At 71.6% G+C, this 230,686-nt stretch carries 168 protein-coding genes, 4 pseudogenes and 1 riboswitch (2 of these 173 cut by a window edge); of the genes and pseudogenes, 85 read left to right on the top strand and 87 right to left on the bottom strand.

All coding sequences use genetic code 11. The features are described 5' to 3' along the window. The 9 genes from AB0O07_RS01595 to ngcE all read right to left on the bottom strand — a co-directional run. Nucleotides 1-1,011 carry the 5' portion of an amino acid permease gene (locus AB0O07_RS01595; protein ID WP_365625130.1) on the bottom strand. The gene continues 489 nt to the left of window position 1, outside the view, so the window shows 1,011 of its 1,500 coding nt (coding positions 1-1,011); it begins with the start codon at nt 1,009-1,011; its stop codon lies beyond the left edge, outside the window. A 187-nt stretch (nt 1,012-1,198) separates the two neighbouring features. Continuing rightward, a complete protein-coding gene (gene dxs, locus AB0O07_RS01590; protein WP_365625127.1) occupies nt 1,199-3,112 on the bottom strand; it encodes a 1-deoxy-D-xylulose-5-phosphate synthase in 1,914 nt (637 codons plus the stop codon). 365 nt (nt 3,113-3,477) lie between these two features. Continuing rightward, nucleotides 3,478-4,728: a sugar ABC transporter permease gene (locus AB0O07_RS01585; RefSeq protein WP_365627884.1), complete on the bottom strand. Its 1,251-nt coding sequence runs from the start codon at nt 4,726-4,728 to the stop codon at nt 3,478-3,480. 128 nt (nt 4,729-4,856) lie between these two features. Next, nucleotides 4,857-5,645: an ATP-binding cassette domain-containing protein gene (locus AB0O07_RS01580; RefSeq protein WP_365625124.1), complete on the bottom strand. Its 789-nt coding sequence runs from the start codon at nt 5,643-5,645 to the stop codon at nt 4,857-4,859. A 450-nt stretch (nt 5,646-6,095) separates the two neighbouring features. Then, nucleotides 6,096-7,196 carry a substrate-binding domain-containing protein gene (locus AB0O07_RS01575; RefSeq protein ID WP_365627881.1) on the bottom strand — a complete coding sequence of 367 codons (1,101 nt, stop codon included), beginning with the start codon at nt 7,194-7,196 and terminating at the stop codon, nt 6,096-6,098. Nucleotides 7,197-7,329: 133 nt separating this feature from the next. Beyond that, nucleotides 7,330-8,634, bottom strand: coding sequence for an ROK family transcriptional regulator (locus AB0O07_RS01570; protein ID WP_365625121.1), 1,305 nt, complete (start codon nt 8,632-8,634; stop codon nt 7,330-7,332). Between the two features lie 220 nt (nt 8,635-8,854). Further along, the gene (locus AB0O07_RS01565) at nt 8,855-9,787 is read right to left on the bottom strand and encodes a carbohydrate ABC transporter permease (protein WP_365625118.1); all 933 of its coding nucleotides are present in this window, start codon (nt 9,785-9,787) and stop codon (nt 8,855-8,857) included. Then, nucleotides 9,787-10,710, bottom strand: a complete 924-nt coding sequence (locus AB0O07_RS01560; RefSeq protein WP_365625115.1) for a sugar ABC transporter permease — start codon at nt 10,708-10,710, stop codon at nt 9,787-9,789. Before AB0O07_RS01560 ends, AB0O07_RS01565 begins: the two co-directional genes overlap by 1 nt. 121 nt (nt 10,711-10,831) lie before the next feature. After that, a complete protein-coding gene (gene ngcE / locus AB0O07_RS01555) occupies nt 10,832-12,280 on the bottom strand; it encodes an N-acetylglucosamine/diacetylchitobiose ABC transporter substrate-binding protein (RefSeq protein ID WP_365625112.1) in 1,449 nt (482 codons plus the stop codon). Between the two features lie 494 nt (nt 12,281-12,774). Here ngcE and AB0O07_RS01550 point away from each other — a divergent pair, with 494 nt between their 5' ends. Then, nucleotides 12,775-16,593 (top strand): GH92 family glycosyl hydrolase, encoded by a 3,819-nt coding sequence (locus AB0O07_RS01550; protein ID WP_365625109.1) that lies wholly within the window; start codon nt 12,775-12,777, stop codon nt 16,591-16,593. Nucleotides 16,594-16,669: 76 nt separating this feature from the next. Here AB0O07_RS01550 and AB0O07_RS01545 read toward each other — a convergent pair whose 3' ends face one another. The 4 genes from AB0O07_RS01545 to acnA all read right to left on the bottom strand — a co-directional run bounded on the left by AB0O07_RS01545 (nt 16,670) and on the right by acnA (nt 22,894). Further along, a complete protein-coding gene (locus tag AB0O07_RS01545; RefSeq protein WP_365627879.1) occupies nt 16,670-18,865 on the bottom strand; it encodes a tetratricopeptide repeat protein in 2,196 nt (731 codons plus the stop codon). 228 nt (nt 18,866-19,093) lie between these two features. Next, on the bottom strand, nt 19,094-19,726 hold the full coding sequence (locus AB0O07_RS01540; protein ID WP_365625106.1) for a DUF6879 family protein: 633 nt from the start codon (nt 19,724-19,726) through the stop codon (nt 19,094-19,096). Beyond that, nucleotides 19,719-19,988, bottom strand: coding sequence for a hypothetical protein (locus AB0O07_RS01535; protein WP_365625103.1), 270 nt, complete (start codon nt 19,986-19,988; stop codon nt 19,719-19,721). Before AB0O07_RS01535 ends, AB0O07_RS01540 begins: the two co-directional genes overlap by 8 nt. 191 nt (nt 19,989-20,179) lie before the next feature. Beyond that, complete coding sequence (acnA, locus tag AB0O07_RS01530; RefSeq protein WP_365625100.1) at nt 20,180-22,894, bottom strand: aconitate hydratase AcnA; 2,715 nt, start codon at nt 22,892-22,894, stop codon at nt 20,180-20,182. 396 nt (nt 22,895-23,290) lie between these two features. Between acnA and AB0O07_RS01525 the strand changes: the two genes are divergently transcribed. The 4 genes from AB0O07_RS01525 to AB0O07_RS01510 all read left to right on the top strand — a co-directional run bounded on the left by AB0O07_RS01525 (nt 23,291) and on the right by AB0O07_RS01510 (nt 26,934). Then, entirely contained in the window at nt 23,291-24,193 is a 903-nt protein-coding gene (locus AB0O07_RS01525; protein ID WP_365625097.1) for a TIGR03619 family F420-dependent LLM class oxidoreductase, read from the top strand. A gap of 103 nt (nt 24,194-24,296) precedes the next feature. Further along, the gene (locus AB0O07_RS01520; protein ID WP_365625094.1) at nt 24,297-24,737 is read left to right on the top strand and encodes a helix-turn-helix transcriptional regulator; all 441 of its coding nucleotides are present in this window, start codon (nt 24,297-24,299) and stop codon (nt 24,735-24,737) included. Nucleotides 24,738-24,747: 10 nt separating this feature from the next. Continuing rightward, nucleotides 24,748-25,158, top strand: a complete 411-nt coding sequence (locus AB0O07_RS01515; protein WP_365625091.1) for a VOC family protein — start codon at nt 24,748-24,750, stop codon at nt 25,156-25,158. Between the two features lie 246 nt (nt 25,159-25,404). After that, complete coding sequence (locus tag AB0O07_RS01510; RefSeq protein ID WP_365625088.1) at nt 25,405-26,934, top strand: UDP-N-acetylglucosamine 1-carboxyvinyltransferase; 1,530 nt, start codon at nt 25,405-25,407, stop codon at nt 26,932-26,934. Between the two features lie 625 nt (nt 26,935-27,559). Here AB0O07_RS01510 and AB0O07_RS01505 read toward each other — a convergent pair. Then, nucleotides 27,560-28,357 carry a hypothetical protein gene (locus tag AB0O07_RS01505; protein WP_359055652.1) on the bottom strand — a complete coding sequence of 266 codons (798 nt, stop codon included), beginning with the start codon at nt 28,355-28,357 and terminating at the stop codon, nt 27,560-27,562. 340 nt (nt 28,358-28,697) lie between these two features. Further along, a complete protein-coding gene (locus AB0O07_RS01500; protein ID WP_365625084.1) occupies nt 28,698-30,110 on the bottom strand; it encodes a hypothetical protein in 1,413 nt (470 codons plus the stop codon). A 169-nt stretch (nt 30,111-30,279) separates the two neighbouring features. Here AB0O07_RS01500 and AB0O07_RS01495 point away from each other — a divergent pair, with 169 nt between their 5' ends. After that, the gene (locus AB0O07_RS01495; protein ID WP_365625081.1) at nt 30,280-31,338 is read left to right on the top strand and encodes a hypothetical protein; all 1,059 of its coding nucleotides are present in this window, start codon (nt 30,280-30,282) and stop codon (nt 31,336-31,338) included. 32 nt (nt 31,339-31,370) lie between these two features. Here the strand turns inward: AB0O07_RS01495 and AB0O07_RS01490 are convergent, their stop codons facing one another. From AB0O07_RS01490 to AB0O07_RS01445, 10 genes are all read right to left on the bottom strand, one after another. Continuing rightward, nucleotides 31,371-33,677, bottom strand: a complete 2,307-nt coding sequence (locus AB0O07_RS01490) for a UvrD-helicase domain-containing protein (protein WP_365625078.1) — start codon at nt 33,675-33,677, stop codon at nt 31,371-31,373. After that, nucleotides 33,674-40,414, bottom strand: a complete 6,741-nt coding sequence (locus tag AB0O07_RS01485; RefSeq protein WP_365625075.1) for a DEAD/DEAH box helicase — start codon at nt 40,412-40,414, stop codon at nt 33,674-33,676. Before AB0O07_RS01485 ends, AB0O07_RS01490 begins: the two co-directional genes overlap by 4 nt. After that, the gene (locus tag AB0O07_RS01480; protein ID WP_365625072.1) at nt 40,411-45,906 is read right to left on the bottom strand and encodes a hypothetical protein; all 5,496 of its coding nucleotides are present in this window, start codon (nt 45,904-45,906) and stop codon (nt 40,411-40,413) included. The genes AB0O07_RS01485 and AB0O07_RS01480 overlap by 4 nt, the downstream gene beginning before the upstream one ends. Further along, on the bottom strand, nt 45,903-48,959 hold the full coding sequence (locus AB0O07_RS01475; protein ID WP_365625069.1) for a DEAD/DEAH box helicase: 3,057 nt from the start codon (nt 48,957-48,959) through the stop codon (nt 45,903-45,905). Before AB0O07_RS01475 ends, AB0O07_RS01480 begins: the two co-directional genes overlap by 4 nt. 131 nt (nt 48,960-49,090) lie before the next feature. Beyond that, on the bottom strand, nt 49,091-50,245 hold the full coding sequence (locus AB0O07_RS01470; protein WP_365625066.1) for a serine/threonine-protein kinase: 1,155 nt from the start codon (nt 50,243-50,245) through the stop codon (nt 49,091-49,093). Between the two features lie 182 nt (nt 50,246-50,427). Beyond that, the gene (locus AB0O07_RS01465) at nt 50,428-51,687 is read right to left on the bottom strand and encodes a TIGR02679 family protein (protein ID WP_365625063.1); all 1,260 of its coding nucleotides are present in this window, start codon (nt 51,685-51,687) and stop codon (nt 50,428-50,430) included. Next, nucleotides 51,684-56,021 carry a TIGR02680 family protein gene (locus AB0O07_RS01460; protein WP_365625060.1) on the bottom strand — a complete coding sequence of 1,446 codons (4,338 nt, stop codon included), beginning with the start codon at nt 56,019-56,021 and terminating at the stop codon, nt 51,684-51,686. The genes AB0O07_RS01465 and AB0O07_RS01460 overlap by 4 nt, the downstream gene beginning before the upstream one ends. Then, entirely contained in the window at nt 56,018-57,439 is a 1,422-nt protein-coding gene (locus AB0O07_RS01455) for a DUF2398 family protein (RefSeq protein ID WP_365625057.1), read from the bottom strand. The genes AB0O07_RS01460 and AB0O07_RS01455 overlap by 4 nt, the downstream gene beginning before the upstream one ends. Then, the gene (locus AB0O07_RS01450; RefSeq protein WP_365625054.1) at nt 57,439-59,010 is read right to left on the bottom strand and encodes a TIGR02677 family protein; all 1,572 of its coding nucleotides are present in this window, start codon (nt 59,008-59,010) and stop codon (nt 57,439-57,441) included. The genes AB0O07_RS01455 and AB0O07_RS01450 overlap by 1 nt, the downstream gene beginning before the upstream one ends. Nucleotides 59,011-59,516: 506 nt before the next feature. Next, the gene (locus AB0O07_RS01445; RefSeq protein WP_365625051.1) at nt 59,517-59,750 is read right to left on the bottom strand and encodes a helix-turn-helix domain-containing protein; all 234 of its coding nucleotides are present in this window, start codon (nt 59,748-59,750) and stop codon (nt 59,517-59,519) included. Nucleotides 59,751-60,107: 357 nt separating this feature from the next. Here AB0O07_RS01445 and AB0O07_RS01440 point away from each other — a divergent pair, with 357 nt between their 5' ends. Both AB0O07_RS01440 and AB0O07_RS01435 read left to right on the top strand, forming a co-directional pair. Beyond that, nucleotides 60,108-61,382 (top strand): tyrosine-type recombinase/integrase, encoded by a 1,275-nt coding sequence (locus AB0O07_RS01440; RefSeq protein ID WP_365625048.1) that lies wholly within the window; start codon nt 60,108-60,110, stop codon nt 61,380-61,382. Between the two features lie 450 nt (nt 61,383-61,832). Next, nucleotides 61,833-62,363 carry a TIGR03086 family metal-binding protein gene (locus AB0O07_RS01435; RefSeq protein WP_365625045.1) on the top strand — a complete coding sequence of 177 codons (531 nt, stop codon included), beginning with the start codon at nt 61,833-61,835 and terminating at the stop codon, nt 62,361-62,363. 97 nt (nt 62,364-62,460) lie between these two features. Here the strand turns inward: AB0O07_RS01435 and AB0O07_RS01430 are convergent, their stop codons facing one another. Next, complete coding sequence (locus AB0O07_RS01430) at nt 62,461-63,537, bottom strand: LLM class flavin-dependent oxidoreductase (RefSeq protein WP_365625042.1); 1,077 nt, start codon at nt 63,535-63,537, stop codon at nt 62,461-62,463. A 664-nt stretch (nt 63,538-64,201) separates the two neighbouring features. Between AB0O07_RS01430 and AB0O07_RS01425 the strand changes: the two genes are divergently transcribed. The 8 genes and pseudogenes from AB0O07_RS01425 (at nt 64,202) to AB0O07_RS01390 (ending at nt 74,713) form a co-directional block, all read left to right on the top strand. Then, nucleotides 64,202-65,437, top strand: a complete 1,236-nt coding sequence (locus tag AB0O07_RS01425) for an LLM class flavin-dependent oxidoreductase (protein WP_365625039.1) — start codon at nt 64,202-64,204, stop codon at nt 65,435-65,437. Nucleotides 65,438-65,602: 165 nt separating this feature from the next. Beyond that, nucleotides 65,603-66,616, top strand: a complete 1,014-nt coding sequence (locus tag AB0O07_RS01420; protein WP_365625036.1) for a hypothetical protein — start codon at nt 65,603-65,605, stop codon at nt 66,614-66,616. After that, nucleotides 66,613-67,839, top strand: coding sequence for an acyl-CoA dehydrogenase family protein (locus AB0O07_RS01415; RefSeq protein WP_365625033.1), 1,227 nt, complete (start codon nt 66,613-66,615; stop codon nt 67,837-67,839). Before AB0O07_RS01420 ends, AB0O07_RS01415 begins: the two co-directional genes overlap by 4 nt. 116 nt (nt 67,840-67,955) lie before the next feature. Further along, nucleotides 67,956-69,034, top strand: a pseudogene (locus AB0O07_RS01410) (aldo/keto reductase). 115 nt (nt 69,035-69,149) lie between these two features. Continuing rightward, the gene (locus tag AB0O07_RS01405) at nt 69,150-70,865 is read left to right on the top strand and encodes an ABC transporter substrate-binding protein (RefSeq protein WP_365625030.1); all 1,716 of its coding nucleotides are present in this window, start codon (nt 69,150-69,152) and stop codon (nt 70,863-70,865) included. Further along, nucleotides 70,862-71,836: an ABC transporter permease gene (locus tag AB0O07_RS01400; protein WP_365625027.1), complete on the top strand. Its 975-nt coding sequence runs from the start codon at nt 70,862-70,864 to the stop codon at nt 71,834-71,836. The genes AB0O07_RS01405 and AB0O07_RS01400 overlap by 4 nt, the downstream gene beginning before the upstream one ends. Nucleotides 71,837-71,846: 10 nt before the next feature. Then, on the top strand, nt 71,847-72,776 hold the full coding sequence (locus AB0O07_RS01395; RefSeq protein ID WP_365625024.1) for an ABC transporter permease: 930 nt from the start codon (nt 71,847-71,849) through the stop codon (nt 72,774-72,776). Then, a complete protein-coding gene (locus tag AB0O07_RS01390; protein ID WP_365625021.1) occupies nt 72,773-74,713 on the top strand; it encodes an ABC transporter ATP-binding protein in 1,941 nt (646 codons plus the stop codon). The genes AB0O07_RS01395 and AB0O07_RS01390 overlap by 4 nt, the downstream gene beginning before the upstream one ends. A 147-nt stretch (nt 74,714-74,860) precedes the next feature. Here the strand turns inward: AB0O07_RS01390 and aztD are convergent, their stop codons facing one another. The 4 genes from aztD to aztB all read right to left on the bottom strand — a co-directional run bounded on the left by aztD (nt 74,861) and on the right by aztB (nt 79,740). After that, nucleotides 74,861-76,081, bottom strand: a complete 1,221-nt coding sequence (gene aztD / locus AB0O07_RS01385) for a zinc metallochaperone AztD (protein ID WP_365625018.1) — start codon at nt 76,079-76,081, stop codon at nt 74,861-74,863. A 31-nt stretch (nt 76,082-76,112) separates the two neighbouring features. Then, the gene (aztC, locus tag AB0O07_RS01380; RefSeq protein WP_365627876.1) at nt 76,113-77,069 is read right to left on the bottom strand and encodes a zinc ABC transporter substrate-binding protein AztC; all 957 of its coding nucleotides are present in this window, start codon (nt 77,067-77,069) and stop codon (nt 76,113-76,115) included. 458 nt (nt 77,070-77,527) lie between these two features. After that, the gene (locus AB0O07_RS01375; RefSeq protein WP_365625015.1) at nt 77,528-78,802 is read right to left on the bottom strand and encodes a hypothetical protein; all 1,275 of its coding nucleotides are present in this window, start codon (nt 78,800-78,802) and stop codon (nt 77,528-77,530) included. Next, the gene (gene aztB / locus AB0O07_RS01370) at nt 78,799-79,740 is read right to left on the bottom strand and encodes a zinc ABC transporter permease AztB (protein WP_365625012.1); all 942 of its coding nucleotides are present in this window, start codon (nt 79,738-79,740) and stop codon (nt 78,799-78,801) included. The genes AB0O07_RS01375 and aztB overlap by 4 nt, the downstream gene beginning before the upstream one ends. 90 nt (nt 79,741-79,830) lie before the next feature. Here aztB and aztA point away from each other — a divergent pair, with 90 nt between their 5' ends. Next, a complete protein-coding gene (aztA, locus tag AB0O07_RS01365) occupies nt 79,831-80,628 on the top strand; it encodes a zinc ABC transporter ATP-binding protein AztA (protein ID WP_365627874.1) in 798 nt (265 codons plus the stop codon). A gap of 211 nt (nt 80,629-80,839) precedes the next feature. After that, nucleotides 80,840-82,576 carry a hypothetical protein gene (locus AB0O07_RS01360; RefSeq protein ID WP_365625009.1) on the top strand — a complete coding sequence of 579 codons (1,737 nt, stop codon included), beginning with the start codon at nt 80,840-80,842 and terminating at the stop codon, nt 82,574-82,576. 155 nt (nt 82,577-82,731) lie between these two features. Here AB0O07_RS01360 and AB0O07_RS01355 read toward each other — a convergent pair whose 3' ends face one another. The 3 genes from AB0O07_RS01355 to AB0O07_RS01345 are packed head-to-tail and all read right to left on the bottom strand — an operon-like array spanning nt 82,732 to nt 85,957. Further along, nucleotides 82,732-84,243: a tripartite tricarboxylate transporter permease gene (locus AB0O07_RS01355; protein ID WP_365625006.1), complete on the bottom strand. Its 1,512-nt coding sequence runs from the start codon at nt 84,241-84,243 to the stop codon at nt 82,732-82,734. Continuing rightward, entirely contained in the window at nt 84,243-84,974 is a 732-nt protein-coding gene (locus tag AB0O07_RS01350) for a tripartite tricarboxylate transporter TctB family protein (protein ID WP_365625003.1), read from the bottom strand. Before AB0O07_RS01350 ends, AB0O07_RS01355 begins: the two co-directional genes overlap by 1 nt. Beyond that, nucleotides 84,971-85,957, bottom strand: a complete 987-nt coding sequence (locus AB0O07_RS01345; protein ID WP_365625000.1) for a tripartite tricarboxylate transporter substrate-binding protein — start codon at nt 85,955-85,957, stop codon at nt 84,971-84,973. The genes AB0O07_RS01350 and AB0O07_RS01345 overlap by 4 nt, the downstream gene beginning before the upstream one ends. A gap of 171 nt (nt 85,958-86,128) precedes the next feature. Here AB0O07_RS01345 and AB0O07_RS01340 point away from each other — a divergent pair, with 171 nt between their 5' ends. The 6 genes from AB0O07_RS01340 to AB0O07_RS01315 all read left to right on the top strand — a co-directional run bounded on the left by AB0O07_RS01340 (nt 86,129) and on the right by AB0O07_RS01315 (nt 91,613). Next, nucleotides 86,129-86,923, top strand: coding sequence for an IclR family transcriptional regulator (locus tag AB0O07_RS01340; protein WP_365624997.1), 795 nt, complete (start codon nt 86,129-86,131; stop codon nt 86,921-86,923). Nucleotides 86,924-86,987: 64 nt separating this feature from the next. Further along, entirely contained in the window at nt 86,988-87,575 is a 588-nt protein-coding gene (locus AB0O07_RS01335) for a methyltransferase (protein WP_365624994.1), read from the top strand. Then, nucleotides 87,568-88,485, top strand: a complete 918-nt coding sequence (locus AB0O07_RS01330; protein WP_365624991.1) for an NAD(P)-dependent oxidoreductase — start codon at nt 87,568-87,570, stop codon at nt 88,483-88,485. Before AB0O07_RS01335 ends, AB0O07_RS01330 begins: the two co-directional genes overlap by 8 nt. Nucleotides 88,486-88,741: 256 nt before the next feature. Further along, complete coding sequence (locus AB0O07_RS01325; RefSeq protein WP_365624988.1) at nt 88,742-89,509, top strand: IclR family transcriptional regulator; 768 nt, start codon at nt 88,742-88,744, stop codon at nt 89,507-89,509. Continuing rightward, nucleotides 89,509-90,714: a CoA transferase gene (locus tag AB0O07_RS01320; protein WP_365624986.1), complete on the top strand. Its 1,206-nt coding sequence runs from the start codon at nt 89,509-89,511 to the stop codon at nt 90,712-90,714. Before AB0O07_RS01325 ends, AB0O07_RS01320 begins: the two co-directional genes overlap by 1 nt. Nucleotides 90,715-90,728: 14 nt before the next feature. Continuing rightward, on the top strand, nt 90,729-91,613 hold the full coding sequence (locus AB0O07_RS01315; RefSeq protein WP_365624983.1) for a citryl-CoA lyase: 885 nt from the start codon (nt 90,729-90,731) through the stop codon (nt 91,611-91,613). A 67-nt stretch (nt 91,614-91,680) separates the two neighbouring features. Here AB0O07_RS01315 and AB0O07_RS01310 read toward each other — a convergent pair whose 3' ends face one another. Then, the gene (locus AB0O07_RS01310; RefSeq protein WP_365624980.1) at nt 91,681-92,868 is read right to left on the bottom strand and encodes an enolase C-terminal domain-like protein; all 1,188 of its coding nucleotides are present in this window, start codon (nt 92,866-92,868) and stop codon (nt 91,681-91,683) included. A 197-nt stretch (nt 92,869-93,065) separates the two neighbouring features. Here AB0O07_RS01310 and AB0O07_RS01305 point away from each other — a divergent pair, with 197 nt between their 5' ends. The 7 genes from AB0O07_RS01305 (at nt 93,066) to AB0O07_RS01275 (ending at nt 100,323) form a co-directional block, all read left to right on the top strand. Then, entirely contained in the window at nt 93,066-94,124 is a 1,059-nt protein-coding gene (locus tag AB0O07_RS01305; RefSeq protein ID WP_365624977.1) for an alcohol dehydrogenase catalytic domain-containing protein, read from the top strand. Nucleotides 94,125-94,130: 6 nt separating this feature from the next. Next, nucleotides 94,131-94,970 (top strand): SDR family oxidoreductase, encoded by an 840-nt coding sequence (locus tag AB0O07_RS01300; protein WP_365624974.1) that lies wholly within the window; start codon nt 94,131-94,133, stop codon nt 94,968-94,970. Then, nucleotides 94,967-96,052, top strand: a complete 1,086-nt coding sequence (locus tag AB0O07_RS01295; protein ID WP_365624971.1) for a 2-hydroxyacid dehydrogenase — start codon at nt 94,967-94,969, stop codon at nt 96,050-96,052. Before AB0O07_RS01300 ends, AB0O07_RS01295 begins: the two co-directional genes overlap by 4 nt. After that, a complete protein-coding gene (locus AB0O07_RS01290; RefSeq protein WP_365624968.1) occupies nt 96,049-97,155 on the top strand; it encodes a sugar kinase in 1,107 nt (368 codons plus the stop codon). Before AB0O07_RS01295 ends, AB0O07_RS01290 begins: the two co-directional genes overlap by 4 nt. An 11-nt stretch (nt 97,156-97,166) precedes the next feature. Then, nucleotides 97,167-97,919, top strand: coding sequence for an IclR family transcriptional regulator (locus AB0O07_RS01285; protein WP_365624965.1), 753 nt, complete (start codon nt 97,167-97,169; stop codon nt 97,917-97,919). Next, on the top strand, nt 97,916-98,596 hold the full coding sequence (locus tag AB0O07_RS01280; RefSeq protein ID WP_365624962.1) for a bifunctional 4-hydroxy-2-oxoglutarate aldolase/2-dehydro-3-deoxy-phosphogluconate aldolase: 681 nt from the start codon (nt 97,916-97,918) through the stop codon (nt 98,594-98,596). The genes AB0O07_RS01285 and AB0O07_RS01280 overlap by 4 nt, the downstream gene beginning before the upstream one ends. Nucleotides 98,597-98,949: 353 nt before the next feature. Next, nucleotides 98,950-100,323, top strand: coding sequence for an MFS transporter (locus AB0O07_RS01275; RefSeq protein ID WP_365624959.1), 1,374 nt, complete (start codon nt 98,950-98,952; stop codon nt 100,321-100,323). Between the two features lie 62 nt (nt 100,324-100,385). Here AB0O07_RS01275 and AB0O07_RS01270 read toward each other — a convergent pair whose 3' ends face one another. The 4 genes from AB0O07_RS01270 to AB0O07_RS01255 all read right to left on the bottom strand — a co-directional run bounded on the left by AB0O07_RS01270 (nt 100,386) and on the right by AB0O07_RS01255 (nt 105,581). Then, nucleotides 100,386-101,621, bottom strand: a complete 1,236-nt coding sequence (locus tag AB0O07_RS01270; protein WP_365624956.1) for a glycosyltransferase — start codon at nt 101,619-101,621, stop codon at nt 100,386-100,388. Between the two features lie 202 nt (nt 101,622-101,823). Next, nucleotides 101,824-103,155 (bottom strand): serine hydrolase domain-containing protein, encoded by a 1,332-nt coding sequence (locus AB0O07_RS01265; protein WP_365624953.1) that lies wholly within the window; start codon nt 103,153-103,155, stop codon nt 101,824-101,826. A 361-nt stretch (nt 103,156-103,516) separates the two neighbouring features. Then, nucleotides 103,517-104,182, bottom strand: a complete 666-nt coding sequence (locus tag AB0O07_RS01260; protein ID WP_365627871.1) for a response regulator transcription factor — start codon at nt 104,180-104,182, stop codon at nt 103,517-103,519. A gap of 136 nt (nt 104,183-104,318) precedes the next feature. Continuing rightward, nucleotides 104,319-105,581 (bottom strand): histidine kinase, encoded by a 1,263-nt coding sequence (locus AB0O07_RS01255; protein WP_365624950.1) that lies wholly within the window; start codon nt 105,579-105,581, stop codon nt 104,319-104,321. 238 nt (nt 105,582-105,819) lie between these two features. Between AB0O07_RS01255 and AB0O07_RS01250 the strand changes: the two are divergent. Both AB0O07_RS01250 and AB0O07_RS01245 read left to right on the top strand, forming a co-directional pair. Continuing rightward, a pseudogene (locus AB0O07_RS01250) lies at nt 105,820-106,639 on the top strand (SGNH/GDSL hydrolase family protein); the annotation flags it as partial. Nucleotides 106,640-106,683: 44 nt separating this feature from the next. Then, nucleotides 106,684-107,532, top strand: a complete 849-nt coding sequence (locus AB0O07_RS01245; RefSeq protein ID WP_365627868.1) for a cellulase family glycosylhydrolase — start codon at nt 106,684-106,686, stop codon at nt 107,530-107,532. A gap of 182 nt (nt 107,533-107,714) precedes the next feature. Here AB0O07_RS01245 and AB0O07_RS01240 read toward each other — a convergent pair whose 3' ends face one another. Continuing rightward, the gene (locus tag AB0O07_RS01240) at nt 107,715-111,041 is read right to left on the bottom strand and encodes a S8 family peptidase (protein WP_365624947.1); all 3,327 of its coding nucleotides are present in this window, start codon (nt 111,039-111,041) and stop codon (nt 107,715-107,717) included. Between the two features lie 484 nt (nt 111,042-111,525). Here AB0O07_RS01240 and AB0O07_RS01235 point away from each other — a divergent pair, with 484 nt between their 5' ends. Then, complete coding sequence (locus AB0O07_RS01235; protein ID WP_365624944.1) at nt 111,526-113,058, top strand: hypothetical protein; 1,533 nt, start codon at nt 111,526-111,528, stop codon at nt 113,056-113,058. A 205-nt stretch (nt 113,059-113,263) separates the two neighbouring features. Here AB0O07_RS01235 and AB0O07_RS01230 read toward each other — a convergent pair whose 3' ends face one another. Further along, nucleotides 113,264-113,662 carry a RidA family protein gene (locus AB0O07_RS01230; RefSeq protein ID WP_365624941.1) on the bottom strand — a complete coding sequence of 133 codons (399 nt, stop codon included), beginning with the start codon at nt 113,660-113,662 and terminating at the stop codon, nt 113,264-113,266. Then, nucleotides 113,659-114,843, bottom strand: coding sequence for an acyl-CoA dehydrogenase family protein (locus tag AB0O07_RS01225; RefSeq protein WP_365624938.1), 1,185 nt, complete (start codon nt 114,841-114,843; stop codon nt 113,659-113,661). Before AB0O07_RS01225 ends, AB0O07_RS01230 begins: the two co-directional genes overlap by 4 nt. Before the next feature lie 117 nt (nt 114,844-114,960). On the opposite strand from AB0O07_RS01225, the gene AB0O07_RS01220 reads away from it, so the two are divergent. Both AB0O07_RS01220 and AB0O07_RS01215 read left to right on the top strand, forming a co-directional pair. Continuing rightward, nucleotides 114,961-116,667 (top strand): AMP-binding protein, encoded by a 1,707-nt coding sequence (locus AB0O07_RS01220; protein ID WP_365624935.1) that lies wholly within the window; start codon nt 114,961-114,963, stop codon nt 116,665-116,667. Between the two features lie 10 nt (nt 116,668-116,677). Further along, a complete protein-coding gene (locus AB0O07_RS01215; protein WP_365624932.1) occupies nt 116,678-117,529 on the top strand; it encodes a PaaX family transcriptional regulator C-terminal domain-containing protein in 852 nt (283 codons plus the stop codon). On the opposite strand, the gene AB0O07_RS01210 is transcribed toward AB0O07_RS01215, so the two are convergent. Then, nucleotides 117,516-119,894 carry a bifunctional salicylyl-CoA 5-hydroxylase/oxidoreductase gene (locus AB0O07_RS01210; RefSeq protein WP_365624929.1) on the bottom strand — a complete coding sequence of 793 codons (2,379 nt, stop codon included), beginning with the start codon at nt 119,892-119,894 and terminating at the stop codon, nt 117,516-117,518. The two genes, AB0O07_RS01215 and AB0O07_RS01210, sit on opposite strands and share 14 nt — an antisense overlap. Further along, nucleotides 119,879-120,709 (bottom strand): enoyl-CoA hydratase family protein, encoded by an 831-nt coding sequence (locus AB0O07_RS01205; protein WP_365624926.1) that lies wholly within the window; start codon nt 120,707-120,709, stop codon nt 119,879-119,881. The genes AB0O07_RS01210 and AB0O07_RS01205 overlap by 16 nt, the downstream gene beginning before the upstream one ends. Before the next feature lie 357 nt (nt 120,710-121,066). Here AB0O07_RS01205 and AB0O07_RS01200 point away from each other — a divergent pair, with 357 nt between their 5' ends. Then, on the top strand, nt 121,067-121,480 hold the full coding sequence (locus tag AB0O07_RS01200) for an ATP-binding protein (RefSeq protein ID WP_365624923.1): 414 nt from the start codon (nt 121,067-121,069) through the stop codon (nt 121,478-121,480). A gap of 117 nt (nt 121,481-121,597) precedes the next feature. Here the strand turns inward: AB0O07_RS01200 and argF are convergent, their stop codons facing one another. From argF to AB0O07_RS01105, 19 genes and pseudogenes are all read right to left on the bottom strand, one after another. Then, nucleotides 121,598-122,617 carry an ornithine carbamoyltransferase gene (gene argF / locus AB0O07_RS01195; protein ID WP_365624920.1) on the bottom strand — a complete coding sequence of 340 codons (1,020 nt, stop codon included), beginning with the start codon at nt 122,615-122,617 and terminating at the stop codon, nt 121,598-121,600. Nucleotides 122,618-122,788: 171 nt separating this feature from the next. Continuing rightward, complete coding sequence (locus tag AB0O07_RS01190; protein WP_365624917.1) at nt 122,789-124,024, bottom strand: arginine deiminase; 1,236 nt, start codon at nt 124,022-124,024, stop codon at nt 122,789-122,791. Nucleotides 124,025-124,042: 18 nt separating this feature from the next. Continuing rightward, the gene (locus AB0O07_RS01185) at nt 124,043-126,556 is read right to left on the bottom strand and encodes a hypothetical protein (RefSeq protein ID WP_365624914.1); all 2,514 of its coding nucleotides are present in this window, start codon (nt 126,554-126,556) and stop codon (nt 124,043-124,045) included. After that, the gene (locus AB0O07_RS01180) at nt 126,556-128,799 is read right to left on the bottom strand and encodes a hypothetical protein (protein ID WP_365624911.1); all 2,244 of its coding nucleotides are present in this window, start codon (nt 128,797-128,799) and stop codon (nt 126,556-126,558) included. The genes AB0O07_RS01185 and AB0O07_RS01180 overlap by 1 nt, the downstream gene beginning before the upstream one ends. After that, nucleotides 128,796-131,549 (bottom strand): hypothetical protein, encoded by a 2,754-nt coding sequence (locus tag AB0O07_RS01175; protein ID WP_365624908.1) that lies wholly within the window; start codon nt 131,547-131,549, stop codon nt 128,796-128,798. Before AB0O07_RS01175 ends, AB0O07_RS01180 begins: the two co-directional genes overlap by 4 nt. Beyond that, nucleotides 131,546-135,073, bottom strand: coding sequence for a tubulin-like doman-containing protein (locus AB0O07_RS01170; protein WP_365624905.1), 3,528 nt, complete (start codon nt 135,071-135,073; stop codon nt 131,546-131,548). Before AB0O07_RS01170 ends, AB0O07_RS01175 begins: the two co-directional genes overlap by 4 nt. A gap of 22 nt (nt 135,074-135,095) precedes the next feature. Further along, the gene (locus AB0O07_RS01165) at nt 135,096-137,573 is read right to left on the bottom strand and encodes a vWA domain-containing protein (RefSeq protein WP_365624902.1); all 2,478 of its coding nucleotides are present in this window, start codon (nt 137,571-137,573) and stop codon (nt 135,096-135,098) included. Nucleotides 137,574-137,585: 12 nt separating this feature from the next. After that, nucleotides 137,586-138,089, bottom strand: coding sequence for a Pycsar system effector family protein (locus tag AB0O07_RS01160; protein ID WP_365624899.1), 504 nt, complete (start codon nt 138,087-138,089; stop codon nt 137,586-137,588). Beyond that, nucleotides 138,086-139,624, bottom strand: coding sequence for a hypothetical protein (locus tag AB0O07_RS01155; RefSeq protein ID WP_365624896.1), 1,539 nt, complete (start codon nt 139,622-139,624; stop codon nt 138,086-138,088). Before AB0O07_RS01155 ends, AB0O07_RS01160 begins: the two co-directional genes overlap by 4 nt. After that, nucleotides 139,621-142,041, bottom strand: a complete 2,421-nt coding sequence (locus AB0O07_RS01150; protein WP_365624893.1) for a hypothetical protein — start codon at nt 142,039-142,041, stop codon at nt 139,621-139,623. The genes AB0O07_RS01155 and AB0O07_RS01150 overlap by 4 nt, the downstream gene beginning before the upstream one ends. Further along, complete coding sequence (locus AB0O07_RS01145) at nt 142,038-142,877, bottom strand: hypothetical protein (RefSeq protein ID WP_365624890.1); 840 nt, start codon at nt 142,875-142,877, stop codon at nt 142,038-142,040. Before AB0O07_RS01145 ends, AB0O07_RS01150 begins: the two co-directional genes overlap by 4 nt. Nucleotides 142,878-142,942: 65 nt before the next feature. Further along, nucleotides 142,943-143,674, bottom strand: coding sequence for a Crp/Fnr family transcriptional regulator (locus AB0O07_RS01140; protein WP_365624887.1), 732 nt, complete (start codon nt 143,672-143,674; stop codon nt 142,943-142,945). Nucleotides 143,675-144,006: 332 nt separating this feature from the next. After that, the gene (mmuM, locus tag AB0O07_RS01135) at nt 144,007-144,924 is read right to left on the bottom strand and encodes a homocysteine S-methyltransferase (protein ID WP_365624884.1); all 918 of its coding nucleotides are present in this window, start codon (nt 144,922-144,924) and stop codon (nt 144,007-144,009) included. 113 nt (nt 144,925-145,037) lie between these two features. After that, nucleotides 145,038-145,961 (bottom strand): LLM class F420-dependent oxidoreductase, encoded by a 924-nt coding sequence (locus AB0O07_RS01130; protein ID WP_365624881.1) that lies wholly within the window; start codon nt 145,959-145,961, stop codon nt 145,038-145,040. A 257-nt stretch (nt 145,962-146,218) separates the two neighbouring features. Continuing rightward, nucleotides 146,219-146,704: pseudogene (locus AB0O07_RS01125) on the bottom strand (DUF6099 family protein); the annotation flags it as partial. Between the two features lie 150 nt (nt 146,705-146,854). Further along, nucleotides 146,855-147,199 (bottom strand): nucleotide pyrophosphohydrolase, encoded by a 345-nt coding sequence (locus tag AB0O07_RS01120; protein ID WP_365624878.1) that lies wholly within the window; start codon nt 147,197-147,199, stop codon nt 146,855-146,857. Continuing rightward, nucleotides 147,196-148,425 carry an ATP-binding protein gene (locus tag AB0O07_RS01115; protein WP_365624875.1) on the bottom strand — a complete coding sequence of 410 codons (1,230 nt, stop codon included), beginning with the start codon at nt 148,423-148,425 and terminating at the stop codon, nt 147,196-147,198. Before AB0O07_RS01115 ends, AB0O07_RS01120 begins: the two co-directional genes overlap by 4 nt. Before the next feature lie 135 nt (nt 148,426-148,560). After that, the gene (locus tag AB0O07_RS01110) at nt 148,561-148,965 is read right to left on the bottom strand and encodes a cell division protein SepF (protein WP_365624872.1); all 405 of its coding nucleotides are present in this window, start codon (nt 148,963-148,965) and stop codon (nt 148,561-148,563) included. Between the two features lie 259 nt (nt 148,966-149,224). Further along, nucleotides 149,225-151,444 carry a glycogen debranching N-terminal domain-containing protein gene (locus AB0O07_RS01105; protein ID WP_365624869.1) on the bottom strand — a complete coding sequence of 740 codons (2,220 nt, stop codon included), beginning with the start codon at nt 151,442-151,444 and terminating at the stop codon, nt 149,225-149,227. Between the two features lie 196 nt (nt 151,445-151,640). On the opposite strand from AB0O07_RS01105, the gene AB0O07_RS01100 reads away from it, so the two are divergent. The 7 genes from AB0O07_RS01100 (at nt 151,641) to AB0O07_RS01070 (ending at nt 158,783) form a co-directional block, all read left to right on the top strand. Then, a complete protein-coding gene (locus AB0O07_RS01100) occupies nt 151,641-152,690 on the top strand; it encodes a LacI family DNA-binding transcriptional regulator (RefSeq protein ID WP_365624866.1) in 1,050 nt (349 codons plus the stop codon). A gap of 219 nt (nt 152,691-152,909) precedes the next feature. Further along, on the top strand, nt 152,910-154,154 hold the full coding sequence (locus AB0O07_RS01095) for an extracellular solute-binding protein (protein WP_365624863.1): 1,245 nt from the start codon (nt 152,910-152,912) through the stop codon (nt 154,152-154,154). 5 nt (nt 154,155-154,159) lie between these two features. Beyond that, complete coding sequence (locus tag AB0O07_RS01090) at nt 154,160-155,356, top strand: sugar ABC transporter permease (RefSeq protein WP_365624860.1); 1,197 nt, start codon at nt 154,160-154,162, stop codon at nt 155,354-155,356. Then, complete coding sequence (locus tag AB0O07_RS01085) at nt 155,353-156,252, top strand: carbohydrate ABC transporter permease (RefSeq protein ID WP_365624857.1); 900 nt, start codon at nt 155,353-155,355, stop codon at nt 156,250-156,252. Before AB0O07_RS01090 ends, AB0O07_RS01085 begins: the two co-directional genes overlap by 4 nt. A gap of 207 nt (nt 156,253-156,459) precedes the next feature. Beyond that, entirely contained in the window at nt 156,460-157,110 is a 651-nt protein-coding gene (locus AB0O07_RS01080; RefSeq protein WP_365624854.1) for a ferritin-like domain-containing protein, read from the top strand. Beyond that, on the top strand, nt 157,107-157,736 hold the full coding sequence (locus AB0O07_RS01075; protein WP_365624851.1) for a ferritin-like domain-containing protein: 630 nt from the start codon (nt 157,107-157,109) through the stop codon (nt 157,734-157,736). Before AB0O07_RS01080 ends, AB0O07_RS01075 begins: the two co-directional genes overlap by 4 nt. Before the next feature lie 159 nt (nt 157,737-157,895). Then, nucleotides 157,896-158,783, top strand: coding sequence for an endo alpha-1,4 polygalactosaminidase (locus AB0O07_RS01070; protein ID WP_365624848.1), 888 nt, complete (start codon nt 157,896-157,898; stop codon nt 158,781-158,783). Between the two features lie 127 nt (nt 158,784-158,910). On the opposite strand, the gene AB0O07_RS01065 is transcribed toward AB0O07_RS01070, so the two are convergent. The 3 genes from AB0O07_RS01065 to AB0O07_RS01055 all read right to left on the bottom strand — a co-directional run bounded on the left by AB0O07_RS01065 (nt 158,911) and on the right by AB0O07_RS01055 (nt 161,234). Continuing rightward, on the bottom strand, nt 158,911-159,330 hold the full coding sequence (locus AB0O07_RS01065; RefSeq protein WP_365624845.1) for a hypothetical protein: 420 nt from the start codon (nt 159,328-159,330) through the stop codon (nt 158,911-158,913). Nucleotides 159,331-159,401: 71 nt separating this feature from the next. Further along, a complete protein-coding gene (locus AB0O07_RS01060; RefSeq protein ID WP_365624842.1) occupies nt 159,402-160,130 on the bottom strand; it encodes an HAD family phosphatase in 729 nt (242 codons plus the stop codon). Between the two features lie 126 nt (nt 160,131-160,256). Next, nucleotides 160,257-161,234, bottom strand: coding sequence for a ScbA/BarX family gamma-butyrolactone biosynthesis protein (locus tag AB0O07_RS01055; RefSeq protein WP_365624839.1), 978 nt, complete (start codon nt 161,232-161,234; stop codon nt 160,257-160,259). Nucleotides 161,235-161,369: 135 nt separating this feature from the next. Here AB0O07_RS01055 and AB0O07_RS01050 point away from each other — a divergent pair, with 135 nt between their 5' ends. From AB0O07_RS01050 to AB0O07_RS01020, 7 genes are all read left to right on the top strand, one after another. Then, nucleotides 161,370-162,161 carry a ScbR family autoregulator-binding transcription factor gene (locus AB0O07_RS01050; RefSeq protein ID WP_365624836.1) on the top strand — a complete coding sequence of 264 codons (792 nt, stop codon included), beginning with the start codon at nt 161,370-161,372 and terminating at the stop codon, nt 162,159-162,161. Nucleotides 162,162-162,204: 43 nt separating this feature from the next. Continuing rightward, the gene (gene iolC, locus AB0O07_RS01045) at nt 162,205-163,314 is read left to right on the top strand and encodes a 5-dehydro-2-deoxygluconokinase (RefSeq protein WP_365624833.1); all 1,110 of its coding nucleotides are present in this window, start codon (nt 162,205-162,207) and stop codon (nt 163,312-163,314) included. Further along, nucleotides 163,307-164,176: an aldolase gene (locus AB0O07_RS01040; RefSeq protein ID WP_365627865.1), complete on the top strand. Its 870-nt coding sequence runs from the start codon at nt 163,307-163,309 to the stop codon at nt 164,174-164,176. The genes iolC and AB0O07_RS01040 overlap by 8 nt, the downstream gene beginning before the upstream one ends. Before the next feature lie 182 nt (nt 164,177-164,358). Next, entirely contained in the window at nt 164,359-165,246 is an 888-nt protein-coding gene (iolB, locus tag AB0O07_RS01035) for a 5-deoxy-glucuronate isomerase (RefSeq protein WP_365627862.1), read from the top strand. Beyond that, nucleotides 165,246-167,129: a 3D-(3,5/4)-trihydroxycyclohexane-1,2-dione acylhydrolase (decyclizing) gene (gene iolD / locus AB0O07_RS01030; protein ID WP_365624830.1), complete on the top strand. Its 1,884-nt coding sequence runs from the start codon at nt 165,246-165,248 to the stop codon at nt 167,127-167,129. The genes iolB and iolD overlap by 1 nt, the downstream gene beginning before the upstream one ends. Before the next feature lie 77 nt (nt 167,130-167,206). Further along, nucleotides 167,207-168,229 (top strand): Gfo/Idh/MocA family oxidoreductase, encoded by a 1,023-nt coding sequence (locus AB0O07_RS01025; RefSeq protein WP_365624828.1) that lies wholly within the window; start codon nt 167,207-167,209, stop codon nt 168,227-168,229. After that, entirely contained in the window at nt 168,226-169,092 is an 867-nt protein-coding gene (locus AB0O07_RS01020; RefSeq protein ID WP_365624825.1) for a sugar phosphate isomerase/epimerase, read from the top strand. Before AB0O07_RS01025 ends, AB0O07_RS01020 begins: the two co-directional genes overlap by 4 nt. On the opposite strand, the gene AB0O07_RS01015 is transcribed toward AB0O07_RS01020, so the two are convergent. Next, the gene (locus tag AB0O07_RS01015) at nt 169,070-170,413 is read right to left on the bottom strand and encodes a PP2C family protein-serine/threonine phosphatase (RefSeq protein WP_365624822.1); all 1,344 of its coding nucleotides are present in this window, start codon (nt 170,411-170,413) and stop codon (nt 169,070-169,072) included. The two genes, AB0O07_RS01020 and AB0O07_RS01015, sit on opposite strands and share 23 nt — an antisense overlap. Before the next feature lie 183 nt (nt 170,414-170,596). On the opposite strand from AB0O07_RS01015, the gene AB0O07_RS01010 reads away from it, so the two are divergent. From AB0O07_RS01010 to AB0O07_RS00995, 4 genes are all read left to right on the top strand, one after another. Beyond that, entirely contained in the window at nt 170,597-171,094 is a 498-nt protein-coding gene (locus AB0O07_RS01010) for a nitroreductase family deazaflavin-dependent oxidoreductase (RefSeq protein ID WP_365624819.1), read from the top strand. Between the two features lie 195 nt (nt 171,095-171,289). Beyond that, entirely contained in the window at nt 171,290-172,423 is a 1,134-nt protein-coding gene (locus AB0O07_RS01005; protein ID WP_365624816.1) for a hypothetical protein, read from the top strand. Nucleotides 172,424-172,555: 132 nt separating this feature from the next. After that, the gene (locus AB0O07_RS01000; protein WP_365624813.1) at nt 172,556-173,014 is read left to right on the top strand and encodes a hypothetical protein; all 459 of its coding nucleotides are present in this window, start codon (nt 172,556-172,558) and stop codon (nt 173,012-173,014) included. A gap of 271 nt (nt 173,015-173,285) precedes the next feature. Further along, nucleotides 173,286-174,593, top strand: coding sequence for an amino acid permease (locus tag AB0O07_RS00995; RefSeq protein WP_365627859.1), 1,308 nt, complete (start codon nt 173,286-173,288; stop codon nt 174,591-174,593). Nucleotides 174,594-174,757: 164 nt separating this feature from the next. Here the strand turns inward: AB0O07_RS00995 and AB0O07_RS00990 are convergent, their stop codons facing one another. Beyond that, nucleotides 174,758-175,522, bottom strand: coding sequence for a transglycosylase SLT domain-containing protein (locus AB0O07_RS00990; RefSeq protein ID WP_365624810.1), 765 nt, complete (start codon nt 175,520-175,522; stop codon nt 174,758-174,760). A 3-nt stretch (nt 175,523-175,525) separates the two neighbouring features. After that, nucleotides 175,526-175,688: riboswitch (cyclic di-AMP (ydaO/yuaA leader) on the bottom strand. 630 nt (nt 175,689-176,318) lie between these two features. Here AB0O07_RS00990 and AB0O07_RS00985 point away from each other — a divergent pair. After that, nucleotides 176,319-177,293 carry a helix-turn-helix domain-containing protein gene (locus AB0O07_RS00985; protein ID WP_365624807.1) on the top strand — a complete coding sequence of 325 codons (975 nt, stop codon included), beginning with the start codon at nt 176,319-176,321 and terminating at the stop codon, nt 177,291-177,293. A gap of 34 nt (nt 177,294-177,327) precedes the next feature. On the opposite strand, the gene AB0O07_RS00980 is transcribed toward AB0O07_RS00985, so the two are convergent. Beyond that, the gene (locus AB0O07_RS00980) at nt 177,328-178,536 is read right to left on the bottom strand and encodes an RNA-guided endonuclease TnpB family protein (protein WP_365624804.1); all 1,209 of its coding nucleotides are present in this window, start codon (nt 178,534-178,536) and stop codon (nt 177,328-177,330) included. A 25-nt stretch (nt 178,537-178,561) separates the two neighbouring features. On the opposite strand from AB0O07_RS00980, the gene tnpA reads away from it, so the two are divergent. After that, complete coding sequence (gene tnpA / locus AB0O07_RS00975) at nt 178,562-178,993, top strand: IS200/IS605 family transposase (RefSeq protein ID WP_365624801.1); 432 nt, start codon at nt 178,562-178,564, stop codon at nt 178,991-178,993. 587 nt (nt 178,994-179,580) lie between these two features. On the opposite strand, the gene AB0O07_RS00970 is transcribed toward tnpA, so the two are convergent. The 4 genes from AB0O07_RS00970 to AB0O07_RS00955 are packed head-to-tail and all read right to left on the bottom strand — an operon-like array spanning nt 179,581 to nt 183,737. Next, nucleotides 179,581-180,378 carry an MBL fold metallo-hydrolase gene (locus tag AB0O07_RS00970; RefSeq protein ID WP_365624798.1) on the bottom strand — a complete coding sequence of 266 codons (798 nt, stop codon included), beginning with the start codon at nt 180,376-180,378 and terminating at the stop codon, nt 179,581-179,583. Continuing rightward, the gene (locus AB0O07_RS00965) at nt 180,375-181,964 is read right to left on the bottom strand and encodes a zinc-binding dehydrogenase (protein WP_365624795.1); all 1,590 of its coding nucleotides are present in this window, start codon (nt 181,962-181,964) and stop codon (nt 180,375-180,377) included. The genes AB0O07_RS00970 and AB0O07_RS00965 overlap by 4 nt, the downstream gene beginning before the upstream one ends. 2 nt (nt 181,965-181,966) lie before the next feature. Beyond that, entirely contained in the window at nt 181,967-182,632 is a 666-nt protein-coding gene (locus AB0O07_RS00960; RefSeq protein WP_365624792.1) for an ester cyclase, read from the bottom strand. Nucleotides 182,633-182,657: 25 nt separating this feature from the next. Then, a complete protein-coding gene (locus AB0O07_RS00955; RefSeq protein WP_365624789.1) occupies nt 182,658-183,737 on the bottom strand; it encodes a hypothetical protein in 1,080 nt (359 codons plus the stop codon). A 217-nt stretch (nt 183,738-183,954) separates the two neighbouring features. On the opposite strand from AB0O07_RS00955, the gene AB0O07_RS00950 reads away from it, so the two are divergent. The 7 genes from AB0O07_RS00950 to AB0O07_RS00920 all read left to right on the top strand — a co-directional run bounded on the left by AB0O07_RS00950 (nt 183,955) and on the right by AB0O07_RS00920 (nt 193,840). Continuing rightward, nucleotides 183,955-184,662 (top strand): TetR/AcrR family transcriptional regulator C-terminal domain-containing protein, encoded by a 708-nt coding sequence (locus tag AB0O07_RS00950; protein ID WP_365624786.1) that lies wholly within the window; start codon nt 183,955-183,957, stop codon nt 184,660-184,662. A 132-nt stretch (nt 184,663-184,794) separates the two neighbouring features. Next, complete coding sequence (locus AB0O07_RS00945; RefSeq protein WP_365624783.1) at nt 184,795-186,084, top strand: ABC transporter substrate-binding protein; 1,290 nt, start codon at nt 184,795-184,797, stop codon at nt 186,082-186,084. A gap of 235 nt (nt 186,085-186,319) precedes the next feature. Continuing rightward, nucleotides 186,320-187,267 (top strand): sugar ABC transporter permease, encoded by a 948-nt coding sequence (locus AB0O07_RS00940; RefSeq protein WP_365624780.1) that lies wholly within the window; start codon nt 186,320-186,322, stop codon nt 187,265-187,267. A gap of 103 nt (nt 187,268-187,370) precedes the next feature. Further along, nucleotides 187,371-188,225 carry a carbohydrate ABC transporter permease gene (locus tag AB0O07_RS00935; protein WP_365627856.1) on the top strand — a complete coding sequence of 285 codons (855 nt, stop codon included), beginning with the start codon at nt 187,371-187,373 and terminating at the stop codon, nt 188,223-188,225. Continuing rightward, complete coding sequence (locus tag AB0O07_RS00930; protein ID WP_365624777.1) at nt 188,222-189,304, top strand: LacI family DNA-binding transcriptional regulator; 1,083 nt, start codon at nt 188,222-188,224, stop codon at nt 189,302-189,304. The genes AB0O07_RS00935 and AB0O07_RS00930 overlap by 4 nt, the downstream gene beginning before the upstream one ends. Before the next feature lie 78 nt (nt 189,305-189,382). After that, nucleotides 189,383-191,374, top strand: coding sequence for a cellulase family glycosylhydrolase (locus tag AB0O07_RS00925; protein ID WP_365624774.1), 1,992 nt, complete (start codon nt 189,383-189,385; stop codon nt 191,372-191,374). 105 nt (nt 191,375-191,479) lie between these two features. Next, nucleotides 191,480-193,840, top strand: coding sequence for a glycoside hydrolase family 3 N-terminal domain-containing protein (locus tag AB0O07_RS00920; RefSeq protein WP_365624771.1), 2,361 nt, complete (start codon nt 191,480-191,482; stop codon nt 193,838-193,840). Nucleotides 193,841-193,955: 115 nt separating this feature from the next. Here the strand turns inward: AB0O07_RS00920 and AB0O07_RS00915 are convergent, their stop codons facing one another. After that, a complete protein-coding gene (locus AB0O07_RS00915; protein WP_365624768.1) occupies nt 193,956-194,999 on the bottom strand; it encodes an aldo/keto reductase in 1,044 nt (347 codons plus the stop codon). Between the two features lie 86 nt (nt 195,000-195,085). On the opposite strand from AB0O07_RS00915, the gene AB0O07_RS00910 reads away from it, so the two are divergent. Together AB0O07_RS00910 and AB0O07_RS00905 are read left to right on the top strand one after the other, a co-directional pair. Beyond that, complete coding sequence (locus AB0O07_RS00910; RefSeq protein WP_365624765.1) at nt 195,086-196,045, top strand: AraC family transcriptional regulator; 960 nt, start codon at nt 195,086-195,088, stop codon at nt 196,043-196,045. Between the two features lie 89 nt (nt 196,046-196,134). Beyond that, complete coding sequence (locus tag AB0O07_RS00905; protein WP_365627853.1) at nt 196,135-196,623, top strand: GNAT family N-acetyltransferase; 489 nt, start codon at nt 196,135-196,137, stop codon at nt 196,621-196,623. A 23-nt stretch (nt 196,624-196,646) separates the two neighbouring features. Here the strand turns inward: AB0O07_RS00905 and AB0O07_RS00900 are convergent, their stop codons facing one another. From AB0O07_RS00900 to AB0O07_RS00865, 8 genes are all read right to left on the bottom strand, one after another. Beyond that, nucleotides 196,647-197,414 carry a class I SAM-dependent methyltransferase gene (locus tag AB0O07_RS00900; RefSeq protein WP_365624762.1) on the bottom strand — a complete coding sequence of 256 codons (768 nt, stop codon included), beginning with the start codon at nt 197,412-197,414 and terminating at the stop codon, nt 196,647-196,649. Between the two features lie 94 nt (nt 197,415-197,508). Further along, a complete protein-coding gene (locus AB0O07_RS00895) occupies nt 197,509-198,813 on the bottom strand; it encodes an aminotransferase class V-fold PLP-dependent enzyme (RefSeq protein WP_365624759.1) in 1,305 nt (434 codons plus the stop codon). A gap of 5 nt (nt 198,814-198,818) precedes the next feature. Then, nucleotides 198,819-200,156: a pyridoxal-phosphate dependent enzyme gene (locus AB0O07_RS00890; RefSeq protein WP_365624756.1), complete on the bottom strand. Its 1,338-nt coding sequence runs from the start codon at nt 200,154-200,156 to the stop codon at nt 198,819-198,821. After that, nucleotides 200,153-201,742 carry a Y4yA family PLP-dependent enzyme gene (locus AB0O07_RS00885; RefSeq protein WP_365624753.1) on the bottom strand — a complete coding sequence of 530 codons (1,590 nt, stop codon included), beginning with the start codon at nt 201,740-201,742 and terminating at the stop codon, nt 200,153-200,155. Before AB0O07_RS00885 ends, AB0O07_RS00890 begins: the two co-directional genes overlap by 4 nt. Nucleotides 201,743-201,920: 178 nt before the next feature. Beyond that, nucleotides 201,921-202,970: a zinc-binding dehydrogenase gene (locus tag AB0O07_RS00880; protein WP_365624750.1), complete on the bottom strand. Its 1,050-nt coding sequence runs from the start codon at nt 202,968-202,970 to the stop codon at nt 201,921-201,923. Nucleotides 202,971-203,031: 61 nt separating this feature from the next. After that, the gene (locus AB0O07_RS00875; protein ID WP_365624747.1) at nt 203,032-203,802 is read right to left on the bottom strand and encodes an SDR family oxidoreductase; all 771 of its coding nucleotides are present in this window, start codon (nt 203,800-203,802) and stop codon (nt 203,032-203,034) included. Between the two features lie 196 nt (nt 203,803-203,998). Next, complete coding sequence (locus tag AB0O07_RS00870; protein WP_365624744.1) at nt 203,999-205,075, bottom strand: D-2-hydroxyacid dehydrogenase; 1,077 nt, start codon at nt 205,073-205,075, stop codon at nt 203,999-204,001. After that, nucleotides 205,072-205,740, bottom strand: coding sequence for an RraA family protein (locus tag AB0O07_RS00865; RefSeq protein WP_365624741.1), 669 nt, complete (start codon nt 205,738-205,740; stop codon nt 205,072-205,074). The genes AB0O07_RS00870 and AB0O07_RS00865 overlap by 4 nt, the downstream gene beginning before the upstream one ends. 370 nt (nt 205,741-206,110) lie before the next feature. Here AB0O07_RS00865 and AB0O07_RS00860 point away from each other — a divergent pair, with 370 nt between their 5' ends. The 8 genes from AB0O07_RS00860 (at nt 206,111) to AB0O07_RS00825 (ending at nt 214,041) form a co-directional block, all read left to right on the top strand. Next, a complete protein-coding gene (locus AB0O07_RS00860) occupies nt 206,111-207,535 on the top strand; it encodes an MFS transporter (RefSeq protein WP_365624738.1) in 1,425 nt (474 codons plus the stop codon). A gap of 45 nt (nt 207,536-207,580) precedes the next feature. After that, nucleotides 207,581-208,468 carry a 5-oxoprolinase subunit PxpA gene (locus AB0O07_RS00855; protein WP_365624735.1) on the top strand — a complete coding sequence of 296 codons (888 nt, stop codon included), beginning with the start codon at nt 207,581-207,583 and terminating at the stop codon, nt 208,466-208,468. 19 nt (nt 208,469-208,487) lie between these two features. After that, entirely contained in the window at nt 208,488-209,237 is a 750-nt protein-coding gene (locus AB0O07_RS00850) for a carboxyltransferase domain-containing protein (protein ID WP_365624732.1), read from the top strand. Next, nucleotides 209,234-210,256: a biotin-dependent carboxyltransferase family protein gene (locus AB0O07_RS00845; RefSeq protein ID WP_365624729.1), complete on the top strand. Its 1,023-nt coding sequence runs from the start codon at nt 209,234-209,236 to the stop codon at nt 210,254-210,256. The genes AB0O07_RS00850 and AB0O07_RS00845 overlap by 4 nt, the downstream gene beginning before the upstream one ends. 68 nt (nt 210,257-210,324) lie before the next feature. Then, entirely contained in the window at nt 210,325-211,137 is an 813-nt protein-coding gene (locus AB0O07_RS00840) for an SDR family oxidoreductase (protein WP_365624726.1), read from the top strand. A gap of 20 nt (nt 211,138-211,157) precedes the next feature. Beyond that, nucleotides 211,158-212,327, top strand: a complete 1,170-nt coding sequence (locus tag AB0O07_RS00835) for an aminotransferase class I/II-fold pyridoxal phosphate-dependent enzyme (protein WP_365624723.1) — start codon at nt 211,158-211,160, stop codon at nt 212,325-212,327. 34 nt (nt 212,328-212,361) lie between these two features. Further along, nucleotides 212,362-212,937, top strand: a complete 576-nt coding sequence (locus AB0O07_RS00830) for a helix-turn-helix domain-containing protein (protein ID WP_365624720.1) — start codon at nt 212,362-212,364, stop codon at nt 212,935-212,937. Nucleotides 212,938-213,039: 102 nt separating this feature from the next. Continuing rightward, nucleotides 213,040-214,041, top strand: a complete 1,002-nt coding sequence (locus AB0O07_RS00825; RefSeq protein ID WP_365624717.1) for an NAD-dependent epimerase/dehydratase family protein — start codon at nt 213,040-213,042, stop codon at nt 214,039-214,041. Nucleotides 214,042-214,131: 90 nt separating this feature from the next. On the opposite strand, the pseudogene AB0O07_RS00820 reads toward AB0O07_RS00825, so the two are convergent. Both AB0O07_RS00820 and AB0O07_RS00815 read right to left on the bottom strand, forming a co-directional pair. Further along, nucleotides 214,132-215,240, bottom strand: a pseudogene (locus AB0O07_RS00820) (HAMP domain-containing sensor histidine kinase). A 2-nt stretch (nt 215,241-215,242) separates the two neighbouring features. After that, nucleotides 215,243-215,968, bottom strand: a complete 726-nt coding sequence (locus tag AB0O07_RS00815; protein ID WP_365624714.1) for a response regulator transcription factor — start codon at nt 215,966-215,968, stop codon at nt 215,243-215,245. Between the two features lie 115 nt (nt 215,969-216,083). Between AB0O07_RS00815 and AB0O07_RS00810 the strand changes: the two genes are divergently transcribed. Genes AB0O07_RS00810 through AB0O07_RS00800 form a run of 3 tightly spaced genes read left to right on the top strand, consistent with a single transcriptional unit; the run spans nt 216,084 to nt 218,169 of the window. After that, on the top strand, nt 216,084-216,797 hold the full coding sequence (locus tag AB0O07_RS00810) for a glycosyltransferase family 2 protein (protein ID WP_365624711.1): 714 nt from the start codon (nt 216,084-216,086) through the stop codon (nt 216,795-216,797). Then, nucleotides 216,794-217,432: a DUF2064 domain-containing protein gene (locus AB0O07_RS00805; RefSeq protein WP_365624708.1), complete on the top strand. Its 639-nt coding sequence runs from the start codon at nt 216,794-216,796 to the stop codon at nt 217,430-217,432. The genes AB0O07_RS00810 and AB0O07_RS00805 overlap by 4 nt, the downstream gene beginning before the upstream one ends. Beyond that, entirely contained in the window at nt 217,429-218,169 is a 741-nt protein-coding gene (locus AB0O07_RS00800) for a class I SAM-dependent methyltransferase (protein ID WP_365624705.1), read from the top strand. Before AB0O07_RS00805 ends, AB0O07_RS00800 begins: the two co-directional genes overlap by 4 nt. 316 nt (nt 218,170-218,485) lie before the next feature. Here AB0O07_RS00800 and AB0O07_RS00795 read toward each other — a convergent pair whose 3' ends face one another. Beyond that, entirely contained in the window at nt 218,486-219,730 is a 1,245-nt protein-coding gene (locus AB0O07_RS00795; RefSeq protein WP_365624702.1) for a molybdopterin-dependent oxidoreductase, read from the bottom strand. Between the two features lie 198 nt (nt 219,731-219,928). Between AB0O07_RS00795 and AB0O07_RS00790 the strand changes: the two genes are divergently transcribed. Continuing rightward, nucleotides 219,929-221,257 carry a hypothetical protein gene (locus AB0O07_RS00790; RefSeq protein ID WP_365627850.1) on the top strand — a complete coding sequence of 443 codons (1,329 nt, stop codon included), beginning with the start codon at nt 219,929-219,931 and terminating at the stop codon, nt 221,255-221,257. Between the two features lie 68 nt (nt 221,258-221,325). Here AB0O07_RS00790 and AB0O07_RS00785 read toward each other — a convergent pair whose 3' ends face one another. The 3 genes from AB0O07_RS00785 to AB0O07_RS00775 all read right to left on the bottom strand — a co-directional run bounded on the left by AB0O07_RS00785 (nt 221,326) and on the right by AB0O07_RS00775 (nt 223,228). Next, the gene (locus tag AB0O07_RS00785; RefSeq protein WP_365624699.1) at nt 221,326-221,862 is read right to left on the bottom strand and encodes a hypothetical protein; all 537 of its coding nucleotides are present in this window, start codon (nt 221,860-221,862) and stop codon (nt 221,326-221,328) included. Nucleotides 221,863-222,078: 216 nt separating this feature from the next. Continuing rightward, on the bottom strand, nt 222,079-222,894 hold the full coding sequence (hypB, locus tag AB0O07_RS00780) for a hydrogenase nickel incorporation protein HypB (protein WP_365624696.1): 816 nt from the start codon (nt 222,892-222,894) through the stop codon (nt 222,079-222,081). Nucleotides 222,895-222,898: 4 nt separating this feature from the next. After that, nucleotides 222,899-223,228 (bottom strand): hydrogenase maturation nickel metallochaperone HypA, encoded by a 330-nt coding sequence (locus tag AB0O07_RS00775; RefSeq protein WP_365624693.1) that lies wholly within the window; start codon nt 223,226-223,228, stop codon nt 222,899-222,901. Between the two features lie 186 nt (nt 223,229-223,414). Here AB0O07_RS00775 and AB0O07_RS00770 point away from each other — a divergent pair, with 186 nt between their 5' ends. The 7 genes from AB0O07_RS00770 to AB0O07_RS00740 form a co-directional block, all read left to right on the top strand. Then, entirely contained in the window at nt 223,415-224,470 is a 1,056-nt protein-coding gene (locus tag AB0O07_RS00770) for a hydrogenase expression protein HypE (RefSeq protein WP_365624690.1), read from the top strand. Between the two features lie 38 nt (nt 224,471-224,508). After that, nucleotides 224,509-226,272 (top strand): nickel-dependent hydrogenase large subunit, encoded by a 1,764-nt coding sequence (locus AB0O07_RS00765; RefSeq protein WP_365627847.1) that lies wholly within the window; start codon nt 224,509-224,511, stop codon nt 226,270-226,272. Between the two features lies 1 nt (nt 226,273). After that, nucleotides 226,274-227,302, top strand: coding sequence for a NifU family protein (locus AB0O07_RS00760; RefSeq protein WP_365624687.1), 1,029 nt, complete (start codon nt 226,274-226,276; stop codon nt 227,300-227,302). After that, the gene (locus tag AB0O07_RS00755; RefSeq protein WP_365624684.1) at nt 227,299-228,075 is read left to right on the top strand and encodes a DUF5947 family protein; all 777 of its coding nucleotides are present in this window, start codon (nt 227,299-227,301) and stop codon (nt 228,073-228,075) included. Before AB0O07_RS00760 ends, AB0O07_RS00755 begins: the two co-directional genes overlap by 4 nt. Next, a complete protein-coding gene (locus AB0O07_RS00750) occupies nt 228,072-228,782 on the top strand; it encodes a DUF6084 family protein (protein WP_365624681.1) in 711 nt (236 codons plus the stop codon). The genes AB0O07_RS00755 and AB0O07_RS00750 overlap by 4 nt, the downstream gene beginning before the upstream one ends. Next, on the top strand, nt 228,779-230,224 hold the full coding sequence (locus AB0O07_RS00745) for a hypothetical protein (protein ID WP_365624679.1): 1,446 nt from the start codon (nt 228,779-228,781) through the stop codon (nt 230,222-230,224). Before AB0O07_RS00750 ends, AB0O07_RS00745 begins: the two co-directional genes overlap by 4 nt. Nucleotides 230,225-230,321: 97 nt before the next feature. Continuing rightward, a protein-coding gene (locus tag AB0O07_RS00740; protein WP_365624676.1) for a hydrogenase maturation protease crosses the window boundary here: on the top strand, nt 230,322-230,686 show its 5' portion. Its footprint extends 199 nt past the window's final position; only the first 365 of its 564 coding nucleotides appear in the window; the start codon lies at nt 230,322-230,324; its stop codon lies off the right edge, out of view.

The following is a 230,686-nucleotide window of genomic DNA, read 5'->3' as shown; positions in this document are numbered from 1 at the left end:
CCAGAAGGGGTGTCCGACGGCCTTGAAGGCGTCGGCGAGCGGGGCGTCCACGGTGAGCTGTGTGTAGTGCTGCATGCCGGTGACGACGAGGGAGACCGCGACGTAGAGCACGGTGCAGATGAAGAGCGAGCCGAGGATGCCGCGCGGCACGTCGCGCTGCGGGTTGCGGGTCTCCTCGGCGGCGGTGGCGACGATGTCGAAGCCGATGAAGGCGAAGAAGACGACGGCCGCAGCGGTGAAGATGCCCAGCACCCCGAAGTTGGTGGGGGTGTACCCGGCCATGAGCTGGATGAGCGGCGCGGTGAGCCCGCCGCCGCTGTGGGACTCCTGGGCGGGCGGGATGAACGGGGTGTAGTTGGAGGGGTTGATGAGGAAGGCGCCGACGATGATGACGATCAGGACGACGGTGACCTTGACGCCCACGATGAGGCTGGTGAGCCGGGAGGAGAGCTTGACGCCGGCGACGAGCACGGCGGTCAGGGCGAGGACGAGGAGGAAGGCCAGCAGGTCGAAACCGAACTTTCCGTTCTGGGTGCCCGAGAGGTAGTCCGGCAGGCTCGCCCCGGCGTTGCCGAGGAGCGAGCGTACGTACCCGGACCAGCCGACGGCGACCACCGCGCAGCCGAGGGCGAGCTCCAGGACGAGGTCCCAGCCGATGATCCAGGCGGGGAGTTCGCCGAGGGAGGCGTACGAGAAGGTGTACGCGGATCCGGCGACCGGCACGGTGGAGGCGAACTCGGCGTAACAGAGCGCGGCGAGGGCGCAGACGACGCCCGCGACGACGAAGCCGAGGGCGGTGGCCGGCCCGGCGGTCTGCCGGGCGACGACGCCGGTCAGCACGAAGATGCCGGTGCCGATGATCACGCCGACGCCGAAGACGGTGAGGTCGAGGGCGGAGAGGGCCTTCTTGAGCTGGTACTCGGGCTCCTCGGTGTCCCGGATCGACTGCTCGACGTTCTTTGTCCGGAACAGGCTGCTCCGTACCGGCGCTGGTTCCTGCTCTGTGCTCACCGGCGTACCTCCGTATGCGCGTCCATCCGGCAATGATCGAGAGGTTGCGGAGTGCGCGTACCCGGTATCGGCGTATTTCACACGGATGGGCCGTTCGGAGCACTCCGGAAGAGTGACCCGAACGGCCCGTTCACGCCATGTGCGCGGGGTGTGTCGCGACCGGCCGGCGGGGCGGAGGCCCGGCCGGTCAGTCGCGGACGGCCTCGGCGGGGGCGCCGGTGAGCCGGCCGTCGAGCTTGGCGACGAGCCCGGCGACCTGGCGGGCGATGTTCGGCGCGGTGAGCCCGATCTCGGTCATGACCTCCTTGCGGGAGGCGTGGTCGAGGAAGCGCGGCGGGATGCCGAAGTCGCGCAGCGGTACGTCGATCCCGGCGTCCCGGAGCGCCTGTGCGACGGCCGAGCCGACGCCGCCGACGCGGCCGTTGTCCTCGACGGTGACGACGACGCGGTGCTGCTCGGCGAGGGGGGCGAGGGCCTCGTCCACCGGTTTGACCCAGCGCGGGTCGACCACGGTCGTCGTGATGCCCTGCTTGGCGAGGAGTCCGGCGACCTCCAGGCACATCGGGGCGAGCGCGCCGACCGAGACGAGGAGCACATCGGCCGGGCCCTCCTCGGGCCGGTGGAGCACGTCCATGCCGCCGATCCGGGCGAGCGCGGGGACGGCGGGGCCGACGGCGCCCTTGGAGTAGCGGACCACGGTCGGCGCGTCGTCGACGGCGACGGCCTCGCGGAGCTGGGCGCGCACCTGGTCGGCGTCGCGCGGCGCGGCGATCCGGAGTCCGGGGACGCACTGGAGCATCGACATGTCCCACATGCCGTTGTGCGAGGCGCCGTCGGTGCCGGTGACCCCGGCCCGGTCGAGGACGAAGGTGACGCCGCAGCGGTGCAGGGCGACATCCATCAGGACCTGGTCGAAGGCGCGGTTGAGGAAGGTCGCGTAGAGGGCGAAGACCGGGTGCACCCCGCCGGTGGCGAGCCCGGCGGCGGAGACGGCGCCGTGCTGCTCGGCGATGCCGACGTCGTAGACCCGGTCGGGGAAGGCCTCGGCGAACTTCTCCAGGCCGACCGGCTGGAGCATGGCCGCGGTGATCGCGACGATGTCGTCGCGCTCGTGGCCGAGCTTGACCATCTCCTCGCCGAAGACGGAGGTCCAGTCCATGCCGGCGGCGGCGATGGGGAGGCCGGTGTCGGGGTGGATGGGGCCGATGCCGTGGAAGTGGTCGGCCTCGTCCTGTTCGGCCGGCTCGTAGCCGCGGCCCTTCTCCGTGATGCAGTGCACGATGACCGGGCCGCCGAAGCGCTTGGCGCGCTGGAGCGCGGACTCCAGGGCCTCGATGTCATGGCCGTCGATGGGGCCGACGTACTTGAGGCCGAGGTCCTCGAACATGCCCTGCGGGGCGATGAAGTCCTTGAGGCCCTTCTTGGCGCCGTGCAGGGTGTCGTAGAGGGGGCGGCCGACGACCGGGGTGCGCTCCAGGAGGTCCTTGCCCCGGGCGAGGAAGCGCTCGTAGCCGTCGGTGGTGCGGAGGGTGGCGAGGTGGTTGGCGAGGCCGCCGATGGTCGGCGCGTACGAGCGTTCGTTGTCGTTGACGACGATGACGAGGGGGCGGTCCTTGGCGGCGGCGATGTTGTTCAGCGCCTCCCAGGCCATCCCGCCGGTCAGCGCCCCGTCCCCGATGACCGCGACGACATGGTCGTCCTTCTTCAGCACCTCGTTGGCCTTGGCGAGGCCGTCCGCCCAGCCGAGGACGGTGGAGGCGTGCGAGTTCTCGATGATGTCGTGCGGCGACTCGGCGCGCGAAGGGTAGCCGGAGAGCCCGCCCTTGCCGCGCAGCTTCGAGAAGTCCTGGCGCCCGGTGAGCAGCTTGTGCACGTACGACTGGTGGCCCGTGTCGAAGAGGACCTTGTCGTTCGGGGAGTCGTACACCCGGTGCAGGGCGATGGTCAGTTCGACGACCCCGAGGTTGGGGCCGAGGTGGCCGCCGGTCCTGGCGACCGCGTCGACGAGAAACGACCGGATCTCGCCGGCCAGCTCCTGGAGCTGCTCCGGGCCGAGCCGGTCCAGGTCGCGCGGTCCCCTGATGCGGGTCAGCATCGCCACCCGTGCCTCCTTGCGTGTTTTGAGCCGTCGAACCTGCCGATCGGCCGAGTCTAATGTTCCACTCTCGCGAGTGGACAACGGGCGGTCCCTCACGCGTCACCCGTTCGCGAGTACGTACTGCATACGGGTACGTACTGCATATTTGTACGGTCATCATGGTGCGCCGGTGCGGAGGTAAGACGCGGAGCCGGCCACTCCGGTTGCGTCGGTCACACGGGGCGCTCGGGGCGCTCCGGTCACTCGGAGCGCTCGGGACGCTCAGGTCACTCGGGTCACTCGGTACGCGGCTGTACGACACGACGGTGCCCGGCCCCCCGGTGGTGGACCGGGGGGCCGGGCACGAGTCGTACGGGCGGGCCTGTGGGTCAGGCGCGGCCCGCGGTCTTCTGGGTCTTGCGGGTGACCGCGTCGATGACGACCGTGGCGAGCAGCACGGCTCCGGTGATCATGAACTGGATCGCGGAGGCGATGCCCTGGAGCGCCAGGCCGTACTGGATGGAGACGATCACCAGCACACCGAGGAGCGCGTTCCAGGTGCGGCCCCGGCCGCCGAAGAGGCTGGTGCCGCCGATGACGGCCGCCGCGATGGCGTTCATCAGGAGGTCACCGGCGCCCGCGCCCTGGTTGGCCGAGGCGATCTTGGAGGCGATGAAGAGGCCGCCGACCGCCGCGAACGTACCGGCGATCGAGAAGACCGAGATCCGGATCAGCGTGACGTTGATACCGGCGCGGCGGGAGGCCTCGACGCTGCCGCCGAGGGCGAAGACCTTCCGGCCGTACGCGGTGCGGCGCAGCACGAAGTCGGTGACGACGAGCACCGCCAGGAAGATCACGACGGCCAGGGGCAGGCCCTTGTACTGGTTGTAGAGGACGGCGACGCCGAAGGAGAGGACGGCGAGCAGCCCGGTGCGCAGCAGGATCTCGCTGAGCGGGCGGGAGGGGACGCCGGCCGCCTCGCGGCGGCGGTTGTCGAAGAACGCGGTGGCGAAGTATCCGGCGACCGCGACGACGGCGAGGCCGTAGGCGGCGGCGATGTCGGTGAAGTAGTAGCTGGTGAGCTGGACGACGACGCCGTCGGAGTCGAGGTTGATGGTGCCGTTGTCGCCGAGGATCTGGAGCATGAAGCCGGACCAGAAGAGGAGTCCGGCGAGGGTGACGGCGAAGGCGGGGGCGCCGACGCGGGCGAAGAAGAAGCCGTGGACGGCGCCGATGGCCGCGCCGCTGACGATGGCGACGACGAGGGCCAGCCACTCGTTCATGCCGTGGGTGACGCTCAGCACGGCGACGATGGCGCCGGAGACCCCGGAGACCGAGCCGACGGAGAGGTCGATCTCGCCGAGCAGCAGGACGAAGACGATGCCGACCGCGATCATTCCGGTGCCGACCATGGCGACGGAGATGTCGGAGAGGTTGCCCGCGGTGAGGAAGTTGGAGTTGAGGCTCTGGAAGATGGCCCAGATCACGATGAGGCCGATGACGACGGGTATGGAGCCCAGGTCGCCCGCGCGTATCTTCCGCTTGAGTTCGCCGAGGTAGCCGGCGAAGCCCTGCTCGCGGACGAGGAGCCGGGGGTCGACCGCGGTGACCGCGCCGTCGGCGGCGGGCGGGGCGTCCACCGGCGCGGGCGCCGTGGTGGCGGTCGCGCTTCCGGTGGCGGTCGCGCTTCCGGTGGCGGTCGCGCTTCCGGTGGCGCCGTCCGCCGTGCCGGTGCTCTTGCCGAGCGACGGGGAGGTCTTGTCCGTACTCACTTCTGAACCTCCACGGTGCGCGAGGCGCGGCGGGTCACGGCGTTCTCCGTGGCGCCGGTGATGGCGGCGATGATCTCTTCCTGCGAGGTGTTCGCGACCTCGAAGACGCCGTTGTTCCTGCCGAGCCGCAGCACCGCGACCCGGTCGGCGACGGCCTTGACGTCCGCCATGTTGTGGCTGATGAGGAGGACGGCGAGGCCGCGCTCGCGGAGCCGTTCGACCAGGTCGAGGACTTGGGCGGTCTGCTCGACGCCGAGGGCCGCGGTCGGCTCGTCCAGGATGACGAGCTTGGGCTCGCCGAGCATGGAGCGGGCGATGGCCACGGTCTGGCGCTGGCCGCCGGAGAGCGAGGCGATGGGGATACGGACGCTGGGGATCCGGATCGACAGCGTGGTCAGCAGTTCGCGGGAGCGGCGCTCCATCTCGACCTCGTCGAGCACGCCCCAGCTCCGCAGCTCGCGGCCGAGGTAGAGGTTGCCGACGACATCGATGTTGTCGCAGAGCGCGAGGTCCTGGTAGACGGTCGCGATGCCGAGGTTCTGGGCGTCGTGCGGCCGGCCGATCGAGACGGGGGTGCCCTCCCACTCGATGACGCCGTCGTCAATGGGGTGGACGCCGGCGATGGTCTTCACCAGCGTGGATTTCCCGGCGCCGTTGTCGCCCACGAGGGCGACCACCTCACCGGAGTGGATCTCCAGCTCTACGTCGGTGAGCGCCTGGACGGCACCGAACCGCTTGGAGACCCCTCGCAACGCCAGCACGGGCGTAGCGGTCACATGAACCATCTCCTTCGCCGCCTGACCGGCGGGGATGCCGCGCCGGGGGTGAGGCGCGGAGGTCGAGCAGGGTAGGGGGAGCCGGGCCGCGCGGGGGTTACGGAGCACGGCGTACGGCGGGGGGTGCCGCGAGGGGCACGGGGGGGAAGGGTGACCCGCGGCGGCGTGGCCGGGGACGGCTCGCCGCCGCGGGTCCGTCCGGGGCCCCGCCCTGGCTGCGGGGCGTTGACGAGCGGGGCTCCGGACCGGCTTTCGCGCACCGGCCGTACGGGGCCGGTCCGTACGATCCGCCCTGTACGGGGCCGGCCCGTACGATCCGTCCCGCACAGGGCCGGTACGTACGACCCGTCCCGCACAGGGTCGGTCCGTACGACCCATCCCGTACGGGGCCGGCACGTACGCCCTGTCCCGTAGGTCCGGTCGTACGGGTCGAGCCCGTACGGGTCCGGCCGTACGGTCCTACTTCACGCCGGCGGCGTCGCAGGCGGCCTTGTACTTGTCGGTGCAGATCTCGGCGACGGTGTAGATGCCGTCCTTGATCACGGTCTCGTTGATGTTGTCCTTGGTCAGCGAGACGACCGGGACGAGCACGGTCGGGACGGCCTTGGTGGTGGGGCTGTCCACGGTGGTCTTGGCGATGGAGTCGAGCTTCTCGCCCTTGGCGAGCGCGACGGCCATCTCGGCCGCGATCTCGGCCTCCTGCGGGTAGGACTTGTAGACGCTCATGAACTGCTCGCCGGAGACGATGCGCTGCACCCCGGCGAGTTCCGCGTCCTGTCCGGTGACCGGCGGGAGCTTGGTGAATCCGGCGCCCTTGAGGGCGGTGATGATGCCGCCCGCCATGCCGTCGTTGGCGGAGTAGACGCCGATGATCTTGTCCTTGCCCAGCGCGGAGATGGCGCCTTCCATGTTGGCGTTGGCGTTCTCCGGCTTCCACTCCTTGGTGTCGTACGACTTGCCGATGTTCACCTTGCCGTCGAGGACGGAGAGGGCGCCCTTCTTGAAGAGGCCGGCGTTCGGGTCGGTGCTCGCGCCGTTCATCATGACGATGTCGCCGGACTTCGCCTTGTCCCCCAGCTCGTCCAGGAGCGCCTTGCCCTGGACCCGGCCGACCTCTTCGTTGTCGAACGAGGTGTACGCGTCGATCGGCCCCTCGGCGAGCCGGTCGTAGGCCACGACCGGTATGCCGGCCCCCTTGGCCTTCTTGACCGAGCTGGCGATGGCCTTCGAGTCGACCGCGTCCACGACCAGCACGTCCACCTTGTTGGTGATCATGGTGTCGGCCTGCTGGCTCTGCGTCGTGGCGTCCTGCTTGGCGTTGGCGTAGACGATCTTGCCGGTGCCGCCGGTCAGCTCGCTGACCTTCTTCTCGATCAGCGGCTTGTCGAACTTCTCGTACCGGGCGGTCTGGTTCTCCGGCAGGAGCAGCCCGATGGTGATCGGGCCCTTCTTCTCCGCCTTGGACGCTTCGGCCTTGTCGCCGGACTCCTTGGCGCTGCCGCAGGCGGCGAGGGAGACGGCCATCGCGGTGGCGACGGTGGCCACGGCCGCACGACGCATCGTTGCGTTCACTTCAAAAACCTCCCTGACGAGGCCGCGACGTTGCGGCCGAGGTGGCTGGAAGTCAACTCCCGTCCGAACTCGACGTCAAGGAGTAAATCCTTAACGAGATGACAACGGTGCCATCCGTAATCTAAGTGAAGGCAGGAGCCGAAGCCGGTGAGGTGGCCCTGGCGGGGCCGGAGGGCGTCGCCGACGGGGCCGGGGAGGCCGGGGCCGCCGAGGCCGAGGCTGCCGAGGCCGCCGAGCCGGTCCTGGCGCCCGGCAGGGCGCTCTCCAGCAGCGTCGAATCACCCATCTCGCTCAGGACGAGGGCGAGCGCCCCCAGCACCTCCGCCCGGCCGCCGAGCGCCCCAGGGAGCACCGAGAGCTGCCGGGCGGCGCTGGGGATGGCGTACCGGGAGACGGACTCGCGGATCGGCCCGAGGACCAGCTCCCCGGCCTCGGCCAGGTCGCCGCCGAGCACGACCCGGCTGGGGTTGAGCAGGTTGCAGAGGTTGGCGACACCGCTGCCGACATGGCGGCCCACGTCCGCGATGACCCGGCGGCAGCCGGGGTCGCCGTCCCGGGCGAGCTGGACGACGCGCTCCATGGTGAGGTCGGCGCCGTGGCTGGAGTGGAGCAGGGGCAGGACATGGCGGGTCGCCGCGAAGGTCTCCAGGCAGCCGCGGTTGCCGCAGCGGCAGACCGGGCCCGACTCGTCGAGGGTGATGTGGCCGATCTCGCCCGCCGTGCCGCCGGGGCCCCGGTAGATCTGCCCCTCGATGACCAGCCCGGCGCCGACGCCGCTGCCGACCTTGATGTACGCGAGGTCCGCGACGCCGCGTCCGCTCCCCCAGACCAGTTCGCCGAGGGCGCCCAGGTTGGCGTCGTTGTCGACGTACACCGGCACGCCGAGGCGGGCGGCCAGTTCCTCGCTGGGGTTGATGCCGGTCCACCCCGGGAGGATCGAGGTGGAGCCGAGCGTGCCCGATTCGACGTCGATGGGCCCCGGCACCCCGAGCCCCACGCCGATCACCTTCCGCCGGCCGACGCCGGTGGTCTCGATCAGCCGGTCGACCAGCTCCTCGGCGCGGCCGAAGCCGTGCGCGGAGGAGGCGTCGACGTCGAGCGGCTCCGCCTCCTCGGCGAGCACCTGGTGGGCGAGGTTCCCGACGGCCACCCTCAGATGCGTATGGCCGAAGTCGACCCCGACGACGATGCCCGCGTCGCCGCTGAGCGAGACACTGCGGGCCCGGCGGCCACCGGCCGAGGTGGGGGTGACCTGGACCGTACCGCCGTCCTTCAGCTCACGGACGATATTGGAGACCGTGGCCGCCGACAGCCCCGTGGAGCGCGCGATCTCCGCCTGCGTGAGCGAACCGGCCATGCGCACCGCGCGTACGACCCGTTCGAGGTTGGCCCGGTGCAGAGAAGACTGCGACCCTGGAGTCTCCACGACTCATCCACTCCTGCCCTGGGCGGACGGCACGACCGCCGCCGCCGGCCGGGGCCGCGCCCATGAGACCCCGACGTATCTCCAACTTGTGAACCCTAAGCTCAGCTTTCGGGCCCCTTCCCGTCAAGACCTTGAGCGCGGTGAACGCGCCGAACCGCCCGCCGGGAAGGACCGGCGGGCGGTTGGACCGTACCTTCGACCCTTGTACTCGCGGGTAGGGCTACTTGAGCGCCCCCGCCGTCAGGCCGGCCACCACCTGGCGCTGGAAGATGATGTACGCGGCGAGCACCGGCAGCATCGCCATCACCAGGCCGGCGAAGAGCCCCGACCAGTCGCCCTTGTACCCCTGGCTGACGGCGAGCTGGACGAGGCCCTGGGAGAGGACCTTGTTGTCCTGGTCGGTGTTGAGCACCGTGGGCAGCAGGTACTGGTTCCACTGGCCGAGGAAGTTGAAGATGCCCACGCTGATCAGGCCCGGCTTGGCCATCGGCAGCATCACCTGGAAGAACGTACGGGTGTGCGAGGCGCCGTCGATGAGCGCGGCTTCCGCGACCGAGGTGGGGAGCGTTCTGAAGAACGAGGTCAGGAAGAAGACCGTGAACGGCAGCGAGTAGGCGATGTAGACCAGGATCAGCCCGTGGATCGTGTTGAGCAGGCCGAGGTTGTTCATGACGTAGAAGAGCGGGACCAGCGCCAGGATGATGGGGAAGCTCATCCCGCCGATGAACAGGTAGTAGATGAAGCGGTTGCCCGGGAAGTCGAAGCGGGCCAGCACATACGCGGCCATCGACCCGAAGAGCAGCGTGCCCGTGAGCGAACCGGCCACCACCAGGATGGTGTTGAGGAAGTAGTCGCTCATATGCGCCTGGGTCCAGGCGCGCGACCAGTTCTCGAAGTGCAGCCGGTCCGGCAGCGACCACGGGCTGACGAAGATGGACCGGTCGTCCTTGAAGGACGTCATGACGGCCCAGAGCAGCGGCATGGCGACCAGGAAGGCCCAGATGACGAGGACGCCGTGGGAGAAGACGTTGAGGACGCCGCCGGTCGTGGTCTGCTTGGGCGTGGCGGGGGTCGTCTTCGTGACGGACCGCTGGAGCGGTGGCCGGTCCGCGGGGGGCAGGTCGGCCGGCGGAGGGGTGTCGGTGGTCTTCATCAGTACTCCAGCCGCTCGCGTCGGCCCAGGCGCATCACGAGGGCGGAGAAGGCCAGCGTGACGACGAGCAGGGCGACGCCGATCGTGGTCGCGTAACCGGCCTGACCGTCACGGAACGCCTTCTGGTAGACGAGCAGGGTCAGGACATTGGTGGAATCGGCGGGCCCGCCGGGGCCCACCGTCATGATCTGGACGACCGCGAAGGACTCCGCGCCGAGCGCGAGGATCCCCATATAGACCCAGCCGGACTGCACGGTGTCCCAGAGCAGCGGCAGGGTGATGCGGAAGAAGGTGGTGAACCGGTTCGCGCCGTCCAGCAGCGCCGCCTCGTAGAAGTCCTTGGGGATGGAGGCCATGCCCGCGGAGAAGAGGACCACGAAGAACCCGGTCGTACTCCAGACCAGGACCGCCATCACGCACCAGAGCGCGAGGTTCGGGTCGCCGAGCCAGTCCGGCTTGACGCTGTCCAGGCCGACCGCGCTGAACGCGGCGTTGATGGCACCGCTGTTCGGGTTGTACGCGAACTGGAAGAGCAGCGCCACGATCGCGATCGAGAGCACCTGCGGGAAGAAGTACACGATCTTGTAGAAGGACGAGCCGCGCACCCCCGCGATGGCCGCGCCCTTCACGTTCCGCCCGCCGACGTTGAGCATGAAGGCGAAGAAGAGCGCGAGGCCGAGGACGACCACGGGCAGCAGCAGCGCGAAGAGCAGGCTGTGCCGGAGCGAGGACCAGAAGGTGCTGTCGTCCAGCATCCGGCTGTAGTTGTCGAAACCGACCATCACGAAGTCGGGACTCAGGCCCGTCCAGTCCGTGAACGAGTAGTAGATGGACTGGACGAACGGCCATACGACGAAAAGCGCGTACAGCGCGAGGGGCCCGATCAGGAACCCCACGATGAAACGGTACTTGCCGTGCTGCATGTCTCCCGACCCCGAATCTCCGGCGCCGTGACGCCGTGCCGCTCTGGGACCCCGTACGACGGACCGTGTCCGGGGGACCCCGCCCGTCTCGTACGTACGGGGTCCCCGGACGCTTCCGCCGCTACCGGTGCTTGTAGTGCTTGATGGAGGTGTCCTTGGCCGTGGCGTCCGCGAACTCCTGGCACTTCTTGACCGCCTCGGCGGGCGTCATACGCCCGGCCATCATCTCGCCGAGCACGCCCACCCCGATCTTCTGCTTCTGGAGCTCGACGTACCAGTCCTGCATGCGCGGGTTGAGCACGTTGTCACCCGCCTTGGCGAGCGCGTCGACGCCGGACTGGAGCGCGGTGGAGAGGGAGAGGCCGTCGGTGCCGCCGTTGAACGCCGTAAGGGAACTCACCTTGGAGGTGAAGTTCTTCGAGGACGCCTCGCTCAGCATGATGCGGAGCTGCTCCATGCCGCCGTCCGGGTTCTTGGCCTTGGCGGGCACGATGAAGGGTTCGCCGCCGGAGGCCCAGAGCGTACCGAAGGGGAGCTTGTCGGAGCTGTCCAGGCTGGAGGGGGCTGCCACCTTCATCTGGAAGTCCTTGGGCGTGGTCTTCGCCGCCTCGTTCTCCACCCAGGAACCGTTGGGGAGGAAGAGCGCCTTGCCCTCGGTCCACGCGGTCTGCGACTGCGTGTGGTCGAGTCCGGGGGTGCCCTGGAGGATGTACCCCTTCTTGAAGAGTTCGAAGTACGCCTCGAAGGCGGACTTCACGGCCGGGTGCTTCCAGGCGTTCGGCTCCAGGTTGTCGATGGAGTCGAGGACTTCACGGCCGCCGATCTTCCCGATGAACGGGTAGAGGGAGAACGGGATGTAGTACGGGTACTTGCCGGCGTACGTCCATCCGGCGATGCCCTTCTTCTTGGCCTTCTCGCAGAGGGCCAGCATCGCGTCCCAGTCCTCGGGGTACTCGGCGTCGAGCTTGTCGAGCGCGGTCTGCGAGTACCAGACGCCGTACACCGTGTAGGCGTAGTACATGATCCAGACCGGGTCGCCGTCGAGCTGGCCCATCTCCAGGACGCCGGGGCGCAGCGTGTCGCGGACCTTCTTCGACGGGTCGTCGTACGACGGGGCGTCCATCAGCGGCGTCAGGTCGGCGAGCTGCTTCTTGCCGGCGAGGACGCCCATGTCCATCTGCTCGGCGCCGGAGTTGTCGATCAGGTCGGGCGGGCTGCCGCCGTTGAAGCGTGGTTGCAGCTCGGACTGGATCTTCTGGGTCGAGGAGAACTTCACCTCGGCCTTGGGGTAAGCCGTCTCGTACTGCTTGACGGCGTCCTGCCCGTACTCCGTGCCGAACCCGCCGTTGAAGAGCACGAAGTCGAGCGGCGCGGAGTCGTTGACGCCGAGCGGGTTCTTCTCGGAGGTCTTGCCCTTCTCGACCTTCTTGTCGCTTCCGCTGTCGCTGCTCGCACAGGAGGCGAGGAAGCTCATCGTCGGAACGGTGATCAGGCCGATCGCGGCGGACCGCTTGATCACATCACGGCGGCCGAGGCCCGCGTTGTCGTTTCGGGCGGAGGTGGATCCCATGCTCAAGTCCTCGCCTTCTCCAGGACTCAGGCGGTGTACCGGTCGCCCGTCCTTCTCTGAGGAGAAGGGCTCCGCCACCGCGTTCGAATGAAGCTGGGTGGTACAGGAATATCGTGCTGGATCGTGTTCGGCCTTCAGGCGCGGACGCGACAGGTATAGTCCATTTCCTGTGAAGTGAGCAAGATCAAGAGCGGGTTTGGGCGGCAGTCTTTCCCTAGTTGAGACCTCCCTGACATCCGCGCCGTCCGGCCGCGCGCCGTCGCGCCCCGGCGCCACCCCGACGTCGCCCCGGCGCCGCCCCCCGCGCCCTCTCCGGAGCCCTGCCGTCCGGTGGCTCCGGACACGCCGCTCCTCCAACACCCTTGACACCACTGTGCACTTAGCCCCTACTGGACCCTGCGCCTCTGGTTTGACAACGTTGTCCGACTCGGTCCGCAGGAGGAAGACTCGGTATGCCCGGTACGCAGCCCAGACCTGGACTCCGCCCCCGACGAATGCCCCTGGCCGCCCTGTTGGCGGCTGCCTCACTGCTCGTCGCGACCGCCCCGTCCGCCGCCGCGGTGCCGCACGCCGCGTCCGGGCCGCGGCCCGCCGACACCACGTTCGCCTCCTCGTTCGAGCCGGAGGAACGCCAGCCGGATTGGCGCAACACCGTCGAGGTCGGCCCCGACGGGGCGAAACGGTCCTCCGGGGTCGACGGCGGCTTCGTCGACGGGATCCCCGGCAATGTCACCGACCGGGTGATCGCCCTGCGCGCGAGCGGGGAGAACACCGGCGGCGGGGAGACCAAGGAGAACCTGGTCGATGTGCGCCCCGCCACCAAGTGGCTGGCGTTCACCCCCACCGCCTGGGTCGAGTTCGACCTGGACGCGCCCGTCAAGGTCGTCACCTACGCCCTGACGTCGGCCAACGACCACCCCGAGCGCGACCCGAAGAACTGGACGCTCCAGGGCTCGGCGGACGGCAAGGAGTGGAAGGACCTGGACACCCGTACGGGCCAGAGCTTCCCCGAGCGCTTCCAGACCCGTACGTACGACCTCGACGCGGCGGCGGTGTCCACGTACGCGCACTACCGGCTGGACATCACGGCGAACAACGGGGCCTCCGACGCCACCCAGTTGGCGGATGTGCAGTTCTCGAACGGCGATACGAGCGCTCCCACGCCCGAGGACATGCGCACCCAGGTCGACCGGGGGCCCGTCGGCTCCCCCACCGCGAAGTCCGGGGCCGGGTTCACCGGGGCGCGGGCGCTGAAGTACTCCGGGACGCACCGGGGCGAGGGGCGCGCGTACTCGTACAACAAGGTCTTCGACGTCGACGTGGCGGTACGGCGGGACACGGCGCTCTCGTACCGGATCTACCCCGCGATGGCCGAGACGGACCTGAACTACCCCTCCACGCATGTCTCGGTGGACCTCGCCTTCACGGACGGCACCTATCTGAGCGACCTCAAGGCCGCCGACGCGCACGGCGGGGCGCTCACCCCGCAGGGCCAGGCGGACGCGAAGCGGCTCTACGTCAACCAGTGGAACCAGGTCGACGCCCGGATAGGGCAGGTCGCGCAGGGCAGGACGGTGGCGCGGATCCTGGTCGCGTACGACTCCCGTACCGGACCCGCGCAGTTCGAGGGGTGGATCGACGACATCACCCTGGCGCCCAAGGCGGCCGAGAAGCCGCTCGCGCGCGTCTCCGAGTACGCGTCGACGGTGCGCGGCACCAACTCCAGCGGCTCGTTCTCGCGCGGCAACAACTTCCCCGCGACGGCGGTCCCGAACGGCTTCAACTTCTGGACGCCGGTGACCAACGCGGGGTCCACGAGCTGGCTCTACGAGTACAGCCGGGCCAACAACGCCGACAACCTGCCCACTCTCCAGGCGTTCGCGGCAAGTCATGAGCCGAGCCCGTGGATGGGCGACCGGCAGACCTTCCAGTTCATGCCGTCGGTGGACGCGGGCACGCCGAACGCCTCCCGTACGGCGCGGGCGCTCCCCTTCCGCCACGAGAAGGAGAGCGCGAAGCCGTACCGCTACGGCGTGACCTTCGAGAACGGCCTGAAGACGGAGATCGCCCCGACCGACCACGCGGCGATCGTGCGCACCACCTATCCGGGTGAGAACGCGTCCATGATCCTCGACAACGTCTCCAACGCGGGCGGGCTCACCCTCGACCCGGCGACCCGCTCCTTCACCGCGTACTCCGATGTGCGCAGCGGCCTGTCGACCGGCGCGACCCGGCTCTTCGTGTACGGCGTCTTCGACGCGCCGGTCACCGCGAGCGGTTCGCTGACCGGCGGCGGGGGCGCGAATGTCACCGGTTACCTCCGCTTCGACGCGGGCGCCGACCGCACCGTCACGCTCCGCGTGGCGACCTCGCTGATCAGCGTCGACCAGGCGAAGAAGAACCTGGCCGCCGAGATCCCGGACGGCAGCCGCTTCGAGCGGATCGCGGACCGGGCGCAGGGGGCGTGGGACGACATCCTGGGCCGGGTCCGGGTGGAGGGCGCCGACCACGACCAGCTCGTGACGCTCTACTCCAACCTCTACCGGCTCTACCTGTACCCCAACTCGGGCTTCGAGAACACGGGTTCGACGGCGCGCCCGAAGCAGAGCTACGCGAGCCCCTTCTCCCCGAAGACGGGCACGGACACCCCCACCCAGACCGGCGCGAAGATCGTGGACGGCGAGATCTATGTGAACAACGGCTTCTGGGACACGTACCGGACCACCTGGCCGGCGTACTCCTTCCTCACCCCGAAGAAGGCCGGAAAGCTGGTCGACGGGTTCGTGCAGCAGTACAAGGACGGCGGCTGGATCTCCCGCTGGTCCTCCCCCGGCTACGCGGATCTGATGACCGGCACCAGTTCCGATGTGGCGTTCGCGGACGCGTACCTCAAGGGCGTGGACTTCGACGCGAAGGCGGCGTACGAGGCGGCGCTGAAGAACGCGACGGTGGCGCCGCCGAGTTCGGGCGTGGGCCGCAAGGGGACGGAGACCTCGACGTTCCTCGGGTACACCTCGACGGAGACCCACGAGGGGCTGTCCTGGGCGCTGGAGAGCTATCTCAACGACTACGGCATCGCGAAGATGGGCGAGGCGCTGTACAAGAAGACGGGCGAGAAGCGGTACCAGGAGGAGTCCGCGTACTTCCTCAACCGCGCCCAGAACTATGTCTCGCTCTTCGACGAGCGGATCGGCTTCTTCCAGGGCCGGAACCTGAAGGGCGACTGGCGGCTCTCCCCGGACACGTACGACCCGCGGGTGTGGGGGTACGACTACACGGAGACGAACGGCTGGGGGTACGCCTTCACGGCCCCGCAGGACTCGCGCGGACTTGCCAACCTGTACGGCGGCCGGGCAGGTCTGGCCGAGAAGCTCGACACGTACTTCTCGACGCCGGAGACGGGCGGCCGGGAGATCGCGGGGTCGTACGGCGGCGTCATCCACGAGATGACGGAGGCGCGTGACGTACGGATGGGCCAGTACGGCCACTCCAACCAGCCCTCCCACCATGCCGCGTACATGTACGACGCGGCCGGCCAGCCGTGGAAGACCCAGGAGAAGGTCCGCGAGGTGCTGAGCCGCCTCTACACCGGCAGCGAGATCGGCCAGGGGTATCTGGGCGACGAGGACAACGGCGAGCAGTCGGGGTGGTACGTCTTCTCGGCGCTGGGCTTCTATCCGCTGGTGATGGGGGGCGGGGAGTACGCGATCGGGTCGCCGCTCTTCACCAAGGTGACGGTCCGGATGGACAACGGCCGCACCCTGGTGATCAAGGCGCCGAAGAACAGCGCGAAGAACATCTACGTCCAGTCGCTGAAGGTCAACGGAAAGCCCTGGACCTCGACGGCCCTCCCGCACAAGGCCCTGTCGCAAGGCGGCACCCTCGACTTCACGATGGGCCCGAAGCCTTCCACCTGGGCCACCGGCCGCACCGCGGGCCCGGTCTCCATCACGCGGGACGACACCGTCCCCACCCCCCGCACCGACGCCCTGACCGGCACGGGCCCCCTCTTCGACAACACCTCGCGCACGGAGACCCGGGTCGACACGGTGGACCTCCCGGTGACCTCCCCCACGAAGGCGGTCCAGTACACCCTGACCTCGGCAACGGCGGCACAGGCCCCGAAGGGCTGGACGGTACAAGGCTCCACGGACGGCACCACCTGGCACACCCTGGACTCCCGCAAGGCCGAATCCTTCACCTGGGACCGCCAGACCCGCGCCTTCACACTGCCGCACCCGGGCACCTACGCGAAGTACCGCCTGGTGACGACGGAACCGGGCACCCTGTCGGAGGTGGAGCTGCTGCACTGACGACGACACTCACGTCCGTACGATCCGAGGGCCGTGCTCCGTACACGTAGGTACGGGGCACGGCCCTCGGGCCGGGTCACTCCGGCCGGACGGCGGCGAGATCGCGCCCCACCCGGTCACGCAGGGCCGTGGCCCGGGGGTCGTCGTAGCCGTCGAGGAGGCTCAGCACCCGCGTCCAGTGGCGCGCCGAGCCGGCCGGGTCGTCGGCGCGGAGCGTGGCGGCGAGCCCGTCCAGCGCCTGCGCCTCGTCCCAGGGGTCGCCCAGCTCCTGATGGGCGGTGGCGGCCATCCGGTGGAAGTGCGCGGCCTCCTCGTCCCGGCCGAGTGTGCGGTAGGCGAGGGCCGTGCGCTGCCATGCCTGGGCTTCCCTGCCGCGGTTGCCGAGGCGACGGTGGAGCGTCGCGGAGCGCTGGTACGACTCCAGGGCGTCCGGGAGCGCGCCGCTCGCGCGCTGCGCGTCGCCCAGGGGCAGCAGCCAGTACCCCTCCAGCCGGTGGTCGCGCAGGACGAGGGCGATGTCCACGGCGGCCCGCGCCGCCCCGAGCGCCTTCTCCGTCTCACCCCGCTCGCACTCGATCTGGCTCAGCAGCCGCAGGATGTTGCCCTCGCCGCGCGGGTTCTCCAGCGCCCGGTGGGCCTGGAGCGCCTGCCGGGTGACGGTGGCGGCCTCGGGCAGCCGCCCGGCTCCGTAATGGGTGCTGGCGAGGTTGGAGAGCGCGGTGGCCGCCCAGTGGGCGGCCTCCCGCTCCTGGAAGATCTCGATGGCCTGCTCGAAGTGGTCGGCCGCCTGGGCGAGTTGACGGCTGCGCAGATGGAAGAGGCCGATCAGGTTGAGCGCATGGGCCTCGCCGAGCCGGTCCCCGAGTTCACGCCAGATCAGCAGGGCGCCGTGGTGGCTGTCGTGGCTCTCGGGGAGGCGGTCGACCCGGGTGTAGCTCATACCCAGCTCCGTGAGGAGCCGGGCTTCCGCGGCGCGGTCGCCGAGGCGCTGCGCGGCGGCGAGTCCGATCCGGCCGATGTCGAGCCAGTCCGCCGTCGGGGAGGAGGGGAAGCGCGCGTTCGCCAGTACCGCGGCGAGTTGCCAGGCGAGTTCGCCGTGTCCTGTGGTGGCGGCGGTGCGTACGGCGTGCAGGAGGTTGCTGTCCTCGCGTTCGGCCCAGTCGACCGCCGCGTCGTACCCCGGGAAGGTCTGCGGCCGTACCCCGTCGGCGGAAGGGGTGAGGTCCAGGTGGGGTTCGGCGGGGCTGATCCAGCTCTGGGCGGCGTCCGCGCTGTGCAGATACCAGTCGAGGACGCGACGAAGCGCGGCGTTCCGCTCCTCGGCCGGCTCGTCCCGCGTCGCCCGGTCGGTGGCGTAGGCGCGCAGCAGGTCGTGGAACTGATAGCGGTCGGGGCCGGTCTGCTCCAGGAGATGGGCGCCGACGAGCGAGTCCAGCAGCGCTCTGCCACGGGCGGGGGTCAGCGCGCCGAGCGACACGGCCGCGTGCAGGCCGAATTCGGGGCCCGGGTGGAGTCCGAGCAGCCGGAAGAGCCGGGCGGCCTGGTCGGGCAGGGCCCGGTAGGACCATGCGAAGACCGTACGGACAGCTTCCGCTTCTTCGTCGTCCCCGGTGCTGAGGGCGTCCCACAGGGCGCTCTCGTCCCGTAGATCGGCGATCAGGTCGTCCAGCCGCAGGTGCGGCTGGCTCGCGGCGCGTTCTGCGGCGATACGGAGCGCCAGGGGCAGCCGGGCGCACAGTTCGGCCAGTTCGGTGAGCTTGTCCGCGTCGTCCTCCGGCCGGTATCCGGCGGTGACGGCGCGGAGCAGGGAGACGGCCTCCGGCTGGGGCAGGGTGCCGAGCGTCAGCCGGCGCGCCCCGTCGCGGACGGCCAGTCCGGAGAGCCGGCTGCGACTGGTCACGAGGACCAGGCAGCCCTTGCTGCCCGGCAGCAGCGGGCGGACCTGGGCGACGGTGGCGGCGTTGTCGAGGACGACGAGTACCCGCCGGTCGGCCAGGAGCGAGCGGTAGAGCGCGGCGGCGGTGTCCTGGTCCTGGGGCACCGAGTCGGGGCGTACTCCCAGCGCGGGCAGGAACCGGTGCAGTGCTTCCTGGGCCGTGACCGGCTCCCCCGGGTCGTAACCGCGCAGGTTGACGTAGAGCTGCCCGTCGGGAAAGCGCTCCTGGACCTGGTGGGCCCAGTGCAGCGCGAGCGAGGTCTTTCCGGCCCCCGCGGTGCCCGCGATGACGCAGACGGAGATGACCAGCGGCCGGCCCGCCTCGTCGGCCAGCACGGCGTTCAATTCGCCGAGTTTGCCCACTCGGTTGACGAACTGCCGTACATCGGCCGGTAGCTGTCGCGGAGTGGGTGGTGCGGAAGCGTCGCCGCCCGGAATGCCTCGCTCGTGGAAATGGATTCCGCCGCTGACGTTTCCGGCCTGTACGACATCGCGAGAATTCCCCGACAGGTCGTTCCGTGACGTGTCGGGGTGATTCTCGCTCCCGTGGGACTCGTTGATCGCCTAATCCGCCTTCGGTGTCGGCGGGGGAAGGTGGGCCACCTCTCGGTCGAAGTAGCTCGTCACCTCCTCGCCCGCACGGTAGAGGTACTTGATGTAGCTTTCCCAGCCCTTGATGATGTCGGGGTCGCTGTGACGGACCGCACCGTCGGGCACTCCGGATTCGGTGTAGATCACCTCGTACAGCACGTCGCCGCCGAGTACGACCAATTCCGGCAGGAGGCCGCCGTTCTCCGAGGAGGCCACCGCCCCTGCGCCGATCACCCGCACCCGCATCCCGCATGCGGCCTGTTGCCGCAACGAGTGCAGTTCCCACTGGAGATAGGGCGTCAGCGGCTGTTCGACCACGCGTACCCGGTGGAAGAGGGAACGGCGACGCTCGTCTTCGCGGGCGACGGCCAGCAGTTTCTCCCGGCGCTCCGCCATGAGCCGCAGCGATTCCGCCCACTCCCCTCGGGAGAGCGCGTCGCGACTGGGGCTGCCCTGTTCCTCGAAGTGCTGCCGACGCTCCAGTTTCCACGAGTCGCGGCCAATGATCGCCGCATCCCGCTCCCGGAACTCGCGTTTGTAGGCCTCCCTGGAAAGGCGCACACCCTGTTCGCGACGGAGGGCGGCCGGGGCGCCGAGATCAAGCATCGGCGATATCCGGTTTGGCGGCCCGGAGCATGTTTCCGGGAATGACCACGAGCCGCTCGTCGGCGGCGAGGGCGACCCCCTCCGGAAGTCGCGGCGCGTAGTGGGATGTGAGGTCCCTGCCGATGACGGCGATATCGCCGTTGTCGAGCTGCCAGATGTCCGGGCACTCGTCTTTCCCGTCGGAATTCCCCAGCTCCTTCGCCGACTTTCCCAGCCGGCGGAGAAATAACGCCGAGGGGTCCGCTTCCCAGGTGCGCCGCATCGCTGCCTCCACTCGATGGTGATTGAACACGCAACCGGTATCCATTATATATGCGGTCGATTACGGAGAGCAACGTACGGGGGCTCTTTCACGCCACCCCGTTTCTTGCCCGTACAGCCCGAGGGCCGTGTCCCGTACACATACGTACGGGGCACGGCCCTCGGGGGTGGGGCGGCGGGTGCCGGGAGGGGCTACTTGCGGATCAGGCTGCGCAGGACGTACTGCATGATGCCGCCGTTGCGGTAGTAGTCCGCCTCGCCCGGGGTGTCGATGCGGACGACCGCGTCGAACTCGATGCCGGTGTCCGTGGTCACCTTGACGGTGCGCGGGGTGGTGCCGTTGTTGAGTTCGGTGACGCCGGTGAAGGTGAAGGTCTCCTCGCCGGTGAGGCCGAGGGACTGGGCGGAGGCGCCTTCCGGGTACTGGAGGGGGAGGACGCCCATGCCGATGAGGTTCGAGCGGTGGATGCGCTCGTACGACTCGGCGATGACGGCCTTGACGCCGAGGAGCGCGGTGCCCTTGGCGGCCCAGTCGCGGGAGGAGCCGGAGCCGTACTCCTTGCCGGCCAGGACGACCAGCGGGGTGCCCTGCGCGATGTAGTTGCGCGAGGCGTCGTAGATGAAGGAGACCGGGGCGCCGTCCACCGTGAAGTCGCGGGTGTAGCCGCCCTCGGTGCCCGGTGCGATCTGGTTGCGCAGGCGGATGTTGGCGAACGTACCCCGGATCATGACCTCGTGGTTGCCGCGCCGGGAACCGTACGAGTTGAAGTCGCGGCGCTCGACGCCGTGCTCCGTGAGGTAGGCGCCGGCCGGGGTGTCGGCCTTGATGGCGCCGGCCGGGGAGATGTGGTCGGTGGTGACCGAGTCGCCCAGCTTGGCGAGGACCCGCGCGCCGGTGATGTCGGTGACCGGCGTGGTCTCCATCGTCATGCCCTCGAAGTACGGGGGCTTGCGGACGTAGGTGGACTGCGGGTCCCACTCGAAGGTGTTGCCGGTGGGGATCGGCAGCGCCTGCCACTGGGCGTCGCCCGCGAAGACGTCCTGGTAGGACTTGCTGAACATGTCCTCGCCGATGGCGTTCGCCACGACGTCGTTGACCTCGGCCTCGGTGGGCCAGATGTCCTGGAGGTAGACGGGCTTGCCGTCCTGGTCGGTGCCGAGGGCGTCCTTGGTGATGTCCACCTTCATGGAGCCCGCGATGGCGTACGCGACGACCAGCGGCGGGGAGGCCAGGTAGTTCATCTTGACGTCGGGGTTGATCCGGCCCTCGAAGTTGCGGTTGCCGGAGAGCACCGAGGTGACCGCGAGGTCGTGCTCGTTGACCGCCTTGGAGACCTCGTCGGGGAGCGGGCCCGAGTTGCCGATGCAGGTGGTGCAGCCGTAACCGACCAGGTTGAAGCCGACCTTGTCGAGGTACGGGGTGAGGCCCGCCTTGTCGAAGTAGTCGGTGACGACCTTGGAGCCGGGGGCGAGGGTGGTCTTGACCCAGGGCTTGCGGCTCAGGCCCTTCTCGACGGCCTTCTTGGCGACGAGCGCGGCGGCGACCATCACATACGGGTTCGAGGTGTTGGTGCAGGAGGTGATCGCGGCGACGGTGACGGCGCCGTGGTCGATCTCGTACGTCGTGCCGTCGGGGGCCGTGACCAGGGTCGGGCGGGTCGGCACGCCGTTGGCGGAGGCGGGGGCGTCGGAGGCCGGGAAGGACTCCTTGCCCGCCTCCTCGTCGTCGGAGACGTAGTTCCGTACGTCCTCGGCGAACTTCGCCTTGGCCTCGGCGAGGACGATGCGGTCCTGGGGGCGCTTGGGGCCCGCGATGGAGGGGACGACCGTGGAGAGGTCCAGCTCCAGCTTCTCGGAGAAGTCGGGCTCGGCGGCCGGGTCGAGCCAGAGGCCCTGCTCCTTGGCGTACGCCTCGACGAGGGCGACCTGCTGCTCGTCACGGCCGGTCAGGCGGAGGTACTTCAGCGTCTCGCCGTCGATCGGGAAGGTCGCGGCGGTGGAGCCGAACTCCGGCGACATGTTGCCGATGGTGGCGCGGTTGGCGAGGGAGGTCGCGGCGACGCCCTCACCGTAGAACTCGACGAACTTGCCGACTACGCCGTGCTTGCGGAGCATCTCGGTGATCGTGAGGACCAGGTCGGTGGCGGTGGTGCCGGCGGGCAGCTCCCCGGTCAGCTTGAAGCCGACGACGCGCGGGATGAGCATGGAGACCGGCTGGCCGAGCATCGCGGCCTCGGCCTCGATGCCGCCGACGCCCCAGCCCAGCACGCCCAGGCCGTTGACCATGGTGGTGTGCGAGTCGGTGCCGACGAGGGTGTCGGGGTACGCCTGGCCGTTGCGGACCATGACCGTACGGGCCAGGTGCTCGATGTTGACCTGGTGCACGATGCCGGTGCCCGGCGGGACGACCTTGAACTCGTCGAACGCGGTCTGGCCCCAGCGCAGGAACTGGTAGCGCTCCCGGTTGCGGCCGTACTCCAGCTCGACGTTCTGCGCGAACGCCTCGTGGGTGCCGAACTTGTCGGCGATGACGGAGTGGTCGATGACCATCTCGGCCGGGGCGAGCGGGTTGATCTTCGCCGGGTCGCCGCCGAGCGCCTTCACGGCCTCGCGCATGGTGGCGAGGTCGACCACGCAGGGCACACCGGTGAAGTCCTGCATGATCACGCGGGCCGGCGTGAACTGGATCTCCTGGCTCGGCTGCGCCTGGGAGTCCCAGGAGCCGATGGAGCGGATGTGGTCGGCGGTGATGTTCGCGCCGTCCTCGGTGCGGAGCAGGTTCTCCAGCAGCACCTTCAGGCTGTACGGCAGACGGGCGGAGCCCTCGACCTTGTCCAGCCTGAAGATCTCGTACGACTCGTCGCCCACGCGCAGCGTGCTGCGGGCGTCGAAGCTGTTCGCCGACACGACAGTCTCCTTCATCAATGTGCACGTACTACGTCATGCTGCCGCCACGGCCCCTCATCGATCCGCTAAGGTAAGGCTTAGTTAGGCAAGCCTTACCGGGCGACGGTCGCGGTACGTCCTCGGTAGATATCTCGATGTCGAGATAACTCTAGTACATGACCGCTGCCCGGTCATGCCCGGACCCGCCTCCGAGGGTCCCGGGCGGGTCCGGGGTGGGCCCGGGGTGCATCTGGGGTGCGTCCGGGTGAGGCCCGTAGGGGCAGCCTTCTTCCGATCATTCGCCGAACTGCCCTTGTCAGGAAGGCGCGAGACTAGGGTGAGAGTCGCTCGAAGACGATCACGTCGGAGCGGAGCCGAAGTGTGCCGCCCCGGCGGCACACGCACGTGAAGGGCACCATGAAGATAGGTTTCGCGCTCCCCCAGTTCCACCGCCAGGCGTACGGAATCGACCGGACCGCCGAGTTCGCCACCGCGATCGAGGAGGCCGGGGGCGCCAGCCTCTGGGTGGGGGACCGCAATCTGGCGGCGGTCAGCCCCTCCGTGGGGTACGGCGGGCAGGGGACCACCATTCCGGCGGAACTGAACCCCTCCGCCGACCCGTTCGTCCTGCTCGGGATCGCCGCGTCCGCGACCAGCCGGGTGCTGCTGGGCTCGCATGTCCTCATCGCCCCGCTCTATCCGCCCGTTCAGCTCGCCCGGTCGCTGACGACGATCGACCTGATCAGCGGCGGGCGGCTGCTGCCCGGCTTCGGGATCGGCTGGTCCCCCGAGGAGTACCAGGCGGCGGGGCTCGACTTCACCCGGCGCGGCGCCCGCATGGAGGAGCTGCTCGACGCCCTCGACGCCATCTGGACCACCGACCCGGCGCGGTACGAGGGCGACCAGATCTCCGTGCCCGAGCACCACTCGCCCCTGAAGCCGGCGCGCCGGCCCCGGCCGCCCTTCTATCTGGGCGCGATGTCCGAGCGCGCCCTGCGCCGGGTCGCCCGGCGTGGCGACGGCTGGCTGCCGCTGGTCGTCGTCCCGAGCTATGTCGACGTGGACGGCCTGATCGCGCAGCGCAAGCTGCTGGACGAGCTGGCGGCGGGGCACGGGCGCGCCCCGCGGGCCATCGACACGGTGCTGCGGGTGAACATCGACGCGGGCACGAGCACGGAGAAGGTCGCCGAGGCGGTCAAGGACATTCACGAGCGGACCGGGATCGACCACTTCATGATCGACTCGATGTACGACGTGGACACCGTGGACGGCTCCGTGGAGCACGCCCGGGAGATCCTCGCGCTCGTCGGGAAGGGCTGAGCGGGGGGAGAGAGGGAGCTGGGGCGGGGGCCGGGGCCGGTGCGGGGGCTTCCGCTCCGTTGCCGGCCCCGGCGGCGCGCGGGCCGGGTGTTAGCGTCGCGGCATGGACCCGCACGAGCTCGACACCCTCGTCCGCCTGCGCCAGGCGCGCGACCTGATCGACCGCGCGTACGCACGCCCGCTCGACGTGCCGACGATGGCCCGGCACGCGCTGATGTCGCCCGCCCACTTCTCGCGGCGGTTCCGGGCCGCGTACGGGGAGACGCCGTACAGCTACCTCATGACCCGGCGCATCGAGCGGGCGATGGCGCTGCTGCGCGCGGGGACGAGCGTGACGGACGCGTGCATGGAAGTCGGCTGTACGTCGCTCGGCTCGTTCAGCTCGCGGTTCAGCGAACTCGTCGGGGAGTCGCCGAGCGCGTACCGCGCGCGGCGGCACGAGGCGGTCGCCGCGATGCCGCCCTGTCTGGCGAAGGTGCACACCCGGCCGGCCAGGGACATACCGAGCAGGATTCGAGAAGCGGGGCGCGGGGCCGCCGCCTAGCGTTGCCGGTATGAACATCGCACTCCAGTACTGTCACATCACCGTCAACGACCCCGACGAGGCGCTCGGCTTCTACCGTGACGCGCTCGGCCTGGAGGTACGCAACGACGTCGCCTCCGGCGGGTTCCGCTGGGTCACGCTGGGCAGCCCCACCCAGCCCGGCCTGGAGATCGTCCTCTCCGAACCGCACGCGGGCCGCTCCCAGGCCGACGGCGACGCCTTGCAGGAACTGCTCACCAAGGGCGTGCTGTCGATGGTCGTCTTCCGCACCGACGACCTCGAAGCGGTCTTCGAGAAGGTGCGGCAGTCCGGCGCCGAGGTCCTCCAGGAACCCATCGACCAGCCATGGGGGCCGCGCGACTGCGCCTTCCGGGACCCCTCGGGGAACATGGTGCGCATCTCGCAGGAGCCGAAGGCGTAGCGGAGACGGCGCACCGGGCGGGCACCGCCGCATCCGTACGGCCGTCGCCCGTACCACTGCCACTCGGACGACCGTCACCCGTACGACGCCCACCCGTACGACTGTCACCCGTACGGCCGTATCCAGGTGGCCCCGGCGCCGGGGCGGGCGCAGGGTGACGGGGGTGGGCACGGGGGTGGGCGGCTCGACACCCCGACAGCCCACCCCCGTACGGCACTTATCTCATACATGAGATAACCTGCCGCCATGGCAGACGACTACCTCGTACGCATCGGCAAGCTCATCCGTGACGCCCGGCAGCACCGGGGCTGGACACAGAGTCAACTCGCCGACGCGTTGGCCACCAGCCAGAGCGCCGTGAACCGCATCGAACGCGGCAACCAGAACATCAGCCTTGAGATGATCGCGCGCATCGGTGAGGCGCTCGACAGTGAGATCGTGTCGCTCGGGTACGCGGGCCCGATGCATCTGCGGGTGGTCGGCGGGCGCCGGCTCTCCGGCGCCATCGACGTCAAGACCAGCAAGAACGCGTGTGTCGCGCTGCTCTGCGGTTCGCTGCTCAACAGGGGCCGCACGGTACTGCGCCGGGTGGCGCGGATCGAGGAGGTCTTCCGGCTCCTGGAAGTGCTCAACTCGATCGGCGTCCGCACCCGTTGGATCAACGACGGCGTGGACCTGGAGATCGTGCCGCCCGCCGAGCTGGACATGGCGGCGATCGACGCGGAGGCGGCCCGCCGTACCCGCTCCATCATCATGTTCCTCGGTCCGCTGCTGCACCGGATGGACTCCTTCCGGCTGCCGTACGCGGGCGGCTGCGACCTCGGTACGCGCACCATCGAGCCGCATATGATCGCACTGCGCCGTTTCGGTCTCGACATCGCCGCGACCGAGGGGCTGTACCACGCGCAGGTCGACCACTCCGTCACCCCGGACCGCCCGATCGTCCTGACCGAGCGCGGGGACACCGTCACCGAGAACGCGCTGCTGGCCGCCGCCCGCCACGACGGCGTGACCGTCATCCGCAACGCCTCGTCCAACTACATGGTGCAGGACCTCTGCTTCTTCCTGGAGGCGCTGGGCGTACGGGTGGACGGTGTCGGCACGACCACGCTGACCGTCCACGGGGTGCCCTCCATCGACGTGGACGTGGACTACTCCCCCTCCGAGGACCCGGTCGAGGCGATGAGCCTGATCGCCGCCGCCGTGGTCACCGAGTCCCAGCTCACGATCCGGCGGGTGCCGATCGAGTTCCTGGAGATCGAGCTGGCGGTGCTGGAGGAGATGGGCCTCGACCACGACCGTACGGCCGAGTACCGCGCCGACAACGGCCGTACCCGGCTGGTGGACCTGACCGTACGGCCCTCCAAGCTGGAGGCGCCCATCGACAAGATCCACCCGATGCCGTTCCCCGGCCTGAACATCGACAACGTGCCGTTCTTCGCGGCCATCGCGGCGGTCGCCCAGGGCCAGACCCTGATCCACGACTGGGTCTACGACAACCGCGCCATCTACCTCACGGACCTGGGCCGCCTCGGCGGCCGGCTCCAACTCCTCGACCCGCACCGCGTCCTGGTCGAGGGCCCCACCCGCTGGCGCGCCGCCGAGATGATGTGCCCCCCGGCCCTGCGCCCCGCGGTGGTCGTCCTGCTGGCGATGATGGCGGCGGAGGGCACGTCGGTGCTGCGCAACGTCTATGTCATCAACCGGGGGTACGAGGACCTGGCGGAACGGCTCAACTCGGTGGGCGCGCAGATCGAGATCTTCCGCGACATCTGATCCGGCGCAATGTCGTGCCCCTTGGAGGCAAGGGGCACGACACCTCAACATGCCAGCTGACCTGCTAGTACTCACCTTCACAACTCTCCATTGATCACTGTTGTTTTTCAGCGCCTTGTGCAACGCACGTGCAAGATGATCTTGAATGGTTGACGGTGCGTCAGATTGGTCTGAGTACCCGTCGGCCTTTACGGAGAGTTGTCGTCGAAGTGGCCTAGCAACGTCCGCGGAGCGGCGGTGACGGCGGCGTCCCAGGTCCCCGTCGGTGACCGGCAAGTGCGGTTCGTGTTGATGCAGTCGCCGCCCACGAAGTATCGGCCCATGTTCAATCCGCACCTGTACCCGTTGGTCGCGGCGATCCGTGCGGCTCGGCCGGACGTCGGTGCAGCCGTCCCCGCGCGGCAGCCCGCCAGGCGTCCTGCTGAGGCAGGCCGGACGCCTACCCCGACATAGCCACGGCCCCGATCTGCGGGTTCCGGCGATTGTTCCCCTACACCACCTGGCGGGACCATCTCCAAGGTGGACGGTCATCGTCTGCTGACGTTCGAGGCCTCGGGACTTGGCTGCGGCCATGGGCAAGCACCTGAACCAAGCGGGCCTCAGAAGGTGAACACCGGCGATACGGCTATTCCAGGTCGCAAACGGCGCTGAAGAGGGCCAGCTCGAGCACGTCTGGGGCTGCGGGCCAGTCGATCGACGCGGCCGCGAGTCGCTCGTTGGCGGCGTACATCCACCGGAGGTAGACGTCGTAACGGTGGGAGCTCCAGCCGCTGTCGCGCCAGATCCACTTGGCGATCGCCTCGGACCACTCGTAGCCAACCGCACGTCCAACCTTCGTGGCGTGCCTGCGCAGGATCCCGGCGAGCACGCTGTCGAGGATCAGGGGACGCGGGCCCTTCACGTCTGGCAGCGCCTGGCCCGCGAAGTAAAGGAATTTGGTGAGGAACGCCGGCCCGAGGCCATCGAGAGTGTGTAGCACCTCGTAGGCTGCGACCGCGCCCTCGTCGACGAGCAGGGACACCGCCTCGGTGAGGACGGCCTCAGCGCTGGGCTGGGCGAGCACCTGACGAGTGCGGTACGGGCCGTAGCCCGTAACACCGTAGCCCCACACCTGCGTGGCCACGAACGCCTCTGCCCAACTCTCGGACTGCTCCGCGGCCCGGACCGCGGCCACGACTTCGGCTCGGCTCACCGAGGCCGAATCGGCCGCCGCCCGGTCGGCGAAGGCGGTGGGCCAGGGTGTTACGGCCATCCAGGTGGATGGCGCGTACGGGATGGTGTGAGGGCCACTTCCGTTCGCGTACCGCTGGCCGCGCTCCGGGTCGGCTAGCCACTGCCCCAGTGACTCCACCGCGCTTATCGGCAGCAGCAGTTCGAGCATCGTCTCATCGAGCTTGTCCGCCTGCCTCTGGCCGTACCTCATGACTATCGTCGTCCCCCATCTCCTCATGTGACGCGTCATAGTGGCATGTAGCGGTGAATGAGGCGCCACGCCGACCCTCGACTGCTGGCTTTGCACCGCTTCCCGCTACTGCGGTCACCAGGGTCGGGTCTGCTGCAAGGTTGGGTGACAGGTTTGACCTGCCCCATGTCTCGGGTTCCAGTTCTGGTGGCTACCTGAAAGCCCTTCGCGGAAGGCTGGCAGTCATGCCTCGCCCCTATCCTCAAGAGTTCCGGGCGCGTGCCATCGCACTGGTCCGCGCCGGCAAGCAGGCCAAGCAGACTGCCGCGAGGCCGTAACCGTAGGGGCACACTGACTGCCCCTACGTGGCTCGAAGCCGCTGTGCGTCCGAGGGCAGCAGGGCAGGAGAAGCCGCGTCGAAGAACGCGCGCAACGGCTCCATCACCACGGCAGCGCGGGCGGTGTCTGACAGCAAGGTCTTGTCCAACTCCAGCGGCAGATCCAGCCCAGTCGGCACTGTGGTGACCAGCCAACGCAGCATGACGCCGTACGCGACGCGGCGCAGCATCTCCAGCTCCTTCGCATCGATGTCACGCGTGTCGTCTCCGTGGGCGTACTTCGAGCGGCGCGCGTACGCCCTGCCAACCACCTCGGCGACCTCAAGGCGCAGCGCATCGGTCATCCACAAAGCCGCGGCCCGCTGCTTCACCTTGCGGCTGAGATCGGTTTGCCCTTCGTCCGCCAGAAGCGCCTCCATGGCGATCACGTAGTGCAGCGTGACCTCGTCTGCGTCCTCCTCCCACACGAAATCATTGCCGTAGGTGCGGTGGGCGGCCCGCAGGAGGTGCTCGGCGGCGCGCTGCAGGCGCCGTGCCCGAGTCTTGGCCTTCTTGTTCTCCTCGTTGGCGCCCTCGAGCACCGCGCCGATCAAGCCGTCGACGGCCGCGCAGAAAGCGCCGAGCCGGGAAATGTCCTGACCCGTCAGCCGCCACAGCCCCGTCTCTCGTCGTTCGTACTCGATCTCCTGGCCGTCGCCGGTGGCATAGATGTCCGGGACCACCGGCACAGAGCCGGCGTACAGATCCGCGCACCGTCCCGGCTCGACGATGAACCAGGCATTCATTCTGATGACATCATCGCTCCACAGCAGCATGGGCAGTAGCGGACGCCAGCGGTGGAGTTCGGGACATGACCGCATCTCCAGAAGTGGAAACCGGTGACCGCTGCGCAGGGGCCGATCCGGGACCACCCGCCGAAGGAACGGAGCGCCCTTGAGGACGGACACGTTCTGCCAGCTGGCCGGAGCTGACGGCATCACGGCGTACATGGGCGGCAGCAGCTGCTTCGTCTCCTCATCCGAAAGCGCTTCCAGCACATACTGGCCGATCTCAATCCGCGTGCCAGCTGGGATCTCCCCGTCGAGAAGCAGCCAGTCCTCCGAGGAAGGCAGCGAGGCACGACAGAACCTACCGAACTCCGCCACCGCCCGGTCCAGATCGACGTCCTGGCCGCGCGCGACGGCATCGGCGATGAGCCCCAACCCACTCAGCCCCAGCAGCATCTCGTTACGAAGACGATGATCCTTGGAATAGAGATCGGGACGCCGTTCCTCAGGTGCAAGCGCAACGACACTGGCGATGACCCGTGACCAGCTGGCAAGAGCACTCAGCGGCCGCCAATCCCCCACGTACGATCCAGCCGACCCGGGCGCGCGTACGTCGACGAACCAAGCCATCAACTCAGCCGCAAAGGGCTGCAGTTCATCAGAGTCCACACACCCAAGCGTATCGATTTGCTGGGTAGGGCTGCGACGAGGCGAGAGCGACCGAGTGGATCACAGGGCCCTGAGTTGATCGTTGAGGAGCAGTTGCTTCGCCAGGGCATTGGTCGATGAGATGATCGCCTTCGGCTGTGTGACCAGCGCGTAGATGGGGGCGGCAACAATGCTCAAGGACTCCTCATTGAGGGGCTACTTACTGGAAGAGTCGCTGGCCTGGCTGCTGCGCTTCAGCGGCTACCGGCTTCTCGTCCACGAAGATCAGGATCCGGTCGAGTTGGTGACGGAGGGGCAGACTCTCCGGGTCCGAGGGCGGGGCGCGCTCCACCAAGTCGACGTTCTCGGGGAGTTCGCCTTCACCCCGGCGTTCTCCATGCCGGTGCGGCTGTTCCTGGAAGCCAAGTACTACCAGACACGCTGCGAGCTGGAGGTTGTCCGGAACGCCCACGGTGTTGTGCACGACGTGAACGAGAACTTCATGACAGGGGCCGGGACACGGCCCCGGCAGCGATACAAGTACTCGTATGCCTTGTTTTCCGCGAGCGGGTTCACGGCCGACGCCCAAAAGTACGCGCTCGCCCACCAGATCTCTCTCGTGGATCTGTCGGGTGCCTCCTTCGCCTGGCTGCTTGGCCACATCGGAGCCACGGCAACGAGCCTGTGCACGACGCAGCAGCATCTGTCGAAGTCCGCCCCCTTCCCGCTGAATTGGATGCGATCGGAGCTGCGCAAGGCGCTGGGGACATCCCCGCTGGAGCTGCCACCTGTCCCCATCCCCGAGGGGAAGTTCAAGCAGGCCGCCGGCACCGTGATTGAGGACTTCGCCACAGTGCTGCGGCAGCACAGCGACGCGGAGCTACTCCTCGGTTTCCCGGCTGCGCCATTCATCCTGCCGCTCGCCGCCGATGATCACCGAGGGTTCCTGGAGTACGCCGAGGCGAAGCCCGACCATGCAGTGCGGATCAAACGACGGGGCGTAGGAGCCGCGGCGGAATGGACGCTCTCACCCGCAGACGCGGTCGGCGCCTACGAACTCGCCTTCAAGCTCCCAGAGCACATCGAGGAGTGGATCAGCGGCATCGGAGAGAAGGAGCGCTACCGCACCGCGGAGGTCAAAAAGCAGTTCCTGTCGGCGATCACGCTCTACCGCATGAACGGCACCGGCGTACGCGCCTACCAGCTGCGCTATGAGGCGAGTTCCCTGTCCCGGGCCGGGGCCCCGTAGGCATTTCCGGCCCGGGAGTGCCGTACGGCGCGTCAGATCGGCAGGTACGGACTGGGCTTGCCGTGCCAGCTGATGTTCAGGGCATCGCGGGCCCGGGTCGTGGCGACGAACAGCAAGGAGCGAGCCTTACGCTGCTCGCGTTCGTAGCGGGGCGGGTCTTCGGTGCGGTAGCGCTCGATGACGCTGGTGCGCGGGATGATGCCGTCGCTCGCACCGACGATGGCGAGGCGCTGGTACTCGAGTCCCTTGAAGCGGTGCATGGTGCCAACGTGGACTTCGCCGTCACCCTTGGGGCCGTCCTTGGTGAGTTCGGCGCAGGTGATGCCCGCCTTGGTGGCGAGGTAGTACATGGTCTGGCTGACCATGTCGCGGTCGGCGACGCACACGGCGATGCGCCCGCTGGGGTCGAGGGAGGCGCCCTTGCCGTCGGTGGAAAGTTCCTCGCGCCACGTGCTCAAGGTCGTGGCGAGTCCGGCGAGCTCTTCGTCCCAGGTGTCGTACCGATTGAAGTCGGGCTTGGGGCCGTGAAGGACAGAACGGTATCCGGCGAGGGTGTCGGTGCCGTCGTCGAGGTCGTCGTACGTGACCTTCTCGTTCTTGGTCTTGGGGTCGACGACGCGGAGAGCCTCGGCGAGGATCTCCTTCGTCGTGCGGTAGCTCAGGGTCAGCCGTGAGGCACGGCCTCGGATGTTGACGCCGAGGGCGCCAAGAGCGACCTGGTGGTCGTAGATGCGCTGGTGAGTGTCGCCTGCGACGAACATGTCGTTGGGCTGGTCGGGGTCGGCCATGGCACGCAACATCTTCCAGTGCGCGGGACGCAGGTCCTGGGCCTCGTCGACGACGATGTGCCGGTAGCGGTAGCCGATGTAGCGCATGCCGGAGCTGTCGTCGCGGTGGATGAGGTCCTTGCCGCCGATCTCTTCCTTGTACTCGCGGCGGGCCCTGACCTTCGCGGCGCGCTCGATCTCGAAGCGGGCGGCGCGTTCGGCGGCCTGGCCCCAGGTTTCGACGCCCAGCTTGTCGAGGCGGGCGGTGAACTGCTCGATGAGTTTCCAGATGTGGTTGCGCTCGGGGCGGGTGAGCGCGCGCCCCCGGCCGGCGCGGCGGGCCTTGAAGTAGTCCGAGCGGGTGGGGACCGACTGGCCGAGGATGACCTGCTCCCACTCCTCAAGGAGGAACTCCGGCTCCCAGCGTCGGTCGTCGAGTTCGGCCAGCAGTTGGCGCATCTCGTTCAAGGCCACGTGGTCGTAGACGCGCTGCTTGCCACGTCCGGGGGCGGTGTTCTCGCCCAGGACGCGAGCGGCGAGCTGGTCGATGTGGGCGATGTCGATGCGGGCCAGCAGCTCCGGTTCAACGAGGGAGGCGAGCCGCAGGCGCAGGTCGGTAGTGAGGTTCTTGGTGAAGGTGGTCAGCAGGATCGGCTTGTTGTGCCCGGGGGGCAGCTGCTCAGCGAGGTGCTTGACCCGGTGCAGGGCGACGATCGTCTTGCCGGTGCCGGGACCGCCGGAGACGCGGGCAGGGCCGTTGTAGTGGCGGTGGACGATGCGTTCTTGCGTGGGGTGGAGGAAGACCTTCCACGCGCGGAAGTCGCCTTCCTCGATGACTGCGCGTACTGCGTCGTCGACTGTGGTGACCTTGGTACGGGAGAACGCTGTAGCGAAGTCGTCGGGGTCGGGCTGCTGGTCGAGTTTGACCGGTGCGGTGATCTCATTGCGGACTTCGTCGATGTCCATCCCGGCGGCGAGGCCGTACAGGATGTCCTTCGACAACAGCGGGGCGCTCTCGACGAGTTGGTCGAGCTCAGCGCTGGTGGTCACCGTAAGCGCCAGGTCGATCAGCTGCTCGGCGACGCCGAGACCCTGCAGTTGCCCTGCGTCGTACGCGGAGAGCAGCGCCGGCGCCGCAGGCTCGCGCTCAGGGACAGTCTCGGGCTTGGAGGCCTGCTCCTCCGGCTCGGCCGGAGTGAGGATGATGCCGACCCTGCGGAGAGCGCTGTCGCCGACGACGGCGAGGTCGACGAACTCGATCTCGCCAGTGACGCGGTTGACAGCGACCTGAAGCTCTTCGTAGACGTCCTTGCGGTGCCGGACGGCGATGACCAGCCAGCTCTCGGCGCCGTCTGCGTCGACACCGGTGGGGGTGAGCAGGGCCCGATAGTCCTGGTTGACGCGAGCCGACCAGATACGGGAGTCGCCCTTGAGCTTCTTCTTCCTGAGACCCGGGAGATCGGGGTTGTTCCGGAAGTTGTGGCAGAAGTCGTAGAACTGGGCCTTGACCGAGCGGTCGAGCTTGTACAGCTCCTGTTCGGCTTTGCGGTACAGGCTGAGCCGGGCGGTCATCGGAGCGTGCCTTCTTCCGTGTCGGGGAGCTGGTCGAGCAGTTCGTCGAGATGGGCGAGCCATTCGGCGGCGGTACGCACAGTCCACCCGTCTTCGGCATACGCGGCATCGCGTCGCTGGGTCTCGGGGTCGTCGTCACCCTGGTGGACGGCGACAACGGCAATCTTGAGGGCGGAGGTGTGCCAGGCGAAGTCGACCTGCCAGCGGCTGGTCCCCAGTTCGTAGCCGAAGACGGGTGCCTGCTTGCCGCGGTCGGCAAGTCTCTCGGCGAGGCGGAGCAAGTCCGGTGTCTCGTCCGCGTCTTCGCGCAGGATCTCCAGGATGTCCTCGTCCCAGACGGCGTCGCGGAGGGCCTGGGCCAGGGCCGCTTCGGCTGGCGAGTCGTGCCCGGGATCCGGGTCGACGGGCTTGACCACGGCCGCGGGCACCTCGGACACGACGGGTGCGGGGGCGCCGATGAGCGATTCGAGTTCGCCGAGCCCGCCGCAGACCGCGAGGACCTCGACCTCGAAGTCCGCAGCTTTGCTGGTGGCGAGCTGAACGCCGTCGCCGCCGGCCAGCGAAAGGAACTGGGTGAGGTTGGTCCAGTACAGCCAGGACCGCCAGCGCTCCTTGTGCTCGTCCGTGTCCAGCACTGCTTCGGAGTCGTCGAGCACGGCGAGCGCGGTCCACTTCAGGGCCTCAGGGTCGGCGGCGTCCAGGGCGAACACGAGCGGGAGCCCGGTCTCGTCCTGCGTACGGAAGACGTGGACGGGGCCGATGCCGGTGGCATCCGCCACGACCGGCTTGTCGTGGCGCTCGGTGGCGGAGAAGGTGGCCAGTTGGCCGCGCAGGGCAGCCACCAGTTCGCTGCGGCGTCCGGTCGCGGTGACCGGGGCCGTGCCTGGCTGGGCCGTCAGTCCGGTGACCAGGGCGCGGGCCCGGCGGGCCCAGCGGTCGGCATCCGGATCACGCAGGTAGGCGATCAGGATGTCGATGGGGTTGGCGAAGACGGCGTCGGCGAAGTGTGCGCGCTGGCCGCCATACTGCTCGTAGGCGGTCTTGGCCTGTTCCTGAGCCGTACCCCGGTACGGCGGCCATACGGGCTGCGTACGGGTGGGGCGCTTCTCGAAGAGATCGATGTCTGCCCAGGTGATCTGGAAGACGGTCTCCCCTTCGGCGCGCAGGAGGGTGCGCTTCGCCGCGTCGGTGGCGATCTGGTTGTGCTCGCGGCTGGCGTGGAAGCGGAAGCCTTCGAGGTAGACCTTGACGCTCTGGGTCGGCCCGTCGATGCGCGTGAAGGTGAAGTCGGTGACGGTGCCCCGGAGTTGCTGCTGCGCGGTGAGCCGCCAGTGCATGACGCCGGGGCCGTCGGTGAAGCGCAGATGCCCGCTCGCATGGCCGTCTTCGTCGAGGGAGGCGTCGTCGGTGACCTTCACCCAGTCGCGCAGGGCCGCCAGGAAGCGCGCCTCCAGGTCGGATTCGACCTGGGCGTCCAGCCCTACCAGTCCGGTGTGGTCGACTTCGCTCCACTCCCAGCCGTCCGAGCCGTCCTGCTTGAACAGAAGGGACTCCAACATCGTCAGCGCGGCCTGGCGCGAGACGATGTCCTGGAACGGCTCCGGGGTGTAACGGTGCAGGCAACGGTGGCAGGCCCGGCGCTGCTCCTCGGCGCACGGGCACTCCTTGAGCATCTCGTACGCCTTGGCCAGGGTGTCGCGGAACGCGATCGGGTCGGTCAGCCGGTCCAGGTAGCCGGTGCCACCGGGCAGCGAGTCGAAGAGCACGAGGAACCAGCGGCGCTCGCCGCTCTCGTTGTCCGGCATGGAGGCGACGGTGGTGGCCAGGTGCTGAGGGTCGCCGCCGAAGTGAAGGTCCACGCCGAGGCGAAGTGCGGCCCTGAACGAGTGCACCTTGGAATCGACGTCTGCGGTGGCGGCGGGGATGAGGACCCGCAGGGCTTCGGTCTCCAACTTGTGGGCGAGCAGGACCGGTTCCTGCCGGACGCCGTCCTTCTTTCCGCGCCGCAGCGGGCACCATGGACGGTGGTGCTTGAGTGCTCCACTGCGGGCGGCGAGGGAGTCGAGTGCGTCGGTGTCGTGGTCGAAGACCGGCTGGCCGTCCGCGGTGGCCGCGCCGCAGGCCGTGCACACGTGGAACGGGTTCAGGCGCACGCGGTGGCCGGCGAAGTCGTCACGGTTCGGGGCGTCGTAGCGGACGGGTCCGACGTTGATCCGGCGGATCATCGCCTTGCGGCAGTAGTCGACGCCGAACGTCTGGCTGTCGTGCCGCCAGGAGCCCGGCTCAATGGTCTCCACCGGGATGTCGACCGCGTCCACGACCGTGTAGAAGCGGCGGTCCCGGTCATCCTTGTCGTCGCGGATCTGGGCGTCTTCCCGTTTGTCCCGCGAGGTCACGGTTGCTGGTTCGACGATCTGGAACAGACAAGAGCCGTCGTCCGCGATGTGACTGGTCTTGCAGCGCGGGCACGGTGACCGGTCCTCGGCGGCGTCCTCGGTACGCACATATCCGCAGCCCGGGCATACCCGCCAGGTGCGCCAGTCCTGCCGTCCGCCGGTGGAGATCTCCAGACCGGTGATCTGATGCTTGTGGCCGTTGACGTAGAAGGTGTTGCCCGGGGCCATCTCCTCCAGGGCGATACGCCGTGGCCTCTCGTAGGAGTCGGTGGTGGAGGTGTACTTCACCTGCCCCGTCTTGGCGTCCACCCCGTCCTCGCCGTAAAGCGTCGCCGACAGAACGGTCGTGGAGTCGATCAGCGCGTAGTTGGGCAGCAGCCCCAGATCACACAGCGCGGTCTGGGCCGATGTCTCGCCCAGGTTCATCAGGCGGCGGCCAACTCCACGTCGTTCGGCGTCCAGTTCGGCCTTCTGCCGTGCCTGGTCCGGATCGGAGTCGTGTAGTTCCTCGTGGGCATCGTCGATCTCACGCAGCCGGGCCCGCAGCGCTCGCTGGCCGCGGAACCACTCCCGTTCGGCCTCCTCGACCTTGGAGCGCAGGTCGTGGGTGGCGTACGCGCGCAGATCGGCCTTGGCCTGGTCGTTGACACCGGAGGGGAACAACTCCATGAACCCCTTCGCCAGCTCCTCCCCCCGGGCGATGGCCAGCTCCACCAGGTCAACCAGGTAGCCCGAAGGCCCGAACAGACGAGGCGCCTTGTGCGGCAGCGCGCGCAGCACGATGCCGTCCGCACGCACCAGCCGTCCGGCGGCCGCAAGGTCCAGCAGGTGCGCCAGGTATTGGCGGCGCAGGATCTCGATGGCCGACAAATGGCAGCCCGGTGGCACGATCGTGCCCGCGATCAGATCCTTGGGCCGCTCCAGGAAGTACAGGTCGCGACGCCGCCGGTCGGGGATGGTCAACAAGAACGCATTGCCCGTACGGCGTCCCGCCCGCCCGACCTGTTGGGCGTAGCTGGCAGGGCGACGCGGCAGCGCGGCCAGCACGACCGCCGACAGGTCACCGATGTCGATGCCCATCTCCAACGTCGGGGTGCACGACAGGACGTTGGGGTCCTTGAAGCCCTCGCGGCGCTTGAAGGCCTTCTCCACGTTCTCCCGCTCCGGACGGGAGAGCATCCCGGTGTGCTCAGCGGTGACCACCTGATAGGTGCCCGCCTTGCGGTACAGACGACGGTAGTAGTCGTCGGTGTAGTCGCGGTCGCGGTGGTGCGCGCCCAGGCCCTCGGGCCGGTCGCCGGCCACCAGTCGGCCATTGCGGCAGCGGTAGGAGGGACACGGCTGCTCGTGCCACTGGTCGAGCAGGGACGGGTGGACCGTCTGCTCCCAGAAACAAACCGGGCAGCGCACGTAAGCGTGACGCACCTGCTCGTCGTCCAGCAGCTGGGCCTCGATGTTGCCCGGCTTCAAGCCGTACACCCGTACCGAGGTATCAGTCGGAGTACGGACCGAGAGCAGGCCGAGCAAGGCCAGCTCTGGCAGCAGCCGATTCCAGAACTCCGGCGCCATCTCGCGCGGGAGACCGAGGCAGCGCCCTGCCCACCGCTCGTACCAGGACAACCGCCCGGTCGCGAAGTCGAACTCGCTGCCGTTCTTGGGCTGGCTGAGCAGGAACACCGGGGCCGCGACGCGCTTGGGGAAAGCCCGCATGCCTGGCGCCCGCTTGCCCCAGATGAAGTACCGGCTGGTACCCGCCTCGTCCACGTACTTGCTCAGCCACTTGTGGGCCACCGCACCCCGGGTGCGCAGCCGCTCCAAGAAGATCCGTACGAACGCCAGATAGCGTGCGTCGTCCTGAGCGATCAGCGGGACACCGTCGCGCACGCACTCCTCGTGGATCCGCTTGACGAGGGCTACGACGGCCGCCGCATCGTCGATACGAACTTGCGCAGCAGCGGTCCTGGTCAGCTCCAGGGTGCGGCCATTGCGCGATCGGAAGCCGAACTCCATCAGCGCTTCGAACGCGAGACGCTGCCCGATAAGACGCCACACTGGCAGACTCCCGCCACGACCCTCGCCGGACAGCAGCCGATCAACTCCCTTGTACCCGTGCAGATCCGGCGGCACCACCGCAGCCAGAGTGTCCTTATCCGTGGTGGCCTCGACCACGCCCGCGATCAGGTCATTGAGTGGCGTCGGCTGGTCGTGCCTGAGGTGCTTGGCCAGCAGGGCGCGCAGCGAGAAGGTATACGAACGGTTGGCGACGAACCCGGCCCGGTGCGCGGCATCCTGCACCGAGTCGTTGAACATCAGCGTCTTGTCCTCGTGCAGCTTCTTGTCGAGCTCCCCGCCCGTGAACAGCTGCGTGATCGACGCCGCGGCCATCGCGGCCGACCCGGTTCCCAGGTAGCGGATGGCGTTGCGCTCGCCGCACGCCGCACACCAGTCTTCCCTGGCTGCGGTGTTCGCCACCGTGCCGCCGAAGTTGACCAGTACGAACGACGAGTCGCGGGCGGTCAGCCGCGGCTCCTTGGTGTCCTTGTCGTAGTCGTTGAGCGGATCGGGTAGCCGCAGCCGCTTGCGCGCGCCGTCCAGCACCATGAGCAAACCGCCCGAGCCCTGCGATGCCGCGCTCGTACCCCTACCGCCGGCCGTCATGGGCGCTGCTCCGGAGCCCTCGCGCGCCTCCCGTTCGGTCGCCGCGATCAGGTTCCGTACCCGAGCTTTGTCCTGACCGAGGGAGGCGCGACGGATCTTGAAGGTGTCGAACTGGACGTCGTGGTCATCGCTCTCCGGCGAGAACACCGCCCAGCCCGACCGCCCGCAGTCCCGGCAGTAGATGGCTGGCAGGAAAAGGTTGGCGCTCTGCCCCGACGTCGCGGTCGTCACCGGCGCCGTTCGGCCGCCGTCCGTGGCGCTGGCGTCTGCCCTGCCGGCCGCGTCCCAGCGGAACTCGGCCTTTGGCCAAGGCAGTACGCCACGCAGCAGCCGGGAGACGGAGCGGGCCCACTGGTGCACCTCGACGTGTACGAACGGACGCGGCTCTCCCGGAGGCGACTTGGGGTCGCGTGCGTACGACAGCAGAGCTACGAACCGGGCGAGCGCCTCGGCCGCCTTCTCCGGCTGCCGGGCCACGGCCTCCGCCCAACCGGCCGCGCCTGCACGCCACATGACGTCCAGTACTTCGGGGCTGGTCTTCACTTCGCCGTCCAACGCCTGCATCACCGCTCGGGTGAACAGATGCCGTTTCAGGTTCTCGCCCAGCAGGAACGGATCCGGATCGGCGACCGTGGTCACTGCTTTGATGAGGTCGAGCATCGCCTCCTCTCCAGAAGCGGGATCGGGCAGAGCCAGCAGCTCGTCAGGGGTGGGAAGCCCCTGCATCTTCACGTCCGTCAGCGGGATGAACTCCTCCACCGACAGCCGGTTCTCCCCGACGATGGACTCCGCCGTGAACTCCGTACCGAAGACGTCGCTCGCCACCTCCAGCAGGCGCGTCACCCCGTCTTTGTCTGTTCCTGATGCGAGCGTCGCCGAGGTCGCCACCGGGCAGATGCGTCCCAGCGGGCGTCCCTTCTCGGACATGCCCACCGCGGACGCGAGCCGTCGAAGGAGCATCGCCACGTCGGTGCCCTGCGCACCGTCGTACGTGTGGAACTCATCCACCACCACATACTGGATGTCCGCCTCCCGCCACAGCGGGGCATCGTCCTCACTCTGCAGCAGCAGGTCCAGCATCTTGTAGTTGGTGATCAGGATGTCCGGCGGCGACAGCTGCATGTCCGAACGCCGCGTACGCACCTTCTCATACTGCGTTGCCGCCCGGTCCCCGATGTACAGCCCCGCCCAGAGCTTGCCGAGCGCCTCGTCGTTCTGCGTGAGCAGGTCGTTGATGCGCTGCGCCTGGTCGGTTGCGAGGGCGTTCATCGGGTAGAGGAACACCGCTTTGACGCCGGTCCTCCCCGCCTCCCGCTCCCGGCGGCAGTGATCGAGTACGGGGTAGAGGAACGATTCCGTCTTGCCCGAGCCCGTGCCCGTGGTGACGAGGGTCGGCTGCGGTGTGTGCCCATTCGCAGAAGTCAGCCGCTCGAACGCGACTGCCTGGTGCGCGTACGGCGTGAATCCCTCGCGCTGCCACTCCAGGTGTTCGCGCCACCCTTCGTCCGCCGCCGTGAACGGCGTACGGATCCGCAGGTACGGCCCGCGGAACATCCCCGTCGTCTCGTCCCCGAGGAACCGATGCAGCGCCTCGCGCGCGCCCTCATCCGTCAGCGCGTACGTCGTCGACAGATACTGCAGCAGGCTCTCCTTGAGCCCCCGCGCCTCCAGCGTCGGCCTCACGGCTTCAGCACCTCCTGCTTGACCGGGTCCCACTCGCCGCGCGCGATCGCTTCGTCGAGCCGCTTCTGGAAGTAGGTGTGGGCCTCGCGCATCTCGGTCTCGCGGTCCGCCTTGTGGAAGGGCTTCGTGTAACCCTCCGGTACGGGGGTGGTGTCCGGGGCGGCTAGGTACGCCTCGAACTGCTTCCACGTCTCCTTAGTCTGCCGCTGCCCGATCGTGCGCGCGTTGCCGGCGAGCTTCCAGCCGTCGGCGTCGAACCAGGTCACGGCCTCGTACTTCTGGAGTACGGGGAAACGGCCGCGGTACGCCGCTACGAGAGCATCAGCGTCCATGCCGAGCCAGACAGCGACCAAAGCGTCGATCTCCACCAAGGCCGACCGACGGGCCCGCTCAGTCCGCAGGGGCGAATCAGCTGCCCACTCGTGATTGACCTCGTTCAGCGGCGACAGGCCCGGCCAATCGCACGCCCACGGCTCATGCGCAATCCAGGTGGGATCGTACAGATCAGCCCACAGATCGGAATATGCACGAGTAAGGCAATTCAAACGGAGCGTCCGCAGAAGAAGTGCAGAAGCCAACGGGTGTACGGGCTTGGGGGCGGGCATGGCTTTTGCTCCAGCCGCTCGCAGATCGCTTCTCGCCGTGGCTCGGAGGAAATAGTCCAAAGGCAGCGAAGCCCAGAAACCGGCCACCAGAAGAGTGGTCTGCGCGTCAGGCATTACGAGACTGTTCACACCGTCCAGATGCGTCGTCCCAGGCGGGATAATCGCAGCGTACAGGGCGCGTTCAGTATTCGTCGCTACCTGGCGACGCCAAGCCATTCGATAGAATGCAGAGTATCGTCTACGCGAGCGCTCTTCCAGATAATCATCGATGCGATCTGAATCAATTTCATCCTCTGGTAGGCACAGGTCCCCGGATAGCTTGACGCGGGCCCTTGCGATCGCCTTTTCGTCCGAGCGAAGGCGCGAAAGAACCTGATAATCAATCCAACGATCTTGGGCCGCAATAAACGCCTGCGCGCCACCAGTGCGCACGTACGAAGTGGATGGAACAAAATCGGGATCCAACTTAACGAGATCCACCCCGTACGGATCATTACTGTTGGCATCATGGCGTTTGAAGACGGCCGTAGCGACGCTAATCTGTGTACCCTTCAGAATCACATGACGCCACCGCTCCGGCTGATATTCGCGACCTTCCGGCCTCATGGGAATATTTCGGTCAATAAGGCCAGCTGCCTCCTTGCCGCCTTCAAGATATCCCATTGAAATCTGGGGCGTCAGAGCCGACAAGCGCAGTGGATACTTAGCTAGGGAAGCGATAGCGGAAGCCTCGCCTGTGCTTACTGGGAACAGCAAACGCGCCTGTTCCGCTGGCTTGTCTTCTTCGTCCATGAGGCGGCGCCACAATGCGAGCAGGTGGCGGTCCACGTGCACGACTCGCGACAAGTGTGGACGCTCGTCAAAGTCTCCATTCCGGTAGCGGATTCCAGGAACCTCGCCCGTACCATCATGCAGAGGTGAAAGGCGTAGAGAATCCGCAGAGACTAGCCACGACAGATGATCGAAGCTGATTTCTCCGAGTGCAGCATAGATATGAATGCCGAAGTGTGCCGTGTCCCCAACGGGACGTGGAAAGAAACGCTGACCAGAATTGACAAAGTCGCCATGAATTCGCAGCCGCCGATAGGCGGCCTCCCGGAGTGCGGCCTCCCTTTCTCCTGTGAAGTGCGTGTCAGGATGAACTAGCCCAATCGTGCCGCGCGACGACCCATGCGACCAGGTCTGACACATGAACGCTCGGTAGAAGTCAGGACGGGTTCCTTCAAGCATGGGATAGTTAAGGGGAGACGAAAGAAAATTGGCGACTGCGTTAACAGTGGTCAGCTCTCGAAGGAGGCGATTTCTCGAATCCGGCGAATCGAGAACACTTTCCCTTCGACGCTTCTTCTCAGCATTCGAAACATGCTCGGCAAGGGCAAACCATGGTTCCTGCTCTGCAAGGACGATGTGCTCGTTCCAGTCAGGCCTAACCCACGGCGGATTGCCCACTTGGAGGTCGAAGCCACCGCCACGGGCGAAGACGAGGGCGAACTCCAGCTCCCAATGGAGGAAGCCCTGCTCTTCGACGATGTCGCGCACCGTCCGAAGCCACGGGAACCGGTCCTCCGGGTTGTCGATGTCCATCCCCATGAACCCGGGAAGCGTCTCTTCGAAGCTCTTCAGTTCGTCGAGGCTCTTGAAACTGTCGATGAGCGTGCCTTCGGGCACGTCGGCTGTGCCCAGCATGGCTTCCAGAAATTCCAGCCAGTCGTCGAGGTCCTTGAGTGGGACGATCGGCCGCCGTTCTGGCGCCTTCGGCTTAGCCGGGCCCTTCTTCGCCGCCTTCGGCGCGACCTGTCGCACTTCCACGACGACGTCGTCGTCCGCGGACAGTTCGAGGTCCTCGAAGGAGGTCTGCTCAGGCCCCAGCGCAAACAGAGCCGACTCCTCGACGAACCGCAGCGCGGGCTTCAGCGCAGCGACGGTCATCAGCTCGGGAGCGGCTTGAGAGTCAGGTCGCTCCCCGGTCAGCGGCACCCCTCCGAGCACCTCGCTGAGGCCGTCCGCATCGCTGACCACGGTCCGTGTCGCGTACTCGCCGTCACTCCCGTCCAGCAGCCCGGCCTTGTCGACCGGCCAGAACCAAAGGGCGCACCAAGCGTCCATGACCTTCTTCAGCCGCCAGTACGGAGTGTCGACGGCGTTGAAGAGGTCCTCCAGGACCTTTTCCTTCGGCACCGCTTGGTCGGGGTGTTGGAGGAAGGCGTACTCGGGGTCTGAGGGATCGGCCTGCCAAAGGTCGATCCGACGCGCAATCTCCTTCTCGGAGAGTTCCATGCGCTTGACCACGGCCGCCCACAGGAACTCGACCCGCCGGGCGGCATCCCGCAGCTTCGTGAACTGCGAGGATGCTTCCGGCTTCGGCTGCTTGGTCTTGGGATTGAGCTTGAGACTGCCGTCCGCATTGAGGTGCGCGGTGCTGCGCTTGGGGCGCTGGAGGATCCCTTTCTTCCAGGCGGCGAGTTGCTCAACGCCTTCCTGGGCAAGCTCCTTGGCTTCCTTCGAGCCCGCGACCGCGGCCCAGCCAGGGGTCGGCAACAGAAACTGGTGCACCGCGTCGTCGGGCAGCAGCTGCGGTTCGCCATCCTTGAGGAAAGGCAGCGGAGTTGGTGCCAGAGCACCCTTCGCCTTCAGCCAGGCCTTGTCCTTGCCCGCTACATCATCGCCCGCGTACACCGCGCGGCGCCCGCCGATGAGCGAGTTACCGCGGCGCAGATGCAACCCGAACCACGGCGCGCGCATGCCTGGGTGCATCGTGTTGAGCCACAGCGATACCTCAGCCAGCTCGACACCCGTCGCGTTGAGGTCGACCCCGTAAGCGTTGTGTAGGGCGATGTACGCCTTGACCTTCTGCTTCTCGGTGATCGCTTGGGCCGCGGGCATGGTGATGCCGAGTTCGTCCTGGCGGCGGCGCAGGTATTCATCGGCGACCTGGTTGATGGCCTCGTTGAGGAACGCGCCCGAGCCGAGCGCCGGCTCGCAGATCTTGTACTTCAGCAGCTCCGACGCCCGAGTCTTGATGGCACCACCGTGCTCGTCGCGCTCTTGGTCGAGGCGGTTCTTGAGGGTGAGCTCGACGGTGACCTTGGTCAGCGACTCGGGGGTGTAGTACGAGGCCGAGGTTTCCCGGTCGCGGCCGGCGAGCCGGTAGACGAACGAGCCTTTCTCATACTTCTTGGCACCACGCAGACCCTTGCGAGCATCGTCCTCGCCGTACTGGACGAGGGTCTTGTCGGGGTACTGGTCCTGCTTGTGCGAGGGGATGAGCCAGGAACCCTGCTCCGGGTCACCGCCTCGGGCCACCTCGCACAGCTCCTCCTTGGCGATGATGCCGGTGTAGGACATCAACCCCTCGTAGACAGCACCGAGTTGGTTGATGCCGAGGTTGCGGTAGGAGATGAAGCCGCCGCGTTCGCCGCGCTTGCCCTTCTTCATGGTGAGCAGCCGCAGCACCTCGTGGAGGGCTTCGTTGCGCAGACACAGGTCGAGCCAGCGGGGATCGTTGTCCTCGTCGCTGCGCGGGTCCAGGACGCCGGTGCCGATGAGGCGGATGGCGGTCGGCTCGAAGAGTTCGCTGCGCAGGGCCTCGAAGCGCAGGCCGCGGTCCTCGCTTCGGCGGGCCTCCTTGGCCTTGCGAGTCTCCTCATCGTCGCCGGGCTGGTCATCGTCGGGCTCGGTGCCGTACGCGCGGTGGCCGAAGTTGACCTTGTTGAACAGGACGTCGAGGGACTGGAAGAGGTGGAAGCCGTTCTTGGCCTCCTCCTCGACGAGTTCCTCGTCGCGCTCGACGAGTTCGCGCAGGCGGGCCATGGAGTAACCGGCCTCGTACGACCCGTCGTCGGCGGGGAGGATGCCTAGTTCGGGGCGGGCTTCCGCGTACAGCAGGAACAGGACGCGGTAGAGGTAGCGCAGCGCTTCGCGGGTGAGTTCGCGTGCGAAGGGGATCTTGGGGCTTTCGATATCGGCCGGGGTGACGTTGTTCTTCGGATCCGCCATCCGGTGCAAGACTTCGTTAGCGATGATCTCGACCGAGCGCTGCAGGCCGTAGCGCAGTTCGTTGGAGACACCGGCTGCGTTGTCACCGGAGGACTTGAGCAGGGCGTCGATCGCGCGGCTAGTGTCATTCTCGCCGGGGCGGAGCATGTCCAGGCTGAACAGGGCAGCGATGGTGGCGAGTTCGCCCTGCTGAGCGCGGTCGTTGCGTTCCAGGGCGGCGTCGAGGTTCGCCGCGAGATATCGGCCCTCGTTCCAGGCCTGGCGGTCGGCGAGCAGGATGACGCCGCCGCACAGCAGCAGGACGAAGCGGGGGTGCGGGCCGCCGGCCTCGCCGAGTTCACTCTGAAAGAGCCAAGAGGCCAGGGCCGCGCACGTCTCGTACGACTCGCTCGCGCTGACCCGTACGGACGACAGGAGCCGTCCGGCACGGTCGGGGTCGAGGGCGTCGTCGTTGGCGGCGGTCCAGCCGCAGTCCAGGGCTACGATGCCATGGCCGTGGTAGGCGACCGGCAGGGTGTGGTCGCGGCCTGCGCGGTGCACGGTGAGCTCGGCCGGGGAGGTGTCGTAGCCGAGGGCCCGCAGGACCATCTGGTGCCACTCCGCGAGGCGCTTGGTCCACTCGGGGTCGTTGTGCGTGTTGAGGCGGGCATCATCCTCGGCGTCGGCCTGGGTGGTCTTGACGAAGTAGCCGCGCAGCTCCTCGGCAAGGTAGGGGGTGCGCAGGGTGCGCAGCAGCTCGCGCGGGGTCTTGCGCGGGTCGTTCTCGTCGCCCTCGCGCTGCGCCCAGGTGGCAAACAGGCCCTTCTTGAGGTCGGTGCCGAGCTGGTCGGCGAAGTAGTGCGCGGACAGGTACTCGCCACGGTTGGCGAAGGAGTCGAAGTCGGTGCTCATCGTTCGGTGCCTCCTTCGGTGGCGGTGTGCGGTTCGAGGACGGCCAGCAGGCGCAGCATCGGTTCGCCCGCCGTCTCCAGGGACTTGACCAACTTCAGCTGTCGCTTGGCCGTGCGGTCGAGCTCCGCTTCCTTCGGGCGTGCACTGGCGAAGAGGGCGTCCTGCCGCCAGTCGGTGACCTTCTTGCGATAGGGAGCAAGGGTCTCTTCGATCTGCTCGCGGTACGCGCCTTCAAGGAGGGCGAGTTGTCGCTGTGCGGCGTCGATGGCGTCGGGCACGAGCGCGTTGAGGCCCGGCAGGTCGCGGGGCGTGGCGCGGCCGGGCATGTTCGGGCCCACGCCGTAGCTCTCCAGTACGTCGGCGGTCAGCGCTGTGACATGCGGGCTGTCGGGAAGGCCGGAGACGGCCATCCACTCGACGATGGTGGGCTTGCCCAACGCGTTGGAGTAGATGCCCTGGACCAGGAAGGTCGGGCTGTCCACGGTGGCGGCGAGCACCGGGGCCTTGTGACGTCCGATCTCGACGAGCACCTTGTCCGTGAGCCAGTCCAGGACCGGGTGGACGTCGGTGACGTACGAGACGTTCGGCCACTGGGACGCGGTAGTCTCCCTCGCCGCCTTCAGGCGTGCGCCGGCGAGGTCCTTGGAGAAGGTGATGCGCATGCGTCCCGGCTCGGTCTTGCGCGGCAGGATCTGCTGTTCGTCCAGGTACGACTTGGGCAATGCCTTGAGCCGGTACAGCAGGTCCCGTGGTGGCTCGAAGGCGATGGTGCCGTCGTCGTCGCGCCGCAACGACAGCATGTCCTCGGGGTTGGGACGGGAGATCTGCCGCAGTGCCTCGTCGAAGTAGTCCGCGGTGGACCGGAAGAGCTTCGGTACGACGGCGCGGGCTACTTCGGGGTGTTCGTGGACTGCGCCCACCTGGCCGAGCAGCCCGGTGAGGAAGGCGGCTCCGCCCTGCTGGGACTGCTTGATGGACTCCTCGACGGTGCGACCCGCGATCAGGTCCTGGGTGAGGCGGTTCTCTTCTTCCTTGGCCCGGTACAGGCCGGTCACAGCCTCAGCCGAACCTTCGATCTTGTGGGCCTCCTCCTCACGCCTGAGGAGCTTCTCACCCACCAGCCGGTCATCCAGGGTCCGCGGCTGTCCGGTCGTCTCGTCCATGCGCCACGGGATGTCACTGGTGAGGATCAGCGCGCGGAACTCAGGCCGGTGTTCCTGCCCGTACCGGTCGATACGGCCGTTGCGCTGCTCGATGCGGATCAGGGACCACGGCAGGTCGTAGTGGATCAGCAAATGGCACTGCTGATGCAGGTTGACGCCCTCGGAAGCGACGTCGCCGGTGAACAGGATGCGCACCGGGTCGTCGCGCAGCCCGAACTTCTCGACGATGTCCTGCTGTTCCTGATCCGTGCTGGCCTCGCCGTGCATGACCTGTACGGCTCCGCCGTATCCCAGCCAGGGCTTCTTCTCGTCCGGGCTGGCGGTGTGCCGGAAGCCGAGTACGGCCGGGACGGTCTCCGCCAGCCACTTCAGGGTGGGGATGCTCTCGGAGAACACGACCACTCGGGTGTCCGAGCCTGGGCCGACGCCCAGCTCCCGCAGCTCGTCCAGCAGCGCTGCCCGCTTCGCTGAGTCCTGGTCCTCGATCTGCTCGGCGAGGTGCTGCAGGTCGGTCAGGGCTGCCCGCTCGACCTTCCGTGCCGCTTCGCGTACCGCCGGGTCCTCCGGCCGCTTCCGTGTCTTCGAACCGTTGTCGGGCTTGTCGGGCGGTGGATTGTCGAGGTTTCCGATGCGGGTCTTGATGGTCGCCAGCAGCGCCTTGTGCGAGGAGAGGAACGACTTCAGCAATCGGTACGGGACGAGCTGATGCCGGCTCGCCGATGGCGTCGCCGGGTCGGCCGGGATCCAGCGGGTGGCCAGTTCCGCGAGGACCGCGCGTTCCTTCTCGGTGGCCGGAGCGTGGAGGGGCAGGGACGGGCCGCGGTCCGCCCAGGTCCCCTTGAGGGACTCGCGGACTTCAGCCGCGGTCTTGGTGCGCCGGATGTAGAGGTGCGCGAGGTCCTTCACCTCGTACTGGGACGGATTGGCGATCGCAGCCTCGTCCAGCATCCTGACAAGTTCGGCGAAAGAGGTGGCATCGCCGTTGTGCGGGGTGGCCGAGGCCAGCACGAGCGCGTCGGTCTTGCGTGCCAGTAGACGGGCGAGCGCGTTGTTCTTCGTGCCGCGGTTGACGAGGTTGTGGGACTCGTCGATGACGACGGCGTCCCAGTCGGTGTTGTCCAGGTGGTGGGCGTACACGTCGCTCTTCAGGGTGTCCACGGAGATGATCGCGCGCTTGAAGTACGCGAACGGGTTCCGCCCGGCGGGGATGTCCTGCTGCACCCGCTGAATACCGGTCGAGTCCAGCCGCACCAACGGGATCGCGAACCGGGTCCACAGCTCGCGCTGGAACTGCTCCAGCACGTGCTGCGGCGTCACCACCAGGATCCGCTCGCCGCGCCCCCGCCGGATCAGCTCTGCCAGCAGCACCCCGATCTCCAGGGTCTTACCGAGACCCACCACGTCCGCGATCAGGATCCGCGGCTGCGGGTTCTTCATGGACAGCGCCAGCTCCGCCGGGCGCAGCTGGTGGACCTGCTGGTCCATGAGGAAGTTGTCCGCCAGCGCCAGGCCGTGCTCGGTCTGCGGCAGGAACGTCTTCCGCATGATCGCCTCAAGGAACAGACGGGATCTGCGATGGTTCGGAGAATCGTCAGCCACCAGCTCGGTCTCGCGCGGGTCCAGCTCCTGAACGACATCCAGCCGGTCGTAGAAGGTGGCGTCGATCCCGCGTACGAACGAGGAGATGCCGGTGACCTCAACCATCCATCCGTCACGGTCGGTGGCCGTGCAGTTGCGCACCAGCCACAGCTCGTCTCGGATCAGGACCTGTGCACCCGCCGCGTATCCGCCAGTGTCAGTCGGCTGCTTCGCTGACGAGGCTTCGTCCGGCTCCAGGGCGCCCCTCGCCGTATCGCTCTGCCCGCCCACGGCTCCCGCCTCGACGCTCACGTCCGCTCCGATTCCTCACCCACGGTGCGCCTCGCACCGCTCACCATTCACGAGTCGTATGGACAGCGCCCAAGCCGACCCCATACGCCCGTCCGCCTCTAGCTTCCCACCAGGCACTGACACCTTGGCCATCAAAGCGCGGTATCCGCCGCGTACTCCGCCCTCAGCTCATCCGCGACCCGCTTCGATGCCGGCGGCTTTACGGCCGTGGGCCTGGCCTTTGGCTTCACGGCCTCGGCGGAGTCGGGGTGCGGCTCGTCCTGCTCCGCCTCCTCCGGTTCCGGTTCTTCCGCCTCAGCAGTTCCTCGCGGGCTATCGAGCGGCGAGTCCAGACCCGCGTCGTCAGTGATCTCGGCCTGGTCCTCAAGCAGCTTCTCGAACGATGGGGACAACGGCTCCTTGGCCGCATCCGGCGTACCGCCCGCGGTCGTATGCGCGATCAGCGCGAGTCGTGCGTCGGCCGGCGCCTTTCCAGCGGCCTTCAACAGCTTCGAGCATGCCTTTGAAACGTCATCCAGCGTCGGCCTGTCCTCGGGAACGTGGGCGAGCATGGAGGCGATCAGTGGCTTAAGCCCCTCGGGCACACCGCTCAGATCCGGGCCGATGTCAGGATTCGCCACCTGCACGGCGACGGCCTCCCACACCGCACCGTCGTACGGGTAGTGGCGCGCCGCCGCATATAGCAGAACCGTGCCCAGCGCGTACACGTCCGCGGCTGGCGTCACCTTCGGATGTCCGCTCGCCTGCTCCGGCGGCATGCAGCGCACCGTCCCGATGATCATCCCGCTGTGGGACAGGGACTCCTTCGCGGCATCCATGAACGCACCGAGCCCGAAGTCGATGATTATGGGGCCTTCTGTGCCCATGATGACGTTCTGGGGCTTCAGATCCCGGTGGAGCAGCTCCGCGGCGTGTACGGCGCTAAGCCCCTCGGCGAGCAAAGCGCCCAGACTGGCGACCAGCGGCAAGGGGAGAACACCGTCTTGGTCCACGCAGGCCAGCAAGGTACGTCCGGCCACGTACTCCATGGCCAGCCAGGGGCGGTCCGCGAACGGGTCGGCCTCCAGGAACCGCGCCACCCTGTTGGTACCGATCACGGTGCGCGCTATCAGCGCTTCCTTTTCGAAGCGGGCCCGCGTGACGGGGTCCAGCTTGTCGCTCCGGATCAGCTTCACCGCCACCGGCTGACCACCCGGGGTGTAGGCGAGGTACACCTCCCCCATGCCGCCCGAGCCCAGCTCCTTGGCGACGGTGTACCGGCCGATCCGCTCGGGCGTCCCCGTCATCTGTTGCTCAGCACTCCTTACACGCACCCCTGCGCCATCCGGTCCCGATTCGTGGGCGCCGATCAAGCCTAGTCGCTCGCTGTACGGGGCATGCAGGGTTCTGTCGTCTCTGCCGCTCTACCGTGGGGCACCGCCCCAGCGGCTGTCGGCTGCCCGTGCAGCAGGTCATCACCCGCCCATGATCAGAGTTGGTCACCCCAATCCGCCAGGAGGGCGTCAGCGACGCCTTCCTCGTAGACAGCCGCCTGATGCTCCTGCATCGCATTACTCAAACGCGGGTCCCATGAAGTGTTACGAGCCTTTCCGGACAAGGCGACGTGGTCGTCTTCGGTCCGGAGTCCCTCCAGGTAATCCTCAGCGCTCATCTTCCAGGGCTCAGCTCCATAGCGGCCGATGAGTTGATTGGTCATGTCGATTCCCGGCCAGTCGAAGTCCCCGTGGTAGAGGAGTCGGCCCCCGCCGTTGACGATCAAACGGGCCAGTCGGTGGAAGGCCGTTGAAGGCCGACCTTCGGCGCAGATCAACGGCGGGCTGTCTGCGCCGAGTTCTCCGGCGGCGCGGCGGAGGACAGCCGGGTTCTCACACACGTACACCAGCGGCAGGTGCACGGTGACGGGCAAGGTGACCAGCTGGTGAAGTGTGACGTGGAAGGGGGTTCCGTATCGAGCCGCGTCAGTGAGCCACTCCCCCAACCCTCGACCAGCCGCCGGCAGATTGAGGACGAGGACGCGGCTGGCCAGGTCGTCGACGATGACGTCAAACGCGTCCCAGAGCTCGCGCCGGGCCTCGGCTCCTGCCTCGAGCGGAACTCCTCGCGCTGTTGCCAGCGCACGGAGTACGAGGGTCGGCAGCGAGCCTTGGCCAGGGCTGAGAGCCTTGGTATTTCCCGTGGTCGCGTCAGCCAAGGCGGCCAGCATGACCGGGGGCGAGCCGCTGGCGCGTGCATAGAGGTATTCCAGAACGCGGATGGCCTGGATGAGGAGGCGTTCGTCCTTCTTATTGATCAGCCCAGTGATCGTCCCGTCAGAGGCAAGGCCGCTCAGCCACTCTTTGTACCAGAGGTTCTGGGCGTGAAGCGTGCTGGCCTCCCCCTCGGCCAACAGCTGCTGCCGGGCCTGATCAATGGCGCTCCGCTCGTCGGCTCGAAACCGCAACGGAGGACCGAGTCGTTCCAAGAGCTCTCGGAGGGAAGCGCCGGTGACGTTGCTGACGTTCTGGTTTAGTGCCTCGAGCGGAAGAGAGACACGGCGGACGTCCGCCGAGCGATACGCGCCTGTAATACCGATGATGGCGTTGCGCTCATCTATCGTTGGATTCGTCAGGCCGATGGAGCCGGTGATCTCGCCTCCATTGCGTTCAAGCGAGCGCCGGGCCGCCCCAAGAAGGCGGCGGAACTCGGGGCCGCGATAGCGCTCGTATGCGTCGGGCGTCGGCAGGCTCATTGCTCCCCCTCGCTTTCCTCAGTGCCGCTGTCCATCGGCTCTTCCTCAGGCGCGTCGGTGAGCAACCCCGCGTGGGCCGGAACGCGGCGGCTTGGCCGGAAGCTGAGCAGCTCGGCGGCCAGATCTTCGGGTCCGGGGTATCCGACGTCGTCGAGGATCTGTTCGCCGTCCCAGACCAGCAGCATGGCGGAGACAGTGTGCGATGCCTCATCGTGCTTCATGTCGTAGTGCGAGATCTGCGGCACGTCGGGATACGTGATCCACAGGTCGTAGCCGGTCATGAAGAGGTCGAGGTCGAACTTAGCCGTGAGGGCGAGCAAGTCGGGGCGGTACTTCTCGTCGATGCCGGCGAACGCCTCGTCGAGGGCGATCAGGCGTGGGCAGGTGGGGTAGGCGGAACTGTACTGGGCGTGGGCGGCGGCGAAGAGTGGCAGGTGGATGGAGGCGGACTTCTCACCGCCGGACATCACACTGTGTTTGGCCTTGGTGAGAACTTCTCCTTTCTTCCTCTCCTCCTCACTCATGCCCGGGCGGAACAGCCGCAGTTCGAACTTGCGCCAGGATCGGTAGTCCAGGACTTCGGCGATCACGTGTTGGTAGCTCTGCTTCTTGTCTGCGGCGGCCTTGGTGCGGATCTGGCTGCGCAGGTGGGAGCGGAGTTCGACCAAGCTCGCGGGGGCGAGTCCGGACGCGTCCTTCTCCAGCAGTTTGCTGACGGCCTTCTGGGAGTCGGTCAGGCTGTCGGAGGCGACCCAGTGGATGCCGACCGTCGTTCCGGATGACATCGGCCTGGCCCGGGTATCGGAGTCCATGTTCCGGACCAAATCGCGGGCCGCAGTGGTGCGGCTGTGAATCTGCTCGGCGAGCCCAGTCAGCAAGCCGTCTTCAAGGACCGTGCGTTCCTTCTCCTCCAGCAATACCCGCTGGTCGGCCAGTTGTTCGGCCAATCGACGCCCGAAGTCCGCCACCGGCGCCGGGCCTTCGCTGTCGGTAACCCGGGCCAGGATGATGTCGCCGGCCTGCTCCCACTCGAAGAGGTAGCCCTGATCGGATCCGAGCAGGGCGCCTTCCAACGTGGTGATGGCCGTGGAAATCTTTGTGGTGGCGGTCTTCAGGAGGCTCTCGGTGATACGGCGACCCTGCGTAGCTTCATCGAGTGCATCGACAAGGGAGATGACGGTCGTAGGGACGGCGCTGCGGGCTGCCTCGGTGCCAGTGACCGAGGTGTCGTGGGCAGTCAGCATGTCCATGAGTCGGCGCACGGTCTCCTCGGCAGATGGCCACACTTCGCGCGGTACCCAGACGGTGTCCACCACTGTGTCGAGGAGGCCGAGCAGGTCCGGCCGGGCGTACGGCTCAAGGGTGAGGGTGGTTCGTACCTGCTCACGCACGGCGGTCGTCAGGACGTCGCCGACGAACTCCAGAGTGTTCTTGGCCTTCATGAGCCGGTCACGCTGGTCTTCGACGTCCTTCACCGCACGCCGGTGTGCCTTCTCTGCTTCCGCTAGCTGCCCCCCAGCCACCTTGATCTTCTGGAGGATCTCCCGGAGCGGTGCTTCAAGCGTCTCTTGCCTCGTACGCAGCCGCTCTTCCAGGACGGCGAAAGCATCCTTGCGTGTCTGCAGCTGCTCGGCCTCCTCGGCGTAGGTCTGTGCCTGCCCTTCGATGATCTCTTTGCGGCCCGCGAGGTCTTTCTCGGCCTCATCGATCTGTTCTCGGCATACCGCAAGCTCCTTGCCGGCGGCGCCGAAATCGGTGACGGCCTGGGCGACACCTTTCAGTCCCTCACGGGTCGTAGGAAGCCGCGCGACTGTGGCGGCTTGTCTCAGCAGCCGCTTCTTCTCGTGTGCACGGGCAACAGCACCATCAAGGTCTTTGCGAGCCTTCTCAAGGCGACGGCGAGCTCCGGCGAGATTGCCGGCGACCACCGCCACGTCGCGTGCCGCTTCGTCGATCATCTGGGTGCTGGGGAGCTGGCAGCGCGCGCGGTCGAAGTCGTCGAACACCTCCTGGGCGTCCTGCCGTTGGACTTCGGCATCTGTGAGCTGGGTCTCCAGCACGGTGATGGCCCCATCGAGGCGGCTCAGCCGCTCACGTCGGCGTGCAGCCCGTGCAGTGGCTCCGATGTACTCCGGCTGTTCCTTGGGGTGGGCACCGACCTGAACGCCCAGGGAGAAATGCGACCCGACGGTGATGCAAGGGGTGCTATCCGTGTCGATATCTCTGTCGGCTGTCGGAGCTTCGTCCGCGACACCGATGGAAGCGAGGACGGCTTGCACACCTTCGGGGCTCACATGTTCCTGGTCTTCGACAATCAGGATGTCGGCCAGTGTGCTCCCGGTGGGCCGTTGCGTGACGGGCAGTGGACGCAAATAGGCATCGGCGACCTTATCGCGCAGTGCCTGGTCGGTGGCCTCCGAGTCGGGGTGCAGCCATGCGGTGAGCAACCCGGCCGCGTACAGGGCGCCTTCCACCGCGGCAGCGTGGTCATCGGAAATGTGATCGGCGAACCGTACGAGCTGCCACAGCGGAGCGCCTGGCCTTCCCTCTCTGTTGGCGGGTCGCAGGTCGCTGAGCGGAGGTGCCTCGTCTTCTTCAGCCGCCACCCTGTCTCGCTCGCTTCGCGTCTTGTGCAGGGCGTCCGAGATGTCGTCGTACTGCCTCTTGAGCGTTTCGACGCGGGTGAGGGCAGCAGTTCGGCGCTGATCAGTGAGAGAGCGGAAGACCTCAGGCAGCGGGGTCGGTGCCGGCTCTCCTGCGGCGGCCAAAGCAGCGAGCAGGGGTGCACGGTCGGCGGGGCAGAGAACCGCGGCTTCGCCGTCGTTGGTCCAGCGAGCGATAACTTGGTCGAGATCCTGGGCGGCCGCTGCGCGCGCCTGGCTGAGTTGATCGGCGGCGGCAGCTGACTTCTGCTCGGTCTCCGTGAGTTCAGCAGCGGCGATATCCACACGTTTTTGCTCGCGACCCTGATCCTCCATAGCTTGCTCGACTGCGGTGAGATGGTGGCGCACATCCTCGAGTTCGGTTTCGCGCGCGGTCGTGTAGCCGACGACGTGCGTCTGGAACGCGGCATCGAAGTTCAGTGCGTCTTCCTCGAGGAGGATGCCGGAGCGGCGTGCCGCGTCCAAGAGGTCTCGGGTGTGCCGTGATGCGGCTGCGTTGAGTTTCTCGCACCGCTCGCCGACCCTCGCTGCTTCACCCTTGAGAGTGGCGAGGTGCCCCCAAGCGCTCTTGAGGAGGCGGTCGCTGTCTTCGATGCCCTGGCTCTCGTCGCGCACTCGGTCACGTAGCTCGTCGAGGTCCTTCTGCTGCGTAACGGCGTCATGATTCCTGAGGGTGGCGAGGCGTGTGCCGATCTCTTTGCACTGCCGTTCACCGGTGTCCCGGCGTTGCCGTGCCTCAGCCAGTTGCCCGTCGGCGGTCCGCCGTTCCTCCGCTGCCTGAAGGATCTTGGCGCACTCATCGGCCGTGGCCTGCGTGCGCTCCTTGACCTGGTCTACGCGGTCTCGGGCGTGGACTTGAAGGTAACTGGTGTACTCACGCAGGAAGTTCTGTACGGCTGTGTCGGCCCCGGCCAAGGCATTGAGGAGCGCCTGGATCTCTGCGAGGTTCTCGAAGTCCCGGGCAGCTTGCTTGATCAGGTCTTCGTCGACGGGGCGCAGACCCGCGGTGAGGGTGTCGGACACCTTGGCCGGATCCAGATCCTTGGCCAGGAGAGGGCGCCGCAACTGGAGCAGCAGATTGATCAGTTGGCTGTAGCGCTCGCGTCCAAGGCCGAACAGCCGGTCGTCGATGGCATCGCGGTATGCTTCTGCCGTCTCGTACGTGGCATCCTCGCCCAGCATCTTCGCCAGTGCCTTTTCCCGCAGTGGCCGCGAGGCATCGTCCAGGAGACCAAAGTCGAGGCCCACGCGGCCATCGATGACGAAGTAGAAGCGGGCCGGCGAGGGCATCGCTTTCGTCACTCGCATGCCGATGCCAGCGGTAACAGCCTCGATGACCTTGCCGTCGGGGGCAGTGCGGGCGAATTCCATCCATACATAGCCGTATGCGGACTCCTGCTTCTTGTAGAGCAGGTTCGATTTCATGGTCCGTTCCTCGCCACTGAACGGATCCAGCCGTCGTGCGTCTAGGACGCCGTCCAGCACGAGGGGGAAGAGCACCTCCAGGGCCTTGGTCTTGCCGGATCCGTTGTGCCCGCGAAGCACCAGGCGACCGTCGGCGAAGACGAATTCCTCGTCGATGTAGTCCCACAGGCCGATCACGCCCGCACGCGTGGGCTTGAATCGGGCCTCCGGATACTCGGCATTGCGGGGATGCGGGATGAGCGTCATCGAGAGGTGTCCTCTAGGGGGAAGTCGAGGGCGAACTGACCTTCGTACGCAGGTCGAGGCAGCACGGCGGTGATATTGCGGTAACGCGCCGCGGCAGGGCACACCAGGATTCCCCCAGGGACGAGGTGCACCAGGCGCAGGTCTGCCAGCAGACAGAGGGCCTCGGCCAGAAGCCCTCCGGAATCGCCCTGCCATTTATTGGTGTACGAGGACGGACCGAACTCCTCGTACAGCTCGGTGATCATCTGCTCCAGCACGCCTTGCTCAACGAACGGCAGTCCCGCCCGCCGTTCGGCTGCGTCGGCTTCCGTTCCTGGTCCGTACGTCCCTTGGCCGTTGTGTGTCTGCGGGTCATGAGCGAGGGCTTCGAGTGTGCCGGCCTCGGGCAGGGCCATGTCGATGCGACTCAGCAGGTCCGCTTGTTCTTCTCGCGGGTCAGGTGGGAGAAGGCGCTGCAGACTGCCGGAACGGTCGGGGTCTTCCTGTAGGTCCGCGATCTTCGCCAGTATCAGACCGGCGGTCCGGTTGACCGCTCCTCCTCGCCCCGGGAAACGCTTGTCGGTGAAGCGCCCCGTGGTATCGACAAGCATGATCCCCTCAGCCCGGCGCTCGACGGGCAGACCGGTCAGACGCGCGATGTCCTCGGCCAGAGTGGGCTGGCGCAGCGCGATCGCGGTTTCCGGGTCGATGCCGGCGAAGTAGACCACCGGGTGCTCGATGAGCAAGCGTCGGGCCCGCTGGGCAGCCAAACGCCGACGCGGGTCCCGCCCGGTGCCCGCGGTCGGAGTGTCCAGCAGGCCGGCGGCACTCGTCAGGTGCTGCAAGGGCCTGTTGGGCTTGAAGAGGGCTGCGCAGGTGTCGTGGTCGATGTCGAACAGAGCGTCCCCACGATCGTGGTCGCGGGCCCAGTCCTCGGTGGAACCGTCGGAAATCCGCAGCGCCCCTCGGTCGACAAGCCAGTCCATCACGTCAACGACCGCGTCCTTGTGGCCCGCTGCCGTCGCGTCGAAGCCGAGATACTCGATGGCGTTGGCGTACGGAGCAAGGAACTTGACGAGATCGGCGAGGGTGATCTCTATCCGCGACCGGTTCAAGCACGCCAGGACCAGACACAGGTATGCGAGCCGCCGCCGGTCGAAGGGCTTTTTACTCTTCACCGTGAGAAACGCCTGGCTCTCGTCGAAGGTATCCAGCCGCCGCAGCAGGCGAGCATGACGGGCACTCGTGGACAGCGTGTATCCGAAAAGGTCCCGGAAGTCCTTCGTCAGTTCGTCGGCCCACTGCAGGACCGACGCAAGCGCCTTGGTCCGCGGGTAGGTCTCGGTGACCACGCTGTGCAACAACAAGAGCCGGGCCGCCTGCTGGTACGAGCTGAGGTCCGCGGGCTCCACAGATGCGGCTACGCGATGGGCAGGCATCAAGGCGCCCCCAATCCGAGACGGCGACGCATCGCACCGTGTGGCTTGATCTCCAGGGCGAAACCGGGCAGGTGCAGCGTGCCGGTTTCGGTCCGCACGCGACTTCCGCGTTCACTGGGCACAAGACGCAGCGTCAACACATCGCTGCTGCCGGTGCCTGAGCGCAGACGTCCCGCGACGACCGTTCGCGCCTCCAGGGCGCGGGTCAGCAGCTTGAGCACGGCGCGAGTTTCCGCCTGGTTCAGTACTCGATCATGAGGTCCGTGCTCCAGGAGCGTTTCCGCCGCGCTCCGTTCCGCGGCCCGCTCTGCCAGTTGAGCCCCGCGCAGGCGGGCGTGCGCGCCCCGGGACTTCCGCACCGGCTGCGGACCTCCCTGCGCCGGCCTCTTACCGTGCTTGAAGAGGCTGACGCTGATCTCCACACCCGGCGCCTCCCACCACGTCGAACGCGGCGAGATCTGGTCGTCATCGTCGTGTGCGCCCGAAAGATGCCGTACGGAGCGCAGATCGAAAGCGGCGGCGACCAGAGCGTTCGCCGCCTGCTCATCCGGTGCCGCGGCAGCCCACGCGGCCAAATGCCGCAGTTGAGTAGTGCGGCTCACGCCGCCTCTGCGTGACTCCGTAACCTGCCTCAGCAAGGCGATGACCCCAGAGATCGCGGTGCGAGTGGCGCCCTGCAACTGATCCGCCCTGGACCCGCCCGCGCCATCGGCCAAGAACCACTGCCGCAGCCCCATCCAGCGCCGCCGCCAGTCCTCCAGCCGTACAGCCGGGCGCATCATGGGCCGTTCGTCCGCTGCGGCCGCCCGCTCCAGCAGCGTCTCCACCCCGGTGTCCTCCACCTCATGCACAGCCTCAGCCAGGCGGGGTGCGTAGCGTTCCAGTTCGGCCGTGAACTCGCTCATGTGGGCCAGCAGTGCATGCTTGTACCGGAGGAACGTCTCGGGGGAGATGTCCGTTGTACGGACTACGTCGTTGAGCGTCAAATAGAAGCGCGCTGCCCGTTGGGTCATATCCTCCAGCACGCTGTCGAGCCGGGTGAGCTTGCGGTAGACCTCGTCCTGGTCGCCCTGCCGGTTCGCGGTGGCCAGGGCCTTGAAGTCCGCCAGGATGTCGGCGAATACCAGACGCGACAGGTTTGCGTCCTGGACCCGCGACCCGATGACCTCTTCCACCGCGCAGTAGACGCGGTAGCCGATCTCAGTGAACTGGTACACCGACTGGCGGTTGCGGTAAGCGGCCAGATTGCCGCACCGAGTCGCGTCCTCCACTTTGTAGAGGACCTGCTCGTCCTCGGCCGCGAGATTGTCAAGCATGGCCCGCAGGTTCAGGTCTGTAGCACTCGGTACCTCGTCGTGCGCTGCAGCAAGTTCGCTCAAGGCCTTCGCCACGTCATCGGTGTGGACCTGAACCTGGTGCACAGCCCGCAGCACATTCATCGCCCGCAGCACCCACAGGTACGCGACGTGGTTATCGCGCTGGGTGAAGTTGAACAGTCTGAGCCGGTCGCCCACTGTCAACGAATCTAAATCGAACGACTCTGCGATTCCCGAGTCATCACGCTGCACCACCTACACCGCCCCTCGTTCACGTCTACTGCTCCTACCCTGACAGTTGCCACTGACAATCACGCCGGAGTGCTCGGAACAGGTTGCCCCTGAAGCCGCTCAACGGCCACGCACTCAGGCAGCTATCGCCCGAGAAGCCACTTTCGGATCAGGTGAGCTGATAGTCGCCGGGCTGATAGAGCCCGCAATATCTGGCCAGAATTCGCCCGGTGGCCAGCACGGCTACGGACTGTAGTGAAAAGAAGCGCAGCGCTGAGCTCCAGGTCCGCAGGATCACGCCAGCAGTTGCAAGCGGGAAGCCATCACGCTGTGAGCCCTCACCCTGCGGACTGCGCCGTCCGCACTGGCCTCTTCCTATACACCTCCCGAGGCTCGGACGGAGGTCCGCCACGCCGTTGGCTCAGCACGAGAATGCTCGCCCGGCCGCGAACGGCGATGCATGGCAGTTCCCCGCGGGCCATCCCCCTGTCTCTCCATCACAGGGACTTTCAGCGCTGCCCGAGGGACGATCAGGTCGCTCGATTTACCGTTTGAGCTTCCAGCCATGCCTCTACCTCCGACCAGCGGTAGCGCAAATAGCGGCCGACCTTGTGGGCTCGCGGACCCTGGTGTCGGTGATTCCATATGTAGACCGTATTCAGAGGTACGCCCAGGAAATCGGCCAGCTCATCCGCGCTCGCCAAGGGGCAACGGTCCCCCGCGCCACTGGCGGCTTCTTCCGCATGGGCATTGGTTCGACGCATGGGCACTCCAGAACGGTTCGAAGCGGGCAGGAAAGAACCACGTGAGCGGTATTCCGCCGTGGTGGCACGTGGAACGTTTGCACTAAATTCCGGCCGGATCAAACAGAGGCCCTCTCGACGAAACGCCTGCGACTCTTGCGAACTCTCGAAAAACATTGGTGAAATCTTCTATACCGCTCTGCACCCTTTGCCGCGAAGACCCCAAGAATGCATTTGATATCTTCGGCTCGCCTGGATCAACATCCAATTCACTTAGGGCTCGTTGAACGGGCACCCGATCTCGCCGTCGACGATGGCCCTGATTCAAGAGAGTCCACGAATAGACTCAAAGGCCCACTGCATACTAGGAGTTAGCTGATGCCGTACGACCACTGGCACAAGTCTCGCCCGAAAGACGGGGAGTCGACCTGCAAGGAACACGGCAAAGTCCCGACCCGGGATCACGGGACGGGGAAGCGGTGGCAGGCCCGATGGCGTAACCGGGAAGATGTCCAGCAGACGGAGCTCTTCCGCACCGAGGTCGAAGCCCGCAGGCATGAGACCAAGATGCGGTCCGGAGTGGACGACGGTTCATATATCAACCCTCGCGCCGGAGAGGTCAGGGTCGGTGAGCTCGCCATTACGTGGCTCAAGGGGCACGAACACAAGAATCCACGGACTTACCGACGCCACAAGGAGCGAATTCTCCTGCACGTCGTTCCTACCGCAGTTGGGAAGATGCGCGTAAAGGACGTGAACGCCTCATCTTTGCTGGACTGGCTGCACGACCGTCGCAGGCTGCTCGAAAGTTCCACACTGCGCCTGGTCTTCGACAACCTTCGGGCTGTCTTTGACCTGGCCGTGGACGACAGCCTTATACACAAAAATCCGTGCCTCGCCAAATCGGTGCAGGACGCCAAGCCGAAGCGAGGAGGTGGCGGCCGGGCAGAGCTGACCCTGACATGGGAGGACACTGAGAAGATCCGTGCCGAACTTCCCGACCGCTACAAAGCGCTCGTCGACTGTGGTCGCGGCCTGGGTCTTCGGCAAGGAGAGATATTCGGCCTGTCACCAGAAGATATCGACTGGGCACATCCGGACGGCGCCATGGTCCACGTGCAACGGCAGGTAGTCCACGACGGCTCGTTCCTCGTATACGCCCTCCCCAAGGGCGGAGACAACGAGGACCCGAAGGACCGGTGGGTTGAGCTGACCGACGACGTAGCCATCCCCCTACGCGAGCAAATGCAGAAGCACCCGCCGGTCGAGGTGACCCGACCGTGGGGCAGCAAGGGCGGCGACCCGGTCACGGTGCGGCTGATCTTTTACACCCGGGAGAAGACCGCCATTCAGTCGAATTGGTTCAACTCCTACCGCTGGAAGCCCGCCCTGGCGTCGGCCGGCCTCATCAAGCCCCTTGAATCCGACGCGAAGGGACGACGTTGGGAGAAGTCCCGCGACGTGATGATGCACGCGCTCCGACACCTGTACGCGTCGATGATGATCAGCGGCGGTGTAGACGTGTACACGCTCGCGGACCGACTCGGACACGCCGATCCCGCGTTCACCCTGCGTAAGTACGTGCACCGGGTCGTGGGAGCCGGTTCCAAGGTCCGCATCGCGGTCCGGAGCGCCTACACCCGGGCCGCGTGACTCCTGCACCGTTCGGCTTGTGCAACAACCGTGCAAGACGATCTTCGGGAAGGGTTGTTTGCACAGGTCAGAAGCTTTGTCCATGAGTTCCGGGACATCTGATACGGCCATGCCGCCGCACCCCACCTGACCTGCCGTTCAGCGGGTCGGGGAGGGGTGCGGCGGCATCTCTGGGACTTCTCTCTGGGATTTCGGGCCCCGCAGCGGGCTCCGTACCACGCTCTTCAGCGGGCTCCGCACCACGCTCTTCGGGCCTTGGCGAATCGCACCGGCCGGAGAAGCTGGGCAGGAAGGCGGGCAGGAAGGCGGGCCGGTGTTCTGCCCGTAACGGCCTCGCTCACCCGCACCGGGCGGTGCCTATAGTCTTTCGCGCCAGTACACGGGGGTGCCGCAGCGTGAGCAGGGTGCGTCGTTCACTCACTCACCAGCAACCCGACACCGGAGGAATACATGACCTCAGTGACCGACTTCGCCACCGTGGCCCGTGAGGTACAGCGGCTCGTCGAGTCGTTCGACGAGCAGGAGTGGTCGCTGCCCACGCCGTGCGACGAGTGGGACGTCCGCGCGGTCGTGGACCATCTCCTGGACGTCCAGGGCAGGTTCCGCGTCACCATGACCGGGGGCGAGAAGCCGGCCACCTCCACCTTCGAGGACAACACGACGGCGCTCATCGCGGCATTCGGGCAGGAAGGCGCCCTGGAGCGGACGGTCACCACCCGGCTCGGCCACCTGCCCGGCCGCACGGCACTCGACATCCTGACGATGGAACACCTCATCCACGGCTGGGACCTGGGCCGGGCAACCGGACGCACCCCGTCGGTCGGGGACTCCGTCGTGGAACGCGTCATCGCGTTCTGCGAGATCATGAAACCTCGGCTTCCCCCGCACCTGAGGAATTTCAAGGACGCGCAACCGGTGACCGAGGGAGCCTCCGCCCTCGACCGGCTCGCCGCGTTGTCGGGCCGGACGGTCACCGTCTGAGTCCGCCCTGCCCCGTGCCGCGATCTCCGGCGGCAGGGCCGGCGCGCCGTGCCGCACCCACATCGGTGGGGTATTCGCCGTGCTCGTGGCGGGCCGGTCAGACGCGCGGGGGTTCCAGGAGGGGGAGGAGCTGGTCGCCGATGCGGGCGATTTCTTCTCTGTAGGGGGTGTCGGAGAGGACGAAGTGGGTGATGCCCAGCGCCCGGTAGTTCTTCAGGGCGGTAGCCACGTCGGTGGGGGAGCCGACGAGCCAGGTGGTGGCGGCGCCGGCCCCGCCGAAGGTGCCGGGGGTGGTGTAGAGGCAGGTGTCCAGGACTTCGCCGCGCCGGGCCAGGTCGAAGAGGCGTTGCTGGCCCACCGCCGTCCTGCGGTTGCCGGTCCAGGCGGTCTCGCCTGCGCCGGTCGCCATCTTCTCGACCTTGGCCTCGGCGTCGCGCCAGGCCTCTTCGGTGGTGTCGCGGACCAGGGTGGTGATGCGCAGGCCGAATTCCAGCGGGCGGTGTCTGCGCTCTTCCTGTTGGCTCAGGGTCTTCAGGCGGGCTATCCGATGGGCCAGTCCTTCCAGGGGTTCGCCCCAGAAGAGCTGTACGTCGGCCTCGGCCGCCGCCACGCGTTCCGCGGCTTCGGAGGCGCCGCCGAAGTAGAGGGTGGGGTGCGGGCGTTCGGGGGCCGGGTAAGGGCCGGGGGCTACGGTGGAGTCCGTGACCTGGAAGTGTTCGCCGTGGAAGGTGACGTTCTCCTCGGTCCACAGACGCCTGGTGAGATGCAGGAACTCCCGGGTACGGGCGTACCGTTGCGCGGGATCGACCCGGGTGTCGCCGTACGCGGCCGGGTTGTCGAGGCCGCTGACGATGTTCACGAGGACGCGTCCCCGGCTGAGCTGGTCGAGGGTGGCTGCCGCCGAGGCGAAGTTGGCGGGGTGCCAGTAGCCGGGGCGGATCGCGATCAGGGGTTTGAAGTTCGTGGTCCGCGCGGCGAGCGCGGTGGCGACGGTGAGGGTGTCCGGACGGCCCCAGCCGGTGCCCAGCAGGGCGCCGCCCCAGCCGTGCTCCTCCGCCGTGCGGGCCAGGCCGGTGGAGTACTCGATGGAGCCCCACCCGGTGGTGGTGTCGTCCCCCCGGTGGCCGGGTTCGACGGTGTTGGGGATGTAGCAGAGGAATTCCTGCTGACTCATGATGCGTCCGATCACTGCTCGGACCGGTGCGCCGACAGAGCCGGCGGAAAGCGGAGGGGGCACACCGGTGCCGTTGGCGGGAGGGGGAGGGCACGAAGGAGGGCGGTGCCGAAGAGGGCGGTGCCGAGGAGGGCGGTGCTGCGGAGGGCGGTGCGGAAAGGGGGGATGGGGATCAACACTGCGCGCTGGACACACGCAGGAGGTCCACACAGCGCTCGCGCGTCAGGAGCTGGACCTCACCCATGGCAGGGAGTCTGTGCGGGGACGGGCACGGATGTCAACCGGGCCCCGTTCCCTCCGGCTCCGTCGGCGTTGTGTTGTGAACGGGGGATGAGCTGGGGTTTCGGTGTTGTTTCCGGTCGGCGCGGACTGGTTGACAGGGGGGACGGGGCCGCCACAGACTCTGCGGCATGACCCAGGATCCCCTGCTGACCAGCGAACGCTGTGTCGACCTGCTGCGGGTTTCCAGCGCGCGGTGTCGATAGCGGAGTGTCGATGAGCCGGGCTGCTCGAACCCGGTTTGCGCGGAAGTCGTCCTCTGTTTTCCCGGCCTCCCGGCTTCCCGGCCTCCCGGCCTCCCGGCCTCCCGGCCTCCCGGCTTCCCGGCTTCTGCGTTTCTCAGTCTCTCTGCTTTCTCTGCTTTTCTTCCTAAGGAGCAGCGGCAGTGACCCGCGCCTTGCACATCAATGTCAATATTCTCAACTCCGGTGTATTCGGCGGCTCTTGGCGTTTTCCCGGCACGGACGGGCTGGCGAGTTACACCATCGAGCACTACACCCGTATCGCACGGAAGGCCGAGGCGGCCAAGCTCGACGCGGTGTTCCTCGCCGACACCCCGGCCCTCGAACCTCTCGTACGTCACCGGCCCGGCAACAATCTGGAGCCGACCACCGTGCTGGCGCGGATCGCCGCACGGACCGAGCGCGTCGGGCTGATCGGGACCCTCTCGTCCAGCTACCACGATCCGGTGGAACTCGCCCGCAGGGTGGGTGACCTGGACTACCTCAGCGGTGGCCGGGTCGGATGGAACGTGGTCACCACGGCGGGCGTCGCCGCCGCGCGCAACTTCGGCCGTACGGACGAACCCGAGCACACCCAGCGGTACCACAGGGCCGCCGGCTTCACCCGCCAGGTCATCGCCCGGTGGGCGGAGCGCACGGCCTTCGTCTCGCCGCAGGGGCGCCCCGTCGTCGTCCAGGCCGGTGGCTCAAGGGACGGCCGGCGGCTGGCCTCGCAGGTCGGCGAGGTGGTCTTCTCAGCGGAGCAGGACCTCGGCAGGGCGCGGGCGTTCCGGGCCGAAATACGGGCGGGTGCCGTGGAGTTCGGGCGCCGTCCGGACGATGTCGTCGTCCTGCCCGGCCTGTCGACCGTCCTCGGCAGTACGGAGGAGGAGGCCCGCAGGCGGCGGGAGACCCTGGACGAGATCCTTCCCGGCGCGTACGCCCGGCAGCGTCTCGCGGGGCAGCTCGGGATCTCGCTGGACGGGCTGGCGGACGACGAGCCCCTCCCCCGCGAGCTGCTGGTCGAGCCGGACGCCGCCGGTGGCTCGCAGACCTTCTACCGGCTGATCAAGAACATCGTCGACACCGAGAACCCGACCCTCGGAGCGCTGCTGCGCAGGCTCGGCGGGGGCGGCGGCCACCGGATCGTGGTGGGCACCCCGGAGCGGGTCGCCGACGACATCCAGCGGTGGTTCGAGGCGGGCGCGGCGGACGGCTTCAACGTCATGCCGGATGTCCTGCCCTCGGGTTTCGACGACTTCGTCGACCACCTGATTCCGGAGCTGCGGCGCCGGGGCCTGTTCCGCCACGAGTACGAGGACACCACGCTGCGGGGGCGTCTCGGACTCGGGCTCGGACTCGGAACCGGAGTCGGAGTCGGAGTCGGAGTCGGTCGCTAATACCGGGACCGGCCGGTCGGAGCGGGCTCGGCCAGCAGGAGCCGGCTCGGCCGGTCGGCGGTACCAGTCGGCCCGTCGGCGGCAGCGGTCGGTCGGTCCTTCGGGGCGTGCCGAAGCAGAGGAAGTACCAGCGCCAGAAACCCTGTTCAGGAGGGACGCATACCCATGACCACTCCCCTCGTTCTCGGCCTCTCGGTCGGGGGCGCGCTCTCCCTGTCCGACGCCGCCGAGGTCGCCACGGCCGCCCGGGACAGCGGGGTGAGCGCGATACGGCTGCTCGACGGCGGCCCGGACGGCGACGTGCTCGACACCTCGGCGGTCGCCGGATATCTCGCCGGCCACTTCCCCGAGCCGGGGTGGATCGTCGACGCCCCGACGACCCACAACCCGCCCTACAACCTCGCCCGCCGGGTGCTCTCGCTCGACCGGGCCAGTGCCGGCCGTACCGGGCTCGCGCTGCGCGCCGGGGACGGAGACGCTGTCACCTCGGCCGCCCTCCCCGATTCCGCCCTCGCCGGTTCCACCGGCCCCGGTTCCACCGCCACTGACGCCGAGGCCGTGGAGCGGGGGGCGCGGTGGGCCGAGTACGCCACCGTCCTCACCCGGCTGTGGGAGAGCTTCCCCGCGGCGGCGCTCCTCGGTGACCAGGACTCCGGGCTCTTCGCGGAGACCGCCGCCATCCGCCCGGTCGACCACGAGGGCCGCTTCTACCGGGTGGCCGGGCCGCTCGACGGGCCGTCCTCGCCGCAGGGCAGACCGGTGCTCGTCGCCGACCTCCGGGACGAGGTGCGGTGGGTCGACGCCGTCGCGGTGGCCGATGCCGTCGTGATTCCACGGGACCGGGTGGCGGGGGCCGGCGCGCGGCTGGACGAGGCGTTCGTACGGGCCGGACGGCCGCGCCGGGAGGTCGCGGTGCTCGGGCGGGTGGAGTGGCCTGCTCCGGAGAGTGCCGGCGGTACGGGCGGGGCGGGGGAGGCGGGCGTGGAGCGGGACGCCGCCGAGGTGGCCGAGTGGGCCGCGTACCACGCCGTCGACGGGGTGGAGCTGGTGCCGACGGGCGGCGACGCCGGGCGGGTGGCCACGCTCCTGCGGGCCCTCGCGCCCCGGCTGCGCCCCGCCCACGCGCCCACCCTGCGCGCGGCTCTCGGGCTGCCGGAGCTGTCCGGAGCCGTGTCGTGAGCGCCACACTTCCCGCAGCGGGGCGAGAGACCGGGCCGGCCGCCGCACCGCCCACGGTCGCCGGGATCCGTACGGCGATCGCGCCGGTCCTCGCCGGGCTCACGGCGACCGCCCGGGAGCGCGAGTCCACCCGGGACCACCCGTTCGCGCAGGTACGGGCGCTCGCCGAGGCCCGGCTCGTGGCGATCGGCATCCCGGCCGAGGACGGCGGTGCGGGCGGGACGCTCCGCGAGGTGGCCGAGGCGGTCATCGCGCTCGCGCGGGCCGACTCCAGTGTGGCGCAGGCGCTGCGGTCGAGCTTCCTGACCGCCCATCGCGCCACCGCACACCGCGATCTGCCGCACCGGGAGCGCACCGTGGCGCGGCTGTTGCGCGGCGAACTCTTCGCCGGAAGCGGCAACGAGCGGAACGGCGGCGCGAGCGGCTCCGTACGGACCACCGTCCGGCGGGACGGCGCGGGGCAGGTGCTCAACGGCACCAAGTACTACAGTACGGGCGGCCTGTACGCCGACTGGTTCACCGGCACCGCGACCGACGAGGACGGCGGCACCGTCCACTTCACGGTGCCCACCGACCGGGCGGGCGTCGAGGTGCTGGACGACTTCGACGCCGTCGGGCAGCGGCTCACGGCGAGCGGCACCACCCGGCTGACCGGGGTGCGGGTCACCGACGACGAACTGGCGCGCATCGACCGGACCACGCTGGGCAACCCCTGGCCGGGCACCTTCGCCCAGCTCTATCTGGCGTCGATCGAGGCGGGTATCGCGGCGGCGGTGCTGGACGACGCGATCTGGTTCGGGCGGGAGAAGGCGCGTCCGATCAAGCACAGCACGGCATCCCGGAGCGTGGACGACCCGTATGTCCGGCATGTCCTCGGCGAGATCGCGGCCCGCGCGCACGCCGCGCGCTCCTCCGTGCTGATCGCCGCCGAGGCCCTGGACCGGGTACGGCACACCGCCGGCCCCGAGGTGCGCGCGGCCGGCGCCGACGCCGCCGTCACGGTCGCCCAGGCGCAGTACGTCGCCGTCGAGTCGGCCCTCAAGGCCGCCGAACTCCTCTTCGACGTGGGCGGGGGCTCCGCCACCGACCGCGCGTACGCCTTCGACCGGCACTGGCGCAACGCCCGTACGGTCGCCAACCACAACCCCCGGGACTGGAAGGCCGCGGTGATCGGGGCGTACCACCTCACCGGGGAGGAGCCGCCGGTCACCGGGCTCTTCTGAGCTTCCCTCTCCCCCCTCCCTCTCCCCCTCTCCCCCTCCCTCTCCCCCTCTGCTCCCTCCGCCCCTCCGTCTCCGCCTCCCCTTTTTTCTCAACTCTGCTGAACGGACTGCTTCTCATGCCGATCCATGGCCCCGCCGACACCGTCCACCGCCCCGACGACGGCCGCTACGAGCGGCTGGAGTACCGCCGCACCGGGAACTCCGGCCTCGAACTGCCGGCCTTCTCCTTCGGCCTCTGGCAGAAGTTCGGAACCGACCACCCGTACGAGACCCAGCGCGAGATCGTGCTGCACGCCTTCGACCTCGGGATCACCCACTTCGACAACGCCAACCGGTACGGTCCGCCCCACCGCGCCGCCGAGAAGTTCTTCGGGCGGGTGCTGAGCCGGGATCTCGCGCCCTACCGGGACGAGTTGATCCTGTCGACCAAGGCCGGCAACCCGATCGGAGCGAGCCCGTATCTCCGGGGCGGCTCCCGCAAGTCGCTGCTGGCCTCGCTCGACCACTCGCTGCGTGACCTCGACACCGACTACGTCGACATCTTCTACAGCCACCGCCCCGACCCGGCCACCCCGCTGGAGGAGACGGTGGGCGCCCTGGTCTCGGCGGTCGGCTCGGGCAAGGCGCTGTACGCGGGGCTCTCCAACTACCCCCCGAACGGGCCCATGAGGCGGCCGAGTTGCTCCGGGCGGCCGGGGTGCCGCTGCTGGTCCACCAGCCCCGGTACTCGATCTTCGACCGGGGGCCCGAGGAGACCGGACTGCTGAAGCTCGCCGCCGAGGACGGCTTCGGGCTCGTCGTCTACAGCCCGCTCGCGCAGGGGCTGCTCACCGACAAGTACCTCGACGGTACGATCCCGCCGGGCGCCCGGGCCGGGAACAGCGCCTTCCTCTCGCCCGACGCGATCGACGGCACCTATCGGGCGCGGGCGGCGGCGCTCGACGAGATCGCCCGGGGGCGCGGGCAGTCCCTGGCGCAGCTCGCGCTCCAGTGGGTGCTGCGGCAGCCGCAGGTGACCAGCGCGATCATCGGCGCGAGTTCGACCTGGCAGCTCGACCACAACGTCACCGCACTGGACTTCCCGCCGCTGACCGACGACGAGCTGGCCCTCATCGACCAGCACGACGGCAGGGGGAGCGGTGAGAGCGGGAAGGCCGCGCCCCGGCTCGGCCGGGACGCGGTCGGGCAGGCATGAGCCCGCCGCCGCGCGCACGCTGTTCCCCCCGAGCCCCGTTCCCCCGCGCCCCGTTCCCCCGCGCCCCCGCTCGCCCCGGCCCTTTCCCCCAGCGCCTTCACCCCTGAGGAAGACCATGTCCGACCTTCGCAGCACCATCGAACGAGCCGAGCCCCGCCGGCGGAAATGGCCCTGGGTGGCGGGCGGTGTCGCGCTCCTGCTCGTCGCCGCGAGCGGCTTCGCCCTCACCCGTACCGACGGAGCCGCCGACCGGGCCGCCGGGGACTCCACCCCCGTACGCGGCGGCACCCTGCGGTTCGCGCTGATCGACTACCAGCGCAGCCCCGACCCGCAGTGGGGCACCAACTACGCCGAATCCCTCATCGGTGACAACGTCACCGACAGGCTGACCTGGCAGGACCCGGACACCGGCAAGATCACACCGTGGCTGGCGACCTCGTGGGAGCAGAACAAGGACCTGACCGAGTTCACCTTCCATCTGCGGAAGGACGTCACCTTCAGCGACGGCACCCCCTTCGACTCCGCCGCCGTGAAGGCCAACTTCGACCAGTACGTACGCGGTGACGGGAAACTCGGCATCCTGCCCAACGGGGCCACCCTGCTGCCGGGTTACGTCGAGACACGGACCCCCGGCCGGTACACCGCCGTCGTCCGCTTCAAGAAGCCGCTGGCGAGCTTCTTGCAGGCCTCGTCCTTCACGGCCAACGCCGGGCCCGGTTTCCTCTCGCTGTCGACACTGCGGCTGAGCGCCGAGGAGCGGACCGACCCGACCAAGGTCATCGGCACCGGGCCGTTCGTGTACGAGTCGTGGAAGCCGCAGGTCAGCACCGTTCTGGTGAAGCGGAAGGGGTACGACTGGTCCCCGCCCGCGCTCCGTCACCAGGGCGCCGCCTACCTGGACAGGATCGTGTTCAACACCATCCCGGAGGCCAGCGTCCGCACCGGTTCCCTGGAGTCCGGGGCGCTCGACGCCACGCTCGATGTGGGGACCACGGACGAGAAGACCCTGGCCGCCCAGGGGTTCACCATCATCCACCGGGCCGTCTCGGGCACCCCCATCGTCTTCAACTTCAACTCCCAGCTCTTCCCCACCAATGACCTCGCGGTCCGCAGGGCGGTGCAACTCGGCTGGAACCGGGAGGCGTTGAAGAAGACGGTGCTCACCGATTCCTACTCGGTGGGCACATCGGTCCTGGAACCCTCCGTCCTCGGGTACGCGGACCACAGCGGTTCGGTGCTGGCATACGATCCCCGCCGGGCCGAGCGGCTGCTGGCCGAGGCGGGCTGGGCGAAGGGCGCGGACGGGATCCGGGTCAAGGACGGCAGGCGGCTGGTGATCAAGCTGCTGGGCATCAACAACCTCGTGGTGAACAAGCCCGCGTACGAGTCGGTCCAGCAGGACCTGAGGAAGATCGGCATCGATCTGCGGCTCACCGTCGTCCCGATCCCGGACTACACGGCCAGCCTCGCCAAGGCGAAGACCGACTGGAACGTCACCGCCTCCAACCGCTCCCGCAACGACCCGGCCGTCCTCAACCTCCAGTACAGCCCGGAGCTCGGCAACGTCAGCTATCTGACCAAGGACTCGCCGGGCATCGACCGCGCCGAGGTCACCAGGGTGCTGGGGAGGCTGGAGCTCACCCTCGACCCGGCCGCGCGCGCCCGGTACGCCCGGGCGGCGCAGGACCTGCTGCTCGACAGGTACGCCCTGGTGAACCCGGTCTACAACCCGTCGCAGGTGATCGCCCAGTCGGATCAGGTGCACGGGATCGTCTTCGACGCCCAGTCCCGTAACCACTTCGTGAACACGTGGAAGAGCGGCGGAAAGTGACGGGCCGTCAGTTCGCGCGCTATCTCGCGATGAAGACGGGGCGGGCGCTGTTCGTGGTCTGGGCCGCGTTCACCCTGACCTTCGTCCTGCTCTTCGTCCTGCCCGCCGACCCGGTGGACCTGCTCTTCGACCCCGCCGAACTCAACAGTGTGCCCCCGGAAGTCCGGGAGCGCACGGCGGCCGGGTACGGCTTCGACAAGCCGGTTCCCGTCCAGTACGCCGACCGGCTGGGGCATGCGCTCACCGGTGACTTCGGCACCTCGGTCCACTCCGGGCGCCCGGTCACCGCCACCGTCCTCGATGTGCTGCCGAGCACCCTCGTCCTCGCCGTCTGCGCCCTCGCGCTCGCCCTGCTCCTCGCCTTCGCCATCGCGCTCGTCGCCACCGCGACCCGCCACACCTGGGTGCGCACCCTGGTCGAGACGGTGCCGTCGGGCGCGGTGTCGGTGCCGGTTTTCCTCTCCGGCATTCTGCTGCTTCAGCTCTTCTCCTTCCGGCTGGGCTGGTTCCCGGCCTTCGGCGACAGCGGCGCCGCCGGCCTGGTCCTGCCGGTGGTCACGCTGGCCGTCCCGGTGTCGGGCCCGATCGCCCAACTCCTCGTCCGCAGCTTCGCCACCGAGTTCCGGGCCGGGTACACGACGACCAGCCGGGCGAAGGGCGCCACCCGGGGCGCCGTCGTCGTCCGCGACGTCTTCCGCAACGCCAGTCTTCCGGCGCTCACCATCGCCGGTATCACCTTCGGCAATCTGATCGCCGGGTCGGTGATCACCGAGACCGTCTTCGCCCGGCAGGGCATCGGCCGGCTGACCCAGTCCGCGATCAACACACTGGACATCCCGCTGGTGCAGGGGATCGTCGTGCTGGTGGCCGCGGGTTTCGCGGTGATCAACCTGGCGGTCGACCTGACCTATCCGCTTCTGGACCCACGGCTGCGGACCACGCTCGCGGCGGGTTCCCCGCAGGCCGCCTGAGGAGGACGACATGACCACGCCACCTTCCGTCCGTACCCCTGCCACCGAGGCCCGGCCCGCACCCGGAACCCGGCCCGTCTCCGAGGCCCGGCCCGCCCCCGGGACCCGGCACGCCTCCGAACTGCTGCGTGGAATCGGCGAGTCGGCCCGGCAGCCGGTGCTGGTGGCCTCCTGGCTCGTCGTGCTGCTCGCGGTCGGCTGGGCGGTCGCCCCCGCCCTCTTCACCTCGTACGGTCCGTACGACGGGGACACCTCGGCGAGCTTCGCGCCGCCGAGCGCGGAGCACTGGTTCGGCACCGACCGGCTGGGCCGGGACCTCTTCGCGCGCACCGTGTACGGCGCCCACACCACCCTGAGCGCCACCCTGCTCGCCGTCCTCATCGCCTTCGGCATCGGCACCGCCGTCGGGCTGGTCGCGGGGTTCGGCGGCGGCGCCGTCGACACCGCGGTCATGCGGGTGGCCGATGTGTTCCTGGCCATCCCCAGCCTGCTGCTCGCCATGGTGGTGGTCTCGGTCCTCGGCTACTCCACCCGGAACATCGCGCTGGCCGTCGGCATCTCCTCCATCGCGTCGTTCGCGCGGGTGATGCGGGCCCAGGTGCTCACCGTCGTCACCCAGGACTATGTCAGGGCGGCGTACGGGCTCGGGGTCGGAAGAGCCGGCGTGCTGTTCCGGCATGTCGTCCCCAACGCGCTCAGCGCGGTGGTCGCGCTGGCCGCGCTGGAGGTCGGTACGGCGGTGCTCGCCGTCGCCTCGCTCGGCTTCCTGGGGTACGGGGCCCCGCCGCCCGAGCCGGAATGGGGGCTGCTGGTGGCCGAGGGCCGGGACTATGTCGCCGCGTACCCCTGGACCTCGGTCCTGCCGGGGGCGGCGCTCGCGCTCGTCGTCATCGCCACCCACCGCATCAGCACCGCGTACCGGAAGGAGAACCGGCGATGACCGAGAAGTCCGGGCAGGAGCCCTCGGAGACGCGCGGGGAGACGCCCGGGGAGACGCCCAGTGAGACGCCCCGGGACCGGGACCGGGAGCGGGAGCGGGAGCCGCTCCTGAGGATCACCGGTCTCACCATCGACTACCGGAGCGGGCGCCGCCGGTGGTCCCCGGCCGTCCAGGAGGCCGGCCTCCGGGTGGAGCCGGGCGAGTTCGTCTCGCTGGTGGGGGAATCCGGCTCCGGCAAGAGCACGCTGGTGCAGGGCGCGCTCGGCCTGCTGCCGCCCGCCGCGCGGATCCGGGCCGGCTCCCTCGCGTACTCAGGTGTCGATGTGACCGGCTGGAACGACCGGCGGATGGCGCGGGTCCGGGGCAATTACGTGGGCTTCGTCCCCCAGGACCCCAACACCGCGCTCAACCCGGTGAAGCGGATCGGGCCGCAGGTGGCCGAGGCGGTCCGCTTCAACGTGCCCGGGACCCGCGACGCGGCACACCACCGGGAGGCAGCGCTGCGGTCGCTGCGCGCGGCGGGGCTCACGGATGCCGAACGGGTCTTCCACCAGTACCCGCACGAGCTGAGCGGCGGGATGAAGCAGCGCGCGCTGATCGCCGTCGCGCTGGCGGGCGAGCCGGAGCTCATCGTGGCGGACGAGCCGACCAGCGCGCTCGATGTCACCGTCCAGAAGGTGATCCTGGACCATCTGGTACGGCTCCGGGACGACCTCGGCATCGGGGTGCTCCTGGTCACCCACGATCTCGGGGTCGCGCTGGACCGCTCGGACCGGATCCTGGTGATGCGGCAGGGCCGGATCGTGGAGGAGGGCCCGGTCCGCGAGGTCCTGGAACACCCCGCCCACGCCTACACCCGCCGGCTCCTCGACGCGGCCCCCGCACGCCATGCGGGGCGGCTGGAGCCCGCCTCCGGTACCCGTACCGTCCCCGCCGGCGACCTGCCGCCGGTGGTGCGGGCGGACGGTCTCACCAAGAGCTATCCGCCGCGCGGCATCCGGCAGAGCCGGGGAGTCCGGAGCGGGGAAGGCGGACGGCGGGTGCGGAACGACGGGGCCGGACGGCGGGAGGCACGGGAAGTGCGGGAAGTGCAGGAAGTGCGCGAGGTGCGGGAAGTGCGGGAGGTGCGTAAAGCGCAAGAGGCGCAAGAGGTGCGGGAAGTGCGCAAGGTGCGGGAGATCCGGGCGCTGGACGGCGTGGACCTGACCGTACGGAAGGGCACCACGCATGCGATCGTCGGTGAGTCAGGCGCCGGCAAGTCGACCCTGGCGGGCATCCTGGCCGGGTTCACCACGCCCGACAGCGGCACCGTACGGGTCGGGGACCGGGAGCTGACCGGACTGGACCGCCGTCAACTGCGCGAGCTGCGGCGGGACTTGCAGTTCGTGTTCCAGAATCCGTTCACCTCGCTCGACCCCCGGTTCACCGTCGGACAACTTGTCGCGGAGCCACTGCGCGCCTTCCGTCCGACCGCCGGGAGGCGGGAGCGGAGGGACCGGGTGGTGGAGCTGCTGAAGGCGGTGGCCCTGGACGAGACCCATCTGCGCCGGCTCCCCCACGAACTCTCCGGAGGGCAGCGTCAGCGGGTGGCAATCGCGCGGGCGCTCGCGCTCCGCCCCGGGATCCTGGTGCTCGACGAGGCGGTGAGCGCGCTCGACGTGTCGGTGCAGGCGCAGATCCTGCGGCTCCTGGTCGACCTCCAGGCCGCGTACGGGCTCAGCTACGTCTTCGTCACCCACGACCTCGGTGTGGTCCGGCTGATCGCGGACGACGTCACGGTGATGAAGGGCGGCGCCGTGGTCGAGACGGGGCGGGCCGAGGAGGTGTTCCGGGCGCCGAGGCACCCGTACACCCGGGAACTGCTGGCGGCCGTCCCGGGCACGCGTCACCCGGAGCCGGTGCAGCGGCGTGCCGAGGGCGTCGGGTCCGTACGGTGAGCGGACCGGCCGCCGTGGTGGCGGGCGGCCGGTCCGTTCCGTTCCTTTCCGCTCCTTTCCTTTCCGTTCCTTTCCGTTCCTTTCTCCGCCGGTCAGTTCTCCGCGGGTCCGTTCATTTCCGTTCTCCGCAGGTCGGTTCTCCGCAGGTCAGTGCTTGACGCCGGAGATCTCGTTGGGGGTCTGGGGGAGGGTGCCGGAGGCGGTCTTCTTGCCGGTCTCGATGTCGATGGCGTGGATCTTCTTGGTGGCGGGGTCGGTGACGTACGCCGTGTGGTCACGGACGAAGAGGGCCGGGCGCGGCTGCTGCCACTCCATGGGCTCCTGCCAGGAACCGGTGACCGGGATCGTTCTGGTGACCTTGCCGGCCACGGGGTCGATGACGTGGATCTTGCCGTCGGTGCCGAGGACGAGCGCCTCGCCGTGCGGGCCGCGGGCGAGGGAGCGGAAGGTGTAGCTGGTGCCGAGGTCGACCAGGCGCAGCTTGCCGGTCTCCGTGTCGATCAGTGAGACCTGCTGGGGGCGTTCGAGTTCGGCGTCCTTGTCCTTCTTGTAGTCGCCGAGGACGATCGGGGACGCGTCGGATCCGGCCTGGTTGCCGATCCTGCCGTACGCCGTGGGGCTCTTGACCTTGGTGATGGCGCCGTCCTGGTAGATCAGGACGCCGTTCTCGCAGCCGACGACGACTGTTTCGCCCTGGGCGGTGGCCTCGCCGTGGACGCCGGGGCACTCCTCGCTGCGGGTGATCTCCTTCTTGTGGTCCTTGTCGAGGACGAGGATGCCGGTGCGCTTCTCCTCGGTGCCCAGTGTGGTGACCAGTTGGCCGTCGGCGAGTTCGATGGCGACGCCGTGGTGGGGCTCGGCGGAGGTGTAGGTGGTGGTGGCCGGGGTGCCCTTCGCGAGGTCCTTGGAGGCGAAGATCGTGACCTCCCCGGTGCCGTCGGCGAAGAGGACCGTCTTGTCGGCGTGCCGGACGACATGGCCGGGCTTGGCGCCCTTGAACTCGACGCCGGTGAACCGCTGTCCGGCGGCGTCCAGGACGCGGAAGCCGTCGCCGGTCGAGACGATGACGTGCTGGTCGTCACCGGCGGGGTTGACCCGGTTGAACCCGGCCAGGGGGAGGTCCCCGGCGACCTTGAGGGTCTCGCCGTCGAGGACGTACAGGCCGCCGTCGTACGTGGCGACGAGCGGGTTGCCGACCTGCTTCGCGGCGGGCGCGGGCGAGGAGCCGGCCTCGGTGGCCGCCTTGTTGCCGGAGCCGGAGGAGCCGGAAGAGCCGGCGGAGCCGGTACCGCAGGCGGTCAGGGCGAGGGAGGTGGCGATCAGCAGGGAGATCCCTGCCGCCGCGCGGGGGCGGGTCGTGGACATCACGGTGTTCTCGTCTTCCTTTCGGTGCCCGTTGCTAGGAGCGGGCGGGGTCGGGGGTGGAGGCGGGGGTGGAAGTGGGGGTGGAAGTGGAGGCGGAAGTGGGCGCGCCCAGGCCGTCGGCGATGGTGGTGGTGTTGGCGCGCATCATCTGGAGATAGGTGGCGGCCCCTCGGCCCTCCTCCGTCAGGGATTCGGAGAAGAGCGGCAGGACGCGTACGTCGACGTGGCTCTCGTTCCTGAGGGCCTGGGCGAGCCGGTCGGGCTGGGAGGAGTCCGCGAAGATCGCCGGGACCTTCGCCTGCTCGATCGCCGTGGCCAGGGACTTGAGGTCGGCGGCGCTGGGCGAGGCGAGCGTCGTACCGCTGGGGATGACGGCGCCGATGACGCGGAATCCGAAGCGCTGGGCGAGGTAGCCGAAGACATGGTGGTTGGTGACCAGGTTGCGCCGCTGCTCCGGGATGGCGTCGAAGCGGTCGGTCATCCAGCGGGTGAGGTCGTCGAGTTGGGTGTCGTACCGGGCGGCGTTGGCGCGGACGGCGGCGGCGTCGACGCCCTCGACATGCTCGATCAGTTGCTCCGCGATCAGCCGGGCCCCGGTGCGTACCCGGGTGGGGTCGGTCCAGAAGTGCGGGTCGGGGCGGCCCGCCAGGTCGTCCGAGGCGTACGTGAGGGGGTCGGCCCGCTCCGCGACGGCGAGCGCGGGGACGCCCGCGTCCCGGGCTGCGGCGACATGGCGCAGGACGTTCTCCTCCAGCCCGAGGCCGTTGTAGACGATCAGGTCGGCCTGTTCGATCCGGGCCGCCTGGGGGGCGGAAATGCCGAAGGAGTGGGGGTCGGCGCCGGGCCGCATCAGGACGGTGACCTCGGCCTCGTCCCCGGCGATCTGCCGGGTGATGTCGCCGAGGATGTTGGTGGTGACGACGACACTCGGGCGCCCGGAGGCGGGGGCGGCGCAGCCGGTGAGGGCGAGGAGGCCGAGGAGTCCGACGATGCTGAGGAAGCCGGTGAGACTGCGGAAGCCGGTGAGACCGCGGAAGCCGGTGAGGCCGCGGAGGAGCGCGGTGGGCAAGGAGAGGACCGAGGCGGGGACTTGGGCCGGGGCCGGAGCCAGGCGGGGGTGGCGTGCTGGCCGGGCGCCTCGTTCGGCCCGGACACCATCGACAGGAAGGGCATCCCCGGCAGGGCGGGCGTCCCCTACGGGGTGGGGGTCCCCTACGGGGCGGGCGTCCCCTACGGGGCGGGCGTCCCGTACGGGGCGGGGGTCCCCTACGGGGTGGGCGTCCCCTACGCGGTGGGGATCCCCTACGGGGTGGGGATCCCCTACGGGGTGGGGGTCCCCTACGGGGTGGGGGTCCCCTACGGGGTGGGGGTCCCCTACGGGGTGGGGGTCCCCTACGGGGTGGGGGTCCCGTGCGGGGTGGGTGGGGTTTGTTGTGTGGGTGTCCGGGGTCATCGGCCGGTCTCCACCATGTGGGCCGGGGTGAGCGGCAGGGAGAAGGTGCGGGCCCGGCGGAGGTGGTCGTTGTAGTCGATCTCGTGGACCTTCCGGGCCGCCGGGTCGTTGACGTAGGCGCGGCTGGTGTCCACCTCGATGACCGGCGCCGGGCCGGTGGCGGGCGGGGTGAGGAGCCGGGTGGTGGCGGTCCGTTTTCCGGTGGCGATGTCGTACGCGCTCAGCCGTCCGTCGGTGCCCAGCGCGAGCAGCGGGGTGGACTCCCCCGCCGTGTTCAGGGCGGCGACCGGGCCGGTTTCGATCCGGTGCCACCTCCGCTCGGTCACGTCGAGGACCCAGGCCGCGTCCGGTCCGGCCGGGGCGGTGAGGGTGGTGGAGCCCGCGCGGTGGCGGAACGCGGTCGCCCGCTCGGCCTTGGGGACGTCGGCCCCGGCGGACCCTGCGGATCCGGCGGATCCGTACGGGATCTTCTGGGCGGTGAAACCGCTGCCGCCGTCGGCGTAGACCAGGAGCGCGCCGTCCGCGCAGCCGATGACCACGCCGCGCCGGGTGAGCGCCGTACCGCTGGGCTCCGCGCAGGTCTCGTCCGGGGTGGCGACCCGGGCGCCGGCGCGGTCGCGTATCTCGACGCGGTCGTGGTCGGCGCCGGTACCGGGTACGACCAGGTGTTCCTGGTACGGGACGGCCTCGGCGGCGGTGGAGCCGGGCAGGGCGCGGCCCGTTCCCGGGCGCCCCCGCTCCAGCGCCGTACGGTCGAAGAGGCGGGCCGAGGTGACCGGGCGGGCCGGGTTCTCGGTGAAGGAGACCGCGGTGACCACCGGGTCGGTGTGGACGCTCACGACGGGGCCGGGGCCGCTCACCGCGCCCGCCGGGCGGATCTCGGCCCGGTAGTAGTGCACATGGTCCCCGTGGTCCACCATCCACGCGCCGGCGTCGACGATCTGGGCGCCCGTGTCGGTGGCGACATACGCGAAGCGGCCGTCGGTGGTGAGGCCCCGCACCGCTCCGGTGCCGGGGAGGGTGGTGAGGTCCTCGGTGGTCAGGTCCAGCACGCGGACGGTGCCCGCCGCGTCGGCGAGGACCAGCCGGGACTGCTGCTCGGCGGTCTCCTCCGCGCCCTCGACATATCCGTGCGGTACGGGCTCCCCGGTGCCGCTCCCGGCCGGTGCGGGGGTGCGGCCGGCGGCCGGGGTGCCGTCCGTGGCGCAGCCCGTGGTGAGGAGGCAGGAGACGAGGATCACCGCGGAAACGGTTTTCCCGAGGTCGGTCATGAGGGCACCTTGTCTGCGCGTGACGGGGCGGGAACGGGAGGGGCGGGAACGGGAGGGGCGGGAACGGGAGGGGCGGGAACGGGAGGGATGGGTGCGGGAGGGGTGGGGACGGGAAGGGGTGCGGTCGCGCTCCATCGCGCGGCGGCCAGGTGGGAGAGGAGGAACTGCGCCACCGCCACGGCGGAGATGGTCGCCCCGGCCGCCGTCCCCGCGTGCCAGGACACCAGCAGCCCGGTGAAGACGGCGGTGGCGCCGAGGAGCGCCGCGCCGGCCATGATCACGGGGATCCGGCGGGCCCACGGCAGCACGGTCGCGGGCGGCGCGATCAGCAGCCCGAACACCAGCAGCGTGCCGACGATATGGAACGAGGCGACGATCGCGAGGGTCAGCAGCCCCAGCAGCGCGGCGTGCGCGGTTTTCGGCCGCAGCCCCAGCGTGTGCGCCTTCCGTTCGTCGAACGCGAGGGCGAGGAACGGCCGGTAGCCCAGTACGGAGACGACCAGCGCGACCGCCAGCGCCACCCCGAGCAGGATCAGGTCCTCGTGACGTACGGCGAGCACATCGCCGAAGAGGAAACCGGTCAGGTCCACGGCGAACGACTGCGACCGGGAGACGATGATCACCCCCAGCGAGAGCATGCCGACGAAGAGCAGCCCGATGCTGGTGTCCTGGGAGAGCCGGGGCGAGCGGCCGACCGCGGTGACCCCGGCGGCCATGACGACCGCGCTCACCGCGGCCCCGGCCAGCAGGTTGCCGCCCAGCAGCGAGGCCACGGCGATACCCGGCAGCATCCCGTGCGACATCGCGTCGCCGAGGAACGCCATCCCGCGCAACACCACCCACGTACCGGCGAGGGCGCAGATCAGCGACACCAGGACGCCGCCCCACAGGGCACGTTGAACGAAGGTCACCTCGAAGGGACCCAGCAGCCATTCCATGACGTGGGAGCATATAGTGAAAATGATTATCACTACAAAGGGGGGGTCTTGTTCATGACGTCACCGCTGACGCCAACGCCCACGCCGCTCATGCCGCCGCCCACGCCGCCGCGACCGACGGATCGGTCCTCGCCGCGTACACCACGGGTCTCGCTGCACGGCGTTTCGGCGGGGTACGGGCGGGCCACGGTCCTGGACCGGCTGGACGTCGACATACCGGAGGGGGAGGTCACCGCCGTGGTGGGGCCGAACGGTTCGGGCAAGTCGACGCTGCTGGGGCTGCTGGCCGGGGTGATCCCGGCGGCCTCGGGGACGGTCGTCCACCGCACCGCCGTACGGCCCGCGTTCGTCATGCAGCGCAGCGCGGTGAGCGACACGCTGCCGCTCACGGTCCGGGAGGCCGTGGCGATGGGGCGGTGGGGGCGGCTCGGACTCTTCCGGCGGGTCCGTGCCGAGGATCACGCCGTGGTGGCGGCGAGCCTGGAGCGGCTGGACGTACTCGACCTGGCGGAGCGGCAGTTGGGTGCGGTGTCGGGGGGACAGCGGCAGCGGGTGCTGGTCGCGCAGGGGCTCGCCCAGGGCGCGGATCTGCTGCTGCTGGACGAACCGGCCAGCGCCCTCGACCGCACCGCACGCCGGACGATCACCCGGGTCCTGGAGGAGGTGGCGGCCGAGGGGGTCACCGTCGTCCACGCCACCCACCAGCGCGGGGCGGCCCGGCGGGCGGGCCACTGTCTGCTGCTGGAGGGCGGTCGGGTGGTGGCGGCGGGCCCGCCGTCCGAGGTGCTGGAAGCGGCGGAGGCGGAGGCGGAGGCGGAACGTGAGGGGGAGGGCGGGGAAGGCGCGGAGAGCGGGGAGGACGCGGAGAGCGGGGGCGAGCGGAGGTGACGGCCGGGAGCCCTGCCACCGGTGCCGCGCCGGCGGGCCACCACCGTTGACGCGCCCGGGGCCGTCAACGGGCCCTGCCCGCAACGGCGTTGGACGATGCCTCGGCGGGCAGCGGTGGTGCCCTTCCGGCAGCGCGTACGCCACCCCGCGTCGGATCGTATGACCGTAGGGTCGGTAGACCACCGTAGTCGAGACGCTGGGGGGCATCACCATGCGGGCGAACGGGCGGAGCAGCGAGGCACCACAGGACGAACGTGGTGCGGTGGGCGTACGGACGGACATGCTGCCCGCCCGCGCGGCGACCGCGCTCGCGGCCGGGCGGGGCGGCACGCTGCCGGCGGCGGAGCTGCTGGCGGCGCAGCACCTCGCCGGGAACTCCGCCGTCTCCGCCGCGCTCGGGCAGCGGGCGGCCGGGCACCCCGCCGCCGGACGGACCTCCCGGGGCGGTGCCAGGCTGCCCGGCGCGGACGTGCCCGTACAGCGGGTACGCGACACGGGCGGCGCCGTGGAGGAGCGGCCGGAGGGGCCCAAGGCCCCCTCGCGCGCCCGGGAGGCCGCGTCCTCCGCGGCCGGGGCGGGCCGGGACACGCTCGCGCTCGGGTCGGATCTGGCGACCCCGGCGGCGACGGCGACCATCGGCGGGCAGTACGACATCCCGACGTACAGCACCACGGACTCCTACAACGTGGGGGTCGCCGGGCCCTTGGGCACCGCGGCGGCGGCGGGCGCCGGCCTCGTCGGGAACGTACAGGCGGGCCGCGCCGCCCGCGAGGGGCGGCGGAACGCGCCGGAGGGCAGCGGCGAGCAGCACGGCCACACCCGCGATCTGCGGGCCGCCCAGGGGGACGGGGCGCAGAACTCGGCCGCCCTGGTGGGCGGTGTGCTCAACGCCGCCGGGGGCGCGATGAACCTCGCCGGGCACGCCCCGCCCATCTACAACGCGGTCCTCTCCGGCGGTGGCGCCGTGGCCCTGCCGGGGGCGGCGCTCCAGACCGGGCGCTACACCCGTAAGGCGCTCAAGGCCCGGGAGCGGGTGAGGAAGCTCGAAGACCTGATGCGGGCGCAGGACCAGCTCCCCAAGGTGGCGCTCCAGGCCGCCAAGGACGAGGTTGCGGCGCGCGAGGAGCTGGTGACCGCCCTCGACGGCGAGTGGCGGGAGGCGAAGGCCGAGTACGAGGACCGGGTCGCGGACCAGGGGCGGCCCGAGGCCGAGCGGACGTACCCGGACACCACGATCGAGCTGCTGGGCACTCTCCGGCTCAGGTTCGAAGGACTGCGGACGGACCTCCAGGAGGCCATGGCCGCGCACGAGGCCGCCAAGGCGCAGGCCGAGCAGCGGAAGCAGGCGCAGGAGGCCATCACCAAGGCGTTGACCGAGTTCGGCCAGATGGTGAGCGGGCACGACGGCGGCACCCCGGACGAGAGGGTGACGCTGCAACAGATCCAGCTCTACGCGGTCAAGAAGAACAAGCGGGGCGTCAACAAGAAGATGGTGGCCGCCCTGAGCGGAGCCCTGGGGGTCTCCGCCACTGTCGCCTCGCTCATCTCCGCGATCGCCATCGCCGCCGGTGCCACGGCGGGGGCCGCCATCCTCGTGACCACCCCGGTGGGGTGGGGGCTGGCCGCGGCGGCCGCCACGGTCGCGCTCGGCCTCGCCGGGTACAAGGCGTGGGAGACGATCGCCCGGCGCTGGGAGCAGAGCGGGGCGGCGGCACCGGACGACTCCACCATGCAGCACGTGGCCAAGACGCTGGCCTTCTGGCGGAAGACGGGGCCGAGCCAGCGCGAGATGTACGCCTCGGAACTCTTCGAGTACGCGAACGGCCCGGACGAGACGCAGGCGGAGATCGCCCACAACACGCTGAAGAGCCTGGGACTTGAGTGGAGCGAGCTCAGGAACGACAAGGAGAGCGCCACCAAGCTGATCGCCGCCAAGCTGGCCTCCTGATCCGGGAGTTCCTCCTGATCCGGGAGTTACGGACGGCATCTTCCGCGTCTTCCGGTGTGCCGCTGCCCCGGTCGGGTTGACCGGGGCAGCGGCAGGTCGGCAGATCGGAACGTCGACAGGTCGGCGGGTCGGCGGGTCGGAACGGCCTGAGCAGGTCAGGCGGCAGCGGCCACGCGGCGGCGGTTCCGGGCGCGCTGGACGAGGAGGCCGGCGGTGCCGAGGGCGAGGACGGCGTAGAGGGTGATGGTGATCGGGCTGGAGACCAGCGCCGTCGGGTCGCCCTCGCTGACGGCCATGGCACGCCGGAACTCGGTCTCGGCGAGCGGGCCCAGGATGACGGCGATCAGGACCGGGGCGACGGGCACCCCGTAACGGCGCATCGCGAAGCCGAGCAGCCCGATCGCCAGGACGAGGACGAGATCGAGGATCTTGCTGCTGGTCGCGTAGACACCGAGCATCGCGAAGACGGTGATCCCGCTGTAGAGGTAGTGCCGGGGCACCTTGAGGAGCTTCGCCCACAGCGGCGCGAACGGCAGGTTGAGCACGAGCAGCACGACCATGGCGATGAAGAAGCTGGCCAGCAGCGCCCAGACGAGTTCGCTGGCGCGCTCGAAGAGCAGCGGTCCCGGCTGGAGTCCGTACTGGCGGAACGCGGCGAGCAGGACGGCGGCCGTCGCCGAGGTCGGCAGGCCCAGCGCGAGCAGCGCGCCCATCGCGGTGCCCGCGGTGGCGTTGCCCGCCGCCTCGGGGCCCGCGACGCCCTGGATGGCGCCCTTGCCGAACAGGGAGTCGGGGCGCCGCGAGTCGAGCCTGCGCTCGGTCCCGTACGACAGGAAGGTGGGCACCTCCGAGCCGCCGACCGGGATGATGCCGAAGGGGACACCGATCGCGGTGCCGCGCAGCCAGGCGGGGGTCGCCTGCCGGATCTCGCGGCGGGAGAGCCAGAGCCGTCCGGTGGAGGGCATGACCCGCAGGTCCTCCTGGGTGCCCCGGCGCGCGGCGACGGTGATGACCTCGCCGAGGGCGAGCAGGCCCACGGTGATGACCACGATGTTGATGCCGTCGAAGAGTTCGGGCAGCCCCGCGGTGAAACGGGCGGTGCCGGACATGCCGTCGACGCCGACCAGCGCGATGGCGAGGCCGAGGACGAGGGCGGCAAGTCCGCGCAGGATCGAGTCGCTGACCACGGCGGAGATCGCGACGAACGCGAAGACGGCGAGGGCCAGATACTCGGCGGGGCCGAACAGGGTGGCGAGTTCGGCGAGCGAGGGGGCGAAGAACACCACCAGGACGGAGGAGAGGATGCCGCCGATGAACGCGCCGATCGCGGCGGTGGCGAGGGCCTGGGCGGCGCGCCCGGACTTCGCCATCCGGTGGCCCTCGATGGATCCGGCGATGGCGGTGCTGTTGCCGGGGGTGTTCATCAGGATGCCGGCGGTGGAGTCGCCGAAGAGTCCGCCGAAGAGCACACCGGCGAACATGATGAACGCGCCGATGGGGTCGAGCGAGAAGGTGACGGGCAGCAGCAGGGCCACCGCCATGGCGGAGCCCAGGCCGGGCAGCACGCCGACGGCGGTGCCGAGCACGGCGCCGACCAGCACCCACAGCATGTTCATGGGGGTGAGGATGGTGAGGAATCCGTCACCGAGGTTGCCGAGCGAATCCATCAGAACACTCCCGCGAGGATGCCCGGGGGCAGGTTGAGGCCCAGCCCGGCGGAGAAGGCGAGTTGGACGGTGGAGGAGATGGCGACCGAGAGGAAGGCGTCGAAGACGGTACGGCGGCTGCCGAGCGCGCGGGCGACGCCCCAGAAGAGCAGGGCGCCGGAGATCAGCCAGCCGAGCGGTTCGAGGAGGGCGATGAAGGCGACGACGGTGCCCACGAGCCCGGCCACGGCGAGGTGGTTGCTGCGGGGGCGTACGGGGGCGATGGGCTCGGCCGGGGTGGTGCCGGACGGTGCGGTGTCACCTGACGCGGTGCCACCTGGTGCGGTGTCGGCCGCCGTTGTGCCGACCGTCGTTGTGCCGACCGTCGTTGTGCCGGCCGCCGTTGTGCCGGCCGCCGTTGTGCCGGCCGCCGTTGTGCCGGCTGGTGCGGTGTGTTCCGGCTCCGGGTTGCGCAGGACGTCGACGGTGGTGAGGACGGCGAAGACCAGGCACGCGATCGCGACCACGGTGGGGAACATCCGAGGCCCCGGCGAGGCGACGTTGGCCGGCACTTCCATGGTGAGCGTCCCCGCGCCCAGCACCACACCGGTGACGGCCAGCAGCACCGGGACGACCAGCCCGGTGCGGCGGCGCAGGAACGCGGCGGGGCCGGTGTCGTCGGGCGCGCGGGGCGGGGTGTCCGGCGTGACGGGGGCGGGGGCCGGTGCGGGGGTGGGGGTAGGGGCGGTCACAGGCCCAGCTCCTCGATGATGGTGTTCACCCTGGCCTGGTCCTGGCGGATGAAGTCGGCGAACTCGTCCCCGGTCAGCACGGCCGCCACCCACTTGTTACGGGTGAGCGCGTCGGCCCACTCGGGGGTGCGGGTCGCCTCGGTGACGATGTCGGTCAGTTCCTGGCGCTGCGCGTCGCTGATGCCCGGCGGCGCGACCAGGCCGCGCCAGTTGGGCAGGGAGACCTGGACGCCCTGGTCGATGAAGGTGGGGGTGTCGATGCCCGGCACCGGCTCGTCGGCGGAGACGGCGAGCGCCCGCAGGTTGCCCGCCTCGATCTGGTCGCGGAAGTCGTTGTAACTGCTCACACCGAGCTCGACGGTGTTCGACAGCAGCGCGGTGAGGACTTCGCCGCCGCCCGCGAACGAGATGTAGTTGATCTCCTTGGGGGCGATCCCGGCCTCCCGCGCGGCGAGTCCGGCGAGCAGGTGGTCGGTGCCGCCGAGGCCGCCGCCGCCGACGGCGTGTCCGTGCGGGTTCTTCTTCCAGGCCGTCATGAAGTCCTGGAGCGTGCGGTACGGGGAGTTCGCCGGGACGATGAAGACCTGGTAGTCCTCGGCGAGCCGGGCGATCGGCGTGGTGTCCTCCAGGGCCACCCGCGACTTGTTGACGGTGATGGCGCCCTCCATCACGGTGCCGGTCATCATCAGCCGCGTCGGGTCCTTGCCGAGTTCGACGAACTGGCCGAGCCCGATCGTGCCGCCGGCTCCTGGCACATTGACCACCTGCACGTTGTTCACGATCGAACCGGCCCGCAGCGACTGCTGCAACTCGCGTGAGGCGAGGTCCCAGCCGCCGCCGGGCGCGGCCGGGGCCGTGACCGTCAGCTTCGCCCGCGGAGTGGCGCCGGAGGTGGAGCCGCTGGCGTCCACGGCGGCGAACCCGGCGAGCACCGTGGTGCACAGGGCACCGGCGACGCCGAGCATGAAACGTTTCCTCTGCACGACCACTCCCTTGTGATCCCGTAACGGTCCCTTTACCGGTCCTTGGTGGTCCCCTGCCGGGGCGGAGACCGGAAAATACGACGGTTGGCGACCGTGGTGTCCATCTGGTGGATATCGATGACCGCCAGATGGTAAACATCAGCCGCGAGGGGAAGCAATGGAGATGACACGGTGAAGAGAGACGTGGACCCGACGACCGCGACGACCGAGAGCGGCTCCGTCCGGGCGGTGAGCCGGGCGTGGCAGGTGCTGCGCGCGTTCTCCCCGGAGCGCATGTCGCTCACCCCGGCCGATCTGGTCCGGGAGACCGGCCTGCCGCGCACCACCGTGCTGCGGCTCGTGGAGACACTGGCCGGCGAGGGTCTGGTGGAGTCGGGCCAGGACGGCCGGATCCGGGTCGGCACCAGCCTGATCGCCTTCTCCGCCTTCGCCGAGACCGCCTGGACGGTCCCGCCCGCCTCGCTGGCCCGGATGCGCGCGCTGGCCGCCGAGACCGGCGAGACGGTGAGTCTGTACGTACGGAGCGGGACCCGCCGGGTCGTGGTCGGCCAGGCCCCGAGCCCCAGCACCCTGCGCCATGTGGTGGAACCCGGCGATGTGCTGACCCTCTCGGCGGGGTCCGCCGCTTATGTGCTGCTGGGGCTCGAACCTCCGGACGTACGGGAGGAGTTGGTGGCCCGTATCGCCGAGGAGACCGGGGCCGCCCCCGGGGAGCTGGGCGACGCGGCGCGGGGCGCGGCGGAGCGGGGGTGGTGGGTCACCCATGGCGAGCGCGAGCCGGGCAACAGCGGTCTCGCCGTCCCCGTGCCCTTCCCCGAGGGGGGCGCGCCCGCCCGTCCGCCGGTGCTCGCCGTCGGCGGCCCCACCGTCCGCTTCACCGAGGAGAAGATCCCCGGCTTCGTGGCGGCGGCCCGCGCCTGCGCGCGTGACCTCGCCGGAACGGGGCTGCCGCCCGCGCTGTACTGACCCGACCGTTCAAGACCGTAACCCGGCCGTTCGAGACCGTAACCCGACCGTTCGAAGGAGAACCGTGACCGCGTACGACTTCCCGCCCCCCGGGGCGCTCCCCGCCGCCACCGTGTCCGATGCGATGGACCGGTTCGGCGTCGCCGACGGTATCCGTCCGCTCTGGCCGGGGGCGGTGATGTCGGGGCCCGCGTTCACGGTGTGGACGCGCCCCGGTGACAACAAGGGGCTGCACACCGCGTTCGAGACGATACGGCGCGGGGAGGTCCTGGTCGTCAACGGCGGCGGGGACGAGACCCGGGCGCTCATCGGGGAGTTGGTGGTGCAGAAGGCCAAGGCGCTGTGCGTCGGCGGGATCGTGCTGGACGGCGCGGCCCGGGACGTCACCGAACTCGCCGGGCTCGGTGTGCCGGTCTTCGCCCGCGCGGTCACCCCGGCGGGCCCCTGGAAGACCGGGCCTTACCGGATCGGCGGGCCGATCGCGGTCGGCGGGGTGCCGGTGCTCCCGGGGGACTGGGTGGTCGGGGACGACGACGGGGTGGCGGTCGTCCCGGCCGCGCAGGCCGCCGGGGTGGCCGCGCGGGCCCGGGAGCTCATCGCGGGCGAGGCCGAGCGCCGGGCGGCCAACCAGCGGCTGGTGCCCCGTGGTTGAGGCTGCCCGTCCGCTCGTCTGGATCCCCCGGCCGGTCCACGAGGACGCCCTGGCCCTGCTCCGCCCGTACGCCGAGATAAGGCCCGGGTACGGCGCCGGGGCCGCCACGTTCGAGCAGGTACGGGAGCGGGTCGCCGCCATCCTGCTCCGTACCGAGCGGGTCGACGGGGCCATGCTGCGCTCCGCGCCCCGGCTCCGTGTCGTGGCCCGGCACGGCGTCGGCCTCGACACCGTGGACGTCGGCACCGCACGGGAGTTGGGGATCGCCGTCACCACCACCCCGACCGCCAACAGCCGTTCGGTCGCCGAGCACGCCGTCGCGCTGCTGCTCGCCGTGCGCCGGGGCATCGGGGTCGCCGTACGGAACGAGGGCGACACCCGTGCCGCGATCCGGGGGCGTGAACTCTCCGGCGCGACCCTGGGGCTGGTCGGGTTCGGCCGGATCGCCCGGGAGGTCGCTGCGATCGCCGCCCACGGCTTCGGGATGCGGGTACTGGCCCATGACCCGATGGTCGCGGACGGTGTGATGGCGGAGGCCGGGGCGGAACCTGTCGGCCTGCCGGCCCTGCTGGCGCGCTCCGACAACCTCAGCCTGCACGTTCCGCTGGTGGCGGCGACCCGGAATCTCATCGGGCTGCCGGAGCTGCTGGCGCTGCCCTCGGGCGCGGTGGTGGTGAACACCTCGCGGGGCGGCATCCTCGACGAGTCCGCGCTGCTCACGGCGGTCCGGCAGGGGCATCTCGCGGGTGCGGGGCTCGATGTCACCACCGTCGAACCGCTCCCGGCCGACCACCCGTTGCGGGCCGAGCCCTCCGTGGTCATCACCCCGCACACCGGGGCCCAGACCGAGCAGGCGCTGCGCCGGATGGCCACCGAGGCCGCCGGACACATCCTCGCCCACCTCACCTGACCCGGTCCGCGCGAGACCCCTCCGTACCCGCACGCCCGTACCCTCACACCCTCACCCTCACGCCGTACCCTCACACCCCACCGAACCACCAGGTGGTTCGCTTGTGCCGCTGGATGGTTCCGTGGTGTGATGGCGCCGCGTCATGGCGCCGTGCGACGGCACCGCACGACGGAACACCAGAGGTCCGGGGGAACTCACGGGACTCACAGGACTCAGGGGACTTACGGGCACTCACGGGATCGCGGGAGGAAACGGCATGCCGGAGACCGACGCCGGAGGGGTCCGCAGTGTGCAGCGGGCGGTGGAACTGCTCGCGCTCTTCGACACCGAGCACCCCAGCCGCCCGCTGCGCGAACTCGTCGACGCCACGGGTCTGCCGAAGACCACCGTGGTACGGCTGGTGCGCACCCTGGAACAGTGCGGGCTGCTCTGGAGCCGGGGCGACGGCCATCTCGTCCCCGGCACCGGACTGCTGCGCTGGGCCGAACTCGCCGGGCGCACCTGGCGGTTGCCGGAGGAGGCGCTTCTCGCGCTGGCCCGGCTGAGCGAGGCGAGCGGGGGCGAGACGGCCTCGGTCTACGTACGCCAGCGGCACACCCGGGTCTGTGTCGCCCGCCATGAAGGCACCCGGACGCTGCGCCATGTCGTCCATGTCGGGGCGGAGATGCCGCTCTGGTCGGGGGCGGCGAGCCATGTGCTGCTCTCCCGCGCGGACCCCGCCGAGCTCGCCGCGGTGGCCGCCCTCGCGCCGGACGGCGGGGGCGGGGAGCTGCTTCCCGCGCTGCGGGAGCGGGCCGCGCGGGCGGCCGAGAACGGGATGGCCGTCAGCCACGGCGAGCGGGAGCCCGGCGTCTCCGGGGTCGCGGCCCCGGTCTTCGCCGCCTCGGGCCGGCTCACCGCCGCCGTCGCGCTCGGCGGCCCGACCAGCCGCTTCACCGACGAGGCCGTCGCCGCTCTCGCCCCGGCCCTGCTGGACACCGCGCGTACCCTCACCGCGCTCGACTGCATCGGAGGAACCGCCTGATGACGACCCCGCTCCTGGACGGCATACGGGTCCTCGACCTCACCAATGTCCTCGCCGGGCCCTTCGCCGGCTACCAGCTCGCCCTGCACGGCGCCGATGTCGTCAAGGTCGAGATGCCCGGATCCGGCGATCTCGCCCGCCAGTTGGGCGCCGACCGGGGACTCGGCGAGGAACTGCTCGGCGCCTCCTTCCTGGCCCAGAACGCCGGGAAGCGCTCCCTCACCCTCAACCTCAAGGACCCGGAGGGGCGCGCGGCCCTGCTCCGTGCCGTACGCGCCTCCGATGTGCTGCTGGAGAACTTCCGCCCCGGGGTGATGGACCGGCTCGGCCTCGGCTGGGAAACCCTGCGCGCCGAGAACCCCTCCCTGGTCTACTGCGCGATCTCCGGCTTCGGGCAGACCGGCCCGCTGCGGGACCGTCCGGCGTACGACCAGATCGTGCAGGGGCTCAGCGGGATGATGAGCGTCACGGGCACCCCGGAGACCGCGCCGCTGCGGGCCGGTTTCCCGGTCGCCGACACCCTCGGCGGCATGGCGGCGGCGTATGCGGTGGCGGCGGCGCTGGTACGGCGCGGACGCACCGGCGAGGGCGCCTTCGTGGATGTCTCCATGCTGGAGTCGGCGCTCACCGCGATGGGGTGGGTGACCTCCAACTACCTGATCAGCGGCCGGACTCCGGAGCCGATGGGCAACGAGAACTTCACGGCGGCCCCGTCCGGGACCTTCCGTACCGCCGACGGGCACCTCAACATCGCGGCCAACCGCCAGCGCCAGTTCACCACGCTCTGCCGGCTCATCGGCCGCGAGGAGCTGACGACGGACCCGCGCTTCGTCCACCCCGCCGACCGGAAGACCCACCGCGAGGCGCTCCGCGCGGAGATCGAGACCGGGCTGGCGGCGAGGACGGCGGCCGAGTGGGAGGAGATCCTCTCCGACGCCGGGGTCCCGGCGGCCCGGGTGCTCTCGGTCCCGGACGCGCTCGCCCTGGAGCAGGTGGCCGCGCGCGGCTTCGTCCACGACCTGCCGTTCCCGGACGGGCGCGAGCGTGCGCTGCGGGTGCTGGGCAGCCCCGTACGGGTGGACGAGGACCCGGCGAAGCCGCCGGTGCCGCCGCCGCTGCTGGGGCAGCACACCGACGAGGTGCTGGCGGAGCTCGGATACGCGCCGGAGCGGATCGCGGCGCTGCGCGCGGGGGGTGCGGTGTGAGCGGGGCGAATGGCGTGAGTGCGGCGAGCGGTGTGAGCGGGGCGGGCGTCGCTGCGGGCGGCGGGGACGGCACCGGGGGCGAGGCGCTGATCGCCGAGCGGAGTGTGACCGACTGGTGGTCCACCGCGGTCAGCGAGATCGAGCCGGGCGTGATCCGGCTCCGCGGCTACCCCGTCGAGGAGTTGATCGGCCGGATCACCTTCGCCGAGCAGATCTGGCTGATGGTACGCGGCGAACTGCCCACCCCCGGCCAGGGCAGGCTGCTGGAGGCCGCGCTGGTCGCCGCCGTCGACCACGGGCCGCAGGCGCCGTCGATCGCCGCCGCCCGGATGGCGGCCACCTGCGGCGTCGGGCTGAACAGCGCGGTGGCGACCGGGGCGGGGCTGCTCGGCGATGTGCACGGCGGCGCGGGGCAGCAGTGCATGGAGGTGCTGGCGCGGGTGGCCGGCGGCGAGGCGGCCCCGGCCGTCGTCGCCGAGTACCGGCGACGCGGCGCCTACCTCCCCGGCTTCGGCCACCGCTTCCACCCCAGGGACCCCCGGCGGGACCCGCTGCTCGCGCTGGCCGGCGAGGCGGCCGGTGCCGGGGAGGTCTCCGGGCGGTTCCTGACGGCCGGGCTGGCGCTGGAGGCCGCGCTCGCCGAGGGCCGGAAGCGCCCGGTGCCGATGAACATCGACGGGGCCACCGCGATCATCTACGCGGAACTCGGCTTCCCGCCCGAGCTGGGCCGGGGACTCTTCGTCCTGTCACGGAGCGTGGGCATCTTGGCGCACGCCTGGGAGGAGACGGAGAACGGCGCCCGGATCAAGGGCCCGCTCCCCCGGCAGCTCCTCGCCGGCTACCACGGCACGCCGGAACGCCACCTGGACGCGGGGCGGGGCGGGATCCCGGGCGCCTGAGGGCGCCGTACACCCCGTACCCCTCACACGTCCGTACCCCTCACACCTCCGTCCCCCTCCGTACCCCTCACTCCTGCCAGTCGGCCAGTTCCGGCATCGCCTTCGGGTTGACGGTCAGTCCGATCCCCGCGGCGGTGGGCAGCGCCGGGGTGCCGTCGACGACCGCCGGTTCGCCGTCGAAGAGATGGTCGACGCGCTGGTCCTTCCCCCAGTAGGAGGGGTTGGTGAGGTGTTCGATCCAGCCGCAGTTGGGCTGGGAGAGCACGACGTGCAGGGTGGCCGCCGAGTACACGTGCGGGATGACCTCGATGCCCTGCCCCGACGCCATCTGGCAGACCCGGCGCAGCTCCGTGATGCCGCCGACGCGGTGTACATCGGGCTGGAGGACATCCGCCGCGCCCGCGTCCAGGAGCTGCTGGAAGCCGTACCGGGTGAACTCGTGTTCGCCGGTGGCGATGGGCACCAGGCCCAGATCGCGCAGCATCGCGTGGCCGGCGATGTCGTCGGGGATCAGCGGCTCCTCGACCCAGCGCAGACCGAGCCCGGCGAGGCCGCGCACCATGGCGGTGGCGAAGGGGCGGTCCCACCCCATGTAGGCGTCGCTCATCAGGTCGATGTGGTCGTCGAGTTCGTCGCGGATCGCCTCGGCGTAGCGGAGGTTGGCGAGCACCCCGGTCCGTCCGTCGGCGGGCCCGTACGGGAAGTTCGCCTTGACGCCGGTGTAGCCGCGTTCCGCGTAGTCGCGGGCCATACGGCGCACTTCGGCGAGGTCGTCGTCGGGCTGCACCTTGCTGGCGTACGCGCGGACGGGCTTGCCCGAGGGCCCGCCGAGGAGTTCGTACACGGGCTTGCCCGCCGACTTGCCGAGCGCGTCCCAGATGGCGATGTCGATGGCGCTGATCGCCTCGATCGCGGCGCCCTTGCGGCCGTAGACGATCGAGGAGCGGTACATCTGCTCCCAGATCTGCTCGGTGGCGGAGGCGTCCAGGCCGGTCGCGATCCGGCCCAGGTGGGCGTTGACCATCAGGGTGGCGGCGCCGATGCCGTCCTCGGAGCAGCCGAGTCCCGTGGTGCCGTCCGCCAGGGTGACCCGGACGACGACCACGCCCTGCGGCCAGGTGTACCAGGACCAGCCGTCGCCCCGGCGGGGGAACTCGTTCATCGGGCTCGGGCCGCGTACGCCCTTCTGCTGCTGCCAGAAGTTCCCCCACATCGAGCGGGCGACATGGCGTGCTTCAACGCTGACGATCTCCACGGGAAACCTCATTGCTCGGTGGTGCTCGGTGCTGGGTGCTCTGTTGACATGTTAAGCAGAAGCGACCTACTTTTTGCATATGCTGCGACTGCGTTGCAAATATTGCAACGCTTTGATACTCGTCGATACTCGCTCTCCTCTCGGTCGCAGTGTTTCTTCATCGGTGTTTCTTCGTCGGTTCGACAAGGCGGTTGGCAGTGAGCACAGAGACCATGCGGGCCATCAGATGGGCGGGCCCCGGCGAGCTGGCCGAGGACACCGTGCCCGTCCCGGTGCCCGGACCCGGCCGGGTGCTGGTCAGGGTGGAGCGGGTCGGCATCTGCGGTTCCGACCTCGCGATCCGGCGCGGCGAGCACGCCAGGGCCAGGCCCGGGGTGATCGTCGGCCATGAGTTCGCCGGGGTCGTCGTGGCCGCGCCGGGCGACACCGCGCCCGCGCTCGCCCCCGGCACCTCCGTGGCGGTCCGCCCCCTCATCGCCTGCCGGGACCGCGGCACCACCCCGCTCTGCGGACCGTGCGCCTCGGGCAGCCCGCATGTCTGCGCCTCGCTCGGGCTGTACGGCGTGGACGAACCCGGCGGTCTGGCCCAGTACGTCGCGGTACGTACGGAGGCGGCGCACCCCGTGCGCGGCGACGTCCCCGCCGATGTGGCCGTGCTCGCGGAGCCGCTGGCCGTCGCCGTGCACGCGGTGGCCCGCTCCGGGCTCCGTCCCGGCGCCACCGTCGCGGTCTTCGGGGCGGGTCCGATCGGGCTGTTCACCGCGCTGGTCGCCCGGTACCGGGGCGCCGGCCGGGTGATCCTCGTCGAGCCGAACGACTGGCGCCGCCGTACCGCCGAGGGGCGCGGCTTCACCGTGCTCGCGGCCGGGTCCGAAGCCCCGGCCCGGGTCAGGGAACTCACCGGCGGCGGCGCGGACATCGTCTTCGACTCCGCCGGGCACGCCGCCGTGGCGCTCCAGGTCACCGAGGCCGCCCGGATCCAGGGCACCATCGTGGTGGCCGGGGTCCACAAGACGCCGCCGGCGGTCGATCTGCGGGGCGTCAACTTCGCGGAGCAGACCCTGATCGGCACCCGGGTCTACTCCCGCGAGGACTTCCTGACCGCGATCGGCCTGCTGGAGAAGGACGAACTCGGCCTCGCCTCCCTGCCCACCACCACCTACCCGCTCTCCGCGAGCCAGGACGCCTTCGACGCGGCGGGGCTCGGCGAGGGCAGCGTCAAGATCCTCATCGCCCCGAACCACGACGGAAGCTGATCCCCGATGTCCGCACCCACCCCGCCCGCCGCACCGGCCGCGCCGACCGCGTCCACCGTGCCCGCCGCGTCCGGCCGCTCCCCCGGCGCCTGGGTCGTCGGCGCCTCCAGCGGCATCGGCCGGGCCACCGCCGCCCGGCTGGCCCGTGACGGCTACACCGTCGCCGTCTCCGGACGCCGCGAGGACCGTCTCGCCGAGGTCGTCCGGGAGATCACCGGCCAGGGCGGCAGGGCCCTCGCCGTCCCCGTCGACGTGACCGGCCCCGCCTCCTCCCTGGCCTCGGCGTACGAGCAGGTCGTGGCGGGGCTCGACGGCCCTCTCGAAGTCCTGGTCTGCTCGGCGGGCACCAATGTCACGAACCGCTGGTGGTCGGATCTCACCCCCGACGGCTTCGACCGGGTCGTCGACACCAACCTCGGCGCCGTCACCCGCGCCGTCCTCACCGTGCTCCCCGGCTTCCGCGCCAACGGCTTCGGGCAGGTCGTGGTGGTCTCCTCGTGGGCCGGCTGGCAGTACATGTCGGCGGCCGGCGCCGCGTACAGCGCCTCCAAGACGGGCCTCGGCGCCCTGGTACAGACCCTCAACGACCAGGAGGGCCGCTCCGGCGTCCGCGCCACCCACCTCTGCCCCGGCGAGGTCGCCACCGACATCCTGCGCACCCGGCCCGTCCCGCCGCCCGAGGAGGAGATGGCCCGCATGCTCGACCCGGACGATGTCGCCGAGGCGGTCGGCTGGCTGACCGGGCTGCGCGCCAAGGTGTGCGTCAACGAACTCGTCCTCACACCGGTCCACAACCGTATGTACGTCGACACCAGCGCCTACCCGCCCCGGAAGGCAGGAGCATGACGGACCCACAGACCGCCCCGCGCACGGACGCGTCGAACACCCGGCACACCGCGCCCCGCGCCGCACCGCACACCGCCCCGCTGACGGCCCTGGTCACCGACGAGAACGTCTGGCCCTGGCTCCGCGACGACCCGACGCTCGCCGAGCACGGCGTCGAGACCGTCCATGTCCCCTTCGAGGAGACCGAACGGCTCCACCACCGGCTCCCCGAGGCCGACGCCTGCGTCAGTGTGTTCTTCCCGGCCGGGCTCGCCGCCCGTACCGGCACCCGGCTGCGGCTGCTCCAGATCGCCGCCGCCGGCACCGACCACATCGCCTGGCCCGAGCTGCCCGCCACCGTCACCGTGGCCAACTCCTTCGGCCACGGCCGCTCCGTCGCCGAACACGTCCTGATGACGGTCCTCGCCGGCCGCCGTGATCTGCTCCGGCAGGACGCCCAACTGCGCGCGGGACACTGGCGCACCCGGCTGGTCGACCCGGACACGCCGTCCTTCCGTACACTGCCCGGCACCACCGTCGGCATCGTCGGCCTCGGCCATATCGGGGCCCATGTCGCCGCCCTCTGCACGGCCGTCGGCATGCGTCCCATCGGCATCCGCCGCTCGCGGACCGTACGGACCACCGCCGAGCCCGGGTTCGCCTGGGTGGACGGGCCGCACGCCCTGCCCGACCTCCTCCGGGAGAGCCAAGTCCTCGTCCTGGCCTGCCCGTTGGACGACACGACGTACGGCATGATCGGCGCCGCCGAACTCGGTCTGCTCGGGCCCGACGCCCTTCTCGTCAATGTGGGGCGCGGCGCGCTCGTCCAGGAGGAGGCGCTGTACGAGGCGTTGCGCACCCGGCGGCTCGGCGCCGCGGCGCTCGACGTGTGGACCACCCCCGCGAACCCCTCCCCCACCCCCGCCTCTCCCCTGCCCTTCCATGAACTCCCCAACGTGATCATGACCCCGCACTCCTCGGCCACCGCCGAGGACACCTACCGCGACCGCGCCCACGAGATCGCCGCCAACCTGAGGCGTCTGGCGGCGGGCGAGCCGCTGCGCCATGTCGTCAGGGCCGGGGAAGCGGAGCGTGTCCGATGACGAACACCACCACCGGCGCACACGGCGCCACGGGCGCACACACCACCACCGACGCCCTCACCATCGGCGAGACCATGGTGATGGTCACCCCGCGCGACGGCGGGCGGCTCGACGCGGAGTCCAGCTTCGTGCTGCGGCCCGGCGGCGCAGAGTCCAATGTCGCCGCCTCCCTCGCCGGGCTCGGCCACACCGCCCACTGGGCCGGGGCGCTCGGCACCGACCGGCTCGGCGATCTCGTCACCACCGCCCTCGGCGGCCACGGCGTCGACACCTCGCTGGTCCGCCGCGACCCCGGCCGCCCCACGGCCGTCTACTTCAAGGACCCCACCCCGCAGGGCACCCAGGTCGTCTACTACCGCACGGGGTCGGCCGCCACCGCCCTGAGCACCGCCGACCTCCCGGCCTGGACCGCCGTGCGCCCCCGCGTGGTGCACCTCTCCGGGGTGCTGCCCGTCCTCTCCCCGAGCTGCGCCGAACTCGCCCGCCACATCGTGCGGGAGCGGCCCTGGGGCGATGTCCCCGTCAGCTTCGACGTCAACCACCGCCCCGTACTCTGGGCCCGCGCGGCGGACCAGGAGGGCACCGGAGCCGCCGGAGGCGGTGGCGACCGTACGGCCGGCCCCGCCGACCCCGCCGGGCGGGCCGCCCGTACGCTCCTGGAGCTGGCCCAGGGGAGCGACATCGTCTTCGTCGGGCGCGACGAGGCCGCCGCCCTCTGGGGCACCACCGACGCCGAGAGCGTCCGCGCCCTCGTCGACCGGCCGCGCCACCTGATCGTGAAGGACGCCGCCGTCGAGGCCGTCTCCTTCACCCGCGCCCCCTCCGGCGGCTCCGGAACCGGACCGGGCCCCGACTCCGTCGCCCGGGTCCCGTCCCGGCGCGTCCGGGTCGTGGACCCCGTCGGGGCCGGGGACGCCTTCGCGGCGGGCTGGCTGAGCGGATGGCTCCACGGGCAGCATGAAACCCTGTCCCTGAAGCTTGGACACTACGCCGCCGCGCAGGTGCTGGCCTCCGCCTCCGACCTGGCGCCCCTCCGGGAGACCCGGCAGGTGCTCGCCGCGCTGGAGAGCGAGCCCGACCCCGCGCCCCCGGCCAGGAACTGAGGGATCACGCCATGTCGCAGACCGTCGCCCGTGCCATCGACATCATCGGCTTCGTCTCCCGTACGCCGCGCTCCCTCACCGAGGTCGCCGAGCGCACCGGGGTGCACAAGTCGACGGCTCTGAGACTGCTCCAGACCCTGGAGGAGGCGGGCTTCGTACGGAAGGACGCGGCCGGCCGGTACGCGATGGGGTTCCAGCTCATCGCGTACGGGCAGCTCGCCCTCGACCAGGTCGAGGCCCGCTCCCTCGCCCGCCCCGCCCTCCAGGAACTGGCCGAACGCCACGGCCACACCGTCCACTTGGGCGAACTCGTCGGTGACCGCGTGGTCTACATCGACAAGATCGACGGCAAGGGCAGTGTCGCCATGGGCTCGCGCATCGGGCTCCCGGCGCAGATCCACACCGCCGGGGTCGCCAAGGCGATCGTCGCGTTCCAGGCCCCGGCGGCCCAGGAACGCATCCTCGGCCAGGTCACCTTCGAGCGCTTCACCGACACCACCCACACCGACCGCGCGGCCCTCGCCGAGGATCTGCGGCTGACCCGCGCCCGGGGGTGGGCGGAGGACGACGGCGAGCACGAGGCGTACATCAACTGCGTCGCCGTGCCCGTCTTCGACGCCCGGGGCAAGGTCACCCACGCCATCTCCGTCACCGCGCTCTCCGCCGTAGCGCCGCTCCCCGAACTCCGTACCCACCTCGACGAATTCCGCTCGGCCGCCCAGCGGATCAGCACCAAGCTGGGCTGGAAAGGAAACACACCATGACCGCCACCGACCCGGGCGCCGAGACCGGCGCCGCCGTCGGCACCCCCGTCAGCACACCCGTCGCCGCCATCAGCGCCGGCTTCTTCGCCCGGCACCTCGCCACCACCCCCGTGATCGGCATCTTCCGGGGCGAGGACCCGGCCACCACCGTCGAACTCTGCCGCCGCGCCTGGGAGTTCGGCGTCGACCTGGTGGAGATCCCGGTCCAGTCGGAGTCCGCCCTGCCCTCCCTGGAGGCCGCCGTGGTGGCCGCCCGCGACCTCGGCAAGCTGGTCGGGGCCGGCACGGTCACCACCGTACGGCGGCTCCGGGCCGTCCAGGAGGCGGGCGCAGCCTTCACCGTCGCCCCGGGCCTCCACCCGGCGGTCGTCGCGGCCTCCGCCGAGGCGGGGCTGCCCCATCTGCCGGGGGTGGCCACCGCCACGGACATCGCCGACGCCCTGGAACTGGGCCACACCTGGCTCAAGGCGTTCCCGGCCCAGCAGCTCGGCGCGGGGTGGATCACCGCCCACCGGGCACCCTTCCCCGAGGTCCGCTTCGTCGCCACCGGGGGCATCGGGGCGCGTAACGCGGCGGAGTTCCTGGCGGCGGGGTGCGCGGCCGTCGCCGTCGGCTCCGCCCTCGCCGACCCCGCCGAACTCCCCCTGCTCCGCGAGGCGGTGAGCCCCCGGACCTGACCTGCCACTCGCCGCCGGGCGCCGGGCGCCCGGTGCACACGCCTACGGATACGTCGCCTACGGATACGTCACGTACGGACACACCACGTACGGATACATCGCGTACGGACACACCGCGCTCGGAACACACCATCGAGCGCACCCCGCATCACACACCGCACATCACACATCGCGGTCACACCACAGTCACACCGACGATCCGGTCCGCCGGTCGTCCGTCGAGGCGCCCGCGCCGCGCCGCGAGCGCGCCCGCCGTCCCGACCCCACCCCCCATGAGCCGCACACCCTGCCGCGGCGTCGCACAGCCCTTCAATGACGAAATGGCCGCAAGGCGATACCGAAGAGAGTCCTCCATGGCACACACATCCGCCTCACCCCGACTCGACCCCAAGGCCGTCAGACGCGTCGTCGTCGCCAGTTCCATCGGCACGGTCATCGAGTGGTACGACTTCGCGCTCTACGGGGTGGCCTCCGCCCTGGTCTTCGGCCCCCTGTTCTTCCCCGGCGAGAGCTCCGTGGCCGGAACGCTCGCCTCGTTCGCCGTCTTCGCCGTGGCGTTCTTCGTCCGGCCCATCGGCGGTCTCATCGCGGCCCATGTCGGGGACCGGGTCGGCCGCAAGCCCGTACTGATCTTCACCATCACCCTGATGGGGGCGGCCACCGTGGCGGTCGGCCTGTTGCCGACGTACGAGACGGTCGGGGTCTGGGCGCCGGTCCTGCTGCTGATCACCCGTATCCTCCAGGGCATCGGGGCGGGCGCGGAGTTCGCGGGCGCCGTCACCACCGTCGCCGAGTACGCCCCCGCCCACCGGCGCGGCTTCTACACGTCCTTCGCCCAGGCCTCGGTCGGCGCCGCATTCGTGCTCTCGACCGGATTCTTCGCGATCCTGGCGACCATCCCGGAGGACGTACTGCTCGGGTGGGTCTGGCGGCTGCCCTTCCTGGCCAGCTTCGTGATCTTCGGGGTGGCGCTCTTCATCCGCAGCCGTATCGAGGAGACCCCCGACTTCGTCCAGGCCCGGAAGGCGATCGCGGAGGGGCAGCGGGAGCAGCCGAAGGCCCGGAAGATCCCGGTCGTCCAGGCGCTGCGGGAGCGGCCCCGCCATCTGCTGGTGGGCCTGTTGTGCGGCTCCGGGCTCAATGTGGCCGGGTACCTCGTCAACACCTTCTCGCTCAGCTACCTCAAGAACACCCTCGGTGTCCCGGCGACGGTCGCCACGGTCGGTGTGGTGGTCGCCATGGCCAGCAGCATCGTCGCCGTACCGTTCTTCGGCCGGCTCTCCGACCGGGTGGGCCGGATCCCGGTCCTCGCCGGGGGTGCGGTCTTCACCGCGCTGTACATCCCGCCGTACTTCCTGCTGCTGGACACCGAGCAGCCGGTGCTGATCGTCGTGGCGATGACGGTCGCGTACGGGGTGGGGCAGAGCGCGATGCTGGGGTCGCAGTCGGCCTTCCTCTCGGAGCTGTTCGAGACCCGGTACCGCTTCACGGCGATCGCCTTCTCGCGCGAGCTGAACGTCATGGTGCTGGGCGGCACCACGCCGTTCATCGCCACCGCCCTGGTCGCCGCCGCCGACGGGCCGTGGCTGGTCGTCGCGTTCGTGGTGCTCTGCCAGGCGCTGACCCTGCTGGGCCTGGCGCTGGCCCGCTCGCCCCGTACCCGCGCGGAGCGAGCGGACAGCGGCGAGCGCGACGCACCCAACCCGGCGGCCACCTCCACCGCCTGACCCGCGGTGACCCGTGCCGCGCCACGCCGTACGGGTCACGCCGTACGGGTCGCGCGGGCGGGTCAGGCGGGCGGGGTGACGCGGCCGTCGCCGGCGGCGGCTTCCAGGAGCAGTTTCGCGGCCACCGTCGCACCGTCCGTCCGTACCAGCCCGGCCACCTCACTCGCCCGGGTCCCGGTCCCGGGGGCGAGGGCGGTGGCCAGCGCGGCGGAGAGGGAGTCGACGGTGGGGGTACGGCCCTCGTGCGCAGCGCCGATGCCCAGCTCTGCCACGCGCGCGGCCCAGTACGGCTGGTCGGCGATCTGCGGGACGATCACCTGGGGCACCCCGGCGCGGGCCGCCGTGGTGGTGGTGCCCGCGCCGCCGTGGTGGACGACGGCGGCCACCCGGGGGAAGAGCTTCTGCTGGTTGACCTCGCCGACGACGAAGCAGTCCTCGGCGTCGTCGACCGGGACGAGCCCCGCCCACCCCCGGCCGAGGAGGATCCGGCGGCCCTGGGCCCGGATCGTCTCGATGGCGACGGCGGCGACGTCCTTCGGGGCGTACGCGGCCATGCTGCCGAAGCCCACGTACACCGGGGGCGCGCCGGCCGCCAGGAACGCCTCCAGCTCGGGATCGAGGGGACGGTCGTCCGGCCGGATCCACGCGCCGGTCTGGACGAGGTCCAGCTCCGTCCTGCCCCGCGCGGGGCAGAGCGTGGGGTCCGCGGCGAGCAGCGGATGGTCGGTGAGGACATGGTCGCGTACGTTCTCCACCGGCGGGAGCCCGATCGCCGCGCGATGCCGGTTGAGGGCCTCGCCGTACAGCGCGTTCACCCGCTCCGCGTCCTGCTTCCACAGCGTCCGGTTGTCGGCGCCCGGCGCCGACGGGGTGCCGGGCCGGGCACCCGGGGGGACGTGCCGGGACGGCAGCCCGAGGGTGTGGAAGCAGGCGAGCGCGTAGCCGATGCCGCGCTTCTCCGCCACATCGCGCACCCCGGCCGGCATGAGGCCGGTGGCCACCAGCATGTCGGCCCCCTCGGACGCCTCGGTGAGGACCTCGAACCGGGCCCCGACCAGCTCGGCAGCGAGCCGGAACGCGTCCTCGGCCGTCGGCGGCTTCTCCCGGGCCACGATGGACCGAACCGTCGGGCCCAGCGGGATCAGCGGCAGGCCGACCCCGTCCAGGAGCGCGGCGAACTCCTCGTCGGGCGGCGCGCACACCCGTACCTCCGCGCCGAGTTCCCGCAGCCCCACCGCGAGTCCGGCGAGCGGCTCGACATCCCCGCGCGACCCCCATGACGACAACACCACACGCATGCCGTGAATCTCCTATTTCCCCAGGTACAGGCTTCGGCCGGCCATCCTGACGCATACCGGGGGCCTTGCCGCAAGCCCCCCTCCGCGCTATATTCTGAGAGTGGCAAGGAGAGAACTCTCCTTGCCTTTGTCGTTGGTGGCGTTGGTCGCCTCGGTCGTGCCGGCGGCCGGCGTCGCAGGTGCGCGTTGCCGGGCGGCCGCGTCAGTCGTGCGCCGGGGCCCCTGCCGGGACGGGCTTGCCGAGCATGGCGCAGACCGCGGCGTCGGTCAGGGCCTTGTTGGCGGCGGCGGCCTTCGGCTCCTTGACACCGAAGTTGGTGGCGGTCAGTACCGCGACGCCGCGCCGGCCCGTTCCGTCGGTGTAGATCTCGCTGGAGTAACCGGGCAGGCTCCCGGTGTGACCCCACACGGTGCCGCAGACGGTGTCCACACGCATCACACCCAGCCCGTAACCACCGCCGGAGTCGGGGGCGGGCACGGTCGTACGCATCTGCCGGAGCTGGGCCCCGGACAGCAGCTTTCCGGTGTCCAGAGCGGTGAGGAAGCGCTGCCAGTCCCGTGCGGTGGAGACCATGCCGGCCGCCGCCCCGCTCCAACCGGAGTCCAGGCCGGTGGTGTCGACGTTGTCGTCGGGGCGTTCGGGGCCCGCGAACCCGGTCCCCTCGGGCAGGCCGTACTCCGCGAGGATCCGCCCCAGCCGTGCGGGGCCGGGCTCGTATCCGGCCGCGTGCTTCTTCTCGGGGTCCCAACGGGCGTCCGTGGCGAGGAAGGTGTCCTTCATGCCGAGGGGCTTGGTGATCCGCTCCTCGATCACCTCGGCCAGGCTCCGGCCGGTCGCCTTCTCCACCACCATTCCGAGGGCGATGTAGTTGGCATTGCTGTAGAAGTGCTTCTCGCCGGGGGTGGCCGGCGGCTCCTGGGCGGGGGTGATCGCGAGGAGTTCCCGCGGGGTCCAGGTGCGCTCGTCCTGTCCGATCATCGAGGGCAGGAACTCGGGGGCGAAGAGGAAGTCGCCCAGGCCGCTGGTGTGGTCGAGCAGCATCGTGAGGGTGATGTCCCGGCCGCCGGGTACCACGCCCGGCAGCCACTTCTCCACCGGGTCGGTGAGCTTCACCCGTCCCTCGGCGACCAGTTGGAGCACGACGGTGGCGACCATCGTCTTGGTGTTGGAGCCCACCCGGAACTGGTCGCCGGGCGCGAGCCGGTGGTCCTCCCGGGTCCAGGCGGTCTGCCGGGCGATCTCCACGGGCTTCCCGCTCCCCCGGTCGACCCGGACGATCACGCCCAGGGAGCCCGAGTCGGCGGCGCGCTGGGCGAGTCGGGCCAGTTCCGCGGTGGTCGGCGCCGGGGAGACCGGCTCGCTCCGCCCGGCCGGGACCGCGGCGTCGGCCTCGTCCACGGCCGAGCAGCCGAGCAGGGTCCCGCCGAGCCCGGCGACCAGCGCGAGGGCCAGGGCTCCCCGCAGGGTACGGCGCGGGGACCACGAGGGCGCGGAGGCGGACGGGCGGGCGGGCGAGGACGGGCGTACGGGCATGAGGGAGCCTTTCGAGGTGGTACGGGTCGAGGTGGTACGGGGGTTGGGGGTACGGGGGTTGGGGGTACGGGGGTTGGGGGTACGGGGTGGGGCCGGGGGCTCCTGGTTCCGGGGCCCGCGGCGCGAGAACCATTCAGCCAGGGCGGCCGACGGGGTACATCCCACGTCGGAGTGGTGTGCGTGGCGCTCCCGTCACTCGAAGGAATGAGCTGGAGCGGCGGCCGGTCACCCTGGCGCGGAGCCGGATGTCCCGGGGACCGTCCGGCGCGCCCCGGGCGGCCGGGCCCCTCGGGGCGGCCGGGCCCGTCAGGACGGCCGGGGCGCCCCGGGCCGTCTGGGCGGTGTGATCGCTGCCGTACGGTCAGCGCAGTGTGGCTCTGGCCAGGACGGCCGCCTGGGCGCGGCTCTGGCAGCCGGTCTTCGCGAGGAGCCTGCTGACATGTGTCTTGACCGTGTTCACGGTCACCACCAGCCGCTCGGCGATCTCCGCGTTGCTCAGGCCCTCGCCGACGAGCCGGAGCACATCGCGTTCCCGTGCGGTCAGCTCCCGCAGCCGGGCCAGTTCGCGTTCGTCCGGCCGGCGCCGGGTGGTCAGATGGCCCTCGATGATCCGGCGGGTGACGGCCGGGCTCAGGGCGCTGTGGCCGGCGGCGGCAGCGCGAACCGCCGCCGTCAGCTCCTCGAACGAGCTGTTCTTGAGCAGGAACCCGCTCGCGCCCGCCGCGAGCGCGTCGTCGACGTATGCGTCGAGGTCGAAGGTGGTCAGCATGAGCACCCGGGTCCGGCCGGGGCCGAGCATTCCCCGGCGGCCGAGTTCGGCCAGGGCCCACAGGCCGTCCCCGCGCGGCATCCGGATGTCGAGCAGGGCGACGCGCGGGCGCAGCCGTACGCACGCGGCGACGGCCTCCTCGCCGTTGGCGGCGGTGCCCACCACGTCGAGGTCGGCCTGGGTGTCCAGGATCATGGTGAGGCCGGTACGGATGATCTCCTCGTCGTCCGCCACCAGCACGGTCGTCCTCTCCGGCACGGTCGGCCCCTCTGGCGCGGTTGTCGGCTCTGGCGCGGTTGTCGGCTCGGGTGCGGTCGTCCCCTCGGGGAGCGTCGTGTGCTCGGGGAGCGTCGTCCCCTCGGGCAGTGTCGTGTTCTCGGGCAGTGTCGTGTTCTCAGGCACCGGGGGTCTCCAGCGGCATCGTGGCGAGGACGCGGAAGCCGCCGTCGCCGGTGGGTCCCACGGTCAGTTCGCCGCCCAGCGCTTCCACCCGTTCCGCCATGCTGACCAGGCCGAGCCCGCTCCCGTCGGACGGTACGGCGGGGCGCGTCGGGCGGGCGTTCACCACGTCGAGGCGTAATCGCGCCCGTTCGCCGGCCACGGCGTCGGCGACGGTGACGGCGAGCCGTACCGGCGCCCCGGGGGCGTGGCGGCGGGCGTTGCTCAGGGCCTCCTGGACGATGCGGTAGGCGGCGAGCCGCACCGGGCGCGGGAGGGCGTCCGGGACGGTCCCGACGGTGGCGTCCACGGTGCCGCCCGCTGCCCGGTGGCTGTCGAGCAGCGTGGCCAGCTCGGTCAGGTCGGGGGCGGGCCGGCGGGGCGGTTCCTCGGCGGGGTCCCGTAACATCCGGAGCAGGTCGCGGAGTTCGCCGCCGGTCCGCCGGCCCGCCGCGGCGAGTCCGTCGATCCGGGTACGGGCCCAGTCGGGCAGTTCGTCGCCCCGGGCGCGCAGCGCTTCGGCCTGGACGACGAGCAGGGTGAGCGAGTGCGCGACCATGTCGTGCATCTCGTGGGCGATCCTGATCCGTTCGCGCTCGGCGGCCTGCTCGGCCCGCAGCCGCTGTTCGCGGGTGGCGTCGGCGGCCCGCTGTTCCGCCGCGGCCAGAAGGGCGCGGCGGGTGCGTCCGGCGAACCCCAGCGCCCAGGCCGACGGCATCGGCGCCAGGACGGCGAGGACGTCGATGCCGCCCTGGAACGTGCTCCGGTCGGCCGTCAGCCGGTTCACCCAGAGTCCGGCCAGGACCAGTACGACGCCGCCGAGCACCGCAGCCCCGGTGCGCCGCCGGTCCGGGCAGCGGCTGCCCAGGCCGTGGACGACCACGGCGAGGGTGAGCGACGCCAGCAGGGTGAGCTTGGCGCCCAGGGCGGCCCCGGTCACCAGCGCCACCACATAAGCGGCGAGGACGGTGAGGAACGCCGTGGCGGGCAGCCGTCGCCGGAGCACCACGGCGGCCGTGCCCACCGTCTCGAAGCCGAGCAGCAGCGACCAGGCGAGCCGGGAGGGGTCCATGCTCGGCTGCGACAGGGCGGGGGCCAGGACCAGCAGGACGGCGAGGCCGGCGTCGGTGCCCCACGCGGGGAGCCCGGAGGGCCGGGACACCCCGGGTATCGGGGGAAGGTCGGGGCGGGCGGGGATATGCGGACGTGCTTGGCTCACCCCCTTGACCTTAGGGATCCGGGTGCCGGGCTTCGTCACCCAAAGGAGCTACTTTCGGCGTGCATGCCAAGGCTCTTGACGGGCCGTCGGGTCGGTGCGTTGATGTGCCCAGACCCCCGAACGGCCGTGAGAGCGGCGAGCGGATCACCCCACCCCGGAGTGGGAGCGCTCCCATGGCCGCCCGGCGGGGCTCTGTCCGCTCGTTCCTCACCCCCCACCATGCGAAGGGAACCTGGTCATGCGGAACAGCACACCGTTACGGGCGCTCCTGGCCGTTCTGGCCCTCGCCGTCGCCCTGCTCACCGCCGCCGCCGCGCCTCCGGGCGCCGCCGCCACCCGGGCGCCGGATCCGGTGACCCCGGCGGCGGGTCCGGCGTCCTCGGCGGCGGGTCCGGCGTCCTCGGCGGCCGATCCCGTCCGTGTCATGCCGCTCGGCGACTCGATCACCGGATCGCCCGGGTGCTGGCGGGCCGTGCTCTGGAACCAGCTCCAGAACGCCGGGTACACGGACATCGACTTCGTCGGCACGCTCGGCCCGCAGGGGTGCGCGCTGCCGCACGACGGCGACAACGAGGGGCACGGCGGGTATCTCGCGACCAATGTGGCCGCCCAGAACCTGCTCCCCGGCTGGCTGGCCGCGACCCGTCCGGACGTCGTCATGATGCACTTCGGCACCAACGACGTGTGGAGCGGGATCGCGCCGGAACGGATCCTCGCCGCGTTCGACACCCTCGTCGACCAGATGCGGGCGAGCAACCCGGACATGAAGGTCCTCGTCGCGCAGCTCATCCCGATGAACCCGAGCGGCTGCGCCGAGTGCGCGCAGCGGGTGGTGGCGCTCAACGCCCTGATCCCGGGGTGGGCCGCCGGGCGCTCCACCGCCCGCTCCCCGGTGATCGCGGTGGACCAGTGGAGCGGGTTCAGCACGGCGTCGGACACATACGACGGGGTGCATCCCAACGCCTCCGGTGACGACAAGATCGCCGCCCGCTGGTTCCCGCCGCTCTCCGGGCTGCTGACGCGGAGCACCCCCGACACCCGGGCCACCGGGCTGCGGGTGAGCAACGGCCGGCTGGTGGAGAGCAACGGGAACGACTTCGTCATGCGGGGTGTCAACCATGCCCACACCTGGTTCACCGGCCGCACCACCGCCGCGCTCCGCGACATCAAGGCGCTCGGCGCCAACACGGTGCGCGTGGTGCTCAGTACGGGCGACCAGTGGACCAGGAACGACACCGCCGATGTGGCGAACGTCGTCGCCCAGTGCAAGCAGAACAAACTGATCTGTGTGCTGGAGGCCCATGACACCACGGGGTACGGCGAGCAGGGCGCCGCGGTCTCCCTCGCCCGCGCCGCCGACTACTGGATCAGTGTGCGTTCCGCGCTGACCGGACAGGAGAACTACGTCATCGTCAACATCGGCAACGAGCCGTACGGCAACAGCAATTACGCGGGGTGGACCGCCGACACCTCGGCGGCGGTCCAGCGGCTGCGGAGCGCCGGGTTCGAGCACACGCTGATGGTGGACGCGCCCAACTGGGGCCAGGACTGGTCCTTCACGATGCGGGACAACGCGGCGTCGGTCTTCGCCGCCGACCCGAACCGCAACACGATGTTCTCGATCCACATGTACGGCGTCTACGACACCCCGGCCAAGGTCTCCGCGTATCTCAACGCCTTCGTCAGCGCCCGACTGCCCATCCTGGTCGGCGAGTTCGGTGACATGCACTCGGACGGCAACCCGGACGAGGACGCCATCATGGCCACCACCCAGTCGCTCGGGCTGGGCTATCTCGGCTGGTCGTGGAGTGGGAACGGCGGCGGTGTGGAGTATCTCGACATGGCGTACGGCTTCGACCCGAACTCCCTGAGCGCCTGGGGGCAGCGTATCTTCCGGGGCGCCAACGGGATCGCCGCGACCTCCCGGCAGGCCACGGTGTACGGCGGGTAGCCGGCCCCCTGGGACGGGCCAGGTGAAAGGGCCGCGCCCGGGGTGGTGTTCCCCGGGCGCGGCGGTGGTGCCACCGCTGCCGGCGGTATCGCCGTGCGGCTTTCTGTGCGAGAGCTGACAGGCCTTGTGCGAGCGGGCACGCCCCGCGTGCGCAGACCGGGCCCCTCGCGAGCGGACGGACCCTACTTGAGCAGGTAGGCCTTGATGATGGTCACGTCGTAGGTGTTGCCGTTCTTGTCCGTCAGCTTGGCCTTGAAGGAGACCGACTTGGCGGACTTCGGGTGGCTCAGCGACAGGCTCCGCTTGCCGTCCTTCGTGGTGACGGGGGCCTTCGCCCACTTGGTGCCACCGTCGTAGGAGACCTGCACGGAGAGGGACTTGAAGCCCTTGCCCGCGGCGGGACCCTGGATCGAGACGGGGACGGTGAGCTTCTTGCCGGCCGCCGCCGTGGAGGTCAGGTCGAGCTTCGGCTGGAAGCGGACGGTGGAGAGGGGCAGGTCGACGACCGTGTCGGTGGAGGGCTCCTTCGTGGTGAAGGCCCACTTCGCGGTCAGCTTGCTGGTGACACCGGCGACCTTCGAGGGACGGGTCAGCTCCGTGCCGGCCACGACCCGGGCCGACTTCGCGGGCAGTCCGTCGCCGAGCTCGCAGAGTTCGCCGTCCGAGTCGACGACCTTCTTGCCGTCGACGGTGAAGGTGGTCTTCTGCTTGGTCACCGAGGAGGTGCCGGAGTGGCCGGCGCCGTCGGCGAGTTCACCGACGCAGACGACGAACTCGTCCCGGTACCGCTGGCCGAGGTTCGCGCCGTCGACCTTGGGGCTGAACACACCGACGTTGTACGTCTTCGTGTAGGTCTTCTTCGGCTGGTAGACCCGGGTCTTGTCATCGCTCTGGTAGGCGAATCCGTCGCTGTCCTTGCGCCCGGTCTCGTAGGTGTTGAAGCCCCACTCGACGCCCTTGGCCGCGTTGACGTAGACCTTCGCCTTGGCGGGCACCGCGAAAGGCTCGCCGCTCATACCGATGGTGAGGCCCGTCACGCTCCACATGGGGTCGACGCTGGCGACGCGGTTCTTGGCGGAGGCGCCGACCGCCACATCGACCTGGGCGAGGTCGCTCTTGGCCACCTTGCGGGTGTAGCCGTCGAACATCGAGCCGGTGCGGGGGTAGAGCAGACCGTAGCCGGTGGAGCCCTTCTGCCAGAGGCCGCCCGTGTACCCGGTGAACTTCTTCGCGGCGAGGGTCGCGCCGACGTGGCCGGTCCGGACGCCCTTGAAGTTGTCGAAACCCAAGAGGGAGAAGTAGCCGCCGTCGTTGACGAGGAGCCGGTAACCGACCATGGCAGCGATGTTCTTGGCGGAGTCCGGCGCCGTGATCGAGACCGGCTTCGCCTTGCGGGCGTCGAAGGTGACCGTGGTGTTCTTGGTGAGCGCCTGGGCGGGCGCCGTCATCAGGGCGTAATCCGGTTCCGCGCCGCCCGACTTGGGCGTCTCGACCGGGGCGTCGATGAGGTAGGTGCCCTTGGGGAGCCGGATCTTGACGGTGCCGGTGCCCGAGGCGTCCTGCCAGATGTCGCCCTGGTGACCGTAGACGGAGGCGCCGGCCCTGGCGGCCTTGCCCTTGGTGTCGATGAACTTCATCGTGAGGTTGTACGACTCGGCCTCACGGATCACCCCGAAGGTGGTGCGGACCGTCTGGCCGCCCTGGGCGGCCTTGGCGACGACCGTGCCGGAGAAGGCCCCGTCCACACTGCCGATCTTGGTGTCGGAGGTCACCTTCACGGACGCGGTGGAGCCCGCGGGCACGGTGACGCTCTTCACGCTGGTGGTGAAGAAGCCGGCCGGGGCGGGCTTGCCCTTGGGGCCGACGGTCTCCAGCGACAGGTCGAGGGTGATGTCCTCCGTACCGGTGTTGCGGTACGTGATCTGCTTGCTGACCGCCTTGTCGTCGGTGTGCGGCCACTGCTGGAGACCGAAGTTGACCGAGGTCTGCTCGGAGAACACGGTCTGCTTGACCGCCTTGGCCACATCCGCGCGCCCGGTGCCCTGCTGGAACGGCGTCAGGGAGGTGTTCGGCTTGGCGGAGGCGGTGAGCGCCTGCTTGATGCGCTGACCGCTCCAGTCCGGGTGCTGCTGGGCGAGGAGGGCGGCGGCGCCGGCCACATGCGGGGTCGCCATCGACGTACCGGACATCGAGACGTAGCCGTCGGCGGCCGGGGTGCCGATGACGCCCTGGGCCGCCTTGGCCGCGACGATGTCCACGCCGGGCGCGGTGATGTCGGGCTTCAGGGAGCCGTCGGCCGTCGGGCCCACGCTGGAGAAGTCGGCGAGCTGGTCCTTGCGGTCCACCGCGCCGACGGTCAGGGCGGAGGCGGCGCTGCCGGGCGAGCCGATCGTCCCGGCGTCGGGTCCCTCGTTGCCCGCCGCGATGACGAACAGGATGTTCTTCTCCGCGGAGAGCTTGTCGACCGCCTGCTCCAGCGGGTCGTACTCCGCGGTGTCGCCGCCGCCGAGGCTGAGGTTGGCGATCCGGGCGCCCTGGTCGGCGGCCCACTGCATGCCGGCGATGATGCCGGAGTCGTCACCGAAGCCGGCGTCGTCGAGGACCTTGCCGTCGAGGATCTTCGCGCCGGGCGCGACCCCCTTGTACTTCCCGCCGGACTTGGCGCCGGAGCCCGCGACGGTCGAGGCGACATGGGTGCCGTGGCCGAAGTGGTCGACGGTGTTGCCGGAGCCCGAGAAGTCCTTCTGGGCGACCTCCACACCCTTGAGGTCGGGGTGGGTCTGGTCGACGCCGGTGTCGAGGACGGCGACCTTCACGCCCTTGCCCGTGTAGCCGGCCTCCCAGGCGCTCGGCGCGCCGATCTGCGGGACACTCTTGTCGAGGCTGGCCTTGCGGCGGCCGTCCAGCCACACCCGGGCCACCCCGGTGGTCACCGTACGGTCGGTGCCGGCGCCGCGTGCGGTGGGCGCGGTCAGTGCCTCCCAGACGCCGGCCGCGTCCGCCTTCTCGGCGGTCAGGGCCTCGCCCTTGACGGCGGGCAGGTCACGGCGGACCGAGACATCGGCGGCCGCGATGGCGGACTTGGCGCGCGCCTTGTCCTTCGTGTACGAGACGATCAGCGGCAGCGTGGCGCGGTGGGCGTCGTCGTACTGGGCCTTGATGAGCCCGGTGACGTTGAACAGCCGCCGGTCCAGAATGCCCTGCGCGACCAGCTTGCCCGCGTCGGCGGGGATGACATAGGTGGCGCCGTCGACCCGCTTGACGGAGACGGGTATGGACTCGCGTCCCTCCGCGCGCTCGACGCGGGCCACCCGGTCCTGGGCGTCGACATGTACCCGGTCCCCGGTGATGAGGGTGACCACCGACGAACCACGCTGTGCGTGGCGGGCGTTGGCCTGGAAGTTCTGGAGGGCGGCGTCCGTGGCGTTCGCCGTGGTGCCGCCCGCCGCGGGCTGCCCGGCAGCGGCGGCCCCGGTCGTGAGTCCCGCGGTCAGGAGAGCGGCCACCATGGCGGCGCCCGCTCTGCGCGTGTATCTGTGCAACTCTCCCCCAATGACGAAGTAAAGGTTGAACAAAGCCCCCGATCGGCCCGGAAGACGAGAGGAGGGAGAGACAGGTTCATTCGCCTGGTGACCGAGTTCGAAAAAATTCCGGGCCCACCCTCACCACGATCCGCCCGGACCCAGCCAACAGTCGGTAGGTCCGGACCTGGGCCCGCAACTGGGTCCCCGGGCCCTCCCGTTGGGTCCGAGGTGATCTTTAGGCTGCTCACGCTTCGGGGGAACGGTGACGGCAGCGGGTGAGGAGACACGGATGAGGCGACGCTCCCGGGGAGTGTTCAAGGGCCCTGCGCACAGCGGACGTCGGGGAGAACGCGACGGACGCCCGAGAACCCCGTATCCCCCCAGTCCGCCCGACCGGAATCTCCGGAGCACCCGGGATCTCCGGAGCACGCTGGGGCAGACGGGGATCGAGTACCTCGCGCTCCTCGGGGTGATCTGCCTGCTCATCGGCGGGATATCGGTGGCGGTGATATCCCGGGCGGAGAACCAGGGGCTCCAGATCGCGGCGTGCCGCGCGATGAATCCCTGGGACCCGCCGGAGAACTGCGGCAAGGTCGACGTCTCGGACGACGGGGACGGCGACGACGGGGACGGGGACGACGGGGACATCGATGTCCCGGAGAACGACCCGTTCCAGCCCGCCAAGTGCCTGCTGGCCGAGGATCAGACCAAGGACACCTACGTGGTGCAGATCCTCTTCATCAAGATGAGCGGCTCCGACCAGCTCAAGATCCAGCAGTGGTCGGACGGCACGGTCACCCTGGAGCGGGTCACGGAGACCAAGGGCGGTGTGACGGCCTCCATCTCGGCGGGCATCCCTGGCCTCAAGGACTGGGGCGGCAGCGCCTCGCTGAGCGGCAGCTACATGAAGGGCAGCGGCAGCGGCGGCCAGTGGCTCTTCAACGGCAACAAGAGCGACGACCCCCAGGCGGACCTGGAGGCCAACCTGGAGGACGCCAAGCAGTTCGCCGAGTTCCTCAAGGCCGCGGAGAAGTGCAACAAGACCACCGGGCCGCGCGCCTCCGAGCTGGGGATGATCTGCGGCTACCACGCCAACAAGAAGAAGCCGGACATCGATCCGGAGAAGGCGCCCGACGTCGACATCACCAAGACGACCACCGAGGTCTCCGGCGCGGTGGGGCTCAGCAAGGGGTTCAAGAAGACCGACGGCAAGGACCTCGGCTCCGTCTCCACCGAGGGGATCTCCGGGGCGATGGCCAACGAGGTGGTGGTGATGCGCACCAAGACCGGGCCGGACGCCGGGAAGGTCACCTTCATCTACTCCTTCAACATGAGCGGTACGGTCGGTCAGGCCGCCCAGGCCAAGGGCAGCCGGATGCAGCAGGTCGCCGTCACATACGACGCCGCCGCCTACGACCAGGAGGAGAAGGACGGCAAGGACCACCACCCGGAGAAGGTGGTGATCACCACCAGCCAGGAGAGCGGCGACGGTGTCGGTGTCAGCGTGGGCGCGGGTGCCAACGCGGGCCCGGTGACCATCGATGTCGGCGGCGGTGGCGGCAATGTCGAGTCCGAGATCCACACCGAGTCGGCCGAGGTCGTGCTCGACAACGACGAGGACAGCACGGCGGTGGAGGACTGGCTGCGCGGGCGCGGCGACAGCCCGGCCAACGGCTCCCTCCCCTCCCCCACCTCGGCGGCCGAGGCGCTGGACGACGACGCGACCCCGATCGAGCGGCTGCTGCACGACAAGGGCAAGCTGACCCGGCTGGACTACAAGGCCAACACCGACTGGTGGAACGCCTCGATGGGGATCGGATTCGGGGTCTCCGCCGGCCAGTTCACCCTCGGGTTCAAGCTCTTCGGCATCGACATCACGCACGAGGAGAAGAGCCAGAAGATCACCGGCAACCCGACGTACGCGACCGGTCCGCAGAGCGGCGGCACCCGCCCCTGGGTCCCGTTCACCAACTGCACCCGGACCACGCCGATCGACACCTGAGCCGGAATGCGCATCGCGCCGTGCGTCGCGAGGTGAATCGCCCCGTGATCTGACGCGCGGCGGCGGCGCCCCGGCCGGACCCTTCCCCCACGGGGCCCGGCCGGGGCGCCGCCGTTTCCGGGTCCGTACGGCGCTCCGTACGGCGCCGCCCCGGCCGGGTGCGTACGGCGCCCGGGCCGGGTGCGTACGGCGCCCGGGGGGCGGCTCAGGGCAGCACAGCGAGGCCGTCCAGCTCCACCAGGGCCGCCTCGTCCCAGAGGCGTACGACGCCGATGACGGCCATCGCCGGATAGTCACGGCCCGCGCCGGCGCGCCAGATCCGGCCCAACTCGGCCGCGTGGGTACGGTATTGGGCGACATCCGTGGTGTAGACGGTGACCCGGGCGAGGTCGGCGGGGGCGCCGCCGGCCGCCGCGAGCGCGGTCAGCAGATTGGCCAGGGCGGTGGCGAACTGCGCGGGCAGGCTCCCGCCGGTGATCCGGCCCTCCCGGTCCAGCGCGGTCTGCCCGGCGAGCACCACGAGCCGGCTGCCCGTGGCGACGACCGCGTGCGAGAAGCCGGTGGCGGGGGCGAGCCCCGCCGGGTTGACCCGCTCCGGGCTCATCCGTACAACTCCCTCGCGATGATGGTGCGCTGGACTTCGGTGGCGCCCTCGTAGATCCGGGGCGCGCGGACCTCGCGGTAGAGGTGTTCCAGGAGGTGGCCGCGCTGGAGGGCGCGGGCGCCATGGAGCTGGACGGCGGCGTCGACGACGTACTGGGCGGTCTCGGTGGCGTACAGCTTCGCCATGGCCGCCCGCGCGGGCACCCCGGGCGCCCCGGTGTCGTAGGCGCGGGCCGCCGCGTAGACCAGCAGCCGGGCGGCCTCGGTCCTGGTGGCCATCTCGGCGACCTGGTGGGCGACGCTCTGGAGCTCCTTGAGGGGGCCGCCGAACGCGGTGCGGGTCGCGGTGTGCGCCACCGTCGCGTCCAGCGCGGACTGGGCCATGCCGACGGCGAAGGCGCCGACACTGGGGCGGAAGAGGGTGAGGGTGGCCAGGGCCGTGCGGAACCCCCGGCCGACCTCGCCGAGGACATCGGCGCGGGTGACGGGCACGGCGTCGAAGGTGAGCGCGCCGACGGGGTGCGGGGCGAGCATCTCGATGGGGGCGCCGGTCAGGCCCGGCCGGCCGGCGGGGACGAGAAAGGCCGTCACCCCCCGGGAGCGGGACGGGGCGGAGGCGGGGGCGGGGCTCCCGCCGGGGGCGGCGATCCGGGACGGGGCCGGGTCCGGGTCCGGGGCCGGGGACGTGCGGGCGAAGACCGTGTAGAAGTCGGCCTCGGGGGCGTTGGAGATCCACCGCTTCTCCCCGGTGAGCCGCCAGCCCCCGGTTCCGCCGTCCGGCTCGGCGCGGAGGGCGAGCGCGGCGGCGTCGGAGCCCGCGCCCGGCTCGCTCAGCGCGAACGCGGCGACCGCGCGTCCCGCGCACACCTCCGGCAGCCACCGCGCGCGCTGCCCCTCCGTGCCCGCCACCGCGACGGGGTGGGCCCCGAGCCCCTGGAGCGCGAGCGCGGTCTCGGCCTCGGTGCACCCCTGGGCCAGGGACTCCCTGAGCAGACAGAGATCGAGCGCGGTGGAGTGGAACACCCTTTCCAGCAGGCCGAGTCGACCGAGTTCGGCGAGGAGCGGACGGTTCACCCGGCCGGGCCCGCCCCGGTCGGCGAGCGGGCGCAGCCGTTCCGTGGCGAGGGCGCGCAGCTCGGCGCACCAGGCGGTCTCCGCCGGATCGAGCGAGAATACGGGCATCCGAGCCCCCACTTCCCAGCGCATCCATCGTCCAGCGCTTCTATGACGGACCGTTGACTGTCGTCAACTTCACGATACGCTCGATGGGCGACCCCACACACCGGCAGGGGGCGGACCATGGAGCTGACACCGTCGGCACACACCGACACCTTCGCGCGCGACCATCTGCCGCCGGTGACGGCGTGGCCCCGGCTCCTGCCGCTCCCCTACGGGCAGCGCTTCCCCCAACGTCTCAACTGCGCGGTCGAGTTGCTGGACCGCACGGCCGAACGGCACGGTGCGGAGCGCCCGGTGTTCCGTACGGCGGGCGGCGCGGTCTGGTCGTACGGGCAGTTACGCGGCCATGTCGACCGGATCGCCCATGTGCTCACCGAGGAGCTGGGCGTGGTGCCCGGCAACCGGGTGCTGCTGCGCGGGCCCACCACGCCCTGGCTGGCGGCGTGCTGGCTGGCGGTGCTGAAGGCGGGCGGGGTGGCGGTGACGGTCCTCGCCCAGCAGCGCGCGCCGGAGCTGGCCGCCATGTGCCGGATCGCCCGGATCCGCCACGCGCTGTGCGACGTAAGGTCGTTGGCGGAGCTGACCGGCGCCGGGATACCGGGGTTACGGGTCACGGCGTACGGCGGGGAGGCCGCCGACGATCTGCTGCGGCGGGCGCGCACCAAGCCGGCGCGGTACGCGGCGGTGGCGACGGCGGCGGACGATGTGGCGCTGATCGCCTTCACCTCGGGGACGACCGGACGCCCCAAGGGGTGTGCGCACTTCCACCGCGATGTGCTGGCGGTGGCCGACACCTTCTCGCGGCTGGTGCTCCGCCCGGATCCCGGCGATCTCTTCGCGGGCAGCCCGCCGCTCGGCTTCACCTTCGGCCTCGGCGGTCTGGTGATCTTCCCGATGCGGGCGGGAGCCTCCGCGCTCCTGCTCGAACAGGCCCAGCCGCGCGCGCTGTTGGCGGCGATAGGGCGGCACCGGGTCTCCGTCCTGTTCACCGCGCCGACGGCGTACCGGGTGATGCTGGAGGCGCTCGACGACCCCGTCGGGGAGCGGGCCGGGGCGGCGCCGTACGACACCTCCAGCCTGCGGCGGTGTGTGTCGGCCGGGGAGAACCTGCCCGCGGCGACCTGGCACGCCTGGCACCGGCGTACCGGGGTGAGGATCATCAACGGCATCGGGGCGACGGAGCTGCTGCACATCTTCATCTCGGCGGCGGACGAGGCGATCAGGCCGGGGACGACCGGGGTGCCGGTGCCCGGCTGGCAGGCGCGGGTGGTGGACGGCGCGGGGGCGCCGGTGGCCGACGGGAAGCCGGGGCTGCTCGCCGTACGCGGCCCGGTGGGGTGCCGGTATCTCGCCGACCCGCGCCAGTCGGAGTACGTGAGGGACGGCTGGAATCTGACCGGCGACACTTATGTGCGCGAGCCCGACGGCTACTTCCGGTATGTCGCGCGCGCCGACGACATGATCATCTCGGCCGGGTACAACATTCCGGGCCCCGAGGTCGAGGACGCCCTGCTGGCCCACCCCGATGTGGTGGAGGCGGCGGTCGTCGGCCACCCGGACGAGGTGCGAGGGCATCTGGTCGCCGCGTATGTCGTGGTGCGGGACGGGGCGCCGCGCGGCGACGACATGGCCGCGGTCTTACGGGAGTTCGTGACGGCGCGGCTGGTGCCGTACAAGTGCCCGCGCCGCTTCGTCTTCCTGGACGCGCTGCCCCGTACCGCCACCGGGAAGCTCCAGCGCTATCTGCTCCGAGCCCCGGAGCCGGAGCCGACGCGGGACGCGGGCCCGGAGCCGGGAGCGGGCCCGGGGGCCGATTCCGGCCGTTAAAGTGATCACCGTGGCCGAGCAGCACACCCCCCGATCCCTGATCGTCACCCTCTACGGCGCGTACGGCCGGACCCCGGACGGCGCGCCGCTCCCCGTCGCCGAGCTGATCCGGCTGCTGGGGGCGGTCGGTGTCGACGCGCCCTCGGTGCGCTCGGCGGTCTCCCGGCTCAAGCGGCGCGGGCTGCTGCTCCCGGAGCGCACGGCGGAGGGAGCGGCCGGATATCTGCTCTCCGACGAGGGTCACCGGCTGCTGGCGGACGGGGACCGCCGGATCTACCAGCGCCCGGCGCGGCTGCTCGCCGACGGCTGGGTGCTGGCGGTCTTCACCGTGCCCGAGGCCGAGCGCCACAAGCGCCATCTGCTCCGCTCCCGGCTGGGCCGGCTCGGCTTCGGCACCGTGGCGCCCGGGGTCTGGATCGCCCCCGGGCGGCTCCACCAGGAGGCGCTGCACACCTTGCGCAGGCTCCAACTCGACACGTATGTCGACCTGTTCCGCGCGGAACACCTCGGCTTCGAGGCGACGGCGGAGGCGGTGGCGCGCTGGTGGGACCTGCCCGTGATCGCCGCGCGCCATGAAGAGTTCCTGGCCGCGCACGAGCCGGTGCTGCGCCGCTGGGAGAGCGCGGGGCCCGGGGCGGGCGCGGCGGCGCCGGAGGAGGCGTACCGGGACTATCTGGTGGCGCTGGACTCCTGGCGCCTCCTGCCGTACGCCGACCCGGGGCTCCCCGCCGACCTGCTGCCGGACCGGTGGCCGGGCGAGCGGGCCGCCGCCGTTTTCGGCGCGCTCCATGCGCAACTGCGCGACGCGGGGCTGGCGTTCGTCCGGCCGGGCGGTCCTGGAGCGGTGGTCAGCCCAGGGTGAGCCGGGGTTTCGGGGCGTCCGTACGGCCGGCCGGCGGGGGCCTGCGCCCCGCGCGGTACGGGGGCGGCCAGGGCGCCGCCGGGCCCTCGTACCCCTGGGCCGCCGCCGCGTGCAGGGTCCACTGCGGGTCGTACAGATGCGGCCGGGCGAGCGCGCAGAGGTCCGTACGGCCCGCCAGGAGCAGGGAGTTGACGTCGTCCCAGGAGGAGATGGCGCCGACCGCGATCACCGGGACGCCGAGGGTGTTGCGGATCCGGTCGGCGTACGGCGTCTGGTAGGAGCGGCCGAACTCGGGGCGTTCGTCGGAGACGACCTGGCCGGTGGAGACGTCGATGGCGTCGGCGCCGTGCGCGGCGAAGGCGCGGGCGATCTCGACGGCCTCGTCGGCGGTGGTGCCGCCCGGCGCCCAGTCGGTGGCCGATATCCGTACGGTCATGGGGAGTTCGTCGGGCCAGTCGGCCCGGATCGCGTCGAAGACCTCCAGCGGGAAGCGGAGCCGTCCGGCGAGCGGGCCGCCGTAGCCGTCGGTGCGGTGGTTGGTCAGCGGGGAGAGGAAGGAGGAGAGCAAGTAGCCGTGGGCGCAGTGCAGTTCGAGGAGGTCGAAGCCGCTGCGCCGGGCCCGCCGGGCGGCGGAGGCGAACTGCTCCCGGATGGTGTCGAGTTGGCGGATGCTCAGCTCCTTGGGGAGCTGGCTCACCCCGGGGCGGTAGGGCAGCGGCGAGGGGCCCCACACCTGCCAGTTGCCGGTGGGCAGCGGCTCGTCCATGCCCTCCCACATCGCCCGGGTGGAGCCCTTGCGGCCCGCGTGGCCGAGCTGCACCCCGATGGCGGTGCCCGGCGCCGAGGTGTGGACGAAGTCGGTGATACGCCGCCAGCTCTCGCCCTGCTCCCGGGTGTAGAGCCCGGTGCAGCCGGGGGTGATCCGGCCCACCGGGCTGACGCACACCATCTCCGTCATCACCAGCCCCGCGCCGCCGAGCGCGCGGGCGCCGAGATGGACCAGATGGAAGTCTCCGGGCACCCCGTCGCGCGCCGCGTACAGGTCCATCGGCGAGACCACGATCCGGTTGCGCAGGGTGAGCCGGCGGAGCCGGAAGGGGGTGAACATCGGCGGGGTGCCGGGCGGGCAGCCGAACTCCTCCTCCACGGCGCGGGTGAAGCCGGGGTCGCGGAGCCGCAGATTGTCGTGGGTGACCCGGCGGCTCCGGGTGAGCAGCCCGAACGCGAAGCGGCGCGGCGGCTGTCCGGTGTACCGGGCCAGCTCTTCGAACCAGCCGAGGCTGGCCGCCGCGGCGCGCTGGGTGGAGGCGACGACCGGGCGGCGCTCGCTCTCGTACGCGGCGAGCGCGGTGGGCAGGTCGGGGTGTTCCCCGACGGCGGCGGCGAGGGCGAGGGCGTCCTCGACGGCGAGCTTGGTGCCGGAGCCGATGGAGAAGTGGGCGGTGTGCGCCGCGTCGCCGATCAGCACCGTACGGCCGTGGCTCCAGCGGCCGTTGGTGACGGTGCGGAACGCGCTCCAGGCGGAGGAGGCATGGCGGCGCAGTGGCCGGCCGCCCAGCGCCCCGGCGAAGATCCGGGCGCACCGCTCGATGGAGGGGCCCGGGTCCGGCGCGTCGAATCCGGCGGCCCGCCAGACCTCCTCGCGCATCTCCAGCACGACGGTGGAGCGGTCCGGGCCGTACGGGTAGCCGTGGAGCTGCATCACCCCGTGCGGGGTCTCGGCGGTCTCGAAGCGGAAGGCGTCGAAGGCGAGGTCGGCGGCGAGCCAGATGTAGCGGCAGCGGTGGGTGGTGACGGTGGGCGCGAAGACCTCGGCGTGGGCGGTACGGGTGCGGCTGTGCACCCCGTCGGCGGCGATCACCAGGTCATGGGTGGCGGCGAGCCGGGCGGCCGGAGGCGCCTCGGTACGGAACCGGAGCCGCACCCCGAGCTCCGCGCACCGTTCGTGCAGCACGGCGAGCAGCCGGCGCCTCCCGAGGGCGGCGAAGCCGTGGCCGTGCGAGGTGAGCGTACGGCCCCGGTGCACGATGTCGATGGCGTCCCAGCGGACGAACTCGGCCTGGAGCGCCCGGTGGACGACGGGGTCGGCGTCCTCGATACCGCCCAGGGTCTCGTCGGAGAGGACGACGCCGAAGCCGAAGGTGTCATCCGGGGCCGAGCGCTCCCAGACGGTGATCTCCCGCTCCGGGCCGAGCCGTTTGAGCAGCGCCGCCGCGTAGAGCCCGCCGGGTCCGCCCCCGATGACGGCGACGGAGCGCACCCGGGCGGGACCTGCGGAGGTGCGGGGAAGGGGACCGGGGAGGTCGCGGAGGTTTCCGGGAGGGGGGCCGGGGAGGGGGCCGTCCATCGTCAGCGTCCCTGCCATTTCGGTGCGCGCCGCTCGGTGAACGCGGCGTGGAATTCCGCGTAGTCCGCGCCGTGCATCAGCAACGCCTGCGTGGCGGCGTCGAGTTCGACGGCGGCGGCGAGCGGCAGATCGAGTTCGGCGGTGAGCAGCGCCTTGGTCTGCGCGTAGGCCAGCGCCGGGCCCGCCGCGAGCCGCTCCGCCAGTTCGGCGGCGCGCGCGTCGGCCTCCCCCTCTTCGGCCAACTCGCTGAGCAGGCCGATGCGTTGGGCCTCCGGCGCCCGGACGGGCTCGCCCAGCATCAGCAGCCGGGTGGCATGGCCGAGGCCGACGACACGGGGCAGCAGATAGGCCGCGCCCATGTCGCCGCCGGAGAGCCCGACCCGGGTGAAGAGGAAGACGAAGCGGGCCGAGGGGTCGGCGATCCGGAAGTCGGCGGCGAGCGCGAGGACGGCGCCCGCGCCGGCCGCGACCCCGTGCACGGCGGCGATCACCGGGAAGGGGCACTCCCGGATCGCCCGGACGACCTGCCCGGTCATCCGGTTGAAGTCGAGGATCCCGGCGGTGTCCATGCCGAGCGTCGCACCGATGATCTCGTCGACATCGCCGCCCGAGCAGAAGCCGCGCCCCTCACCGGCCAGCACCAGCGCCCGTACGGAACGCTCCCTGGACAGCTCGGCGAGGAGGTCGCGCAGGTCGGCGTAGGCACCGAAGGTGAGCGCGTTCAGCTTCGCGGGGCGGGCCAGGGTGACGGTGGCGACCCCGTCGCTCCGGCGGCTGAACCGCAGATGGCGCCACTCCTCGGTGCGGGGCGCTGATCCGGAGAACGGGCTCATGGAGCGGCCTCCCTCGGCGGGCGCCACGGGCACGCGGTGGCGGCCACCACCGATGTACGGCCCGTGTCACAGCCTCGCCACGGAACCGTATCACTTGCACGTGACCGCCGTCACGAGTGCGCGATACCCTCGTGACGGGACCGCGACATGGCTCCCGTAGGCTGCCGAAGGTCCCGGCCGACAGGGGACATAGGTCCTCAAGTCCGGCGGGCCGCCGCCCCTTGTCAGCCTGCTCACGCTCCATATGGTTGAGCGCGACAGCACATGACCCGATGTCCCCCCATGTCCCCCGTCCCCTCCCCATGTCCCCCGCCCCCTCCACGGCCGCGACCGTGCCCCGAACGGACCCCGCCCGCCATGCCAGAAGCCGCCGACGCCGTCTCCCCCTGGCGCGTCACACTGCCGCACACCGCGGAAGCGGTGCCGATGGCGCGCGCCCTGGTCCGCTCGGCGCTGGCCCATCTGGAGGAGCCGACGCACAGCGAGACGGCGGAGCTGCTCACGGCGGAGCTGGTCGCCAACGCCATCCAGCACACCGACGGGAGCGCGCCGATCGAGCTGGTGGTGGAGGTGCGGCCGAGCGGCTGCCAGGTCGAGGTGCACGACGGCGACCCGGCGCCGCCCGGCGATCTGACCCATCCCGGGGACATGCCGGACCCCTGGCAGGAGGACGGCCGGGGCCTGCTGCTGATCAGTACGCTCAGCTCGGCCTGCGGCCACCGCACGACGGAGCAGGGCAAGGCGGTCTGGTTCACCCTGCCACCCGTCTGACCAGCGGTTTTCCCTGCCCGACCGACCGACCGCAGGCCACCCGCAGGCCGCTCCGGCCAACCGGCCGCCCCGGCCCGGCTCGGCCCGCCGCTGGCCCGGCCCGCCCCGGCCCGGGGCCTACTGGCCCCGGTCCCCGTCCTTCGCGAGCGTCGCGACCAGGACGGCCTTGATCGTGTGCATCCGGTTCTCCGCCTCGTCGAAGACGACCGAGTGCGGCGACTCGAAGACCTCGTCGGTGACCTCCAGCTCGCTCAGCCCGTGGCGTGCGTGGATCTCCCGGCCGACGCTGGTGCCCAGGTCGTGGAAGGCGGGCAGGCAGTGCAGGAACTTGACGTCCGGGTTGCCGGTCGCGCGCAGCACGTCCATGGTCACGGCGTACGGGCCGAGCGCCGCGATCCGCTCGTCCCAGACCTCCTTGGCCTCGCCCATGGAGACCCAGACATCGGTGACCACGAAGTCGGCGCCGGAGACGCCCTCCTCGACGTTCTCGGTGAGGGTCAGCCGCGCGCCGCTCTTCTCCGCCGCCTCGCGGGCCAGATTCAGGACCTCGTCGGCGGGCCAGTAGGCGCGCGGGGCGACGATCCGGACGTCCATGCCGAGCAGGGCGCCGGTGACAAGGTAGGAGTTGCCCATGTTGAACCGGGCGTCACCCAGATAGGCGAAGGCCATCTCCGGCAGCGGCTTGGCGCAGTGCTCGGTCATCGTGAGCACGTCGGCGAGCATCTGCGTGGGGTGCCACTCGTCCGTCAGCCCGTTGTAGACGGGGACGCCCGCATGGGCGGCCAGCTCCTCGGCCAGGGCCTGCTCGGCGCCCCGGAACTCGATGGCGTCGAACATCCGGCCGAGCACCCGCGCGGTGTCCTTCGCCGACTCCTTCGAGCCGATGTGCGAACCGGAGGGGTCGAGGTACGTGGTGAACGCGCCCTGGTCGGCCGCCGCCACCTCGAAGGAGCAGCGGGTACGGGTCGAGGACTTCTCGAAGATCAGCGCGATGTTGCGGCCGGTGAGCCGCCGCACCTCGGTGCCCGCCTTCTTCGCGGCCTTCAGCTCCGCGGCCAGATCGATCAGGCCGCGGAACTCCTCGGCCGTGAAGTCCAGCTCCTTGAGGAAGTGGCGTCCTTCGAGGTGTATCGCCATGGTGGCTGCTCCTGGGGGCGCGAATCATGAGGGCGGCACGACGGATGGGCCGCGGGAAGACTGAAACTATATACGACGATACGCATTGCTATTCAGGCACCCGGGACGCCCCGCCGGTGGACCGGGCCGGACCGGACCGGACCGGGCCGGCCCACCGCACCCCGCGACGCCCTACAGCACCGCGTCCCGCTCGACCGGGCAGCTCATACAGCGCGGACCGCCCCGGCCCCGGCCCAGCTCGCTCCCCGGGATCTCGATCACCTGGACGCCCTGCCTGCGCAGATGCGTGTTGGTGGTGACATTGCGCTCGTACGCCACGACCACACCGGGCTCGACGGCGAGTACGTTGCAGCCGTCGTCCCACTGCTCGCGGGCGGCCGAGTGGACATCCTGGGTCGCGGTCAGCACCCGGATCTCCGAGAGCCCCAGCGCCGCCGCGATCGCCCGGTGCATATGCTCCGGCGGATGGTCGGTGACCTTCAGCTCCGTACCGTCGCCGCCCGGTTCGATGGTGTACGAGCGGAGCATGCCGAGCCCCGCGTACTGGGTGAACGTCTCGCCGTCGACCATCGTCATCACCGTGTCGAGGTGCATGAACGCCCGCCGCTTGGGCATGTCCAGCGCCACGATCGTGGTCGCGGAACCGGCCGCGAAGAGCCCCCTCGCCAGCATCTCGACCGCCTGCGGGGTGGTGCGTTCACTCATCCCGATCAGGACGGCGCCCTCCCCGATCACCAGTACATCGCCGCCCTCGATGGTCGACGGATAGTCGTCCTGCCCCTCCGACCAGTGATGGAAGGGGCCCGCGGAGGACGCGGCGAAGAGCGGGTGGTGCCGGTAGACCGCCTCGAAGTGCACGGTCTCACGCTGCCGGGCCGGCCAGCGCATGGCGTTGATGGAGACACCGTCGTAGATCCAGGCGGAGGTGTCGCGGGTGAAGAGATGGTTGGGCAGCGGGTCGAGGAGGAAGTCGTCCAGCCCCATCACATGGAACCGGACCGAGGTCGGCTCCTCGTGCCGCTCCAGGAACTCCCGCTTCGTCACCCCGCCGACCAGCGCCTCCACCAGCTCGGCCGTCGGCAGCCCGTCGAAGATCTCGCGGAGATGGCCGGTGGCGAGGGGGCCGTACGCCTTCTCGTCGAAGACCCGGTCGAGGACCAGGGCCCGTGCGCCCGGCAGGCCGAGGCAGTCGCGCAGCAGGTCCTCGAAGAGATGGACCTGGACGCCGCGCTCACGGAGCACCGCGGCGAACGCGTCGTGCTCCTCCTGGGCACGGCGCACCCAGAGCACGTCGTCGAAGAGCAGCGCGTCCTTGTTGGCCGGGGTGAGGCGCTTCAGCTCCAGACCGGGGCGGTGCAGGATGACGCGGCGCAGCCGCCCGGTCTCGGAGTCGACATGGAATCCCATGCCCCCATCCTGACCTGGTCAGCTGAACAGCGCTATCAGCAGAAACACCATGATCGTGATAAATGCCAGAAGAAGGAGAAAGACGAAGTTCCTGCCGTCCGGCGTTCTCTCCGTGTTCGGTCCGAGGAAACCGGTGAGGCGGGAGCGGGGTGGCGGGGCCGATGGTGGTGGAGCCGATGGCGGGAGCAATGGCGGGGGCGATGGCGCCATGGGGGCCTCCGGGGGCTGAGGTGGGTTCGAGGACTGAGGTGGGCTCGGGGGCTGAGGTGGGTTCGGGGGCTGCGCGGTCTGCGGGACGGATGGCGGCTGGGGGGCTTGCGACGGCGGCGGGGGCCATGCGGCCGGTGGGGGTTCCGGGGCCGGTAAAGGAGGCGGGGGCACGGGCTCCCGGCCTGGGTTCCGGGGTACGGGCGTCTGGTGTACGGGCGTCTGGTGTATGGGGCCCTCGCGGCCCGGGGCGGCGGTCGGCGCGGGGGCGTCCGGCGGCGGGAACGGGGCCTGCGCCGCCGCCGACGACCGGACCTCCCCCTGCCCGTTCCGGGCGCCCCGCGCGCCCTGCGCGCTCAGGCCGTCCCGCGCGCTCAGGCCGCTCTGCGCGCTCTGGCCGCCTTGGCCGCCCTGGCGCCAGCCGGCCCGGAGGATCGCCAGCCAGATCTCCTTGCCCAGCCCCGGTGCCTTCTCGTTCTCCAGGATCTGTTCGACCGCCGCCCGCCCCGCGCCGGCCGCGTCGCAGCTCAGCCTCGGCAGCAGTTCGAGCAGGCGCGCCCGGACCGGGGCGAGCCGCACCATCGGGCCGACCGCCCAGCCGTAGAGCGCGGCGGCGTTGGCGGCGCGGGTCTCGCGGTTCGGCGTGCCGATCGTCTCCGGCCAGGGCCGCTCCCCGAGGAACAGCTCCCGCCTGAGCAGGGCCTCGCAGAGCTCCTGGCTTCTGCTGCGGGGCCAGTTGGCGTACCGGGTGGCGATCTCCTCCAGCAGCGCGGTGACCGCCGCGTACCCCAGCCCCTCCTCCTCCACCGCCCGCAGGAGGGCCTTGCTGCCGCTCCCGCGCAGGGCCTCCCGGACCTCGCGGGCCGGGGCGTCCGGGCCCCGGAAGGCGTGGAGCACGGAGAGCAGATGGTCGGACTCCACCGTGATCTTCCGCCGGATCGGCAGGATCCCGGAGGACTCCGGCGCGGCCGGCCACTGCGGGGGCACCCGCCGGTACATCTGGCGCCCCTGCTTCCGGGGGGTGGGCGACGGCTGCCGTACGGGCGCGGGCGGCGCGGCGGGAGCGGGGGCGGGGGCCGTACGGGAGGGGCCCGGCGGGTACGGGTCACCGGGCGGAGGCGCCCCGTACCGCTCGCCCCGCCGGTCCCCGTACCGGTCGGGCCGGTCGCCGTTCCGCTCCTCGCGGCGCTGGGCGTAGGGGTCGTCGGCGCCGTGCGGGTCCCGGTTCAGGTCGTACGGGACATCCGCGTCCGGCGGTACCGGCGGCTCCGGCGGCTCGTACGGGTGGTCGCGGTCGTACGGCACCCGGCGCGGGGACGGCGGGCGCTCCTCGTACGCCCCCCGCCCCGTTGCCTCCCGCACCTCCGGCGAGCGGGCCTCCGGCGCGCGCTCCCCGCCCCGTGGGCGGCGTACGGTCAGCCAGGCGAGCGCCTCCTCCGCCGTGTCCAGGAACGGGCCGCGCGCGCCGGGCCTGCGGGTGGCCGCGACCCGGGCCAGCGCCCCGGCCACCTCGTACTCCCGGCCCTCGCGCCGGGCGATCCGCCGCAGATAGTGCTCGACCAGGCCGGCCGCCACCTGCCGGGCCCGGTCGTCGGTCCGCTCCGCCGGGTCGGTGCGGAGCCGGTCGGTGGAGCGCGGGGCGGGGCCCGGCCAGCGCCGGACGAAGACGAAGCGGGTCGCCGGGGTCTCGATCGTGTCGTGGGTGGCGAAGGTCCAGTCGCCCTCCGGAAAGAGACCGCTGAAGATGGAGCACAGCCCCCAGAGCAGCCGGCAGGGGGCGTCGCCGCCGTACCCGTCGAGCACCGTGAACTTCTGGCCCGGGTTCCGGATCAGCTCGGCGGCCAGCGCGGTCAGCGGCTCCGCCAGCTCCGGCAGCCCGGCGAGCAGCGCCCGCCGGCCCTCCTCCGCCCCGGCCAGCAACGCGGCCGGACGCACCGGTTCCAGTACGCCGCTCACCTCGCCCAGCGGTGGCCGGCCGCCCTGCCACGCCCAGGTGTGGAGCCCGAGACAGGTCTCGGGGTCGAGGGTGGAGACCGGGCCGACCAGGGCATGGCAGACGGTGCCCGAGCGGCCGTCGGCGGCGGCCACCGGGGCCCGGTGCACGAGCAGCGCCCGGTCCCGGTACTTCAGCTTGAGCAGGGCCGGCACCGTCTCGGCGGCCGTGGTGCGCAGCAGCGGCGCCGAGGCGGTGAAGAGCGCCTCGGCGGTGTCCCGGTCGCAGGACCAGGCCACCGGGCCGAACCCGGTGGTGCCGAGGCTGTTCTCGGTGTCCCAGCGGAAGACGATCTGGTCGATCGGCTCCTCCTGACGGGTGTTCAGGGTCATCAGGTCCCCACCTCTCTCAAGTCCGCTCCCTGGAGGAGCCCGCACATGGCGAAGATCGACAACAGCGGCGCCAGGACCCTGCGCGGTCTGACGCCGTGGGGATAGCTGTCCCCGCGCTCCTGCGCCCCGGTCGCCGCCACGAAGTGGAGGGTGCAGCGGGCGCAGTCGTCGAAGGGCCTGAGCCAGGCGGGGCTGGAGTGGTGGGCGATGAACGCGTAGGCGTCCCGGCTCTCGTCGCGCAGGGTCCGCGCGTCCAGTTCGGCGGGGAGGGCGCGGCTCAGCCACCGGTCGGCCGACGGGTCGAAGCGGATGAGGTCGCTCTTGTTGAGGGCGATGGCGGCGGGCGCCTCGATATGGGCGCCGGGGCCGCGCGGTATCCGGTTGAGGACACTGGTGAACGCCTCGTCGCCGAGATCGCGCTGCTGGAGCCTGGTCCGCGCGCGGACCGGGTCGAGGGAGGCGAGGCGCAGGGCACGGAGCGGGTCGAGGACGAAGATGAAGGCGCCGACGCCCATCAGAAAGCTGGTCACCTCGTCGTCGCGGGCCAGGTCCTCGCCCGCGAGGTCGAAGAAGACGACGGGCCGGGTGCCGGCCGCGCCGGTGACCAGGAGGCCGTCGGTGAAGTGCGCGAAGGAGGCGTGCCCGGTCGATTCGAGCACCTTGCCCCGGTGCAGCCGCTGGACCCGTTCGCGCAGGAACTCCCGGTGGGTGTCCGGGTTGAGGGGCCGGCACTTCAGTCCGTACGGTTCGAGCCCGCCCTGTTCGATCTCGCCGAGCATCGCGGCGAGCAGATGGGTCTTGCCCGCGGCCGAACTGCCCACCAGGGCGACGGTCAGCGGCTCGCCGCTGGTGAGGTAGGGGACGGGCAGATAGTGCGGCGCGTCCGAGGGGGCGTACGGGCAGACCTGGTACGCGTGGCGCAGCGCGTCCTGGTAGTGCAGGGGGCGCCGCTCCGTGCTGAGGTCCAGCGGGTTGGCCACCTTCTTGGAGTCGAGGGTGACGAGCCGGCCCGGGTCGAAGGAGACCTGGAGCAGGCAGTGCGGGCAGAGGGTGGGGCGGCGCAGCGGCTGGGCGGGGCGGGGCGGCGGCTCGGTGGTCCTGGGCGGGGCGGCGGGGGCGGTACGGGTGAGCCGGTCGCGCCAGCGGCGCCGGGGCGGCGACTCCACGTACTCCTCGTGCTCATCGGGGCCCGCCAGGGGCTCGTCCCACCCGGTCTCCTGGCGCTTCTCGGCGCTCCGGTCGTCGAACCGGGCGCGGGCCCGGCTCAGTACATCGGCCAGGGTGGGCGTGTGGGCGAGCGGGTCGGCGACATTGAGGAGCCGCATCAGTTCGCCGGGGGCGGGGCGCTGGTCGGCGCGCGGGGCGAAGGCGCCGCCCTCGTGGAGCGCGGCGATCCTGCGGAACTCCCCGAGGTCGGCGGGGGGTTCGGAGCCGGGGCCCGGGCGCCCGGAGAGCAGGAAGTAGACGAGCTGGGCGACCGACCACAGGTCGTCCCTGGGGTCGGCCCTGCCGGTCCCCGCGCGCTGCTCGGGCGAGGCCCAGGGGCTCTCGCCGTACCCCTCCCTGGGTTCGTCGGCGCGGAGCGCGCCGTACGGTTCCGCGAGGCGTACGTGGGTGCCGTCCCAGCGGACGGTGTACGGGGTGATGGCCCGGTGGACCAGTCCCACCTCGTCCAGCAGCCGCACGGCCAGGACGAGTTGGCTGATCACCCGGGTCTGTTCCTCGACCGTGAGCGTGGTGCGGCGGTGGGCGACCGGCTCTCCGTCGGGGACGTGGTAGAGGACGAAGGGCTCCGGGGCCTCCAGGTCGAAGCCGGCCATCCGGGTGAAGACCTCGCCGTACCCGAGGGAGCCGTACCGCCGCTCCAGCGCGACCCCGGCGCTCACCTGGCGCTCCAGTGCCCCGTACGCGGCCGGGTCGCCCTGTGCTGCGGGCGGCAGCCGGTACTGGAGGACGCGCCACCCCTCGCCGAGGGTGACATGACGGGCGAGGAGCGGGGGTGCCTCGGAGGCGGTGAGGTCGGCGCCGAGGAGGGCGGGGAGCTGGACGGCGGCCCCGGCGTGGTCGAAGAAGGCCAGTTCCACCGGGTCTCCGAGGGGGTGTCCGGCACCGTCGCCGGGGCGCCGCCTGCCGCCGCCGGAGCCGTTGGCGGCCGGTCCGTCGGCCGTCGGTCCGTGTGCGGCGGGTCCGTGCGCGGCCGGTCCGGGGGTGTTCCGCCGGGTGGCATCGTGGTCGGTGGTCATGGCGCTTCCCCCTGTTCGGCCCGTACGGTCCTGACGATCTCCGCGCGGAGCGGGATGAGCCGGAGGACGCCCGCGTGCCGGCCCCCCGGTGTCCAGACGATCTCCTCGCCGCCCGTCCCCGGGCCGGCTCCGCTGTCCTGGCCGGCTTCCTGGTCGGTGGAGCGGCGCAGCGCCTCGGGCGCGAAGCCGATCCGGCGGATCGCGGTCCGGTCCTTGGAGAGCAGCCGGCGGTCCTCGGCGGCGCAGAGCGCCACCGTGTCGTCCGTGCCGTCGGCGGCGGCCACCAGCCGCGCCGCCCGGTCGGCGGCGACCCCGAGCAACTCGGCCGCCCCGGGGCGCGTCTCCGGGTCCTGGGCGAAGTGCGGGGCCGAGGTGGCACCGTCCCGGAGCAGGACGGTGTACTCCTCGTCGAGTACATCGCCCAGCGGGCCCCGCAGCGAGACCCGGCCCGCCGCCACGGGGTCGCGCTCGACGGCGGCCCACCGCCCGGCCAGGAGAGCCCGGACCCCGTGGCCGAGGTCGGTGAGGAGGGTGTCCAGCAGGGCGGGGCCGCCGTCACCCCACTCCCGGTCGAGCCAGGGCGGATCGGCCGGGGGGCCGGACCAGGGGTCCCCGGCGGGCAGGTACTCCAGCGGAAGCTCCGATTCGGTACCGGTCCCGCGCGGGTCCCGGTGGCCCGTCCCGGCGCCCGCCCCGATGTCCGGGCGGCGCCCCGTCCATGGGTCCGTCCAGGCGTCCGTCCGGCCGTCCTCGGCGGTGGCCCGGCCGGTGAAGGCGCTCCCGGACGCGAGGTCCGCGGCGGCGGGCGCCGTGCTCTCGCCCCAACTGTCCCAGCTCCAGGAGTCGGCCGGGGACTCGCCGGGGTCCGCCCGCTCGAAGGTGCCGCTCGCCGCGGTGCCCGGCCGGTGACCCGGCTCCCGCTCCGCCGCGTGTGCCGTACGGTGCGCCCCCGCCGCACGGCGCGCCCCGCGTCCCTGGGCGGAGGCGAGGTGTTCCTCGACCGTCTCGGCGAGGTCGCGCACCATCAGCGCGACCGCGCGCGCCCCGTCCGAGCAGTGGTACCGGGCCTCCGCGAAGAGCCAGTCGTGGACCACGGTCTCGGCGAGCAGCGCGTCGATACCGGCGAGCGCCCGCGCCGCCGACGCGCTCCCGGTCTCGCGCCACCACTGGTCGACGGAGACCGTCCACTCCCGGGTCACCAGTACCCCGAGCCCGGCCACCCCCACGACCAGACCGGCCGCCCCGGCCCAGAGCGGCGGGGCGAGCCACTGCCCGGCGAGCGCACCGCAGAGGCCGCCGGCGAGCCCGGCGACCAGCCGGCTGCCGGAGCGGGTGGAGCCGCCCCCGTCGAGCCTGCCGTCGTGGGTACGGCTGGGCCTGCGCCGCATCATCAGCAGCGTCAGCACCGCCGCCGCGAACCCCACGAGGGGGCCCAGCACCCAGCCGAACAGCGGCCAGAGCCCGGCGGCACAGGCGAGCAGGGCGACGGGCGCGGTATGGGCGATGAGCGACCCGCGCACCACGAACGGCGGGGGCACGGCCGTCTCGATCACCCGGCGGCCCGAGCAGATCTCGTCGAGTCGGGCCAGCCGCGCCGCGCTGCCCGCCGGGGCGGAGAGGTCGGAGAGCGCGCCGAGCCGGGCGGCGACCGAACGCAGCGGCAGCCCGTGCGCCAGCAGCCGCTCGGTATAGGTCCGCAGCCCGGGGCCGACATCGGCGCGCGGCGCCTCGGGGAGTTCGGGGAGCCGGATGCCCCGTTTGAGGAGCCGGGTGCGCTGCTCGGGGCGGAGCCGGTCGCCGCCGCCGTCGCTGAGGGCGCCCGCGACGGTGTCGCGGTACCGGCCGAGCGTCTCGCCGACGGTCTCCAGACGCTCGGGCAGGTCGGTGACCCGGGGGCGCGGGGCGACGAGGGCGGCGGGGCGCCGTACCTGCTCATAGCCGTCCTCGGCGTCCCGGAGCGCCCGGTCGCAGGCGAGCCTCGCCGCCTCCGCCGGGCCGCCCGGCGCCAGACAGGACCCTTCGGCGACGGGCCCGACCGGGGCGTCGCCGAGGAAGCGGGCGAGCGCGGCAGGCACGGAATCCGCGGCGCCGGAGTCCGGGGCGCCGGAGCCAGCGCCGGTCCGGCTTCCGTAGCCGCCGGAACGCTGCCCGGGGAGCCGCTCGCCGACCAGGGCGGGCGGCGGGATGTCCTGGCCCGCCAGGTTCTCCAGCGCCTGCCGCCAGGCGCGGGTCCTGGCCTCCTCCGTCAGGTCGTGCTCCAGCACCTGGACGGCGGGGACCGCGACGCTGTGCGGAAGGCCGCCCACTTCCCCGAGGACGGTGTCGAAGAGGGCGACATCGGCGAGGAGTTCGACCAGCGGGCGCAGCGCGTCGTCGGTCTCCTCGGGGTGCGGTACGGGGCCGCCGTCCCGGCCGCCCGCCCCGGCGAAGGGATCGGGGATCCACAGCACCCCGGCGGTCGGCGGGGTCAGCGCGTAAGGGCGGCGCAGGGCGCGCTCCTCACCGCCGCCCTGGGCGAGGCAGAGCACCTGCGCGGGGCCGTACGCGTAGAGCCGTTCGTAGAGGAGCTGGTGGGCGACGAGTTCGGTGGCGTCGTCGAGGACGAGGAAGCGCCGTACCTCCGAACGCCCCGTCCGCGCCAGGGCGTCGCCGACCTCGCCGTGGAGGGCGTCGGGCGCGTCCGCCGGGTCGCCCCGGTGGCGCAGGTCGAGGCCGACCACCCCGCCCCGGACTCCTCGGTCCGTGATCACAGCCCGGTCCCCTCCCGTCCCTCGTCACGGCGGAACTCCCGCGCGCGCCCGTCGTCCCTGTCTCCGTCCCTCTCTCCGTCGCCGACCGGCCCGTCGTCCCAGTCATCGGGGTCGTCGGGCTTGGGCCTCGCCCGCGGGCGCCGGCTCACCTCCTCGTACGAGGCTTCCTCATACCGCCGCTCCTCATACCGGGGACGCTCATAGCGGGACTCCTCGTAGAGGTCCTCCTCACGGCGCGCCTCATATCGGGGCTCATACCGGGGCTCCTCGTAGAGGTCCTCCTCGCGGTGCGCCTCATATCGGGGCTCATACCGGGGCTCCTCGTAGAGGTCCTCCTCACGGGGCCGGACGATCCGCGCTCCCTCCGGGCGGCGGTGGCCGTTGGCGCCGTTGGCCGGGGTCCCGCCGTACCGCTGGTCAAGGAGGCGCAGGGTCGGCCGGGTGGGCTTCTGGGTGCCGGGGAAGCGCAGGTCCAGCGCGCCGTTGAAGGTGTGCTCCCAGAAGTCCCGCAGCGGTACGAGCCACTCCTCGTCCTCCGCCTCGAACCGCCCGGACAGCTCGTCCAGCAACTCCCTCTGCCGGGGCGCCACTTCATGTACGAGGTGGCGGAAGAGCCGGGACGGCGGGGCGGGTGTCGTCGTGAGGCGGGCGGGCTGGGCGCGCATCAGCCGGTCGCAGAAGTCCTCGATGATCTGCCCCTCGTCGAGCAGCGCCCACTGCTCGTAGGCGCGGAGCAGCCCGGCCCAGCTCGACAGGTTCCCGTCGTACGAGTCGAGCCGCAGCCTCATCGTGGCGGCGTCGCCCTCCTGGAGCCGGATCCGGATGGCCCGGGGCGAGGCGGGGTCCCCGACGATGTCGACCTGGTCGTTCCAGAGCGCGCAGAGCAGCCGGTGGAGGATGCGCCTGCGGTCGTCCTCGGTGCTGGCCAGCCAGTCGTCGCCGTGACCGAGCCGCTGCCGCCAGGGGAGGAAGTCGCCGCCGCCGGAGGCGTCGCGGGCCTCCGCCCACTGTCTCAGGGAGTGCCGGACCTCGGAGACATCGGTGAGGCTCATCCCGCTGCGGAAGAGCACGACCGTGATGGACTCCGCCTCCACGGCCCGGAACTCGGTGGTGGCGCCCGGGTCCCTGGGCAGGTTCAGCGCCTCCTGGAGATAGCGGGCGGCGCGCCCGTCGGCCTCGCTCTGCGGGTGCACGATGAGGATCTTCAGCGGTCCGCTGCCGTCCGGGGTGAAGCCGACCGGGAGCAGCCCGGCGAGCTGGGAGCGGAACTGCTCCAGCCAGCGGCCGTCGACCGTGGCCTCCGCCTCCTCGTCGCCCGCCGCCGCGCGGAGCAGGACGCCGAGCGAGGGCAGCAGGGGGCGGTCGTCCAGCACGCTCGCCTCACCGAAGAGCGCCTTCACGCGCCGCTCCACGACCTGCTTGATCTCCTTGACGGCGGCGCCGGGTGAGCGGCGTACCGCGTCCAGGGAGCGCTGCCAGTCCTCCGGCTGGACCAGCCGGGTCAGCAGCCACCCCGCGTCCGCGTTCTCCGGCAGGTTCTCGTGCCGGGCCAGCCGGTCGAAGACGTCGTCGTAGAAGGCCCGGAGGCTGTTCTGCGGGGGCAGCAGATAGGAGACGCCGGTGCGGTCGTCGCGGTACAGCTCCTTGCGGCGCTCCGCGAACGCCTTGCGCTCCTCCGCCTCGTGGGCGCGGAGCGCCCTGAGCAGTTCCGCGACCTCCTTGGTGGCCCGCAGCAGCGGGGTGCGCCAGCGGGTCTCGTGCTCCTTCCAGTACCGGTGCCACTGCCGGTTGGCCCGCCAGCGGTACCAGGCGTCCTGGTCGTCCAGCGCGTCCTGTACGTCGGGGTCGCCCCAGCGGGCCGGGACGACGCCGCCCATCGAGCCCTTGATCCGGGGGATCGGGGGTGCGGAGGAGTCGACGCCCTCGGGGCGCTCCGGGTCGTTCTTCCGGTTGTCGAGCATGCCGGTGAAGCCGGCCTCGGCAGTGCGCTGCGGGTGTCCCGGCAGCCCGGTGAGGACCCGTTCGAGCCGGAACGGGCCCAGCAGGGCGAGGAGTTCGCGGACGCCCCGGCCCGGGTTGAAGTCCGCCACGATCCGGGGGATCTCCCGGCCCAGCTCGCGGTCGAGGCGGGTGAGGCCGTCCTCCATGTCGCCGACCCGGTCCCGGAGCGCGTTGCCGATCGCCTTGCTGCCCTTGGGCAGCGGGTCGGGGAGCGGGACGCCGGGCGCGTCCCGGGTCCAGAGCCGTTCGATGCCCGCCCGCTCGAAGAGGTCCCTGACCTGCTCGGTGCCGTTCTCGTCGGGGCGCCGGGCCTCCTCGGCCAGATCCCGTACGGCATGGGCGAGCAGCCGGCCGGCGACGATCTCCGCGAGGTCGTCCACCGGGACGGTGAGGGAGGCGGCGAGGCTGGTGGACATCGACCGGTAGCCGATCCCGGAGCGGGCCTGGGTGGAGCGCTCGACGCTCTTGTTGACGAACCCGGCGGCGAACGACTGGTAGTCGCTGTCCGACCGGCCCTGCGGGGTCTCGTCGCCCAGTTCGGTGCCGATCAGCGAGAGGACCATGGCGGTGATGGAGCGGCGCAGGTCCTCGGGGCGGATGCCGGAGGGGCGGCTGAAGAGGAACGCGGTCTGGACGGTGGCGGGGCGCAGCTCGACATGGCCGTCCACCGGGTAGTGGACGCCGAGGGAGCCGCGCCGGCCGACATCGCCGAGTTCGGAGCGCGCGTCCGGCACGTTCTGGTCGTCGACCAGCCGGGAGAGGTCCACCAGCGCGCGGGCCGAGTTCAGCTCCGCCTCCCGGCCGCCGCCGGCCTCCGGGGGGAACGCCGACGGCATGACGACCAGCGGGTAGATCTTGACGCCGGGCACCTTGGAGCGGTGGAACTCGTGGCCGATGAGGTGGAGGAAGTCGTAGAAGATCCCGGCGCCGGTGCCGCCCGCCACGGAGAACGCGACGAAGACGTCGCAGCCGCGGATCTGCCGGCCGCCCATCTCGCGGAGGTCACCGGCGGCTCCGGCGATCGTGCCGATGGCGGCGCGCAGTTGGCGCAGGACGGGTTCGAGGCCGCCGCGCAGGGTGGCGAAGAGCGCGGCGCGGCCGACGGTGGGGAGCTGGCCCGCGCCGCTGTGCAGGGGGGCCACCCGGGGCTCCCGGTCCTTGGGCGGCAGCCAGCCGTGGGTCTCCTCGTGGAGGGCGACCCGGAGCATCCGGGTCACCTCGGGCGAGTTGTCGTAGTTGCCGGGCAGCAGGTCGTGGACGACCCGCGCGGTCCTGGCGTACGCCGCGGACTCGGAGCCCTTGGCGCTGAGGTGGGGCAGCCGGTCCAGCTCGGACTCGCTGAAGTCCGCGTACACGAACTGGAGGCAGTCGGGCAGTTGGAAGGGGGCCCGCCGGCCGTCGGCCACCAGTTTGGAGCCGTCGGGGCCGCACAGCTCGCGGCGGAGCCCCCGCTCCAGCTCGGTGCCGATCTTGGCGCCGGTACCTCCCAGACCGACGAAGAGCATCGGCTGATAGATCTTCATGTCGTCTCCCGTTGGGCGTCGCCTAGAAATTCGGGTCGAACCGTCGCGCGCCGGACCGCTGCTCCGGCTCTCCGGCCGGGGCCGCGGGGGGCGGTTCGGTGGCCGTACGGGGTGGTCGGACGCGGGTTCCGGCCCGGTCGTCGGCCCGGTCGTCGGTACGGCCCTCGGCCCGGCCTTCCGTACGGCCCTCGGCGCGGCCCCGGCCCGGGGCGCGGTTCCGGCCGGGGGCGGCGCCCCGGGTGCGGTCCCCGGAGCGGGCGCGGCCGGAGCCGCCGGGCCCGGTGGGGGCGGAGCGCCGGTCGTGGACGATCAGTTCGAGACCGTCGCCGAGCGCGGTGGGCTCCCCGGCGCGCACCGAACGCTCGCGCCCGTGCGGTGGTCTGAGCAGGAACTCCCCGGAGGCGGTGCGCCGCAGCCGGTACCCGGCCGCGCCCCCTCTGCCGCGCTGGAGCGAGGGTGCGGAGCCCCGGGCGCGCTCCACCACCAGGTGGAACTCGCCGCCGGGGCTCTGCCCCGTCCGTACGGTCAGCTCGTCGGGGCGGATCCCCTCGCCGCGCAACTCCAGCCGTACGCCCGCGAGATCGCGGCGGCGGAGCCAGGCGGCGCGCCGTACGGCCAGGAACCCGGCGAGGGCCAGCAGCAGGGCGCCCGCCCCGGCCACCGCCCACCACCAGCGGTCCCACCAGGTGGGCACGGGGTCGACACGGAGGTCGAGGAAGGCGCTGTCGAGGACGGTTTCGCCGTCGGTGGTGTCGGCGGCGGTGACCTGGGTGCCGATCCGCCCGGGCTCGGTGGAGCCGGAGACGGTGATACGGAACGGGATCTTCTCTCCCGTGGCGCCCGGCGGGATCTCCGTCTCGGCGGGCGTGATGGTGAGTTGGGCGCCGGCCGGCTGGTCGGCGAGGGCGAGCCGTACCGTACGGGCCTTCCCGGTCCGGTTGCCCGCCTCCAGCACCCCGGTGACGCTGCCGCCCGGGTGGACGGTGGCGGGGTCGACGGTGAGTCTGCCGGTGGCCGGCGGCGGGCCGGTCGCGATACGGGCGTTGAAGGGCCGGTGGTCGCTGGTGACGCCGGGAGCGGACATGTCGGCGGTCAGGGCGAGGGCCCCGTCGGCGGTGGACGGCACGGTCAGAGTCCCGGTGAATCGCGCGTCCCCCGCGCGCGCGTCCGAGCCCTTCCCGTCGTCCGTGAGCGGCACCGACAGGGGTGCGAAGCCGCTGCCCGAGAGCCGGGCGGCGACCTTGATGCCCTTCAGCTCCTCCGGGTCGTCGATGATGACGCCGCGCCGGGTCTGCATCCGTACCTCGACGGTGGTCTTCTCGCCGGGCCGGGGCGACGGCGGGTCGAGGATGACGGAGGAGCGGAGCCGCCCCTGCCAGATGGCCCGGACGGAGGCGTCCCGCCCCTGGTGGCCCTCGGGCGCGTCGAGGCGGACGGTCCAGGTGCCGGGGCGCGGGTTCGTCACCCGGAGCGCCTCGACGGAGCCGTTCTGCCCGCTGAACGCGAAGGCCGAGCCGTCGGAGTCGCCGGCCTCCACCTTCCGGCCGCGCGGGTCGTAGTAGGTCGCCCGGACCTTCGGGTCGTGTTTGCTGACGGTGATCGAGCCGTCGGTGGCGATCTTGGGGATGGTCACCTTGAGATCGGTGGGCGGCTTGCCCTCCTCGCCCTGGACGACCTGGGCGCAGCGGGCGGCGGCGAAGGTCTCCTGGAGCGCCCGGTCGATGCCCGCGGCGCTGTCGGTCACCCGGAGCCGTGGGGTGGCCGAGGGGAGGTCGGCGCAGCCGTTGCGGAAGCCGCCCTCGGCGATCTCCTTGAGGGCCGTACGGTCGATGGCGGAGCCGAAGCCGAGGGGCCAGATCTGTACCGAGTTCTCCCGGGCGCGGGTGAGTTGTTCCCTGAGCTGCCGAGTGGCCTCGGCCTGGCGGGAGGCGGCGTCGGCGCCGTACTCCGGGCTGTCCCGGACATCGAGCTTGCCGTCGGTGAGCAGGAAGACCACCTTCGGGGTGGTGGCCCAGGAGGCGTCCTTGGTGAGCGAGGTCAGCGCCTGGCGCAGCCCTGCCGGGAAGTCGGTGCCCGGCCCCATCCGGGCCCTGCCCCGGGAGAGCTTTTTGACGCAGTCGTCGAGGTACGCACCGCTCGTGGCGTCGACCACGGTCGGATCGCAGGCGGTGAAGACCGGGCTCTGGCCGGGCTTCTCCGAGCTGCCGAAGCCGATGACGGTGACGCGTGAGCGGTCCGAGATCTCTCCCTGGGCGATCAGTGCCGCGGCCTCCACCTCACGGGTGATGTCCTCGGCGGAGAGGCTCTTCGACAGGTCGACGAGGACGGCGAAGTCGATCGGGTCGGCGCCCTCGGTCACCGTCGTGGCGCGTTCGGACACGCCGAAGGCCTGGCCGGGAGCCGCGCCGGTGACGGCGATCAGCCCGGCCAGGGCCAGCAGGACGGCGGCGAGACGTCTCGTTCCCGCCGGTCGGGTCGGAGTGGGCGATGTGCTGTCCATGGACACCGTCTCTCACCACAGCTCGCTGAGGAGGACCAGGAAGGCGCCGAGCATCAGTGAGCCGCCGCCCAGCCGCAGCCAGCGGTATTTGACGGCCAGGACCGCGGCGTGGACGGCCGCCTGGCTCAGCAGCCAGCCGACGACGTCCGTGCCGGTGGTGGTCAGCCGGGCCAGCAGCTCTTCCGACGGGGTGCCGGTGAGGAGGTCGCGGAGGAAGGTGGAATCCGCGCCGATCCGGGTGCGGGGCAGCACGACCGCGATGAGCATCACCGCTCCCGCCGCGCAGAGCACGCCGCCCGCGCTGAGCAGGGTGAGCCGTACCGGACCGAGGGGTCCGGGCCCGTTCTTGGCGAACGCGACGGCGCAGAAGGCGATGGCCCCGGAGAGCAGTATGGCGGCCTTCGTGTCGGCCCTGGCGATGTCCTCGCGTACGGAGGCGACCAGGCGTTCGGCGAGATACCTGACGTCGGTGGAGCCGGATCCGTCCGGCCGCACGGCCCTGCTTCCGCTGCTCATTCGTCCTCCCAGTCGTCGAATCCGGCGCTCGGCCGGGAGCGTCCGCGCCGGGTGGTGCCGTAGGTGTCGATGTCGCCGTCGGGGTCGGAGTCGGAGGGGAGGCCGTTCCACTCGTCGCGGCCGTTCCACTCGTCGCGGCCGTTCCACCCGGCACGGCGGGCGCGCCCCCGGCGCGCGTCGCGGTCGCGTTCCGCGCCGGATTCGATCCTGGTCGGCTGGTAGACCGGCGGTTCTCCGTCCCGGTCCGCCCTCGGCAGGTCGTCCGGCTCCTCCCACGGTGGCCGCTCCGGCTCGCCGCGGTCGTCCGGGCCCTCCCAGTCGTCCCGGCGCCGCCCGTCGTTCCTGCCGTCCCTGCCGTAGCGGCGGTCCGCGCGGCGGTCACGGTCGTCGTACGGTTCCTCGCGCCGGGAGCGGGCCCCTTCCTCCAGTTCGCGCCGCCGCCTCGGCCTGCCGAGCACCAGGCTGTCCAGGACGCCGCCGGTCACCGCCCCTCCGGTCTCCCGGAGCAGCCGCAGCGACTCGAACATCTGGTCGCCGATGTCGTGGCGTTCGAGATGCCCGCTGTCGAGCAGCCGGTTGAAGAGGTTGATGAAGTCGATCTGGCCCTCGCGCTTCTGCCTCCTGATGGCGTCGCGGATGCTCCACTCCTTGGTGGGGTTGCGCGCCAGGAGATGGATGATCTCGGCCTCCTCACCCCGCTGGAAGACCCTTTCGAGGTCGGCGGCGCGCCTCCGGATCAGCTCGCGCTCCCGCTCCTCCTTGCGGAGGTCGGCCTCGGCGCGGGCCTCGTCCCGGGTGATGTCGAAGTCGATGGCGTCCCGCTCGCCCTTGCGCCGCCGGACGAAGTCGCTCAGGTCGATGAAGACATGGATGCGCAGCCGCAGCCCGAGATCGCGGCCCAGGTCGAGGCGGCCCGAAGCCAGCTCCTCCTGGACCGCCTCGTCGGCGCGCTGTGCCTCGGTGAGCCGGAAGCGCCGGGAGATCTGGCGCAGGGCCCGGAGGAGTTCGCCGTGGAGCAGTTCGCGTACGTCCCAGACGCGCCGCATGACGACCGTGTGCGGGTCCTCGACCTCCCACTGCACCTCGACCCCGGCCTGGAAGAACTCGGCGTCGCCGGCGGCGGGCAGGAGGAGTTCGAACGTGGTGATGTTCCGGCCGAGCAGCACCTCGAAGACGGTGTACGCGGGTCTGAGCCGGGGCCGGTCGGAGTCGTCGCGGCGGTTGGGCCACACCACGCTGTAGCCGCCCGTCGAGTAGAGCAGTACGGCGGCGATCTGGCCGCTCTCGCGCCGGTACGGCGGCCTGCGTTCCCGGATCAGCGGGCCGGGCACGGTCTCCCGGTACGGCGAGTCCTCGGCCTGGTCCTGCTCGTCGTCCGTCTGCGGCTGCGCCCTATCCGGCTGCGGCCCGTTGGGCTGCGCCCGGTCCGGCCGCGCCCGGTTCGGTTGCAGTTGGTCGAGCCGCACCCGGTTCAGCTCCAGCCGGTCCGGCCCCCACTTGTTCATGGGCGGTTTGTTCAGCGGCAGTTCGTTCATCGCCGCACCTCGCCGGCCGGGAGTCCGGCGGACCGGACGCGGTTCCGCTGTCGGGTCATGTCCTCTGTCCTCTCTCCCACCGCGTCCCACAACGTGCGGGCGGCGGACTTGTCCAGTGGTTCGTCCGGGTCCTTGACCAGGCGGGTCAGCAGATGCCGCAGCCGGTCGCGGTCCCTGCGCCCCTCGGCGAGCAGGACCAGGAGGCGGCAGGCGGTCCGCAACGGGGCGGGGTCCTTGACGGCCTGGCGCAGCAGCAGGGCGAGGGCGTCGAGGGCCGGGGCGCCGGAGCGGGGGGCGGCGAGCGCTTCGCGGACCAGCGCCGCCAGCCGCCCGGCGAGTTCGGGGTCGCTCTCCAGCAGGGCGGAGACCAGCATCCGCTTGCCGTAGGGCTCCAGTTCCGGCGTGTCCTGGAGGCCCCAGAGGAAGGTCGCCTTGGTGCGCAGGGCGCGGATCACGGTGAGCAGGGCGAGGTCGGCGGGGCCCCGCCGGGGGTCGCGCAGCCAGGTTTCGAGGCGCCGGACGACCGTCTCGGGCTCGGGTCCCGCCAGCAGCCGGGCGGTGCTGAACGACGCGTTGGTCAGGGCGTCGGCATGCCGGTCGGGATCGGTGGTGTCGGTGCGGACGACGGCCTTGACGAGGGCGTCGAGCGAGGCGCCGACGGATCCGGCGGCCATGCCGTAGCCGTGCGCGAGGAGCGTGGTCGTCACCAGTTCGTCGTGGTCGCTCTTCGCCCACGCCTTGAGCAGGGCGGCCACGGCGGGCCGCACCGACGGTTCGCGGGCCGCCTCCGCCAGCGCGGTCGCCGCCGACATCTGCTGTACGGGGCTCTCGGAGGCGCTCATGGGGGCGATCAGTTCGGCGGAGCCGTACGGCAGGTCCCAGGCGCAGAGCACCCCGGCGGCGATGGAGGCCCGGACCCAGACGACGGGCCGGGAGTCGTCGCAGAGCGTGCGCAGCCAGCGGACCAGGGGGCCGCGTACGTTGTGGTGGCCGTGCCAGACTTCGCGCAGGACGGCGGTGGCGAGGGCCTTGCCCTGGAAGCGGATGACCTGGACGGGCACCGGGACGTCGTCCACCAGGTCCAGTTCGCCGCTCTCGACCAGGGCCCTGGCGACGGCGGGCCTGGCCGCGGCGTGGGGGGCGAAGAGCCTGCGGCCCATGGGGGTTTCGGGGTCCAGGGTGACCGCCATTTCCCAGGCGAGCTGTTCGGCGGCCTCCGCGGTGAGGCTGTACGGCGAGCCGTTGAAGACGGCGACGGCGATCCGGAAGGCGGCGGCGGTCAGCCCCGGCAGGGCCTCGGGCAGAGTGCCCGGGCGGTCGGCCCCGGCGAACCACTCCCTGGCCTGGGCTCCGACGAACTCTCCGCAGGCGGCCAGCAGTTCGCGGTCGGTCAGCTCGTTCCGCAGGCACCGGGCGAGGTGTCCGGCGAGTCCGGCGGCCTCGCCGGGCCGCAGCTCGTCCAGGCCGGGCGCCTCCCGCACCTCCGGCCGGGCGGCCAGCTCCAGGGCCTCCTGGAAGGTGCCGTCGGGCTCGTCAGCGAGGAGCACCCGCAGATGGCGGTGGAGGACCCGCTCGGCGGGCGGCGAGGGGCAGCGCACCCCGTACCGGCCGCGCAGCAGCCGGTCGGCCAGTTCGCCGTTCTCCACCAGGAGGACGCCGAAGGCCTCCGCGGCGACAAGCCTGCTCCGCAGGCCGTCGAGGTGGAGTTCGGTCGGTCCGCTCCGCCGGACGCGGGTCAGGATACGGCCGTTGACCTGCTCGGTCTCGCGCCCCGGGGTGTCCTCGGGCTCGATCGCGAGGAGATGGCCGTGGCCCGTCCTGATCTCCTCGATCTCATGGACCCGGACGCCGGGGTCGAGCCGGGTGACCTGGTCCCCCGCCACGCTCATCAGCAGGGAGAGCGCCGTCGCCGTCCGGCCGCTGCCGCGCTCCCCGCAGAGCACCAGCAGCCGCTGTGCGCGCAGCCGCTCCGTCATCTCCGGGTAGTCGTCGGCCTCGCAGTAGACCTCGGCGAGGCGGTGGAGTTCCTCGGCGGGGACGGGGCCCTGGACCATGCTCGGCCCGGTGGAGCCGACGCCGAACTGGCTGATGAAGGTGTTGCCTTCGTAGTACTGCCCGTCCCCCGCGAAGCCGATGGCGCGGCGCGCGATATCGGCGGCGAAGTTCCGCAGGGCCGTGTGGGCGGTGGCGGAGCCGCCCGTACCGCCCGAGGTGCTGAGCGGGTTGCGGCCCGCCTGGTCGAAGGGGTTGGACTCGCGGGTTTCCTGGTCCTCGTCGGCTTTCTGGCGGGCCTCGTCCTTGTCGGGCCGGTCGGCCTTCTGGTCGCCGGGCTTCCCCTCCCCGGGCTTCTCCTCGCCGGGCCCGCCGCCGACAGCGTCCGGGGCTTCCGGCGCGTCGGGCGTCTCGTCGTCGCTCATGTGCGCTCCCCCCGCTCCGGGGAGTCGGGGCTCCGGCGCTTGTCGATGCCGGTGAACCCGTTGATCACGTTGTTGTCGAAGATCTGGAGGTCACCGTGGGCGGTGATGGTCCTCCCCGGGGCGGCGGCGGTGGCCGTCCCCGTCGGTGTGGGAGGCGGTGGGCCGTCCCCCGGTGTCGGCCCACCGCCGGTCTCGCGCCGCGCCGCGTCCCCGTCGGGGCCCGGCGGCCCTGCGGCCCCGGTCAGGCCGGAGAGCGCGGACGCGGATAACCGCGGGATGTGCAACCAGGCCTGTTCGTCCGTCTCCTTGAACCGGACCCGGGCCCGCACATACTGCTCGGGCTCCACCTGGCGCCCGCCTTCCGCCACCACGTTCCGGTACAGCCAGTCGGAGACGACCAGCAGCAGATCGGAGCCGGGGGCCCTGGTCATGACCCCCTTGGCGGCCGGGCTGTCGCAGAGCCGGCAGGCGAGGTCCACCGCCTTGCCGACCAGCCCCCGGCCGTCGTCCAGGACCGGGCCCGCGTTCATCCCGATCCGCAGCCGGAGCCGCCGTCCGCTCTCCGCGTTGTGCTCGCGCAGATTCTGGTACAGCGTCTCGAACCAGACTCCGACCATCGGGGAGAGCGGGGCGCCCGGGTCGAGCGCGGTGAGGATGCCGTCCCCCCGGTCTTCCTGGTGACGGTCGCGCGGGGCGATGTCCACCGCCGCGAACGCCTCGTCGAACGCGCCGTACAGCGCGTCGCGCATGCGCTTCTTCGCCGTCATCCCCAGCGTGCCCGAACCGCAGGCGTCGCCGAAGACCACCAGTCTGCTGACCGCTTCAGAACCGCTCACTGCTCCCCCTGTGCCGTGGTGACAGAACAAGCCTGGCCGCGTGAAGGGCCGGGCGATGTAGCCGTTTACACAGCCGGAGGAGTTTTCTCCGGCCGTCCTGTGCGGGGCCGCTGCGACTGCCGCCCGTCGGCGAGCAGCCGCAGCACCTGTATGTCCGTGACCGTGAGCCGCCGGTTGCCGGTGCGCACGACGTCCTGCTCCCGCAGCAGGCGGAGCGCCTTGGCGACCGCCTCCCGGGTGGCGCCGATGGCCGCCGCCAGATCGTGCTGGGGCAGCGGGAGTTCGACCACGGTGCCGTCGGCGCTCGGGCGGCCGACCCGCTCCGTCAGCTCCACCAGCCGGGCGGCGAGGCGTTGCAGGACGGATCCGGAGGCGAGCGTGCGGCGTTCGACGTCGGAGCTGCGCAGCCGGGCGCTGAGCTGGCGCATGATCAATGAGGTGGCGTGCGGACGGGCGGCGAGGAAGCCGCGGAACCGCTCCCCGGAGACGGCGGTGGCGTGCACCGTGCCGAGTGCGGTGACGGTGGCGCTCCGCGGTCCCTGGTCGAAGGCGGCCATGTCGCCGACGACTTCGCCCGCGCCGCGCAGCGCGAGGATGAGCCGGCCGCCCCGCTCGGTGGAGACGGAGACCACCGACCAGCCGGAGCGCAGGGCGAGCACGAAGGTGGTGGTGTCCCGCTCCCTGAGCATCGCCTCGCCCGGGTCGTAGGTCCGGGGCGAGCCGAGGGCGAGCAGGGCGGCCCGGTCCTGGGGCGTGAGCGCGTCGAGAAAGGAGCGGTTGCGCTCGATCAGACTCATTCTCACCCCCGTGAGTTCGTCGCAGTTCCGAACGGCCGCCACTCAGGTCACAGCCGTCTCGCGGTGTGCTGGTTCGGCGCCAAGTAGTCACGCTGGTCAGGCTTCTGACTACACGTCATCCGGTGGTGACGAAACGCTAGGACGCCGTCACAATTACGTCAACTTGACCATGATGCCCCTCGGAACCTCCCGTTACCGGCGAAATGACAGGATCGTTTTCAAGACGGTCTCAGACGTGGTAGAGGCCCATCGGCCCCCGTCCTCGCACAACACGGTAAGGGGACGGGACCGACATCACGCCCTTCCCTGTGGATAACTCCCATATCCTCAGGTCAGGACGTTGGCGCGGGCCCCTCGACCAGGGCGGCGAGGGCGGCGATCCGGTCCGGCCCCACCCGGCAGCAGCCGCCGACCAGCCGGGCGCCGGCGGCCTGCCAGGCGCTCACCCGGGAGGGGTCGAAGAGGGGCGCGCCACGCCATGTCCGGGCCGCCGCGTCCCACTCCTCGCCGCTGTTGGGGTAGACGACGACGGGCTTGCCGGTGGTCTCGGCGGCGATCTCCACGCCACGGCCGGCGTCGCCGGGCTCGCAGCAGTTGACGCCGACCGCGATCACCGACGCGTTCCCGGCCGCCGGGGCGAAGGCGTCGGCGAGCGGCTGACCGGCCCGGGTGCACTCCCCGGCGATGGTGTACGAGAGCCACACCGGCACCCCGCACCCCTCGGCGGCCCGCAGCAGCGCCTCCCCCTCGTCGGCGTCCGGCACGGTCTCCAGCGCGAGAACGTCGGGGCCCGCGGCGGCGAGGGCCTCGATCCTGGGCCGGTGGAAGCGCTCCAGCTCCGCCACCGAGAGCCCGTACCGCCCCCGGTACTCGCTGCCGTCGGCGAGCATCGCGCCGTACGGACCGACGGAGGCGGCCACCCACACCTCGCGCCCGCCCGCCTCGCCCGCCCGCCGGGCCAGCTCCACACTGCGGGCGAGCAGCGCGTCCGTGCCGGCCCGGTCCACCCCCCGGAGCGCGAACCCCTCGTAGGTCGCCTGGTAGCTGGAGGTGATCAGCACCCGCGCGCCCGCCCGTACATATGCCGCGTGGGCGGCCTCGATCTGCCGCTCCCCGTCGACCAGGAGCCGCGCCGACCAGAGCGCGTCGGAGAGGTCGCACCCCTGCGCGGCGAGCTGGTTGGAGAGACCGCCGTCGAGGACGACCGTCCCCTCGGCGAGGGCGGCGGCGAGGGGACGGCCGGGCTTCATGGCGGCTCCAGGCTCCCGGTGCGGGGCTCGGCGGAAATCAGGGACGGGGTCAGGGACGGGGTCAGGGGCAGAGGTCAGGGGCAGAGGTCAGGGGGCGGAGCCCCGGACGGAGGTCAGGTCAACTGGGACTGGACCTGCGAGGAGATCAGCTCCAGGTGGTCCAGGTCGTCCAGGTCCATGACCTGGAGGTAGATCCGGGAGGACCCGACGGCTCCGTACCGTCCGATCTTGTCGACCACCTCGGCGGGCGAGCCCGCCAGCCCGTTCTGCTTCAGTTCGGCGACCTCGCGGCCGATGGCGGCGGCCCTGCGGGCCACCTCGGCGTCGTCCTTGCCGACGCACACCACCAGCGCGTTCGAGTAGACCAGGGCGTCGCCCGGGCGCCCCGCCCGCTCGGCCGCCTCCCGTACCCGGCCGAACTGGCGCTCGGTGTCCTCGACGGAGGCGAAGGGGATGTTGAACTCGTCGGCGTACCGGGCGGCGAGCCGGGGGGTGCGGGTCGCGCCGTGTCCGCCGATCAGCACCGGGACCTTGCGCTGCGCGGGCTTGGGCAGCGCGGGCGAGTCGGTGAGCTGGTAGTACGTGCCGTCGTACGAGAAGGTCTTGCCGACCTCGGTCTCCCACAGTCCGGTCACGATGGCGAGCTGTTCCTCAAGGCGGCCGAACTTCTCCTTGGGGAACGGGATCCCGTACGCGGCGTGCTCCTCCTCGAACCACCCCGCGCCCAGCCCCAGTTCGACCCGGCCGCCGGACATCGCGTCGACCTGGGCGACCTGGATGGCCAGCACGCCGGGGAACCGGAAGGTCCCGGCGGTCATCAGGGTGCCGAGCCGGATCCGGCTGGTCTCCCGGGCGAGACCGGCCAGCGTGATCCAGGCGTCCGTCGGGCCGGGGAGGCCGTCCACGGAACCCATCCGGAGATAGTGGTCGGAGCGGAAGAAAGCGTCGAAGCCAAGGTCCTCGGTGGCCTTGGCCACGGTCAGCAGGGTGTCGTAGGTGGCCCCTTGCTGGGGCTCGGTGAAGATGCGCAGGTCCATGGCTCCATCCTGCACCTTCGCACCGGATACCTCCTCGACCTCCCCCCTCAGAGGGGACCCACCGGCGAGTCGGCCGCCTCCTCCCGGCCGCGCTCCCTCTCCCGGTCCCGCGCCCGCTCCCGTTCCCTCTCCCTGCCGCGCTCCCGTCCGTGATCCCCGCCGCGGGTCCGGTCACGGCCGCCCACCGGCATGCCGTCCCATCCGCGCTCGCGCCGCCACTCGCTCGGCCACCCCCGTTCCTCCTCCCTGTCCCGTGCCCGCTCCCGCTCGCGCGCCTCCTCACGCTCCCGCGTGGCGATCGTCCGCAGCATCCCGCCGACCCGGTCGCTCGACTCGTCCGCCGCGTCGATCGCCTCGATGCACTGCCAGTACCGCCCCTCCTCGTCCGTCGCGCAGGCCACCGCGACCAGCGCGATGCCCACCTCCCCCAATAACAGGCCCAGCCCGGTGAGCGCCGCCCGCACATCCCGCACCCCGGAGAGCCCCAGCGCCCTGATCGCACCGGCACGCACCCCCGGTATCTCCGGCGGCAGGCCACCGCCCCCGCCCACGCCGGACAACTCCGGCAGATCGCGCAGCTCGCGCGCGTCGCTCCGCAGCTCCTTCGGTCCTCTCAACGCCACGTGATGTCCGATCGCCCGCGCGAGGGCCTGCGCCTGCCAGGCCTCCGCGATGACGTCCATGTCCTCCGCGCTCGCCGCCAGGGCATGCCGGCTCACGCCGATGAGCCGTTCCGCATCCATTCGCAGTCCCCAATCCCACGAGAATCCTGCCCATGAACTCCACTACCCAGAGTGAGCGCATTGGAGCAGAAAAGCCAGAGCATTGCGGAAATCTGTGGACAGCAGACTCGTTGTGCATAACTCCGCCACTCCGGAGAGTGACAATCGGGTTCAATCTCCGGGTTCGGCGGGCCTCTTGGGCGGGAAGCGGAGCTCATTCCGCTCCACCTTCGCGGCGAGCGCGGCGAGCGGATCGACCCCGAGCACCCCGCAGAACTGGAGGAGATACGCGAGGACGTCCGCGACCTCGTCCCTGACCCGGTGGGCCGATTCCGGGTCCGCCATCACGCGCGCCGACTCCTCCGGCGTCAGCCACTGGAAGATCTCCAGCAGCTCCGACGCCTCGACGCTCAGCGCCGCCGCCAGGTTCTTGGGGGTGTGGTAGGGCTCCCACTCCCGTGCCGCCGCGAACGCGGCCAGTCTCCGCTGAAGTTCCGCCACATCGAGTTCACTCACGGACCCAGGTCTACCACCGTCACGCCGGCCGCCCCGCGCGCGTACGAGGCGTCCGTGACCGTCCCCACCAGGCGGGTCCCGCCCGCCGCGCAGACCGCCGTGGCGAGCGAGAGCAGTTCGGCGCGCTGGCGCGGGTCCAGGCACCGGTCGAAGCCGTCCGCGAGCACGGTGAGCGGGCGCGGCCCCGCACCGTCCCCGGCCACCGGCCCCGCCCCGCCGGGGCCCGCCGCTCCCCCAAGTCCTCCCGGGCCCCCCGGAATTCCCGGACTCCCCGGCCCCGTCGGCCCGCCGGGTCCCGCCAGCAGGACCAGCGCCAGCGCCAGATAGCGGAGTTCGCCCTCGCCCAGCCGTTCCACCGGGGTCGCCGGCCTGGCCCCCGAAGCATCCCTGGCCAGCAGGGCCCGTACCGTACCGTCCGCGAACCGCTCGACGGCCAGCTCCGTCACCGGCCCCGCGCACCCCGCCCGCGCCGCGGCGGCCAGCCGGGCGCCGCAGCGGGAGTGCCGGTGCTCCAGGGTACGGTCGAGCACCGCCGCGAGATTCCCGCACCCACGGCGCAGCCGCCCCTGCCCCCGGGGCACCGGCAGCCGCATCAGATGCGGCTGCGGGTCGCAGGCGAAGAAGGAGCGCAGGGCGAGCACGGTCTGCTCGGCCGCCGCCAAGACCCGTAACTGCCCTTCCGTGCGCCCCGCGACACGCAGCGGCAGCAGCGCGGTGCCCAGCCGGTCGTCGGGGAGCGGCGCGCGGGTCACCGGTACGGAACCGGCCGTGTGCCACGCCGCCTGGACGGCCCGGCGCCCGGGGTCGCGGAGCGCCGTGGCCAGCAGGGTCCGGCCGCCGCCGGTCAACCGCTCGCCGACGATCCGGAGTTCGGGTTCCGCCTGGACGGCGAGGTCGAGCCGGACCGGGCCTGCGGGACCCTCGACGGTGCAGCCGATCCGGAAGCCCCGTCTGCCCTGCGCGTCGGCGGGCGCCCGCTCGGGGACACAGGCGGCCGGGTCGGGGAAGACCTGGTCGAGCGTGGCGCCCGCACCGAGCCGGGCCAGCGCCTCGTACGCCGCCAGCGCCGTCGACTTGCCGCTGCCGCTCGCCCCGGCGAAGAGTGTGACGGGCCCGAGCGGAAAGGCCGCCCCACGGTGCGAGGTGAACGCGGAGAGCCGCAGCTCGGTGACGGCGGGACCGCGGGGGGCGACGGGACGGGGCCGGGTGGCCCGGATGGCTTCCATGGCCGGACCGTACGGCGCGACCACCCTGGCGAACCGTTCCGCCGACGAGATCTTCCTACGATCGGGGGACGCGTCGGACGCACCGGACGCGTCGGACGCACCGGACGCGCTGGACGCGCCGCACGCGGCTCCGGACTACGTCCCCGGCAGGGTGTCCGCCGCGATGCCCTCGACCTCGGTGCCGATCGGGGCGAGCAGGAAGACGTTCTTGTCGACCCGGTGCATACCGCTGCCGAGGCCGAAGACCACGCCGCTGCTGAAGTCCAGGATGCGCTTGGCCACATCGGTCTCGGCGCCGGTCAGGTCGAGCAGGACCGGGATCTGGGCGATCAGGTGGTCGGCGACCACCCGGGCGTCGGCGAAGACCTGGACCCGGAGCACGATGAAGCGCCGGTGTTCCTCGACCGGTTCCCGGGGGACGGTCCTGTGGTCCACGCGGGAGGGCCACTCGTTGCGGCCCCGCAGCGGAACGACCTGGGCCAGGCCCTCCCACTGCTCGTCCGTGGCGTCGTACCCGTCGTAACGGCCGTACCTGCTCACCGGACCACCCGGCCCGCACGCCCGCCCGCACACTCCGTGCCCACCGCGCGCTCACGCTCTGTCTGCATCAGGTCATCCTCCCGCGCCTCACTCGTTCGGCCCATCAGCGACACGGCTGCACGTCCGTACGGCTGTGTGACGATCGCCTCCCCCGGCCGGGACCCGGGCACGGTCCGGCGGCGGACCGGCGACGGTCCGGACGGGGCCCCGTACCCGTACCCCTCCGGGGCCCCATCCTCACATCGGGCGCGGCCCCGGCTCAACGGGGCGCGGCGTGCTCCCTCCTGACCTCAAGTCCGGCGGGCGCGGCGATCCGCGCGCTCCCGTCCGCGCCGACGGCGATGTCGAGCCGGCCGCCCGCGACGTCCAGCCCCTCGACGGTCAGCGGACGGTACGCCTCCGTGAAGGTGGGCGCGACGGTCACCGTGCCGCCGGGGACATCCGCGGAGAGCCCCAGCGCGGACTGGAGCACCAGCACGGAGGAGGCCGCGGCCCATGCCTGCGGTCGGCAGGAGGCCGGGTACGGCGAGGGTACGGCGTCGATCGCGGTCCCGTGCCCGGCGAAGAGTTCGGGAAGCCGCGCGTCGAACCCGGCCGACGCGGTGAGCAGCCCCGCCGCCAACGGCGCCGCGGCGTCCGGGAATCCGGCCCGCACCAGCCCGTGCACCGCGATCGCGGTGTCGTGCGGCCAGATCGAACCGATGTGATAGCCGTACGGGTTGTATCCCACCGAGTCGCTGCTCAGTGTGCGCAGCCCGTGCCCCGAGTCCAGCTCGGGCCCGCTGAGCCGGGCCGCGAGCAGCGCGCTCTCCTCGTGGTCGAGCAGCCCCGTGCCGAGCAGGTGGCCGAAGCCCGAGGTGACGGAGTCGACGGGGGCGCCGTCCCGGTCGAGGGCGACCGCCGGGTAGGGGCCGCGCTCGTCGGTCACCCAGAAGCGGCTGCGGAACCGGTCGCTCAGCCGCTCGGCCCACTCCTCCCACCGGTCGGCGCCGGGCCTGCCGAAGGCGCGCAGCAGCGCCGCGCCGCCCCGGGCCGCCTCGTACGCGTACGCCTGTACCTCGCAGAGCGCGATCGGGGCGTCGGCGAGGCGTCCGTCGCGGTGCCGGATCGCGTCGCCGGAGTCCTTCCACCCCTGGTTGGCCAGGCCCCGCCCGGTGGAGTCGACGTACTTCAGGAAGCCGTCGCCGCCGGCCTCGCTCTGGGCGTCCATCCAGCCGAGCGCCGCCTCGGCGTACGGCAGCAGCTCCTCGACCTCCTCGGGGGCGAGCCCCCAGCGCCAGGCGTCGTGGAGCAGCGTGATCCAGAGCGGGGTGGCGTCGACGGTGCCGTAGTAGCTGGGCGGCAGGGCGAAGCTGTCGTGGAACGTCTGGGCGGCGCGGCGCACTTCGTGCAGGATCTTGCCGGGCTGCTCCTCGGAGTCCCGGTCGTTCCGTACGCCCTGCCGGCGGGCGAGCGTCCGGAGCGTCCCGGCGGCGAGCCCGGTGCCGAGCGGGAGCAGCATCCGGGCCGCCCACAGGGAGTCGCGGCCGAAGAGGGTGAGGAACCAGGGGGCTCCGGCGGCGAGGAACTGGTCGGCGGGGCGGTCCGGGGCGGTGAGCGGCGTGAAGTCGGCGGAGGCGCCCGGGGCGCCCGCCGGTACGGGGTCGGTGAGGCGGAGCCGGTCGAGGTCGGCCGTGGACTGGGCGAGCCACTGGTCGAAGCGGCGGTCGGCGCTGCGCAGCACCGGGGTGCGCCAGGGGAGGCTCGCGGGCGGCGGCGCGGGGAACTGGTCGCCGTCCTCGTGGGCGGCGGCGCAGCGGAGTACGGCGCTCCACTCGGTGCCGGGGGCCAGTTCGACGGTGTACGTCAGCCGGCCCGACGCCGCGTCGACGGTGTCGGGCGCCGGGTCGCTGGTGAGCGCGGCGGAGAACGGGCCGCCGCGCCATGCCAGTCCTTCGGCGGGGGCAGCGCCGTCGGCGTCACCGCCCCCGATGACCGTCGGGGTGACGAGCGGCCGGCTGTCGCCCTGCTTGACGCGCTCCATCAGGGCGAGGTCGGTGGCCGCCGTGACGATCAGGGTGACCCGGATGTGCTGCCGCCCCGCGTTGGTGACCTCCAGGGTCTCCGTCAGCAGGCCGGGGGTGACGGCGCGGCGGCGGCGCAGGGTGACCGCGGGGTCGGCGGTGTCCTCGCCGAGGCCGCGCAGCACGCCCCGGAAGGAGGCCCGGTCGGCGCCGTCGAGTACGCCGCGCACCGGCGCGATCGGGTAGCCGTCCGCCTCGACGGTCAGCCGGGCGAGGGCTCTGCTGTCGCCGTGGTAGAAGCCGTCGGCACCACCCTGGAGCTGTCCGTCCTCGGACGAGATCGCGAAGCTCGGCGCGTACAGCGTGACGCGGGCGTCGTGCAGGAACGGCTGTAGTCCCTCGGTCGCGGCGGCGGCCTCGGCGGCTCCCCCTGCGACGGAGTTCATAGTGTCGTGGGTCTTGACAGTGGTGGACAACAGAGCAGAACCTCTCAGTCATTGGAGCGTTCCAAGAACCCTAACGACGACTTCAGCCCGTTGACAATGGGGATTGGAACGCTCTAATCAACTCGTGGATTTTCCACGAACAAGATCCCACGAGCACTTTTTCCTACGACCACGTTTTCCTACGAGCACATTCGCCACCCGCCAGTCCACGGTTCCGGAGACAGTCATGCCCCGCTCCACCAGGCCCCCCTCGTCCAAGCCGGGGCCCGTGACCCTGGCGATGGTCGCGCGGCGGGCCGGGGTCTCCCCGCAGACCGTCTCCAACGCCCTCAACGCGCCGGGGCTGCTGAAGCCCGAGACGCTGGAGCGGGTCCGCAGCACCGTCGACGCGATGGGGTACCGCCCGCACCGGGCCGCCCAGACGCTGCGGACCCGCTCCAGCAAGCTCATCGGGTACGGGATCCGGCCCACCGCCCCCGGCTCCACCGCCCCGGTGATGGACCGCTTCCTGCACGCCCTGTCGGGGGCGGCGGACGAGGCCGGGTACCGGATCCTGCTCTTCGCCTCGCCCCCGGGCGCCCCGGGTCTCGAAGGCCACGAGGAACTCCTCGACCTGCACAGCGTGGACGGCTTCGTGCTCAGCGGCACCGACCGCGACGACCCCCGCCAGGCGTGGCTGGCCCGGCGCGGTGTGCCGTTCGTCGGCTTCGGCCGGATGTGGTCGGGGCGTCAGATCGGCGACTGGGCGGATGTCGACGGCGCCTCGGGCACCGACGCCGCGGTGGAGCACCTGGTGGCCCAGGGCCACCGGAAGATCGCGTTCCTGGGGTGGCCGCGCGGCTCCGGCGTGGGTGACGACCGCGCCGAGGGGTGGCGGCGGGCCATGCGCAGGCACCGTCTTCCGGTACGGGGCCGACGCGCCCAGAGCGTCGACGACCTGGCCGCCGCGCACACCGCCGTACAGCCGCTGCTCGACCTGGGCGCCACCGCCGTGGTCGCCGCCAGCGACGTGCTGGCGCTCGGCTGCTACCGGGCGCTGCGCGAGCGCGGCGCCGAGCCCGGCCGGGACGTCGCCGTCATCGGCTTCGACGACTCGCCCGCCGCCGCGCTCCTCTCCCCCGGGCTCTCCACGGTCGCCCAGCCCCTGGAGGCCGTCGGGCGCGAGTGCGTCCGGCTGATCCTGGCCAGGATGGCGGAGCCCGGCGCCGAGCCCGAACGCGTGCTGCTGGAGCCGTCCCTGGTCCTCCGCGGCAGCACACCCGCGCCGGGCGGCTGACGCCCGGCGCCCCGCACCCGGCCCCGTACCGCCGCCCGGTCACGTACGCCTCGTACCGCCGGTACGCCCGGTGCCCCCCGTACCCCCGGGGCGGGCCAGTCCCCGCCACCGCCCCGGGTCCGTTCCACCCACCGCGCCGCCGCCGTACGCCCCCACCGCGTCCCGTACGGCGGCCCGCGGGCCCGAGCCGCATGTCCCGTAACTTCTCTGGAGGAATCCATGGTCACCCGCACGGCCGCCGCCGCCCTCGCCACCTGCGCGGTACTGCTGACCGCCACCGGCTGTTCGTCCAACTTCGACAAGGGCGACGACACGGCCCAGGACACCGCGGGCAAGCAGCACCTGACCGTGCTGATCGCCACGTCGGGCGATGCCGAGACCCAGGCCGTCAAGAAGGCCGCCGCCGCGTATGCGAAGAAGTCCGGCAACACGGTCGACGTCCAGGTCGCCAAGGACATGAACCAGCAGCTCGCACAGTCCTTCGCCGGGCACAAGCCGCCGGACGTCTTCTACGTCAACTCCGACCAGTTCGCCAACTACGCCAAGGGCGGCTCCCTCTACCCGTACGGGGACCGGATAGCCGACGCGGACGACTTCTCGCAGCAGCTCCGCACCTCCTTCTCGTACGACGGGAAGCTGGTCTGCCTGCCCAAGGACACCTCCACCCTCGGCCTCGCCATCAACACCGACCTGTGGAAGAAGGCCGGGCTGACGGAGAAGGACTACCCGAAGACCTGGGACGACCTGAGGAAGGTCGCCGCCAAGCTGACCGGCGGCGGCGTCACCGGGCTGGTCACCAGCGACGAGTTCCAGCGCCTGGGCGTCTTCATGAAGGAGGCGGGCGGCTGGATCACCGACGACGGGCAGACGAAGATGACGGCCGACACCGCGCAGAACGCCGAGGGTCTGACGTACGTCCAGTCGCTGCTGAAGTCCGGCTCGATGAAGTTCGCCAAGCAGGTGGACACGAGCTGGGGCGGGGAGGCGCTCGGCAAGGGCAAGGCCGCCATGACCATCGAGGGCAACTGGCTGGCCGGCGGGATGAAGCTCGACTACCCGGACGTCAAGTACGCCATCGCGCCGCTCCCCTCGGGCCCGGCCGGTCAGGGCACGCTCGCCTTCAGCAACTGCTGGGGCGTCGCCGCCGAATCCGCGCACCGCGACGCCGGAGTCGACCTGGTCACATACCTCACCAGCGCCGAGCAGCAGCTCGCCTTCGCCGACGCGTTCGGGGTGATGCCCTCGCGCACCAGCGCGCTGAAGACCTACGCGGACCGTGAGCCCGGGGCCAAGGCGTGGGTGGACGGCAGCGCCTACGCACAGGGCCCGGTGACCATCGCGGGCTTCGACAAGGTCCTCAGCCAGTTCAACACCGACCTCCAGTCGCTGCGCACCGCCGACCCGAAGAAGATCCTCGCCGACCTCCAGCGCAACGGCGAACAGGCGATCGCGAAGGGCAACTGAGCACCATGCCCCTCCGTACCACGCCAGACAGCACGGTGCGCGCGAGCCGCGCACCCGTGGACTCCGGCGCGCCGGGCGAACCTGACACGCCCGGCGCGGCCGGCGGAACCGCGAAGGGCCGCGCCTCCCGCGCGGCCCTTCGCGGGGAGGGCATCTGGGGATGGCTGTTCGTCAGCCCCATGGTGGCGGTCCTCGGCCTCTTCTTCGTCCTGCCGATCCTGATGGCGCTCTGGGTGAGCCTGCTGCACTGGGACGGCCAGTCGAACCCGTTCTCCGCGCAGGCCGACTTCGTCGGTCTCGACAACTACCGGGCGCTGCTCACCCAGGACGGCCTGGACCGCACCCTCTTCGCGACCGCCCTGCGCAACAACCTCTATTACGTGCTGCTCACGGTGCCGCTCCAGACGGGCCTGGCGTTGACGCTGGCGCTCATCCTCAATCAGCGGCTGCTGCGCGGGCGCGGCCTCCTGCGCACCACGTTCTTCTTTCCCTCCGTCACCAGTTCCATCGCGGTCTCCACGGTCTTCCTCTTCCTCTTCCAGGGCAGCGGTGCCGTCAACTCGCTGCTGTCGTGGATCGGGGTCAAGGGGCCCAACTGGTTCGCGGACCCGCGCGGCGTGCTCTCGCTCCTCCTGGGGGCGCTGGGCATCGTCGACCCGGAGCGGCCCACCGGTTTCCTCGCGGACCACTCCGCGCTGGGCATCTCCTGGTTCGAGTGGCTGTCGGGCCCGTCGGTCGCGATGTGCACGATCATCCTGCTGTCCGTCTGGACCACCTCGGGCACGTTCATGCTGATCTTCCTGGCGGCGCTCCAGGACATCCCGAGGGAGCTGGAGGAGGCCGCGGCGCTGGAAGGCGTCAACCGGCGTCAGCTCCTGCGGTACGTGACGCTCCCCGCGCTCCGTCCGGTGCTCTTCCTCGTCCTCACCCTGGGGCTGATCGCCACCTGGCAGGTCTTCGACCAGGTGTACGTGATGGGGCAGGGCGCCCCGGGCAACACGACGCTGACGCCCGCGTTCCTCTCGTACTCCTCCGGGTTCGACAACGCGGACTTCGGCCAGGGCGCGGCGATCGCGTTCATCCTGCTCGCCCTGATCCTCGTGCTCGCCGCCTTCCAGCGCTGGGTGCTCCGCGAGCGCACGCCCCGGGGTGCCCGTACCCGCCGTACCGCCCGTACCGCCCGTACCAGGAGGGACCGATGACCGCCTCGGGTACCCGTGTACGCGACCGGGTCCGCCCGGTGCTGCCCCGCTTCCCGGTGCCGCTGCGCATCGTGGGGTACGCGCTGGTGGTGAGCCTGGGGCTGCTCTATCTGCTGCCGTTCGCGCTCCAGTTGGTGACCGGGTTCAAGACCGACCCGGACGCCGCCGCGCATCCGCTGTCGCTGCTGCCCGTGACCCCGACGACCGCCGCCTACCAGCGGCTCTTCGGGCTGAGCCAGTCCGGGGAAGGGGTGCCGTTCCTGCGCTGGCTCTCCAACTCGACGCTGGTGGCCGTGGTGGTGACGGCAGGACGGGTGCTCTTCAACTCGATGGCGGGGTACGCGCTGGCGCGGCTGCGTTTCCGGGGGCGCTCGCTGCTCTTCGGCTTCGTCGTCGGGATCATGGCGGTGCCCGGGGTGACCCTGCTCATCCCCAAGTTCCTGGTGCTCAACACCTTCGGGATCTTCGACACCTACACCGGCATGATCGTGCCCCTGCTGGTGGACGCGGCGGGCGTCTTCATCATGAAGCAGTTCTTCGAGTCGGTGCCGCGCGAGGTGGAGGAGGCGGCCCGGGTCGACGGGGCGGGGGTGGTCCGGATCTTCTGGTCCGTGGTGCTGCCGATGGCCCGGCCCGCGCTGATCACCGTGACGATCCTCTCCTTCCAGGGGTCGTGGAACGAGTTCACCCACTTCCTGGTCTCCACCCAGTCCGCGCAGTACGAGACGCTCACCACCGGCCTGGCCCGGTTCGTCTCCGGCGGCCTCGGCGGCGGTACGCAGTACCCGCTGAAGCTGGCCGCCGCGCTGCTCTCCACCCTGCCGGTGGCCGCGCTGTTCTTCTGCTTCCAGCGGTACTTCGTCAGCGGCGCGAACTCGGGGGCGGTGAAGGAGTAGGGGCGGTCGCGCCCGCCGGGGCCCGGACGAAAGCGGGACGGGAGCGGGACGGGAGCGGGACGGGAGCGGGACGGGAGCGGCGTGGGCCGATCCGGTGAAGGACCGCCGCCGCGCCGGTGACGTCACCCGCCCGCCCGTGTCCTCGTCGCGAGGGTGTCGTGGGTGTGCCCGCACGGCCGTGCGGGCCCCGACGAGAGAGGGGGCGCCATGGGCGCGCGGCATCTCGGCACCCGTACCCGAGGCGGTGTCACGGACCGGCTGCGGGCCCCGGCCGCCTCCCCGGAGGAACTGGCGGCGCTCCGCACGGCGGCGGCGATGGAGCACCTGGCGGCGGAGACCTGCCGGGAGGCCGCCGGGCTCCCGTTCCTCCCCGATGCGCCGGGACTCCCCGGCCCGGACGCCCTCGGGAACGCGGACGGAGACGGCGGTGGTACGTCCACGATCGCCGCGCTCCTCACCGCCGCCGGGGGCCACCACGCGGAGCACGCCAAGGCGTTCGACGCGGCGGTCGAGCGGGCCGGCGGCGCGCCGGGCCCCGGGCCGCGACCGGAGTACGCCGCCGACGTCCACCGGGCATTGACGCGGGCACGCACCCCTGTCGACGTGATCGCGCTCGCCCTCTTCCTGGAGGACAGGGCCGCCCGTACGTACACCGCCGCCCTGGGCCGGACCGCCAGCCCCTCGCTGCGCCGCCTCTACGGTTCCGTCGCGCCGGTCGAGGCCCAGCACCACGCGATCCTGCTGGCGGTACGGGCCCGGCTCACCGGCTCCCCCGGCGCCGGGGGAGCGGGGATCACGGGCGCGTTCCAGCCCACGGACGGGGCGTCGCCGGCGCCGGAAGGGCGGACCCCCCGATGACCACGAGCGAGGCTCCCCGGGACGCCGGGCGCCGCCGGTTCCTCCGGATCGCCGGGGGCACCGGGGCGGTATGGGCGCTGGCCGCCTGCTCGGCAGGCGGACGGGGCGCGGCCCCGGCCGCGTACGGCGGTGAACTCCGCGCCCTGGCGCTGGCGGCGGCGCTGGAGAACCAGGCCGCCGGCGTCTACCGGGCGGCCCTCACGGCGGCCCGCGCGGGGCGCCTCGGCACCGTACCGGCGGAGACGCAGGCGTTTCTGACGACGGCGGCGGCGCACCACACCGCCCACGCGGAGGAGTGGAACGCGGCGCTGCGCCGGGCCGGGAAGCCGCCCGTGACCGGGGTGCCGCTGACCGACCACGCGGAGGTCACGGCGGCGCTGGAGCGGGCCAGGAGCGCGTCGGAGACGGCCGCGCTGGCGCTGCGGCTGGAGGAGCGGGCGGCGCGTACGCACCTCCTCGCGGCGTGCGGCGCACGGGGCGCCCCGGGGATCGCGACGGCGGCGGCCATCGCCCCCGCCGAGGCGGCACACGCGGCGACGCTGCGCCTGCTGCTGGGCCAGGATCCGGTGCCGGACGCGTTTCTGCGGGTCGAAGGGGCGGCGCGGGCGGCGCTGCTGACGGTCTGACGGCGCGGGCGGCTCCGGGGGCGGCTCCGGGGTGGCGCGGGGTGGTGGGGCGGGCGGTGACAGACTGGTGCGTCGCGCGCGCCCGCGCCGTACCACCGGCCCGGCCCGCGCCCTGGCACCCGTAACCCCGCAGCACCGCACCGAGATCGAGGCGTCACCTTGCCCTTCGTCCGCGCCGCCCGCCTGTCGGCGGCCCCCCTGCTCGCCCTGGCCCTCGCGCTCGTCCCGGCGCTCACCGGCTGCTCGGCCGGCGGCACCCCGTCCGCCGGCGCCCCGCCCGCGCCGTCCTCCGGGGGCCCGTCCGCCGGGCAGGGCGGTGGTACGGGGCGGGTGAAGGCGCCGGTGGCGCACGAGGCCTGGGACTACCAGCTCGGCGGGGCGTACACCCCGCCCGCCGGGGTGCGGACGGTGGTCAGGGACCGTACGGCGAAGCCCGCGCCCGGGGTGTACAACGTCTGCTACATCAACGCCTACCAGACCCAGCCGGACGCCGTGGAGTGGTGGCGGAAGAACCATCCGGACCTGCTGCTGCGGGACGCGGACGGCGACACCGTCGTCGACGAGGACTGGGACGAACCGCTGCTGGACATCTCCACCGCGGACCGGCGGAAGCGGCTGGCGGAGGTCGTCGGCGGATGGATCGACGGCTGCGCGCGGGACGGGTTCGACGCGGTCGAGGCGGACAACCTGGACTCGTATCTCCGCTCGGACTCCCTGCTCGACCGGAAGCAGGCGATCGCCTTCGCCACGGAGCTGGCGGCGCGGGCGCACCGGGCGGGGCTGGCGATCGGCCAGAAGAACGCGGTGGAGATGAGCGGCGCCCGCGCCGCCATCGGCTTCGACTTCGCGGTCGCGGAGGAGTGCGGCCGGTACGACGAGTGCGGGGAGTACGCGGCGGCGTACGACGACCGGGTCCTGGTGGTCGAGTACCGGAAGAAGGATCTCGCCACCGCCTGCGAGGAGTGGGGCGACCGGCTCTCGGTCGTGCTCAGGGACCGCGATGTCGTCCCGGCGGGAGAAGCCGGGTACGTGAACGAACGCTGCTGAACGGTTGCGCGGCTGAACGGAGACCGCCGAACGGGCCGGGCCTCCTGGTCCGTACGGGCCGGGCCCCCTGATCCGTACGGGCCGGGCCCCCTGATCCGTACGGGCCGGGCCCCCTGGTCCGTACGGGTCAGCGGCGCCGGAGCCAGCGGGGCCACCGCCGGGGGAGGCGGGGCAGGCGGGCGGGCGGGGGTGCGGAGGGGGCGGGGCCGAGGCCGGCGACGGTGTCGGCCCCGTCGGTCTCCGCGTCCACACCGGCCGGGAGGCGCAGCCCCTCCTTGTCGTAACGGGTGCCCGCGATCACCTCCACGAGCCGCGCCTCGTCGAAGTTCTCCGAGCCCCGCACATGCGGGACGAAGCCGACGAGCACCCCGTCCTCGACCACCTCGGCCCGCAGCCCCAGCTCCCCGTCGATGTCCCAGACGGCCTCTCCGCCGTCGAGCAGGACCACCCGTACGCCGCACTGGTAGACGCCCAGGTGTGCCAGATGGGCCGGCACCCCCCGGGCCCGCAGCGACGACACGAGACGGCCGGCACGTTCCTCATCCATCCGTTGGCCATCTCCCTGTGCGGCGACTGCGGGCTGCGGCTACTGCGGCGACTCTGTGACGGGATAGGTCCTCAGGGGTTCATGGTAGGACGATTCCGTGCGATCTGGGCAGGCACGCGGGCGCCCGCCCAGCCGCGTACCGCCGGTTCGTCGAGCGACCGTACCCAGAGGTCGACCAGGGCCGCCGTACGGTCGCCGGGCCAGGGGCCGACGCCCAGGATGCGCATCCCGGCCCGCTCCGCCGCCTCGACCCCGCAGTGCGAGTCCTCGACCGCGAGGGTGTCGGCCGGGTCGGCGCCGCAGAGTCTCGCGGCGGTGAGGTAGACGTCCGGGTGGGGCTTGGGTCTGATGCCGTCGCGGTCGTCGGGGCCGTCGGGGACGACGACATGGCCGAAGCGGTGGAGCAGTCCCGCGGTGGAGAGCGAGGCCTCCACCACCTCGCGCGGGCAGTTGCTGGCGACCGCGAGCGGGGCGAACCGGGCGGCCTGTTCGACCAGTTGGGGTGCGCCCGGCATGGTGAGCGGGCGGGCCTCGGCGAGCGCGCGGAAGTCGGCGAGCAGCCGCTCGGTCAGCCCCGCGGTGAGCTCCGGGTGGCCGGCCTCCTCGGCCATGAGGGCGCCGCACTCGGTGTAGTGGAGTCCTTTGGCGCGCTCGGCGAAACCGGGCGCCGGGATGAATCCGAACGCGCGCAGGGCGCTGATCCGCGCGTCCTGCCAGTGGCATTCGGTGTCCATGAGGGTGCCGTCGCAGTCGAAGACGATGGCGGCCGGCGTCCAGGAAAGGATGCGTTGCACGGTCATCCGCGTGTTTCCCTTCGGGAGTTCCCTGACCAGCGGCGGCGCCGACCGCTGAAGAACATAACGATCGCTACGCTAGGGACGGGATCAACACACGGTCAAGCAATCACATTTAGTATCTCTATCTGATTATTGATAACGCAGTACCCCGAAAGCCTTCTGATGTCCGTCCTGGAGAATGCGGAAAACGCAGGTCGCGTGGTGCGGAACGCAGAGCACGCGCGCGGGTGGCGCGTATTCGACAAAACGCGCCGTCTTCAGCCGACCGGCGGTAGGGCGGAGCAGCCGGCCCCGGGTGACGAGGGCCGCCGCCTGTCGCGCCGCCTCCAGGACGATCATGCCGGGGAGATGGTCGGTGGCGTGGTCGAAGAAGTACGGGTGCCTCATGTCCGCCGGCTCCACCAGAAGGGTGGCCCCGTCGGCGCCGGGCACCCCGCCGGGGGCCAGGCCGAGCACCACGTCATGGGCGGCGCCGACGCCGACCCCGGCGGGCTCGGGGCGGTCCAGGCCGGCCGGGTACCGGGGCGCGGTGGAGTGCGCCCGGCCCTTCCGTACGGCGGCGTACCGCTCGGGCGCGAAGAACCGGGCGCCGCCGCCGGCCCGCGCGAAGCACACCCCGGCCGCCAGGTAGTCGACGGCGAGCCGGAGCCCGGCGACCGCGCCTTCGGTGTCGTGGCGCACCTCGTCGACGACGATCCGGCAGGTCACGCGGGTGGCGCCGGAGAGCAGCCGGGGTTCGGCGGCCGGGTCGATCGCGAAGTGCAGATCGGTGATGACCAGGCTGGCGGAGGGATCGACCCCGAAGTACCGCAGCGGGAGGCAGATGCCGAGCTGGCGGAGGGTCTCCACGACCATCAGGGGGCTGTGCAGCTCGCCGCCGTCGCGCGGGAACGTCGGATGGGAGCGCGGCCAGGAGGCCGCCGCCTCGAAGCCGTCGCCGCGCGCCCGCCGTACGTCGGTGAGCAGGACCTCGGCGACGGAGGCCCGGTGCACCCACTCCCGGGCGACCGTGCGCGACCAGGAGAGGGGCCGGTCGCCATACGGCTCCACCGGCCCCACAGGCTCCACAGGCTCCACCGGCTCCGCCGCGTTCACCGATGCGTTCATACGACAAGGACACCGCAATTCCCTTGTTCGCGCACCTGTTCCCCCTTCCGTCACCCTTCCTGAACGGCCCGGGAAGCGACCGCGAAAGGCGCTAGATTACGTATTTCTTCTGACCGACGACCATCGGAGAATGACGTGCAGGTGCGGGCCGAGCAGGTACGGGCGAAAACGACGCGGAGGTTTCTGCTGGAGGCGGCGGCACGCCTGTTCGACGAACGGGGATATGTAGGCACCAGCATCAGTGATATCAGCGCACAATCAGGCCGTACTAGCGGAGCTATTTATTTCCATTACGCCAGCAAGGAGAATCTGGCGCTCGCCATCGTCGAGGAGCATTTCGCCTCCTGGCCCGAGCTGATCGGCCGGTACCGTACGGCCGAATTCCCGGCGCTGGAACGGCTCGTCGCCCTCAGCTTCGACGTGGCCCGAGCCTTCCGCGACGATGTGGTCATCCGCGCGGGGGCCCGGCTCTGGGCCGAGCGCACCGCCATCGACGCGACACTGCCGCGCCCGTTCGTGGGATGGCTGGAGACGGTCACCGGGCTGCTGGAGGAGGCGCGGGCGGAGGGGGCGCTCGCCGAACGGATCGCGCCGGATGTGGCCGCGCACGGTCTGGTCTGCGCCTTCTTCGGGCTGCACACCGTCTCGGACGCGCTGGAGGGGCGCCGGCAGATCGAGGAGGGGCTGGCCGATCTCTGGCTGCTGCTCCTGACGGCGCTCCAGCCGGAGTGCGACGCGCGGGCCCTGATCGCACGGGCCTGCGCGCAGGGCGAGCGGGTCCGTGGCGCCGCCCGCGCCCAGGCCCGCGCGCAAGCGCCCGATCAGGGACGGGAACGGCGGCGCCCGGGGGCGCGTCAGCCCAGGAAAACCACACGTAACAAACTATTGACAGGACATTTGGACATCGACCATCGTACTCGCAACTAGAGCGCGCCATGAAGAGCGTGCGCGGTGCTGGAGGTCCCCACACATGGCAGTCCTGGACGTCCTGACCATGGGACGGGTCGGAGTCGACATCTATCCGCTGCAAACGGGCGTGGGCCTGGCGGATGTCACCTCGTTCGGCAAGTACCTGGGCGGCAGCCCCACCAATGTCGCGGTCGCCTCGGCGCGGTACGGGCGGAGCGCGGCGGTGATCACCAAGACCGGCGACGACCCGTTCGGACAGTACGTACGGCGCGCGCTCGGCGAGTACGGGGTCGACCCGCGCCACGTCGGGGTCTCCGGCGTGGCGCCGACCCCGGTGACGTTCTGCGAGATCTTCCCGCCGGACGACTTCCCGCTCCACTTCTACCGGCTGCCGCTCGCCCCCGACCTGGACATCCGCCCGGAGGAGCTGGACCTCGACGCGGTCGCCTCGGCCCGGATCTTCTGGATGTCCGGGACCGGGCTGAGCGCCGAGCCGAGCAGGTCGGCGACGCTCGCGGCGCTCCGCCACCGGAACCGTACCGGGACCACCGTCTTCGACCTCGACTGGCGGCCGATGTTCTGGCAGGGCGCCTACGCGGGGGGCCGGGAGGTCCGCCCCGGCGAGGCGGCGGCCGAGGCGCGTACGTACTACCGCGAGGCGCTCGCCCACGCCACGGTCGCCGTCGGCAACCGCGAGGAGTGCGAGGTGGCCACCGGGGAGAGCGAGCCGTACGCCGCCGCCCGCGCCCTGCTGGAGTTCGGGGTCGGCCTCGCCGTCGTCAAGCAGGGCCCCAAGGGGGTGCTGGCGATGGACCGGAGCGGCACCGCCGTCGAGGTGCCGCCCGCGCCGGTCGAGGTGGTCAACGGGCTCGGCGCGGGCGACGCGTTCGGCGGCGCGCTCTGCCACGGGCTGCTCGCCGGGTGGGAGCTGGCCAGGGTCATGCGTTTCGCCAACGCGGCCGGGGCGATCGTCGCCGGGGCGCTGGCCTGCTCGGACGCGATGCCCGACGCCGCGGCCGTCGAGGCGAAGATCGCGGAGAGCGCGGGGGCCGCGGAGAGCGCGGGGGCCGGGGGCGCACAGCAGGACCGGGGCGGCCGGGCGGACCGGGCGGACCAGGGTGACCAGGCGGAGCAGGGTGTCCGGAGGGGGCAGGGTGTCCAGGGTGTCTGACCGGATCCGGCGGATCGTCGGTACGCGGGTCGCCGACCCCGGGGCCATCGCCGAGGCAGCCGCCCGGCGGGTACGGGCCGTCTCGCCGCTCGGCGAGCACGGCCGGGCCATGATCATCGCCGCCGACCACCCCGCGCGCGGCGCCAACGCGGTCGGCGGCGACCCCACCGCCATGGCCGACCGGGGCGAACTGCTGGACCGGATGTGCGTGGCGCTGGAGCGCCCCGGGGTGACCGGGGTGCTCGCCACCGCCGACATCCTGGAGGACCTGCTCCTCCTCGGCGTGCTCGACGGCAAGTCCGTCTTCGGCTCCATGAACCGGGCGGGGCTCGCCGGTTCGTCCTTCGAGATCGACGACCGGTTCACCGGGTACGACGCGGAGACCATCGCGGCGATGGGGTTCGACGGGGGCAAGACCCTCACCCGTATCTGCCTGGAGGACCCGGCCACCCCCTCGCTGCTGGAGCGGACCGCGCACGCCGTGGACGAGCTGAACGACCGCCGGCTGATCGCCCTGGTCGAGCCGTTCCTCTCGCGCTGGGTGGACGGGCGGATCCGGAACGACCTCTCCCCCGATGCGGTGATCACCTCGATCACCATCGCCGCCGGGCTCGGCCGGCGCAGCGCGTACACCTGGCTGAAGCTCCCCGTCGTCGAGGAGATGGAGCGGGTCCTCGCCTCCGCCACCCTGCCCGTGCTGCTGCTCGGCGGCGAGGTCGCGGACGCGGAGGCCGCCTTCACCGCCTGGCACAAGGCGCTCGCCCTGCCGACCGTGCAGGGCCTGGTCGTCGGCCGGTCGCTGCTCTACCCCGGGGACGGGGACGTGGCCGGCGCCGTGGACCGCGCCGTGAGCCTGCTGTGAAGGCGGCTGCCACGGCACCGGAGAGTCGGAGAGTCCCGAAACACCCCCAGCAGCCCGAGGAGTCCGTGGTGAGCGACCACGCACCGTACGACGACGCACCGCACGACCACGCACCGCACGACGGCACAGAGCACGACCGCCGCACACCGTACGACCGCCCACGGCAGGGGAACACCCCGCATCTGCCCGCCGGTTCCACCGCCGAGGGCCCCTTCACCACCGTCGTCACCCCCGAGTCCGCCGGGTGGGGGTACTCCGGGCTGCGGGTCGTCGAACTCGGCGCGGGCCAGGAGGTGGCGCTGGCCACCGGCGAGAGCGAGTATCTGGTGCTGCCGCTCGCCGGCTCCTGCTCGGTCGCCGCCGACGGTACGACGCTGCTGCTCGCCGGGCGGGACGGGGTCTTCGACGCGGTCACCGACTTCGCGTACCTCCCCCGGGACACCGACGCCGTCCTGCGCAGCGAGCGCGGCGGCCGGTTCGCCCTCCCCTCGGCGCGCTGCGAGCGCCGGCTGACCGTACGGTACGGGCCCGCCCAGGACGTCCCCACCGAGCTGCGCGGCGCCGGGAACTGCTCGCGCCAGGTCAACAACTACTGCCTGCCCGGTACGTTCGACGCCGACCAGCTCCTGGTCTGCGAGGTGCTCACACCCGGCGGCAACTGGTCCTCGTACCCGCCGCACAAGCACGACGAGGCCCGCCACGACGCGCACGGCACCCCGGTCGAGAGCGAGCTGGAGGAGATCTACTACTTCGAGGTCGCGCCGGGCCCGGCCGGCCCCGGCATCGGCTACCAGCGCGTGTACGGCACGGCCGAGCGCCCCCTCGACGTCCTCGCCGAGGTGCGCGACGGCGACACCGTGCTCATCCCGCACGGCTGGCACGGCCCGTCGATCGCCGCCCCCGGCTACGACCTGTACTACCTGAATGTCATGGCGGGACCGGGACCCGACCGGGCCTGGCTGATCTGCGACGACCCCGCGCACGGCTGGGTCCGCGCCACCTGGGAGGACCAGGCCACCGACCCCCGGCTGCCGTTCGGCACCGGCACCCCGACCCCGAAGGAGCTGTGATGGCGGCCGAGACGGTACGGCTCACCACCGCGCAGGCGCTCGTACGGTTCCTCGCCCACCAGTTCAGCGAGCGCGACGGCGTCGAGCAGCGGCTGATCCCCGGGGTCTGGGGCATCTTCGGGCACGGCAATGTGGCCGGGCTCGGACAGGCGCTGCTCCAGGCGGCCGAGACCGGGGAGGCGGACCTCCCGTACCACCTCGCCCGTAACGAGCAGGGGATGGTGCACGCGTCCGTCGCGTTCGCGAAGATGCGGGACCGGCTCGCCACCTACGCCTGTACGGCCTCCACGGGGCCCGGCTCCACCAATATGATCACCGGCGCGGCGCTCGCCACCACCAACCGGATCCCGGTGCTGCTGCTCCCCAGCGACATGTTCGCCACCCGCGTCGCCGACCCGGTGCTCCAGCAGTTGGAGGACACCCGGGGCGGCGATGTCAGCGTCAACGACGCGTTCCGCCCGGTGTCGAAGTACTTCGACCGGATCAGCCGGCCCGAGCAGTTGATCCCGGCGGCCCTGGCGGCGATGCGGGTGCTCACCGACCCGGTGGAGACCGGCGCGGTGACGGTCTGTCTGCCGCAGGACGTGCAGGCCGAGGCGTACGACTGGCCGGTGGCGTTCTTCCGGCGGCGCGTCTGGCATGTGGGGCGCCCCGTGCCGGAACCCGAGGCCCTCAAGCGCGCCGCCGAACTGCTGCGCACCGCGCGCCGGCCGCTGCTGGTCGCGGGCGGCGGGGTGGTGTACTCGGGCGCGGGCGAGGCGCTGCGGGAGTTCGCCGAGGCGACCGGGGTCCCGGTCGCGGACACCCACGCGGGGAAGGGGGCGCTGGCCTGGGACCATCCCTGCGCGGTCGGCGGCCTCGGCTCGACCGGCACGGCGGCGGCGAACGCGCTCGCCGCCGAGGCGGATGTGGTCATAGGGGTCGGCACCCGGTACTCCGACTTCACCACGGCGAGCCACACCGTCTTCGGCGACCCCGAGGTGCGGTTCGTCAACCTCAACGTGGCCCGGCTCGACGCGGTGAAGCACGCGGCGGAGCCGCTGGTCGCCGATGCCCGCCTCGGCCTGGAGGGGCTCCAGCGGGAGCTGGCCGGCTGGAAGGCGGACGACGCGCACCGGCAGCGGGCGCTGGAGCTGGCCGCCGAGTGGCGGCGCACGGCGGACGCGTGCTTCGCGCTCGGCCACGGGCCGCTGCCCGCGCAGACCGAGATCCTGGGCGCGCTGCGCCGTGCGCTCGACGACCGGGACGTGGTGATCAACGCGGCCGGGTCGATGCCGGGCGACCTCCAGATGCTCTGGCGCTCGCGCGACCCGAAGGCGTACCACGTCGAGTACGCGTACTCCACGATGGGGTACGAGGTGGCCGCCGGGCTCGGGGCGAAGATGGCCGCCCCGGACCGGGAGGTCGTCGTCCTGGTCGGCGACGGCTCGTATCTGATGATGGCCCAGGAGATCGTCACCATGGTCTCGGAGCGGGTGAAGGTCATCATCGTCATCGTCCAGAACCATGGCTTCGCGTCGATCGGCTCGCTCTCGGAGTCGCTGGGCTCGCAGCGCTTCGGCACCCGTTACCGGTACCGGGACGGCGGGAGCGGGCTCCTCGACGGCGAGGTCCTCCCGGTCGACCTGGCCGCGAACGCCGCCTCGCTCGGCGCCGAGGTGCTCCGGGCCGCCACGGTGGAGGAGTTCGGGGCGGCGATGAAGCAGGCGCGCGCGGCCCGCCGTACCACCGTCGTCCATGTCGAGACGGACCTGTACGGGCCGAACCCGCCCGGGAGCGCCTGGTGGGACGTGCCGGTCAGCGAGGTCTCGGCGCTCGACTCGACCCGGCGGGCGTACGGGACGTACCGCGAAGCCAAGCGCTCCCAGCGCCACTACCTCTGAGTTCCGCACACCGCCTCGGCATCCGAGAGCCGAGATCCGAGATCCGAGAGCTGAGATCTGAGAAAGGGCACTTCCCCATGACTGTGCGCATCGGTGTGATCGGCACCGGAATGATCGGCCAGGACCATATCCGCCGGCTCACCGAGGTGGTCACCGGCACCCGGGTCACCGCGGTCTTCGACATCGACACCGCGCGGGCCGAGCGGGTCGCCGCCCCGGTCGGGGCCCGCGCGCTGGCCAGTGGGCGCGAGGTGATCGAGGCGGCCGACGTGGACGCGGTCGTCGTCACCTCGTGGGGTCCCACCCACGCGGAACACGTCCTCGGCGCCATCGCCGCCGGGAAGCCGGTCTTCTGCGAGAAGCCGCTCGCCACGGAGGCCGCGGACTGTCTGAAGATCATCGAGGCGGAGCAGGCGCACGGCTCCCGGCTGGTCCAGGTCGGCTTCATGCGCCGGTACGACGCCGGGTACCGCCAGATGAAGGAGGTCCTCGCCTCGGGTGCCATCGGCGAGCCGCTGATGGTGCACTGCGCCCACCGCAACGCGACCTCCGGGGAGAACTACACCTCCGAGATGGCCGCTCAGGACACCGCCGTCCACGAGATCGATGTGCTGCGCTGGCTGCTGGACGACGAGATCCGCTCCGTACAGGTGGTGACGCCGCGCCGGACCCGTAAGCGTCCCGAACATCTGAGGGACCCTCAGATCATGCTCTTCGAGACGGCGGCGGGCGTCCGGATCGACCTGGAGGTCTTCGTCAACTGCCAGTACGGGTACGACATCCAGTGCGAGACCGTCGGCGAGGACGGCACCGTACGGCTGCCCGACCCGGCCGCCGTCGCCGTCCGCTCCTCGGGCACCGTGTCGACCGCCGTCCTGCCGGACTGGAAGGGCCGCTTCGAGAACGCCTTCGACACCGAGTTCCGCGAGTGGACCCGCGCCGTCGCCAAGGGCGCCGAGCCCACCGGGCCCTCCGCCTGGGACGGCTACGCGGCGACCGTCATCACCGGCGCCCTCGTCGAGGCGCTGGAGTCCGGCGCGATCGTCCGGGTGGACGCCCTGGAGAAGCGGCCCGCCTTCTACGACGGGGAGCGCCGGTGAAGATCGCCCTCGACCCGTACATGTTCCGCGCGCTGCCCATACGGGAGATGGTGCGCACGGTGGCCGATCTGGGGTACGAGTACATCGAACTCTCCCCGCGCGACGACTTCATGCCGTTCTTCCGCCACCCGCGCGCCGACGACGAGCGGGTGGCGGAGCTGCGGAGCGCCCTCGCCGAGACCGGGGTCCAACTCTCCAGCGTGCTGCCGCTCTACAAGTGGTCGAGCCCGGACGAGACCGAGCGGCAGAGCGCCGTCCGCTACTGGAAGCGGATGATCGAGATCACCTCCTCGCTCGGCTGCTCCCTGATGAACTCCGAGTTCAACGGGCGCCCGGAGGCCGCCGCCGAGAGCGAGGCCGCGTTCTGGCGGTCGATGGAGGAGTTGCTCCCGGTCTTCGAGCGGGAGGGCATCGCGCTCAATCTGGAGGCGCACCCGGACGACTTCTGCGAGGAGAACGACCCGGCCGTCGATCTCGTCAGGGCGGTCAACAAGCCGTGGGTCAACTACCTGTACTGCGCCCCGCACACCTTCCATCTCTCGGGCGCGGCGCCCGGCGCGGACATCGCGAAGATGCTCCATTACGCGGGCGACAAGCTCCAGCATCTGCATCTGGCGGACACCTTCGACCACACGGCGTCGTCGGGGCTGCGCTACATCCTCAACCCGCCGGGCACGACGGCCCGGATCCACCAGCATCTCGACATCGGGCAGGGCGAGGTGGACTGGGAGACGTTCTTCTCGACCCTGCGCGCGATGGAGTTCGACGGGGTCGCGACGGTCTGTGTCTTCGCGTGGGAGGAGCGGGCGCGGGAGTCGTCCGCGTTCATGCTGGACCGGGTCAGGAAGGAGCTGGCCCGCTGAGGCCCTGGGGACCCTGAGGGCCCTGGGGACCCCGGGGGCGTTCCGCACCGCCCTGCTCCTCCGGCGCGTACCGCAGGAGCAGGGTGGCCGCGTCGTCGTGGAGCGGTCCCGCGGCATGGCGTACGAGGTCGGCGCGGAGCTCCTCCAGCGCGGTCGCCGGGTCGGGGTGGCCCAGCAGCCCGGCGCGCTCCCCCAGCGGGTAGAAGACGCCGGCCGCGTCGCGCGCCTCCGTCACCCCGTCCGTGTAGAGCAGGAGCTGGTCTCCGGGGGCGACCTCGGCCCGGAACGGCCGGGGCCCCTCGGTGCCGTGCGCGGCCAGGCCGAGCGGCAGGGCGTACTGCTCGGGCTCGGGGAACTCCACGGTGCCGTCGGCGCGGACCAGCATGGGCGGCGGATGCCCGTAGTTGAGGAAGACGACGCCGCCGTCCCCCCGGAACTCGGCGATCAGCGCGGTGACGAACTTCTCGCCGTCCAGCTCCCTGCTCATGGCCCGCTCCACCCGGGCGCCGACGCCGGTCAGCTCGGGCTCGTCGTACGCGGCCTCCCGGAAGGCGCCGAGGACGACCGCGACGGTCTCCACCGCCTCCAGGCCCTTGCCCTGGACATCGCCCACGATCACCCGGACCCGCCGCGCGCCGACGGCCACTTCGTAGAGGTCCCCGCCGATCCGCGCCTCGGCCACCGCCGAGGTGTACGAGACCGCGACGCGCAGCGGGCCGGCGGTGGGCGGCACGGGGCGGAGCAGGGCGCGCTGGGCGACCTCCGCGATGGAGCGGACGCTGGCGAGTTCGGCCTCGCGGCGCTGGCGCATCATCACGGCGACGAGGCTCGCCGCGGTCACCCCGGCGACCGAGCCGAAGGCGGTGTAGCCACGGCGGCTCTGCAACAGCCCGTCGTAGAGCCCGAGGGTGACACAGCACATCAGGGCGAGAACGCCGATGACGGCGGTCCGGCGCCAGCCGCCCACCAGCCCGGCGAAGGCGGGGCCGAGCGAGAAGAGCGGCAGGAAGCCGATGCCGGGCCCGGCTATCAGCTCGACCGCCGCGACGACGGCGAGCGCGGCGAAGGGCAGGACGCCCAGCACGACGGGGGTGGAGAGGCGGTCGTCCGCCCGCGCGCCCGCCACCGGCACGGTGGCCGGGGCGCGTTCGGGGGCGCGTCCCGGCGGGCGGCCGGGGCGGCCGGGGCCACCGGTGGTGTCACGGGGTCCGGGGCCGCCGGAGCGGGCGGTGGGGCCGGGGTCCCGCGCCGCGCCGGGGCGTGGTGCGGACCGGCCGTCCGATCGGTCCTCCCGCAGCATGTCCGCTCCCGCCTCGCCCATGTTTAGACTATGCAAAGGTTCTGATGTCAAAACATCGTGAACAGCTCCGTCAACATCCCGTCGTTACCGAATCGACGCCGTCATCCGGCCTCTGAGGCGCCTGGAGGTGCAGGACCGTTGAAACGGCCGCCCCCGCCCCCGCCGTCCCCGAGCGCGCACCGGCCGACCGGCTGGCGACGGCGGGTGGCCGAGGTACCGATCCTCCTCTACCGGGCGGGCCTGGGGCCACTGTTCGGGCGCCGGATGCTGCTGCTCATCCACACCGGCCGGTTCTCGGGGCTCTCCCGCCAGGTGGTGATCGAGGTCGTGGAGGAGACGGCGGCACCGCGGAGCTGGACCGTCGCCGCCGGGTCCGTGGCGTCGGCCCAGTGGTACGAGAACCTGCGCCACACCCCCGAGGTGACCATCCAGACCGGCCGCCGCTACCACGCGGTGACGGCGCGTTTCCTGGCGCCGGAGGAGTGCGGCCGGGTCATGGAGCGCTTCGCGGACGCGCATCCGCACGGCGCGCGGGCGCTCTGCGCCGCGCTGGGGCTGACGCCGGAGGCCGGGGCGGCGGGCGTTCGCTCGGCGGGCGAACGGATCGCGTTCGTACGGCTGGAGGAGTCCCGGCCGTCCTTCCCGCGCCCCGCGTCGCACACCTCGGACGCCCCGGACGCCTCCGACACCGGCGCTTCCTAAAGCCGGCCCGGCGCGGCGGGACATGGGCCGGGGCGGCGGCCCGAGCCGGGGAGAGGCCTGAACCGGTCCGGGGCTTGAACCGGGGCGGGCGCGGCCACGTACTACCTCCTCAAGACAGGTTGTCGCCGGACTCCGTACTGACCGGGCCCCGAGCGCACACCGTTCGACGCATTCGAAGGACCGGAGGAACGATCCATGCGCTCCAGGCACCGCCCGGTGATGCTCATGGCCAGCATGCTCGCCCTGCTGGCGATCTGCGCCACCGCCTGTTCCGCGCCCGGCGGCTCCGCGGCGGCCGGGACGGGCGGGGACGTCGGCCCCGGTGGCTCGGCCGGGGCGATCGGCGCCGACGTGCCGGAGGGGTGGCGGGAGGGCGGCTGGCGGGACTGGAACGCCGAGGACTGGGCCAGGGAGGCCGCCGCGTTCTTCAACCCGGTCATCGAGGGGCTCTGGCTGCCGGCCAGGATGCTCCAGGGGAAGAGCCCGGACCAGCCCGTGGACGGGGACTTCGCGGACGCGGGCGTCTCCGACCCGGAGCCGAAGCCGGTCCCCGCCGAGCCCGCGCCCGTCTCGTACCGCGACAACGCGCCGATGGTCGGCAAGCTCTTCTTCGACACCCCCGAGGGCCCCTCGGTCTGCTCGGCGACGGTGGTGACGGACCCGGCCGACCCCGGCGCCTCGAACCTGGTGTGGACGGCCGGGCACTGTGTGCACGCGGGCGCGAAGGGCGGCTGGTTCCGCAATATCGTCTTCGTCCCGTCGTACAACGACAAGGGGCTGGCCGGTGCCGAGCTGGCCCAGGTGAGCAAGAGCGACCTCTCGCCGTTCGGGATCTGGTGGGCGGACTGGGCGCAGACCTCGCCGCAGTGGATCGCGGAGGGGACCCCGTCGGGCGGCAGCGGCGCGCCGTTCGACTTCGCGGTGCTCCATGTGAAGAAGCCCGCGGGGAGCGACTACGCCTCGCTGGAGGAGACGGTGGGCGGCGCGTCCCGGGTGATGTTCGACGCGCCGTCGGCGACGAAGATCGCGGGGATGGGCGTCTGGGGGTATCCGGCGGCGCCGCCCTTCGACGGGGAGCGGATGTTCATCTGCCGGGACCGGCCTGGCCGGCTCTCGGTCCGGGACGACCAGCCGTCGCTGTACCGGATCGGCTGCACCATGACCGGCGGGTCCTCCGGGGGCGGCTGGTTCATCGAGGACGCGGAGGGGCGGCCCGCGCTGGTGAGCAACACGTCGATCGGCCCGAGCGCGCAGACCTGGCTGGCCGGGCCGCATCTGGGGCGCGGCGCGAAGGCGATCTACCAGGCGGTCAGCGCCAAGTTCGCCTGAGCGGAAGGGGTACGGGGTGACCGAGGCGGGGTGACGGGGCGGGGTGACGGGGGCGGGGGTGCGGCTCCGGGAGGGGTAGGGGCAGACTCGACGCGGGGCCGGGGCCGCCCGGCGCCTCCGTACGGACCCGCCATGGACATGAAAGCGAGACCGAAGGTGCCGCACATCACCGTCGAGTACACCCCGGACCTGGCCGACGAGCTGGACGTCGACACGCTCCTCGGCGACCTCCACGAGACCGCGCTCGGCCTGGGCGTCTTCCCCCGCTGGGGGACCCGCACCCTGGCCGTACCGGCGACGGCGTGCCGGGTGGCCGACCGCCCGGAGAGCGGCCCCGGCAGCGGCCATGTGCAGATCAAGCTGATGATCATGCCGGGCCGTCCCGACGAGGTGCGGAGCCGGGTCGCGGACGAGATGTTCGCGGCGGCGGAGCGGACCCTGGCCCCGCTGGCCGCCCGCCGTCCGCTCGGCTTCCAGCTCACGATCACGGAGCTGGACCCGGCGGTCACCAGGACGGGCGGCTCCATCCCGGGCTCCCCGACCTACCGCGCTGAGGCCCCGGAGGCTCCTGAGGCTCCGGGCACCGCCTGAGGCGGCCGGGCCGGGCCGCCCCGAGCGGGGAGCCGCGCCCCGCCCCGCCCGCTTCCGACGATATTCATTTTGCCTGGGAGGGGGCCCTCCGGAGAGACTGCGACGAGCCGGTACGTACCGGCTCGTCCCCTCCGAAAGCAGCCCTGAACCCCCCATGAGCACTCCAGCACCACCCCCCACCACTCCCCCGGCCGCCCCCTCGGCCCCGGCCGACGGGCCCGGCGCGTCCGGCGAGCCGCTGGCCGGCGGGCTCAAGCAGCGCCACCTCACCATGCTCGGGCTCGGCGGGGTGATCGGCGCCGGGCTCTTCGTCGGCTCGGGCGCCGGGATCGCGGTGGCCGGGCCCGGGATCGTCGTCTCGTATCTGATCGCGGGCGGGCTCGCGATGTGCGTGATGCGGATGCTCGGCGAGATGTCGACGGCGATGCCCGCCTCGGGCTCGTTCTCCGTCCACGCCGAGCGGGCGCTCGGCCGCTGGGCCGGGTTCAGCGTGGGGTGGCTGTACTGGTTCCTGCTGGTCGTCGTGCTCGCCGTGGAGGCCACCGGCGCGGCCACGATCGCCCACGGCTGGCTGCCCTCGGTACCGCAGTGGGGGTGGGTGCTGATCTTCATGCTGGTGTTCACCGGGGCGAACCTCGCCGCCGTGAAGAACTTCGGCGAGTTCGAGTTCTCCTTCGCGGCACTGAAGGTCTTCGCGATCGTCGCGTTCCTGGTCCTCGGGGTGCTCGCGATCCTCGGTGTCCTCCCCGACACCCACTCCGCCGGTCCGGCCAACCTCACCGGCCACGGCGGCTTCCTGCCGAACGGCTGGCAGGGCGTCATCTCCGGGGTGCTCGCCGTGGTCTTCGCCTTCGGCGGTCTGGAGGTCGTCACGATCGCGGCGGCCGAGTCCGACGACCCGGTGCGCTCGGTGGCCCGCGCGGTACGGAGCGCGGTCGTCCGGATCCTCTTCTTCTACGTGGGGTCGATGGCGGTGATCGTGACCGTGCTGCCGTGGACGGCGCAGCGGGCCGGGCTCAGCCCCTATGTCACCGTGCTGGACGCGATCGGGATCCCGTCGGCGGGGCAGGTGATGAACATCGTGGTGTTCGTGGCGCTGCTCTCGGCGCTCAACGCCAACCTCTACGGCTCCTCGCGGATGATCTTCTCGCTGGCGGAGCGCGGGGAGGCGCCGAGGGGGCTGACCCGGGTGAGCGGCGCGGGCGTGCCCCGGCGCGCGGTGCTGGCGTCGGTGGCGTTCGGGTTCGTCTCGGTCCTGCTCAACCTGGAGTGGCCCGATTCGATCTTCCTCTACCTGCTCAACGCGGTCGGCGCGGTGCTGCTCTTCGTCTGGGCGATGATCGCGGCGTCCCAGCTCCGGCTCCGCCCCCGGTTCGAGCGGGAGGCCCCGGAGCGGCTGACCCTGCGGATGTGGCTCTTCCCGGGGCTGACCTGGCTCACGCTGGGTGTGATCGCGGTGGTGGTCGTCCTGATGCTGACGGACGACGTGGCCCGCCCCCAGCTCCTGTGGTCGCTGGGCGCGACGGCGCTGGTGCTGATGGTGGCGGGGATACGGGAGGTACGCGCGCGGCGCGGGTGACCCGTCGCGCCGTACGTACCGCAGGCACGGCACGCACAGCACGCACGGCACGCACGGCACATGCCTCGGCCCCGCCGCCCATGACGGGTGGCGGGGCCGAGGCATATGTGACGTTACAGAGCGATATGTCCGGCCTGCGGTCTCGGGGCCGGAACGCGTCCGGCCTAGTAGGGGCCGTTCACGTTGTCGATCGAGCCGTACCGCGCGGCGGCGTAGTTGCACGCGGCGGTGATGTTGGCGACCGGGTCGTAGGCGTCGTACGCCGTGCCGGGCACGTGGTACGCCTGGAACGTCGGGGCGATGACCTGGAGCAGCCCCTTGGACGGGACGCCGTTCTGGGCGTTGATGTCCCAGTTGTTGATCGCGTACGGGTTGCCGGAGGACTCCCGCATGATGTTGCGGTGGATGCCCTCGTAGCTGCCGGGGATCCCGTGCTGGGCCATGACGTCCAGCGACTCGCGGATCCAGCCGTCCAGGTTGTTGCTGTAGGTCTTGGCGACGACCTCGGTGGCGACAGCCGTCTTGGCGGACGCGGCGCTCTTCCCGGCGCCGGAGGTGGCCTTGCCGAGGGTGAGCTTCAGGCCGGGCTGGACGAGGGACGGGTTGGAGCCGATGGCGGCCCGGTTGTCCTCGTACAGCTTCTGCCAGCCGCCGCTGAGCGAGTGCGCCTTGGCGATCTTGGAGAGCGAGTCGCCGTACACCACGACATAGGTCGCGGGGGTGGACTCCGTGGACTCCGGGGAGGCGGTGACGGCGGCGGGAACGGTGGCCCGCGCGGCGGAGGTCTCCGCCGTGACGGGCGCCGCCTGGGCGGCACCGGCGGACACCAGCGGAAGCGCGGCGAGCGCGGCGCCCCCGGTGCCCAGCGCGACCACGCGTCGGACGATCGAGCCGGTTCTGGAACGGCGGTGCTTGGCGTTTCTGGGCACGACGAATTCCCTCTCCGTCGCCTGCGAGGTGAGCTGTCGGGTTCGGGCTGGAGATGCCCGGCCACGCGGTCGCGCGACTTCACCCCTAGCCGCTCCGGAATTCCGGACCGGCGTACTACCTGGGTCCCCCGCTCCTGCCTGCTGACGGATTAGGTGTCGGGTCGATATCCGGACAGCGGCAGGATTGGGCGGTCCATCCGGATGGACGAGAACGTAAGCGAGATGCCAGGACCGCACAAGTTCCGCCTTCTCGGCTTATTCCCCCCATCGGAACGGCTCCGGGAACTCAACTTTCCTCCCCCACGAGAGAAAGCACCCCCACCGGCCGGACCCGCCCACCATCGCCCACGTGACACACGTCACGAATACATCGGACTTATCGGACCCTCAAAGCGCTACAGAGAGCGCAAGTTACCCCCAAAAGCCTCTACGCACCTTTACCGGCAAATACCACCAAAACGCCCTTAAGGGGCACTTCGCCACTCCGTGATCTGCCCGGGAATTCCCGGCACGCCCTCAACTGCGCACCACGGAAAGGAATGCGCCAGCCGGAGCGGATGAATACACCCGCCGGCCACCTTTCCTGACGCCCCGTCCGTGATCGCGGAATTCGCGTTCCGGGAATACGGAACAGCCGTCCGGCACCCGCGTACCGCACTTTTCACGCCAGAGAACGGCGCCTCAGGGTGAGCCATGATGACGCGTCATCGCCCCTCTGCCACGGTGCTGTCAACACCACGTGCGAGCGGCCGGGACGAGAGCCGGCGCCGCGTCGGTATCACTGTCGGGGGGACAGATGATCGAGACACTTTTCCGCGCGGAGGACCATCCGGCACCGGAGAGATTCGAGCGCTGGCGTGAGATGGCCTGCGCGAGCCACGCACCCACGAGAATCAGCTCCGAGCACGCCGAAGACTTCCGGGGGAACCTTCAGGCGGTGGGTCTCGGCCCGGTGACGGTGACCGTGGCGGGGTGCACGTCGCTCGTCAGCGACCGTACGCCGAAGATGGTCCGGCACTCCGATCCGGAGCAGTACAACCTCAGTTACACCCGGAGCGGACAGGCGGGCGCCGTCCAGTCCGGGCGCGAGGCGGACCTGCCCGCCGGCAGCCTGGTGCTCACCTCCACCTCCCATCCCCTCCACGGCCGGATGGGCCCGGACGGGGACGGCACCACCACGATGGTCCAGGCGCTCTTCCCCCGGGCCATGCTGCGGCTTCCCGCCGGCCAGGGGGACTCGCTGCTCGCCGTGGCGTTACCCGGCCGGAGCGGGATCGGCGGGCTGCTGAGCCGCTTCCTCGTCGGGCTCACCACCGACCCGACCCGCTACGGCCCGGCGGACGCCGCGCGGATCGGCGGGGTCACCATCGATCTGGTGAGCGCGCTCCTCGGCCACCACCTCGGGGCGGAGACGCCGCCCGAGGCCGCCCCGGACGTGCTGCTCCTCAAGGTCCGCGCGTACATCCACCGGCACCTGGGGGACCCGGACCTCACCCCCGCCCGGATCGCCGCGGCCCACCACATCTCCACCCGCACCCTGCACCGGCTCTTCCACGGTCAGGACACCACGGTCTCCGGCTGGATCAGGAGGCAGCGCCTCGACCGGGCCCGCCGGGATCTCGCCGATCCCTCGCTGCGGGCCCGGCCCATCCACGCCATCGCCACCACCTGGGGCTTCACCCACGCGGCCGACTTCACCCGGGCGTTCCGCACCGGCCACGGCATGCCGCCGAGCGAGTACCGCCACCGGGCGCTGCCCGTAGGGGATTGACATCCTCGCTGCCCTGAAGGACGGCGATTCCCGCCTACCGCGCCGTTGAAGGCTGCGGTGTCGGGTGGGTTCCTGCTTCGCCGCGCGGTGCCGGGACGAGTTCCGGTCTTACCCGCGCTCCACAGGCTGACACGGCCAGTCCGGCCGCCTTCGCGACGTTGACCGCCGCGTTGATGTCCCGGTCCAGGACCGACCCGCACGCCCCACACGTCCACACACGGACGTGCAGCGGCTTCGGGCCGTCCTTCACGCCGCACTGCGAGCACACCTGGGAGGTCGGCTCGAAGCGGCCGATCTTCACGAAGGTGCGCCCGTACCGTGCGGCCTTGTACTCCAGCATGTTCACGAACGCCGACCATCCGGCGTCGTGGACGGACTTGGCCAGGCGCGTGCGGGCGAGGCCCTTCACCGCCAGGTCCTCCACGGCGACCGCTTGGTTCTCGCGGATCAGCTTCGTGGAGAGCTGGTGGTGGAACTCGCGGCGTGCGTCGGCCACCTTCGCGTGTGCGCGGGCGACCTTGATCCGGGCCTTGTTCCGGTTGCTGGAGCCCTTCTCCTTGCGGGAGAGGGCGCGCTGTGCCTTCTTCAGGCGCTTCTCGGCGCGGCGCAGGAAGCGCGGGCTGTCGACCTTCGTCCCGTCGGAGAGGACCGCGAAGTGCCCGAGCCCGAGATCGATGCCCAGCTCGGGTGTGACCTCGGGAAGGACTTCCTCCGGGCCGGCCCCCACGACGAAGCTCGCGAAGTACCTGCCCGCGCTGTCCTTGACTACCGTCACCGTCGACGGCACGGAGGGCAGCGTCCGCGACCACTTCACCTTGACGTCGCCGATCTTCGGCAGGCGCAGCTTCCCGCCGGTCGTGATCGACCAGCGGGCGTTCGCGGTGAACCGGACCGACTGCCGGGTGTCCCGTTTCGACTTGTACCGGGGTGCGCCCATGCGGGGGCGCTTGCCCCTGAGCCCGTCGAAGAAGTTCCGGTACGCGGCGTCCAGGTCGCGGAGGGACTGCTGGAGGACGACCGCCGAGACCTCGCCGAGCCAGGCCCGTTCCGGGGTGTTCTTCGCCTCGGTGATGAGCTGCTTCGACAGGTCCCCGGCCTTCGGGAACGGCATGCCTTCGCTGCGGGCGGTCTCCCGAGCGCGGAGCCCGTCGTTGTAGACCACCCGCACACACCCGAACGCCCTCGCCAACGCACTGCGCTGACCGGCGCTCGGGTACAAGCGGAAGCTGTACCGAAGCTGCACGCGGATCACGATACACAATTGGTTTATGGATATTGATGAGAACATTCGTACTGGTCGCCACTGTGACTTCCGCATGCATGTCCACTTGGTTTTCGTGACGAAGTACCGGCACAAAGTCTTCGCCGATCGACACCTGACGCGGTGCGAGGAGATCATGCGGGCCGTGTGCGAGGACTTCGAGGCCGAGCTGGTCGAGTTCAACGGCGAGAACAACCACGTCCACCTGCTCGTGAACTTCCCGCCGAAGGTCGCCGTGTCCAAACTGGTCAACAGCCTCAAGGGCGTCTCTTCCCGGCGGCTGCGCCAGGAGTTCCCCGACCTCGTCCGCCACTACTGGCGGGCACAACGACTCTGGTCCGGCTCGTACTTCGCCGGTTCCGTCGGCGGCGCACCGCTCAGCATCGTGAAGCAGTACATCGAGCAGCAGAACCGGCCGCTCCTACCTGGGCCGAGGTGAACAGTGCGGATCATGCACACAGCTAAGGTCAGAGCAACTCTCAGATTCGCTTCACCACCGGGCTGAAGCCCGGTGCACTGCGAATAGTCCCGGTAGCGGGCATGCCCGACCTCCGCAACCGTCCTCACCCGCACCATCCCCCCAATACACACCGCCCCCCGGTCCCCCGGCTGGGACGCCATGGCATCCCGAACCCTCCGCAAAGCCATACGCACGACCACCGCACACACATGCCCCGATCCCACAGCCACCACCCCCACCAGCGATCACAGGCACACGCGTTCCCGTCACTTCGCTCCGGCATGCCGGCGGGGTCTCCTCGGGCTCGGTCATGGCATCGGTCCTCTCTCGGTGCTTTCTCGGTGTCTCTCGGTGTCTCTCGGACTCTCTCGGTGCTCCGGCGGTGTATTGCCGCTCTGGAAAAGGAAACTAATCGGGTCGAAGCACCACGTACTTAGCAGCGGGCGCCAGTGCCTTACCCCCGGGCGACAGCCACGCGGACACCGGCCGAACGGACCGGGAACGCCGAAGGGCCCGGGGACGGATGTCGTCCCCGGGCCCTGCCCGGCCGCTGCTCGGTCCCTTGGTCACGGCACGGCGGCGCCCCGCTCGCGGGCCGCCTCGAAGAGGCCGGGGTCATGGGCGCAGACCACCGTCAGCGCCGCCCGGTCCTCCTCCCGCACCTCGGCGATACGGGCCTGATTGGCTCTCAGGGCCGCGATGTCATGGGCGACGGCCCGCTCCTGGATCCGGAGCGCGCGCGGGACGCGGGAGGCGCCGTCCAGGGTGCCCGGGTGGTAGAAGGCGTCGCCGCAGTGGAGCACCCAGTGGTCGCCCGCGTCGACCGCGACGGCGGCATGCCCCCGGGTGTGGCCGGGCAGCGGCACCAGCACGATGCCCTCGCCGGTCCCGGTGAGCGGCCTGGCGGCGGCGAATCCGCGCCAGGGCTCCCCGGTGGGCGCGTGCGCCACCAGCCTCGGGCCCCGGGGCACCCGCGTACGGTCGTACCGTCCCCGCTCCAGGAGCGTGGCGGGCGAGCGCGCGGCGGACGCCTCGGCGGCGGTGACATGGACCCGCGCTTCCGGGAAGTCGTCCAGCCCGCCGATGTGGTCCAGGTCGAAGTGGGTGAGCACGATGTCGGTGACGTCCCGCGCGGTGAAGCCGAGCCCCGCGAGCTGGTGCAGCGCGGTCTCCGCCGGGTCGAGGACCGGACGGATGAGGTGGCGTACGGCGCCGATCCGGCCCGCCGGGTCGGCGATGTCGCGGGTCCCGTACCCGGTGTCCACGAGCGCCACCCCGCCGCCCGTCTCGACGGCCAGGACATGGCAGACGAGGCGGGCGCCGGGCAGCCGCATGGTCCCGCAGTTGAGGTGGTGGACCTTCATCCGAGGGCCTCGACGAGCGCGGTGAGGGCGGCCGGGTCGCCGCTGATGAGACCGGCGTCGACGCGCTGGACGGGGTTGCTGCCGTCCCAGTTCGCCGAGGCCGTTCTGATCAGGTCGAAGACGAGCTTCTTGGTACCGCCGACATCGGAGATCTCGATGACGGTGCCGGGGTGGTGCTCGGTCTCCAGATAGGCGAAGCGGCCGTCGGCGCCCCCGATGCGCCCCTCCTGGCCGACGGTGAACCCGGCGGCGCGGGCGCGGTCGTACAGTTCCTGGTAGTTCTCGCTCCAGTACGCGATGTGCTGGACGCCCTCGTGCCCCGCGTCGAGGAAGTCCCGGTACATCGAGGGCGCGTCGTTGACCGGGGTGATCAGCTCGATCTGTACGTCGCCGCTGTTGGCGAGGGCGACGTCCATGACCAGGTCGGAGGGGGCGCCCCGGTAGGTGAAGCCGGCGGGCCGGACGCCGGTGAGATGGAACCAGGGGCCGATGCCGCAGGCGGCGAACGCCCGCATCGACGCCTCGATGTCGCGGACGACGTATCCCATCTGGGCGATGGAGCCGAACATGTTGGCCCTGCGGTCGGGCGCGGGTGCAGGGCCGGTGTGGGCGTCGGCGAAGGAGAGCACGACCTTCCCCGTGGCGGCGTTGGCGCGGAGCCGGTCGGCGGCGGTCTTCGCCTCCTCGGCCGGGTGGACGCTGTCGAGGCGGGGCGTGATCCGCCGGTCCGCGACGGCCGGCAGCACCGCCTCGCCGAGGGCGGCCACCACATCGGCGAGTTCGCTCCGGCCGCGGATGCTGAACGTCGTGCCGATCAGCCGCTGCCGCCGGAAGGCGAGGGTGTCCAGGTCGATCGCGGTGGAGGCGCCGGCGAGCCGGCCGATGGAGACGATCCGGCCGCCGACGGCGGTGGCGGCGGGGAGCGCCGCGAAGAGCTCGCCGCCGACATGGTCGAGGGTGATGTCCGCGCCCCGCCCTCCGGTGGCGTCGAGGACGGCGGCGGCCAGGTCTTCGGTGGGGGTGTGGACCGCGGCATCGGCGCCGGCCGCCAGGAGCGCCGCGGTCTTCTCCGTACGGGTGGTGGTGGCGATGACCGTACCGGCGCCGAGCGCCTTGGCGAGTTCGATGCCGACCAGGCCGACCGCGCTCGTCCCCCCGACGACGAGGACCGTGTCGCCCGCCGTGAACCCCGCCTGGGTGACGAGCGCGTCGTGCTCGGTGATCAGGCCGACCGGCAGCGTCGCCGCCTCCTCGAAGCTCAGATGCCCGGGGACGGGGACGAGCAGGCGCGGGTCGCAGAGCGCGTAGTCGGCGAAGGCGCCCACCGTGATCCCCATGACCCGGGTCCCCACCGGGAGGTGGGGCGCGAGCAGGCTGCTGGTCTCGACAACCCCGGCGACCTCCATCCCGGCGGTGAAGGGCCCCTCGCCCTGGGAGTTGGCGGTGTACGAGCCTTCGAGGGCGTAGAGGTCGGCGCGGTTGAGGCCGGCGGCCATCACCTGGACGCGGACGGCGCCGAGCCGGGCGGGGAGGGCGATCCGCTCGATGCTCCAGTCGGGTCCTCTGCCGCCGACAAGTGCGCGCATGGTCACGAGAGTTCCTCAGGGGTGGGGGATGGAGTGGGGGTACGGGCGGTGGCGGCGGAGACGAAGCCGGGCGGGGTGGTGCGGAGAAGGCGCGGGTCGGGGGCGGAGCCGGCCATCCCGAGCGCGCCCCTGACGATGCGGGCGAGCTTCAGCAGCCCGCGCGGCCCGCGCTTGTCGACGCCCGCGACGAGCTGCTTGAGGATGGTGAGCCGGTCGAAGTAGATCCGCTCCGTGACCAGGTTCTCGTGCTCGTCGAAAATGAAGTACGCGGTCATCCGGGTGCGGTGGCGCGACCCCGTCGGCGGTATTCCGCCGAGCGGCCCCCGGTGGGTGCCGAGCAGCCAGAACTCCACGATGACGGCGTCGACCGCGTGCCGGAACGCGATGATCTCGTGGTCCTGGTCGGGGAAGGCGACCCGGGTGTCGTCGTAGTACGTCCGCACCTCGCTGTCGCCGTCGTGCACCGTCATCTGCGCGATCAGCTCGTAGTGCGGGTGCGGGAAGGTGGCGAGGGTGGCGTCCCAGTCCTGGGCGACCTCGTCGTGGAAGTGGTCGAGGACGAGCTTCTCGCGTGCGCGGAGCACCGGCTCGGGCGGCAGGACGAAACGGTTCACGGCCGGCGCGGAGGGCGCGGGCGGCTCCGGCGGCGCTGTCGGCTCGGTCGGCATGGTCGGCTCACTCACTGTCATGTGCTCACCCACGCGTGTGGGTGAGGGCGCGGTGGCTGAACGTGGGTGTGGTGCCCGGGTTCGTCCAGGCCCCCGTCAGCTCGCTGGACGGGAAGAACTGCGGGAAGCGCGGGTCGTCCTGGCTCGGGTCGGCGAGCGTCTTCTCCAGGACGACGGAGTTGTACTGGTCGGCCGTGGTCTCCACGGTGTTGGCGTTGAGGACGACCTCCTGCTGCCACTCGCGGCTCCACCGCGCGAGCCCGGGGAGCTTCGAGTGCTCCGGGACCAGGCACTCGGCCGCGATGACGTTCTCGCTGCTGACCCAGATACCGGTCGCGGTGTTGACGACCAGGCTCTGGTTGCCGAAGACATGCCCCGGGGTCTTCACCACGCCGACGCCGGGGCCGAGGATCACCGAGCCCTCGATCGGCAGGAACGCCTCGGGCGGCACGTCGCGGTAGGCGTACGGCTGGTACCAGGGGCGCTGGAGCGGGTGCAGCTCGGCCATGCCGGCGAGTTCGTCGCGCTGGACGACGACCTTGGCGTGGGGGAAGACGGGCTCGGGCCGGCCGCCCAGGTCCTCCTGATACGCGGTGGTGCCCACCCAGCGGCGGAGGTCCTGGGTGTGGAGGTGGTCGAAGAGCAGGTAATCGACGTCCTCCGGCGCGATGCCCAGGCCGGCGAGGTGGCTCCGTACAGAACCGTGCTCGGTCACCATGCGGCGCGCCACGACATCCGGGGTGCGCCGGGCGAGCCGGTCGAAGTAGGCGGTGTACCGGCCCCGTTCGACATCGCTGGGCTCGAAGAGCAGGACCCGGCGGCGGCCGTCGCTCTCCCGCCAGCGGATGACCAGCATGCGGTTGGTGATGGAGAGGAACGGGGCGAGCGCGCGCGAGGCGCGGAAGAGGCCGAACCGGGTCGGGTACGGCAGGGTGACCAGGTCGTGGGTGGTGATCGTGTCGGGCGTCCCGGTCGTCGCGAACTCGCGCTTGAACGCCGCCGCCTCCGCCCGCACGGCGGCCAGCCGGGCGCCGGGGCCGCCCGCCATCCGGCTCTGGTCGGTGAGGGTGTCGACCGGGGTGCCGACGGTCGGCAGGTCCGCCACATCCCTCGCACTCCACGGAAAGCTCCGCACCGGGACCGTACGAGCGCCATGAGCCTCATGCGGCCCACTGGATCCACCAGCCCTACTAGCCCCACTAGCCCTACCAGCCCCATGAGCCATACGGACCACCATCCATTAATTCCACGCTGTGGATATTCTGGCACCTCCGTTATAGCCCACACTGTGGGTTTAAACAAGGGTGAGGCATCATGGAGCGATGACGACGCAGCCCGCGCCCGCCGGGAACGCACCGGCGCCCCCGCCCCGACGCGGCCGGCCGCGCAAGGGCGTCTCCACGCTGACCAGGGCCGCGATCGTCGAGGCCGCGATCTCGGTGATCGACGACGAGGGCGCGGAGGCCGTCAGCATGCGGACCGTCGCGCGCCGTCTCGGGGTCGACGCGAAGAGCCTCTACCACTACGTCGACGGCAAGGACCAGCTCCTCGACGCCGTCACCGAGCACATCCTGGGCGGCATGGCGCTGCCCGAACCGACCGGCTCGCTCGACGCCGATCTGCGCACCGTGGGGCGGATGTTCCGCGCCCATACGCTGGCCCACCCGCGCGCCGGGGCGCTCGTACTGACCCGTCAGCTCTCCTCCACGGCCGGGCTCCGCCCCATCGAGAGCGTGCTGTCGCTGCTGCACGCCGCGGGGTGCCCGCCCGAGGAGGCCGTCCATCTGCTGCGGACGCTCCTCGCCACGGTGATCGGCACCCTGCTCCGCGAGGTCACGGCGGGGCCGACCTTCGGGGAGGTCGGCCCGGAGGCCGAGGCGCGGCGGCGGGCCACGCTGGAGTCCTCGGGGCTGCCCGGACTGGTCGAGGCGGCCCCGTATCTGGCCCGGTTCGACCATGACGCGGAGTTCGAGTACGGGCTCGACCTGCTGGTCACGGCCGTGACCGGCAGGATCGCCGGGCGCCGGTAGGGAGAGATCGCGCCGGAGGGGTTGACCCCGCCCCGAAGTGCCCCTAACTTTCTCGCAACCCGCTGGTACATCGATTAACCATCCCCGGCGGACCGGCGATGGTTGACGTCCCCTGGTTGGAGACATCCCGCTGTGCGCTCACCTCTGAGCCGGCGCGGCTTCCTCGCCGCAGGTTCCGGCATCGCCGCCGCCACCGCCCTGCCCGCCCTCTCCGGCTGCTCCGCCATCGCCGCGGCCGACTCCGATCCCGACACGCTGCTGGTCCACACCCAACTGGGCACCACGGCGCCCGGCTCGGTCACGTACACCGCCCTGGTGAAACGGTTCCACCAGGAGAATCCGGGGCTCCGGATCAAGAACCTGGTCAACGGCGACGACCTCGGCCAGGTCTACGAGACCTCCCGGCTGGCCCGGAAAGAGCCCGATGTCGTCATGGTCAACCTGTACGACAAGACGCTCGCCTGGACGGAGGTCGGGGCGACCGTCGACGTCAAGGGGTATCTGGACGACTGGGGGCTGCGGCAGCGCGTCCTGCCCGCCGCGCTCTCGGCGTGGACCGACGAGAAGGGGCGGCTCCGCGCCTTCCCGTACTTCGCCACCAACTGGCCCGTCGCCTTCAACCGGGCCCTGCTGGACCGGGCCGGGGTGGGCCCGCTCCCGGCCACCGGCGACGAACTCATCGGCGCGGCCCGAAAGTTGCGTGCCAAGGGCATCGCCCCCGTCACCGTCGGCGGCAACGACTGGACGGGGCAGAAGCTGCTCGCCCAGATCATCCAGACCTTTCTCACCCAGGAGGAGGCCCGGCAGGTCTACGCGAGCGGCGACTTCGGCGGCCGGGGCGCCCGCGCCGGCATCGAGTACTTCGTCGAGCTGCGGGACGCCGGGGTCTTCGCCGACAAGGCGCAGGGGCTCACCTCCGACTCGATGACCACGCAGTTCAACACCGGGGCCGCCGCGATGGCGTCCATGATGTCCTCGGCGCTGGCGAAGGTGCCGGCCGGGGTGGCCGCCCGCACCGAGGTGGGCGGCTGGCCGCTGGCGCCCGGCGCCGCCCACGAGAAGCCCACCATCATGCGGGCGTTCACCCTGATCGGCTTCTGGATCAGCCCCAACGGCACGAAGAAGCTGCCGATCGTGGAGAAGTTCCTGCGCTTCATGTACCAGCCCGACGTGGTCTCCCGCTTCATCACCGAGAGCGGCCGGGACATGGCGCTGGTGACGGACACGGTGAGCACGGACTTCCCGCTGGTGGCGGCGGCGCAGCGGCTCGGCGACACGGTGGGCGAGGTTCTCCTGCCCGACCTGTACGTCCCGCCGGCCGCCACCCAGCCGCTGATCACCGCGACGAGCACCGCCTTCACCCGGGGGACGAGCGCCGCCGCCGTACGCTCCGCCCTCGAAGCCGCGTACCGCACGGGCTGACCCGCCTCCGGGCGCGGTGGTACGAGGCGCCCGCCCGGCCCCGTACCACGGCACCCACCACCGCCTCCCCGCACCACGGCACCCGCCACCGCCTCCCGTACCGCACGGCCCGCCGCCCCACCCCGCACCGCGGGGCCTGTCCCCCACCCCGCACCGCGGGGCCTGTCCCCCGTCCCCGCCGTTCCCCACCACGGCCCGCCTCCCCCGCCCGCCCGAGCCTCCGGAAAGTCATGCCATGACGATGCTCTCGTCCGCCACGCCGGGCGGCGCCACCGCCCCCGGCCCGGCCGCCCGTCCCTCCCCCTCCCCCGCCGGCCGCGACCGGCGGAACCAGGGCGGGGTCATCCTCGCCGTCCCCGCGCTGGTCTGGTACCTGGTCTTCATGGTCGGCCCGCTGGTCGCCATCTTCGTCATCGCGGCCCTGCGCTGGCCGGGCATGCTCCAGCCGGTCTCCTTCGCGGGGCTCGGCAATGTCCGTACGGTCGTGGCCGACCCGGTCTTCCGGGACGCCGTGGTCAACACGGCGGTCCAGCTCGCCCTCGCCCTGCCGGTGATGATCGTCGCCGCGTACATGCTCGGCTACTACGTGGCGCAGCGTCCGCCGGGCCACCGGGTGCTGCGCTATCTGCTCTTCATCCCCGGGCTGATCTCGACCCCGGCCAAGGCCATGGTCTTCTACGCGGTCCTCTCCCCGGACGGGCTCCTCAACGGGGCGCTGGCGAAGGTGGGGCTGGGCTCGCTCGCCGACGCCTGGCTGGCCTCGCCCTCCACCGCGCTGCTCTGTCTGGTCGTGGTGGACGTGTGGAGCGGCATCGGCTTCACCGCGGTCCTCTTCGCGGCGCGCCTCGGCAGTGTGCCGGACGAGATCGGGGAGGCGGCGCAGCTCGACGGGGCCGGGCACTGGCGCGCGATGTGGCGCATCCACTACCCCGTCATCCGGGACTTCGTGGGCGTGGTGACGATGCTCCAGTTCCTGTGGACGCTCTTCGGCTCGGCGCAGAACGTGCTGCTGCTCACGCTGGGCGGCCCGGGGTCCTCGTCGACCACGCTCTCCTTCCTCGTGTACCAGAAGGCGTTCATCGCGGCGGATCTCGGCTACAGCCAGACCGTCGGGGTCTTCCTCTTCCTGGTCGGGCTGGCCGGTCTGCTGGTCATCCGCCGGGTCTTCCGCCAGAACTACTGACCGCGTCCCGCAGATCCGGAGCCCTGTCATGAAGACGAGCGCCATGAACCCGAGCACCATGCGAACAAGTGCCATGCACCCGAGCGCCGTGAACCCGGGCGCCATGAAGCCGCGTGCCCGTGCCCACGGGCCCGGAAGGTCCTGGTCCTGGCTGCCCGCGCACCTTCTCGCGTGGCTGTACGCGCTGCTGCTGGTGGTCCCCCTCTACTACCTGCTGGTCTCGGCGTTCAAGTCGAACGACGAGATCTTCGGGTCCCCCTTCGCCCTCCCCTCCTCCCTCTCCCCCGGCAACTTCGGCGCGGCGTTCTCCTCCGGCGATCTGGGCCTCGCCGTCGTCAACTCGGCGCTCGTCACCGCGTTCGCGCTCGTGCTGACGCTGCTGCTCGCCGTCCCCGCAGCGTTCGCGATCGCCCGCGCGGAAGGGGCGCTGGGCGCGCTGGTGGAGCGGGTGTTCTCGCTCGGCTTCCTGGTGCCGACGTTCGCCGCGCTCTTCCCGACCTTCCTGCTCTCCGCAGCGACCGGGCTCTTCCACACCCGCGCGTTCATGGTGCTGTTCCTGCCGGCCACGGCGATGCCGCTCTCCGTCGTCATCCTCGTCCAGTTCATGCGGACCATCCCGCGCGAGATGGAGGAGGCCGCGCGGATCGACGGCGCGTCCACCTACGCGGTGCTGCGCCATGTCTACACGCCGATGTGCATGCCGGGCATCGCCACCGTGCTGCTGCTGAACTTCCTGACGTTCTGGAACGAGTACCTGTACTCGCTGGTGATCATCGGCCCGGATCCGGCGCAGCGCACGGTGCAGGTGGCGCTCCCCACCCTCCGCTCGGTGACCGGCACGGACTACGGGATCCTCACCGCCGGTACGGTGTTGACGCTGGTGCCGGTGTGGATCGTGTACACCGTGCTCCAGAAGCGCATGCAGGAGGCTCTCGTCAACGGCGCGGTGAAGACATGACCCAGCAGACCCCCCGGCCCGCCCACCCCCGGGAGGCGCGGCCCGCCGCCCGGGGCCGCCCGACGATCAAGGCCGTGGCCGCCGCCGCGGGGGTCTCCACCGCCACGGTCTCCCAGACCGTCAACGGCACGGGCCGGATCACCGAGGCCACCCGGCGCCGGGTGCTGGCCGCCGCCGCCGAGCTGGGGTGGTCCCCGTCCGCCTCGGCGACCGCGCTGCGCCGCGCCCGCACCCGTACCATCGCGCTCGTCGTGCGCCGCCCCACCGATGTCCTCGGCGCCGACCCGCACTTCGGCGAGCTGATCACCGGGCTTGAGGGCGAACTCGCCCCGCGCGGCTACGGCCTGCTGCTCCATCTGGTCGCCGGGATGGCGCAGGAGAGCGCGCTGTACGAGCGGCTGGTCGCCGAGGGCCGGATCGACGGGGCGGTGCTGACCGACGCCCGCGCCGACGACCCGCGCCCGCCGCTGCTGCGCGGCCTCGGGCTGCCCGCCGTGCTGCTGAGCGCGCCCGACCCGGCCTCCCCGGTGGTGAACGTGGGGCTCCGGCGGCAGGACGCCGGGGTGCGCGAGGCCGTCGCGCACCTGCTGGAGCTGGGCCACCGGCGGATCGCGTATGTCACGGGCCCGGCCGAGCTGACCCACACCCGGCTGCGCAGGGCGGCCTTCGAGGACGCGCTCGCCGGGGCCGGGGTGCGGCCCGCCGCCGTACGCGAGACGGACTTCACGGAGGCGGCGGCGGTCGCCGCGACCGAGGAGCTGCTCGCCCTGCCCGAACGGCCCACCGCCGTCGTCTACTCCAACGACTCGATGGCCGTCTGCGGCATCGGCACCGCCCAGCGCGCCGGGCTCCGGGTCCCGTACGACCTCTCCGTCGTCGGGTACGACAACCTGCCGCTCGGCCGCTGGCTCCACCCCCGGCTGACCACCGTCGACCAGCAGGTGCAGGCGGTCGGCGCGGCGGCGGCCCGCGCCCTGCTCGCGGTCTGCGGGGAGGACGTACCCGCCCCGGCGCTCGACGGCCGTCCCCGCCTGGTCGTACGGGAGACAACGGGCCCGGCCCCGGCCACGCCGCCCTGACCTCCTCCGTCCCCCTGGCCTCACCCTGCACAACACCCGCACCCGTACCCCACCCAGAGAAAGCCCTCACCAGCCCTCATGCGACGCCACAGCGCCCAGCTCACCCATGACTCCGCCGTGCTCCCCTGGCTCGGCGCCAACTTCTGGTCCCGGAGCGGCGGCCCGCTGATGTGGCGGGACTACCGGCCGGAGACCGTCCGCGAGGAGCTGGCGGTGTTGCGCGAGCACGGCCTGACGATGACCCGCTCCTTCTTCTACTGGCCGGACTTCCACCCCGAACCGCACCGGATCGACGAGGAACTCTGCGACCGCTTCCGGGACTTCCTCGACGCCCACACCGAGGCGGGCATGGGCACCGTCCCCACCTTCATCGTCGGCCATATGTCCGGGGAGAACTGGGACCCGGTCTGGCGCGGCGGCCGGGACCTGTACGAGGACGTCTGGCTGGTGGGCCGGCAGGCGTGGTTCGTCTCCCAGATGACCCGGCGCTTCAAGGACCACCCGGCCGTCACCGGCTGGCTGATCACCAACGAGATGCCCGGGTACGGCCGGATCTACCAGGTCGACCCGCCCTCCTCCGCTGTGGTCACCGCCTGGGCCCAGTTCATGTGCGACGCGGTGCGCGCTGCGGGCGGCACCCAGCCGGTGTCGCTGGGCGACGGCGCGTGGGGCATCGAGGTGACCGGACGGGACAACGGGTTCTCGCTCCGTGAGACCGCCGAGTACGTCGACTTCGTTGGCCCGCACGTGTACCGCTCGGACACCGACCGGCCGCGCCAGCACTACCGGGCCGCCTTCGAGTGCGAACTCGCCGCCGTCACCGGGCAGCCGGTGGTCCTGGAGGAGTTCGGGCTCTCCACCGACACCGTCTCGGCGGCGAACGCGGGCGTCTTCTACCGCCAGACGCTCCACAACTCGCTGCTCGGCGGCGCCACCGGCTGGATCGCCTGGAACAACACCGACTACGACGCGTTGTGGGAGCAGGCCCCGTACGACCACCACCCCTTCGAGATGCACTTCGGCATCACCGACCACACCGGCCGCCCCAAGGAGCCGCTGCGCGAACTGGCCGCCTTCGCCGATGTGCTGAAGCGGGTCGACTTCGCGCGCTGCCGCCGTACGGACGCCGACGCCGCGCTGGTGGTCCCCGCGTTCCTGGAGCGCGGCTACCCGTACAGCCGCCCCGCCGACCGGCCGCTGATCTTCACCTCGCTCCACCAGGGGTACGTGGCGGCGCGCGCCGCCGACCTGCCGGTCGCCCTGGCCCGGGAGGCGGACGGGCTCCCCGAGGACGCCGCGCTCTATCTGCTCCCCGCGACCCGGCAGTTGACCACGCGCACCCGGCGCGCGCTGGAGCGGCGGGCCCGGGAGGGGGCGACGGTGTACCTGTCGTTCTGCTCGGGCGAGCACCCGACGACCCGCGGCCCCTGGTTCCACGACCTCGACGGGCTCTTCGGGGTGGAGCTGCAACTCTCGTACGGGGTGGCCGAGCCCATCGGGGACGACGCGCTGGACATGACGTTCACCGAGGAGTTCGGCGGGATCGCGGCGGGCGAGACGCTCCGCTTCCCGGTGGCGGGGAACGAGGACAGCCGCGCCTATCTGCCGGTCGTCCCGGCCGGGGCACGGGTCGTCGCCACCGACGCGCACGGCCGCCCCGCGCTGCTGACGTACGCGACGGGCAAGGGCCGCACGGTCCTCGCCACCTACCCCCTGGAACACATGGCGGCACGCACCGCCCGCGTCAACCCGGAGCAGACCCACCGGCTCTACGCGGCGCTGGCGGAGGTGGCGGGCGCGGCGCGGCCGGTGACCGTCGACACGCCGTATGTCGCGGCGGACACGCTGGTACGGGAGGACGGGAAGCGTTACGTGTGGCTGGTGAGCCAGGCGGAACGGGAGCTGACGGTACGGCCCCGGTGCGCGGGAGGCGGCGCGGGCGCCGAGGGCGCGGGCGAGGGCGCCGAGAGCGGCGGCGACGGCGGCACGTTGCGCGAGCTGACCGGCGGGGATCCCGTACGGGAGGTGACGATCCCGCCGTACGGGGTGCGTGTCCTGGAACTGACCTGAGGCTCCCGCCCGAGCCTCCCGCCCGGGCCGCCTTCTGTCCCCGACTCGCCTTCCCCCCCTCCCCCTCCCCCTCCCCCTCCCTCCCCCGACACAGGAGACCGTCCCATGTCCCAGCCCCGGTACCGGGATCCCGCGGCGCCCGTCGCCGAGCGGGTCCGCGATCTGCTCTCCCGGATGACGCTCACCGAGAAGGCCGGCCAGGTCAACCAGCGGATGTACGGCTGGCAGGCGTACGAGCGGACGCCCGCCGGCGGCCACCGGCTCACCGAAGCGTTCCGCGTCGAGGTGGCCGCGTACGACGGCATGGGCGCGCTCTACGGGCTTCAGCGGGCGGACCCCTGGTCGGGGGTGACGTTCGGGACGGGCATCGGCGCGGCCGAGGGCGCCGGGGTCTCCGACGCGGTGCAGCGCCATGTGGTGGAGGGGACCCGGCTGGGGATCCCGGTCCTCATGGTGGAGGAGATGCCCCACGGCCATCAGGCGCTGGACGGAACCGTGCTGCCGGTGAACCTCGCGGTGGGCGCGACCTGGGACCCGGAACTGTACGAGGAGGCGGCGAGGCTCGCGGCGGCCGGGCTGCGGGCGCGCGGCGGCCATGTCGCCCTGGTCTCCGCGCTCGACCTGGTGCGGGACCCCCGGTGGGGGCGGGCCGAGGAGTGCTTCGGCGAGGACCCGTATCTGGCGGCCCGGTTCACCGAGGCGCTGGTACGGGGCGCGCAGGGCCCGGGCGACGGGGCGGGGCGCGGGCCTGCGGCGTACGGCGCGGACCGGGTGGCGGTGGTCCTCAAGCACTTCGCGGGCCAGGGCGCCACGGTGGGCGGCCGGAACAGCGCGGCCACCGAGCTGGGCGCGCGGGAGCTGCACGAGATCCATCTGCCGGCCGCGCTCGCCGGGGTACGGGCCGGGGCTGCGGGGGTGATGGCCGCGTACAACGAGTTCGACGGCGCGCCGTGCGCGGCCAGTCCGGAGCTGCTCACCGGGGTGCTCCGGGAGCGCTGGGGTTTCGAGGGCCTGGTGATGGCGGACGGGTGCGCGCTCGACCGGCTGACACGCCTCGCGGGCGACCCGGCGGCGGCCGGCGCGCTCGCCCTGCGGGCCGGCACGGACCTGAGCCTGTGGGACGAGAGCTTCCCCCGGCTGGCGGAGGCGGTACGGCGCGGACTCGTCCAGGAGTCCACGCTGGACGCGGCGGTGGCCCGGGTCCTGACGCTCAAGTTCCGCCTGGGCCTCTTCGAACGGCCGTACGCGAGCAAGGCGCCCGCCCCCTCCGCGCCCCGGATCGCCGAGAACACCCTGATCGCCGAGAACACCCTGATCACCCTGAGCGAACGCATAGCCCGCCAGTCCGTAGTCCTCCTGAGCCACAACGGCACCACGCTCCCCCTCCCTGAGCGGGTCCGCCGGATCGCGGTGCTCGGGCCGAACGCCGACTCCGTCCCCCAGCAGATCGGCGACTACACCGCGCCCCAGCGGCCCGGCAGCGGCGTCACGGTGCTCGCCGGGATCCGGGCGGCGGCGCCCGCCGGGTGCGCGGTGGAGTACGCGCGGGGGTGCGAGCTGGTCGGCGGCGACCGCTCGGGCCTCCCGGCGGCGGTGGCGCTGGCCGCCGGGAGCGAGGTGGCGGTGGTGGTGCTGGGCGGGTCGAGCGCCCGGGAGCCCGACACCCGCTTCGACGCCAACGGCGCGGCGATCGTCACCTCGGGCCCGCCGGCCGGCATGACCTGCGGCGAGGGCGTCGACCTGGCCGAACTCCGGCTCCCCGAAGGCCAGTCGGCGCTGCTGGAGGCCGTGGCGGACACCGGGATCCCGGTGGTGGTGGTCCTGGTGCAGGGCCGCCCCCACGCCGTACCGGAGGAGTCGGCGGCGCGGGCGGGGGCGGTGCTGAGCGCCTGGTACCCGGGGCCGTGGGGCGGGCGCGCGGTCGCGGACATCCTCTTCGGGGCGGCGGAACCGGAGGGCCGGCTACCGGTCTCCGTCCCCCGCTCGGCCGCGCAACTCCCCGTGTACTACAACGGGAAGGACCACGGCTACCGGGGTTACGTCGACCAGCCGGCCACCCCCGCCCACCCCTTCGGCCACGGCCTGTCGTACACGACGGTCGCGTACGGCACGCCCCGCCTCTCCGGTACGGCGGTCCCCCTCGCAGCGCCCGGCGCCATCGCACCCCTGACCTGCGTGGTGGAGGTCAGGAACACCGGGGCGCGGCCGGTCACCGAGACCGTTCAACTGTATGTACGCCGGGTGACGGGCGGCTCCTCCTGGCCGCGCGTACGGGAGTTGCGCGGCTTCACCCGGGTGGCGCTGGCCCCGGGCGAACGCGCGGAGGTCTCCTTCCCGGTCACGACGGAGACCCTGGCCTCGGTCACCCGCTCACTCGAACGGGCCGTGGAGCCGGGCACGTTCGAACTCGGAACAGGCCCGTCCGCCGACCGCACGACGGGGGTGGAGCTGACCGTGGAGCCCTGACGGCGGGCACGGGCCGTCAGGAACACCGGGGCGCGGCCGGCCCGCCGCTCCGGTCACGGCCACTCCGGTCACCGCCGCTCCAATCACCGTCGCTCCGGTCATCGCCACTCCGGCATCACCGCCACTCGGGCATCATCGCCTCCTGGTAGCGGGAGCCGGCCGCGCCGTGCGGCAGGATCTCGCCGACGCGGGCGAGGTCCTGGGGCGTCAGGGCGACCTGGGCGGCGGCGACGTTCTCCGCGAGACGGTGCGGGCTGCGGGTGCCCGGGATGGGCACGATGTCGTCGCCCTGCGCGAGCAGCCAGGCCAGCGCGAGCTGGGTGACGGTGATGCCCTTGCCCTCCGCGAGGTCGGTCAGCGCGCGGACCGCCGCGAGGTTCTTCTCGTAGTTGCCCGGCTGCCAGCGGTCGTCCCAGGCGCGCATGTCGTCGGCGGGGTACTCGGCGGCCGGCTTGACGACATCGGTGAGGAAGCCCCGGCCGAGGGGCGAGTAGGGCACGAACCCGATGCCCAGCTCCCTGACCACCGGCAGGACATCCGCCTCCACGGCCCGCTCGAAGACCGAGTACTCGGTCTGGAGCACCGAGACCGGGTGGACCGCGTGGGCCCGCCGCACGGTCTCCGGCCCCGCCTCGCTCAGCCCGAGATACCGCACCTTGCCTTCGGCGATCAGCTCGCCGACCGTACCCGCCACGTCCTCGATGGGGACGTCCGGGTCCACCCGGTGCTGGTAGAGCACATCGATACGGTCGGTGCCGAGGTGCCGGAGGCTGTTCTCGGTGACCTCCCTGATGTGCTCGGGACGGCTGTCGAACGCGGTCCCGAGCCGGGCCGGGTCGCTGAGGTCGAAGCCGAACTTGGTCGCGATCACGACGTCGTCGCGGAAGTCCTTCACGGCCCGGCCGAGAAGTTGCTCGTTGCTGCCGGTGCCCCCGCCGTAGAGCTCCGCGGTGTCGAAGAGGGTGACGCCGAGCTCGTACGCGCGGCGGAGCGTGGCGATGCTGCTCCGCTCGTCCGAGGGCCCGTAGGCCATGGTCATCCCCATGGTGCCCAGGCCGATCGCCCCGGCGCGGAGGCCCTGGCCACCGAGGTCGCGGAGGGGCAGGTCCGCGGGGTGTCCGGCGGTGTGTGACATGTGCTCTGCCTTGTCTTGTGCCATGCCTTCGACGCTAGGGGAGGGGCCCCCGGGAGGCATGGGGCAGAGATCGCATAGAATTGCCTGATCCTCTCAGGAAGGAGCAGGCGTTGCTGGACCGGCTGACCGCCGCCATCGACCGGCACCACACCGAACCGGGCGCCGGGAGCGCGGTCCCCCGGCTCTCCCTCGTCTCGGTCGACGAGCCCATCGAGCCCACCGGCCTGCTCTACGAGCCGATGATCTGCTTCGTCTCCGACGGCGCGAAACGCACCACCGCGGGCGACGTGAGCCAGGTCGCGCACGCCGGCGAGATGCTCATGACCACGATCGACCTGCCCGTGGCCGTGCGGCTGGACAAGGTGCCCTACCGGTCCGCCGTCCTGAGCATCGACGGAGCGGCACTCGCCGGCCTGCTCGTCGAAGTGGACGAGACGGACCCGGCCGCCCCGGCCACCCCGGTCGCTCCCACCGCCCCCGCCGCCCTCACCGGTCAGGCCGCCCCCACCGGTCAGGTCGCGGCGCCGATGCCCCCGGAGCTGGTGGAGGCGGTCGCCCGCTGGGTCGAACTCCTCGACACCCCTGAGGACATCCGGCCCCTGGCCCCTCGTATCGAGAGCGAGATCCTCTACCGGCTGCTGCGCGGCTCCCTGGGCCCGGCGCTGCGCCAGTGCGCACAGGACGACTCGCCCGCGGGCCGGGTCCGCCAGGCGGCCCGCTGGATCTGCGAGCACTACACCGAGCCGGTCTCCATCGCCGCGATCGCCGCCTCGGCGCAGATGAGCCCCGCGAGCCTGCACCGGCACTTCAAGGCGGCCACCGGCATGAGTCCGCTCACGTACCAGAAGCGCCTGCGCCTCCAGGAGGCCCGGCGGCGCCTGGTGGCCGGCGCCACCGCGAACCAGGCCGCCCAGGCGGTCGGCTATGTGAGCGCCACCCAGTTCAACCGTGAGTACCGTACGGCGTACGGCCTCCCGCCCGCCCGGGACGCGGCCCGTCTGCGCACCGGCCCCCGCCCCCTCCCGCTGGACCCTCCGGGGCCCGTGACCCATGGCAGCCTTCTCCCGTGACCCCACCCGAAACCCCCACCCCCGCATCCGCATCCGCATCCGCCCCCACGTTCACGCAGTGCGTGCGCCCCTCCGACGTGACCGGCTCCCTGCGCGGGGAGTTGGCGGCCTGCTGGGCCGCCGTGGTCAACTCCGGCGGGGCGGTCATCCCGGACGGCTGCCCGCTGCCGCCGGTGACCCCGGCGGATGTCGAGGCCGCCGTGGACCGGATCGCCGGCGGCCTCGCGCCCGAGCGCGGCAGGCTGCTGACGGCCACCGTCGACGGCGCGCTCGCCGGGTGGCTGGTCGTCCGCCGCGAGACGCACCCGCTGGAAGCGCACTGCGGGGTGGTCAACCACGTACAGACGCAGGTGCGTCTGCGGGGCCGGGGGCTCGGCGCCGCGCTGATGGACCACGCCCGCCGGGTCGCCGCCGAGGAGATGGGGCTCGAACGCCTCAAGCTCTCGGTCCGCGCCGGGCTGGGGCTCGAACACTTCTACCGCAAGGCCGGGTGGACCGAAATCGGCCGCTGGCCCGGGGCGCTGCGGCTCGCCCCCGGCGACGACCGCGACGAGATCCTCATGTCCCTCACGCTCTGAGCAGCAGGAGGGGCCGAGGGGCCTCACCCCTTCAGCGCCACCAGCACACAGCTGTCCCCCACCTGCCACACCGGCGTGACATGCCGGAACCCCGCCCGCCGGAGCAGCCGGGTGTGCCGGCCCACCGAGAGGTGCCGGTTGCCGCCGCCCGAGGAGGGACCGCACCGCTCGCGCCGTTCGAACAGGTCGGTCAGCTCCGGATCGGCGGCGGCCGCCCGCCACCAGGACTCCCAGTCCTCGTCCTGGTGCCCGTGGGTCCCGGTCCGCTCGGCCCTGCGCCGCCCCACCTGGGCGGTGAGGTCCGAGCAGGGCCCGCCGTCCGGCGGGAAGTGGTCCCCGTTCACCAGCGCGCCGCCGGGGCGGAGCAGCGCGGCGAGGGCTTGGTACGTACGGAGCAGGACGGCGGCCGGGAGGTAGTGCAGCGCCGTGGTCGACACGGCGACGTCGAGCGGGCGGTCCAGCTCCAGCGCCTCCGTCCACCCCTCCGCGCCGATCACCGCGTCCACGTACCGGGCGGCGTCCGCGTAGTGGGTGCGCCCCAGCTCCAGCAGGACCGGGTCCTGGTCCACGGCGACGATCTCCGCCTCCGGCAGCCGCCGGGCGAGCCGGGCGGAGAGCGATCCCGGACCGCACCCCAGGTCGAGGAGGAGCGGCCGGCCGCGCCCCGCGCAGAGATGTTCGGTGACATCGGCGATCACCGAGAACCGCTCCTCGCGGTCGACCGCGTAGCGCTGCTGCTGCCGCTCCCAGCGCTCCACCCACCTGCTGGCCGTTCCCATACTCACGCCCATCTGGCCGTGCCACCTCGTCCGTCTCGCACCTGTCGCATCGCGCATGCCGCGACTACCACGCAATGTACAGGTGGAAACGATTATCAATAACCGTTCATCCGGGCGATGCCAGCCCGGCGAGAACGGCCAGCAGCCGGTCCACCTCCTCCTCCGTGTTGTAGACATGCAGGCTGACCCGCACGGAGCCGCTCGCCGCGTCGACCCCCGCCTGGCAGAGGTTGTCCGCCCGGACCATGAAACCGTGGCTGAAAAGAATGAAGCCCAGATCGTCCGAGGGGATGTCGCGGTGCCGGAACGTGACGATCCCGTGCCGCCGCTGCGCCATCGGCAGCGCGCTCTCGGCGGCGAGGCTCGTGGGGCAGCCGAGGATCTCGTACGGTTCCAGCCGGCGCAGCCGGTCCGTCAGCCGGGTGGCGAGAGCGGTGACATGGCGGGCGATGCGCTCGGGCCCCGCCGCGTCCAGCCAGTCGAGCGCCGCGTGGAGCGAGACGATGCCGACGGTGTTGGGGGTGCCCTGCCACCCCTCGGGCCGCAGGACGGGGCCCCGGGTGTTACGGGCCCACACCGCCCCCGTACCGGGCAGGGCCATCGCCTTGTGACCGGAGAAGACGACGAAGTCGACGTCCAGGTCCGGCCCTTCGCCCCCGGCCCCGCTCCCGCCCCCGCCTCCGGCCCCGGTCGCGACCCGGACCGGGAGATGGCCGACGCTCTGCGCGGCGTCCAGGCAGATCGGCACGTCGGGGCCGACGGCGGCGCGCAGCCGGTGCACGTTCATGTCGCCGCCGTAGACATGGTGGACATGGGTGGCGGCGACGAACCGGGTACGGGGCCCGACCACCTCGGCGAGGGCCCGGTGGTCGTAGTCGCCGGAGGACGCCTGGCGGGGGATGTCCCGGATCCGTATGTCCACCCCGCGCTCGGCGAGCAGCCGCCGCGCTTCGAGCCAGGGCTCCAGATTGGCCTGGTGGTCGGCGTACGGGACGAGGATCTCGTCGCCGTCGGAGAGACCGTCGGAGAGGTACGGGACGAGCCAGTCCCGGGCAATGGTGCGCAGCCCCTCGGTGGTGCCGCTGGTGAAATGGACGGCGGAGGGCCCGGGGAGCCGGTCCCCCAGGAACTCCTTGACCCGCTCACGGGCCCGCTCCACCCGCCGGGTCGTCTCGTTGGCCCAGGGGTAGGTGCCCCGGCCCGCGTTGGCGTTGGAGGTGGTGAGGTACGAGGCGACGGCGTCCAGGACGGCCTGCGGCTTCTGCGCGGTGGCCGCGCTGTCGAAATACGTCAGCTCCGGCCGCCCGGCGAGGATGGGGAACTGCTCCCGTACTTCTTCGGCCCGTACATCTTCGGCCCATACGTCATCGCCCCGTACGTCATCGCCCCGTACGTCATCGGCGCTGCCCATGTGCCTCACTCCCTCACCAGCGGAGCCCCGGCGTCCCGCCAGGCGACGATCCCGCCCGCCAGGCTCCGCACATCCGGGTGCCCCTTACGGGTCAGCGCGGCGGCGTACCGCAGTGACTTCTCCCCCACCGGGCAGGCGAGCAGCACCGGCGTGGATTTGCTGAACGGCAGCCCGCCCCTGACCAGTTCACCGAAGAGTTCGTCGACGATGTTGACGGCGCCCTCGATGTGCAGCGCGGCGTACGCGTGCGGTCCGCGCAGATCCACCACCAGGGGCCGGGGTTCGCCCTCCGCGAGCCAGCGCCGCGCCTCCTCGACGCCGACCGTACGGCCGTACGCCGCGATCTCCTCGGCCCCGAGCGAGGCCGGTGCCTGCCCGCCGCGCGCCCGGCCCAGAAGCTCGGGTCGGCGCTGGCGTACGTAGCTGAGATAGCTCTCGGCCCGGTCGCAGACGATGAAGACGGCGGTCTCGCGGCGCCCCGTGCCGTCCAGTTCGGCGTCGACGGAGGCGAGATGGCGTACCGCGCCCTGGTACGCGGCGCCGCCGGTCGGCCCGGAGAGGAGTCCGCACCGCCGGATCAGGGTGACCATGCCGTCGATGGCCTCCTGGGAGGTGACCGAGGCGAGCGCGTCGTAGGTCGCGGGGTCGAAGAGGCCCACCTGGTGGACCTCGTCGATGGTGCGGATGCCGGGGATGAAGTCGGACTTGTCGGCGACGAGCCCGAGCACCCGGACATCGGCGTCGTGTTCGCGCAGGACCTGGGCGACCCCGGTGGAGGAGCCGGCCGTGCCGACACAGGCCACGAACCACTCCGGCACCCGCCCGTCGAGATCCTTGACGATCTCGGGCCCGGTACCGGTCGCGTGCGCCTCGACATTGAGCGGATTGAAGTACTGGTCGGTGTGGAGATAAGCGGAGCCGGGCTCGGAGAGCGCCTGGTGGAAGCGGGTGAGCGGGTCGTCGGTGTCCGTGGGGTCGAGACACTCGCTCTGTCCGGGCAGCTCCTCGATCTCCGCGCCCAGCAGCAGGAGCAGCTCCTTGATCTCGGGGACCCGCATCCGGTTGGTCACGCTCTTGAACTTCAGCCCGTGCATCCCGGCCAGCAGCGCGAGCGCCTTGGCCGTGTTGCCGCTGGAGAGCTCCACGACCGTACCGTCGCCGCCCGCCGCGTCCTCCAGATACGGGCGCGCCATCCGCCAGGCGGGCCGGTCCTTGACGGAGCCGAACGGGTTGAGCATCTCCAGTTTGGCGTAGAGGTCGATATGGCGCAGACCGTGTACGGCGGGGTCGATACGGACCAGCGGCGTGTGGCCGATGGCCTCGGTGATGCTGTCGTACCTCATGACGGCACTCCCTGAGGGTGTGTGAGCGGCCAGTAGTTCTCGTCCGGGCACCAGCGCCAGGTCCCGTCGTCTTCTTCCGTGACCGCAACCGTCCGCGCGAGCGGCTGGCGTTGTGCGTGGTGGGCGTGGAAATCCATGGCGTATCCGGCGGTGTTGACGAAGGCCAGCAGCTCCCCCACGCGGGGCAGCCGCGGGAGGAAGACCAGCCGGCGGGTGATCAGGTCGGCCTCCAGGCAGAGGTTGCCCATGAGATGGACCCCGACGGCCTCGCCGTCCTCACCGGCCGCACTGCCCCCGACGGCCTCGCTGCCCTCACCGGCCTCGCTGCCCCCGTCGGCCTCGCTCCGGCGACCGTCCCGGGAGAGGAGTACGGGATCGACCAGCACCCCGTGCTCCTCCAGGCTCACATCGGCGGCGTTCATGGCGAGCCGCACCAGATACCGGCCGGGGTCGTCGGCGAGCGGGCGCACCTCCACCACCCGCGCCAGCGAGAGGCCGCATTGGTCGACCAGGGCGCGGCCGGGCTCGACGTACAGGTCGTGGAGGTGTTCGAGGAGGAGGGTGGCCGGGGTGGAGCCGAGGACGGGGGTGGGGTGGGTGAGGAGCTGGTCGAGGTAGCCGGGTCCGGCGGTGGGGCGGTGGGCGGGGTAGAGGGCGGCGGTGCCGCGTACGGTGCCGTGGTCGTTGCGGAGCCCGTACGCGTGGCCCCGCCAGGTCAGCGGCGGCCGGGTGCCGAGCACCGCCTCGCTGAGCGCGGTGGTCCAGCGCTGCCACTCCCCGGCGTCCTCGACATACCCGACGCCGAAGCCTCCCCCGATGTCCACGGCGCGCGGCGCGAACCCCCGGGCGCGGCACTCGTCCATGAGGAGCACGCACCGCTCCAGCGCCCGGCTCTTCTCCTCGACCCCGGTGGTGTCCAGGTGGTAGGCGAGCCCGACGAGCGCGACGCTGTCGGCGTACCGCTCCAGCGCCTCCCACACCCCGGCCGCCCCGGCGACCGGGGTACCGAACCGGCTCCGCCGCGAGAGCACCCGCGTGCCGGCCCCGCCCGCTCCCCCGGTTCCGCCCCCGGTTCCGCCGTCCGCCGCCTCGAACCCGGAGAACCGTACGAGCACATCCACCCGGGGCAGCCCGTACCGCCGTACCAGACCGGCCAGTTGGTCCAGCTCCCCGGCCGAGTCGACGTTCACCGTCGCCCCCGCCCGCGCGGCCAGCCAGAGGAACTCGGGGTCCTTGGGACCGGTGGCCATCACCCGGTCCCCGGTGAACCCGCAGCTCAGCGCGTGCCGCAACTCCCCCAGCGAGGCCACGTCGACGCCGACGGCGGCGGGATCGCACGCCGCGAGTCTCCGTACCAGGGCGCTGGAACGATTCGTCTTGTGCGCGTAGTACACCCGCCCGGCCAGCCGGTGGTGCCGGTACACCGCCCCGAACCGCTCGGCGTTGCGGGCGACGACCTCCGGAAGCAGCACGTTCAGCGGCGACCCCAGCGCGTCGACGAGCGAGTGCAGTAACGGCGCGTTCCCCAGCAGCGAGGCGAGCGGCGGATCCACCCGTGGCCTCAGATACAAGGGCGCGTCCTTCACGACGTACCTCCCCCGTCAGTCGATCGGTCCAGTCGACCGGCCAGTCGGCCGGTCGGTCATCGCGTCGCCGTCCTGCCGAACGCTCGTGATAGTCGTTTCCAACTACACACGCCGTTAAGCATGGACCTCGACGCGCACCCGTCGGCCCGGGGGAGGCGGGCCGTCTTCCGCCGGTGCGTCAGAAGGCGAGCAGGACCTTCCCCGAGACCGAGGCGTCGGCGGCGACGGCGAACGCCCGGTGCGCCTCGGCGGCGGGGAAGGTGTGGGTGACGACGGGCCCGACGGCGAGCGAGCCGTCGGCGAGGGCCGCGATCACCTCGTCGATCTCGTCGTTGAAGCGGAACGAGCCGACCAGGCGGAGTTCCCGGGTGATGGCGTAAGCGACCTGCACGGGCTGGTCGCCGAGTGGCGGGAGGCCCACCATGACCACCGTTCCGCCCCGGGTCGCGCCCCTGATCGCGGAGGCGAGGCCCCGGTGGTTTCCCGAGGACTCGATCACCACATCGGCGTCGACGGCGGCGACGGCCTCGGTGTCGGCCGCGTCGAGGGTACGGGTGGCCCCGGCCTCGGCCGCGATCCGCCGGGGCCGGTCGTGCAGGTCGACCGCGACGATCTCACCGGCTCCGGCCCGTGCGGCGACCGCGACGGCGAGCGCGCCGATGGGGCCGCTCCCGACGACGAGGACGCGCCGGCCGGTGAGGTCGCCGGCCTGGGCGACGGCGTGCCAGGCGACGGCGGCGGGCTCGGCCAGGGCCGCGGCCACGAGGTCGGTGCCCGGCGGCAGTGCGCGGAGCATGGCGGCGGGCAGCACCACCTCACCGGCGAAGGCGCCCTCGGTGTGCGGGAAACGCGCGGCCGAGCCCAAGTACCGTACGCCCGGCGAGAGATTGGGGCGGTCGCCGGGGAACCGTACGGTGGTGGGCTCGTGGGTGGCGGGATGGACGGCGACCGGGGTCCCCTCGGCCGGGCCGCTCCCGTCGGCGGCCGGCCGCAGGACCGTGCCGACGACCTCGTGGCCGAGGACCATGGGCGCCCGCAGCACCGACTCGCCCACGGCGCCGTGGCGCCAGTAGTGGAGATCGGAGCCGCAGATACCGCCGTACGCGACGGAGACGACCGCCTCGTGCGGCGCGGGGGCGCGTACGGTGACGGTCTCGACCCGGAGGTCACCGGCGCCGTGGGCGACGATCGCCGTGGTGGTGCGGGGGGCGTGGGGGGCGTGGGGCATGGACGGTCCCTTCTCGGACGACGGCTTCATGAGGGGCTCCCAAGGGGCTCTCCAGGGGCTCTCAGACGACGGCCGTCATGCCGCCGTCGACGAACACGACCTGCCCGTTGACGTAGTCGGACGCGCTGGAGGCGAGCCACACGGCAGGCCCGACGATGTCGGCGACCGTCCCCCACCGCCGGGCGGGGGTCCGGCCCAGGATCCACCCGTTGAACTCCTCGTCGTCCACGAGCTTCTGGGTCATCTCCGTGTGGATGTACCCGGGCGCGATGCCGTTGACCTGGATCCCGTCACCGGCCCACTCCGCCGTCATCGCCCGGGTGAGGTTGCGCAGGGCGCCCTTCGCCGCGGTGTACGGGCCGATGGTGGGGCGGGCGAGGTCGGTCTGGACGGAGCAGATGTTGATGATCTTCCCGGCGCGGCGCGGCAGCATCAGCCGGGCGGCCTGCCGGCCCACGACGAAGGCGCCGGTGAGGTTGGTGTCGATCACGCGCCGCCAGTTCTCGCGGCTCACGTCGAGCAGGGGCTCGCGGTGCTGGACCCCGGCGTTGTTCACCAGAATGTGCACGGGCCCGGTCTCCGACTCGACCGAGGTGAGGGCGGCGGCGACCGCGTCCTCGTCGACGATGTCGAACGCGCGGGCCGCGACGCGCTCCGCTCCGTACCGTTCGGCGAGGGAGGCGCGCGCCGCTTCGAGGCGCGCGGGGTCGAGCCCGTTGAGGACGACGGTGGCCCCGGCGTCCGCCAGCCCCGCCGCGATCCCGAGCCCGATGCCTCGGCTCGACCCGGTGATCAGGGCGACTTTTCCGGTGAGGTCGAAGGGAGAGGTCATCGCAGCGGTGGTCTTCCTGGTCGGGTCGGATCGGTTACGGGCGGATCGGTTACGGACGGATCGGTTACGGACGGATCGGTTACGGACGGATCGGTTACGGACGGATCGGTTACGGACGGATCGGTTACGGACGGATCGGTTACGGGGCGCATCGGTGCCCGGAGGCGGCTCACCGGCGGCGGACCGGTGGAACCGGTCAGTAGAACTCGACGGTGTCGACGCGGTTGACGAGGTCCCGCCCGTCGAGGAACCGGGTCGCGTTGGCGGCGAAGAGTTCGGCGATGAGGCGGTCCTCCGCCGCGTCGAGCGCCGCCGTGTGCGGGCTCACCAGAACGCGGTCGTGCCCCCAGAGCGGGCTCTCCGCCGGCAGGGGCTCCGTCTCGAAGACGTCCAGCGCGGCGAAGCCGACCCGTCCCGAGTCGAGCGCGCCCAGCAGCGCCGCCTCGTCCAGGACCGTGCCCCGGCCGACGTTGACGACCGTGGAGCCGGGTTTCACCGCGTCGAAGAAGCCCTTGCCGAGCAGATGCCGGGTGGCGTCGGTGCCGGGCAGGGTGTTCACCACGGCGTCCACGGAGGGGGCCACCTCGGTCAGCCGGCCGGGGTGGATCACGGAAGAGACGCCAGGCACCGCGATCTCCCCGGCAGCCCTGCGGCTGGTGGCGACGACCGTCGCACCCAGCGCGTGGAGCGCGGCCACGACGGCCCGGCCGATACCTCCGAGCCCCAGCACGAGGACGGTCTGCCGGCTCACCTGCCCCATCGTCCACCGGCCGCTCCACTCGCGGCCGTCCTGCTGGCGCCGGAGCCGGGGCAGGTCCTTGGCACCGGCGAGCACCCCGAGGACGGCGAACTCGGCCAGCGGGCGCCCGTGCACCCCGGCGGAGGTGGTGAAGGCGACCCGGGAGAGTTCACCGGCCGTCAGCCCGGCGGCCCTGACCTGGGCGCCGCCGCCCGCGGCCATCGTGTGCACCCAGCGCAGCCGCGGGTTGGCCCGTACCGTACGGGCGAGCGCGGCGGGGTCCACGTCGGGGATGCCGTAGAGCGCGTCGGCGGAGTCGAGCGCCGCCTCGTAGCGGCGCCGCTGACCGGGGGTGCGCCGCCAGCCGGGGTCACCGGCGAAGTCGGCGGGCCACCGCATCGGGGGCAGCAGCTCCTCGTCGACGACGAGGTCGACACGGGGCTCCAGCGCCCGGATCCGCGCGCGGTTCTCCTCGGCGAGGGGCGCGGCGACCGCCACGCGCAGGCGGCCGGTGACCGGTGCCGGGCCGGTCACCGGGCGGCCTGCGCGGCCCCGGCGGTCCGGGCGGCGGCCTGGGCGCGCAACGCCTCGACCTCGGCGTCGAGTTCGGCCTCCCGGAGGACGATCGCCTCGACCGCCTCCAGCGCCTCCTCCGCCCGGTGCGGCGGGATGACGATGACTCCGTCGCCGTCGGCGACGACGATGTCCCCGGGGTGCACCACGACGCCGCCGACGGCGACCGGCTCACCGATGGCGCCGGGGCCGTTCTTGAACGGTCCTGCGGGGGTGAGGCCCCGGGCGAAGACCGGGATGGCGAGCCGCTCGATGATGGCGGCGTCGCGTACGTAACCGTCGACCACCGCGCCCGCGGCCCCGTGGACGGCGAACCGCTGGGCGAGGTTGTCGCCGATGACGGCGCGGCCGTCGTAGCCGAAGGCGTTGATGACCAGCATGTCGTCGGCGCGGATGTGCTCCAGCGCCGCGATCACGGCCTTGTTGTCGCCGGCGACCGTCAGCACCGGGAGCGCCGTGCCGACCGCCCTGGCACCGTTCCAGACCGGCGAGATGCCGCCGTCGACGATGTTGAGCCGGTCCAGGGCGTCTCCGAGATTGGCCACCGAGTGGGCGCGGAACCGTTCCAGCAGATGGCGGTCGACACGGGGCCACGGCTCGGCCACACGCACATTGTCCTGGGTCATCGGGAGACTCCTTCGCGGGGGCCGGGAGAGGGTTGAGAGAGGGCCGGGAGAGGCAAAAGTGCGAATACTTTCGCGTTTCCGGGGTCAGTGTGCATCCAACCGCAGGACAAGACAAGGGGCGTTCCGCCGCTTCCAGAACGGAAACGGAAGGTTGACTCCGGGGCAACACCGACCTCTTGACCCCCTCAAGATGCGAATCTATTCTCATTCGAAATTCAAGTCGCATCTCGGCCCGGGCGCCCCGCCGCCCCCGCCACCGGCCCCGGCGAGCCGATCGGCACCGGGCCCTTCCCCACCCCCGAGGTACCGCCTCCGTCTTCCCCTGAACCGGTAACAGGACAGGGGTCCGCGACACCGAAAGTGAACGCGTATGACCACGTCAGATCGGCTCGACACCCCACCAGACCGTCCTGAGGCAGCACCGCACGCCACCGCCGCGCCCACCGCCGCGCCCACCGCCGAGGCCCCTGAGGCGTCCGACGCCCCCGACGCCCCCGAGATCGCCACCGCGGCCCCCGAGGACGTCCGCAAGGCGACCCTCGCCGGCGCCATCGGGTCGTTCGTCGAGTGGTACGACTACGGGATCTACGGCCTGCTGGTCACCTATCTCGCCCTCAACATCATGGGCGAGGCGGACGCGGGCAACCTCTTCCTCACCAACATCGGCTTCCTGGTCAGCTTTGTCGCGCGGCCGTTCGGCAGCGTCATCTGCGGCTACATCGGGGACCGGATAGGCCGGCGCAGCCTCCTCGCCGCCCTGCTGGTGCTGATCTCCGCCTCGACCGCCGCCATCGGCCTCATCCCCTCGTCGGCGGCGATCGGGGTCGCCGCGCCCGTCCTGCTCGTCCTGCTCCGGGTGCTCCAGGGCTTCTCGGCGGGCGGCGAGGTGGCCGGCGCGATGTCCTTCGTCGGCGAGTACGCGCCGGACCACCGCCGTAACTTCCTGATGAGCTTCATCGCGGTCGGTTCGTTCATCGCCCTCATGGTGGGCAGCGCCCTCTCCGCCCTCCTCATCACCACGCTCGGCGACGACGCGATGGCCTCCTGGGCCTGGCGCATCCCGTTCCTGCTCGCCGTCCCGCTCGGGTACATCGGCTTCTACATCCGCCGCAGGCTGGAGGAGACCCCGCACTTCGAGGCGTTGCGCGCGCGGAACACCGTGGCCCGCAACCCGCTGCGCGAGGCGCTCGGCAACCGCCGCCACCTCCGGGCGATCCTGCTCACGATCTTCCTGCCCGCCCTCAACGGCCCCGGGTACTACCTGCTGTTCGTCTACATGCCGACCTATCTCAAGACCTCGCTGGGCACCCACAACTTCTCGATGCTGCGCGCCCTCACGGTCACCGCGGTCAGCCTGGTCGCCGTGGCCTGCTGTATCCCGCTGATGGCCCGGCTCTCGGACCGGATCGGCCGCAAACCCGTCCTGGCCGGCTCCGCGCTCGCCATGGCGGCCGTCTCGTACCCGATGTTCCGGCTGATCACCACCGGCGAGTTCGGGCTCGCCTGTATCGGCACCGTCGTGCTGGCGATCGCCTTCTCCGGCCATGCGGCGGTCATCCACACCGTGCTCGCCGAGATGTTCCCGACCACCGTGCGCTACTCCGCGTACAGCATCGGCTTCTCCCTCTCCACGATCGTCTTCGGCGGCAGCGCCCCGCTGGTGATGACGCAACTGATCGACGCGACCGGGTCCACCCTGGTACCCGCGTACGCCTCCATCCTCACCGCCCTGATCACCCTGGGCACCCTCGCCTTCGTACGCGAGACCAAGGGCCGCCCCCTCGCCGCCCGCTGAACCGCCGCCCCGCCGAACCGCACCACTTCCGCATCAGGAGACATCATGGGTATCAACTCCGTGGCCGTCGTCGCCGACCTCGGCGAGAGCTTCGGCAACTACACGATCGGCGACGACGCCGCGCTGCTCTCCCTCGTCACCTCCTCGAACATCGCCTGCGGCTTCCACGCCGGGGACCCGCGCATCATGGACCGTACGGTCGCCGACTGCGTCGAGCGCGGCATCGAACTCGGCGCCCACCCGGGCTACCCCGACCTCGTGGGGTTCGGCCGCCGCCTCATCGAGGCGTCGGAGGAGGAGATCCGTACCGACGTGCTCTACCAACTGGGCGCGCTCGACGGGTTCGCCCGGGTGCACGGCGGCACCATCAGCCATGTCGCCCCGCACGGCCGTATGGGGTCGATCGCGCAGACCGACGCCAAACACGCCCGGGCCATCACCGACGCGATCGCCGCGTACAACAAGGAGTACATCGTCATCTGCCAGCGCGGGCTGCTCGCCGAGGAGTCGCGCAAGCGCGGCCTTGAGGTCGGCTATGTCTTCCTCGCCGACCGGGGGTACGGCGACGACGGCATGCCCGTCCCGCGCTCGCACGAGGGCGGGCTCATCCACGACCCGGAGTTCATCGGCGAGCGCTGCCGCCAGGTCGTCCGGGAGGGCACGGTCCGCTCCGTCGACGGCAATGTGGTCCCGCTCGGCCACGACGCCGACATCCTGCTGCTCCACGGCGACCACCCGTCCGTCCTCCAGAACGGCACAGCGCTGCGCGCCGCGCTGGACGCCGAGGGCATCCGCGTCACCGGCCTGCGCGAGGTCCTGGCCGAGAAGGCCGGGAAAGCCGAGAAGGCCGGGAAAGCGGGGAAGCCGGAGACGGCCGGGAAGCCGGAGACGGCGGGGAAGGCCGGGAAGACGGAGGCCGCGCTCGCCGGCTGAGGCCGGGGCGCACCAGTCGATGACCACACCCCAGTACGGCGCCGTCACCGTCGAGCCCTTCGGGGACTCGGCGGTGATGGTGACCATCCCCCACCCCGACCAGGCGGCCCGCAGGGCCGGGATCGTCGCCTTCCGGGACCGGTTCCTCGCCTTCCGTCCGTACGGTGTCCTCGATGTCGTCTCCGGCCTCGAATCGCTGCTCATCGCGTACGACCCGGTACGGACGGAGCTGCGGCATGTGGAGTACGCGGCCCGGCTGGTCGCGGAGTGGGCCCCCGCGCCCGCGCCCGCCGCGGCCGGTGACCTCGCGGGCCGCCGTGGCGCCCGTACCTTCACCATCCCCGTCGTCTTCGACGCGGAGGCGGGCCCCGACCTGCTCTCCGTGGCGGAGGAGCTGGAGTGCTCCCCCGCCGAGGTGGTCGAGGCCGTCGCCGGGTCGGTCTTCACGATCTCGCTGCTGGGTGCCGCGATGGCGCCGATGATGGACGGGCTCAAGGTGCCGCGTCCGGTACGGCGCCGGGCCGAGCCGCGTACCGATGTGGTCCCGGGGTCGGTCATGATCGCGGGCACCAACGCGATCATCCAGCCGTTCCCCGGCCCCACCGGCTGGCGTGTCGTCGGCAGGACCCCGCACACCATCGTCGACATCTCCCGCCCGGACCCCGTCTCGTTCGGCACCGGGGACACCGTGCGCTTCGTCCCGGTCGGCCGGGGCGAGGCGGCGGCCCTGGACGCCGGCTTCCTGCTGCCGGTGGAGGACTCCCCATGACGACCGTGGCACTCGACCTCACGAGCACCGGGTGGCTCACCACCTTCCAGGACCTCGGGCGGCACGACACCGAGCGGCGCGGGGTCCCCACCGGCGGGGCGGCCGACCAGCATGCGGCGGCCGTCGCCAATGTCCTGGTGGGGAACGCCCGGGGCGCGACGCTCCTGGAGAACCTCGGCGGGGAGGTGGCCCTGGTGCCGGAGGCCGATGTGCTGCTGGCGGTGACCGGCGCGTACGCCGAGGTCACCGTGGGCGGCGCCCCGGCCGAGGGCTGGTCGCCGCTGGTGGTGCCGGCCGGTCTGGAGGTACGGGTCCGCTCGGAGCTGAGCCGGGGAACCCGTACGTATGTCGCGGTCAACGGCGCCCTCGCCGCCGGGACCCTGCTGGGCAGCGCGGCCCCGGACGCCCGGATGGGGTTCGGGCAGACCGTCTCACCGGGTGAACGGCTGCTGCTGGAGACGGAGTTCCGGGGGTTCGGGCGGCGGCTCCTCGAACCGCCGCTGTTCCGGCTGCCGGTGCCCGTCACCCGTTTCCCCGAGGGGACCTGGAGCGTCGATGTCGTCGCCGCTCACGGGATACGGACCATCCCCGGCATCCGGGAGCTGATCGCGGACGCGACGTACACGGTCACCCCGCGCTCGAACCATGTCGGGCTCCGGCTCGACGGTCCGGTGCTGCACCCGCACGACACCACCGAGATCGTGTCGCACGGGGTGCCCATCGGGGCGCTCCAGATCCCGCACGCGGACGAGCTGATCGTGCTCGGCCGGTACCGGAGTCTGACGGCGGGTTATCCGGTCGTCGGCGTCGCGTCGCGGGCCTGCCTTCCGCTGCTCGGCCAGGCGGGACCGGGGCGGCGGCTGCGCTTCCGGTGGACCGACCGGGAGACGTCGCTGCGGAGGTTCGCCCGGCGCGAGGCCGAGGTCCGGGTGCTGGAGGAGGCGGTCGGGGAGGCGTTCCGCGCCCGGGGTTTCGCCGTACCCTTGCCAGAGAAAAACCGAGAAGCTAATCTCATTTGAGAATAAAATCTCAAATACTCTCGCACACGCACACGCAGACTCACACGGGAGAGGAAGGTGGCACGGTGATGCCGGAGGTGATGCCGAAGGAGATGCCGGAAAAGACGGCGCTCATCACAGGAGCGGGCAGTGGAATGGGGCTCGAAACGGCACGGCTGCTGGCCCGGGACGGCCTGGCCGTCGCCCTGCTCGGCCGCCGGCCCGAGCCGCTGGAGGCGGCGGCGGAGGCCATCCGCGCCGAGGGCGGCACGGCCCTCGCGCTGGCCGCCGACATCACCCGTACCGAGGACGTCGACCGGGCCCTCGACCGGGTCCGTACGGAGTTCGGCCCCGTCGACATCCTCGTGAACAGCGCGGGCAGCGCCTCCTCGGTGCTCAACCCCCGGTGGCTGCCGCACGAGGAGTGGCGCGAGGTGCTCGACGTCAACCTCACGGCGGTCTTCCAGCTCACCCAGGCCGTCCTGCCCGACATGCTCGACCGCGCCACCGGCACCATCGTCACCGTCTCCTCGCTCGCCGCCGTCCACCCGAATCTGCTCGGCGGCGCCGCGTACGGGGCCGCCAAGGCGGGCGTCCGCAACTTCATGACGTTCCTCCACACCACCTTCCGCGACCAGGGGCTGCGGGCCATCACCGTGCTGCCCGGCGAGGCGGACACCCCGATCCTCGACCGCCGGGCCCGCCCGCCGGCCCCCGAGGAGCGCGCCGCCATGCTGCGGCCGGAGGACGTGGCCGAGGCGATCCGGCTCGCCGTCACCCTCCCGCAGCGCGTGGTGCTCCAGGAGATCGTCGTCGCCCCCACCCGGCCCCGCGACACCTCCGGCGACCTGGAGATCAGCCGCTGGGCGGGCGCGCCCGAAGACACCCGACCGCGTATCTGAGCCACCACCAGGAGAGCCGTATGTCCCCCACCGCCACCACGGAACCCCTCCGTTTCGCGACCGCGGAGGCCGTCGCCCGGATCGCCGCCGCCTCCCGGCGGACCCAGCAGCCGCAGTCCCGCGGCGATCTCGTCTCCCTCGCCATGGGCGAACCCGACTTCGACACGCCCGCCCCGGTGACCGAGGCCGCCTACGCCGCGCTCCGCGCGGGACGCACCCACTACTCCCCGCTGCTCGGCGAGTCCTCCCTCCGCGAAGCGCTCGCCGAGAAACTCACGGGCATCGCCGGCGCCCCGGCCCGCGCCGCCGACATCCTCATCACCCAGGGCGGCACCGCGGGCCTCGCCGCCGCCCTCCTCGCCATCGTCGACCCGGGGGACCGGGTGGTCGTCCCCGACCCCACCTACTCCCTCTACGGCGACCTGGTCAGCATGGCCGGCGGCACCGTCGTCCCGGTCCCCCTCGGCCCCGACCTCCACTGGGACCTCGACCGGCTCGCCACCGCGCTCGACGGCGCCCGGCTCTTCGTCTTCTGCAACCCGGTCAACCCCACCGGGATCGTCCACACCCGCGAGGAACTCCGTACCCTCGCCGAACTGCTCGACGGCACCTCCACCCTCGTCGTCTCCGACGAGGCCTACGCCGACCTCGACTTCACCGGCCGCCCGTTCACCTCGGCGATCTCCCTCGACGGCCTGCGCGAGCGCACCGTGTACTGCCAGACCTTCTCCAAGAGTTACGCGATGACCGGGTGGCGCGTCGGCTACCTCTGGGGGCCCTCGGACCTCATCCAGGCCTCGGCCCGTATCCACAACACCTTCAACGGCTCCATGAACACCTTCGTCCAGGACGCCGCGCTCGCCGCCGTGGTGCACGGGGCCGCGGACGTGGCCCGGATGCGGGCCTCCTACGAGGGGCGCCGCGAGATCATGCGCGAAGCGCTCGCCACCGTCCCCGGCCTGACGCTCAGTTCGCCGGAAGGCGCCTTCTACCAGTTCCCCCGGTACGATCTCGACCTGCCCTCCGTGGAGGTCGTGGCCGCCCTGCGGACACACGGCGTCGCGGTCCGGCCCGGCAGCGAATTCGGCGCGCGGGGCGAAGGACATCTGCGGCTGTCGTACGCTGCCGGCCCGGAGTCCATCGCCGAGGGCGTCCGCCGGCTCGCCCAGGGCTTCGCGGCCCTACGGTGAACGATGCCCCCCCGACGCGACGAGGAGACGCCCCATGCGCAGTGACACCGAGCGCAACCGCAGGCACCTCATCAAGGCCGCGGCGCGGCTCTTCGAGAACTCACCGACACCGGTCAGCCTGGCCGAGATCGCCCGGCACGCCGAGGTGTCCACCGCCACCGCCTACCGCCACTTCTCCTCGGTCGAGGAGATCCTGCACGCGTTCCGCGCCCAGGTCGGCACGGAGCTGCGCGACTTCAGCCGACGCCAGCCGACCCGGGGCATGGCCCGCCTGGAGGCGGTCTCCCGGTACTGGGTCTCCCTCGTCCTGGAACACGGCGGCGCGATGGCCCAGATGCGTTCCCACCGCGGCTATCTCGAACGGCTCGGCGAGAACACGGGCTACCTCACCCCACAGGCCGAGGCCCTGGCCGAACCCCTCCGCCAGACCACCGAGGAGCTCGGCCTGGGCGACCTCGGCGACGAGGCGCTGTACCTGTGGAACGCCCTGTTCGACCCCCGGGACATCCTCGACCTCATCAAAAGCGGCCGCACAGAGGAAGAAGCGGCCACCCGCCTGGTGGCCGCGGTACGCGGCGCCCTGATCGGCTGGTCGTCCCCGGAGCCCTGAACCGCGCGGTACGGGGCACCGGGCGCCCGTGAGGTCTTACGGAGCGGTGACATGCCCGGCGGGTCGCGGGATCCGGTCGGTGGGGCGCTCTAGCGTGACCGTATGCGTGTACTGGTCACCGGCGGTGCCGGGTTCATCGGGTCCCATGTCGTCGACGTCCTGCGGGAACGCGGGCACGAGCCGGTCGGGTACGACGTCCGGGCGGACCCCGGGGAGGATGTGCGCGACCCGGCGGCGGTCGCCCGGGCCCTCGTCGGTGTCGACGCGGTCTGCCATCAGGCGGCGATGGTCGGGCTCGGGGACGGGGTCGCCGACGCGGCGGAGTACGTCTCCCGCAACGACCTCGGTACGGCCGTGCTGCTCGCCGGGATGGCGGAGGCCGGGGTGCGGCGTCTTGTGCTGGCCGGGTCGATGGTGGTGTACGGGGAGGGGCGGTACGCGTGCCCCCGGCACGACGAGGTGCGGCCGGGTCCGCGCACGGCCGGTGAGCTCGCCGCCGGCCGGTTCGAGCCGCCCTGCCCGGTGTGCGGGCGGCCGCTGCTGCCCGGCCTGATCGGAGAGGACGCCCCGGCCGATCCGCGCAATGTGTACGCCACGACCAAACTCGCCCAGGAGCACCTGGCCGCCGCGTGGGCCCGCTGCACGGGCGGGTCGGCGACGTCGTTGCGGTACCACAACGTGTACGGGCCCCGGATGCCCCGCGACACCCCGTACGCCGGGGTGGCCTCCTTCTTCCGCTCCGCGCTGGCCAGGGGCGAGGCGCCGCGGGTCTTCGAGGACGGCGGCCAGCGGCGGGACTTCGTCCGGGTCCGGGACGTGGCCACCGCCAACGCCCTGGCGCTGGAGGCCGGTTCGGCGCCGGGGGCGCTCACGGCGTACAACACCGGCAGCGGCGAGCCGCGCACCGTCGGCGAGATGGCGGCGGCGCTCTCCGCCGCGTACGGCGGTCCCGCGCCCGTCGTGACCGGCGAGTACCGGCTGGGCGACGTCCGGCACATCACCGCCGACTCGGCGCGGCTGCGGGACGCGCTCGGGTGGAAGCCGGAGGCCGGGTTCGAGGAGGGCGTGGCGGAGTTCGCGCGGGCCGGGATGCGGAGCGGCTGAGGGCCGTCGCCTGACGGGCGTCGTCTGACGGGCGTCTTCTGAGTGGCGTCGCCCGAGGGCCGTCGCGGGGGCCGGTGGCGGTGCCCGCTGTCAGGACGGCGCGGCGGGCAGCACCACCTCGAAGCGGCAGCCTCCGGGCACGTTCCGCACGGTGGCACGGCCCCGGTGCGCCTCCACGATGCCCCGCACGATGGCGAGGCCGAGGCCCGCGCCGGACGGCGGGGTCCGCGCGTGGGTGCCGCGCCAGCCGGTGTCGAAGACCCGGGGCAGGTCCTCCTCCGGGATGCCGCCGCAGGCGTCCGTCACCGACACCACGACGCCGTCCGGGGAGCGCTCGGCGGCCACCGCGACCGTGCCGTCGGCGGGGGTCCGGCGGATCGCGTTGACCAGCAGGTTGTCCAGGACCCGGCTGATCTCCTTGCCGTCGGCCTCCACCGGCACCGCCGCCACCCGCTCCCCGACCAGCCGTACCCCGTGCTCGCGGGCGAGCGGGGCGGCGCCGGCGAGGGCGTCACCGATCACGTCGTAGACCGAGATCCGGGAGCGGTGCGGGGAGAGCGTTCCGGCGTGGATGCGGGAGAGTTCGAAGAGGTCGCCGACCATCCCGTTGAGGCGTTCGACCTCGGTGCGGATCTGCCGGAGGTAGCGGTCGGGGTCCGGCGCCACCCCGTCCTCCAGCGCCTCGGACATCGCGCGGAGACCGGCGAGGGGGTGCGCAGATCGTGCGAGATCCAGGCGACGAGTTCCCGCCGGGAGGACTCCAGGGCCCGCTCGCGCTCCCGGGACTCCGCGAGCCGGGCACTGGTGGCCGCCAGCTCACGGCTCAGCGCCTCCAGTTCCGCGGTGGCCGGCGCCTCCGGGGCGGCGAACCGGCCGTCGGCGAACGAGCGTGCGGCGAGCGCGAGTTCACGGCTGCGGGCGACGACCCAGCGGCCCAGGAGCAGCGCCGTGGCGAGGGAGACGGCGGCGGCCATGGCGACGACGGTCGTCACCACCGTCAGATCGTGCGGGGAGAGGAACATCGCCCACGCCACGGCGAGCGTCCCCGCGAGCATGGCCACCACGCCGACCGCCGCGACCACGGTGAGCGAGGCGGTGAGCGAACGGCGCCGGATCAGCCGGAGCACGCCCGCCCCGGCGAGCCCGGTGACGGCGGCGCCGGCGAACGCGTACCCGGCGATGAGCAGGCTGTCCCGCACGGTCAGCCACCTCCCGGTTCGAAGCGGTAGCCCACGCCCCACACGGTCTGGATGAGGCGGGGGCGGGCCGGGTCGTCCTCGACCTTGCCGCGCAGCCGGCGGACATGGACGGTGACGGTCGACAGGTCGCCGAAGTCCCAGCCCCACACCTCGCGCATCAGGTCCTCCCGGCTGAAGGCCCGCCCCGGATGGCGCAGGAAGAACGAGAGCAGGTCGAACTCGCGGAGAGTCAGGGAGAGTTCGGTACGGTTCCGGGTGGCCCTGCGGGCCGCCGGGTCGACGGCGAGCCCGCCCGCGCTCAGGGGGTGCGCGGCGGCGGGCGGCCGGGAGCGGCGCAGGACGGACTCGACCCGGAGCACCAGCTCCCGGGGGCTGAAGGGCTTGGTCACATAGTCGTCGGCGCCCACCTCCAGGCCGAGGACGCGGTCCTCCTCGTCCCCGCGGGCGGTGAGCATGATGACCGGGACGGGTCCGTGGCCGCGCAGCCTCCGGCAGACCTCCAGGCCGTCCATGCCGGGCAGCATCAGGTCCAGGACCACCAGGTCCGGACGGTGTTCACCGGCGCGGGCCAGGGCCGTGGGGCCGTCGCCCGCCCGGTCCACGAGGTAGCCGGCCCGGTCGAGGTAGCCGGTGACCACCTCCGACACGGTCGGGTCGTCGTCGACGACCAGGACCCGTGCCGCACGGTTCCCGGTCCGCGCCCCCAGGGGTTCGTCCATCCGCTGCATGCCCCCAGCCTGGCACCCCGGGCGCCCGGGCACCCCACCCGGGCACCGCGCGCTCCTCCGACGTCCGCGTTTCGTAAGGAGCCGAAGCCCGATATGTTCCGTTCGTCTTCGTAGGGTGAAGGCCGTGACTCTCTCACCACCACCAGACGTCGATGTCGTCCTCCCCTGCCTCGACGAGGCCGAGGCCCTGCCCTGGGTGCTCGCGCGGATCCCGGCCGGCTGGCGGGCCCTGGTCGTCGACAACGGCTCCACCGACGGCTCGGCGGAGATCGCCCGCGCGCTCGGCGCACGCGTCGTGCCCGAGTCCCGCAGGGGCTTCGGCGCCGCGTGTCACGCGGGGCTGACCGCCGCCACCGCGGAGTTCGTCTGCTTCTGCGACTGCGACGCCTCCCTCGACCCCGCGCTGCTCGTCCCCTTCGTCGACGAGGTCCGCTCCGGCACCGCCGATCTCGTCCTGGGCCGGCGCCGCCCCACCGCCCGGGGCGTCTGGCCCGCCCACGCCCGCGCGGGCAACCAGGCCCTCGCCCGGCTGCTCCGCCGCCGCACCGGGGTGCGCCTGCACGACCTCGGTCCGCTCCGCGCGGCGCGGCGCGCGCCGCTGCTCGCGCTCGGCCTCACCGACCGGCGCAGCGGCTACCCCCTCCAGATGGTGGTACGGGCCGCCGACGCGGGGTGGCGGATCGCCGAGCACGACGTGCCGTATCTGCCACGCTCCGGCGCCTCGAAGGTGACGGGCACCTGGCGGGGCACCTGGCAGGCGGTACGGGACATGAGCCGCGTCCTCCAGGAGGCCCCGGCCGACGACAGGACCGCGGAGGGCGCCCGGTGACCACCCTGCTCGTCATCGCCAAGGAACCGCTGCCGGGCCGGGTCAAGACCCGGCTCACCCCGCCCTTCACCCCCGGGGAGGCGGCCGGTCTCGCGGCGGCTGCCCTCGCCGACACGCTCCGGGCGGTGGCCGCCGCGCCCGCGACCCGGCGGGTGCTCGTCCTGGACGGCTCCCCGGGCCCCTGGCTGCCGCCCGGCTTCGAGGTCGTACCGCAGTCTCCGGGCGGCCTGGACGCGCGGCTGGCGGAGGCGTTCGGGCGGTGCTCCGGTCCCGCCCTGCTCATCGGCATGGACACCCCGCAGGTGACCCCCGCCCTGCTCACGGTGGATTTCGCGGAGTGCGACGCGTACGTCGGCCCGGCCGAGGACGGCGGTTTCTGGGCGCTGGGGCTCGCCGAGCCGGACCCCGCGCTGGTGCGCGGCGTCCCCATGTCGACGGCGGTGACCGGGGCGGTGCAACGGGACCGGCTCGTCTCCGCCGGGCTCCGCGTCCGGGAGCTGCCCCGGCTGCGGGACGTCGACACCGCCGCCGACGCCCACGCGGTCGCCGCCCAGGCCCCGCACACCCGCTTCGCGGACCGACTCGCCCGCCTCGGCCGTCCCGCCCGCCCCGCCACCGCTCCGGGCCGCCGATGAGCACCGCCCCGCCCCCGTGGGCGACCCCGGGACCGTACACCGCCGCCCTGCGCTCCGGACACGGGCCGCTCTTCCTCCGCCGGGCCGACGGCCGGCTGCTGCCCCTGGAGGTGGAACGGTGGTGCGCGCGGGCGGACGCGGTGGACCGGGCGGCGCTGGACCGGTGCGAGGGCACCGTGCTGGACATCGGCTGCGGCCCCGGCCGGCTGGTCGCGGAACTCGCCGCGCGCGGCCGGACCGCCCTCGGCATCGATGTGAGCGAGGCCGCGGTCGAGCAGACGGTCCGGCACGGGGGACAGGCGCTGCGGCGCTCGGTCTTCGAGCCGCTGCCGGGCGAGGGCCGCTGGGGCACGCTCCTGCTGATGGACGGCAACCTCGGCATCGGGGGCGACCCCGCCGCGCTGCTGGAGCGGGCGGCGGGGCTGCTGCGGCCGGGCGGTCTGCTGCTCGCCGAGACCGTCCCGGTGGACGTCGACGAACGTCTCCACGTCCGCCTCTCCGACGCCCGCACCACCACCGGCTCCTCGTTCCCCTGGGCGCGGCTCGGCACTCCGGCGCTGCTGCGGTACGCGTACGGGTGGGAGCGGGCCGGTCAGTGGGCGGGCGGCGGGCGCCGCTTCGTCGCCCTGCGCAGCCGGAGCGCGAGCAGCAGCGCCGAACCCCCGAAGAGGAGCGCGGTGATCAGCAGCCAGCGGGCGAGGAAGCCCTCCGTCGATGTCCCGGTGGCCAACCGGTAACGCCCCTCCACCGCCCCGCTGATCAGCGGGAACCAGACCAGCAGAAGCAGCAGGGAGAGGGCCGCCGGGACGCGTACGTACGGCGTCGCCCACCGGCGGCCGGCCGCGCCGAGCCCGCCCGTGAGGGCCCGGTCCGCGCCCGTGTAGAGCGGCACCAGCACCAGGTCGTGGAGGAGCGCGGCCCCCACGATCCACAGCGCCACACCGAACCAGTCACCGGCGAGGAGGCGGATTCCCGCGTAGGCGGCGAGGGCGAACGAGGCGGCGAGCAGCAGGAGGTGGAGGGGGTTGCCGAGGGGGATCCGGGGCGGGCGCATCACAGCTCTCCGAAGGTCAGCCGGGCCACCCACTTGGTGTTCAGCACGCCGGGCGCGGCGGGCACGATCACCCGGGCCGGGAAGCCGTGGTCGGGTGAGAGGTCCTCGCCGTTGACGTACAGGGCGAGCAGGGCGCGCGGGTCGGCGACCTGGTTGGCGCGGAGCGCCGCGTGGCGGAAGGCGCCGTGCCGCTGGAGGGATTCGACGAGGACGCCCGGTGGCTCGCCGTCGTACCCGACGAGCGCCGCGAGGTCCCGGAGCCGTACCCCGCGCCACCACTGGTCGGAGGTGGACCACCCCTCGACACAGGCGATGGGCAGCGCGGAGCTGTGCAGCGGCAGCCGGGCGAGCTGGGCGCGGCCGAGGCGTACGGTGCCGGTGCGTCCGGTGACGACGAGCCGCCAGGCGTCCTCGGCGGTCTCCGCCGCGTCGATCCCGGCGTACGCGGCGGTCTTGTTGATCTGGAAGCCGCTGGGTCCGGCGCCGGGGTCGGCGCCGCCGTGCGGTGCGAGGAGTGCGGTACGGCGCAGACCGTCGAAGCTCTGCCCCACGGTCGTCAGGAAGAGCAGCAGCGAGCCGCCCCCGACGAACCCCAGGGCGCCCCTCCGGGAGAAGGTGGGCTCGGCGGGTCGCGCCGCCACCAGGTCGCTCCGCTCCTCGGGGAGCCGTTCCTCCCGGCGCCGGCGCAGCGTGCGCAGCGCGGTGGGCGTCTTGAGCAGGGCGTGGGCGACGAAGGCCGTGAAGAACACCCAGGCGCCGTAGAAGTGGAGCGGATAGAAGGAGCCGGGGAAGAGGTAGTCGAGCTGGACGTTGAGGACTCCGGTCACGAACTCGAAGAGCCCGCCGCCGACCAGCAGCAGGAGGGAGATCCGCTCCAGCGCGTGGGTGACGGAGCGGGCCGGCGGCAGGGTGAACAGCCGAGGCAGCACCGACCACAGTTTGGCGAGGAGAACCGGGATCAGTGTGATGCCCAGCGTGACATGGACGCCCTGGGTGAGCCGGTAGAGCCAGTGCGGGTCCGTCGGCCAGGCGAAGAGGTAGAAGCCGAGGATCCCCTTGTCGGGTGTCTTGTCGTTCACCGGCGACAGGTCCGGGTTGTACGCGGCGTAGGAGACCAGGCCCGTCACGAAGAGCACGGTGATCCCGACGAGCAGAACGAGGCCGAGCACCGAGGTGAACCAGGGTCCACGGAGCGGGCTGCGCCAGAAGCGGGGGGAGGTGGGGAGGCGTGGATCGTCTCGCATGAGCCGACCGTAGGCCCGGGTACCCGCCGAAAGGGGGCCACGACCTGTGACGAAACGCTGACGTCCGGCCCGGACGGGGGTGTCGGGAGCTCCGCCCGGCCTAGCGTTCCGGACGTGACCCACACCTTGCCGTCCACCGAGCCGCGCGCCCCCCGCTCCGGCCGCCCTGCCCGCCCCTCCCCCGGCCTCCGCCGCGACCTGTACACGGCCGGCGCCGCGGCCCTGCTGGTCGTGGTGGCCGTGCTGGCCGGCCACTGGATCCAGAACACCGACCGCACCCTGCACGTCAGCTGGGCCCCGCTGCTGGCGTCCTGGGAACCGCACCTGGGGCCCGGCACCCCGGCGGCCCTGCTCGTCGCGGCCCTCACCGTGGCGTACGGCCCCGCCCTCGCGCTCCGTCTCCCCTGGCGGGTCCTGCTCGCCACAGCCTGGGCCACCGCCCTGGCCTGGACGTTCTCCCTCGCCCTGGTCGACGGCTGGCAGCGGGGCATCGCGGGCCGGCTCACCACCCGCAACGAGTACCTCCAGGTCATCGACCGCTTCGACGACATCCCGGCCACCCTGCGGGAGTTCACCCAGCACATCCTGCTGTACTCCCCCGACAACTGGCCCGCCCATGTCGCGGGCCATCCGCCCGCCGCCACGCTCACCTTCGTCCTCCTCGACCGGATCGGGCTGCGGGGCGGGGGCTGGGCCGGGGTCTGGTGCATCGCCGTCGGCGCGACGGCGTGTGCGGCCGTGCTGATCGCGGTGCGCGCGCTGGCCTCGGAGGGCCTGGCGCGGCGCGCGGCCCCCTTTCTCGTCCTGGCCCCGGCGGCGGTGTGGATGGGCACCTCGGCGGACGGCTACTTCGCGGCGGTGACGGCGTGGACCGTGGCGCTGCTGGCGCTCGCCGTCACCAGGGGCTCCCTGGCGGCGGCGGCAGCCTCCGGGCTCCTCTTCGGACTGACCTGCTACCTCTCGTACGGTCTGACGCTCTTCGCCCTGATCTGCGCGGCGGTCCTGTGGCTCGGACGGCAGACGGTCCGGGACCGGCCGGCCCTGCTGGTGGCGGCGCTCGCCGGTGCGGCGGTCGTACCCATGGCGTTCACGCTCGCCGGGTTCGACTGGTGGGCGGCGTACCGGCTGCTGACCACCCGGTACGTCGAAGGAGTGGGCGGGGTACGGCCGTACGGCTACTGGGTGTGGGCCAACCTCGCCTGTACGGTGCTGGTCACCGGCCTGGCGACCCCGGCGGCCCTGCGCCGCACCGCCACCGCCGCGCTGCGCCCCCCGACCGCCCCGCGCCGGGTCCTCCTCTCCCCCCGCCCCACCGTCCGCCTCGCCGTCCTCGTCGCGGCGGCCCTGCTCGCGCTGCTCGTCGCCGACCTCTCCGGGATGAGCAAGGCGGAGACGGAGCGGATCTGGCTCCCCTTCGCCCTCTGGCTCCTCCCGTCCTGCGCCCTGCTCACCCGCCCCCGCGCCTGGCTCGCCGCCCAGGCGGTGCTCGCCCTGCTCATCAACCACCTGCTGCTGACGGGGTGGTGAACGCCGGCATCGGCGCGCTCCCCACGACACGGCCCGGGAGGGAAGCCTCCCGGGCCGTTCTCGCTCCGTCAGTTCCAGGGGTTGGCGGACTGGTCGTCGATGGCGGTCCAGAGGCGTGTCCCCTCCGGTACATAGCCGTACGCCCAGAACGACCAGCCGCCGGGCGCGTCCAGGCCGGGCCCGTACCGGCCGTCATGGAACTCCGCCATCCGCCAGCCGGCCCCGTAGTACTGGACGCAGAGGTTGTCGGCGACGGCCCGGCCGGTCAGCGCCGTACCGCTCACGGGCGGGGTGGCCGCGACGGTTCCCCGGGACCAGCCCGCGTAGAAGTCCGGGGTGACGCTGCCGGGCACGGCGGCGCCGGTGACTCTCAGACAGAGCACCGGCAGTACGGCGGAGGCGGGGGTGTCCCCCTGGTAGGGGTCGGTCCGCGTGTCGGAGCCGACCCGTACGGTGCCGTCGGTCCCCTTGGCGGCGACCGTCCAGGTCATTCCGGGGTGATCGGCGCTCACCGCGGCCTGCGCGGGCGCGGCGGCCAGGGCCGAGAAGGTGAGCGAGGCGGCGAGCGCGGCGGCGGCAGTGCCTCGGCGTGGCGACTTCCTCATGGGCGTCCCTCCGGACGGCGGACACCGGCACCGGCAACGGCTGCTCGGCGCTCGGTGCGTGATGCCCGACCAGCATCGAGAGGAATGCACGATTCCATCACTTCTTCTCCGCGCATTGACCACAAATACCCGTCGGCCGTCCGAGAAGACGCCCTTGCCGTACGAATATTCCGGGGAGCGCGTTCCGGGGAGACCCCGGCGCGCTCCGCCCGGCGGTCAGGGCCGCGCCACCCAGTCGTACCAGTCGGCCATCCCCTCTCCGGTGGTCGCCGAGACGGTGAGCACCCGCAGCTCCGGATTGACCGAACGGGCGTACTCCTCGCACCGTTCGACATCGAAGTCGACATAGGGCAGCAGGTCGATCTTGTTGATGACCACGAGATCCGCCGCGGCGAACATGTACGGGTACTTGAGGGGCTTGTCCGTTCCCTCGGTGACCGAGATGATCACGGCCCGGCTCCGCTCCCCGAGATCGAAGAGGGCGGGGCAGACGAGATTGCCGACGTTCTCGACGAGGACCAGCGAGCCCTCTCCGGGCTCCAGGGCGGTCAGCGCGCCCCGCACCATCTCCGCGTCGAGGTGGCAGCCGGCGCCGGTGTTGATCTGGACGACCGCGCCGCCCGCGCGCCGGATCCGCTCGGCGTCGAGCGCCGTCTCCTGGTCTCCTTCGACGACCGCGACCGGGCGGCGTCCCGCGAAGTTCCCGACGGTGCGTTCGAGGAGGGTGGTCTTGCCGGCGCCGGGCGAACTCATCATGTTCACCGCGACGATGCCCCGCTCGGCGAGCCAGGCGCGGTTCAGCGCCGCCACTCCGTCGTTCTTGCCGAGGACCTTCTGTTCGAGGGTGATGGTCTCGCCCTGTTCGAGGGTGATGGTCTCGCCGGCCCCGGCCGGACGGACCCGGTCGGAGCCGTGCGCGTGGTCGTGCGGGTGGGTGTGTGGGTGGGCATGTGGGTGGGCATGTGGTACGGAGATCCTCGCCCCGCCGCCGCCCTCACCGCTTCCGTCGACGCAACCGCACGTTCCGCACATGAGTTCAGCCCACTCTCATCGAGACGATGTGCAGCTCCCGCCCCGAGGTGATGTCCACGTCGGCACTGCCGCACGGACAAAGCAATACAAGATCGGTCAGGGCGAAGTCCCGCGCACACGCCCGGCAGTGCGCCGTTCCGGGGGGCTGGTCGATCTCCAGGAGCGCGCCCTCCGCGACCGTGCCCGCGGTGGTCAGATCGAAGCAGAACCGCATCGCGTCGGGCACCACGGCGGTCAGCGCGCCCACCCGGAGCCGGACGGCGCGCACCGGCCGTCCGGCGGCGCGCTCGCACACCGCGTCCACCACGCTCTGGGTAATTGACAATTCATGCATCCGTGGCCAGCTTTCCCGTACTCGTCCATTCGCCCGGCCCATTCGCCCGACCGGACCGCCCGGAAAAGCCGGCCGCCCGGAAAAGTCTCGTGTTGACAGAACGGACAGGCGGATTCTAGATGGTAGCAAGGTGAGTGTCGCCACCTCACCGGCAGCGGGCGTTCCCATCCCGGAAGGCGGCGGACCATGCCGACGGAAGCAGCGGAAAAAGCCGAGAACACGCTCATCCATGTGCTGTGGATCAACGCCGGTCTGAGTTGTGACGGAGATTCCGTGGCGCTCACCGCCGCCACACAGCCGAGCATCGAGGAAATCGCGCTCGGCGCACTCCCCGGGCTGCCCCGGATCGCCGTGCACTGGCCGCTCATCGATTTCGAGTGCGGCCCCACCGGGGGCGCCGACGATTTCCTGGAGTGGTTCTTCAAGGCGGACCGGGGCGAACTCGACCCCTTCGTCCTGGTGGTCGAGGGCTCCATCCCCGACGAGGGGCTGAAGGAGGAGGGGTACTGGTCGGGCTTCGGCAACAACCCGGCGACCGGGCAGCCGATGACCACCAGCGAGTGGCTCGACCGGCTCGCCCCCAAGGCCACGGCGGTCGTCGCGGTGGGGACCTGCGCCACGTACGGCGGCATCCACGCCATGGCGGGCAACCCGACCGGCGCCATGGGCGTGCCCGACTACCTGGGCTGGGAGTGGAAGTCCAAGGCGGGCATCCCGATCGTCTGCGTCCCCGGCTGCCCCATTCAGCCGGACAACCTCTCGGAGACGCTCACCTATCTGCTCTACATGGCCACCGGCCAGGCCCCGATGATCCCCCTCGACGAGTCGCTCCGGCCGACCTGGCTCTTCGGCCGGACGGTGCACGAGGGGTGCGACCGCGCCGGCTACTACGAGCAGGGCGAGTTCGCGACGGAGTACGGGCGGCCCGAATGCATCGTCAAACTGGGCTGCTGGGGTCCGGCCGTGAAGTGCAATGTGCCCAAGCGCGGCTGGATGAACGGAATCGGCGGCTGCCCCAATGTCGGCGGGATCTGCATCGGCTGCACCATGCCGGGATTCCCCGACAAATTCATGCCGTTCATGGACGAGCCGCCGGGCGGCAAACTCTCCACGAACGCCGTCGGGCTGTACGGCTCGACGATGCGGCGGCTCCGGAAGATCACCACGCACACCCTCGACCGCGAACCCAAATGGCGTAATCGCGGGAAGCGGCGCACCATCAGCGCCACCCGCGCCCGATAGCGCACCGGAACGGAAGAAAAGGCGGCCTCATGACGACGATGAGCCAGAACAAAAGCGATCTGGTGGAGATGGCATGGGATCCCATCACCCGTATCGTCGGAAGCCTGGGCATCTACACGAAGATCGACTTCAAGCAGCGGACGGTCGCCGAGTGCCACAGCACCAGCTCGATCTTCCGCGGCTACTCGGTCTTCATGAAGGGCAAGGACCCGCGCGACGCCCACTTCATCACCAGCCGCATCTGCGGGATCTGCGGCGACAACCACGCCACCTGTTCCTGCTACGCGCAGAACATGGCGTACGGCGTGAAGCCTCCGCATCTCGGTGAGTGGATCGTGAACCTCGGCGAGGCGGCCGAGTACATGTTCGACCACAACATCTTCCAGGAGAACCTGGTCGGGGTCGACTACTGCGAGAAAATGGTCGCCGAGACCAATCCCGGCGTACTCGAACAGGCCAACCGCACCCCGGCGCCGCACGCCGACGCCCACGGGTACCGGACGGTCGGCGACATCATGCGCGCGCTGAACCCCTTCTCCGGGGAGTTCTACCGCGAGGCCCTCCAGGTCAGCCGGATGACCCGGGAGATGTTCTGCCTGATGGAAGGGCGCCACGTACACCCCTCCACGCTCTACCCCGGCGGCGTGGGCACGGTGGCGACCGTCCAGCTCATGACGGACTACATCACCCGTCTCCAGCGCTACGTGGAGTTCATGAAGAAGGTCGTCCCCCTCCACGACGACCTCTTCGACTTCTTCTACGAGGCGCTGCCCGGCTACGAACAGGTCGGCAACCGCCGGATCCTGCTGGGCTGCTGGGGCTCCTTCCAGGACCCGGAGCACTGCAACTTCGCCTACCGGGACATGACCGAGTGGGGCCGGAAGATGTACGTCACCCCCGGGGTCGTGGTCGACGGCAAGCTCGTCACCACCGACCTGGTGGAGATCAACCTGGGCATCCGCATCCTGCTCGGCTCGTCGTACTACAACGACTGGGAGGAGCAGGAGATGTTCGTGACCCACGACCCGCTCGGCAACCCGGTCGACCGGCGGCACCCGTGGAACCAGCACACCAACCCACGGCCGCAGAAGCGCGATCTGGGCGACAAGTACAGCTGGGTCATGTCACCGCGCTGGTTCGACGGCAAGGAGTACCTGGCGCTCGACACCGGCGGCGGGCCGCTCGCCCGGCTGTGGACCACCGCCCTGGCGGGCCTGGTCGACATCGGGTACGTCAAGGCCACCGGCAGCAGCGTGCGGATCAGCCTCCCCAAGACCGCCATCAAGGGCCCGGTCGAGTTCGAGTGGCACGTGCCGCGCTGGAGCAACACCATCGAACGCAACCGGGCCCGCACCTACTTCCAGGCGTACGCCGCGGCCTGCGCGCTGCACTTCGCCGAGAAGGCGCTCGGGGAGATCCGGGCCGGCCGCACCAGGACCTGGGAGACCTTCGAGGTGCCGGAGGAGGGCATCGGCTGCGGCTTCACCGAGGCGGTGCGCGGGGTGCTCTCGCACCACATGGTGATCAGGGACGGCAAGATCGCCAACTACCACCCGTACCCGCCCACCCCCTGGAACGCGAGCCCCCGTGACTCGTTCGGGACGCCGGGACCCTACGAGGACGCGGTGCAGGGCCAGCCGATCTTCGAGGAGAACGACCGGGAGCACTTCAAGGGCATCGACATCATGCGGACGGTGCGCAGCTTCGACCCCTGTCTGCCGTGCGGTGTCCACATGTACCTCGGCGGCGGCAAGAAGCTGCAACTGCTGCACTCGCCCACGCAGTCGGCGGGCAGTGAGTGACATGACGGAGCGGCAGACAGGTGTTCCCTCGGCGGCCGAGCAGTGGCGGACGACCGGGGACCGTATCGAGGCACTGCTCACGGCCGGCGCGGCGGCGGGACCGGCGGCACGCGAGCGCGGCGAGGAACTGGTCCGGCTGGTCACCGACTTCTACGGGGCCGGTCTGGAGCGGCTGCTCGACCTCCTCCACGAGCACGGCGCCCTGGACGACACCGCCCTGGCCGCGCTCGCCGGGGACGACCTGGTGGCGAGTGTGCTGCTGGTGCACGGACTGCACCCGTACACCGTGGCGACCCGGGTCGAGCACGCGCTGGAGGGCGTACGGCCGTACCTCCGCTCGCACGGCGGTGATGTGGAACTGGTCGGTGTGACGGAGGACGGGACCGTACGGCTGCGGCTGCTGGGCGGTTGCGACGGCTGCCCGTCCTCCTCCGGCACGCTCGCCCTCGCCGTGCGCGGCGCGGTGGAGGCGGCGGCCCCGGAGGTCGAGGCGATCGAGGTGGCGGAGCCGGCCGGGACGGCGGATCCACCGGGTCCGCTGGTCCCGGTGGACTCGCTCTTCACCCGGGTGCGCGAGGCCCGTACGGATGCCCCGGACGGCAGGGGCGGCGCGGGTGGTCCGGACGGCGCGGACGCGAGTGGCACGGACGCGGGTGGCGGCGACGGCGGGGCCGCCTGGTGGCCGGTGCCGGAGCTGCTCGCCCTGGAGTCCGGCGGTGTCGAACGCCTGGCCGCCGGCGGATGCCCCGTGGTGGTCTGCCGGATCGGCCCCGACCTCTTCGCCTTCCGCGACCGGTGCGCCCGGTGCGAGCGGCCGATGGAGGGCGCGACGCTGGCCCGGCGGCTGGGCGGCGGGGCCGGCGACGGGGTGCTCCGCTGCTCCGCGTGCCGCGCGCACTACGACGTACGGCGCGCCGGCGCCTGTCTCGACCCGGAGGCGGACGGTGCGCACCTGACCCCTCTCCCGCTGCTGGCGGACGCGGCCTCGGTCTCGGTCGCCGTACCGGCGGCACCCGTGGTGGCGCCGTGAGCGCGCCCGCCGGAGCCCCCCGCTCCCCGGCCGCCGCGCTGCTGCGGGTCACCCGCGACCGGCCGGAACCGGTCCCCGGCGAGCGCTGCGACCTCTGCGCCGCGCCGTCCGGAGCCGAGCACCAGCATGTGGTGGACCTGGAGAGCCGGCGGCTGATGTGCTGCTGCCGGGCCTGCTACCTGCTCTTCACGGACGACGGGGCGCGGCTGCGCTACCGCGCCGTGCCCGACCGGTATCTCCGCTTCGACCGGCTCCCGCTGGACGCGCGGGCCTGGGACGCGCTGGGGATCCCGGTCGGTCTCGCCTTCCTGTTCCGCAACTCCGCCCAGGACCGCACCGTCGCCTTCTACCCCGGCCCCGCCGGGGCGACCGAGTCGGAACTGCCGCTCGACGCCTGGGCCTCCCTCGTGGCGGACGCGCCCGAACTGGCTGTCGTACGCCCCGATGTCGAGGCGCTCCTCGTCCGCCGTACGGAGGGCCCCGGGCGCGCGGACGGCGGGGACGCCAAGGGGAACGGGGACGGCGACAGGTACGGGGACGGGGACGGGCCGGAGATCTCGTGCCATGTGGTGCCGATCGACGCCTGTTACGAACTGGCCGGCCGGCTGCGCACCCTGTGGCGCGGCTTCGACGGCGGCCGGGAGGCGCGCGTGGCGATGGACTCCTTCTTCGAGCGCGTCCGGGCGCGCAGCCGGCCCGCACGCCCGGACGAGCGGACGACGTTGGAGGCGGCGGAGGCCGCGGGACCGGCGGCGGCGGAGGGGTCCGTATGAACGCGCCCACCGCGCCCGGCCTGGAGTTCTCCGTGCGGGACATCGTCGCCGAGCCGTTCAGCGCGGCGCCGCAGCTCACCGCGCGGCTGCGGATCGAGGACGGCTCCGGCGATCCCGTCCACGCGATCGTGCTGCACTGCCAGGTCCGGATCGAACCGCAGCGCCGCCCCTACGACCAGGCCGAAGAGGACGGGCTGCGCGGCCTGTTCGGGGAGCGGGAGCGGTGGTCCGACACCCTGCGGCCGTTCCTGTGGATGCGGTGCGACACGACGGTGCGGGGGTTCACCGGCTCCACCGAGACCGAGCTCGCGCTGCCGTGCACCTACGACTTCGACGTCGTCGGCTCGCGCTATCTGCACGCCCTCGGCGAGGACGGGACGGTACCGGTCAGTCTGCTCTTCTCCGGGACCGTCTTCGCCCGGGGCGCGGACGGTACGGGGCTCGGGGTGCGGCAGGTGCCCTGGGACCGTGAGGCACGGTACGAACTGCCGGTCGCCGTGTGGCGGCGGCTGATCGCCTGCCACTTCCCCCACTCGGGGTGGATCAGGCTGGACCACGACCTGCTCGCCGACCTCGCGGACTTCCGTGCGCGGCGCGGGCTCATCAGTTGGGACGAGACGGTGCGTACGCTGCTGACGGCCTCGGGGACGGACGGGGAAACACACGCCGGTGCCACCGCCGGCGCCCTCGGCGAGGGGGTCCGGTGACCCGGGCCGCCGCGGCGGAGCTCGACCGGGTGCGCGCGGTCGCCGACGCGGTGCTCTACGAGGGCTATCTGCTCTACCCGTACCGCGCCAGCGCCCACAAGAACCGGTCCCGCTGGCAGTTCGGGGTCCTGGGGCCGCCGCACGCCACCGCCGCGAGCTTCGCCGAGGAGCCGGGCATGGCGATGGGGTGTCTGCTCTCGGTGCCGCCCGGCGGGCCGGTCCCCGCCGAGGTGACGCTCCGGCTGCGCTTCCTCCAGCACCAGGTCCGCGAGGTGCGGCGGCGGACCGGGGACGGTGCCGAGCACGCCGTCCCCGAGCTGGTCGTCGCCGGTACGTCGGTGCTGAGCTGGGACGAGGCGGTCGAGCGGGAGATCGACCTGGGGCCGGTCCCGCTGACCGGGGCGACCGACCGGCTCCGTACGGTCGCCGGGGGCGAGGAGACCGAGCCGCTGACGGACGCGGGCGGGGTCCGGGTCGGCAGCGTCGTACGGCGCCGCGAACCGCTGGCGGCCCGGGTCCGTACCGACGCGGTCCGGGACGGCGCGTTCGTACGGCTGACGGTCTCCGTCGAGAACGAGCACGCCGGGGCCGTCGCCGGCAAGGAGGCCGCCCTCCGGGTCTCGCTGATCGGCGCGCATCTGCTCCTCCAGGCGCGCGGCGCCGGATTCGTCTCGCTGCGGGAGCCCCCGGACGGGGCGGCCGACGCCGCGGCCCGCTGCGCGCACCACCGGTGCTGGCCCGTGCTGGCCGGGCCGGAGGGCGCCACGGACACGGTGCTCGGGGCGCCGATCATCCTCTACGACCACCCGGAGATCGCCGAGCAGAGCGCGGGCGACCTGTTCGACTCGACCGAGATCGACGAGATCCTGACGCTCCGTGTGATGACCATGACGGAGCGGGAGAAGGCGGAGGCACGGGCCACGGATCCGCGCGCCCGCGAGATCGTCGACCGCTGTGACGCGATGACGCCCGGCGAGCTCCAGCGGCTGCACGGCCTGCTCCGCACCGGCGACGCCCGGAACGCCGCCCCCGCCCCCGCCGCCGCCTCCTTCGACACCGGCGGCGCCCCGTGGTGGGACCCGGCCGCCGACGCCGCCGTGTCGCCGGAGTCGGACGGTGTCGTGATCGACGGGGTCCGGGTGGCCCAGGGGAGTCTCGTACGGGTACGGCCGGCCCGCCGCGCCGACGCGCAGGACCTCTTCTTCGACGGTCAGGTGGCGCGGGTGACGGCCGTGCTCTCGGACGTGGACGGCGGGGTGCATGTCGCCCTCGTCCTCGTCGACGACCCGGCGGCCGACCTGCACGACTGGTACGGCCGCTACTTCTACTTCGCCCCCGACGAGCTGGAACCGCTGCCCGAAGGCGGCTCCGGCCGGCCCGTCCCCGATCCGCCGCCGGCGGAGTTCCGTAAGGAGAACCCCTCATGCGCTTCCTCGGACTGATCACCACGGGCGCCGCCGCAGCGGTGGCCGCGGTCGCCGTCGCCGTCGGCGTGCGCTCGCTCCCCGACCTCCGCAGGTACCTCCGAATGCGCTCCATGTGAGCGCGGGAGACGGGCGGGAAGGGTGCCGGGTGCTCGTCGCGGGCGTCGGCAACCTCTTCCTCGGCGACGACGGTTTCGGCCCCGAGGTCGTACGGCGGCTGGCCACCGGCCCCGGAGAGCCGCTCCCCGCCGGGGTCCGGGCCGTCGACTACGGCATCCGGGGCATGCACCTCGCGTACGACCTGCTCGCCGGGTACGACGCGCTGGTGCTGGTGGACGCCTGTCCGGGGGACGGACCGCCCGGGGAGGTGACGGTGCTGGAGGTCGGCGAGGACGACCTCGGTTCGGGTGAATTCGACGCACACGGCATGAACCCGGTCGCGGTGCTGGCGAATCTGGATCAACTGGGCGGTACGCTCCC

This window comes from Streptomyces sp. NPDC093085, from assembly GCF_040683935.1.
Lineage (GTDB): Bacteria > Actinomycetota > Actinomycetes > Streptomycetales > Streptomycetaceae > Streptomyces.
This window is presented reverse-complemented; position numbering and strand designations above follow the sequence as displayed.

What these genes read in the sequence shown, in the direction of transcription:
- AB0O07_RS01580 (WP_365625124.1), bottom strand. Translation starts at nt 5,645, where the DNA reads ATGGTTCATGTGACCGCTACGCCCGTGCTGGCGTTGCGAGGGGTCTCC.
- AB0O07_RS01575 (WP_365627881.1), bottom strand. Translation starts at nt 7,196, where the DNA reads ATGCGTCGTGCGGCCGTGGCCACCGTCGCCACCGCGATGGCCGTCTCC.
- AB0O07_RS01565 (WP_365625118.1), bottom strand. Translation starts at nt 9,787, where the DNA reads ATGAAGACCACCGACACCCCTCCGCCGGCCGACCTGCCCCCCGCGGAC.
- AB0O07_RS01560 (WP_365625115.1), bottom strand. Translation starts at nt 10,710, where the DNA reads ATGCAGCACGGCAAGTACCGTTTCATCGTGGGGTTCCTGATCGGGCCC.
- ngcE (WP_365625112.1), bottom strand. Translation starts at nt 12,280, where the DNA reads ATGGGATCCACCTCCGCCCGAAACGACAACGCGGGCCTCGGCCGCCGT.
- AB0O07_RS01550 (WP_365625109.1), top strand. Translation starts at nt 12,775, where the DNA reads ATGCCCCTGGCCGCCCTGTTGGCGGCTGCCTCACTGCTCGTCGCGACC.
- AB0O07_RS01540 (WP_365625106.1), bottom strand. Translation starts at nt 19,726, where the DNA reads ATGCTTGATCTCGGCGCCCCGGCCGCCCTCCGTCGCGAACAGGGTGTG.
- AB0O07_RS01535 (WP_365625103.1), bottom strand. Translation starts at nt 19,988, where the DNA reads ATGCGGCGCACCTGGGAAGCGGACCCCTCGGCGTTATTTCTCCGCCGG.
- AB0O07_RS01525 (WP_365625097.1), top strand. Translation starts at nt 23,291, where the DNA reads ATGAAGATAGGTTTCGCGCTCCCCCAGTTCCACCGCCAGGCGTACGGA.
- AB0O07_RS01520 (WP_365625094.1), top strand. Translation starts at nt 24,297, where the DNA reads ATGGACCCGCACGAGCTCGACACCCTCGTCCGCCTGCGCCAGGCGCGC.
- AB0O07_RS01515 (WP_365625091.1), top strand. Translation starts at nt 24,748, where the DNA reads ATGAACATCGCACTCCAGTACTGTCACATCACCGTCAACGACCCCGAC.
- AB0O07_RS01510 (WP_365625088.1), top strand. Translation starts at nt 25,405, where the DNA reads ATGGCAGACGACTACCTCGTACGCATCGGCAAGCTCATCCGTGACGCC.
- AB0O07_RS01505 (WP_359055652.1), bottom strand. Translation starts at nt 28,357, where the DNA reads ATGAGGTACGGCCAGAGGCAGGCGGACAAGCTCGATGAGACGATGCTC.
- AB0O07_RS01495 (WP_365625081.1), top strand. Translation starts at nt 30,280, where the DNA reads ATGCTCAAGGACTCCTCATTGAGGGGCTACTTACTGGAAGAGTCGCTG.
- AB0O07_RS01490 (WP_365625078.1), bottom strand. Translation starts at nt 33,677, where the DNA reads ATGACCGCCCGGCTCAGCCTGTACCGCAAAGCCGAACAGGAGCTGTAC.
- AB0O07_RS01480 (WP_365625072.1), bottom strand. Translation starts at nt 45,906, where the DNA reads ATGAGCACCGACTTCGACTCCTTCGCCAACCGTGGCGAGTACCTGTCC.
- AB0O07_RS01470 (WP_365625066.1), bottom strand. Translation starts at nt 50,245, where the DNA reads ATGACGGGGACGCCCGAGCGGATCGGCCGGTACACCGTCGCCAAGGAG.
- AB0O07_RS01465 (WP_365625063.1), bottom strand. Translation starts at nt 51,687, where the DNA reads ATGAGCCTGCCGACGCCCGACGCATACGAGCGCTATCGCGGCCCCGAG.
- AB0O07_RS01460 (WP_365625060.1), bottom strand. Translation starts at nt 56,021, where the DNA reads ATGACGCTCATCCCGCATCCCCGCAATGCCGAGTATCCGGAGGCCCGA.
- AB0O07_RS01455 (WP_365625057.1), bottom strand. Translation starts at nt 57,439, where the DNA reads ATGCCTGCCCATCGCGTAGCCGCATCTGTGGAGCCCGCGGACCTCAGC.
- AB0O07_RS01445 (WP_365625051.1), bottom strand. Translation starts at nt 59,750, where the DNA reads ATGCGTCGAACCAATGCCCATGCGGAAGAAGCCGCCAGTGGCGCGGGG.
- AB0O07_RS01440 (WP_365625048.1), top strand. Translation starts at nt 60,108, where the DNA reads ATGCCGTACGACCACTGGCACAAGTCTCGCCCGAAAGACGGGGAGTCG.
- AB0O07_RS01435 (WP_365625045.1), top strand. Translation starts at nt 61,833, where the DNA reads ATGACCTCAGTGACCGACTTCGCCACCGTGGCCCGTGAGGTACAGCGG.
- AB0O07_RS01430 (WP_365625042.1), bottom strand. Translation starts at nt 63,537, where the DNA reads ATGAGTCAGCAGGAATTCCTCTGCTACATCCCCAACACCGTCGAACCC.
- AB0O07_RS01420 (WP_365625036.1), top strand. Translation starts at nt 65,603, where the DNA reads ATGACCACTCCCCTCGTTCTCGGCCTCTCGGTCGGGGGCGCGCTCTCC.
- AB0O07_RS01405 (WP_365625030.1), top strand. Translation starts at nt 69,150, where the DNA reads ATGTCCGACCTTCGCAGCACCATCGAACGAGCCGAGCCCCGCCGGCGG.
- AB0O07_RS01395 (WP_365625024.1), top strand. Translation starts at nt 71,847, where the DNA reads ATGACCACGCCACCTTCCGTCCGTACCCCTGCCACCGAGGCCCGGCCC.
- AB0O07_RS01390 (WP_365625021.1), top strand. Translation starts at nt 72,773, where the DNA reads ATGACCGAGAAGTCCGGGCAGGAGCCCTCGGAGACGCGCGGGGAGACG.
- AB0O07_RS01375 (WP_365625015.1), bottom strand. Translation starts at nt 78,802, where the DNA reads ATGACCGACCTCGGGAAAACCGTTTCCGCGGTGATCCTCGTCTCCTGC.
- aztB (WP_365625012.1), bottom strand. Translation starts at nt 79,740, where the DNA reads ATGGAATGGCTGCTGGGTCCCTTCGAGGTGACCTTCGTTCAACGTGCC.
- aztA (WP_365627874.1), top strand. Translation starts at nt 79,831, where the DNA reads ATGCCGCCGCCCACGCCGCCGCGACCGACGGATCGGTCCTCGCCGCGT.
- AB0O07_RS01360 (WP_365625009.1), top strand. Translation starts at nt 80,840, where the DNA reads ATGCGGGCGAACGGGCGGAGCAGCGAGGCACCACAGGACGAACGTGGT.
- AB0O07_RS01355 (WP_365625006.1), bottom strand. Translation starts at nt 84,243, where the DNA reads ATGGATTCGCTCGGCAACCTCGGTGACGGATTCCTCACCATCCTCACC.
- AB0O07_RS01325 (WP_365624988.1), top strand. Translation starts at nt 88,742, where the DNA reads ATGCCGGAGACCGACGCCGGAGGGGTCCGCAGTGTGCAGCGGGCGGTG.
- AB0O07_RS01320 (WP_365624986.1), top strand. Translation starts at nt 89,509, where the DNA reads ATGACGACCCCGCTCCTGGACGGCATACGGGTCCTCGACCTCACCAAT.
- AB0O07_RS01300 (WP_365624974.1), top strand. Translation starts at nt 94,131, where the DNA reads ATGTCCGCACCCACCCCGCCCGCCGCACCGGCCGCGCCGACCGCGTCC.
- AB0O07_RS01295 (WP_365624971.1), top strand. Translation starts at nt 94,967, where the DNA reads ATGACGGACCCACAGACCGCCCCGCGCACGGACGCGTCGAACACCCGG.
- AB0O07_RS01290 (WP_365624968.1), top strand. Translation starts at nt 96,049, where the DNA reads ATGACGAACACCACCACCGGCGCACACGGCGCCACGGGCGCACACACC.
- AB0O07_RS01285 (WP_365624965.1), top strand. Translation starts at nt 97,167, where the DNA reads ATGTCGCAGACCGTCGCCCGTGCCATCGACATCATCGGCTTCGTCTCC.
- AB0O07_RS01280 (WP_365624962.1), top strand. Translation starts at nt 97,916, where the DNA reads ATGACCGCCACCGACCCGGGCGCCGAGACCGGCGCCGCCGTCGGCACC.
- AB0O07_RS01275 (WP_365624959.1), top strand. Translation starts at nt 98,950, where the DNA reads ATGGCACACACATCCGCCTCACCCCGACTCGACCCCAAGGCCGTCAGA.
- AB0O07_RS01270 (WP_365624956.1), bottom strand. Translation starts at nt 101,621, where the DNA reads ATGCGTGTGGTGTTGTCGTCATGGGGGTCGCGCGGGGATGTCGAGCCG.
- AB0O07_RS01265 (WP_365624953.1), bottom strand. Translation starts at nt 103,155, where the DNA reads ATGCCCGTACGCCCGTCCTCGCCCGCCCGCCCGTCCGCCTCCGCGCCC.
- AB0O07_RS01245 (WP_365627868.1), top strand. Translation starts at nt 106,684, where the DNA reads ATGCGGGGTGTCAACCATGCCCACACCTGGTTCACCGGCCGCACCACC.
- AB0O07_RS01240 (WP_365624947.1), bottom strand. Translation starts at nt 111,041, where the DNA reads ATGGTGGCCGCTCTCCTGACCGCGGGACTCACGACCGGGGCCGCCGCT.
- AB0O07_RS01230 (WP_365624941.1), bottom strand. Translation starts at nt 113,662, where the DNA reads ATGAGCCCGGAGCGGGTCAACCCGGCGGGGCTCGCCCCCGCCACCGGC.
- AB0O07_RS01225 (WP_365624938.1), bottom strand. Translation starts at nt 114,843, where the DNA reads ATGCCCGTATTCTCGCTCGATCCGGCGGAGACCGCCTGGTGCGCCGAG.
- AB0O07_RS01220 (WP_365624935.1), top strand. Translation starts at nt 114,961, where the DNA reads ATGGAGCTGACACCGTCGGCACACACCGACACCTTCGCGCGCGACCAT.
- AB0O07_RS01210 (WP_365624929.1), bottom strand. Translation starts at nt 119,894, where the DNA reads ATGGCAGGGACGCTGACGATGGACGGCCCCCTCCCCGGCCCCCCTCCC.
- AB0O07_RS01205 (WP_365624926.1), bottom strand. Translation starts at nt 120,709, where the DNA reads ATGAGCCCGTTCTCCGGATCAGCGCCCCGCACCGAGGAGTGGCGCCAT.
- AB0O07_RS01200 (WP_365624923.1), top strand. Translation starts at nt 121,067, where the DNA reads ATGCCAGAAGCCGCCGACGCCGTCTCCCCCTGGCGCGTCACACTGCCG.
- argF (WP_365624920.1), bottom strand. Translation starts at nt 122,617, where the DNA reads ATGGCGATACACCTCGAAGGACGCCACTTCCTCAAGGAGCTGGACTTC.
- AB0O07_RS01190 (WP_365624917.1), bottom strand. Translation starts at nt 124,024, where the DNA reads ATGGGATTCCATGTCGACTCCGAGACCGGGCGGCTGCGCCGCGTCATC.
- AB0O07_RS01185 (WP_365624914.1), bottom strand. Translation starts at nt 126,556, where the DNA reads ATGACCCTGAACACCCGTCAGGAGGAGCCGATCGACCAGATCGTCTTC.
- AB0O07_RS01180 (WP_365624911.1), bottom strand. Translation starts at nt 128,799, where the DNA reads ATGACCACCGACCACGATGCCACCCGGCGGAACACCCCCGGACCGGCC.
- AB0O07_RS01170 (WP_365624905.1), bottom strand. Translation starts at nt 135,073, where the DNA reads ATGAAGATCTATCAGCCGATGCTCTTCGTCGGTCTGGGAGGTACCGGC.
- AB0O07_RS01165 (WP_365624902.1), bottom strand. Translation starts at nt 137,573, where the DNA reads ATGGACAGCACATCGCCCACTCCGACCCGACCGGCGGGAACGAGACGT.
- AB0O07_RS01160 (WP_365624899.1), bottom strand. Translation starts at nt 138,089, where the DNA reads ATGAGCAGCGGAAGCAGGGCCGTGCGGCCGGACGGATCCGGCTCCACC.
- AB0O07_RS01155 (WP_365624896.1), bottom strand. Translation starts at nt 139,624, where the DNA reads ATGAACGAACTGCCGCTGAACAAACCGCCCATGAACAAGTGGGGGCCG.
- AB0O07_RS01150 (WP_365624893.1), bottom strand. Translation starts at nt 142,041, where the DNA reads ATGAGCGACGACGAGACGCCCGACGCGCCGGAAGCCCCGGACGCTGTC.
- AB0O07_RS01140 (WP_365624887.1), bottom strand. Translation starts at nt 143,674, where the DNA reads ATGAGTCTGATCGAGCGCAACCGCTCCTTTCTCGACGCGCTCACGCCC.
- mmuM (WP_365624884.1), bottom strand. Translation starts at nt 144,924, where the DNA reads ATGAAGCCCGGCCGTCCCCTCGCCGCCGCCCTCGCCGAGGGGACGGTC.
- AB0O07_RS01130 (WP_365624881.1), bottom strand. Translation starts at nt 145,961, where the DNA reads ATGGACCTGCGCATCTTCACCGAGCCCCAGCAAGGGGCCACCTACGAC.
- AB0O07_RS01115 (WP_365624875.1), bottom strand. Translation starts at nt 148,425, where the DNA reads ATGGAAGCCATCCGGGCCACCCGGCCCCGTCCCGTCGCCCCCCGCGGT.
- AB0O07_RS01100 (WP_365624866.1), top strand. Translation starts at nt 151,641, where the DNA reads ATGCCCCGCTCCACCAGGCCCCCCTCGTCCAAGCCGGGGCCCGTGACC.
- AB0O07_RS01095 (WP_365624863.1), top strand. Translation starts at nt 152,910, where the DNA reads ATGGTCACCCGCACGGCCGCCGCCGCCCTCGCCACCTGCGCGGTACTG.
- AB0O07_RS01090 (WP_365624860.1), top strand. Translation starts at nt 154,160, where the DNA reads ATGCCCCTCCGTACCACGCCAGACAGCACGGTGCGCGCGAGCCGCGCA.
- AB0O07_RS01085 (WP_365624857.1), top strand. Translation starts at nt 155,353, where the DNA reads ATGACCGCCTCGGGTACCCGTGTACGCGACCGGGTCCGCCCGGTGCTG.
- AB0O07_RS01080 (WP_365624854.1), top strand. Translation starts at nt 156,460, where the DNA reads ATGGGCGCGCGGCATCTCGGCACCCGTACCCGAGGCGGTGTCACGGAC.
- AB0O07_RS01075 (WP_365624851.1), top strand. Translation starts at nt 157,107, where the DNA reads ATGACCACGAGCGAGGCTCCCCGGGACGCCGGGCGCCGCCGGTTCCTC.
- AB0O07_RS01065 (WP_365624845.1), bottom strand. Translation starts at nt 159,330, where the DNA reads ATGGATGAGGAACGTGCCGGCCGTCTCGTGTCGTCGCTGCGGGCCCGG.
- AB0O07_RS01060 (WP_365624842.1), bottom strand. Translation starts at nt 160,130, where the DNA reads ATGACCGTGCAACGCATCCTTTCCTGGACGCCGGCCGCCATCGTCTTC.
- AB0O07_RS01055 (WP_365624839.1), bottom strand. Translation starts at nt 161,234, where the DNA reads ATGAACGCATCGGTGAACGCGGCGGAGCCGGTGGAGCCTGTGGAGCCT.
- iolC (WP_365624833.1), top strand. Translation starts at nt 162,205, where the DNA reads ATGGCAGTCCTGGACGTCCTGACCATGGGACGGGTCGGAGTCGACATC.
- iolD (WP_365624830.1), top strand. Translation starts at nt 165,246, where the DNA reads ATGGCGGCCGAGACGGTACGGCTCACCACCGCGCAGGCGCTCGTACGG.
- AB0O07_RS01025 (WP_365624828.1), top strand. Translation starts at nt 167,207, where the DNA reads ATGACTGTGCGCATCGGTGTGATCGGCACCGGAATGATCGGCCAGGAC.
- AB0O07_RS01015 (WP_365624822.1), bottom strand. Translation starts at nt 170,413, where the DNA reads ATGGGCGAGGCGGGAGCGGACATGCTGCGGGAGGACCGATCGGACGGC.
- AB0O07_RS01005 (WP_365624816.1), top strand. Translation starts at nt 171,290, where the DNA reads ATGCGCTCCAGGCACCGCCCGGTGATGCTCATGGCCAGCATGCTCGCC.
- AB0O07_RS01000 (WP_365624813.1), top strand. Translation starts at nt 172,556, where the DNA reads ATGGACATGAAAGCGAGACCGAAGGTGCCGCACATCACCGTCGAGTAC.
- AB0O07_RS00995 (WP_365627859.1), top strand. Translation starts at nt 173,286, where the DNA reads ATGCTCGGGCTCGGCGGGGTGATCGGCGCCGGGCTCTTCGTCGGCTCG.
- AB0O07_RS00985 (WP_365624807.1), top strand. Translation starts at nt 176,319, where the DNA reads ATGATCGAGACACTTTTCCGCGCGGAGGACCATCCGGCACCGGAGAGA.
- tnpA (WP_365624801.1), top strand. Translation starts at nt 178,562, where the DNA reads ATGGATATTGATGAGAACATTCGTACTGGTCGCCACTGTGACTTCCGC.
- AB0O07_RS00970 (WP_365624798.1), bottom strand. Translation starts at nt 180,378, where the DNA reads ATGAAGGTCCACCACCTCAACTGCGGGACCATGCGGCTGCCCGGCGCC.
- AB0O07_RS00965 (WP_365624795.1), bottom strand. Translation starts at nt 181,964, where the DNA reads ATGCGCGCACTTGTCGGCGGCAGAGGACCCGACTGGAGCATCGAGCGG.
- AB0O07_RS00960 (WP_365624792.1), bottom strand. Translation starts at nt 182,632, where the DNA reads ATGCCGACCGAGCCGACAGCGCCGCCGGAGCCGCCCGCGCCCTCCGCG.
- AB0O07_RS00950 (WP_365624786.1), top strand. Translation starts at nt 183,955, where the DNA reads ATGACGACGCAGCCCGCGCCCGCCGGGAACGCACCGGCGCCCCCGCCC.
- AB0O07_RS00940 (WP_365624780.1), top strand. Translation starts at nt 186,320, where the DNA reads ATGACGATGCTCTCGTCCGCCACGCCGGGCGGCGCCACCGCCCCCGGC.
- AB0O07_RS00935 (WP_365627856.1), top strand. Translation starts at nt 187,371, where the DNA reads ATGAAGCCGCGTGCCCGTGCCCACGGGCCCGGAAGGTCCTGGTCCTGG.
- AB0O07_RS00930 (WP_365624777.1), top strand. Translation starts at nt 188,222, where the DNA reads ATGACCCAGCAGACCCCCCGGCCCGCCCACCCCCGGGAGGCGCGGCCC.
- AB0O07_RS00925 (WP_365624774.1), top strand. Translation starts at nt 189,383, where the DNA reads ATGCGACGCCACAGCGCCCAGCTCACCCATGACTCCGCCGTGCTCCCC.
- AB0O07_RS00920 (WP_365624771.1), top strand. Translation starts at nt 191,480, where the DNA reads ATGTCCCAGCCCCGGTACCGGGATCCCGCGGCGCCCGTCGCCGAGCGG.
- AB0O07_RS00915 (WP_365624768.1), bottom strand. Translation starts at nt 194,999, where the DNA reads ATGGCACAAGACAAGGCAGAGCACATGTCACACACCGCCGGACACCCC.
- AB0O07_RS00900 (WP_365624762.1), bottom strand. Translation starts at nt 197,414, where the DNA reads ATGGGCGTGAGTATGGGAACGGCCAGCAGGTGGGTGGAGCGCTGGGAG.
- AB0O07_RS00895 (WP_365624759.1), bottom strand. Translation starts at nt 198,813, where the DNA reads ATGGGCAGCGCCGATGACGTACGGGGCGATGACGTACGGGGCGATGAC.
- AB0O07_RS00890 (WP_365624756.1), bottom strand. Translation starts at nt 200,156, where the DNA reads ATGAGGTACGACAGCATCACCGAGGCCATCGGCCACACGCCGCTGGTC.
- AB0O07_RS00880 (WP_365624750.1), bottom strand. Translation starts at nt 202,970, where the DNA reads ATGCCCCACGCCCCCCACGCCCCCCGCACCACCACGGCGATCGTCGCC.
- AB0O07_RS00875 (WP_365624747.1), bottom strand. Translation starts at nt 203,802, where the DNA reads ATGACCTCTCCCTTCGACCTCACCGGAAAAGTCGCCCTGATCACCGGG.
- AB0O07_RS00865 (WP_365624741.1), bottom strand. Translation starts at nt 205,740, where the DNA reads ATGACCCAGGACAATGTGCGTGTGGCCGAGCCGTGGCCCCGTGTCGAC.
- AB0O07_RS00860 (WP_365624738.1), top strand. Translation starts at nt 206,111, where the DNA reads ATGACCACGTCAGATCGGCTCGACACCCCACCAGACCGTCCTGAGGCA.
- AB0O07_RS00855 (WP_365624735.1), top strand. Translation starts at nt 207,581, where the DNA reads ATGGGTATCAACTCCGTGGCCGTCGTCGCCGACCTCGGCGAGAGCTTC.
- AB0O07_RS00850 (WP_365624732.1), top strand. Translation starts at nt 208,488, where the DNA reads ATGACCACACCCCAGTACGGCGCCGTCACCGTCGAGCCCTTCGGGGAC.
- AB0O07_RS00845 (WP_365624729.1), top strand. Translation starts at nt 209,234, where the DNA reads ATGACGACCGTGGCACTCGACCTCACGAGCACCGGGTGGCTCACCACC.
- AB0O07_RS00840 (WP_365624726.1), top strand. Translation starts at nt 210,325, where the DNA reads ATGCCGGAGGTGATGCCGAAGGAGATGCCGGAAAAGACGGCGCTCATC.
- AB0O07_RS00835 (WP_365624723.1), top strand. Translation starts at nt 211,158, where the DNA reads ATGTCCCCCACCGCCACCACGGAACCCCTCCGTTTCGCGACCGCGGAG.
- AB0O07_RS00830 (WP_365624720.1), top strand. Translation starts at nt 212,362, where the DNA reads ATGCGCAGTGACACCGAGCGCAACCGCAGGCACCTCATCAAGGCCGCG.
- AB0O07_RS00825 (WP_365624717.1), top strand. Translation starts at nt 213,040, where the DNA reads ATGCGTGTACTGGTCACCGGCGGTGCCGGGTTCATCGGGTCCCATGTC.
- AB0O07_RS00815 (WP_365624714.1), bottom strand. Translation starts at nt 215,968, where the DNA reads ATGCAGCGGATGGACGAACCCCTGGGGGCGCGGACCGGGAACCGTGCG.
- AB0O07_RS00800 (WP_365624705.1), top strand. Translation starts at nt 217,429, where the DNA reads ATGAGCACCGCCCCGCCCCCGTGGGCGACCCCGGGACCGTACACCGCC.
- AB0O07_RS00795 (WP_365624702.1), bottom strand. Translation starts at nt 219,730, where the DNA reads ATGCGAGACGATCCACGCCTCCCCACCTCCCCCCGCTTCTGGCGCAGC.
- AB0O07_RS00785 (WP_365624699.1), bottom strand. Translation starts at nt 221,862, where the DNA reads ATGAGGAAGTCGCCACGCCGAGGCACTGCCGCCGCCGCGCTCGCCGCC.
- hypB (WP_365624696.1), bottom strand. Translation starts at nt 222,894, where the DNA reads ATGTGCGGAACGTGCGGTTGCGTCGACGGAAGCGGTGAGGGCGGCGGC.
- AB0O07_RS00775 (WP_365624693.1), bottom strand. Translation starts at nt 223,228, where the DNA reads ATGCATGAATTGTCAATTACCCAGAGCGTGGTGGACGCGGTGTGCGAG.
- AB0O07_RS00770 (WP_365624690.1), top strand. Translation starts at nt 223,415, where the DNA reads ATGCCGACGGAAGCAGCGGAAAAAGCCGAGAACACGCTCATCCATGTG.
- AB0O07_RS00765 (WP_365627847.1), top strand. Translation starts at nt 224,509, where the DNA reads ATGAGCCAGAACAAAAGCGATCTGGTGGAGATGGCATGGGATCCCATC.
- AB0O07_RS00760 (WP_365624687.1), top strand. Translation starts at nt 226,274, where the DNA reads ATGACGGAGCGGCAGACAGGTGTTCCCTCGGCGGCCGAGCAGTGGCGG.
- AB0O07_RS00750 (WP_365624681.1), top strand. Translation starts at nt 228,072, where the DNA reads ATGAACGCGCCCACCGCGCCCGGCCTGGAGTTCTCCGTGCGGGACATC.